Annotated in this window: 211 protein-coding genes, 2 tRNA genes and 7 pseudogenes (2 of these 220 running past the window's edge); 99 read left to right on the top strand and 121 right to left on the bottom strand. The window is 60.3% G+C overall.

Going from position 1 to position 226,283, the window contains the following annotated elements; all coding sequences use genetic code 11:
• Positions 1-452: the start of a DUF63 family protein gene (locus tag BN2694_RS03360; RefSeq protein ID WP_135662612.1), read on the bottom strand. 691 nt of this gene lie to the left of the window's left edge; 452 of the gene's 1,143 nt are visible here — the first part of the coding sequence; it begins with the start codon at positions 450-452; the stop codon falls past the left edge of the window.
• 132 nt (positions 453-584) lie between these two features.
• Here BN2694_RS03360 and BN2694_RS03355 point away from each other — a divergent pair, with 132 nt between their 5' ends.
• Entirely contained in the window at positions 585-1,391 is an 807-nt protein-coding gene (locus BN2694_RS03355) for a hypothetical protein (RefSeq protein WP_135662610.1), read from the top strand.
• Here BN2694_RS03355 and BN2694_RS03350 read toward each other — a convergent pair.
• The 3 genes from BN2694_RS03350 to BN2694_RS03340 all read right to left on the bottom strand — a co-directional run bounded on the left by BN2694_RS03350 (position 1,351) and on the right by BN2694_RS03340 (position 4,490).
• On the bottom strand, positions 1,351-2,097 hold the full coding sequence (locus BN2694_RS03350; RefSeq protein WP_135662608.1) for a hypothetical protein: 747 nt from the start codon (positions 2,095-2,097) through the stop codon (positions 1,351-1,353). The genes BN2694_RS03355 and BN2694_RS03350 overlap by 41 nt on opposite strands.
• A 109-nt stretch (positions 2,098-2,206) precedes the next feature.
• Complete coding sequence (locus tag BN2694_RS03345; RefSeq protein WP_135665420.1) at positions 2,207-2,992, bottom strand: aldo/keto reductase; 786 nt, start codon at positions 2,990-2,992, stop codon at positions 2,207-2,209.
• Between the two features lie 130 nt (positions 2,993-3,122).
• Complete coding sequence (locus BN2694_RS03340) at positions 3,123-4,490, bottom strand: geranylgeranyl reductase family protein (protein WP_135662606.1); 1,368 nt, start codon at positions 4,488-4,490, stop codon at positions 3,123-3,125.
• 138 nt (positions 4,491-4,628) lie between these two features.
• On the opposite strand from BN2694_RS03340, the gene BN2694_RS03335 reads away from it, so the two are divergent.
• The 3 genes from BN2694_RS03335 (at position 4,629) to BN2694_RS03325 (ending at position 9,754) form a co-directional block, all read left to right on the top strand.
• Positions 4,629-5,879 carry a hypothetical protein gene (locus tag BN2694_RS03335; RefSeq protein WP_244605346.1) on the top strand — a complete coding sequence of 417 codons (1,251 nt, stop codon included), beginning with the start codon at positions 4,629-4,631 and terminating at the stop codon, positions 5,877-5,879.
• 76 nt (positions 5,880-5,955) lie between these two features.
• Complete coding sequence (locus BN2694_RS03330; RefSeq protein WP_135662604.1) at positions 5,956-7,233, top strand: geranylgeranylglyceryl/heptaprenylglyceryl phosphate synthase; 1,278 nt, start codon at positions 5,956-5,958, stop codon at positions 7,231-7,233.
• A 508-nt stretch (positions 7,234-7,741) separates the two neighbouring features.
• A complete protein-coding gene (locus tag BN2694_RS03325; RefSeq protein ID WP_135662602.1) occupies positions 7,742-9,754 on the top strand; it encodes a bifunctional metallophosphatase/5'-nucleotidase in 2,013 nt (670 codons plus the stop codon).
• Between the two features lie 165 nt (positions 9,755-9,919).
• Here BN2694_RS03325 and BN2694_RS03320 read toward each other — a convergent pair whose 3' ends face one another.
• From BN2694_RS03320 to BN2694_RS03305, 4 genes are all read right to left on the bottom strand, one after another.
• Positions 9,920-11,074 carry an ATPase domain-containing protein gene (locus BN2694_RS03320; RefSeq protein WP_135662599.1) on the bottom strand — a complete coding sequence of 385 codons (1,155 nt, stop codon included), beginning with the start codon at positions 11,072-11,074 and terminating at the stop codon, positions 9,920-9,922.
• Positions 11,075-11,164: 90 nt separating this feature from the next.
• Positions 11,165-11,833 carry a cytochrome c biogenesis CcdA family protein gene (locus BN2694_RS03315; RefSeq protein WP_135662597.1) on the bottom strand — a complete coding sequence of 223 codons (669 nt, stop codon included), beginning with the start codon at positions 11,831-11,833 and terminating at the stop codon, positions 11,165-11,167.
• Complete coding sequence (locus BN2694_RS03310) at positions 11,830-12,348, bottom strand: TlpA family protein disulfide reductase (protein WP_135662595.1); 519 nt, start codon at positions 12,346-12,348, stop codon at positions 11,830-11,832. The genes BN2694_RS03315 and BN2694_RS03310 overlap by 4 nt, the downstream gene beginning before the upstream one ends.
• Positions 12,349-12,350: 2 nt before the next feature.
• Complete coding sequence (locus tag BN2694_RS03305) at positions 12,351-13,010, bottom strand: SCO family protein (protein WP_135662593.1); 660 nt, start codon at positions 13,008-13,010, stop codon at positions 12,351-12,353.
• 208 nt (positions 13,011-13,218) lie between these two features.
• Between BN2694_RS03305 and BN2694_RS03300 the strand changes: the two genes are divergently transcribed.
• The 4 genes from BN2694_RS03300 to BN2694_RS03285 are packed head-to-tail and all read left to right on the top strand — an operon-like array spanning position 13,219 to position 17,327.
• The gene (locus BN2694_RS03300) at positions 13,219-13,869 is read left to right on the top strand and encodes a nitrous oxide reductase accessory protein NosL (protein ID WP_135662591.1); all 651 of its coding nucleotides are present in this window, start codon (positions 13,219-13,221) and stop codon (positions 13,867-13,869) included.
• A gap of 1 nt (position 13,870) precedes the next feature.
• The gene (locus BN2694_RS03295; protein WP_135662589.1) at positions 13,871-15,769 is read left to right on the top strand and encodes a NosD domain-containing protein; all 1,899 of its coding nucleotides are present in this window, start codon (positions 13,871-13,873) and stop codon (positions 15,767-15,769) included.
• Positions 15,766-16,518 (top strand): ABC transporter ATP-binding protein, encoded by a 753-nt coding sequence (locus BN2694_RS03290; RefSeq protein WP_135662587.1) that lies wholly within the window; start codon positions 15,766-15,768, stop codon positions 16,516-16,518. Before BN2694_RS03295 ends, BN2694_RS03290 begins: the two co-directional genes overlap by 4 nt.
• Positions 16,515-17,327, top strand: coding sequence for an ABC transporter permease subunit (locus BN2694_RS03285; protein WP_135662585.1), 813 nt, complete (start codon positions 16,515-16,517; stop codon positions 17,325-17,327). Before BN2694_RS03290 ends, BN2694_RS03285 begins: the two co-directional genes overlap by 4 nt.
• 47 nt (positions 17,328-17,374) lie before the next feature.
• On the opposite strand, the gene BN2694_RS03280 is transcribed toward BN2694_RS03285, so the two are convergent.
• A complete protein-coding gene (locus tag BN2694_RS03280) occupies positions 17,375-18,010 on the bottom strand; it encodes a DUF420 domain-containing protein (RefSeq protein WP_135662583.1) in 636 nt (211 codons plus the stop codon).
• Positions 18,011-18,353: 343 nt separating this feature from the next.
• Between BN2694_RS03280 and BN2694_RS03275 the strand changes: the two genes are divergently transcribed.
• Positions 18,354-19,172: a hypothetical protein gene (locus BN2694_RS03275; RefSeq protein ID WP_135662581.1), complete on the top strand. Its 819-nt coding sequence runs from the start codon at positions 18,354-18,356 to the stop codon at positions 19,170-19,172.
• Between the two features lie 4 nt (positions 19,173-19,176).
• Here the strand turns inward: BN2694_RS03275 and BN2694_RS03270 are convergent, their stop codons facing one another.
• The 8 genes from BN2694_RS03270 to BN2694_RS03235 form a co-directional block, all read right to left on the bottom strand.
• The gene (locus tag BN2694_RS03270) at positions 19,177-19,542 is read right to left on the bottom strand and encodes a hypothetical protein (protein ID WP_135662579.1); all 366 of its coding nucleotides are present in this window, start codon (positions 19,540-19,542) and stop codon (positions 19,177-19,179) included.
• 175 nt (positions 19,543-19,717) lie between these two features.
• Positions 19,718-20,716 (bottom strand): hypothetical protein, encoded by a 999-nt coding sequence (locus BN2694_RS03265; RefSeq protein WP_135662576.1) that lies wholly within the window; start codon positions 20,714-20,716, stop codon positions 19,718-19,720.
• The gene (locus BN2694_RS03260; protein WP_135662574.1) at positions 20,713-21,255 is read right to left on the bottom strand and encodes a signal peptidase I; all 543 of its coding nucleotides are present in this window, start codon (positions 21,253-21,255) and stop codon (positions 20,713-20,715) included. The genes BN2694_RS03265 and BN2694_RS03260 overlap by 4 nt, the downstream gene beginning before the upstream one ends.
• Before the next feature lie 56 nt (positions 21,256-21,311).
• Positions 21,312-21,848 (bottom strand): TasA family protein, encoded by a 537-nt coding sequence (locus BN2694_RS03255; protein ID WP_135662572.1) that lies wholly within the window; start codon positions 21,846-21,848, stop codon positions 21,312-21,314.
• Positions 21,849-22,295: 447 nt separating this feature from the next.
• Positions 22,296-25,499: a SpoVR family protein gene (locus BN2694_RS03250; protein WP_135662570.1), complete on the bottom strand. Its 3,204-nt coding sequence runs from the start codon at positions 25,497-25,499 to the stop codon at positions 22,296-22,298.
• Positions 25,496-26,806, bottom strand: a complete 1,311-nt coding sequence (locus tag BN2694_RS03245; RefSeq protein WP_135662568.1) for a YeaH/YhbH family protein — start codon at positions 26,804-26,806, stop codon at positions 25,496-25,498. Before BN2694_RS03245 ends, BN2694_RS03250 begins: the two co-directional genes overlap by 4 nt.
• Positions 26,797-29,121, bottom strand: a complete 2,325-nt coding sequence (locus tag BN2694_RS03240) for a PrkA family serine protein kinase (RefSeq protein ID WP_135662566.1) — start codon at positions 29,119-29,121, stop codon at positions 26,797-26,799. Before BN2694_RS03240 ends, BN2694_RS03245 begins: the two co-directional genes overlap by 10 nt.
• On the bottom strand, positions 29,118-31,190 hold the full coding sequence (locus BN2694_RS03235; protein ID WP_135662564.1) for a PrkA family serine protein kinase: 2,073 nt from the start codon (positions 31,188-31,190) through the stop codon (positions 29,118-29,120). Before BN2694_RS03235 ends, BN2694_RS03240 begins: the two co-directional genes overlap by 4 nt.
• Before the next feature lie 400 nt (positions 31,191-31,590).
• Between BN2694_RS03235 and BN2694_RS03230 the strand changes: the two genes are divergently transcribed.
• From BN2694_RS03230 to BN2694_RS03215, 4 genes are all read left to right on the top strand, one after another.
• Positions 31,591-31,977 carry a DUF5820 family protein gene (locus tag BN2694_RS03230; RefSeq protein WP_135662562.1) on the top strand — a complete coding sequence of 129 codons (387 nt, stop codon included), beginning with the start codon at positions 31,591-31,593 and terminating at the stop codon, positions 31,975-31,977.
• 26 nt (positions 31,978-32,003) lie between these two features.
• Positions 32,004-32,453: a UPF0179 family protein gene (locus tag BN2694_RS03225; protein ID WP_135662560.1), complete on the top strand. Its 450-nt coding sequence runs from the start codon at positions 32,004-32,006 to the stop codon at positions 32,451-32,453.
• A gap of 5 nt (positions 32,454-32,458) precedes the next feature.
• Entirely contained in the window at positions 32,459-33,337 is an 879-nt protein-coding gene (locus BN2694_RS03220; protein WP_135662558.1) for an isoaspartyl peptidase/L-asparaginase, read from the top strand.
• Between the two features lie 165 nt (positions 33,338-33,502).
• Complete coding sequence (locus BN2694_RS03215) at positions 33,503-34,162, top strand: hypothetical protein (RefSeq protein ID WP_244605345.1); 660 nt, start codon at positions 33,503-33,505, stop codon at positions 34,160-34,162.
• A 27-nt stretch (positions 34,163-34,189) separates the two neighbouring features.
• On the opposite strand, the gene carA is transcribed toward BN2694_RS03215, so the two are convergent.
• Positions 34,190-35,236, bottom strand: a complete 1,047-nt coding sequence (gene carA, locus BN2694_RS03210; protein ID WP_135662556.1) for a glutamine-hydrolyzing carbamoyl-phosphate synthase small subunit — start codon at positions 35,234-35,236, stop codon at positions 34,190-34,192.
• 102 nt (positions 35,237-35,338) lie between these two features.
• Between carA and BN2694_RS03205 the strand changes: the two genes are divergently transcribed.
• From BN2694_RS03205 to BN2694_RS03195, 3 genes are all read left to right on the top strand, one after another.
• Positions 35,339-35,752 (top strand): Lrp/AsnC family transcriptional regulator, encoded by a 414-nt coding sequence (locus tag BN2694_RS03205; protein ID WP_135662554.1) that lies wholly within the window; start codon positions 35,339-35,341, stop codon positions 35,750-35,752.
• A gap of 207 nt (positions 35,753-35,959) precedes the next feature.
• Complete coding sequence (locus BN2694_RS17885; protein ID WP_135665414.1) at positions 35,960-37,174, top strand: outer membrane protein assembly factor BamB family protein; 1,215 nt, start codon at positions 35,960-35,962, stop codon at positions 37,172-37,174.
• Positions 37,171-38,028 (top strand): hypothetical protein, encoded by an 858-nt coding sequence (locus tag BN2694_RS03195; protein ID WP_244605344.1) that lies wholly within the window; start codon positions 37,171-37,173, stop codon positions 38,026-38,028. Before BN2694_RS17885 ends, BN2694_RS03195 begins: the two co-directional genes overlap by 4 nt.
• A 50-nt stretch (positions 38,029-38,078) precedes the next feature.
• Here the strand turns inward: BN2694_RS03195 and BN2694_RS03190 are convergent, their stop codons facing one another.
• Positions 38,079-38,576, bottom strand: a complete 498-nt coding sequence (locus BN2694_RS03190; protein WP_135662552.1) for a hypothetical protein — start codon at positions 38,574-38,576, stop codon at positions 38,079-38,081.
• 1,057 nt (positions 38,577-39,633) lie between these two features.
• On the opposite strand from BN2694_RS03190, the gene BN2694_RS03180 reads away from it, so the two are divergent.
• Positions 39,634-40,197 (top strand): NUDIX hydrolase, encoded by a 564-nt coding sequence (locus BN2694_RS03180; RefSeq protein ID WP_135662548.1) that lies wholly within the window; start codon positions 39,634-39,636, stop codon positions 40,195-40,197.
• Positions 40,198-40,291: 94 nt separating this feature from the next.
• Positions 40,292-40,489 (top strand): heavy-metal-associated domain-containing protein, encoded by a 198-nt coding sequence (locus BN2694_RS03175; RefSeq protein WP_135662546.1) that lies wholly within the window; start codon positions 40,292-40,294, stop codon positions 40,487-40,489.
• Here the strand turns inward: BN2694_RS03175 and BN2694_RS03170 are convergent.
• Together BN2694_RS03170 and BN2694_RS03165 are read right to left on the bottom strand one after the other, a co-directional pair.
• Entirely contained in the window at positions 40,471-42,201 is a 1,731-nt protein-coding gene (locus tag BN2694_RS03170; RefSeq protein WP_135662543.1) for a sensor histidine kinase, read from the bottom strand. The genes BN2694_RS03175 and BN2694_RS03170 overlap by 19 nt on opposite strands.
• 40 nt (positions 42,202-42,241) lie before the next feature.
• On the bottom strand, positions 42,242-42,544 hold the full coding sequence (locus tag BN2694_RS03165; protein ID WP_244605343.1) for a hypothetical protein: 303 nt from the start codon (positions 42,542-42,544) through the stop codon (positions 42,242-42,244).
• Between the two features lie 197 nt (positions 42,545-42,741).
• Between BN2694_RS03165 and BN2694_RS03160 the strand changes: the two genes are divergently transcribed.
• Positions 42,742-43,344: a MogA/MoaB family molybdenum cofactor biosynthesis protein gene (locus tag BN2694_RS03160; protein WP_135662541.1), complete on the top strand. Its 603-nt coding sequence runs from the start codon at positions 42,742-42,744 to the stop codon at positions 43,342-43,344.
• A gap of 104 nt (positions 43,345-43,448) precedes the next feature.
• Positions 43,449-44,120 carry an MBL fold metallo-hydrolase gene (locus BN2694_RS03155; RefSeq protein WP_135662539.1) on the top strand — a complete coding sequence of 224 codons (672 nt, stop codon included), beginning with the start codon at positions 43,449-43,451 and terminating at the stop codon, positions 44,118-44,120.
• A gap of 9 nt (positions 44,121-44,129) precedes the next feature.
• On the opposite strand, the gene BN2694_RS03150 is transcribed toward BN2694_RS03155, so the two are convergent.
• From BN2694_RS03150 to BN2694_RS03135, 4 genes are all read right to left on the bottom strand, one after another.
• Positions 44,130-44,444 (bottom strand): DUF7126 family protein, encoded by a 315-nt coding sequence (locus tag BN2694_RS03150; protein WP_135662537.1) that lies wholly within the window; start codon positions 44,442-44,444, stop codon positions 44,130-44,132.
• 1 nt (position 44,445) lies between these two features.
• A complete protein-coding gene (gene guaA, locus BN2694_RS03145; protein ID WP_135662535.1) occupies positions 44,446-45,363 on the bottom strand; it encodes a glutamine-hydrolyzing GMP synthase in 918 nt (305 codons plus the stop codon).
• A 220-nt stretch (positions 45,364-45,583) separates the two neighbouring features.
• A complete protein-coding gene (locus tag BN2694_RS03140; RefSeq protein ID WP_135662533.1) occupies positions 45,584-45,832 on the bottom strand; it encodes a hypothetical protein in 249 nt (82 codons plus the stop codon).
• Positions 45,833-45,919: 87 nt separating this feature from the next.
• Positions 45,920-47,581 (bottom strand): CTP synthase, encoded by a 1,662-nt coding sequence (locus BN2694_RS03135; protein ID WP_135662531.1) that lies wholly within the window; start codon positions 47,579-47,581, stop codon positions 45,920-45,922.
• A gap of 128 nt (positions 47,582-47,709) precedes the next feature.
• On the opposite strand from BN2694_RS03135, the gene BN2694_RS03130 reads away from it, so the two are divergent.
• The 4 genes from BN2694_RS03130 to BN2694_RS03115 all read left to right on the top strand — a co-directional run bounded on the left by BN2694_RS03130 (position 47,710) and on the right by BN2694_RS03115 (position 52,790).
• Complete coding sequence (locus BN2694_RS03130; RefSeq protein WP_135662529.1) at positions 47,710-48,504, top strand: PspA/IM30 family protein; 795 nt, start codon at positions 47,710-47,712, stop codon at positions 48,502-48,504.
• Between the two features lie 280 nt (positions 48,505-48,784).
• On the top strand, positions 48,785-50,641 hold the full coding sequence (locus BN2694_RS03125) for a threonine--tRNA ligase (RefSeq protein ID WP_135662527.1): 1,857 nt from the start codon (positions 48,785-48,787) through the stop codon (positions 50,639-50,641).
• Between the two features lie 93 nt (positions 50,642-50,734).
• On the top strand, positions 50,735-51,172 hold the full coding sequence (locus BN2694_RS03120) for a universal stress protein (protein ID WP_135662525.1): 438 nt from the start codon (positions 50,735-50,737) through the stop codon (positions 51,170-51,172).
• Between the two features lie 73 nt (positions 51,173-51,245).
• Entirely contained in the window at positions 51,246-52,790 is a 1,545-nt protein-coding gene (locus tag BN2694_RS03115; protein ID WP_135662523.1) for a hypothetical protein, read from the top strand.
• Here the strand turns inward: BN2694_RS03115 and BN2694_RS03110 are convergent, their stop codons facing one another.
• Together BN2694_RS03110 and BN2694_RS03105 are read right to left on the bottom strand one after the other, a co-directional pair.
• On the bottom strand, positions 52,791-53,681 hold the full coding sequence (locus BN2694_RS03110; protein ID WP_135662521.1) for a Vms1/Ankzf1 family peptidyl-tRNA hydrolase: 891 nt from the start codon (positions 53,679-53,681) through the stop codon (positions 52,791-52,793).
• A gap of 48 nt (positions 53,682-53,729) precedes the next feature.
• Positions 53,730-54,062, bottom strand: a complete 333-nt coding sequence (locus tag BN2694_RS03105; protein ID WP_135662519.1) for a DUF5802 family protein — start codon at positions 54,060-54,062, stop codon at positions 53,730-53,732.
• A gap of 239 nt (positions 54,063-54,301) precedes the next feature.
• Here BN2694_RS03105 and BN2694_RS03100 point away from each other — a divergent pair, with 239 nt between their 5' ends.
• A complete protein-coding gene (locus tag BN2694_RS03100; protein WP_135662517.1) occupies positions 54,302-55,240 on the top strand; it encodes a hypothetical protein in 939 nt (312 codons plus the stop codon).
• Positions 55,241-55,390: 150 nt separating this feature from the next.
• Positions 55,391-56,041: an ArsR/SmtB family transcription factor gene (locus BN2694_RS03095; RefSeq protein ID WP_135662515.1), complete on the top strand. Its 651-nt coding sequence runs from the start codon at positions 55,391-55,393 to the stop codon at positions 56,039-56,041.
• 5 nt (positions 56,042-56,046) lie between these two features.
• Here BN2694_RS03095 and BN2694_RS03090 read toward each other — a convergent pair whose 3' ends face one another.
• Positions 56,047-56,562, bottom strand: coding sequence for a hypothetical protein (locus BN2694_RS03090; RefSeq protein WP_135662513.1), 516 nt, complete (start codon positions 56,560-56,562; stop codon positions 56,047-56,049).
• Positions 56,563-56,647: 85 nt separating this feature from the next.
• Here BN2694_RS03090 and gatD point away from each other — a divergent pair, with 85 nt between their 5' ends.
• Positions 56,648-57,889: a Glu-tRNA(Gln) amidotransferase subunit GatD gene (gene gatD / locus BN2694_RS03085; protein ID WP_135662511.1), complete on the top strand. Its 1,242-nt coding sequence runs from the start codon at positions 56,648-56,650 to the stop codon at positions 57,887-57,889.
• A 48-nt stretch (positions 57,890-57,937) separates the two neighbouring features.
• Here the strand turns inward: gatD and BN2694_RS03080 are convergent, their stop codons facing one another.
• From BN2694_RS03080 to BN2694_RS03070, 3 genes are read right to left on the bottom strand one after another with little or no spacing between them, the layout of a single operon-like run.
• A complete protein-coding gene (locus tag BN2694_RS03080; protein ID WP_135662509.1) occupies positions 57,938-58,219 on the bottom strand; it encodes a ubiquitin-like small modifier protein 1 in 282 nt (93 codons plus the stop codon).
• 45 nt (positions 58,220-58,264) lie between these two features.
• Positions 58,265-60,100: a TrkA C-terminal domain-containing protein gene (locus tag BN2694_RS03075; RefSeq protein WP_244605342.1), complete on the bottom strand. Its 1,836-nt coding sequence runs from the start codon at positions 60,098-60,100 to the stop codon at positions 58,265-58,267.
• The gene (locus tag BN2694_RS03070; protein WP_135662507.1) at positions 60,097-61,329 is read right to left on the bottom strand and encodes a potassium channel family protein; all 1,233 of its coding nucleotides are present in this window, start codon (positions 61,327-61,329) and stop codon (positions 60,097-60,099) included. The genes BN2694_RS03075 and BN2694_RS03070 overlap by 4 nt, the downstream gene beginning before the upstream one ends.
• A gap of 214 nt (positions 61,330-61,543) precedes the next feature.
• On the opposite strand from BN2694_RS03070, the gene BN2694_RS03065 reads away from it, so the two are divergent.
• Positions 61,544-62,710, top strand: coding sequence for an NAD-binding protein (locus BN2694_RS03065; protein WP_135662505.1), 1,167 nt, complete (start codon positions 61,544-61,546; stop codon positions 62,708-62,710).
• Between the two features lie 6 nt (positions 62,711-62,716).
• Here BN2694_RS03065 and BN2694_RS03060 read toward each other — a convergent pair whose 3' ends face one another.
• The 3 genes from BN2694_RS03060 to BN2694_RS03050 all read right to left on the bottom strand — a co-directional run bounded on the left by BN2694_RS03060 (position 62,717) and on the right by BN2694_RS03050 (position 67,484).
• Positions 62,717-64,234, bottom strand: a complete 1,518-nt coding sequence (locus BN2694_RS03060) for an HPP family protein (RefSeq protein WP_135662503.1) — start codon at positions 64,232-64,234, stop codon at positions 62,717-62,719.
• Positions 64,235-64,355: 121 nt separating this feature from the next.
• Positions 64,356-65,207, bottom strand: coding sequence for a DUF63 family protein (locus BN2694_RS03055; RefSeq protein ID WP_135662501.1), 852 nt, complete (start codon positions 65,205-65,207; stop codon positions 64,356-64,358).
• Positions 65,208-65,567: 360 nt separating this feature from the next.
• Complete coding sequence (locus tag BN2694_RS03050; protein ID WP_135662499.1) at positions 65,568-67,484, bottom strand: PGF-CTERM sorting domain-containing protein; 1,917 nt, start codon at positions 67,482-67,484, stop codon at positions 65,568-65,570.
• A 133-nt stretch (positions 67,485-67,617) separates the two neighbouring features.
• Between BN2694_RS03050 and BN2694_RS03045 the strand changes: the two genes are divergently transcribed.
• Complete coding sequence (locus BN2694_RS03045; protein ID WP_135662497.1) at positions 67,618-68,871, top strand: tRNA (N(6)-L-threonylcarbamoyladenosine(37)-C(2))-methylthiotransferase; 1,254 nt, start codon at positions 67,618-67,620, stop codon at positions 68,869-68,871.
• 54 nt (positions 68,872-68,925) lie between these two features.
• On the opposite strand, the gene amrB is transcribed toward BN2694_RS03045, so the two are convergent.
• Positions 68,926-69,750 carry an AmmeMemoRadiSam system protein B gene (amrB, locus tag BN2694_RS03040; RefSeq protein ID WP_135662495.1) on the bottom strand — a complete coding sequence of 275 codons (825 nt, stop codon included), beginning with the start codon at positions 69,748-69,750 and terminating at the stop codon, positions 68,926-68,928.
• Between the two features lie 155 nt (positions 69,751-69,905).
• On the bottom strand, positions 69,906-70,817 hold the full coding sequence (gene pfkB / locus BN2694_RS03035; protein WP_135662493.1) for a 1-phosphofructokinase: 912 nt from the start codon (positions 70,815-70,817) through the stop codon (positions 69,906-69,908).
• Positions 70,818-72,736: 1,919 nt separating this feature from the next.
• On the opposite strand from pfkB, the gene BN2694_RS03030 reads away from it, so the two are divergent.
• The 4 genes from BN2694_RS03030 (at position 72,737) to BN2694_RS03015 (ending at position 76,944) form a co-directional block, all read left to right on the top strand.
• The gene (locus BN2694_RS03030; RefSeq protein ID WP_135662491.1) at positions 72,737-73,138 is read left to right on the top strand and encodes a DUF5805 domain-containing protein; all 402 of its coding nucleotides are present in this window, start codon (positions 72,737-72,739) and stop codon (positions 73,136-73,138) included.
• Positions 73,135-74,187: a tyrosine-type recombinase/integrase gene (locus BN2694_RS03025; protein WP_135662489.1), complete on the top strand. Its 1,053-nt coding sequence runs from the start codon at positions 73,135-73,137 to the stop codon at positions 74,185-74,187. The genes BN2694_RS03030 and BN2694_RS03025 overlap by 4 nt, the downstream gene beginning before the upstream one ends.
• A gap of 202 nt (positions 74,188-74,389) precedes the next feature.
• Positions 74,390-75,637 carry an ATP-binding protein gene (locus BN2694_RS03020; protein ID WP_135662487.1) on the top strand — a complete coding sequence of 416 codons (1,248 nt, stop codon included), beginning with the start codon at positions 74,390-74,392 and terminating at the stop codon, positions 75,635-75,637.
• Entirely contained in the window at positions 75,637-76,944 is a 1,308-nt protein-coding gene (locus BN2694_RS03015) for a DUF6414 family protein (RefSeq protein ID WP_135662485.1), read from the top strand. The genes BN2694_RS03020 and BN2694_RS03015 overlap by 1 nt, the downstream gene beginning before the upstream one ends.
• 207 nt (positions 76,945-77,151) lie before the next feature.
• On the opposite strand, the gene BN2694_RS03010 is transcribed toward BN2694_RS03015, so the two are convergent.
• A complete protein-coding gene (locus BN2694_RS03010) occupies positions 77,152-78,045 on the bottom strand; it encodes an ATP-binding protein (protein ID WP_167879951.1) in 894 nt (297 codons plus the stop codon).
• Positions 78,046-78,559: 514 nt separating this feature from the next.
• Between BN2694_RS03010 and BN2694_RS03005 the strand changes: the two are divergent.
• A pseudogene (locus tag BN2694_RS03005) lies at positions 78,560-79,196 on the top strand (IS6 family transposase).
• 610 nt (positions 79,197-79,806) lie between these two features.
• Here the strand turns inward: BN2694_RS03005 and BN2694_RS03000 are convergent.
• The 4 genes from BN2694_RS03000 to BN2694_RS02985 are packed head-to-tail and all read right to left on the bottom strand — an operon-like array spanning position 79,807 to position 84,082.
• Entirely contained in the window at positions 79,807-81,837 is a 2,031-nt protein-coding gene (locus BN2694_RS03000; RefSeq protein WP_135662481.1) for an AAA family ATPase, read from the bottom strand.
• Positions 81,824-82,765, bottom strand: a complete 942-nt coding sequence (locus BN2694_RS02995) for a hypothetical protein (protein ID WP_135662479.1) — start codon at positions 82,763-82,765, stop codon at positions 81,824-81,826. Before BN2694_RS02995 ends, BN2694_RS03000 begins: the two co-directional genes overlap by 14 nt.
• The gene (locus BN2694_RS02990) at positions 82,765-83,277 is read right to left on the bottom strand and encodes a hypothetical protein (protein ID WP_135662477.1); all 513 of its coding nucleotides are present in this window, start codon (positions 83,275-83,277) and stop codon (positions 82,765-82,767) included. Before BN2694_RS02990 ends, BN2694_RS02995 begins: the two co-directional genes overlap by 1 nt.
• Positions 83,270-84,082 carry a hypothetical protein gene (locus tag BN2694_RS02985; protein WP_135662475.1) on the bottom strand — a complete coding sequence of 271 codons (813 nt, stop codon included), beginning with the start codon at positions 84,080-84,082 and terminating at the stop codon, positions 83,270-83,272. Before BN2694_RS02985 ends, BN2694_RS02990 begins: the two co-directional genes overlap by 8 nt.
• Before the next feature lie 520 nt (positions 84,083-84,602).
• Here BN2694_RS02985 and BN2694_RS17545 point away from each other — a divergent pair.
• A complete protein-coding gene (locus BN2694_RS17545) occupies positions 84,603-86,153 on the top strand; it encodes a hypothetical protein (RefSeq protein WP_244605341.1) in 1,551 nt (516 codons plus the stop codon).
• A 153-nt stretch (positions 86,154-86,306) separates the two neighbouring features.
• Here the strand turns inward: BN2694_RS17545 and BN2694_RS02975 are convergent, their stop codons facing one another.
• A complete protein-coding gene (locus BN2694_RS02975) occupies positions 86,307-86,510 on the bottom strand; it encodes a hypothetical protein (RefSeq protein ID WP_135662473.1) in 204 nt (67 codons plus the stop codon).
• Positions 86,511-86,905: 395 nt separating this feature from the next.
• Here BN2694_RS02975 and BN2694_RS02970 point away from each other — a divergent pair, with 395 nt between their 5' ends.
• A complete protein-coding gene (locus BN2694_RS02970) occupies positions 86,906-87,622 on the top strand; it encodes a hypothetical protein (RefSeq protein ID WP_210408901.1) in 717 nt (238 codons plus the stop codon).
• Positions 87,623-87,767: 145 nt separating this feature from the next.
• Complete coding sequence (locus BN2694_RS17880) at positions 87,768-87,890, top strand: hypothetical protein (RefSeq protein WP_280176659.1); 123 nt, start codon at positions 87,768-87,770, stop codon at positions 87,888-87,890.
• 82 nt (positions 87,891-87,972) lie between these two features.
• On the opposite strand, the gene BN2694_RS02965 is transcribed toward BN2694_RS17880, so the two are convergent.
• Positions 87,973-88,170 (bottom strand): hypothetical protein, encoded by a 198-nt coding sequence (locus BN2694_RS02965; protein WP_135662471.1) that lies wholly within the window; start codon positions 88,168-88,170, stop codon positions 87,973-87,975.
• A gap of 128 nt (positions 88,171-88,298) precedes the next feature.
• Here BN2694_RS02965 and BN2694_RS02960 point away from each other — a divergent pair, with 128 nt between their 5' ends.
• The 3 genes from BN2694_RS02960 (at position 88,299) to BN2694_RS02950 (ending at position 90,218) form a co-directional block, all read left to right on the top strand.
• Positions 88,299-88,829, top strand: a complete 531-nt coding sequence (locus tag BN2694_RS02960) for a DsbA family protein (protein ID WP_135662469.1) — start codon at positions 88,299-88,301, stop codon at positions 88,827-88,829.
• A gap of 74 nt (positions 88,830-88,903) precedes the next feature.
• Positions 88,904-89,236: a hypothetical protein gene (locus tag BN2694_RS02955; protein WP_135662467.1), complete on the top strand. Its 333-nt coding sequence runs from the start codon at positions 88,904-88,906 to the stop codon at positions 89,234-89,236.
• 529 nt (positions 89,237-89,765) lie between these two features.
• Entirely contained in the window at positions 89,766-90,218 is a 453-nt protein-coding gene (locus BN2694_RS02950) for a hypothetical protein (RefSeq protein WP_135662465.1), read from the top strand.
• A 450-nt stretch (positions 90,219-90,668) separates the two neighbouring features.
• Here the strand turns inward: BN2694_RS02950 and BN2694_RS02945 are convergent, their stop codons facing one another.
• Positions 90,669-91,142, bottom strand: coding sequence for a hypothetical protein (locus BN2694_RS02945; protein ID WP_135662463.1), 474 nt, complete (start codon positions 91,140-91,142; stop codon positions 90,669-90,671).
• Positions 91,143-91,467: 325 nt separating this feature from the next.
• On the opposite strand from BN2694_RS02945, the gene BN2694_RS02940 reads away from it, so the two are divergent.
• The gene (locus tag BN2694_RS02940) at positions 91,468-93,369 is read left to right on the top strand and encodes a hypothetical protein (RefSeq protein WP_135662461.1); all 1,902 of its coding nucleotides are present in this window, start codon (positions 91,468-91,470) and stop codon (positions 93,367-93,369) included.
• A gap of 252 nt (positions 93,370-93,621) precedes the next feature.
• On the opposite strand, the gene BN2694_RS02935 is transcribed toward BN2694_RS02940, so the two are convergent.
• A complete protein-coding gene (locus BN2694_RS02935; RefSeq protein WP_135662459.1) occupies positions 93,622-94,584 on the bottom strand; it encodes a carbohydrate kinase family protein in 963 nt (320 codons plus the stop codon).
• A 135-nt stretch (positions 94,585-94,719) separates the two neighbouring features.
• Between BN2694_RS02935 and BN2694_RS02930 the strand changes: the two genes are divergently transcribed.
• Positions 94,720-96,570, top strand: coding sequence for a PINc/VapC family ATPase (locus tag BN2694_RS02930; protein ID WP_135662456.1), 1,851 nt, complete (start codon positions 94,720-94,722; stop codon positions 96,568-96,570).
• 58 nt (positions 96,571-96,628) lie between these two features.
• Here BN2694_RS02930 and BN2694_RS02925 read toward each other — a convergent pair whose 3' ends face one another.
• Complete coding sequence (locus BN2694_RS02925; RefSeq protein ID WP_244605340.1) at positions 96,629-97,219, bottom strand: archaellin/type IV pilin N-terminal domain-containing protein; 591 nt, start codon at positions 97,217-97,219, stop codon at positions 96,629-96,631.
• A gap of 288 nt (positions 97,220-97,507) precedes the next feature.
• Entirely contained in the window at positions 97,508-97,780 is a 273-nt protein-coding gene (locus BN2694_RS02920; RefSeq protein WP_135662452.1) for an ArsR family transcriptional regulator, read from the bottom strand.
• A gap of 243 nt (positions 97,781-98,023) precedes the next feature.
• On the opposite strand from BN2694_RS02920, the gene BN2694_RS02915 reads away from it, so the two are divergent.
• The 3 genes from BN2694_RS02915 to BN2694_RS02905 all read left to right on the top strand — a co-directional run bounded on the left by BN2694_RS02915 (position 98,024) and on the right by BN2694_RS02905 (position 102,615).
• A complete protein-coding gene (locus BN2694_RS02915) occupies positions 98,024-98,323 on the top strand; it encodes an EMC6-like membrane protein (protein WP_135662450.1) in 300 nt (99 codons plus the stop codon).
• An 18-nt stretch (positions 98,324-98,341) separates the two neighbouring features.
• Complete coding sequence (locus BN2694_RS02910; RefSeq protein WP_135662448.1) at positions 98,342-100,174, top strand: ribosome biogenesis/translation initiation ATPase RLI; 1,833 nt, start codon at positions 98,342-98,344, stop codon at positions 100,172-100,174.
• A 317-nt stretch (positions 100,175-100,491) separates the two neighbouring features.
• The gene (locus BN2694_RS02905) at positions 100,492-102,615 is read left to right on the top strand and encodes a hypothetical protein (protein WP_135662446.1); all 2,124 of its coding nucleotides are present in this window, start codon (positions 100,492-100,494) and stop codon (positions 102,613-102,615) included.
• Here BN2694_RS02905 and BN2694_RS16950 read toward each other — a convergent pair.
• Complete coding sequence (locus BN2694_RS16950) at positions 102,612-102,752, bottom strand: DUF7503 family protein (protein ID WP_167879950.1); 141 nt, start codon at positions 102,750-102,752, stop codon at positions 102,612-102,614. The two genes, BN2694_RS02905 and BN2694_RS16950, sit on opposite strands and share 4 nt — an antisense overlap.
• A gap of 256 nt (positions 102,753-103,008) precedes the next feature.
• Between BN2694_RS16950 and BN2694_RS02900 the strand changes: the two genes are divergently transcribed.
• Both BN2694_RS02900 and BN2694_RS02895 read left to right on the top strand, forming a co-directional pair.
• Positions 103,009-103,605, top strand: coding sequence for a DUF7504 family protein (locus tag BN2694_RS02900; RefSeq protein ID WP_135662444.1), 597 nt, complete (start codon positions 103,009-103,011; stop codon positions 103,603-103,605).
• An 87-nt stretch (positions 103,606-103,692) separates the two neighbouring features.
• The gene (locus BN2694_RS02895) at positions 103,693-104,244 is read left to right on the top strand and encodes a hypothetical protein (protein ID WP_135662442.1); all 552 of its coding nucleotides are present in this window, start codon (positions 103,693-103,695) and stop codon (positions 104,242-104,244) included.
• A 16-nt stretch (positions 104,245-104,260) separates the two neighbouring features.
• Here the strand turns inward: BN2694_RS02895 and leuD are convergent, their stop codons facing one another.
• From leuD to BN2694_RS02865, 6 genes are all read right to left on the bottom strand, one after another.
• A complete protein-coding gene (leuD, locus tag BN2694_RS02890; RefSeq protein WP_135662440.1) occupies positions 104,261-104,881 on the bottom strand; it encodes a 3-isopropylmalate dehydratase small subunit in 621 nt (206 codons plus the stop codon).
• Positions 104,878-106,299 (bottom strand): 3-isopropylmalate dehydratase large subunit, encoded by a 1,422-nt coding sequence (gene leuC / locus BN2694_RS02885; protein ID WP_135662438.1) that lies wholly within the window; start codon positions 106,297-106,299, stop codon positions 104,878-104,880. Before leuC ends, leuD begins: the two co-directional genes overlap by 4 nt.
• A gap of 57 nt (positions 106,300-106,356) precedes the next feature.
• A complete protein-coding gene (gene ilvC, locus BN2694_RS02880) occupies positions 106,357-107,367 on the bottom strand; it encodes a ketol-acid reductoisomerase (protein ID WP_135662436.1) in 1,011 nt (336 codons plus the stop codon).
• A 72-nt stretch (positions 107,368-107,439) separates the two neighbouring features.
• Positions 107,440-108,057, bottom strand: coding sequence for an acetolactate synthase small subunit (gene ilvN / locus BN2694_RS02875; RefSeq protein WP_135662434.1), 618 nt, complete (start codon positions 108,055-108,057; stop codon positions 107,440-107,442).
• Between the two features lie 2 nt (positions 108,058-108,059).
• Positions 108,060-109,835 (bottom strand): biosynthetic-type acetolactate synthase large subunit, encoded by a 1,776-nt coding sequence (gene ilvB, locus BN2694_RS02870; RefSeq protein ID WP_135662431.1) that lies wholly within the window; start codon positions 109,833-109,835, stop codon positions 108,060-108,062.
• Positions 109,836-110,190: 355 nt separating this feature from the next.
• Positions 110,191-111,396, bottom strand: a complete 1,206-nt coding sequence (locus tag BN2694_RS02865; RefSeq protein ID WP_244605339.1) for a LeuA family protein — start codon at positions 111,394-111,396, stop codon at positions 110,191-110,193.
• 309 nt (positions 111,397-111,705) lie between these two features.
• On the opposite strand from BN2694_RS02865, the gene BN2694_RS02860 reads away from it, so the two are divergent.
• A complete protein-coding gene (locus tag BN2694_RS02860; protein ID WP_135662427.1) occupies positions 111,706-112,815 on the top strand; it encodes a BMP family lipoprotein in 1,110 nt (369 codons plus the stop codon).
• 6 nt (positions 112,816-112,821) lie between these two features.
• Positions 112,822-115,170, top strand: coding sequence for a methyl-accepting chemotaxis protein (locus tag BN2694_RS02855; RefSeq protein WP_135662425.1), 2,349 nt, complete (start codon positions 112,822-112,824; stop codon positions 115,168-115,170).
• 190 nt (positions 115,171-115,360) lie between these two features.
• Here the strand turns inward: BN2694_RS02855 and BN2694_RS02850 are convergent.
• The 4 genes from BN2694_RS02850 to BN2694_RS02835 form a co-directional block, all read right to left on the bottom strand.
• Positions 115,361-115,435: transfer RNA gene (locus BN2694_RS02850), tRNA-Val, on the bottom strand.
• Between the two features lie 131 nt (positions 115,436-115,566).
• On the bottom strand, positions 115,567-117,015 hold the full coding sequence (locus tag BN2694_RS02845) for a response regulator (protein WP_135662422.1): 1,449 nt from the start codon (positions 117,013-117,015) through the stop codon (positions 115,567-115,569).
• Between the two features lie 198 nt (positions 117,016-117,213).
• Positions 117,214-117,471, bottom strand: coding sequence for a DUF7553 family protein (locus BN2694_RS02840; protein ID WP_135662420.1), 258 nt, complete (start codon positions 117,469-117,471; stop codon positions 117,214-117,216).
• A gap of 84 nt (positions 117,472-117,555) precedes the next feature.
• A complete protein-coding gene (locus BN2694_RS02835) occupies positions 117,556-118,092 on the bottom strand; it encodes a cob(I)yrinic acid a,c-diamide adenosyltransferase (RefSeq protein WP_135662418.1) in 537 nt (178 codons plus the stop codon).
• Positions 118,093-118,180: 88 nt separating this feature from the next.
• Here BN2694_RS02835 and BN2694_RS16945 point away from each other — a divergent pair, with 88 nt between their 5' ends.
• Positions 118,181-118,351 carry a DUF7838 family putative zinc beta-ribbon protein gene (locus BN2694_RS16945; protein WP_167879949.1) on the top strand — a complete coding sequence of 57 codons (171 nt, stop codon included), beginning with the start codon at positions 118,181-118,183 and terminating at the stop codon, positions 118,349-118,351.
• Positions 118,352-118,508: 157 nt separating this feature from the next.
• Entirely contained in the window at positions 118,509-118,898 is a 390-nt protein-coding gene (locus BN2694_RS02830) for a response regulator (protein WP_135662416.1), read from the top strand.
• A 61-nt stretch (positions 118,899-118,959) separates the two neighbouring features.
• Here BN2694_RS02830 and BN2694_RS02825 read toward each other — a convergent pair.
• Positions 118,960-120,914: pseudogene (locus tag BN2694_RS02825) on the bottom strand (enoyl-CoA hydratase-related protein).
• A 220-nt stretch (positions 120,915-121,134) separates the two neighbouring features.
• Here BN2694_RS02825 and cysE point away from each other — a divergent pair.
• Both cysE and BN2694_RS02815 read left to right on the top strand, forming a co-directional pair.
• Positions 121,135-121,689 carry a serine O-acetyltransferase gene (gene cysE / locus BN2694_RS02820; protein WP_135662414.1) on the top strand — a complete coding sequence of 185 codons (555 nt, stop codon included), beginning with the start codon at positions 121,135-121,137 and terminating at the stop codon, positions 121,687-121,689.
• A 37-nt stretch (positions 121,690-121,726) separates the two neighbouring features.
• Entirely contained in the window at positions 121,727-122,299 is a 573-nt protein-coding gene (locus tag BN2694_RS02815; protein WP_135662412.1) for a DNA-3-methyladenine glycosylase family protein, read from the top strand.
• Positions 122,300-122,315: 16 nt separating this feature from the next.
• Here BN2694_RS02815 and dnaJ read toward each other — a convergent pair whose 3' ends face one another.
• The 7 genes from dnaJ to BN2694_RS02780 form a co-directional block, all read right to left on the bottom strand.
• Positions 122,316-123,479, bottom strand: coding sequence for a molecular chaperone DnaJ (gene dnaJ / locus BN2694_RS02810; RefSeq protein WP_135662410.1), 1,164 nt, complete (start codon positions 123,477-123,479; stop codon positions 122,316-122,318).
• A gap of 287 nt (positions 123,480-123,766) precedes the next feature.
• Complete coding sequence (locus BN2694_RS02805; RefSeq protein WP_135662408.1) at positions 123,767-124,468, bottom strand: competence/damage-inducible protein A; 702 nt, start codon at positions 124,466-124,468, stop codon at positions 123,767-123,769.
• Between the two features lie 58 nt (positions 124,469-124,526).
• The gene (locus tag BN2694_RS02800) at positions 124,527-125,285 is read right to left on the bottom strand and encodes a DUF5803 family protein (protein ID WP_135662405.1); all 759 of its coding nucleotides are present in this window, start codon (positions 125,283-125,285) and stop codon (positions 124,527-124,529) included.
• A complete protein-coding gene (locus BN2694_RS02795) occupies positions 125,282-125,971 on the bottom strand; it encodes a DUF2110 family protein (protein ID WP_135662403.1) in 690 nt (229 codons plus the stop codon). Before BN2694_RS02795 ends, BN2694_RS02800 begins: the two co-directional genes overlap by 4 nt.
• On the bottom strand, positions 125,971-126,495 hold the full coding sequence (locus BN2694_RS02790; RefSeq protein WP_135662401.1) for a transcription factor: 525 nt from the start codon (positions 126,493-126,495) through the stop codon (positions 125,971-125,973). Before BN2694_RS02790 ends, BN2694_RS02795 begins: the two co-directional genes overlap by 1 nt.
• Positions 126,496-126,550: 55 nt before the next feature.
• Positions 126,551-127,102, bottom strand: coding sequence for a tRNA (cytidine(56)-2'-O)-methyltransferase (locus BN2694_RS02785; RefSeq protein WP_135662399.1), 552 nt, complete (start codon positions 127,100-127,102; stop codon positions 126,551-126,553).
• Positions 127,103-127,106: 4 nt separating this feature from the next.
• Positions 127,107-127,796: a DsbA family protein gene (locus BN2694_RS02780; RefSeq protein ID WP_135662397.1), complete on the bottom strand. Its 690-nt coding sequence runs from the start codon at positions 127,794-127,796 to the stop codon at positions 127,107-127,109.
• A 116-nt stretch (positions 127,797-127,912) separates the two neighbouring features.
• Here BN2694_RS02780 and BN2694_RS02775 point away from each other — a divergent pair, with 116 nt between their 5' ends.
• The 3 genes from BN2694_RS02775 to BN2694_RS02765 are packed head-to-tail and all read left to right on the top strand — an operon-like array spanning position 127,913 to position 130,368.
• Positions 127,913-128,668 carry a DUF2797 domain-containing protein gene (locus BN2694_RS02775; RefSeq protein ID WP_135662394.1) on the top strand — a complete coding sequence of 252 codons (756 nt, stop codon included), beginning with the start codon at positions 127,913-127,915 and terminating at the stop codon, positions 128,666-128,668.
• Positions 128,669-128,714: 46 nt separating this feature from the next.
• Positions 128,715-129,116, top strand: coding sequence for a hypothetical protein (locus BN2694_RS02770; protein ID WP_135662392.1), 402 nt, complete (start codon positions 128,715-128,717; stop codon positions 129,114-129,116).
• A 55-nt stretch (positions 129,117-129,171) separates the two neighbouring features.
• Complete coding sequence (locus BN2694_RS02765) at positions 129,172-130,368, top strand: LolA family protein (protein WP_135662390.1); 1,197 nt, start codon at positions 129,172-129,174, stop codon at positions 130,366-130,368.
• A gap of 34 nt (positions 130,369-130,402) precedes the next feature.
• Here the strand turns inward: BN2694_RS02765 and BN2694_RS02760 are convergent, their stop codons facing one another.
• The 7 genes from BN2694_RS02760 to BN2694_RS02730 all read right to left on the bottom strand — a co-directional run bounded on the left by BN2694_RS02760 (position 130,403) and on the right by BN2694_RS02730 (position 137,372).
• Complete coding sequence (locus BN2694_RS02760) at positions 130,403-130,753, bottom strand: helix-turn-helix transcriptional regulator (RefSeq protein ID WP_135662388.1); 351 nt, start codon at positions 130,751-130,753, stop codon at positions 130,403-130,405.
• 25 nt (positions 130,754-130,778) lie between these two features.
• The gene (locus tag BN2694_RS02755) at positions 130,779-131,519 is read right to left on the bottom strand and encodes an NRDE family protein (protein ID WP_135662386.1); all 741 of its coding nucleotides are present in this window, start codon (positions 131,517-131,519) and stop codon (positions 130,779-130,781) included.
• 195 nt (positions 131,520-131,714) lie between these two features.
• Positions 131,715-133,211 (bottom strand): class I adenylate-forming enzyme family protein, encoded by a 1,497-nt coding sequence (locus tag BN2694_RS02750; protein ID WP_135662384.1) that lies wholly within the window; start codon positions 133,209-133,211, stop codon positions 131,715-131,717.
• A 67-nt stretch (positions 133,212-133,278) separates the two neighbouring features.
• Positions 133,279-134,283 (bottom strand): o-succinylbenzoate synthase, encoded by a 1,005-nt coding sequence (menC, locus tag BN2694_RS02745; protein ID WP_135662382.1) that lies wholly within the window; start codon positions 134,281-134,283, stop codon positions 133,279-133,281.
• A complete protein-coding gene (locus BN2694_RS02740) occupies positions 134,283-135,239 on the bottom strand; it encodes a 1,4-dihydroxy-2-naphthoate polyprenyltransferase (RefSeq protein WP_135662380.1) in 957 nt (318 codons plus the stop codon). The genes menC and BN2694_RS02740 overlap by 1 nt, the downstream gene beginning before the upstream one ends.
• A 48-nt stretch (positions 135,240-135,287) precedes the next feature.
• Positions 135,288-136,034 (bottom strand): hypothetical protein, encoded by a 747-nt coding sequence (locus BN2694_RS02735; RefSeq protein ID WP_135662378.1) that lies wholly within the window; start codon positions 136,032-136,034, stop codon positions 135,288-135,290.
• A gap of 447 nt (positions 136,035-136,481) precedes the next feature.
• The gene (locus BN2694_RS02730; protein ID WP_135662376.1) at positions 136,482-137,372 is read right to left on the bottom strand and encodes a 1,4-dihydroxy-2-naphthoyl-CoA synthase; all 891 of its coding nucleotides are present in this window, start codon (positions 137,370-137,372) and stop codon (positions 136,482-136,484) included.
• A 120-nt stretch (positions 137,373-137,492) separates the two neighbouring features.
• Here BN2694_RS02730 and BN2694_RS02725 point away from each other — a divergent pair, with 120 nt between their 5' ends.
• Complete coding sequence (locus BN2694_RS02725) at positions 137,493-137,798, top strand: PRC-barrel domain-containing protein (protein WP_135662374.1); 306 nt, start codon at positions 137,493-137,495, stop codon at positions 137,796-137,798.
• On the opposite strand, the gene BN2694_RS02720 is transcribed toward BN2694_RS02725, so the two are convergent.
• Positions 137,795-139,255, bottom strand: a complete 1,461-nt coding sequence (locus BN2694_RS02720; protein ID WP_135662372.1) for a DHH family phosphoesterase — start codon at positions 139,253-139,255, stop codon at positions 137,795-137,797. The genes BN2694_RS02725 and BN2694_RS02720 overlap by 4 nt on opposite strands.
• A gap of 121 nt (positions 139,256-139,376) precedes the next feature.
• On the opposite strand from BN2694_RS02720, the gene BN2694_RS02715 reads away from it, so the two are divergent.
• The 3 genes from BN2694_RS02715 to BN2694_RS18105 all read left to right on the top strand — a co-directional run bounded on the left by BN2694_RS02715 (position 139,377) and on the right by BN2694_RS18105 (position 141,380).
• A tRNA-Lys gene (locus tag BN2694_RS02715) sits at positions 139,377-139,450 on the top strand.
• Between the two features lie 1,127 nt (positions 139,451-140,577).
• A complete protein-coding gene (locus BN2694_RS02710) occupies positions 140,578-141,150 on the top strand; it encodes a DUF7344 domain-containing protein (RefSeq protein ID WP_135662370.1) in 573 nt (190 codons plus the stop codon).
• A 134-nt stretch (positions 141,151-141,284) separates the two neighbouring features.
• Positions 141,285-141,380: a hypothetical protein gene (locus BN2694_RS18105; protein WP_167879948.1), complete on the top strand. Its 96-nt coding sequence runs from the start codon at positions 141,285-141,287 to the stop codon at positions 141,378-141,380.
• A gap of 71 nt (positions 141,381-141,451) precedes the next feature.
• Here BN2694_RS18105 and mutL read toward each other — a convergent pair whose 3' ends face one another.
• On the bottom strand, positions 141,452-143,575 hold the full coding sequence (gene mutL, locus BN2694_RS02700) for a DNA mismatch repair endonuclease MutL (RefSeq protein ID WP_135662368.1): 2,124 nt from the start codon (positions 143,573-143,575) through the stop codon (positions 141,452-141,454).
• A 122-nt stretch (positions 143,576-143,697) separates the two neighbouring features.
• Here mutL and BN2694_RS02695 point away from each other — a divergent pair, with 122 nt between their 5' ends.
• The 3 genes from BN2694_RS02695 (at position 143,698) to BN2694_RS02685 (ending at position 145,887) form a co-directional block, all read left to right on the top strand.
• Entirely contained in the window at positions 143,698-144,204 is a 507-nt protein-coding gene (locus BN2694_RS02695) for a hypothetical protein (RefSeq protein WP_135662366.1), read from the top strand.
• A gap of 77 nt (positions 144,205-144,281) precedes the next feature.
• Positions 144,282-145,166 (top strand): aldo/keto reductase, encoded by an 885-nt coding sequence (locus BN2694_RS02690; protein ID WP_135662364.1) that lies wholly within the window; start codon positions 144,282-144,284, stop codon positions 145,164-145,166.
• 1 nt (position 145,167) lies between these two features.
• Complete coding sequence (locus BN2694_RS02685; protein WP_135662362.1) at positions 145,168-145,887, top strand: class I SAM-dependent methyltransferase; 720 nt, start codon at positions 145,168-145,170, stop codon at positions 145,885-145,887.
• 52 nt (positions 145,888-145,939) lie between these two features.
• Here BN2694_RS02685 and mutS (BN2694_RS02680) read toward each other — a convergent pair whose 3' ends face one another.
• A complete protein-coding gene (gene mutS / locus BN2694_RS02680; protein WP_135662360.1) occupies positions 145,940-148,588 on the bottom strand; it encodes a DNA mismatch repair protein MutS in 2,649 nt (882 codons plus the stop codon).
• 93 nt (positions 148,589-148,681) lie between these two features.
• On the opposite strand from mutS (BN2694_RS02680), the gene BN2694_RS02675 reads away from it, so the two are divergent.
• Positions 148,682-149,221 (top strand): hypothetical protein, encoded by a 540-nt coding sequence (locus tag BN2694_RS02675; RefSeq protein ID WP_135662358.1) that lies wholly within the window; start codon positions 148,682-148,684, stop codon positions 149,219-149,221.
• Positions 149,222-149,223: 2 nt separating this feature from the next.
• Here the strand turns inward: BN2694_RS02675 and thiD are convergent, their stop codons facing one another.
• Positions 149,224-150,546, bottom strand: a complete 1,323-nt coding sequence (gene thiD / locus BN2694_RS02670) for a bifunctional hydroxymethylpyrimidine kinase/phosphomethylpyrimidine kinase (protein WP_135662356.1) — start codon at positions 150,544-150,546, stop codon at positions 149,224-149,226.
• A gap of 94 nt (positions 150,547-150,640) precedes the next feature.
• Here thiD and BN2694_RS02665 point away from each other — a divergent pair, with 94 nt between their 5' ends.
• Complete coding sequence (locus BN2694_RS02665; RefSeq protein WP_135662354.1) at positions 150,641-150,961, top strand: cupin domain-containing protein; 321 nt, start codon at positions 150,641-150,643, stop codon at positions 150,959-150,961.
• A 9-nt stretch (positions 150,962-150,970) separates the two neighbouring features.
• Here the strand turns inward: BN2694_RS02665 and BN2694_RS02660 are convergent, their stop codons facing one another.
• Entirely contained in the window at positions 150,971-152,008 is a 1,038-nt protein-coding gene (locus BN2694_RS02660) for an AIR synthase family protein (protein WP_135662352.1), read from the bottom strand.
• A 110-nt stretch (positions 152,009-152,118) separates the two neighbouring features.
• Complete coding sequence (locus BN2694_RS02655; protein ID WP_135662350.1) at positions 152,119-152,334, bottom strand: hypothetical protein; 216 nt, start codon at positions 152,332-152,334, stop codon at positions 152,119-152,121.
• 180 nt (positions 152,335-152,514) lie between these two features.
• Here BN2694_RS02655 and amrS point away from each other — a divergent pair, with 180 nt between their 5' ends.
• Positions 152,515-153,555, top strand: a complete 1,041-nt coding sequence (gene amrS, locus BN2694_RS02650; RefSeq protein ID WP_135662348.1) for an AmmeMemoRadiSam system radical SAM enzyme — start codon at positions 152,515-152,517, stop codon at positions 153,553-153,555.
• Positions 153,556-153,589: 34 nt separating this feature from the next.
• Here the strand turns inward: amrS and BN2694_RS02645 are convergent, their stop codons facing one another.
• Positions 153,590-154,546: an L-lactate dehydrogenase gene (locus tag BN2694_RS02645; RefSeq protein WP_167879947.1), complete on the bottom strand. Its 957-nt coding sequence runs from the start codon at positions 154,544-154,546 to the stop codon at positions 153,590-153,592.
• A gap of 155 nt (positions 154,547-154,701) precedes the next feature.
• Here BN2694_RS02645 and BN2694_RS16935 point away from each other — a divergent pair, with 155 nt between their 5' ends.
• The 3 genes from BN2694_RS16935 to BN2694_RS02635 all read left to right on the top strand — a co-directional run bounded on the left by BN2694_RS16935 (position 154,702) and on the right by BN2694_RS02635 (position 156,689).
• Positions 154,702-154,878 carry a hypothetical protein gene (locus BN2694_RS16935; protein ID WP_167879946.1) on the top strand — a complete coding sequence of 59 codons (177 nt, stop codon included), beginning with the start codon at positions 154,702-154,704 and terminating at the stop codon, positions 154,876-154,878.
• 142 nt (positions 154,879-155,020) lie between these two features.
• Positions 155,021-155,911, top strand: coding sequence for an NAD(P)H-binding protein (locus BN2694_RS02640; protein WP_135662346.1), 891 nt, complete (start codon positions 155,021-155,023; stop codon positions 155,909-155,911).
• A 43-nt stretch (positions 155,912-155,954) separates the two neighbouring features.
• The gene (locus BN2694_RS02635) at positions 155,955-156,689 is read left to right on the top strand and encodes a DUF7530 family protein (protein ID WP_135662344.1); all 735 of its coding nucleotides are present in this window, start codon (positions 155,955-155,957) and stop codon (positions 156,687-156,689) included.
• Positions 156,690-156,745: 56 nt separating this feature from the next.
• Here BN2694_RS02635 and BN2694_RS02630 read toward each other — a convergent pair whose 3' ends face one another.
• The gene (locus tag BN2694_RS02630; RefSeq protein ID WP_135662342.1) at positions 156,746-157,102 is read right to left on the bottom strand and encodes a thioredoxin family protein; all 357 of its coding nucleotides are present in this window, start codon (positions 157,100-157,102) and stop codon (positions 156,746-156,748) included.
• Positions 157,103-157,235: 133 nt separating this feature from the next.
• Here BN2694_RS02630 and mutS (BN2694_RS02625) point away from each other — a divergent pair, with 133 nt between their 5' ends.
• Positions 157,236-159,815, top strand: coding sequence for a DNA mismatch repair protein MutS (mutS, locus tag BN2694_RS02625; RefSeq protein ID WP_135662340.1), 2,580 nt, complete (start codon positions 157,236-157,238; stop codon positions 159,813-159,815).
• 84 nt (positions 159,816-159,899) lie between these two features.
• Positions 159,900-160,331, top strand: a complete 432-nt coding sequence (locus tag BN2694_RS02620; RefSeq protein ID WP_135662338.1) for a DUF5788 family protein — start codon at positions 159,900-159,902, stop codon at positions 160,329-160,331.
• Between the two features lie 158 nt (positions 160,332-160,489).
• Here BN2694_RS02620 and BN2694_RS02615 read toward each other — a convergent pair whose 3' ends face one another.
• Complete coding sequence (locus BN2694_RS02615; protein ID WP_449272211.1) at positions 160,490-161,173, bottom strand: DUF7504 family protein; 684 nt, start codon at positions 161,171-161,173, stop codon at positions 160,490-160,492.
• Positions 161,157-161,741 (bottom strand): response regulator transcription factor, encoded by a 585-nt coding sequence (locus BN2694_RS02610; RefSeq protein WP_135662336.1) that lies wholly within the window; start codon positions 161,739-161,741, stop codon positions 161,157-161,159. The genes BN2694_RS02615 and BN2694_RS02610 overlap by 17 nt, the downstream gene beginning before the upstream one ends.
• Before the next feature lie 138 nt (positions 161,742-161,879).
• Between BN2694_RS02610 and BN2694_RS02605 the strand changes: the two genes are divergently transcribed.
• Positions 161,880-162,458: an MBL fold metallo-hydrolase gene (locus tag BN2694_RS02605; protein ID WP_135662334.1), complete on the top strand. Its 579-nt coding sequence runs from the start codon at positions 161,880-161,882 to the stop codon at positions 162,456-162,458.
• 99 nt (positions 162,459-162,557) lie between these two features.
• Here BN2694_RS02605 and BN2694_RS02600 read toward each other — a convergent pair whose 3' ends face one another.
• From BN2694_RS02600 to BN2694_RS02585, 4 genes are all read right to left on the bottom strand, one after another.
• A complete protein-coding gene (locus BN2694_RS02600) occupies positions 162,558-163,361 on the bottom strand; it encodes an ATPase (protein ID WP_135662333.1) in 804 nt (267 codons plus the stop codon).
• Positions 163,358-163,630, bottom strand: coding sequence for a DUF5827 family protein (locus tag BN2694_RS02595; protein ID WP_135662331.1), 273 nt, complete (start codon positions 163,628-163,630; stop codon positions 163,358-163,360). Before BN2694_RS02595 ends, BN2694_RS02600 begins: the two co-directional genes overlap by 4 nt.
• A 159-nt stretch (positions 163,631-163,789) precedes the next feature.
• Entirely contained in the window at positions 163,790-164,401 is a 612-nt protein-coding gene (sod, locus tag BN2694_RS02590) for a superoxide dismutase (protein ID WP_135662329.1), read from the bottom strand.
• A gap of 221 nt (positions 164,402-164,622) precedes the next feature.
• Positions 164,623-166,032, bottom strand: a complete 1,410-nt coding sequence (locus BN2694_RS02585; protein WP_135662327.1) for a cryptochrome/photolyase family protein — start codon at positions 166,030-166,032, stop codon at positions 164,623-164,625.
• 112 nt (positions 166,033-166,144) lie between these two features.
• Between BN2694_RS02585 and BN2694_RS02580 the strand changes: the two genes are divergently transcribed.
• Entirely contained in the window at positions 166,145-166,948 is an 804-nt protein-coding gene (locus tag BN2694_RS02580; RefSeq protein ID WP_135662325.1) for an enoyl-CoA hydratase/isomerase family protein, read from the top strand.
• A 17-nt stretch (positions 166,949-166,965) separates the two neighbouring features.
• Here the strand turns inward: BN2694_RS02580 and BN2694_RS02575 are convergent, their stop codons facing one another.
• Positions 166,966-167,244 carry a UPF0058 family protein gene (locus tag BN2694_RS02575; protein WP_135662323.1) on the bottom strand — a complete coding sequence of 93 codons (279 nt, stop codon included), beginning with the start codon at positions 167,242-167,244 and terminating at the stop codon, positions 166,966-166,968.
• A 213-nt stretch (positions 167,245-167,457) separates the two neighbouring features.
• The gene (locus BN2694_RS02570; RefSeq protein WP_135662321.1) at positions 167,458-167,673 is read right to left on the bottom strand and encodes a ribbon-helix-helix domain-containing protein; all 216 of its coding nucleotides are present in this window, start codon (positions 167,671-167,673) and stop codon (positions 167,458-167,460) included.
• Positions 167,674-167,896: 223 nt separating this feature from the next.
• Here BN2694_RS02570 and BN2694_RS02565 point away from each other — a divergent pair, with 223 nt between their 5' ends.
• Together BN2694_RS02565 and menD are read left to right on the top strand one after the other, a co-directional pair.
• Positions 167,897-169,252 carry an isochorismate synthase gene (locus tag BN2694_RS02565; protein WP_135662319.1) on the top strand — a complete coding sequence of 452 codons (1,356 nt, stop codon included), beginning with the start codon at positions 167,897-167,899 and terminating at the stop codon, positions 169,250-169,252.
• On the top strand, positions 169,249-171,015 hold the full coding sequence (gene menD, locus BN2694_RS02560) for a 2-succinyl-5-enolpyruvyl-6-hydroxy-3-cyclohexene-1-carboxylic-acid synthase (RefSeq protein WP_135662316.1): 1,767 nt from the start codon (positions 169,249-169,251) through the stop codon (positions 171,013-171,015). The genes BN2694_RS02565 and menD overlap by 4 nt, the downstream gene beginning before the upstream one ends.
• Before the next feature lie 77 nt (positions 171,016-171,092).
• Here the strand turns inward: menD and BN2694_RS02555 are convergent, their stop codons facing one another.
• Together BN2694_RS02555 and BN2694_RS02550 are read right to left on the bottom strand one after the other, a co-directional pair.
• Entirely contained in the window at positions 171,093-171,986 is an 894-nt protein-coding gene (locus tag BN2694_RS02555) for a DnaJ domain-containing protein (RefSeq protein WP_135662313.1), read from the bottom strand.
• Between the two features lie 71 nt (positions 171,987-172,057).
• Positions 172,058-172,459, bottom strand: a complete 402-nt coding sequence (locus BN2694_RS02550; RefSeq protein WP_135662312.1) for a helix-turn-helix domain-containing protein — start codon at positions 172,457-172,459, stop codon at positions 172,058-172,060.
• 219 nt (positions 172,460-172,678) lie between these two features.
• On the opposite strand from BN2694_RS02550, the gene trxA reads away from it, so the two are divergent.
• Entirely contained in the window at positions 172,679-173,092 is a 414-nt protein-coding gene (gene trxA, locus BN2694_RS02545) for a thioredoxin (protein WP_135662310.1), read from the top strand.
• A gap of 189 nt (positions 173,093-173,281) precedes the next feature.
• Positions 173,282-173,461 (top strand): DUF7836 family putative zinc-binding protein, encoded by a 180-nt coding sequence (locus tag BN2694_RS02540; protein ID WP_135662308.1) that lies wholly within the window; start codon positions 173,282-173,284, stop codon positions 173,459-173,461.
• Positions 173,462-173,465: 4 nt separating this feature from the next.
• Here BN2694_RS02540 and BN2694_RS02535 read toward each other — a convergent pair whose 3' ends face one another.
• The gene (locus tag BN2694_RS02535) at positions 173,466-173,870 is read right to left on the bottom strand and encodes a translation initiation factor IF-2 subunit beta (protein WP_135662306.1); all 405 of its coding nucleotides are present in this window, start codon (positions 173,868-173,870) and stop codon (positions 173,466-173,468) included.
• A gap of 230 nt (positions 173,871-174,100) precedes the next feature.
• Between BN2694_RS02535 and BN2694_RS02530 the strand changes: the two genes are divergently transcribed.
• The gene (locus tag BN2694_RS02530; protein WP_135662303.1) at positions 174,101-174,337 is read left to right on the top strand and encodes a UPF0058 family protein; all 237 of its coding nucleotides are present in this window, start codon (positions 174,101-174,103) and stop codon (positions 174,335-174,337) included.
• Positions 174,338-174,495: 158 nt separating this feature from the next.
• Here BN2694_RS02530 and BN2694_RS02525 read toward each other — a convergent pair whose 3' ends face one another.
• Positions 174,496-175,002: a DUF555 domain-containing protein gene (locus tag BN2694_RS02525; protein WP_135662301.1), complete on the bottom strand. Its 507-nt coding sequence runs from the start codon at positions 175,000-175,002 to the stop codon at positions 174,496-174,498.
• An 89-nt stretch (positions 175,003-175,091) separates the two neighbouring features.
• On the opposite strand from BN2694_RS02525, the gene BN2694_RS02520 reads away from it, so the two are divergent.
• Complete coding sequence (locus tag BN2694_RS02520; RefSeq protein WP_135665395.1) at positions 175,092-176,033, top strand: DNA-3-methyladenine glycosylase family protein; 942 nt, start codon at positions 175,092-175,094, stop codon at positions 176,031-176,033.
• Between the two features lie 76 nt (positions 176,034-176,109).
• The gene (locus BN2694_RS02515; protein WP_135662299.1) at positions 176,110-176,388 is read left to right on the top strand and encodes an acylphosphatase; all 279 of its coding nucleotides are present in this window, start codon (positions 176,110-176,112) and stop codon (positions 176,386-176,388) included.
• Here BN2694_RS02515 and BN2694_RS16930 read toward each other — a convergent pair.
• Complete coding sequence (locus tag BN2694_RS16930) at positions 176,385-176,537, bottom strand: hypothetical protein (protein ID WP_167879919.1); 153 nt, start codon at positions 176,535-176,537, stop codon at positions 176,385-176,387. The two genes, BN2694_RS02515 and BN2694_RS16930, sit on opposite strands and share 4 nt — an antisense overlap.
• A gap of 107 nt (positions 176,538-176,644) precedes the next feature.
• Here BN2694_RS16930 and BN2694_RS02510 point away from each other — a divergent pair, with 107 nt between their 5' ends.
• Positions 176,645-178,099 carry an NAD(P)H-hydrate dehydratase gene (locus tag BN2694_RS02510; RefSeq protein ID WP_135662297.1) on the top strand — a complete coding sequence of 485 codons (1,455 nt, stop codon included), beginning with the start codon at positions 176,645-176,647 and terminating at the stop codon, positions 178,097-178,099.
• Positions 178,100-178,256: 157 nt separating this feature from the next.
• Here BN2694_RS02510 and BN2694_RS02505 read toward each other — a convergent pair whose 3' ends face one another.
• The 3 genes from BN2694_RS02505 to BN2694_RS02490 all read right to left on the bottom strand — a co-directional run bounded on the left by BN2694_RS02505 (position 178,257) and on the right by BN2694_RS02490 (position 183,410).
• Positions 178,257-181,580: a PAS domain-containing protein gene (locus tag BN2694_RS02505; protein ID WP_210408900.1), complete on the bottom strand. Its 3,324-nt coding sequence runs from the start codon at positions 181,578-181,580 to the stop codon at positions 178,257-178,259.
• Between the two features lie 356 nt (positions 181,581-181,936).
• Positions 181,937-182,824, bottom strand: coding sequence for a M48 family metallopeptidase (locus BN2694_RS02495; protein WP_135665393.1), 888 nt, complete (start codon positions 182,822-182,824; stop codon positions 181,937-181,939).
• A 259-nt stretch (positions 182,825-183,083) separates the two neighbouring features.
• On the bottom strand, positions 183,084-183,410 hold the full coding sequence (locus BN2694_RS02490) for a HalOD1 output domain-containing protein (protein ID WP_135662291.1): 327 nt from the start codon (positions 183,408-183,410) through the stop codon (positions 183,084-183,086).
• 261 nt (positions 183,411-183,671) lie between these two features.
• On the opposite strand from BN2694_RS02490, the gene BN2694_RS18220 reads away from it, so the two are divergent.
• The 3 genes from BN2694_RS18220 to BN2694_RS02475 all read left to right on the top strand — a co-directional run bounded on the left by BN2694_RS18220 (position 183,672) and on the right by BN2694_RS02475 (position 185,851).
• Positions 183,672-184,130 (top strand): DUF7575 domain-containing protein, encoded by a 459-nt coding sequence (locus BN2694_RS18220; protein WP_135662289.1) that lies wholly within the window; start codon positions 183,672-183,674, stop codon positions 184,128-184,130.
• A complete protein-coding gene (locus BN2694_RS02480; protein WP_135662287.1) occupies positions 184,127-184,735 on the top strand; it encodes a TetR/AcrR family transcriptional regulator in 609 nt (202 codons plus the stop codon). Before BN2694_RS18220 ends, BN2694_RS02480 begins: the two co-directional genes overlap by 4 nt.
• Before the next feature lie 480 nt (positions 184,736-185,215).
• Entirely contained in the window at positions 185,216-185,851 is a 636-nt protein-coding gene (locus BN2694_RS02475) for an IS6 family transposase (RefSeq protein ID WP_135662285.1), read from the top strand.
• A 93-nt stretch (positions 185,852-185,944) separates the two neighbouring features.
• Here BN2694_RS02475 and BN2694_RS02470 read toward each other — a convergent pair whose 3' ends face one another.
• Positions 185,945-186,853, bottom strand: coding sequence for an ABC transporter ATP-binding protein (locus tag BN2694_RS02470; RefSeq protein ID WP_135662283.1), 909 nt, complete (start codon positions 186,851-186,853; stop codon positions 185,945-185,947).
• Positions 186,854-187,057: 204 nt separating this feature from the next.
• On the opposite strand from BN2694_RS02470, the gene BN2694_RS02465 reads away from it, so the two are divergent.
• Together BN2694_RS02465 and BN2694_RS02460 are read left to right on the top strand one after the other, a co-directional pair.
• Positions 187,058-188,935 (top strand): ABC transporter permease, encoded by a 1,878-nt coding sequence (locus BN2694_RS02465; protein ID WP_167879945.1) that lies wholly within the window; start codon positions 187,058-187,060, stop codon positions 188,933-188,935.
• Between the two features lie 341 nt (positions 188,936-189,276).
• Positions 189,277-190,446, top strand: a complete 1,170-nt coding sequence (locus BN2694_RS02460; RefSeq protein ID WP_135662281.1) for an AI-2E family transporter — start codon at positions 189,277-189,279, stop codon at positions 190,444-190,446.
• A 350-nt stretch (positions 190,447-190,796) separates the two neighbouring features.
• Here the strand turns inward: BN2694_RS02460 and BN2694_RS02455 are convergent, their stop codons facing one another.
• The 4 genes from BN2694_RS02455 to BN2694_RS17875 form a co-directional block, all read right to left on the bottom strand.
• Positions 190,797-191,645 (bottom strand): class 1 fructose-bisphosphatase, encoded by an 849-nt coding sequence (locus BN2694_RS02455; RefSeq protein ID WP_135662279.1) that lies wholly within the window; start codon positions 191,643-191,645, stop codon positions 190,797-190,799.
• 342 nt (positions 191,646-191,987) lie between these two features.
• Complete coding sequence (locus BN2694_RS02450) at positions 191,988-192,992, bottom strand: alcohol dehydrogenase (protein WP_135665389.1); 1,005 nt, start codon at positions 192,990-192,992, stop codon at positions 191,988-191,990.
• 205 nt (positions 192,993-193,197) lie between these two features.
• Positions 193,198-193,512 (bottom strand): MBL fold metallo-hydrolase, encoded by a 315-nt coding sequence (locus tag BN2694_RS17330; protein WP_244605337.1) that lies wholly within the window; start codon positions 193,510-193,512, stop codon positions 193,198-193,200.
• A gap of 54 nt (positions 193,513-193,566) precedes the next feature.
• A complete protein-coding gene (locus BN2694_RS17875) occupies positions 193,567-193,698 on the bottom strand; it encodes a hypothetical protein (protein ID WP_280176657.1) in 132 nt (43 codons plus the stop codon).
• A gap of 284 nt (positions 193,699-193,982) precedes the next feature.
• Between BN2694_RS17875 and BN2694_RS02440 the strand changes: the two genes are divergently transcribed.
• From BN2694_RS02440 to BN2694_RS02425, 4 genes and pseudogenes are all read left to right on the top strand, one after another.
• Positions 193,983-194,570 (top strand): TetR/AcrR family transcriptional regulator, encoded by a 588-nt coding sequence (locus BN2694_RS02440; RefSeq protein WP_135662277.1) that lies wholly within the window; start codon positions 193,983-193,985, stop codon positions 194,568-194,570.
• Positions 194,567-196,054, top strand: coding sequence for an MATE family efflux transporter (locus BN2694_RS02435; protein WP_135662275.1), 1,488 nt, complete (start codon positions 194,567-194,569; stop codon positions 196,052-196,054). The genes BN2694_RS02440 and BN2694_RS02435 overlap by 4 nt, the downstream gene beginning before the upstream one ends.
• Positions 196,055-196,149: 95 nt before the next feature.
• A complete protein-coding gene (locus BN2694_RS02430) occupies positions 196,150-196,632 on the top strand; it encodes a universal stress protein (RefSeq protein ID WP_135662273.1) in 483 nt (160 codons plus the stop codon).
• A gap of 33 nt (positions 196,633-196,665) precedes the next feature.
• Positions 196,666-197,259 (top strand): annotated as a pseudogene (locus BN2694_RS02425) (IS6 family transposase).
• Between the two features lie 933 nt (positions 197,260-198,192).
• Here the strand turns inward: BN2694_RS02425 and BN2694_RS02420 are convergent.
• Positions 198,193-199,107, bottom strand: a complete 915-nt coding sequence (locus BN2694_RS02420; RefSeq protein ID WP_135662271.1) for a ribokinase — start codon at positions 199,105-199,107, stop codon at positions 198,193-198,195.
• 61 nt (positions 199,108-199,168) lie between these two features.
• Positions 199,169-200,251, bottom strand: coding sequence for a M24 family metallopeptidase (locus BN2694_RS02415; RefSeq protein ID WP_135662269.1), 1,083 nt, complete (start codon positions 200,249-200,251; stop codon positions 199,169-199,171).
• A gap of 200 nt (positions 200,252-200,451) precedes the next feature.
• On the opposite strand from BN2694_RS02415, the gene BN2694_RS02410 reads away from it, so the two are divergent.
• Positions 200,452-201,396: a substrate-binding domain-containing protein gene (locus BN2694_RS02410; protein ID WP_167879944.1), complete on the top strand. Its 945-nt coding sequence runs from the start codon at positions 200,452-200,454 to the stop codon at positions 201,394-201,396.
• Positions 201,397-201,487: 91 nt separating this feature from the next.
• Here BN2694_RS02410 and BN2694_RS02405 read toward each other — a convergent pair whose 3' ends face one another.
• The 8 genes and pseudogenes from BN2694_RS02405 to BN2694_RS02370 form a co-directional block, all read right to left on the bottom strand.
• Positions 201,488-202,369: an ABC transporter permease gene (locus tag BN2694_RS02405; protein ID WP_167879943.1), complete on the bottom strand. Its 882-nt coding sequence runs from the start codon at positions 202,367-202,369 to the stop codon at positions 201,488-201,490.
• A gap of 171 nt (positions 202,370-202,540) precedes the next feature.
• Positions 202,541-203,314: an ATP-binding cassette domain-containing protein gene (locus BN2694_RS02400; RefSeq protein WP_135662263.1), complete on the bottom strand. Its 774-nt coding sequence runs from the start codon at positions 203,312-203,314 to the stop codon at positions 202,541-202,543.
• A 194-nt stretch (positions 203,315-203,508) separates the two neighbouring features.
• Positions 203,509-204,282, bottom strand: coding sequence for an IclR family transcriptional regulator (locus BN2694_RS02395; RefSeq protein WP_167879942.1), 774 nt, complete (start codon positions 204,280-204,282; stop codon positions 203,509-203,511).
• Between the two features lie 157 nt (positions 204,283-204,439).
• Positions 204,440-205,026, bottom strand: a pseudogene (locus BN2694_RS02390) (IS6 family transposase).
• A gap of 1,175 nt (positions 205,027-206,201) precedes the next feature.
• The gene (gene hcp / locus BN2694_RS02385; RefSeq protein ID WP_135662259.1) at positions 206,202-207,899 is read right to left on the bottom strand and encodes a hydroxylamine reductase; all 1,698 of its coding nucleotides are present in this window, start codon (positions 207,897-207,899) and stop codon (positions 206,202-206,204) included.
• Between the two features lie 603 nt (positions 207,900-208,502).
• Positions 208,503-211,163 carry a heavy metal translocating P-type ATPase gene (locus BN2694_RS02380; RefSeq protein ID WP_135662257.1) on the bottom strand — a complete coding sequence of 887 codons (2,661 nt, stop codon included), beginning with the start codon at positions 211,161-211,163 and terminating at the stop codon, positions 208,503-208,505.
• 108 nt (positions 211,164-211,271) lie between these two features.
• Entirely contained in the window at positions 211,272-211,379 is a 108-nt protein-coding gene (locus tag BN2694_RS18215) for a hypothetical protein (protein WP_449272210.1), read from the bottom strand.
• Between the two features lie 163 nt (positions 211,380-211,542).
• Entirely contained in the window at positions 211,543-212,061 is a 519-nt protein-coding gene (locus BN2694_RS02370; protein WP_135662255.1) for an ArsR/SmtB family transcription factor, read from the bottom strand.
• Positions 212,062-212,247: 186 nt separating this feature from the next.
• Between BN2694_RS02370 and BN2694_RS02365 the strand changes: the two genes are divergently transcribed.
• From BN2694_RS02365 to BN2694_RS02350, 4 genes and pseudogenes are all read left to right on the top strand, one after another.
• The gene (locus BN2694_RS02365; RefSeq protein WP_135662253.1) at positions 212,248-212,463 is read left to right on the top strand and encodes a heavy-metal-associated domain-containing protein; all 216 of its coding nucleotides are present in this window, start codon (positions 212,248-212,250) and stop codon (positions 212,461-212,463) included.
• Between the two features lie 11 nt (positions 212,464-212,474).
• Positions 212,475-214,445 carry a heavy metal translocating P-type ATPase gene (locus tag BN2694_RS02360; protein WP_135662251.1) on the top strand — a complete coding sequence of 657 codons (1,971 nt, stop codon included), beginning with the start codon at positions 212,475-212,477 and terminating at the stop codon, positions 214,443-214,445.
• 39 nt (positions 214,446-214,484) lie between these two features.
• The gene (locus BN2694_RS02355; RefSeq protein WP_135662249.1) at positions 214,485-215,144 is read left to right on the top strand and encodes a hypothetical protein; all 660 of its coding nucleotides are present in this window, start codon (positions 214,485-214,487) and stop codon (positions 215,142-215,144) included.
• A gap of 132 nt (positions 215,145-215,276) precedes the next feature.
• Positions 215,277-215,495, top strand: a pseudogene (locus BN2694_RS02350) (hypothetical protein); the annotation flags it as partial.
• 90 nt (positions 215,496-215,585) lie between these two features.
• Here BN2694_RS02350 and BN2694_RS02345 read toward each other — a convergent pair.
• From BN2694_RS02345 to BN2694_RS18095, 4 genes and pseudogenes are all read right to left on the bottom strand, one after another.
• Entirely contained in the window at positions 215,586-215,900 is a 315-nt protein-coding gene (locus BN2694_RS02345) for a CGCGG family putative rSAM-modified RiPP protein (protein ID WP_135662247.1), read from the bottom strand.
• 268 nt (positions 215,901-216,168) lie between these two features.
• A pseudogene (locus BN2694_RS02340) lies at positions 216,169-217,983 on the bottom strand (transposase).
• Between the two features lie 730 nt (positions 217,984-218,713).
• Positions 218,714-218,983, bottom strand: a complete 270-nt coding sequence (locus BN2694_RS18100) for a cupin domain-containing protein (RefSeq protein ID WP_135665387.1) — start codon at positions 218,981-218,983, stop codon at positions 218,714-218,716.
• 52 nt (positions 218,984-219,035) lie between these two features.
• Positions 219,036-219,457 (bottom strand): annotated as a pseudogene (locus BN2694_RS18095) (cupin domain-containing protein).
• Positions 219,458-219,536: 79 nt separating this feature from the next.
• Here BN2694_RS18095 and BN2694_RS18090 point away from each other — a divergent pair.
• Genes BN2694_RS18090 through BN2694_RS02320 form a run of 3 tightly spaced genes read left to right on the top strand, consistent with a single transcriptional unit; the run spans position 219,537 to position 220,820 of the window.
• Complete coding sequence (locus BN2694_RS18090; protein WP_394346572.1) at positions 219,537-219,935, top strand: homing endonuclease associated repeat-containing protein; 399 nt, start codon at positions 219,537-219,539, stop codon at positions 219,933-219,935.
• A gap of 17 nt (positions 219,936-219,952) precedes the next feature.
• Positions 219,953-220,546 carry a hypothetical protein gene (locus BN2694_RS02325; RefSeq protein ID WP_135662245.1) on the top strand — a complete coding sequence of 198 codons (594 nt, stop codon included), beginning with the start codon at positions 219,953-219,955 and terminating at the stop codon, positions 220,544-220,546.
• 46 nt (positions 220,547-220,592) lie between these two features.
• The gene (locus BN2694_RS02320) at positions 220,593-220,820 is read left to right on the top strand and encodes a hypothetical protein (protein ID WP_135662244.1); all 228 of its coding nucleotides are present in this window, start codon (positions 220,593-220,595) and stop codon (positions 220,818-220,820) included.
• A 122-nt stretch (positions 220,821-220,942) separates the two neighbouring features.
• Here BN2694_RS02320 and BN2694_RS02315 read toward each other — a convergent pair whose 3' ends face one another.
• Both BN2694_RS02315 and BN2694_RS02310 read right to left on the bottom strand, forming a co-directional pair.
• Positions 220,943-222,211: a hypothetical protein gene (locus BN2694_RS02315; protein WP_244605334.1), complete on the bottom strand. Its 1,269-nt coding sequence runs from the start codon at positions 222,209-222,211 to the stop codon at positions 220,943-220,945.
• A gap of 38 nt (positions 222,212-222,249) precedes the next feature.
• On the bottom strand, positions 222,250-222,972 hold the full coding sequence (locus BN2694_RS02310; protein ID WP_135662242.1) for a hypothetical protein: 723 nt from the start codon (positions 222,970-222,972) through the stop codon (positions 222,250-222,252).
• Positions 222,973-223,172: 200 nt separating this feature from the next.
• Between BN2694_RS02310 and BN2694_RS02305 the strand changes: the two genes are divergently transcribed.
• Positions 223,173-223,619: an acyl-CoA thioesterase gene (locus BN2694_RS02305; protein WP_135662240.1), complete on the top strand. Its 447-nt coding sequence runs from the start codon at positions 223,173-223,175 to the stop codon at positions 223,617-223,619.
• 10 nt (positions 223,620-223,629) lie between these two features.
• Here the strand turns inward: BN2694_RS02305 and hflX are convergent, their stop codons facing one another.
• The 3 genes from hflX to BN2694_RS02290 all read right to left on the bottom strand — a co-directional run.
• Positions 223,630-224,943: a GTPase HflX gene (gene hflX / locus BN2694_RS02300; protein ID WP_135662238.1), complete on the bottom strand. Its 1,314-nt coding sequence runs from the start codon at positions 224,941-224,943 to the stop codon at positions 223,630-223,632.
• Between the two features lie 235 nt (positions 224,944-225,178).
• Complete coding sequence (locus BN2694_RS02295; protein WP_135662236.1) at positions 225,179-226,255, bottom strand: phosphotransacetylase family protein; 1,077 nt, start codon at positions 226,253-226,255, stop codon at positions 225,179-225,181.
• A gap of 26 nt (positions 226,256-226,281) precedes the next feature.
• A protein-coding gene (locus BN2694_RS02290; RefSeq protein WP_135662234.1) for an acetate--CoA ligase family protein crosses the window boundary here: on the bottom strand, positions 226,282-226,283 show a 2-nt sliver of it. The gene runs 2,092 nt beyond the window's last position; a 2-nt sliver of its 2,094-nt coding sequence is all that appears in the window; the start codon falls outside the window, past its right edge; the stop codon is cut by the window's right edge — 2 of its three bases fall inside, at positions 226,282-226,283.

Raw genomic sequence — 226,283 nt, 5'->3', positions numbered from 1 at the left:
CCAGCGGCAGCCGCCGCGTCGGTGGCGTCTTCGACGACCCGCAGCGCACCACCGAACAACATGAACGGCACGAGTGCGAAGAACATCGACCGGTCGAGGTCGATATCGAGCCGACGCAAGAGGAGGTAGACGCCGATCAGGAAGAACAGCCCGACCAGCATGTACCCGACCTCGGAGACGACCGTATAGCCCGGCTTGGCGACGATTGCCCCGGCGCTTTCAGCGGCCCGACAGGCTGATTTGCTGTTCGCCAGCGAGAGGCCGCCGTCTTTGATCGCACAGGTGGCCTTGTGGGCGTCGGCGTACACCGGGCCCCAGAAGTACTGCCAGACGAAACCGTCCCAGACTGTCCGCGTGAAGGCGATTGAGCCTCCGACGAGGGCAACGAGGGCAGCGGCGAACGTCGCCAGCCAGGCCCGTCCCGGATCGTCGGCGACTGCCGAGTAGTCCATGCCCGAGTTGCCGAGAGCCGGGGAGTTGAGCGTTCCGGTCCCGAGTGACTTCGATTGGAACCCGGCGCTGACGCGGTTGCGTTTCTTCCGACTGATCCCGACTCTTTTGGCCTTCGCCGTCGACTTCCCGGTATGGATCCGGAGGTACTGGGTGATCTCGTGGCGCCCGCCCGGCGGACCGACGCCGTCTCCTACCGGCACGCCGAGGAACCCGCTCGATTACAGCGCTACGACAGCCTCTGTACGACCGCCTGGCAGACGGCGAACCTTATGCGACTCTACGGGGTTCACGCTGGGGCGACCGTCGGGATCGTTGACGCACCGAAACATCCAGACGGCGGCCCGCCCACTGACATGCGCGGTCCGTCGACTGACGCGCCGGGCGATCGTGGCTCGGGAACGCCGATCCCGGAGGTGATCACGGCGTTTCTCGGGGCCTCGCTGCTCGGGGCGGTTGTCCGGTTCGATCCGCACCAGTCTTTCGACGGGTCGGCCCTGCTCTGTCCGGCGGCGTGGACCGGAGACTACGAGCTCAGTCCTGGCTGTACGGTCTTGGCGTATGGCGGGCCGCCGACGGACTCGTCAGTGGTCCACTTCGAGAGCGAGGTCTGGAGCGAGACGCCGATTGCCCCACCGGAATCGGTGTCCCCGACGGCCCCCGTACTCGCGGCGGACAAGCACACGTTCGACCATGCGACGCTCCTCGGGGCCGCCACCGACGTCGTCGACGAGCACGGCGTTGCCGAGGGTGACGCTGTCGCGATCGATGCGTCATTCGCCCGACCGGGCACCGTCGTCGCCGGTGTGATCGCACCGCTGCTCGTGGGCGGATCGATACAGGTTGGCGGCGGAGACGTCACCCATCGGGTCGGGGATGTTGGGATCGATCCCGCGGCGGTCACTCTCTGCCCGTCGGACGGACGTAGTTCGCGAGTGTGACGACGGTTCCGGTCAGCCAACCGATGGGGAAGGAGATTCCGAACCACATGATCGCGTGGGAGAGTCCTTCGAGGTCGAAACGGGCACGCAACGTCTCGGCGATGCCGCCATAACTCAGGACGGTATCGTTGATCCAGCGCGCCACCTCAGTGCTTTGGGTGAAGACGGCGTCCTGTATCGTGGGGATGTAGAAGGCCGCCACGATCGGCGGCAAGAACAGCGCGGTCATGGCGAAGGGATAAGCGAGCAGGACCGTCGTCGCCCGGCCGCCGACTGTTCTGAAGAGGTACGCGATCATGCCGGCGACGACGGCGACGACGCTCGCAACGAGGACGGCCAACACTTCGTGTCGATCGCTGAGTTCGAGATGGGCGACCACCGTGAGCGCGCCCCACAGCGCTGTCAGGACGAGGAAAGTGCCGATCGCGCCGATATAGGCAGCGACCCAGTCGAGCCGACTGGTCTGGGCACGCATGACGTAGCCAAACAGAACCATCGGGTACACGATCGCGAGGAGCACCCAGCCCACCACGCCCCAGGAGCGGTAGGTGATCCACCCGCGCTGGCTGTCGGGGGTCCACTTGCCCAGCACCGTCTGATCGGCGTCGATCTGCCGCGGGTAGATGATCTCCATCCAACTCTCGTGGAGGCGCTTGAGATCGATTCGGACCCCCTCGACGATGCCCGACGCGTTCCCGGCCGACATATACTGGCGATTGAACACGCCACGGTATAACTGCTACGAGGGAAAGCTGTCCCCTAGGAGGGTATCGACGTTCCGTCTGGCACTGGGTCCACAGTCCGACTGGAAATGCCTACCAGTCGGGAGAGAAATCCGGATCGACCCGGCGGTCCGTCCGTTCGATGGCGTCGATGGCGGCGAGGTCCTCGGCCGGTAACTCAACCCGGACGCTCTCGAGATTGTCTCGGATATGTGCCTCGCTCGTGGCTTTCGGGATCGCCGTCACGTCGCGTTCCCGGAGCCACGCCAGACTGACTGCGGCTGGGCTAACGTCGTGTTTCTCGGCGATCTCGAGGACCGTGGGGTCATCCATGACAGCACCCCGAGCTAGCGGCGAGTACGCGACGAGATTGTAGCCGGTTTCCGTGGCGTGGGCCAGCAGTTCCTCCTGGGGGAGCTGTGGGTGCATCTCCACCTGATTGGCGAAGATCGGCGCGTCCAGAATCTCCCGAGCACGATCGACGTGCTCGGGCGTGAAGTTGCTTACACCGACGTGTTCGATCAGTCCGCGGTCGTGTAGCTCGTCGAACGCCCCCAGCGTCTCCTCGGGGTCGTAGGCACGACTCGGCCAGTGGATATAGAGGAGATCCACCGCGTCGACGCCCAGTTTCTCGAGGCTCTGCTCGGTCGTCTCGATGACGTCTCGATACGAGAGGTTGTCCGCCCACACTTTCGTTGCGAGGAAGACCTCCTCCCGGGAAACGTCCGCGGCGGCGATTCCGTCGCCGACGGCCGCCTCGTTGTCGTAGGCCTGTGCCGTGTCGACGTGTCGATACCCGGCTTCCAGGGCCGTCCGGACGCTTTCGGCACACTGTGCGAGGTCGTCGTTCTGCCAGGTCCCGAGCCCAAGCATTGGCATCCCATCGACTGACGGGACATCCTCGGGATCGATCGATGTTGCTTCCATCACGAGGACGTACGCGGCGCCGGGAGTAAGGGGTTTTGAAAGTCGGAGCCCAGGCCACGTCGACCGCGGTAGGGGGGTGCTCTCAGTATTTCGGCTCGGCGTCGAACTCTGCGTAGAAGTCCTCCATGAACGTGTCCCGCTTCGCTCGCCAGTCGGCGAATCCGGCGGGCGTCTCGGGGTAGTCGTCGTAGATTTCTTTGAGTTCGGTCGTCCGCTTGTTGACCTTGTAGGCGTCGTACAGCGTTGCCCAGTGGCCGAAGGTGTCCTTTAGCGTTTTGAGCTTCAGTCCCAGGCTCATCGAGGCCGTGCCCGAGCGCCCGAGGATGTCGATGAGTTGCTGGGCAGGGAGCGCCGACAGTATCTCCGCGAGATCGTCGACGGTGTGGGTGCCGCCGAAGATGTTGTACAGATCCATCGCCGCGAATCGCTTCCCGAAGTCAGTCAGGACGCGGCGGTTGTACGCCCACAGTGCTGACTCGTCCGCATCTCCGTCGGCGATCGCGTCGGCGGCGATCTCGGCCGCCCAGTGGCCGGCCTTGGCAGCGCCGGGGATCCCGCCGCCGGTGGTAGGGTTGACGTGCCCGGCGGCATCACCGACCGCCATGAACCCCGGTGCGACAGCGGAATCGTAGGGCCGGCGAGTCGGGAGTGCCCCACCGAGTTTGTCTTTGACCGTCGCGTTCTCGAACTCGGGACGGTTCCGGATGTCCGCCCGGAGCACGTCGACCAGTTCCATGGGTTCGCGATCCATCTGGAAGCCGAGTCCGACGTTGATCTCGGTAGCCGTCCGCGGGAAGTACCACAGATACCCGAGTTCTTCGGTCGGTTTGAAGACGATCGCGTCGTCCCACTCGACGGGCTCCTCGACCTCGATGACTTCCCGATAGGCCGAACAGAACTGCTCGTAGGTGACGTTCGTATCGAAGGTGGCGTCGGCCAGATCGGCCTTGTCCTGAAGGATCGAGAGCGCGCCCGCGGCGTCGATGACTACCTCCGCGTCGTACCGGCGTGGGTCACCCTTCCGGACGGCTTCGACGCCCTCGACGCGGTCGTTCTGGACCACGTCCCGAACAACGGTATCGTAGTGGATCTCGGCACCGACCCGATCGGCTTCCTCGAGCAACACTTCGCCGTAGCGCTTGCGGTCGACGATCGCGCCCGAACCGGTGCCGAAAGGGTAGTCGATGGTGTCGCCGTCGGGGATCTCAAAGCGGGCGTATTCGACGGTTTCGTTGGTGAACGATTCCTCACGGAGGTATTCGAGGTCGATCACGTCCGGGAACGTGCTCTTGCCCTTGATCGCATCGCCACAGGCGATGTGACCGGCTTCGCCCTCGCTTTTGCGTTCCAGGATGACGACGTCGAGACCCCGCTGGGCAGCAGTCGCTGCAGCGAACGCGCCGGCAGTCCCCCCACCGACGACGACGATGTCGTACGCCTCGCTCGACATTAGACGTGGGTAATCCTGGCGGTCAGAAAAAGATGCCGTGTGTCGAATCCGTCGCCAGCGTGACCGATCGTCTCCGTGACGAAAGGGTCATTATCGGGCCGGACACACTTCCACCAACGCGCCGACACCTCGTCGGCGATGGTGACACAGATGACGGCTATCCCTAGACGACTCGCCGGCTGGCTGGCCGACCGGGAAGCCCTTCCGACCGCCGGACGGGCCGCGCTCGGCTACTACGCCGAGACCGGCGTGTTCGAACGCGAATCGCTCGAACTCAAACGACTGGTCGATCGTCGCATGGACGCGATGATCGCGGACGCGTTCGATCCCGTCGAAGACGCGCTGGCCGAGGCCTTCGACGCGGAGTCGGTCGAGTTCTCCTACGACACGAAGCTGACGCTGCCGGCAGAGTTGACACTGGGACAGCTCTATCGGACCGCACGCGAGCGCGCAGTCGACGGGAACGATCCGGTTACATTGAGCGTCTGGGCGGACGGGACCCTTGACGCGGACCTCGACGATGCCGACGCCGTCGGACCGATCCGCTTTCGGGAGCCGATCACGACCGCGGAGTGGGAAGCCGGGCCGGAGACGCCACAGGAACTCGTCGATCGGAGCGAGTACCTCACCCGATTGGTCGTCGCGGCACTCGTCGACGGCGACATGCGTGATGCGATCAACGACGCGGAGTACGAGGATTTCGGGGTGTCGGTCGATCTGGAGCCGGGCGACCGAAAGCGAGTGGCCGAGATCGCCCAGGAGACACTCCAGTCCGAACTCGAGGCTGCTTTCGAGCGACTCCCCGGGGAGATCCGCGAGATCTACGACTGGGCGGTCGAACTCTCCGAGCGCCACCAGGATCGCGACCCCCACTTCCGGGAGCTGCTCGCGGACGCACAGGCGGGCGATCAGGACGCAGGCGAGCGGATCCGCAAGGAGTACCGTGACGCACCGATTGAGGACTTAGACGCCGAGATCGATCTCTTCGACAGGGTCGAGGAGCTTCCGTACCTCAAGACCCAGTACGCCCGCGTCGGTGTCATCTACGACGGGATGATCGAGATGTACCGACGCGCCGGGTTACCCGTCGAGGAGGCGTTCAAGCGATCGATCGTCCTGGCGATCATCGGCGCACAGATCTGGCTGGACGATGTCGACGACTTCGAGGCCGATCGTGCCGAGGGGCAACTGACGCCAGTCACCGCCGAGTACGTCCTTGTGAACGACGAAGACGAGGCCTACGACCGGATCGTCGCCGTCAGCGAACGCTATCTCGATCTCGCGAGCGAGTTCGCCGCCGAGACGGACTCGCCCCTCGCGGGGATCGCCGCCGAGTACATCCGCTACTCGGGTGATCCGAGCGTCCTCCCCGGTCACAGGACGGCGTGATCGTCGGCTCGTGTGATGACCGGCGACGCCTCGGGTGTGACACGTTTTTATATCGGTGGCATGCACACTTGGAGTAATGACGACGCTTGCAGACATTGCGAAGCGACTCGAATCGATCGCCACTGCGGCGACGATCGCGAGTCGAGATCTGCTGACGCTGGACACCAATCCCGTCCCGGCCGAGTGGACACACATCACGAAGATCGACCCCGAAGAGGAGAAACAGCTTCCCCTGCTGTTTCCGCTCTATCTCCAGCACACGAGCGCCCTCGAGGTCGGGGGATCGAAGGACGTGACCGGGGAAAACACCCAGCAGACGCTCGAATTAGTGGCCGATCGGCCGGCCCCTGCCTTCCAGGAACCGTCCGGCCCGGCACAGGTGACCAACGCGACGCGCGAACGCGCCGAGTTCCTGGCACTCCCCGAAGTGCTCAACGGCGACGCGGAGTCGCTAGTCGGGCAACTCGGCGCCGGCATCGAACACATCGAAGAGGAGATCGCCCCGACGATGCTCGCCGAGAAGCTGCCGATCCCCCTGGGCGACGAACTCGAGAGTCGACTCGCCGGCGCGGCCACCTCCTGGATGATCGACGAGGCGATTTTCGAGGCGTATATCATCCAGAACCCCGACAGTGCAGCGGCTCGGGAGGCCAACGTCGACGAGAACGACCTGCTCGGTCCGACGGCGGCCAAACAGCGGGCGATGGCCGCCGAGCGACATCACGAGTCCGAAATCATCTATCTGGAGTACTCGGGTACCTTCGGCGACGAGGAGGCCCAGGACATCCTCGCGGCGATCGACGAGGGCGTCTCTTGGTCGCGGGTCTGGTACGGCGGCGGTCTCGACGATCGCGAAAGCGCCCAGGCAGTCGTCGACGCCGGTGCGGACGCGACAGTTGTCGGGAACATCTTCCACGAGATTGCCGCCGAAGAAGTTGAGATCTGTGCGGACGCCGCCGCAGCGCTCGGCCCCGACGCCGACAGGGCGGCCGTCGAATCCTGGGTCGACGAGACTGTCGATATCGACGGAACCAGTGCCGCAAGCTATCTCTCGACGATCACGTCGTTGTCCAATCCCACATCCCGCGCCAGGGAATACCTCATTGCGACGATCGAGGCGTATCTCGGGCTGACAGCACTCGCCGACGAACTCGACGGCACGGTGACCGACGAGATCTCGTTGTCGGTTGCACTCGACGAACGCGAGGAACTTCCCGGCGAGGTGGAACTTTCGAAGGTACTTCTGGACGACGAGCAATCTTTCCCGCACGATCTCGTTGCCGGCTTACTCGCCGAGCGATTCGATATTCAGGCGGATGTACCACCGGTCGCCCACATTGGCGTCGAGATATAACTACGGTACCCCAGTAGCCTATCGACTGGCTCAGTGCTGAGCTTGGCACCCATCGCTGGGCTTTCTGCCGTTGGACTGAATGTCCTGCCTGATATGCAGACGCTATTCTCAACAACGCCGTCAACTGAACACTCGGCCCAACTGTCATCGCTACCAGACTAACACCTGTACAAGACCGTGGATCGGCCTGACCACTGGGCTTGACCATGTGGCTGCGTTGGAGAAATCTCCACTCCGTGCTACGGTCACGCCACGTCTCGGGGGTGATTTCACTTACAGATGTATCTGAATGCTATATCGGATTCAGATCTATCTGGGCAAGGTACAACTTTGCTACACACGTATCCCTTACGCAGCATCCGGCATAATTATAAGAAATATTACGAAAAACACTATATAGATCGACACGATGCTTTATATTGAAATGAGCTTAAAAAGACCTTGGCGTAATTCGGATAGAAGACCAACAGCCACCGTAGCGCTTGGTGGAGCGACTGTCTTAGCAGCGATGGTCATACTGACAGCGTTGTCGGGGGTAGTCGCTGGCGCGGATCTATCGTCGGGCCCCGGACCAGCTGAACTCAACGAATCAGTCGAGCCCGGTGACGGGACGAACCTCACTATCCTCCAGTATAACGACGTGCAAACGGCGATGGCAAATCCTGAGGCAATGGGGACGCTCCAGGGTGCGATCACTGACCGACAGGCTGCCCTCGATAATCCAACGATCGTCGTGGGTGGCGGCGACGAGGTTAGCCCGAGTTCTCTTTCGGCTGTCTCCCAATGGCGTGTTCCGACTGACGTGTTGAACGTCATCGATCCGGCAGCCGAGGTCATCGGCAACCACGACCTCGACTACGGGTTCAAGCCAGTCGCGAACTTCAGCGAGAAATCTGAATTCCCGTGGCTTGTGGCCAATATTCGGGGCCAAGACGGCGGAAACATTCCTGGGACCAGCAACTACACGACCGTCACGCGCGATGGCGTGAAGATCGGCTTCCTTGGTCTCGTTGATGACGCTGTCAAGTCAAAAACGGCAATTGACTTCGAGGAACACGGCTACAAAGTAACGGACTTCTCGAAAGCCGGCAACCGGGTCGCAGAAACGCTCCGAGAAGAGGAAAACGTCGACGTGGTCGTTGCACTCACTCACACCGGCATCCCCGAATCCAAAGAACTCGCGAACAACACGGACAACATCGATGTCATTGTGTCCGGTGACGACGAGATCACGTACGGCCCGAAAATCACTTCGGGATCGGTCATCGTCGAAGCGGGGGGCAACGCCGAGTACCTCGGCGAAGTCAACATCAGCGTCAGCGCTGATGGTGTTGGGTTCAACGATGGGCAGCTCTATACTCTCGATGAGGGTAACTGGTCGATGAACGAATCGGCCAAGGGCGTCGTCGAATCGGGACTCAGCGAGGACCTTTCGAAGGTTGCTGGCGAAACCACTGAAGCACTTGATTCAACTGGCCAGAACTACGCCGACGACACCAACTGGGGGCGCATCGTCGGTGATGCGTTCATCGAACAGACTGATTCGGACGTGGCTGTCACCAACGCGGGCGGCATCCGTGGAAACTTTGTCATCGACGAGGGTGAAGTCACGTACGACGACGTGTATACGTCGCTGCCGTTCGGGAACACTCTCGTCACCAAGGAGATGACTGGTGAACAGCTTCAGAATCTGCTTGCGAGCCAAGTCACTGCACCGACTGACAACTACGGAGCCCAGTCCCAACTACAGGTAGGTGGCGTAACGTACGAATACGTCGATCAGCCCAACACTTCGACGGTAATCGGCGACATCTTCGTCGATGGTGAACCCCTCGATCCGGACGCGAGTTACAATGTGACAGTCAACTCCTATATGGCCGGGTGGGACGATCTCAGTAGCCTCCCGACAGTCGAGGAGGACTACACGCTGTACGGTACCACTGTCGTGAATTACATCGAAAAACGCGGGACGATCACGCCGCCGGCGGAAGATCGCATCCGGCGGGCGACTCGCATGCTCGACGACCCGTCAGTGTCGGCCGATGGAGACCTGACCACGTTGACCTACGATGTCCCAGCTGCAGTCAGTGAGATCAACGCCTCGACGTTCACCATCATGAACGAGACGTCACAGACCATCCCCGTCGAGGACGTGACACTCGACGGCGGAACCCTCTCGATCGCGGTCGAGACAACGCCCCTTGCGGACCTCTCGGCCACGAGCGACGCCGTCGAGGTCTACGGCCACTATACGGACAGTGAGATTGACCAGCTCCGTAACGGCCGCGAGGACTCGGTCCTCAATGCAGACGCGATGATCGAGGTCGATGACGACAATCCCGAACCGACGGCAACGGAGACGGCGACCACGACAGAGACCGAGACCACAGAGACGACCGAGCAGATGGACGCGAGCCCAGAAACGACGGCAACCAGCGGTCCAGGGTTCACGGCTGTCTTGACGATGACGGCGCTGTTCGTGCTGTCACTTGGTGTACTCGGCAGACAGCGCCGTAACTAGGCCGTCTGTCGATCCGTTTTTTTCTTGCCCGAGACCCCGTCAGAACGACCACCGTACCGCCGATTGAAGAGACCGGTTTGACACTATCTCTGTCTGTTTTAAACGTTTGCCGGCGCCGTGAAAGATATCTCGAATCGACAGGGTACCGCCGAGTGCCCAGTAGACTCAGCTATCACTGTCGCGTTCTGTTGATAGTTCGCTTGCCTCGGCTTGTTCTAGGGGTGCTCGATCGATTGGGGATTCCTCATCATCGGTTGAAGTAATCCCTTCGTCGGTGTCGAAGGAGTCGAGGTTCTGCTGGGAGCTATCAGCCATCTCTTCCTGTGGATCGAAGAGGACGATGCCCGTCCCACTGGTGTATTCGTACGCGCTCCACTCGGGATAAGTGAGGACCCCGGACATCTTCCGGACGCGGATCTGCTTGATGAGTGCGTCCTCGACGATCTCCTCGTTGAGACGCATCTCGACGATACCGTCCGTCATGTACCCTAAGTCGTGCGGGAATCCGCCGCCGTCGCCGGCCATAGTCGCGCCGGCGAAGACGGGGACGAATCGGCCTTTACAGACATCCGCGCGAACGTCTTTGACGAAGTTGTACGCCCGGATCGGCTGGACGAGCGAGCCCAGTTCCGTCAGCGAGTCGATGACGACGATCCCGCGCTCGTTCATCTCGAGTCGTTCCAGAGCGTTGTCCAGTTGGTTCTCCAGTTCGTGGATCTCGGTCCCGTCCCGGACTGTTGTCGTCGCGTCGCTGGCGACCGACTGGAGGTGCCGATTCCACTCACCCATGCGGTCGTGCATCCGATCGGGGTCGTCGACCCGATAGGTGAATCCGTCGACGATATGTAGCTGATCGCGTTCGAGATACGGGATGACGTTCCACTCCAAAGACATGAACGACTGGATGATCGACACTGGCGGTTCAAGGAAGGCAACGACGACGGCGGGTTCACCACGCTGGAGCGCCCGCCAGACGAGTTCCGCCTGGACAGACTCGGTTCGGGTCCCTGCCAGGTCGCTCAGCATGACGAATGCGTTGCGCGGCATCCCCTCGGGCAGAGCGGTCTGAAGTGCCTCTACGCCGGGGTCGAACCGCCGTGCCTCCTGGAACTGCGTGAAGACGCGATCGCTGTTCTCGACGGCCCTGCGACACGCCCGCGAGCAGAACCGATAGGTCTGGTCGTCACGCTCTAGGATCGTCGGATCATGAGGGATCGGCAACCGACAGTAATCACACCGCTGGATGCCTGCCGTCTCCGCCGTATCGTCCGGCGATCCGGCCCCTTCAGCATCGGCCCCTTCGTCGACCGGATCCGTCATGCGCTCACGTATCAGTCACAACCGTAAAACCGTCGGGGGTTGTTCGCGGACTCGACGGGGTCGACGCGAGTCCGGTAGCGCCAGATCCACTCAGGTATAGACGAACAGCGCCAGCCAGATCTGGGCGAGGCCGGCCAGGATCAGGACGACCCCGGCAATCTGAGTGAGACGTCCGGACAGCGCCGGCAGTCGCTCCCGACCGACGTCGACGCCGACAGCGATAGCGACCGTCGCCCCGATCATGAGCAACACCATTCCGGCGGCGTACCCGCCGAGGACGGCGAGGGTCCCGTATAGTGGGAAGGTGAGCGCCTGGGAGACGATCCCGAGGAATACCGGCGCGATACAGCCGGTCGCCGCGACGGCGTACAGGACTCCGAACGCCACGAACGCCGGGATCGAGGTCCGTCGTTCCGGCAGGCGGGCGTGCCATCCGATCGATCGATCGGACAACGTAAGCAGTCCCAGACCGACGAGTACCGCGCCCACGATCACTTCCAGGGAGGGCAACCACTCGGTCAGCGATCGGCCGACAGTAACGGTCAGTGCCGCGAGGACGGCGAACGCAACGAGGATGCCGAGGCTCGCGGCGACGCCGCGAACGAGTGCGCCCGGGAGGGTCGCGTTCGTCCCGTCGTTCGCCCGGATGTAATAGCCGACGTATCCGGGCAGGAGGGGATAGGCACAGGGCGCGAAAAAGGTCGCCACCCCGGTGGCGAACGCGAAGGAGACCGCCGCCGCCACTCCGAGATCGGTCATGCGTCTGCGTCGTCGATGGCTCGACTCAGGCGGTCGGCGTTCGGCACGCCCGCGTGTGACCAGACGACCGACCCTGCGGCGTCGACGACGGCCGTGAACGGGAGTCCGGTGGCGTCGAACCGCCTCGACAGCACGTTCTCGGCGTCGTGGCCGACCGGCCAGCGACCGCCGTGGGTTCGCCACCACTCGATTACGTCTCCTCGCGTCCGATCGGACGCGTCGCCGAGATATTCTCCCGTGACGGAGACGAACTGGACATCCTTGACGTCGGACTCGACAGTGTCCAGGGTGTCAAGCGCCGGTTTGCAGGGCGGGCAGGTCGTCGCGAACAGGTCGACGACGGTCGTCTTTCCGGGCACGGGGACTGTCATCTCGCCCCCTGGGCTCCCTGCTGTGTCGAAGAGGTCGACTTCGACGGGGGCGACGTCGCCACCGACGGACGACAGCGAGACGTACCCACCGGCACCGACGACTGCCGCCGCGCCGAGTCCGGCCAGAAGTTCGCGCCGTCGCATCCTCAGCCCTCCCGCTCGCGGAGCGTTTCGAGATCGGCGTAGACGTCCTGCCATCGCGGCGTCGATCCCGTATAGGCTCGCTCGACGTAATCGTCCGCGTTGACCAGTAGGATGAGCGCGAAGTGGTTGAACATGTACATGTCCATGTCTTCGGGGTGGGTCCGATCGAAGCTCACCCCGAACTCCCCCTGGACGACTCGCTTGGCATCTTCGGGCGTGTCCGGGCGGAGGAACCGCCATCCCTCAGTCAATGAAACGTCCATCCGGTCCGCGTAACTCTCCAGTCGCTCGGCGTCGTCACGTTCGGGATCGAACGTAACCGCCAGAAACCGGGTCGCGTCGATGTGCCCCTCATCGATAGCCCGCATCTGGACGTTACGGAGCGCCGAGATCAGTCGTGGACAGACCGTCTGGCAGTGCGAATAGAAGAACGTCACCAGCGAATCCCCCTCGCCGCCGGTCGTCTCGACCGTCTCGCCGGCGAGCGGGTCCGAGACCGTCACGTCGGGGAGTCGCTGGCCGTGGCCGGGAAACCGGACATCGGCTGGTTCGTATCCGGTATCGGGTTCCCTGAGGTACGTGTCCGAATCCCCGCCGACGCATCCCGCAGTGGCGGTGACCACCCCGGTTCCGAGCGCTCCCAGATACTCGCGTCGATGCACGATTCGTTGTCCGCTTCGCGCACACTAAACGGTTCGCTATTGCGAATTTTTTGCATGTTATTGCCGGGGGACTGGGCGAAATTTGCGGCTTCGTTGGCCGGAATATACCGAACGGCTCAGAACAGTCTTGTTCTATGCGTGAATTTTATCGTGTCCATGACGATGCAAATCACTGGCTCTTTGACGCTAGAGGTGGACGTAACTATCAATGAACGGCGACTGGATCCGGACTAACGGCTGTTTGCGCAGACACGAGGGGTCTGACGTCGGCCAGTGTCTGGACGGTCACCCGGAGAGTGAGGCATCGACGACGCGACGTCGACTGCTCGGCGCTGTCGGAACGGGCGCGCTCCTCGGACTCGCCGGTTGCCTCGGTACGGAGACGCCGGATCCCGTGACACTGACCGACAGCGACGCCTGTGACGTCTGCAGGATGATCATTCCCCACCACCCGGGACCGAGCGCGGAGGTGTTCTATCGGAACAAAGACCCTTCGGACCACGAGAACCCGGCACGGTTCGACAGCACGTGGGAAGCGTTCCAATACGATTTCGAGCGACGCGATCGCGGCTGGACCCGATCAGCCTTCTACGTGACCGATTATTCGGCCGTCGACTACGAGGTCCTCACCGATGGCGGCCGGCCCCTCATCTCGACACACCCCGAGGCGTCGGCGTTCGTCCTCGCCTCGGACGTGACATTTGTCGTCGCGTCGTCGGTCGAAGGCGCGATGGGGCGGGATCTGATCGGGTTCGGCGACGAGGCCGACGCGCGGATGTTCCGGGACGACTACGGCGGCGAACTCGCCGCTTTCGGCGAAGTGACACGTTCGATGATCGCCGAGTTGAGCGGGACCTGACATGCGCGTGAGCGTCGTCCTCGCTGGCCTGGCCCTGGGGCTGACAATCGCGTCGCTCGCGTTCGTCGCCACACCGGCCGACAGCGCGACAGCACACCCAGTCGCTTTCTCGGAGACGCTGACGACGGGAATGACCGGCGTCGATGTCCGGCAGGCCGATGCCGGTGGGTACGAGATCCCGCGGGCACAGGTGTTTTACTCGCAGTACCAGTACGTCATTGGCTACTACGGGATCGAGACGGCGCTCGGTGCGCTCGACCGTGACACGACGACTCGACAGTTCGGGCACCCGCTCGCGATCTACGTCACGGACTTCGCCGACGCGGGCGTCGAGCTGACCGACGACGGCCTGCTCGTCGTCACCTCGGATCCCGCGGTCGATTGGGTCGAAGCCGGCGATGCGTTCTTCGTGGTCGACAGCGCCGCGCGAACGCCGGGCGGACCGGCGATCGTTCCCTTCGACGACCGGGCGACCGCCGTAGCGTTTGCGGACCGCTACGGGGGAGCGATCCGCCGCTGGAACGAACTGGACAGCCACGAGGGAGAACTCAGGGGCGAACCCGTTCGACGGCAGATCGACGATCGACGAGCGTGGGCGGACCGAACGGTCCGGGAGCGCGAAGGCTTGCTCGAACGTCCGGTCTCCGTGACCGTCGGCGAGGACGTTTCGACGCTCGCGGCGGCCGTCCGGACGGCCGCCGCGAACTCGACGATCAAGCTCCCGCCCGGGACTTACAACGCGAACCTGACGATCGAGAAGTCGGTGACGATCCGTGGCGCTGGCGATCGGACGCGACTCCTCGGCGACGGGGCCGGAACTGTCCTGAATCTTCGCGCCGAGCGGACGGCACTGTCGAACCTGTCGATCGCGGGCGTCGGCACGAACAATACTGGCAAACCGACGAACGGTTCGGTCGCGAACGGCAGCTGGGACGAGACGGTCCGCACCGTCTACGGCTACGGCGACGCGGCGGTGGTCCTCGACGGGGCGAACCGCTCGTTGCTCGCAGACGTCACCGTCGAGACGCCGGCCAGCGGTGCGATCGTCCGGGCAAGCGACGGGACTGTTCTCCGGGACGCCGAAATCGACGGGACAGACACCTGGCAGGACGGGTTCATGAGCGTGCTGGCGATGAACTCGCGGATGGTGGTCCAGAACACCACGTTCGTCGGCGGTCGGGACGCTGTCTACACCCACGACGCCGACGGGCTCGTCGTCCGGAACAACCGGATGAGGGGGATGCGCTTTGGCGTCCACGAGATGTTCACGTCCGGGACACTGATAGCGGACAACACAGTCAGGGGGACGAACATCGGGCTCGTCGTTATGACCCGCCCACGATCGAACGTGATCGTCGACAATCGGGTCAGCGACAGCGGCGTCGGGATCTCTGTCTCGGGGAGTTCCTCCACGGTTCTGGGGAACGTCGTGATCGGGAATCACTACGGCATGGATCTTGGCTCCCAGCGCTCGACATACGAGCACAACGTTGTCCGCGGGAACGACGTTGGACTCCGGACCGGGACGATCCTGCCGACGAACGAGGTATCCGACAACGACGTCATCGAAAACGACCGGTACGTCACCACGGGACGTGGACCGGTTCGTGTCTGGTCCGGCAACTACTGGGGGTCGATCCCCGGCCGGGACCGCGACGGCGACGGCACGGTCGAGCGCTCCTTCCGGCCGACCGGGGTCGTCGACAGCGCCGTCTCCCGGTCGACCGGCGCAGCGATGCTCGCACAGTCTCCCGCCGTTTCGCTGTTGCGGCAGTTCCAGACGGCTGTCCCGGGATTGCGGGCCGCGGACGTGATCGACGACCGGCCGCGAGCGAAACCGGCACAGTCGGGCATGGCCTCTTCGAACGCGACGATCGACGGCGGTGGTGTTTCCCCATGAGCACCGACGGGACGGATGGGGAGGCTGTCCTCGAACTGCGGGACGTGCGCAAGTCCTTCGGCGACGTGACTGTCCTCGACGGCGTGACGCTGCGGGCGGCCCCCGACACGGTGACCTGTCTCCTGGGGCCGAATGGATCGGGCAAGACGACGTTGCTCTCGGTCGCGGCCGGGTTACGTGCGGCCGACGATGGGCGCGTCCAGCGCCGGAGCGATGCCGACCGCGCCGTCGGCTATTTGCCACAGCGACCCGCGTTCCGGTCCCGGTTCACGGTTCAGGAGACGATCGAATTCTACAGCCGCCTTGTCGATGAAGCGGTCGATGTCGACCGCATTCTCGCACGCGTCGGCCTCGATGGCGTCGCAAATCGCCGGGTTGAACATCTTTCCGGCGGGATGACCCGTCTTCTCGGTCTCGCGCAAGCGACGGTCGGGTCGCCGCCGCTGCTCGTCCTCGACGAACCGGCCAGCGGGCTCGATCCACAGTTGCGCCGGCACATCGCGGCGGTGATCGACGACCTCGCGACCGACGGGACAGCCGTCGTCCTGGCGACCCACGACCTCGTGGCGACCGATCGCATCGCCGACGAGGTTCGGATCCTCGATTCGGGCTCGTTCGTCGGCGCCGGGAGTCCCGACGCCCTGCGGGACGAGACCGGCGCGGACTCGCTGGACGACGTCCTCGACGCCGTGATCGAGCGTGACGCGGCGATCGGCGTCCGGAGCGGGATCGGGGGTGGGCGCGGATGAGACGTGATCTTCGGAACACACTGGTCGTCGCCCAGCGGGCGTTTGATTCAGTCACCCGAAGTCGGGCGCTGATCGCCGTCGCGTTCGGCTACGGATTTGCAGTGCTGGGATTCGCCTGGGCGAGTCGCGGCGGTGGGTACCTGGCGCTGTCGATGAATCTACTCACCCCGCTGGAGGTACTCGTCCCGCTGGTCGCCGTCGCCGTGGGTTATCGCTCGATCCTTGATGATCGCCTACGGGGAGAACTCGACGTGTTTCGAAGCTACCCGCTCGCCGGCCGATCGTACGTCCTCGGCACGTTTCTCGGCCGTGGGGCGGCCCTGCTGGTCATCGTCGTCGTCCCGCTGGTGCTCGCGACGGGGACCGTCCTGCTGTTCCGCGTCGAGCGAATCTCCGTGCTTGCGACCCACGCGACCGCCGATTCCCCGATCGTCTATCTTCGCATGGTCGTGTTGACTGCGGTGTTCGCCCTGGTCGCTCTCGCCGTCATCGTCGGAATTTCGTCGTTCACGGCGAGCAGTCGCGGCGGCCTCGCCCTGGCCGTCGTGACCGTCCTCGCGCTGGTCGTCGGTCTCGACCTCGGCGTCGTCGCCGGGCTCGCAACTGACGTCGTCCCCGCTGACGCACTGGACGTATTGCTGGCTGGGAGTCCGCTGTCGGCCTACCGTGGCTTGGTCTTCGAACTCGCCGTCGGTTCGGTTGCCCCACGGGTCGTTTCCGGTGGCATCGATCCAGTCGCGGCATTCGGAAGCCTGACGCTCTGGACCGTCGGATCGCTATCGATCGCAGCATACACCGTGTTCCGATGATCGCTGTCGGTGTCCGATGGTTACGGCATTCGACGTTCTGTGCACTTTCAGCGTTGATTCCACAGCGGACGGGGTCCGGCTACAACGAGGAGGATCGCGTGGCGTGGTTCCCAGCCGTAGACGTGATTGAGCAGGACGTAGGTGACGATCCCGAGGAAGAGACTGACACCCCAGGCCGCGACGGCGATCCGCCCCACGCGGGCGTGGTGGGTCTCCCGCAACTCGGCGGGACTGTGAGTTAACCCGAGGATCACGGCGTAGAGGACGACGGGCACCGCGACGACCGAAAGGACGATGTGGACGGCGAGCATGAGGAGGTACGCGATCTGGGGGAGTCCGGTCGCCAGGATCGACTTCTCGAAGCCGCCGCCGACTTTCCAGAGGTAGAGAACGAGAAAGACCAGGATCAAACCGAATGCGGACAGCATAGCCACGCGGTGTTTCGCAATCTCTCCGCGTCTGATGAACCAGCCGCCGGCCAGGATGGCCAGTAGGGCGGCCGTGTTGACCAGCGCGATCAAATGGCCGAACAGGTTCACGGTGGCGTCCGAAAGCGACGGGAACAGCGGTATCGCCCCGGCGAAGGCGCCCGCGACGAGAGCGTAACCGATCACCGAGAGGACCGCCGTCAGAGTGAGCGGGCGCTCCCGGCCGACCTCACGAAGATACGAGCGAACAGCCATACGCGATGGTGAGTGCTCTGATGGCTTTTGTGTTCCCCTCGCGGAAGCCGATCGTCACGGTTGAATCGCTCACGGCACCGGCACCGATCGACCCTCTATTCTCTCAAAACCATACGTTTCACTCACGGTTCAGACTGAAACAGGCGATTTCTTATTGTGCCACTCGTCACAGTGCTTTATTGTGGCGGCGGTCCAATGATTACCCGACACAGTCAGAACGGATGCGACCCTGCCCGGAGGAAACAACCCGTGATCAACAAACCGGCTCGAAAGAAACAGATACGCAGTGTGACGGAGCAGTCCGCCGGGCGAGAGATACCGGCTCCCCCACCGGTGGACGACGATGAGTGACGACGAGGACGAGTCCAGGGCTCGACGCCGGCTTGGTCTCCTGTTGCTCGTCTTGTTTATCATCATTTTGGGGGCTGGTATCGGGACGTTCACGTTGATCGGTGACGATTCGCCACCCGACGAGGAGACGCCGTCTGGGCAACCAACGACAGTTGACGCGGGAGCTGTCACTACAGAGGATCCGGGCATTACATCCCCAAGCACGCCCGCCGGGACGGGGGATGAAAATACACCCACCGAGACGGGAGAGACGACCCCCGAGTCACCACCCGATACGACGGACGACGGATCGGAAGCCGGGGGCGGTGGTGGAGGCGGTGGTGGGGCGGTCCCTCCAGACGATGAAGTGACGATATCTCTGACGGCAGACGGAGAAGGGAGTCTCCTCGAGGCCGAGGACGTAGTTCCGGGCGATACCGGAACCGAGACGATGACACTACGGAACGCCGGTAACCGAGCGGGCCAGGTACGACTGGCCAGAACTACGATCACCGACCTGGAGAACGGTATCGTGGATCCGGAGGCTTTCGTCGACGACTCGCCGAATGACGGAGAGCTCTCGGGGGCTATCGATGTTCGACTTGCCTTCGTCTACCCGGATGGCACGGAAACGAGAGTGATCGGATCGGAGTCTTCGTACGTCACACTAGCGGACGTCAACGACTCTGAGATCCCCGAGACGCCCCTCGAACCCGGCGAAGAACTGAACGTTCGCCTCGATTGGCGTGTCTCCGAAGATGTAGGTAACGAGATTCAGACCGACGAGGCGATCGTCGACGCCGTTTTCCAGTTGCGCGCCCCCGAAACCTGACGGATCAGGCCAACAGTAGGCCGAGGTTGACGCCGGTGATGATCGTCCCGACCACCGCCAGCAGGACCGGCGGCCCATAGAACAACAGGTAGTCGTCCTCGAGTCGCCCGGCCCAGATGCTGATTCCCAGACAGGCATAGAGGACGACCAGTTTCATCGCCAGAAACCCCCCGCCGCCGAAGAGGTCGATCGAGAGGTTGACGATCGGATTGGCCTCGACGTGGACCCGGCTGAAGTACGCGATCGTGATCGTCGTCACGATGTCGCCGACGCCGTAGGTCGAAAGCGCCAGCAACCACACGTTCCGGAACCGCTCCTCCTCGAAGGGTGATCCCTTGAGGTGAAGCCACTCCGGTTGTGCGGTTGCCATCAGTTTCTCTTCTGGTGCTGACGTATATCAACTCATGGTTGCGCTTATCAAAACGTAAAATGCCGTGCGGATGTCGTCCTGCCAGGTGGCCTAGCAGCCGGAAATCAATGGATCCGGGAGCACAGCGGGCGGTTCAGTGACAGATACGTAACCCCTCAGCTGAAGCGCTCGTCTGTTATCTGGGGGGTGACACTGAGACGTTCAGTCGTTCACCGAGTGCTTCCCAATCGGTCGTTTCTTCAGGGAATATTTCCTCGCGGGTGACATTCGACTTCCGTGCGGACGTCTCGAGCGTATTTGTCATGGCAAGTGTGGTACTGCCTTGCCTCAGAGTTCCGCTACTTAGTGTGCCATCGACTGTGATATTTGGGGGAGTGTAAACCAATGTATCGTCCGAATCGCTGACGGACGCTTCGTCCACAAACAGGGTGTTGTCTGGTCTACGTAGATCCGCCGTAATTTCGTCATTTCCGTCGAGCATGGCATTTTCGAGCTCTATATCGCCGTTCGATTCTAGCTGGATGTCACCATCCTGAAAAATGTTTCCTCTGGCTGTCAGAGACGCCCCTGTTGCGTGAATGTCCCCAGTAGTCGTCGTTAGCTGAATTTCTCCATAGTTTGAACCCATCGCTCCTTGTTCAACCGATAGTGTGGAACCTTCTATATTCACGTTCCCTACTGATACGATAGCTATATTCTTCATATTGACGTGTTCACTTGCCGATACTGAAACTCGATAGTTCGAGAAAAGTTGCTGGTCGTGTAGATCAATCGTGCCGTCAGTCGCCGTAAGCGAGATCCTAGACAAAAATCCGTTTGCCACAAAATCGGCCTCGGAAGTAATAGACCCAGCGGCAATTTCGATGTTTCCGGTGTTTTCGATCGATCCACAGTCTTCAGTAATCACGAGTGTGACCGAGCCATCTTCGAAACGCGATAGCTCCCTCTCTTGGTAGGAAGGTTCTCCCTGGTTCCAGATACCGTTGCCGTTGACGTCGTCATAGGCACACGCATTCGGCGGCGTCGTGGCAAAGGATCCAGCCGCTTGAATCGACCCTTGCATCGCCTCGGAGTCGGTGAAGAGACCGACTGTCGTCGGACCTGCCATGAACCCGGCTCCGGCGAGTAAGAGCCCCACAAACAGGGCGGTACCGAGGAACGTCTGGAAGTTCATCCGTCCTCACCGTTTGATGCTTCGTGGTCGCTGTACAATGACCACGCTTCAGAAACCGCAAGTAGGATCGCTGGGACGACGATCAGTGTGATCAGGCCCGTGGTCGATCCGGCGAACTCGATCAGATAGCCGACCAGTGGAATGTGAAACCCGACAACACCGATGACGGCGGTCGAAGGAACCGGCCGAGGATCCGGACTCTCGTTGGCGTCGCCCTGTGTACGGAACTGCTGTTGTCCGTCGACCATCTCGATGTCGACGACCCGGTGGGTGATCCGCGTCGTACCGTCGGCGGATCGCGAATCGACGTACGTGATCACGTCTCCTTTCTCGATGCGATCGGATTGTACTTCGCTTACCACGACGACGGAACCGGCGTTGATCGTCGGCGACATACTGTCTGATAGCACGACGAAACTGTGATCAGCGCCTACGACCTGGGGGACACTCGCCACGAGCACTGCGGCGAAGACGACCACCAGCCCCGCAGCTACTGTGAGTGTTGCGATCCGTCGCCAGTTCATGTCGGCTGGATTCATTGCTTCGAACGGTCACCTATTGTGTGAGCGATCGCTATCGCGAAGAACGGTACGCGTTATGTCTGCTGGGTGGCGTTGAACGTCACCGTGATGTCGACATCGTCGCCCTGGTACTGATTGGTCGTGTCTTCGCCCAGCGTCAGGTTCGCGTTCAGCGCGACGGAATCACCGCCCGACAGGGTCGTAACGTTCTCGTAGGTCCCCGTCAGGTCCTCCAGGGTAGCGTCCCCATTGAAACTTTCAACCGTCCCACCATTGACGAGCAGCTCAGCGGACTCAACGTCCAGTTGTTCGGCAAAGTTGGAGTCGTCAGTTGCGGCCACCTTGAGTGTCAACTCAGCCGGTATGTCGGCCGTATACGACGTCGTGATCGACTGATCGCCCGTGCTCTGTGTCGGGTAGAGGTTATCGACAGTGAAATTCCCACTGACCGCTTCGAGATCAAGGGTTCCTGCACTGATGCTGTTCTCCGACGTCTCTTCGTCGCTGAACAGCGCGAATGTCCCGACGCCCGCCGCCGCTGCAGCGAGTCCAATTACCAGTATGCTTGCCAGTACGCGCCGTCTCGTGAGCTGAATGTCAAAATCTATCATAGTTCTGTGTCTGTGGTCGCACTTCCGCCGATGACTGTATCTCGTAGGCACTTACCGTATCCCCGTACTTAATATGCTGGATGTTCTTTCTACATTTGAAAAAACGTACAAATATTTGATAATGGTGGATTTATATGTTTGTACACTCAGTGCTTAGGTTGGTAAGTGCAGAATCTTTACTCCTCTACTCTAAAGAAGGATAGTCAACACCTCGATACATGATATATTCGTATAAGGAGTCTTCTACAGGCATATTTCGGCCATTTCGGGCGTTCTATCACTGGCGAGAACGGTATCGGGTCTGATACTCCGAGTGTCAGTGATATCGAACGTGCTCGCTGGCGTGGTCGATACAGTCAGCTCGCCCGGTCCACGGCACGAAAATAGGGGACGGCGATCGACTCAGACGGAGTGATCGCCAGCAACTGTTGAGGCCCGGGACTACCCTCATAGCCAGTCGTCGGGTTTCGTGTCGTAGTCGACGTCTTCGGCCGCCAGGTGTTCGACAGTCTCCCACTCGACATCGTTGATCGTGACGTGAGCACCGTCGTACCGCAAGCGTTTGCCGACCTCGACTGCCTCTGGCTCCTCGTTGCGTCGGCGCGCGACCTCGACGTCGTGATCGTCGAACTCCTTGACGATCGTCAGCAGATTGGCCGGTCGGCCCCAGAGTTCGAAGACTCGTTTCAGGACGTCGGTCGCTTCCTCGACGTCGAGCATGACGCCGTTGTACCGGTGGGCCAACAGCAGTTCGCCGCTGTTGTCGTAGTTGGCGTCCTCGACAACGATCGTGGGTTTTCCGAAGTTCGTGAACTTCAGCATGAGCTTCCGTTTGACGTCTTCGGGATCAGTACTGGAAACCCGGAAGTCGCCGGTCTTGTGGCTGTGCTCGTAGGCGAAGTAGTTGTTTTGCTCGACGAACTCTCCGGTCAGAAACGCGTCGATGAACGTCACGTCGTTGTGACTCTCGCGGAGCTCACGCATCCGGTCCCACCCGCGTGTATACTCGACGTCGTCCAGTGCCGCCTCGACGCTGTCGTAGCGGGCGTCGTCGAAGAGATACCGCGCGATCGACTCGAGCTTCGATTGATTCGCCTGGGCTAGGAAGCTCCGGTTCTGGGGTTTCACCAGCGAGTAGTGTCGCTGGGCGAGGCCCTCGTAGGTCAGGACTTTCCAGGGATACCGATCGACGGCGATCTCACCGTCGCGGGCGCTCGCCAGTGCGTCGGCGTCCACGCGCGGATCGCCCGGATCGATGGACTCCAGCCAGCCGGGAACGTTCTGTAGCCAGGCAGGCGGCGTGAGTCGTTCGCGGACGGCCGTGAGATCGACCTCGCTTTCGAGATTCCGCCAGGTGATCCCCTCGACGCGGAGCAGGCGCTCGAGGACTTCCCGACGGTTGGTCCGGTTCTCGACGTACTCCCAGAGTTCCTTGCCGAGCTTGTAGGGATTCAGCCCACCGGACCCCAGCACACGGGCCTGGTGATCAGCGTAGGTCAGGAACTCCTCGTCCCCGGCGAAGGCCTCCTCGCCCATCATCATCGATTCCCAGTAGGAGTTGTGATTGACGAAACCGGCTGCCGCGTAACGATGGGTCTCGCGGACCGAGATGTCGTATACGTCGCTGACCCCTTCCTCGACTGTCTCGACTTCGTCGGTCCAGGATTCGGATTCGAACCAGGAAACGTCCTCGAGGTACTCCGTGAGTGCACTCGCCTTCTCTTCGTATCCGAATCCGATTTCGTCTGCGAAGACGTCGGCCGACTTCCCTGTCAGGTGGACGTGATAGCAGCCGTCGGACTGCTCGCGCCGCCGGCTCAGGATTCCGAAATTCGAGAGCAAGAGCTGGACCGTCTTCGACGTATCCTTGCTCGCCGTCGACAGGATCACGCCCTGGTCACCCGCGTACCCGTCGGCATCGAACAACCCATTGAGAAACGCTGCCACGACCCGACGGGGGGACTTGCGGATCTGGTCGGGGACGGTCTTTTCGGCGGCCGCTTTGCCTATCGGAAGGGCAAATTCCTCGATCAGCAGGTCCCGGAGGTGCTTCGAGTAAGCGTACACGCGCCAGCGCGACCCGTCCGCCTCGACAGTGGGTTCGTGACCGAACAGTTCCGAGATCAGTCCGGCGAACTCCTCTGCACGCGCCTCTTCGCCCGACGTGAATCCGACGTGGCGGGAGTTTGACGGCACGTGACCGTCGCCGATCAGTAGTCCGAGGAACCGTCCGAACGCCTCCGTAACCTCCTCCGGGATCCTGATCGGATCGCGCTGGGACAGACCGGGGTTTGACCCGTCGTACACGGCAAGCGCGTCCTCGATGGCGTCAGCCCGTTCCGCCCGATCGGTCTGCCGATAGCGCATCACGGTCCAAACGGACACCCCGGCCGCCACAGCAATGTCCTCGAGTGTCGTGTACTCCGGGGAGTCCCATGTGACCGGCTCGTACTCGTCTGCCCACACGTCAGCACCGCCGCTGACGGCGATTTCGTCGCCGGGTGACAGCTCGTCGAGTCGGATCCACTCTCCGTTCGGAAGACGGACACGGTGGTTGTTCGAGCCGGTCAGTTCGAACCCGCGGCGCGTCTCGATCGTGACAGTGTCGTGATCGGGAATGACGTTCGAGTCGTAAACGTCCCGAACGTGATCGCCGTCTGAAACGTCTACGTGGTTCCCGACGACATCCCGCATCGAGAGGAGTCCGTCAGCGGTGTAAACAGGCGTGTCCGGTGCCACACACGCCCATCCCTCGTTCATCACCTTCGTCATCTTCTGGGGAGCGAAGTAGTGGGCCTCCCGGCGCAGTATCTCGAGTATCTCCCGCTGCCAGTCGGTCATCTCGACGGCCCTGTCGGCCTCGTCGTCGTACTGCTTGCCGTGGGCCGCCAGGAAGCCAATGAGGTCCTCAACGGGTTCGGGCGGGAAGCCACTCTCCGCCTCGGAGTGGTCAGCGAAGAACTCCTCGCCGAACACCTGTCCGGTCACTTCCGCGGAGAGTTCGAGTTCCTCGATAGCTTCCTCGGGATCGGGGCCGTCGATTTCGTCGTCCCCGTGGGCCGGTTCGACGGGCGCGTAGGGGGCGTGCTGGTCGATGGTATCCTCCAGACAGAGGACGTGATCGATCCAGCGTTCGACGGCCTCCCGGTCGATATCGGGATCGGCCATGAACTCCCGGATTCGATCGGCGTGGCGGGCGAGCATCGCCGTGGCGTCCGGTCCGCGGCGATCGGCGCCGGCCCGCTGGTCGGTCCCGTCGGTGAACAGGCCGAACCACTCGTTGTTGGCGAAGAAGTCGGCGTGAGCCTCGACGTGGGTGATGACGGCCTTCTGGTCGGCCAGGGAGTTCGACTCCTGGAGGAAAGCGTGGGCGGGGTTGTCGTTGTTGACGATCTCGAAGGCTTTCCCGCCGAGGAACTGGCCCTGCTTTTGCTGGCGGTCGTAGGCCATTCCCCACCGCCAGTGGGGGTACCGTTGCTGGAAGCCGCCGTAGGCGATCAAGCGATTCATCTCGTCGTAATCGACGACCCAGTAGTTGACGGGATAGGGTTCGAGTCCGAGGCGACGGGCCAGTTTACGGGCCTCCTCGACCGGCTCCCGGAGTCGGCGTGCGATCTCCTTTGCTTCCGTGCGGTTCTCAATGGTACTCATGACTCCTCCGTGCTGAGGATTTCGTAGATAGCCTCGATCACGTCACCCGGCTCGTTGACAAACGCTACCGCCACGTTGTCACTGCCGGCGAAGTTACGGGTCACTTCCTCGGCGTGGGTCGCGTTGATCGCCTCGCCGCCCGGCTGGGTCTCGACGTAGGCGTGGAGGTTGGCGTCGATCTTTTCCATCAGAGGGATGACGCGTTCCTCGGTGTCGTTGCTGGAGTTCTCGCTATCACCGGCCGCCAGGACGTAGCGGTTCCACTCGCTGTAGGGATATTCGGCCTTGAGGATCTCCTGGGTTAGCTCGTAGGCGCTGGAGATTCGCGTCCCGCCGCCCGATCGAATGCCGAAAAACTCCGATCGATCGACTTCCCAGGCGTCAGCGTCGTGGGCGACGTAAACGAACTCGGCGTTGTCGTACTTGCCCTGGAGATACCAATCGAGGGGCGTGAACGTACGCTCGACGAGCTCGCGTTTCTTCTCGCGCATGCTCCCCGAGACGTCTCGAATGTTAACCACGACGACGTTTCGCTCCTTGCGCTCGATCGTCTCCGGGTAGCGGTAGCGCTCGTCCTGCCGGCGGAAGGGCACGTCGTCGATCCCCTCTCGGCGGATCCGCTCGACCGCCCGTTCGCGCTCGACGGCCGCCTCCATGGTCTCGATCGAGTCCCATTCGGCTCGTTCGCCTGACGGTAAATCATCGTATTCGCCTTCGATCCAGCCCAGCGAGACGGGGATGCCGTCGGCTCGGGCCCACGCGAAGACTTCCTCGGGGCCCCAGCTCTCGACTTTCAGTGCCTCGCGAACGTAGTCCTCATCGAAGTCCATCGCCAGCTTCCGGGTGATCCCGCGTTTGAACAGTGTCTCGAAATCGAGCGTGCTCGAGGGGCCAGTCCGGGCGACGTCGGTGAATTCGCCGTCGACTTCCTCGACGACCTTCTTGCCCTTGGGTTCGAGATCGAGACCGAGTTCTTCGTCGAGTTCCTGGGCGAACTCTTCGGGATCCATCTCGTAGTACTCGTGCTCGCCGCCTTCCTCGCCGGGGTCGCCGTCTTCGTCGCCGTCACCGGGTTCGGGCTGGCCGACGGGATCGCCGACATCCGGCTGTTCGCTCTGGCCCTGGCCGACACCGCCCCGATCACGCCGGTCGTAGACGAACTCTGGCAGGTCGACGATCTTGATCGGGATCCGCACCTCGTCGGCGCGGCTCTCTCCGAGGTCGCCGTACTGGATGAACTCGGCGAGGTCTTGGCGACGCTGTTCGCCCACCTCACGGTAGCGTTCGAGGTCCTCCCTCAACCCCATCGGTGGGCCACCTCCGTTAAGACGTACTGACTGGTCAACTCCGCCGAGGCAGGACTGTAGCCCTGATCGGCGACCATCACGTCGATCGTCCGCTCCTTGACGCGCTCGGTCTCGGTGCCGGCCGGCGGATCGGCCCACTGGTGGGGGTCGAAGTCCTCGAAGGTCCGTCGGACGGCCTCCCAGTCGTGACTGCCGAGAATCGACTCGATGACGGGGATCGACTCGGGGTCGAACTCCTTGAGGGCGAATCCCTCGTCGCGTGACTCCCAAGCGTGGCGGTTGATCGCGGTCACGATCTTGTCGTTGCGGAACGCCTCGACGGCCTCACCCGGTTGCTCCCCGTCGTAGTGGCCCTCGTCGAAGCGCCCGAGGTGTTCGACCTCGAAGACCCGCATCGCCAGCGGGTCCGGGGGCACCTCCTCGCCGCGGTCGTTCTCGACGCGACCGTCCGTCGCCCACGCGTAGACGTGTTCGACGTACTCGGCGACGGTCTCGCGCTCGACACGCTTTTCCTTGAGCATCGCCGCGAGGACGTCTTCCTCCTGGCGAGTCGAGACGTGCGTACGGACCTGATTGACGCGTTCCTCGAAAGTCTCGACCTCGGTCTCGCCGAAGACGGGCGCGTCGGTGAGTCCTTCGGCCATCGCACCCAGTACGTCCCGGGGCATGATCACCGACCCGACATCTAGCTCGTGGTGATGTCGATCGCGATCGGCGTACAGCTGGTCGGCGATGACGTCCCGGGTGTAGGTGACGGGGATACCCTGTTCACCGTCGCTAGCCCCCTCCTCGAAGGCGAACTCGTCGGCGTCGACCCGTTCGTCGCCCGCCTCTAGATACCCCTGGTCGAAGAGGAGTGCCTTGTCCACCAGGTCCAAAGCGTCGGGCAGGTCCGCCCTCGAGAGCCGCGAGACGACGTCGTACAGTGCGGCGGCCTCGATCGCGTGGGGCGCGAGTTCGACCTCGGTCGTGCCCGCGGCCTCGCGGACCTCGATGGCCACCGGCTCGCGGATGCGCTCGGCGAGTTCGGCATACGAGCCGGCCGTCCAGACGGCCGTCTCCCCGGTCAGCTCGCGGTGGAGGAGTTCGGCCTCCAGAGAGAGCGTCGTGAGGTAGGCAAAGCGGTTCTTGTCCAGGCGGCGCTTGAGCGCTTTCAGTGGGTCCGACCCGCCGCGTTCGGCGTGCTGGTCGAGTTGGGCTTCCAGATCGGGATTGGAGATGATCAACAGCTGGGTGTCGACGTCCATCTCGATCCCGCGGTCGAGTTTCACTGAGCGCTCGTCGGGGACGTTGAGCAGCTTTCGCAGGAGATCTGCGTGCTGGGCGGCGTCCTCAACGACCGTCAGCACGCCGTTGCCCTGGCTGAGGACGCCGTCGTAGGAAAAGGCCTGGGGATTCTTCCGGCCCCGGGAGTTCAGCTCCCGGAGCATGCCGCCCATCCAGGACCCGACCAGCCGTTCCTTTGGCGTTCCCTCGTCCTCGGCGTGGAGGACGCCGATCCCCTGGCCGATGTCGACGACGTAGTTCTTCACCCGGAGGTGTCGCGGGTCGGTCACGGCTGAAAAGAGGCCGTCGACGCCGTCCCGGCGGTACTGTTCTTCCAAGTACTCGTAGGCCTCCCGCGAGAAGGGATCGAGGTCGGTCTCGACAGTCACGTCCGGGTGATCCTCGATCCGGTCGTTGAGGTCGGCGACGAGGTCGGAACGAATCTCCCGCGGAAACACGGCGAGTGGATGGGTCTGGACTGGGCTCTCCAGCCAGTCCTCGTCGTCGCTCTCGGGAACGTCGCCGTAGGTAAGACCGGCGGCCGTACTACCCGCGCCCGAGGCGTTCCACTCGACTGTGTAGCGCCGTCCTGCTTCCGTCCGGGAGTAGGCTCGCAAGCCGTTGATCAGACACCGCTTGAGTTCGGACTTGCCGGTCGCGGTGGGTCCCGCGATCCAGACGATCTTCTCGGCCTTGCCACGGCGGGCGGCGATCGTCCGGAGGTCCTCGACTAACCCGTTGAGCACGTCCGTGTTCCCCAGGATCGCGTGCTCGCCGTCGTTGTAGGGATCGTCGAAGAAGCGGTAGCGCTCGCGTTCTTCGCCCTCCTCGACGACGGTTCGGGTCCCGGCCGCTTCGATCGCATCGAGGAGATACGTGCTCGCGCCTGCGGCCAGGTGGGGTCGTTCGAGGATGGTCTCGACGTAGGATTCGAGACTCATCGGCGGCTCGTACGTCTCGGCTAGTTGACGATCGGCGGCGGTGACGTAGCTCTCGGCGTCGCCGCTTTCCTGGTCGATCCTGGCGTCGTCGCGTCGTTCGGGAGTCATTCTTCCAGTTCGGTCTTGGCGACCTCCGCGCCCGCGAACTCGAGGACTTCGACAGCGCCGTCCCGGGAGTAGCCTTGCTCGATCAGGGCCTCGATCCAGGCGTTGCGGTCGTCGTCGTCCATCTCCGAACTGGCGACCAGCGCGGAGAAGTTGATGTTGTGTTTCTTGTCGGCCCAGAGTTTCCGTTCCAAGGCGCGGCGCAGTCGCTCGTTGTCCTGTGGGCTGAACGTATCTCCTTCGCGAGCCCGTCGGGAGACCCAATTGCTGACTTCCTGGCGGAAGTCGTCCTTGCGGTCCTCCGGGATGTCTAAGTGCTCCTCGACGCTGCGGAGGAACTGTTCGTCGGGTTCGGCCTCCCGGCCGGTGAGTTCGTCTTCGACGGTGTCGTCGTCGATGTAGGCCATGACGTGGTCCATGTACTTCTCGCCCTGGCGCTGGATCTCCTCGACGTCGTAGGCCAGGGCGTGACGGACATCGTCGATCGCCCGGTCGCGGTACTCCTCGCGGGTGAGCTCGAGGTAGCGGTAGTAGGTCTCGAAACGGTCCTCGGGGATCGACCCGTGGTGTTCGAGATTGGCCTCGAAGTGGTTGAACGCCGTCAGCGGCGAGAGGAAGTCCCGATCGCGGTGCATCGAGTCCATGATCGCCTCGGCGATCTCGTCGCCGATGAACCGCGGGGAAACGCCGTCCATTCCCTCCCCGATGTCAGCCGATTGGGCGGCTTCCTCACGTAGCTTCTTGAGATCGACGTCCTCGGCTTCCTCGCTCTCGCCGTTGTAGGCCTTTGCCTTCTGGAGGATCGAGACGGCGGACTCGTCGGGTTCCTCGATGCGGGTGAGCACGCCAAAGAGGCCGGCCATCTCCAGAGTGTGGGGTTCGACGTGGATGTCCGGCAAGTCGGCATTGTGCAGCATCTTCCGGTAGATCATCGCCTCGTCCTCGTAGGCCAGGACGTACGGGAAGTCGATGCGCTTGGTTCGGTCGTTGAACGCCTCCATCTTCTCGTCGCCCTTCTTCTCGCGGTACTCGGGCATGTTCGTCCGGCCGACGATCACCTGGTCGATGTCGATTCGTGGGTTATTGCGCGGTTTGATCGTCTGTTCTTGGGTCGCATGCAGGAAGTCATAGAGGAACTCCCGCTGAAGCTTTAGCAGTTCCTCGCCGGAGAATATCCCGCGGTTCGCGTTACAGAACGCCCCGGAGTAGTCGAACGCGCGGGGATCGCTCTCGCCGTAGACGGCGATCTTGCTGTAGTTGACGTCGCCGGTGAGTTCGGTCTCGTCCTGGTTTTTCTTGTCCTTTGGTTCGAACGTCTCGACCGCCTGGCGCATGTTCTCGTCGGCGACCAGCCGGATGATCTCGACGTGGTTCTCCAGGACGGCCTGGAGGTCGTCGTCGTAGTTCGCGAGCAGGCGATCCATGTAAAACTCGCTGGCGGGGTCCAGGGACTGTTCGTTGCGGATCGTGTACGGCGCATCCAGAACCTCGTTCATGTCCTCGAGAACCCGGTCGCGCTGTTGCTGGGGTAACAGGACCAGCGGGTCCTGGTTCATCGGCGACCGGACGACATCGTCCTCGGGGTCCTGATCCGGGATGACGTCCCTGAGGTTGGTCCACCGGAAGGTGTACATCCGCCCCGCATCCAACCGGGTGTAGTCCTCGAAGTACCGCCGGACCTGCCGGTCGAAATCGGACTTCCCGGAGCCGACCGGACCGAGCAGAAGCTTGATCCGCTTTTCGGGGCCGAGACCCCGCGAGCCGCTCTTGACCTTGTTGACGAACTCGTGGATCGCCTCGTGGATCACCCGGCCGTAGAAGGTGTTTTCCCCCTCGTCGAGAGGATCCGTTGCGGCGAGGTCGTACTCGACGACGCCCTCGTCTTCGTCGTAGGTCGTCCCGTAGTGGTCGAACATGTCCGCGACGCGCTGGTGGGCGTTGCGGGCGATCTTCGGCGATTCCTGTAGCTCGTCTAAATACCACTGGAACGTCCGGCGCTGTCGCAGGTCGGCCGGGATCGAATCCCGGTAGTGCTCGTTCAGTTCTTCGAGGGTGTTTGGTGTGCCATTCATGCTATCACGATGGGATTGCCACGTTTCTCCACGCGACAGGCGTCGCCCCGTCTGACGGTGCTGACGACCGATGGTCACTCTCCCGGACCTGGTATGAGAATACATACCATTAGCCCGTCCGTGGGGAACTCCTGCCGACGGAGTGCCGATGGAAGGAAACCACCGATAGTATATTGTTTGGGTCCTACAATCAGTTAAGCGTTTGGCTGACGCAGGGCATGCCCAATACGAAAAGGCCGTTAGACCTTCGTAACACTCGATTCGTTCCGGTCGAGCGAGTCACAGAATCGAATTGAAATGCCATTTATAAGTACTCTCCCATATCCGTCCAGTTTCGCCCGTGGCAAGGTGTCGAATACACGACCGGGAGACTCAAGCGAGCGGACGGCCATGGACGACTGTGACGCTCGATACGCTACCCGAGGGATGGGTGGTCTGGAACGAGGAGCCGACGAGTCTCGTCCTCGTGTATCGGCCGGATGTCTTCGACACGGAAGCGTTCCCGGCCCCCTGCCTCCCGACGCTGTACGTGACTCGGGGTCATCGAGATCGCCGTCCGGGCCGATCAAATCCCGATCCCGACGAACCGTGGATCGCGAAACTGTACTTAGAGCCGGAGATCGAGGGGCCGAGTCGGGAGTTCGCGGATCGTGCGGGGGCCGAGGCAGGTGCTGTCGCCCTCGCCGAAGCGTTCGCGGGCGGGGACGTCGACTACCGAGATCTCTACCAGCAGCCTCGCGAGTCGTACCTCGACCGTCTAGACGTACTGACCGGTCGGGAGACTTAATCGGCGCGACGACGTAATTCGCTGCAATGAGTCAGATCACGCTTCTGGGAACCCGTCTCGCCGAGTCGGGCGTCGAATTCGTCTATGGTGGTGAATCCGCCGCTTGCGAAGGCTGTCCGTACCGTGAGCAGTGTCTCAACCTGGACGTCGGTCGACGCTATCGTGTCACGTCAGTGCGGGAGAACGCCAGCACTCTCGATTGTGCCGTCCACGACGTGGGTGTCACTGCTGTCGAGGTCGAACCCGCCCCGATCCGGGCCAACGTCCCAGCCCAGAGCGCGTACGCCGGCAGCAAGGTCGAACTCGAAGGGCCGTGCCCACACGAGGAATGCCCGAGCCACGAACTCTGTGAGCCTGCCGGCGCCGACTTCGAGACGACCTACCGAATCGACAGCGTCGTCGGCGAGCCGCCACACGACTACTGCATGCTCGATCGTGATCTCACGCAAGTCGAACTCGCGCCCCCCGAGGAGTGACCCGCGTGCAGTTGATCGCACACGGTGGGGCCGGCTCGTCGCCGGAGCACCCACGCCGACGGCAGCGGCGTCTTGACGCAGCCGTCGACGCCGGCTTGCGAGTCGACACCCCGATGGACGCCGTCTGTGAGACGATCCGTGTCCTCGAGAGCGATCCGGCGTTCAACGCGGGCGTCGGGAGTGCCGTCCAGAGCGACGGCCGGATCCGAACGGACGCTGGAATCATGACCGACGATCGACAGTGCGGGGCCGTCGCGGGGCTCGACGGTGTCGTCCACGCGATCGACGCCGCCCGGGCCGTCCTCGAGGAGACGCCACACGTGACGCTGGCTGGCGATCCGGCGGTGGAGTTCGCCGCCGCCCACAGCATCGAGACCGACCTCGATTGCTGGAGTGACCGGACGCGCCAGCGTTGGCGGGACGCAGTGTCGCCGGGTTCGACGGTGACAGAGCAACTCGAGTGGCTCGATGAGCACTTCGGCGGACACGACACCGTGGGGGCAGTGGCGACCGACGGCGACGCCCTCGTTGCCGGCACCTCCACAGGTGGTCGTTGGGCGGCGCTGGCCGGTCGGGTCGGCGACGTCCCGCAGATCGGTGCCGGGTTCTACGCGAGCGAGGCAGGCGGGGCGAGTGCCACCGGTGCCGGTGAGGACATTGCCCGCGAAGCGCTCGCCAGGCGCGCCGTCGAACTACTCGAGGACGGCTATTCGCCTCACGATGCAGCCCAACAGGCGATCGATACCTTCGGCAGGCAGGCCGACGGTACCGCGGGCGTCATCGTGCTAGACCAAGAGGGCACTGCAGGTGAGGCCTTCGACAGTCCCGCGATGCAAACTGCGGGCGCATCGAGGTCCGCGCCCCGTCGATGCGTCGAAAAGTGACGCCCGTCCACTTTTGGCCGATCGTTTGGAAGGATACCGGAAACAGGCACAATAGACCACTTTGGTGGCCAATACAGTCACGTCCGTAATACTCATACCGACGACGGGGTTTCGATCATCCATGCAAGGGCCGATGGAGGCCTGCCGCGCCGTCGAGGTGGCGAGATGATCGACCAGCAAGTCCTCGACAGGGCGGCGACGCTCGCAGAGATGGCGCCCGACGACTCGGTAACGGCAGCAGTACTCTCGGGCCGTGAAGCTCACTTCTCGACGGCGACGCCGCTCGCGGAACCGCCGGTAACCTATCTGGAGGATGCGGAGGCACCGGCCTACGTTCTCACGAACGCAAAGCGAGGGATCGGACGCGGTTCGAAACGGAACACGGTCTCCTCGGACGGCGAGCGACGGACGGTGATCCTCGTCACTGGCCGCCGGACGCTCTGTCTTATCGGCGGGGAGTCTGCTGACGAAGTTATCGAGGTCCCCCACGACGCTGTCGCCAAGGCGGAGTACAGTACGGGCTTTCGCGGCCACCGGATCGCCCTGCGGACGCCCCGCCAGCAGTACCACCTCTGGATTCATCGAAAGACCGAGGAGCCGCTTCTTGAGGCGACGACCGAGTTTATCGGGGATCACCGACCGGACGACCCCGAAACGCTCGCGGACGACGAGGCGAGCCGCGTCATGTACCGAGGACGACCAGTGAACCTTGACGCGGAGGCCAGTCAGTCGGGAGACAGTGAGACTGAGGACAATGAAACGGCAGCCTCAGACAGCGATCACACGATCATGTACCGCGGCAAGCCGGTCGATGACAACTCCTGATCACCGAGGATAGCCCACCAGGGGCTACTACCCATCGACGAGTTCGAGGACATCGTCGAAAAACGACAGCGAGTCATTCGGACCCGGGTTCGCTTCGGGGTGGTACTGACGGGTGATGATGTCCAGATCGTCGTTCTCTAAGCCCTCCGGTGTGTCGTCGTTGACGTTGATCTGCGTGACCTCCAACTCCTCGCCGGGTTCGGCGACCGTGTAACCGTGGTTCTGGGTAGTCATGACGACCTGGTCGGTCCGGAGGTCCCGGACCGGCTGGTTGACACCGCGGTGGCCGAACTCCATCTTCTCGGTCGACCCACCGAGAGCGTTGGCGACGACCTGCTGGCCGAGGCAAATGCCTGCCAGGGGTACATCGCCAGCGTATTCGTCGACGAGATCGGCCGCGGCCTCGAAGTTCTCGGGATCGCCCGGCCCGTTCGAGATAAAGAGGAGGTCGGGATCGAGTTCCTCGATTTCGGCAGGCGTCGTGTCGTAGGGCAGGACGTGAACGACTGCGTCACGCTCGACCAGCGACTGCTGGATCGAACCCTTCGCCCCGCAGTCGATCAGGGCCACGTCGGGTCCGTCGCCGTCAGCGTTGTACACCGTCGGCTCGCTCACGCTGACCTGGCTGCCGATGTCCGTGTGCTCGCTCATGTGCTTACACTGGCGGAGTTCAGCCAATGCGTCCTCCTCAGTTACATCCTCGCCGGCCGCGATCCCGCACTTCATCGCGCCCTCGTCGCGGATCTCGGTGACGAGTTCGCGCGTATCGATGTGATCGACGGCAGGCCGTCCCTCTTCTTTGAGCCACTCGGCGACATCGTCGGTCAACTCCCGTGCGACGACGCCCCGGGGATGGACGCGATCGGATTCGAAGCGTTCCTCTCGGACCCCGTAGTTACCGATCAGCGGATAGGAGAAGGTGAGGATCTGCTCCTCGTAGGAGGGATCGGTCAGGCTCTCCTCGTATCCGGTGTAGGCGGTCGTGAATACCAGTTCACCGCGGGTCGTCCCCGGTGAGCGGGCGCGTGCCTCGACGACGCGCTCGCCCTCCAGGGCCACGTAGGCGTCCGTCATTACGAGATCCGTACGGAAGGTCGCCAGATAAGCGTTGCTTTCGAAGCAGAGTTACGAAATTCGTAATCCTCAAGTACGGACCCCCGGTACTCTCCAATCTCGATGGACGATCTGGACCGCGAAATTCTGAGCATCCTCCGGCAGGACGCCCGGACGCCGTACACAGAGATCGCCGACGAGATCGGCACCTCAGAGGGAACGGTCCGGAACCGCGTCGAACGACTCACTGAAGAGGGGGTCATCGAACGCTTTACCGTTGCCACCCGGACGGGGAACGTCAAGGCAATGATCGAGATCGAAGTCGATGTCGATGTCGACCACCATGCCCTTGCGGATGCGTTCGTCGAGTGGGCAGAGGTCGACTTTGTCTGGGAGGTCAGCGGCGAGGAAGACGTCGTGTTGATCGTCGACTGTGCCGACACCAGTGAGGTCAACGATCTGATCACGCGGGCACGCGAACGTGAGGAAGTCATGGGGACGAAGACGAGGTTGATCCTCGAAGAGCGTGTCGGATAGACATAACGTGTCAGAGAACGTGTGCCACAGTGTTAGAGTGTAGCTCGTAGTGGCATATGTGCGAATGGATCTGGTTGTAACGGCCAGTCCAAGATACAGAGGGTGAAATCAGCACGATCAAATAAATCCCCTGTAGCCTCAGCCGTAACTGAGTTGGGTGAAAAGACCGATAGCAATATTTCTGCTTGGGGCAAACCGGGCCAACAGATGTCCCCCTCACGACGCCGGTTTCTTGGAGTAGCCGCCCTAGGAATTACCGGTTCAGTTGGCCTCACGTCTCTCGATTCGCAGGAACAGACAGATAGTCAATCATCCTCCGACTGGCCCATGGGGCGGTACGACCCTCCCGGAACCGGGTACAACCCCAACGTATCGGGTCCAAAAGACAACGTTGCAGTCGCGTGGACACATCAGGCACCGGACTGGTTTAGGGGGAGTACCCAACCTATCCGCCGGGGGAAGACACTATATGTCGGTGGCAATGGACTGCTTGCACTCGATACCGAGACTGGGAAGCGACGCTTCGGCTTCCAGGGGCCCTATCACTCGAGTCCAGCGATCGCGCCGGCATCGATCTATCAGACCAAGACACTCGGCATAACCGGACCAACTGGCACTTACGGGCTCAACGCGAATGGTGGGCAGGAACTTCCCGTAACAGAGGTGAGAGTAGGTGGCGAGCGATGGACAGGGCCACAATCACCTGCGTCCGGTTTCTTCGGGCCGGCCGAGTCAACAACCCCGGTCACTGCGAACGAGAAGATATACACGGCAATACCTGGAACGAACTCGGTCGTCGCACTGGATCCGAACAATGGGGAGGTTCTGTGGCAACGAACCCATCACAAAGACGAAGCCGCCAGTGGCACGTACAATAGACCCGCAGTGGACGACGATATCGTATTCGTCACCGCGTGGCCACAACAGGCAACTGCATACCGTGCTGATACTGGTAACCAACACTGGCACCGTGAACTCGAGGAGACGATGGTGCTACAGCCAGTGGCGACAGACGAGGGCGTCGTCATTCCGACGCGCGAATCAGTCCAGTTGCGTGCCCGGTCCGATGGCTCACTCCTCTGGAAACGCAACCTCGACGGGAATGCGACCGACAGCACGCCAGCAGTGGCCAACGGGACGATCTTCGTTGCCGATGAACGAGAGTCGCTACATGCGCTCTCACTGGCAACCGGCCAGACACGGTGGACAGCGCCGTTCGATGGGAAAACCACACCAGTCGTCGCTGATGATCGCGTCTACGCCGTGGACTCACTCTGGGCGCTAGAGGCGTTCGACATCGCCACGGGTGAGAAGCACTTCGAGTATCAGCCTTCGGAAGTCCCCCTCTCGCCACCGATTGTCGGGGATGGCACCCTGTATCTTGCCAATCGTAGCCAGATTCTCGCACTGGAGGAAGCATGAGACCTACTGAAAGTGTGGACGGAAGCGAGACGGATGCTTCGATCAGCCACTCATCCCAGACGACTCATCTGTCCACGCTGGGCGTACTCAAGTCCGCGCTTGGACGCATTCGTCGAGATCCGGCGCTCGCTACGCCATTTGCCGTCGTTGGTGTGTTGATCGCACTCGCCGACTGGCTTCGCCAGTACGATCCGATTCCGGTGGCATCGACCGACGCACTCAGTCAATCGATCAGTATCCAATATGCAGTGCTTCCCCAGGGGACTGCCCGAACGGTTCGACACGTTGGTGCGTTGGCGGATCTCAAGACACGGTATCTCCTCTGGGCTACCGGGCTCGAAGTCCTCGTTCCACTCGCGGTCGGAATCGCCGGCTGGGTGACGATCGCACTGGCACTCAATAGACACCCTCGTCTCCGTGCGTTGAGTCGGTATCTTATCGCACTGGCTGTGATCGCCTCGATCCCGCAGTTGCTGGGCGGTTACTCGGTCGATATCAATAATTTCCTGTTCGGACTGGTGCTATTGGCGATGGTCCTGTTCGTCTTGACCCGTCTGTACCTCTTTCCGGCGTTGCTGGTCACCGGGAGTGGCTTCGTGACGGCACTCAGGCAGAGCTATCGTCGATCACATGGTCAAACCATGACTATCGCCGGCCTCATCATCGTCATTGGCCTCGCCTACTGGGGACTTGCAACCGTGCCGGTAGCCGGCGGATTTCTGAGTACTGCAGTCGTGGCACCAATCCACGCCGTCACCATCGGGACTATCTTTTCGGCCGACTCTCGGGGCACAGAGTCGACCCCGGTCAATCAAATCGAAGCGAAAGATACAGGCTTGGACGGGAATCGGTAACTGCGTCCGTGAGGTTTCTCCCTCTATTGCAGATTCTATCAGCGTCTCACTCAGGTACACGTTGAGCTACCACTGGTACCATCTTTCTGGAAGGTCAAACTGTGTTCCTGGCCCCTTCTGGGACACGTCTGGATTTTCGTGGAGACATGCGTCTCGTTATTGCCAAGCTTTTCGACGAGATACACCGTCACGTTCCCACGCGTCCATCCATCAATCGTGGTCGTCTTTTTCTCACCGGGAGCTACGGTGATCTGTTGTGTGTGGATGCCATCATCGGCGATCGACACGTTCAGATCCCTGTCCGACCAGACTAACTGTGAGAGGGTCTTGAGCCTCTGTTCTCCATCTCTGGTTGTGACCTCGAAATTCATGTACATCGCTTGCTCTCTGCTCTCAACGGTGTAAGCTGACACCTGATACGCTGTCGTGTCGTTATTTTCGACGGTCAGTGTGGGTTGGGAAGGCCCGGAGACGGTATCATACAGGACATAGCCACTCACGAGCGCCAATCCGAGGAGGAGGAGCGCGATCGTTCGACGGGAGATCATCAGTGTGGTTCTGTTCTTGTAGGAAACAGAATATTATTCCGATTGTCTCATCCGAGTGCCACTATTCATAATCGAACTGTTGTGTTCGTATCCAAAGCAGATCTACTCTGGAGTAAACACTGCTCGAAGTGTAATCCACGTCGCCACCTGTTTCATCCGTCACAGGAATATGCTGAAGACTGTGGGAAGTATCTCGCCAGTACTGATTGAATCAAACGCCCGATTCTCGGTGTGCGAGGTGCTATGTTCGCGCTGTGTATCTTGCACGCGAGTCTTGCCAAGACTTGGATAGACTGGTCATGGGAGGCGTTCTATGATACGCTATCCCAGATGGTGCCCAAGACCAGCAGGACTTGTTTTGACGACGTTCGAGGAGTGGACGTTCCGGTTACCCAACACGGTCCGGAAAGACCGTCAGGCTGTACTGCGTGAGAGGGACAGATCACAATCAGTCACGAAATACGCGAATGGCAAACAGCACACAAACGCGATCGGACACAGGAGTAACTGCGTGATCGGGTCCGGCGGCGCGACGACAGCCGCAAGAATTTGTCCGCTTAGCCCGGCGAGGGAGATGATCAGTACATAGCGCTCTCGGCGTGATTGTGGGCTTTCACGATCGTGCGTCCCTCGCCAGTTGAGGAGATAATATACCAGGGCGATACCGGTGACGAGTGCGGAGACAGCCCAGAGCTCCGGGTGCTGACTGCCACGGGCTCGGGCATCAAGCACAATCCAGACACCAGTCGTAACCCAGACGGCAAAGAACCACAACAGACCGAATACGGCGAAGAAATCGAGCGGGAGCACGATTCACTAACCCAGTATGATCGATGGATAGTAAGTTTTACTTCATGGACTTGTCTTTCCGACCCATCGTAGAACCTGATTCCTACAGAGGACTGTTATCGAGGTACAGAGTAACAATTGTCTAAACGACACTTGCAACGATGGCGGGACACCAGTTCTGCAAATCGAGTGGGCCTGAACTGACAGAGCATCCGGTGAGCGTCGGAAGCGAAGACTGTTTGAACCATCCTTCCTACGTGGTAGCTATATGAGTTCGGACGCCGATACGACGGTCACCCACGAGAATGCTGGCCAGGACGTCATCGCAGTCGACGCCGATGACAACGAGGAGGGACTGGTCAACCGCCTCGACGCCCACACTGGCGAGGGCGTCCGCCATCGCGCGTTCACCGCGCTGCTGTTCGACACCGACGACAACATCCTGTTGGCCCAGCGTGCCCCGGAGAAGCGTCTCTGGGACACCCACTGGGACGGGACGGTCGCCTCCCACCCCGTCGACGGACAGACCCAGGTTGCAGCGACTCGCGAACGCCTCCAGGAGGAACTGGGTGTCGCGCCCGACCAGTACGACGACCTCCGCGTGACGGACAAGTTCGAGTACAAACGCTATTACATGGACGAAGGCCTCGAATGGGAGGTCTGTTCGGTCCTGCAGGCGACCCTGACCGATCGAACACTCGACCCCGACCCGGCGGAAGTGGCCGGCCTGATGTGGGTTCCCTACGAGCGCCTCTACGAGAATCCGAAGTGGTATCGCCAGCTTCGCCTCTGTCCCTGGTTCGAAATCGCGATGCGACGCGACTTCGAGTGATCTCACGTCGCCTTTCGCATCGACACTTCGACGCCGATTTCGCTTCGCTTTCTGAGGCGAAATCCGGAAAAAGTCCCGGCCCCTCTTTTCGGACATGGCACTGACGATCACTGTGACCGGAATGAGCTGTGAACACTGCGAACAGAGCGTCACTGAAGCCCTCGAAGACCTCGATGGTGTGACCGAAGCAAGTGTCGACCGCGAAGCCGAACAGGCAACAATCGAGGGCGACGCCGAACCGGACACCCTCGTCGAAGCTGTTGAAGACGCCGGCTACGAAGCGTCGGCCTGATTTTCCCCGTCGGGATTCTCCGGCGTCTCGGCGCGGGGCAACCGGACGATGACTGTCGTTCCATCGTCGTCGACTTCGAAGTCGATCGTCCCGCCGAACGTCCGGACGATCCAGGCGACCAGCCAGAGCCCGATACCGCTGCCGTGTTGCAAGGCAGTCTCGCGACCGTTTTCGATGACTTCCCGCTCTTGTTTGTCGATCCCTGGCCCGTCGTCGGCGATCTGCACTGTCACGCTCTCGGACGGTCTGTCGACCTCGCAGGACACGACGACCGTCGGTTTCGCGGCCTCGTTGTGGTCGACGGCGTTCGCAAGTAGTTCCTCGAAAGCGACACCTAGCGAGGTGGCCCCTTGGACGCGAAGATCTTCCTCGAGCGCCCGTAGTTCGATCGTCGCTTCCGGATGGGATCTTCGGACCGTATCGATCGCGTCCTGGAGGACGATCGCGAGATCGAGCGTCGCCGGTTCGTCAGCCTCGAAGGCCCGCGTCAACGTGGCGACCTTCTCGGCGCGCTCGGTGACGGTATCGACAGTCTCGACGATGCGATCGATCCGGGACTGATGTGTCTGGTCCTCGAGGTCCGCTGCCAGCAACTCCCCGTGGCCACGGACGACGTTCATCTCGTTGCGGATGTTGTGTCGCAACAATCGGTTCAATACGTCAAGTTGTTGTTCTCGTCGTATCCGTTCGGTCACGTCCCGGAGGCTGACGATCCGTCCGTCGGCCGCATCGAAGGGGCGTTCGAGGGGTGTTGCCTGGAGATCGTAGTTCCGAACCGAGCCGTTGTGCTCGATTGCCGTCACACAGTGTACGTCGTCGGTGTCTTCGGGGAGCGTTTCGGCCACTGTGGGGAGGTGCTCGGCGAGTCGGTCGCCGACGGCGTCCCGACCAGACGTCTCGAGGAGCGTAGCGCCGGCCCGGTTGTAGTCGGTGAGGACGCGGTTTTGGTCGAGGATGAATACCGGGTCGTCGAGTCGCGTGACGATCTCGTCGCGTCCGATCTCCCGAGTTCCTGCGGCGACGGTGAGCAACTCATTGCGGAGAATCGCGCCGGTGATGATAGCTCCCGAGGCGACGAATGCGATTCCCGTCGGATCGATTCCCCGCGGCGCCAGCCTGAACAGGTACGTCGCGTTCGCCACCAGCGGAACGGCGATCGCCCCGAGCAGTGCCGTACTCTGGGCGCGATACAGTTCGTTGGCCCGCACGGACATCCGGACGAGCAGGAACGCGCCCACGGCGATCAACGCGTAGGAGTACGCGACGTGTCCCCAGAAAGCGATCCCACGCGTGACGACGATGCCCGTGTACTCGATATTCTGGACGAAGACGAGTTCGGGGTTGCTCCAGACGAGGCCGTGGCCGCCACTCGTCCAGACCAGCACGACGAACGCGATCGGCTCGATCAGCAAGCCGAGCAGGTGTCTCGTTGCGAGCGTTCGGTCGTGTCCGGTGTACTCGACGACTGTCAACAGCCACGCCAGGGGGACGACAGTTGTAATCGAGAGTCTGAGCGAGGTCCAAAACAGCGTCGTCTCAAAGCCAGCGTTGGCGAGGGCGAGCCCCTCGGCGATCGACCACATCGCGGCACCGAGCAATAGCAACGAGAGCGGGGCTGCACCGGGTGTCTCCCGGTGAACGATCGCGTAGAGTGCGATCGCCGTGCCGAGGACGCCGGCGAACAGGACGAGCGCAAGGTAGACCGTCCACACGCCCAGCGGTTACAGGGACACGGGCAAAAAGGTGCGTCTCTCAGCCTGGGCCCCGCGAACGCAGCGCCGTCCAGACGCCCAGGGCACCCAGGCCGATCGCCGGGAGCAAGGGGACGATCAGGTAGGCATCTCTGAACGAGAACCCGACGATCCGAATGGAATTCTGAACCGGGCGGAACAGGATCAGTCCCCACGGGGCGACCAGAAACGCCAGGAACAGCGCCCCGAGGACCACCCAGACCTGCCAGCCCCGTGTCCAGTCAGTGTCTCCAGTCGACGCTTCGGACTTCGAGGCCGCTGGCCCGTCGCCGACGCCGGGCGATCCGATGTCGTCATCACTCATTGGTTGTCATCTGGCCAATGAATCGGGGCGTTGATCTGGAGCGACGGTTCGGTGACGCCGAGACGACTGGATGTCCGACGAGCGACGAGCGTCCCATATCGAGCCAGTCGGCCTCCACACGCAAAACCATAGCGTCGAGGCGTGGCGGATTCGACAGGAACCAGGGTTCTTTCAGGGTGTGCGTCCGAACCAGCTCCATGGTCGATTTCCAGTCTCGCGACACCAGTCGGGGATCGTCGACGGAAGAGCACGAAACAGAGCCCGAAGACACCGACGAGGCGGAAGCGTCACCCGAGGTCGGAGAGCGGACCGGAGAGCGCGCCTCGGATTCGATCGATCGGTCCGGCCTGTTCGTCGTCACCGTCGATGTCGCCGAGGCCACCCGCCTGGCCAGCGAGGGGGTCTGCGACCGCCTCGAGGCGAACGGGCAGACGGTCATCGAGACCGAACGCGTCGACGCGAGCCACGACGTCGTCCAGGCGACGGTCGATCGAACGGTCGCACGCCGTGACGTCGAGGCGGTCGTGACGGTCGGTGGGACCGGCGTCGGGGACGCCGACGTGACCGTCGAGGCCGTCGAGCCGTTGCTGGAGAAGGAACTCCCGGGATTCGGGGAGCTGTTCCGCGTCAGTTATCACGAGCGCGTCGGGACCGACGTCGTCGCCATGCGGCCCCTAGCAGGGATCAGCGACGGGGTTCCCGTGTTCTGTCTTCCCGGCGATCCGGGCGCTGCCGAATTTGCCACCGAGGAAATCCTCCTCGGAGCGATCGACAGACTCCTCGCGGACGCCGGGGACTGACGAACACGTGATAGCCGGCCGGTCGGTGCCGATCGACGGATCGGCACAGTCTGGACCGCCAGCGCACGCGTGACTTTTTCTCGACGGGGACCCAATCATCTCGTATGGCTACAGAACTCGCTGACGGGATCTGGTGGTTCGATCTCCGGGGTGTCAACGCGTACCTCTTCGTGGACGGCGAAGACGTGACACTGATCGATGCCGGTGCCCCGTGGACGAGAGGGGCCTTGCTCGATCACCTGGACGATGCGGGGTTCCGGCCCCGTGACGTCTCACGGATCGCCCTCACACACTATGATCTCGATCACGTCGGTGCGGTGAATCGTTTCGGTACCGACGTTTCCGTGTACGCGGGTGCTCTGGACGCCGCCGTCCTCCGTGGCGAGCGCGTACCAGCCTTGAACAACCGCAAGACAGCCTTCCAGCGTGCCAGTCAGCTCCTGGTGTCCGAACCCGAGCTTTCAGTCGAGACGGTCGCTGACGGCGATCGGGTCGGCGGGCTCGACGTTCACGAGACACCAGGTCACACGCCCGGGCACCTGACGTTCGTCAGCGAGGAGCGATCGGTCGCGTTCGTCGGCGACCTTCTCCGAGAGAGCAACGGCCGGCTCGAAGCATCACCGTGGGCGCTGAGTCACGATACCGGGGCCGTCGAATCGAGTATCCGCCAGTTGGCAACGTTGGATCTCGACGTCGAAATTCTGGCGATGGGTCACGGAACACCGTTCGTCGAACGCGGAGCCGCTCACCTGTCCGATCTCGCCGGGCGGCTGTGACCGACAGGATCAGGCTAATTCTTCGGCGACCGCCTCGGGGTCCAGTAGCGCGGGATCGATCATGAGGTCGGCTTGTCGGGTTGCGAACTCCGGTAGCGATCCCTCGGCGTAGACGACGACGCGAACGCTCGGGTTGTGATCTTTCGCGACGGCGATGGAGGTCGCCTGACTCATCTCCGTCAGCACGTAGACGTCGGCGTTCTCGATGTCCGCGTTCTCCAGTGATTCACCGTCCCCGATGTCGAGGACTGTCACCTCGTGGCCTTCCGCACGGATCGCATCGGCGATCGCGTTCTCGTCAGCTCCGGCGACAAGTACCTTCATCTTACTCGTACTCGATGGTTGCGGGCGGTTTGTGGGTCACGTCGTAGACGACCCGCGAGACGCTCTCGTTCTCCCCTGTGATGCGGCTCTGGATGCGCTGGAGGGTCTCCCAGTCGATCTCCTGGGCACGCGCTGTCATGCCGTCACGGGATTCCACGGAGCGAACGGCAACGACCCATCCGTGGACGCGGTTGTCGCCCTTCACGCCCGTGGCCTTCCCGATCACTGCAGCCAGGGCCTGCCAGGGGTCGTATTCTTCGAGTTCCTCTTCGACGACGTGGTTGGCTTCCCGCGCAACGGAGAGCTTCTCCTCGGTCACCTCGCCGATGATCCGGACGGCGAGTCCGGGACCCGGGAACGGCATTCGTTCGGAGATGATCTCCTCTAAGTCGAGTTCACGGGCCACTTCTCTGACTTCGTCCTTGTAGAGATCGCGCATGGGCTCGACGATCCCCTCGAAGTCGATGACGTCGGGCAGGCCGCCGACGTTGTGGTGGGACTTGATCGTCCCCTCACTCTCGATTCGATCCGGGTAGATCGTCCCCTGGACGAGATAGTCGGCCTCGACCTCGCGGGCGACCGTCTCGAACTCCCGGATGAACTGCTCGCCGATTGCGTGGCGTTTCTCCTCGGGATCGGTGATGCCAGACAGTTCGTCGAGGAATCGTTCCTTCGCGTCGACGATCCGCAGGCTGTCCATATAGTCGAACGTCTCGCGGATCTGTTCGGTCTCTCCCTTGCGCATCAGGCCGGTGTCGACATAGACAGGAGTCAACTGGTCGCCGATCCCATCGTAGGCCAGTGCGGCCGCCGTCGAAGAGTCGACGCCCCCCGACAGCGCGATCACGGCATTGTCGTCGCCGACCTGCTCCTCGATTTCGGCTTTCGCCTCGGGGACGAAAGAGTCAACATCGACCATCAGACACCACCCTGCTGGAAGCGCGTACAGAAAACGCCTCGTTCGGTCGTCGCGGTCATATCAGTACCTACATATGGGCCAGTAAAACGTTTGTGAAAGGGCGGATACTGGGCTGGGAGGGGGTGCTTTGGCCGTTGCTCTATCCGGAATCACGGATCGACGTCTCTGGGGTCGAGCCGTCTCATCGCGGGCTGTCGAAGTGCGTTCGGTCGCGGATCGATCAGGATCGGACCCGGAACGAGACGACCGTCTGCATCCCGTCGTGGCCGTCGACAGACTCAGTCGTCACGTTCAGTCCAAAGACGGCGTCTTCGTCGACGGCATCTTCGGTAATCGACCGGAACTCCTCGGCGCCCGGGTTTTCTTCCAGTACCACGATCCGAACCTGGTTGCGGTTCCGACTCACGTCGGCGACGTCGTACCCACGCGACTCGAACGCTTCTCGGAGGGACTGCTGGTAATCGTCCATACTCTCAGTGTGGCTCCGTTGCCTGTAATACCTCCGGCTGTTCGCCATCGAAGCGTCGGACTCTCAGTCACGAAAACGGACGATCGATCAGACTTCGAGTTCGCTTTCGCGTTCGTCGTCCTCTCGTTTCTCGAGGACGGCCTCGACGAGGCCGACAAACGGCGGGGAGGCTCGCGTCGGTCGCGAACGGAATTCGGGGTGGAACTGCGTCCCGACGAAATAGGGGTGCTCCTCGGCAGCCAGTTCCAGAATCTCCATCCGGCGACCCGAGACTCCCGAGAACGTCATGCCGGCCTCCTCGAGGTCCGCGATGTACGCCGGATTGACCTCGTAGCGGTGGCGATGTCGTTCCCGGCAGGTAGCGTCGTCATAGAGGTCGGCCGCGAGCGTTTCCGGCTCGATTTCGGTGTCCTGTGCGCCCAGACGCATCGTCCCGCCCATGTCCTCGACGCCCTCCTGTTCGGGCAGGATGTCGATGACGGGATGGGACGTATCCGGATCCATCTCGGCGGAGTGGGCACCGTCGAGATCGAGCACGTTCCGGGCGTACTCGACGACGGCCATCTGGAAGCCCAGACACAGTCCCAGGAAGGGGACATCGTTCTCGCGGGCGTAACGGATTGCCTCGATCTTGCCCTCGGTTCCACGGGAGCCAAAGCCACCCGGGACGACGATAGCGTCGACTTCATCGAGTTTGTCGTCGTGGCCGTCCGCGAGCTCTTCCGAATGAATCCACGTCGTCTCGACCTCGACGTTGGTCTCGAGGCCAGCGTGTTTCAGTGCCTCGTGAATCGAGATGTAGGCGTCTTCGAGTCCGTACTTACCGACCAGCGCGACCTCGATCGACCCGGTCTTGTCCTGGGTGACGAGTTCGCGCCAACCGTTGTCCCGCTCGCTTTTGGGTGCTGCCTCCTCGGTGAGTCCAAGTTCGTCCATGACGTACTCGTCGAGACCCTCGTCCTCGACGACCAGCGGGACGTGATAGATGTCCTCGACGTCCGGGTTCGAGAAGACGGCCTCTGTGGGAACGTCACAGAACAGCGCAATTTTCTCCTTGACGCTGTCTTGGAGTTTGTCCTCACAGCGTCCGACCAGAATGTCCGGCTGGAGCCCGATCGACCGGAGTTCCTTGACGCTGTGCTGGGTCGGTTTGGTCTTCTGTTCGCCGTTCTTCGAGTACGGGACTAGCGTGACGTGGGTGAAGAGAATGTCTTCTTCATCTTCTTCGTGGGCGAACTGCCGGAGCGCCTCCAGATAGGGCATCCCTTCGATGTCGCCGACAGTGCCGCCGACTTCGATGATGCAGACGTCACTTCCCTCGGCGACCTCTCGAATCCGGCGCTTGATGTCGTCGGTGATGTGCGGAATGATTTGGACGGTCCGGCCGAGGTAGTCCCCGGCCCGCTCCTTCTCGATGACCTCCCGATAGACCTTCCCCGTGGTGACGTTGTGATCGGAGGTCATGTCGATGTCGAGGAACCGTTCGTAGTTCCCCAGATCCAGGTCGACCTCGCCGCCGTCCTTGAGGACGTACACTTCCCCGTGCTGGTAGGGGTTCATCGTCCCGGCGTCGACGTTGAGATAGGGGTCGATCTTGACCGCGGTCACGTCGAAGCCGGCGTTGGCGAGCAATCGGCCGGTACTCGCGGCAGTGATGCCCTTACCCAGGCCGGACATCACGCCGCCGGTGACGAAAATGAACTTCCGACCCAGCTCCGGATCGTACTCGGTTTCGGGCTCGTTCGGCATACCGACGGTGGGCGGCCCCACCCCTAAACCGTTTCGGGAGCGACCGGGTTCGCCGGTCGCTGTCATAGCACCTGGGCCGTCTCGATACGTGTGAGAGTTTTAAGAACGTCCCTCCCATACGAAACCCTATGGGAATCCTTTCGCGCGCCTCCTATGTTGTCCGCTCGAAGGTCAACGCTCTCCTCAATCGGACGGAGGACCCCTCCGAGACTCTGGATTACTCCTACGAACAACTCCGGGACGAACTCCAGGATGTCAAACAGGGAATCGCGGACCTGACGACCCAAAAGAAACGCCTGGAGATCCAGAAGCGTCGATTGGAGGAGAACGTCGAGAAACACAACGATCAGGCCCGCGAGGCTGTCAAACAGGACCGTGAGGATCTCGCTCGCCAGGCCCTGGAGAAGAAAAAGCAGAAGATGAACCAGATCGAAGATCTGGAGGGCCAGATCGCCGATCTCCAGCGACAGCAGGACCAGCTCGTCGAGCAGAAGAACGAACTCCAGGGCCAGGTCGAGCAGTTCCGGACGAAAAAGGAGACCATGAAAGCCCGCTATGAGGCCGCCGAAGCCTCGGCACGCGTTTCCGAGGCCATGTCGGGGGCTGGCGACGAGTTCGAGGACGTCGGCCGGGCGATCGAACGTGCACAGGAACAGACCGAGGAGATGGAAGCTCGTTCTGCCGCGATGGACGAACTCCGGGATACCGGTGCGTTCGAGGATTCAATCTCCGATCAGGATCAACTCGACCGCGAACTGGAGGAGGTTCGCACGTCAGGGGAGGTCGACGCCGAACTGGAGACACTGAAAGCCGACGTTGGCGAAGAGTCTGCGGCCGAGGAGCGCACTGATCCTGAGGGCGAGGACACCGACGAGAGGGCCGTCGAAGAGGAACTCGAGACGCTCAAGGATCAAGAGAGCTAACGTGGGTCGGTAAGCACCAGCACGTGGTGGCACGCGTCGAAAGTGCGGCCGGTTCTACGGCGACTCAGTCAGGACCGACTATCGATGCCAACCAAGTCGTTGCTGACACACTGTTGGAGCGCCCGGTCACCACCAGTATCCATCCGAGCACGGCGGGGTTCGGCGAGCTAACCTCCATCGTGATCGGGCCGACTGATCGGTCACACGACAGACCTTTCCAGGGTGGAGTCGTGTGACCGCATTCGGCACCCTTTTTACCGGCCGCCGGAACCATTTCGATATGAGACTGCTGTTCGTCCACTCGGATCACTTGGAGTTCGAGACGACCGAGAAGGCAGGGGGCGGTGACCTCGCTGAGACCGAAGGTGTCCCGATGGAGGGACGCATGGAAGATTGCGTAACCGTCTTCATCAGCGTCGAGAGCGACGACGAGGCCGATCTCGACGGCGTCGTCGAGAACGCCATCACTGAACTCGAAGATGTCGCTGGCCAACTCAATACCAACGACGTGGTCCTGTATCCCTACGCCCATCTCAGCGACGACCTCGCCGGACCGGACGCTGCCAAGGAGGTCATGCAACGTCTCGAGGGCGAGATGGAAGCCGCGGGTTACGAGATCCTCCGGGCCCCCTTCGGCTGGTACAAGGCCTTCGAGGTCTCCTGTAAGGGCCATCCGCTCTCGGAACTCTCTCGGCACGTCGCTGCTCACCGCGACGAGGACGAGAACGAGGCCCAGGGAGAACCCGACCGCGAACCCAGCGAGTGGAAGGTGATGACCCCCGACGGCGACCTAGAGAACGCCGTGGCAGCCAAAGACGACGTGGGCGAGGACCTCGTGGCCTTCATCGAGGACGAAGTCGAGGGCATCGTCGCGAGCGAGGGCGAAGAACCGCCACACGTCGACCTCATGCAGGAGAAGGGCTTCGTCGGCTACGACGACCTGAGCGACGTCGGGAACCTCCGGTGGTATCCCCGGGGCAAGCTCGTCCGGGACGCGCTGATGGAATACGTCAACGATCTGGTCGTCGACTACGGCGGAATGCCCGTCGAAACGCCGATCATGTATGATCTGGGTGCGCGGGCGATCGACGAACACGCCGGGAAATTCGGCGAACGTCAGTACCGCTTCGAATCGGGCGACCGCCGGATGATGCTGCGCTTTGCCGCGTGTTTCGGCCAGTTCTCGATCATGCGGGACATGCACATCTCTATCAACGACCTCCCGCTGCGGGTCTACGAGATGTCGACGTACTCCTTCCGGCGCGAACAGAAGGGGGAAGTGACTGGCCTCAAGCGCCTGCGCGCGTTCACGATGCCGGACATGCACACGGCAACGAAAGACATGGAGCAAGCACGCGAGGAACTCCGCACGCAGGCCGAACTTGCCCTCCAGACCTCCGAGGACCTCGATCTCAACTACGAGCCGGCGATCCGGATGACCCGTGAGTTCTACGAGGACAACGAACAGTGGGTCGAAGATGTCGTCGCGGAACTCGGCAAGCCCGCTCTGATCGAGATCATCCCCGAGCGCCACCACTACTGGTCGGCGAAGATCGACTTCGCGGCCATCGACGGCCTCGGCCGGCCGATCGAGAACCCGACGGTTCAGATCGACGTCGAAAGCGCCGAACGCTTCGATATCGAGTACACCGACGGCACCGACAGCCATCACCCGCCGATCTTGCACTACTCGCCCTCCGGTGGCATCGAGCGCGTCTTCGCCGCCCTGTTGGAGGACGCCGCGACGATGGAAACGCCCCAGTTGCCGACCTGGCTTTCGCCGACTCAGGTCCGGTTCATCCCCGTCAATCCTGATTCACACCTCGAGTACTGCGAGGGACTCGTCGACGACCTCGAGGACGCAGATGTCCGCGCCGACGTGGACGATCGCGACGAATCGGTGGGCAAGCGGATCGCCCGCGCGGAGACCGACTGGGTACCGTACTACGTGGTCGTCGGCGACCGGGAGATGGAGGACGACGAACTCGGCGTCAACGTCCGGGCCGACGACGAGGAACGAGACATGTCCCTGGCAGAACTCCGCAAACAGGTACAGAACGACGTCGAAGGATTGCCACAGCAGCATCGGTACCTGCCGCGTCACGTCTCGAACCACCCCAACTTCACCGGTCGCTGACTTTCTCACACCCGCTCGCACGGCGGGATACTGTCGACCGGCGTTACCGTGGCATGTACAACTATTACAGACGGCGCCGTACTAGCAAGTGTAATGTACGATACCATTCTGGCACCGACTGACGGGAGCGGCGGGACGGGAAAGACCCTGGAACACGTCGTCTCGATCGCTTCGGACAACGACGCGACCGTCCACGGCCTGTACGTCCTCGATCGGCGGATGTACCTCGCCGCCGAGAAGGGTGCCCAGGAAGAGGTGATCGACTCCCTCGAGGCAGACGGCGAGGCCGCCCTACAGCGCCTCCGGTCACAGGTCGAGGATGCGGAGGTCCCGGTCGTCACGGAACTGCGAAAGGGGATCCCGCACCGTGACATCCTCCGATACGCGGGGGACATCGATGCGGACCTGATCGTCATGGGAACCCACGGTCGGACGGGCCGCGATCGCCTCACGAACCTCGGCAGCGTGACCCAGCGCGTCGTCGAGAACGCCGACATCCCCGTCCTCGTGGTCGATATCGCTGACGAGTGAGGCTCGATCTGAACGTCGACGTCGGCTGCCGGGGAACTCACGTATTTGTGTCGGGGTTTCGAACAGGCGTTCGATGACGTCACCGGTCGAGCTCGTGAGGCGGTCGCTCGCGGCGGAGTCGGGACGAGTCTTCGACGAACGGGTCGAAACGCAGGCGACGTATCTCCGGGAGCGTCTCGCTGCCGGCGATCTCGAGACTGAAGACTTTGCGATCGGCCTGGAGATGGAAGTGTATGCCGTCTCTACCGACGGATCCGCGCCGCGTCTACGGAAGGTTCCCGACGCCGTTTACGGGGCCAGCGAGCGCGTCAGCAAGGAGCTCGGCCTGCACAACGCCGAGGTCAACACCGAACCGGTGGCCCTCCGGCCGAGTGGGTTCGAATCACAGCGGATCGGGATCGAAACCGCACTCGAAGCGGCGGGAGACGCGCTCGGCACGGACGCCGGATTCGCTCTCGATGCGATGTGGACAGTCCCCACCGAGGGCGGGAGCGAACCGTATCTTTCCGCCCACGAGATCCAGGACGGTGTCACGCTGGCGAGGAACATGCGGGCGGATCCTCGGTATTACGCCATCGACAACGAGGTACTGAGACTCGTCGACGGGACAGTCCCGCTCGCGGTCCCCGGCACGTCCCGGACGTTTCCGACGATTCTCTTCGAGTCGCTGGCCACGTCGATGCAGCCACACCTGCAGATCCCCGACATCGAGACCGTCCCGTCGTATTTCAACGCCGCGATCAGAACGCTCGGCCCCCTGCTCGCGCTCGCGGCCAACTCGCCGTTCTTGCCGCCCGATCTCTACGAGGACGTGGCTGATCCCACGGCACTGGTCACGGAGACGCCACACGAACTTCGTGTCCCCGTCTTCGAGCAGTCGGTCAATTATACCGGCGACCCGAAAGTCCGCGTTCCCGCGGACATCGAACGGACGGCCGACGTGATCGAGCAAATCGCTGTCGACGATCGGTATGCCCCGTTCTTGAGCGAGTGGCTCGACGACGAAAGCGAGGCGGGCACGGAGGCGTTCGCGGACGCGTTCCCGGAGTTCGAGCACAAGCGCGGGACCTACTGGCGGTGGGTCCGGGCGGTGATCGGTGGCGATCCGGTTCCCGACGCCGGCGACGAACGCTCGATCCGGATCGAGTATCGGCCCCTGCCCACCCAGCCGACAGTTCGAGACGTGATCGGTCTCCAAGCGCTGACGGCCGGCCTGTTGCGCGGGCTCGTCGCGTCCGAACACCCAATTGCCGAACTCCCAGCCGAGGCCGCTCGGGAGAGCTTCTACGCGGCCGTCGATGACGGTCCGGACGCCGACCTCGATTGGATCCGCGTCGACGGCACGCGGACGTCGGACGCCGAGGAGATATTCGGAGAAGTCTTCGAGTACGCACGGCGTGGCCTCCGCGAACAGGGGTTCACGGACGGCCGGATCGACGAACTCCTCGGACCGATCGAAGCGCGATGGGAGGAGCGAACGACGCCCAGCCAGTGGAAGAAAGATCGCGTCCGCGAGCATCTCGACGACGGTGACGACCTCGCAACGGCCATCCACACGATGCAGCGGGAGTACGTCACCAGAAGTCGGGACACAGAGACGTTCGCCGAGTGGCGCTGATCAGATCGCGTTCAGCGTCGTCGTCCAGAAGTCCCGGAATGCGTCTTCGAGTGCCGGTTCCGGATCGCCGGTCGCGTCGACTGTCGCGGTCACGTCGGCTGCCGTGTCGATTTCGTCCAGAACAGTCCCTTCCCCGACGAGATAGAGTCGATCCGTGGTCCGCTCTTCGAGGGCGGCCTGACAGCGATCGAGGTGATCGTCGATCTGTTCGTCCCGGAGTCGTTCGAAACGCGCCTGGGAGAACCCACCCTTGGAGTGGTTCCGGCCGAGATCGCTGTCGAATCCGTGGAACGCGATTCGCTCACGCCCCTGGTAGACGCCCATGGCGAACAGGTCCGACCGAACCAGTGCCAGCGTGTACTCTCCCTGGGGCTGGAAAGAGGACTGATCGATTCGGAACTCGTCGTCCCAGGTGACGAACGGCTCGGGGGCGATCGACGGCTCGAGCGCGACGCTACAGATCCCGGCGTCGTCGACGAAGACATAGCAGGGACTCGCTCGCGAGACGAGCGCTGCCCGCTCGCCGAGGATGTCACTGACGGCCGACGGCAGTGAGTTGCTCGTCACGTAGGCCGTGAGCGCTTCTTCCTCGCCTGTCTCGAACGATTCCAGACGGTCGAGGACGGCATCGAGTCGCTCGTCACGGAGGGTCTCTTCACGCCGGACATCGAGTTGGCGCTCGCCGGATTGGAGTCGCTCGACGCGGTCCTCCAGTTCCACGACGCGGTCCTGGAGTCGGTTGACCTCGCGCTCGGCTTCCTGGCGCGCCGTGACGGCGTCGGCTCGCCGCTTCGATTCCGCCTCGAGTTGCCGGCGTGTGTCCTCCTTTCGTTCCTCCAGTTCTTCGATCCGTTCTCTGAGTTCAGTCTTCCCCAGAATATCGTCGAGCATTACCCGAACTCGGGGAGCCCAACGGGCTTAAATCCCGGCGGGCTCCCGTCAGCCGACGCCCGACAGCGAGAGCAACTGTTCGGCACGGTCGTCAGTCGCGAGCAACACTTCCCGGAGCGACGGCGGGTTCTCGATGCCCGACTCGCTCAGTACCGCAGGCGGCACTGCGAGGGTGTCCGCGGGCACAGACTCGACGGCGGACACCGGAAAGTGCCGCGAACCGAGTTTCATTACGAGTGGCGGTCGTTCATCGCCGGAGTCGTCATACAGTTGCCGGCGGATGGCCCGGTGCTGTCGTTCGCACATCGCTGGGGCGTCCCCGCTGTTGGGCTGTACGTACAGCCGACCCAGGTAGTAGGATCGCGAGAACTGTTCAAACATGCGGTACAATAACATATGACATACCGAATCATATAAACCTTTTCCAGCGGTCGAATCGCTTTCGGGACGTTCTGACGAACGGTATCTCGACCGTTGAGCCACCGATACTGGACAGTAACCGATAACCTATCCAGACGGATTGAAAAACGGTCTTGGACTGTCTCATAGCGTTTCATCGGCCCGTGAACGGTTCCGAACGGCCGCTGACGTTTTAGTGTAGTGGGGGTGTAGAATCTCTTATGCAGCCACGAGGTGCCTTCGTCGTCTTGTTGGTGGTCCTCGCGCTCGTTGCCGTGCCGGCGCTGGCCTACGCGACGGCCGGCGTCGATGGGGAATCGGCGGCGACTGCAGAGGTCGGTGTCGCCCAGGTGACGGGCGGAAACGCGAGCGAGGGCACGTTCGGCAGTCAGATGAGTGCCTTCATGCAGTCGAGTGCGGCCACGGCGAGCGACTCTGTCGAGACCGGCATGTGGGTCCAGCGTGTCGACGAGAACGCGTCGACGGCCGCCAGACAGGTTCAAAGCCGGACTGAACGCCTCGAGAACCGCCTCCAGAGACTCGAGGCGTCCCTGGATCGAATGCAAGGACAGGGCGTCAACGTCACTGATCCGGCGACCGCTGGTGAGGTCGCGCGTCTCACCACACGCGTTCGGAACCTCCAGCGGTCGATCAACGAGACCGAACGCGTCGCTGATCGCACTGGCGTCAACGCGGTGCGGCTCGACCGACTCCGCACAGAGGCGGCCAATTTGTCGGGGCACGAGGTGGCCTCGATGGCCCGCAATCTCTCGCTCGGCCCACCGGACGGTGTCCCGGGTGGCCCGCCGGCCAACGCGCCCGCCGGTCCGCCGGACGACAACGAGACCGGTCCACCGGCCAACGCGCCCGCCGGTCCGCCCACCAACGATACGGCGGGACCGCCGGATGATAACGGAGCGGGGCCGCCAGACGATGACGAGACAGGACCACCAGATGACGACGAAACAGGACCACCCGATGACGGCGAAACAGGACCATCCAACGATGGCGAAACAGGGCCACCCGATGACGACGAAACAGGACCATCCAACGATGGCGGGACTGGCCCACCCGATGACGACGAAACAGGACCATCCAACGATGGCGGGACTGGCCCACCAGATGACGGAGCAGGGCCGCCGGACGAGCGATCAACCTAGCAATCCGAAGGCAGCTCGACGGACGCGTGATCGACGGTCGATTCTTGCTCAGTCGTCCGTGGGATGGACGTAACTGTCCTTCGTGAGATGGCCCGCGTTCCCCAATGCTGACAGACACGCTTATCAAGGAGAAGCGGTAACGTCACGTAAATGGAATCCGCCGAGTTGCTGGATCTACTGGGGAACGCCAACCGGCGTCGCATCCTGCGGTTGTTGGCACGCAAGCCCTGTTTCGTTACCGAGATCAGCGACTACCTCGGCGTGAGTCCGAAAGCGGTCATCGACCACCTCCGTCAACTTGAGGAGGCCGGACTGGTCGAGAGCCGGACCGACGACCGCCGTCGGAAGTACTTCTATATTTCACGGGGGTTTCGACTCGAAGTTTCGGCCTCACCGTACGACTTCGGGACGAAGACTGCCTATCCGGCGAGTTCCGGGCTTGATATCACTGCGACGAAACACCTCTCGATCGACGTGGATCCGGACGGTGCCTCAGACCTTCCGGAACTCGCCGTCGAATTGCGCCGGCTGCGCTGCCTCCAGAACGAACTGTCACTGGCTCAGCGATGGGTGCAGGGTCGCATGACGGACGTCATGGAGCAGATTGGCGACGAGATCGAAGAAGGCGAACGGCGCCTGTACGTCGAGATCATGGGCGTTCTCGCCGACGGCCCGACCGACGTCGAGACTGTCTCGCGTGAGGCCGAGGTCCCGCCGTCAGTGGTCGAAGACGTCATCGAGACCTTACAATCCCGCGACGTCGTCGAACAGACGGATGACGGTTGGAAACTCGCCGTCTGATCGTTTCAGACGTTTCGGGTCATGCCCGACCGTAGGTCCCGGCCGAAGTAGTGGCCGGCCAATGCTGCGAGGAGACCGCTCCCTGCACCGAAGACGACGAGTAGCTGGCTCTCTCCAACCAGCGTGACGACCAGAAACTCGGTGAGTGTGCCCAGCGCCGCCGTCACCGCACCGGCCAGGCCGACTTCCAGATACCGGCGTCTGCTTCCGAGGGCGCCGAACGCGAACGCGACGGCGAAGACGCCTCCCAGAGCTGCCAGTGAGCCGAAGAAGGGGATCACGAATCCGAACGTGATGGCCCCAACGACGGTCGTGAGCAGGCTCAGAAGGAACGATCGTACCGAGAATATCGAACCGAACCGCCTCCGGAGTCGACCCAATCGGCCGGTCGACTCCCCTCCGACGCCGCGGTCGGGAGTGTCCCCGTCGACCTCGGCTCTCTCGGCGAGATCGACATCCACCGCGTCCGCGTCCACACCCACCGACCGCTCGCGCGTCTGTTCCTCGGAACGTTCGACCATGTAGGTCCTGAGTGTGCCAGCCACATGGACCTTTCCCGCCCGGGAAAGATGGTTTTACGTCACCCGACCCGATAGCGACGGGTACATGAACTCAGGAGATCGCGTGCGGGTCGATCGCGACGACCGGTCTATCGAGGGGGTCGTCCTCCCCTCCTCGACCGAGGAGACCATCGTGGTGAAACTCCCGAATGGATACAACGTCGGCGTCGATCGCGAGACCACCGAGATGACCGTCCTCGAATCGGGTGTCTACGACATCGAACCGGGCGAAACCAGCGAACAGTCGGCCGTCGAATTCGACGAGGATCTGCCGACCGTCTCACTGATCTCGACCGGCGGGACCATCGCCTCGACCGTCGACTACCGGACCGGGGCCGTCACCGCGCAGTTCGACGCCGAGGACGTCCTCCGGGCCGTCCCGGAACTCGCCGGCCTGGCCAACTATCGGGGCCGTGTCGTCGCAAACATCCTCTCGGAGAACATGACACCCGACGTCTGGGTTGATCTGGCTCGTGCTATCCACGAGGAGATCGAAGCCGGCGCGGACGGCGTCGTCGTCATGCACGGTACTGACACGATGGCCTTCTCCGCTAGCGCCATCTCCTTCATGCTCGAGACCCCGGTACCGATCGTCTTCACCGGCAGCCAGCGGTCCGCCGATCGCCCATCCAGCGACAACGTGATGAACGCCGTCTGTGCCGTCGAGGCCGCAACGAGTGACGCCGCAGAGGTCATGGTCTGTATGCATGCTACCGAGAGCGACGACGTCTGTGCGCTTCATCGTGGAACCCGCGCTCGCAAGAACCACACGTCTCGTCGGGATGCCTTCGAGACGGTCGGTCGGGCCCCACTCGGCGAGGTCGACTACGACAACCGCGAGATCACGTTCCGAGAAGAGTACGACGAACGTGGCGAACCGGACCTGGAACTGCAAGCGGACCTGGAAACGGACGTCGACCTCGTGAAGTTCGTCCCCGGCGCGGAACCGTCGATGCTCGATCCCGTCGAGGGATCGGCGGGCGTCGTGATCGAAGGGACGGGCCTGGGCCACGTCAACACGGACTGGATCGACCGGATCGACGCCCTGACCGACGACGGGACGACGGTCGTGATGACCAGCCAGTGTCTCGACGGTCGCGTCTGTGATCGCGTCTACGATACGGGCCGCGACCTCCTCGATGCGGGCGTCGTCGAAGGCGAAGATATGCTTCCCGGTACGGCAATGGTCAAGCTGATGTGGGTACTGGCCAACCGCGACGATCCTGGGGCAGCTATGCAAGAACCGCTGGCCGGCGAGATCACTGAGCGATCGGTTCCCTGGAACTAACCCGATCAAGTCGCGGCTGTCGATCCCGCTCGTGAATCGGTGTTCGACTCACCCGCCGCTGACTGGCGGGAACAGTGCCAGTTCGTCGCCGTCAGCGATCGCCCGATCCGAATCCAGCGGCTCGTCGACGTCCTCGCCCTCGTGGAGCGTCCGGACGTGCTCGTAGACCGATCCGTCCTCGTCGCGTGCCTCTTCGGCGACGGCAGGGTATTGCGCGAACAGCGTTTCCAGGGTATCAGCGACGGTCGCCTCGGCTGGCACCTCAAGAGTAACCTCGTTGTCGCCCGCTGCTTCGCCCAGCGTCGCAAACAGTCGCCAGGTGACGTTCATACCTGGCGTGCAGGACGCCGAGGGAAAGAACGTTCCGGGGTGGGCTTACTCGGTGTTGCGATCGGTAGACTCCTCGTCATCTGCGTCAGTTCTCTCGTCAGCCAATTCGTCCACGTCTGAGAAGTCATTTGTGTCGGCCAATTCGTCCAGATCGGACAGCTCATCCTCTTCGGTCAGACTGTCCACGCCGGATATTTCATCGACCGACTCCCCGGAATGGCCCTCGCTGGGCTGTAGTGACTCCGCCGCGAACTCCGATTCGCTCTCTCCCTCGGTGTCCGTTGCAGGCGTTCCGTCAGACGGCTCGTCGTCGAACGGTCCCGTCGCCGGGTCTTCGCTCGTCTCCTTTGTGTCTTCGTCGAAGGCGCCCCCTGATGTGTCCTCTTCCGTCTCTTTCGTGTTCTCGTCGAAGGTATCTCCCCACGTGTCGTCTCCCGCCCCTTTCGTGCTCTCGTCGGATGTCTCCTCGTCCGATCGTGAAGCCGTTTCGTCGGCCGCTCGCTCGGGCAGCTCCTCGTCGGTCAGCGTTGTTTCGTCCCCGGGTGGTCGGTCCTCCGTTGATTCGTCCCCGGGTGGTCGGTCCTCCGTTGATTCGTCATCCGCGTTTGCGTCCCGCTCGGCTGCATTCGTCGGCGGATCGCGGCTCGTCGGTTCCGTCACCGACGAGAGTGTACTCGAAGCGCGCTCGCCCGTTCCTTCGGACGCGTCCGCCGCCGATTCGATCCGTCGGATCACGTCTGGTCGAGCGATCACGTACAGCGAGTCCCCGGCTGCGAGAACGCGATCACGCGCGGGAAGCGCCTCGATTCGATCATCTGGTCCGCCGGCGTGGACGGCGACAACTGTCACGTCCAGTGCCCCGATGGGCGTCCCCGCGAGGGAACTCCCGTCGCCGACCTCGACGACGCCGAGTGTCTCCTCGGCCGCCCGAAGCAGTTCCGTCAGCTCCCGATCGGCTCGTTCCTCGACAGGTAGCGTGACGAGTTTGTACCGCTCGTCGGTATCGAGTTTCGACGCATCAGCCGCGTCGATCGCCAGCGTGACGACCTCGCCGGCCGTGCCCCGGACCTCGGCGTTGAGCAGCCGCGTGTGAGGGTTGCGAGTCCACACCTGCACGAGGTCGCCCGCGCTGGCCGCGTGGGCGGGGTCAGCCCGGATCGCCAGTGCGGCGCTTTCGGGTGGAAGCGTCGGCCCGATCCCTGCCGCGCGCGATCCCAACCCGAGATGCGTCACTGTCCCGTCGGCGTCGATCTCCACGTCGACGTGGCCGACGCGGTAGTCCTCCCGCAGGCGACGAGCCAGGCGCTCGCGTAACTCCTCGACGGTCAGACCGCGGGGAAAGACGAACGTCTTGCCCTCCAGGGTGGCCTTCGTGTCTGGATCGACGGGGTCGTATCCGGGAACGTCGTCGATCTCCGCGGGCAACTCGACGGTGATGACGCGACCGACGGCCCTGACGACGCGGCCGAGGGACTGATCGACGGCCATCGGACCGGTCCCGCCGAGTACCGTGCGGGCGAGTCGGTCGCCGATGGTGATCCCGACGAGCGCCCCGACAGTCCCGACGAGAAGTGCGCTCACGTTGAACAGCGCGACCCTGACGCTCAGCACGGCATCGCCGCCCATCACCTGCCCGAGCGCGGTGGTCGCGTTCAGGTAGGCCGCGACGACCGCCACTGCAAGTAGGACTGCCGGCGGGGTCGAAACCTTCTTGCGGGCGTACCAGCGGAACGCGATCGCGACCGCGCCCGCGACCGCCCCTGCGATGATCGCGAGTCCACCGATCTGGGCAGCCGCCTCCAGTACCCCAGCCGTCGTACCCGACGTTTGCAGCGGCGGTGCCGGGACGCCCTCGAATCGAATCGGAACAGACCGAATCACGCTATTGCCTCCCCGAGTTCGTCCAGCCCGTCCCGGGTCCCGACCGCGTACAGCTCGGTCCCGGGTTCGAGTTCCCACGTTCCCGGTGGGTCGAATTGCCAGCCGCTGCCGTCTCTGGCCGCGAGGACCACGGCACCGAACCGTGCATCGAGTCCGGCCGCGCCGAGCGTTTCGCCCTCGAGTTCGCCGCCGGCTCGGACGGTTACCCGACGGAACCGTTTGCCCGCCCGCCGGAGCAGGGAGATAAGTGCGTACTCCCGGCGGGTGCCACGCGCCTCAACGATGATCGTCCCCCGGTCCGAGCGCAATAGCGCCTCGGCGTCGGTCCGCCCGACTGCGATCGTCACCTGGCCGTCGCCGCCCATCGTCGTCGGTGCCCTGACCGGGTCCGGATCCTCTGTGTTCTCGACCGTCCCATCGGGTCCTGTGTCCGGTGCCGTCGAGGGTGGCGTAGTACCGTCACTGCGGGCCGATCGGGCGCTCAGCACCGTTCCCCGGACCTGCGTGTCCGCCGTCACGACGGTCGCTACGTCCCCGCGGGCGAGACCGGTCGGCACCAGTGCGTCGACCGAGACCGCGCGCTTGCCGGACTCGATCCGTTTCGAGAGTCCCGAGAACGGCGGCGCGGCGGCGACGGTCGCCCGCCCGCGCTCGTCGATCGAGACAGAGGCGTCCCCGAGTTCGTACTCGTTTGTGAGGCGTTCGGCCAGTCGGGTTTCCAGCTCCGGTAAGTCGAGGTCGGCCGGGAAAGTCCACTCGCCGCCTGTGATCTCCTCGCGTAGGTCCTCTGGCAGCGGCGGGTATCCCTCAATGTCGGCGACTTCTCCGGTAACTCGAACGCGGACCTCGTTGCTCCCTACCGATTCTATCAGGTCAAGCGAGAGCGTCCGCTCGCCGAGCTTCCGAAGAGACAGCTTCCGTGGCGCACTCGCCCCGAGTTGATCGCCCTTGCTGTGGGCGTATAGCACCATCATCATGATGATCAGCAGAGCGACGACGACCGAGGGGGCGTTGGCCGACCCCGTGATCGAGGGGTCTGCCAGGGCTAGCAGTCCGCCGTTGACCCCGGCCAGCGCCACGCCGAGGACCACCACACCGAATCCCGGGAGCGTGACGCCGGTGAGGTACTTGAACAGGAACCCGAGGACCCAGGCGACCAGGGCAGGGATGATGCCCGTGAGGATCCCCAGGTAGACGCCGAACAGCAACGCGACCGGCAACGATGGCATGGTTGAACCGACCGCGGCCAGTATGAAATCAGTACCGGCTGTCCCGTTTTCTCCCGACCGGGACGATGTCGATCTGTCCCGGCCGCGCTGTCCCCGCAGTTTTCACTCCCGGACGCTATTCCGGCAGATTCCACTCCCGGACGCTATTCCGGCAGATTCCACTCCCGGACGGCATCCCGGCAGACTTTACTCCGGGCCGGCGGAGTATCCGGGTATGGGCAAGGCTCGGGACTGGCTTGGACCGGAGCTGGCGATCTATCTGACGACCGCGGTGGCCGTTCTCTCGGTCGCGACGGGACTGGTCAACGTCGGCGCGCAGTCGATCTCCGGGCCGCTCGAGCCGTTCATTCCGGCCGTGATCCAGCGGACAGCGGGGTTTACGGGTGCACTGACGGGATTTCTCATGCTGGGTTCAGTCGCCGGACTCCGACGTCGCTTGCGGGCGGCGTGGCTGTCGACGATCGTACTTTTGCCGGTGACAGCATTCCAGGGATTGGTTCAGACGAACGTTGCATCCACTCCATTGATCGCCCTCTCGGTGCTCTCGCTGCCGGCGGTCCTGGTGAGCTACCGACGGTTCGATCGAGGGATCGATCTTTCGACGGCCCAGCTGGCCGCACTGCTGGCGCTGATCGGGACGATGGCTTACGGAACGGTCGGGACTTACGCGTTACGCGATGAGTTCGGCGGGGTGGATACGCTTACGGACGCGCTATATTACACGGTCGTGACGGCCTCGACTGTCGGGTACGGCGATGTGATCCCCACCACTAAGGACGGACCGCGGCTGTTTGCCCTCTCGGTGGTCGTTCTCGGGACTGCCTCGTTCGCACTGGCGCTGGGCTCGCTGATCGGCCCGATGATCCAGGCCCGCTTCGCAAAAGCACTCGGTACTATGACACGTTCACAACTCGATCGGCTCGAGGACCACGTCCTCGTGCTCGGCTACGGCGACCTCACGGAACCGATCCTCGAAGAACTCCAGACGACGGTCGAGTTCATCGTCGTGACACCCGACGATACCGCCGCGACAGCACTCGGCAAGCGCGATATCAACGCGATCGTCGGCGATCCCAGTGACGACGAACCTCTCCAGCGTGCCGGTATCGACCGTGCTCGCGCGGTCCTCGTGGCAACCAACGATGACGCCCAGGACGCCCTCGCGATCCTGACTGCCAGCCAGCTCAACCCCGACGCCCGGATCGTCGCTGCCGCGACCGACCGCGAGAACATCGAGAAACTCCGGCGGGCCGGTGCGGACTCGGTCATCAGCCCGGCCGTCCTCGGCGGGCACCTTCTTGTCCAGTCGGCGATGGGTGGGGAGGGGATGGAAGCGATCGCCGATCGAATCCTCGACGTCAAGGAAGAAGACGACATCTGAGCGGTTTTATCCTCGCCTGTAGTTCCTATCGACGATTGCGACGTCCGCATCGACGTGGTCCAGTCGCTCGAAAGTCGGTGGCGAGACGAATCGCGACGCACCGCTCCGATCCTGGCTCGAGCCGATGATCACGAGGTCGTATCCGGCGGTGTTCTCCGTGAGGAACGGTTGAATGTCGGCGGCGGCGACCCGTGTCTCCAGCCGTCTGGGGACGGTCTCAACGAGATCGGCCAGCATTTCCTCAGCCTGGCGACGCCGATGTTCGTTCTCGATACAGTGGCAAACACTGATGTGTCCTGTTTTGCCCACCAGGCGGGTCGCGAAGTCAATCATACTGTGAGCGACGCCGCCAGCCTCGCGGACTGGTACCATAACTCGTTTCCAGCGCGTCCGGCCGTCCCGCGAGCGATGGACGATGACGTCTACGTCGCCGTCGAACAGCTGACGGATCGTCGGCGAAAGCCCGCCGTGGCGTTCGGCGTACGGGAGCGCTATCAAATCACAGTTGGCTTCGTGTGCCGCCCCCAGAATCGTCGTTCCGGACGATTCGCCCTCAACCGCGACAGCCACGTCGGTCGGGACGCCGATTTTCGTCTCGATACGATCGGCCGTCGTCTCCAGGCGGTCCGCAACCTCCGAGACCGCCCGATCTCTGGCGACCTCGTCCAACATCTCCTCGTCGAACCCCGCGGTTTCCCGAAGCGTCTCTCGGTCGGCTTCGGTGATCCGGGTATCGTCAAGTGTCTTCCCGATCGCTGGACCACTCTCGGCATCGAGTAGTTCTCGCTCGGCGCGGGCGACTGCCTCGTCGTCGACCACCTCCAGCAGGACGACCTTGCCTGCATCGTGCGCCCCAGCCAGGCGCGCACCCAACATCGCAGTTGCGTCGGGTTGATCGCCGGTCATCGGGACGAGTACGTGGTCGTCGCCATGGATCGAATCGTACAGGAACTCCGCCCGTTTCTCGTAGAGCCCTTCCCGCCAGACGAGAAAGACCCCGGCAACCAGCAGGCTGGAGAGGAACACGCTCAGGACGTACCCGATCTGGGTGGCTCCCGTGACGTGGACGAGCAACGCAGTGGAGTACGCGGAGGCTTCCTGCAGGTCGAGAGCCCACGTTACCGCCCCAGTCAGGAACAGACCAAAGGCGACTGCGCTCGCGTGGACCCGATACTGACCCGGTGGGATGTGCTCCCAGTAACGCGTCATAACGGTCAGTGCGAGCCACCCACACAGCGCGCCGACGCTCAGTCCACCAACGAACCGCCGTGGTGAGGCCTTCTCGCCTTCCGGATCCGAGAACAACGTATACGATCCCGATGCCAGCGGCGGAAAGAGCAAGTACGGCAGTGCATCGACGGTGTTCGACAGTGTGGTTACGATTCCCATCAACAGCGGGATGACGACGAGAATCGTCAGATGTAAGAGGTTCTGTGTGTGTTCGACCCATCGACGGAACGCCGATATCCGGTGTTCGAGCGGGCGTCTGAGCCGTCGGGACGCCTTCTTGACCGGATTTGACATCGTTAGATTGTCATTGGATGGGGCCGTGAAAACTCGCACGGTTCGTTTGGGAGACCGGACTCACTGCCATGGTAGTGTCACAGCGCTCGCTCTCGGCCGTCTGTTGCTATGGGACCACCCCTTATCCGAGGAAGAACAACACGAAGTTGTTGGCTGCCGGCCCGAGACCGACCGCCGCCACGAACGTGAGCAGGAGGCCCCCCATGGCGGGACGGTCATCGATGAGGTCCGCGACCACGGCGACCACGAGCGTGGCGACGATCACCTTGACGATCACGAACAACCAGCCCGCCCCGAGATATGGCGCCGTCGGGAGATCGCCCGCAAACGACATAATCATCGCCGGGAGCGGGGTACGCTCGGACGCTCCGAGCACGTCGTAGCCGATCGCAGTGATCACCCCGTCGAACACGTGAGAGAAGACAACAGACGCTCCGGCTAGACCCGTTCGCGCGACCACGCTCGTCCACTTGATACTCAACACGAAGTACGCAGCCGCGGTGATCGGCAACGCGAGGATGAATCCAACGATCGGCCACATCGGCGACAGCCCAATCTCCAGGCCCTGCCACACCATTGCGGTCAGGAACACGATCAGCACGCCCAGGCCAGTGATCCCCAGATGCAGGTGCGTGCGGTCAAGAGTGCCGCTGATCGTCCCGACAAACAGGAGTAATAGCCAGACGATCCCAACTACGATGTACACGGTGACGTACACTGCGGGCGCCGAGAACAGTGGGGCGACCCCCTCGGGGTACAACCCCGGCGGAGTAGTGACTGCCGGGGGGATCGAAATCTGATAGAAAGCGTGGGTAACGCCGCCGACAGCGGTCCATGGGAGGAAAGCAACGACATGTTTTCTCGTCACCGGAGGCTCCAAGCCCCACAGGAGCAACGTCGTGAGGAGGGTGCCGAGTCCCAGTGCCACCAGGTATGGGACGTCCGGAACGACGAACCCACTCGGTAAGACCATATATTTCGACAATGAGGCAACTGTGGAAAAACTTCCGATCAGCCATCCTGTGGCTGCTCTCTGCGCTGTTCGACGCCGTATCCAGGTCACCAATCTGTTCGACGGTTGCCCGTAGCAGCTCTCGCCTTATCTCCCGTGTCTGGATGGTTTCGTCGGGTATCTGGTGTCGCCTCGGGCCCCTCATCATTGCCGTCGCTTACTGGCAATTTCAGTCCAAATAGCATCGAAGAACACCGCGATCACGTCCTTGAAGTGAAACGGATCGGCGATCGCGATTCTTGTGGCGAACGATCGGACGTTCGCATTCGTTCAGTCAGCTCTATGCTTTTGACGGCCAAGGTGAGACAAAACGAGGGTTGATTACCCTTGTCTCCGCCAGACGACGGCGACGACTATGCCCACCAGGGCCAGCGCGCCGACGCCGCCGGCCAGGAGTACCGTCGACATTCCCTCAGAACTATCGTCTCCCGTGCCGTCCGCGTTGGGCACGTACGAGCGAACTTGCTCGGTGTTCAGCGACTGGAACGATTTGGAGTCGCCGTCCCAATCGCCGGGCATGTGAACGGTCGTCTCCTCGGAGACGTACTCGAGTTGCCGGACGGTCGACTCGTCGTTGGCGTCGACGGCGTCGCTGAGCCGGACGTTCCCCTTTGTTCCATCGGCGTCCTGGGACATGTACGCCTGTTCGACCGAGGCGTTCCCAGGCATGTCGAGGTACTCGACTGCGGCCGAGAGGTTGTCGACGGCGGCGCCGCCTTCGACAGTGACAGTCGACTCGTTGAGGGAGGCGTCGAGTCGGGCACCGCGGAAGCCGACCTCCTCGATCACGGCGAAGGCCTCTCTGACGGACGGCGTGGCAGTACCTCCCGCTTGCAGACTCTGTTCGTAGTTCTCGAGGGTTCGGTTGTAGAGATCTTCCTGCTGGATCAGGAACGACCCGTCGGCAGTGACGTGGTCACCCTCGGCCAGGACCGACAGTCCGAACTCTTGGGTTCCGACCGGCGGGAGATCCCGATTCTCCCGTTCGGTGACGTACGCCTCCCAGTTTTCCGACCGCTGCTGTAGAGAGACGTTTGCGGTGATCGCACCGTCAGACGTCGTCTCCACTATGGCGTCCCAGGTGCCGGTCTGAACGTAGTCCGCAGCATCCATGGCTGCGAGTTGCTCCTCGAAACGCTCGGACTGATTGGCGATGAACCCGCTTTCGTCACTGGCCTCCATCGCCGCGAAGTAGCTCTGCATCAGTCCGTCGTAGTTCTCGACGCTGACGTTCCACTCCGCCGAGCCACCGTCCGATCCTGTCTCGATGGATACCGACGCGCGTTCGATCGAGAGGTTCGAGAGGTCTTCACTGATCTCGTCCTGATTCGGACCGAACGACGACGACGTACCGGTTGCCATCGGCCCCGACATTCCCGTCGCAATCGATTGCCGAAGCAGCTCGTTCAGCCCCTCGATCTCGACCGTGTAGGCGAGGGAGAGCTGTCCACCGCTCTCGGTCGCCTCGAAGCTGTAGGAGTCGATCGTGACGTCACTGGATCCACCGACTGAGGACGTCATCCCCTCGAACTGCCGGCGGATCTGCTCGGTCGCGTTCTCACGCGTGTCCCACATTCCGGCCTTACGCTCGGAGACCTGGCTTTTGCGCTCGACTTCGAGGACGTGCCCGCCATCGGTCGCGCGCAGGTTGTAATCGTAACTCTCCGCGGATGTCCCGGGCAACGTCATCGTCCATTCGGCACTGCCCGTCGTTGAGAGAGTCGTCCCGGTCGTCCGAATCTCGCCGTTCGTCTTCGCCTCGTCGAACACCGCGGCGATCATTGCGCTATCCTCGGGGAGGGCGATCGACGTGTCGAGAGTGACGTCACTGCGTGCCTCAGTGGGCGAGGTCACGCTATCGACCTCGAAATCCAGAGACTCGAGTTCGTCCGGCCGGGGTGCCGAGAGACTGCCGGAGCCGTTCATCTGCGATTGGTCGGCGGTCATCGAGAACGACCCGGTCACGTTCGAGTCCCGGTTAGGCCCCTCGTAGATTCCGTAGAGGAGCCCCTCGGAGACGTTGAGGCCGAAGTGTCCACTCCCTTCGCCCGTGTTGCTGTCCTCGTAGGCGAGGATTACGTCACCGTTCTCAGTGACGTAGGCCTCTTGGGCCGTGTCAGTTTGGTTCGGCGTCGGTTCGTCTAACTGTTGGGCGCCCGTTTCGGCCGCGACCACCACCCCACTAACGAGAAGGAGGGTCACGACTGCGATCAGGGCAGCAAGGCTTCGACGTGCCATACCACCTGCAATTTCAGCGAAGCGCCAGATAATGCTTTCGACGTGTTCCGGCAGAACTGAACGGTTCCGACAGCCGAGGCCGTTCCCGATGCGTCGTGCTTTTAGTCGTCCACCCGTAGAATGGTGTACTACGATGGCCCGCTACCACATCGAGACCTACGGCTGTACGTCCAACCGGGGCGAGAGCCAGGCGATCGAGCGGGCCCTCCGCGACGGCGGCCACCACCCGGCGCCCGACCCCGATCGGGCTGACGTGGCGATCCTCAACACCTGTACGGTCGTCGAGAAGACCGAGCGCAACATGCTCCGGCGGGCCGAAGAACTCGACGCACAGACGCCGGCAGACCTCGTAATAACCGGCTGTATGGCCCTCGCCCAGGGAGATGCCTTCCGGGAGGCCGGCATCGACGCCGAGATCCTCCACTGGGACGACGTCCCGGAGTACGTTCGCAACGGCGAGTGCCCGACCACGACCCCAGATACTGAGATCCTCATGGACGGAGTGACGGGAATCTTGCCCATCGCTCGTGGTTGTCTGTCGGACTGTTCGTACTGCATCACCAAGCAGGCCACGGGGACGATCGACTCTCCCTCTATTGCGGACAACGTCGGAAAGGCCCGCCGGTTGCTCGAAGCCGGCGCTCGCGAGATCCGGATTACGGGCCAGGATACCGGTGTCTACGGACTCGACGACGGCGAACACAAGCTCCCGGAACTCCTCCGACGGATCTGTGAACTCCCCGGAGATTTCCGCGTTCGCGTCGGCATGGCCAATCCAAAGGGTGTCTACGGCATGCGCGAGGAACTCGCCGCTGTCTTCGCCGAGTACGACGAACTCTACAACTTCTTGCACGCACCCGTCCAATCCGGAAGTGATGACGTCCTCGACGACATGCGTCGTCGCCACCGCACCCCGCAGTTTATCGAGATCATCGACGCGTTCGAGGAGCGACTCGACTACTGGACGCTCGCGACGGACTTCATCGTCGGCTTCCCGACCGAGAGTGAATCGGACTTCCGGGCGAGTATGGACCTGCTCGAACGCGTCGAACCGGAGAAGCTCAACGTCACGCGCTTCTCGAAGCGGCCCGGGACCGACGCCGCCGAGATGGACGGGCTGGGCGGCACGAAAAAGAAGGAGCGATCGAAGGCGATGACTGACCTGAAGATGGACGTGGTCGGCGCCGCCCACGAGGCGATGGTCGGCGAGCGGCGGCGGCTGCTGCTCGTCGAGGACGGAACCGAGGATTCGCTGGTCGGCTACGACGAGGCCCACCGGCAGGTCGCCGTTCCCGGGGCCGAGTCGATGGGGCTCGCGCTGGGCGAGTTCGTCGACGTCGAGATCACCGGCCACAATACCGTCTACGCCCTGGGTGAACCCGTCTGACTGCAGCGCTCTGACGCCAAGCAATCATTCGCCCGTCACTATACGCCCAAGCAATCATTCGACCGCCACTGCGGCGTACCCGACCACCTCGTCCTTCGAGCCGGCAGTGTCACCGCTCGTCGCGTGGGCGAGTACCTCACTCTCGCCGTCGACGGCCCGCAGCATCGTCGCGATCGCGCCGTAGCCACAGACCGACAGTCCCTCGCGTTCGACCGTTTCGAGGAGTCCGTCCGGATTGTCGGCGCGGATCCGGTCGAGAGCGAGCTCGTCGCGTTCGAGGGCCTTCTCGTGGGGCTCGTAGTGAGTGAAGTCGCTGGAGGCGATGACGACGGTCGCCTCGTCGATCGCCTCCTCGATCGTCGATCCGAGTCGACGGGCCGTCTCGCCGTCCTGTCGCCGGAGGCTGATCGGCAGGATCGAGAGCTCATCGGACAGGTCCTGAAGGAAGGGCAGTTGTACCTCGGCGGCGTGTTCCCCGGCGTGAGCGCGCTCGTCGACCGTGGCTTCTGTCGTCTCAGAGAGTACGCCTCGTAACGCTTTGTCGACGGGGAGGTCACCCAGCGGCGTCCGCCAGTCATCGGATCCGGGGAGTGCCACCGGCTCCCCGACGCCCGTGTGGTTCGGGCCGACGACGACAACGGTGTCCGGACGCCCTGACACAGCCAGCGCAGCGTAAGCGTGTGCTGCGACGGGACCGGAGAACGGCAGTCCGGCGTGTGGAACGACCAGCCCGGCGATCGACGGCTCTCCGGGTTGGACGTCTGGACGGGATCCCGGTCCGATCTCGTGGGCGTAAACTGAGGCGATCTGTTCGCGTAACGCCCGTTCGTCGCCGGCGTAGAACCGCCCGGAGACAGCTGGATCGCGGACGTTGGTCATCGCAACTCACCCCCGTAGTACTCGACTGAGTCTATGCCATTTCGGCCCATACGGGTGGGTTCGAGCGCTAGACGTTCAAGTTTCCGCTGCGGTCCGAATGCGCCGGCTTGGAGGGGCCTGGTGCTGCAGACTCGTTCGGCAGGGGTGGCACCGTCTTACCCGTCAAGCGACCAGACCGTGACCTGATCCATCGTCGTTTCCGGGTTGAGCTCGTGGACACTCGGTCCCATCACACTGACGAGTTGAGCAGACGCGGCGATGCCGGCCCGAAGGGCCTGTTCGTTGTTCCAGCCCTGTTCGTACGCCCACAGGATTGCAGCCAACATGGAATCGCCCGCGCCGATCGTATCGACGACGTCGACTTCCAGCGCCGGTGCATAGAGTGTCTCCCCGGGTGTGACCATCACCGCGCCGTCGCTCCCCATCGACGCGATCACGCGTTCGTATCCCTTCTCCTGTAGTGCCTTCGCCGCCTCGGCACAGTCGTCGACCGAATCGATCTCCATCTCGGTCGCGGCCTCCAATTCCTCGCGGTTCGGCTTGCAGTACTCGTACTCCCGATCAAGGGCGGTCAAGACCTCGCCATGGACCTCGACAGCGGTGTTCCAGTCACCGGCCGCGTCGATCCGATCGATGTCCGCCGGACCCATTTCCGGCGGCAGACTGCCACCGATGTTGATCGTCGTCGGATCGTACTCCCGGACGGTTTCAATCAAATTGTCGACGGCGTCTTCGTCTGCTTTCGGGCCTTTTTGGTTTACGTGGTACTCACTTGTGGGTGTGAGTATCGTGGTGTTGATGCGAGTTTCACCCTCGACCGAGACGAAGTCCGTGGGCACGTCGTACCCCTCGAGATCCTGCTCGATGAAATAGCCCGTGAATCCGCCGACGATGCCGGTCGAGACCGTTTCGGACCCCAGTGCCCGGAGGAACTGTGAGACGTTGATCCCGTTGCCTCCCGAGTTGAACTGTGCCTCGGCACTCCGCTGGACGATATTCGATTCTATTTCCTCGTTCAGCTTGATCGTCTGGTCGACTGCTGGATTCGGTGTGACTGTCAATATCATGTGTTTCCTCCGTGGGGAGCCCTCGCTCCCTGAAACGTTTGGCCAGGCTATTAATAGTTCACACGCGAACGACGGTCGCTTCTATGGCGGCCGAACGTCGTGATCTGCACCCCGAGAATACTGATGAAGCGTGAGGATGATAGCTTGAGTCCATAGGGAATTCGATATAGCGCTATATAGTTTACAAGTGAATTCTCGCACATTGCTCTTTACCGACCGGGCGTTTCGAGCGACTGCCGACGGTGGGTTGCGAGGCAGAATATATCCTGTCTCGATTGGAGGTTTGCTCGATCGATGGCTGCAGACCAAGCCACCAATCGAACCCGTGGAGAGCGAGGTTCGTGATTCCGGGCCAGCAAACTCGCAGCCGTCAAGCACTGGCGACGTGCTCTGGGGGCATCGTCCGAATTGGCCCCGATCCGAATCGTCACGAACTGGACACTGGCGCCGGGACACATATCGATCGGTGGCTGCTCGACCCTCATTTGTCTATCGTGGTGGCAAACCACCTGAAAATTAGATCGAGACGGTTGAGCCCACTCCTGGAATCGTCCTTCATCAGTTCTGTAGGCTCCGGATACGCGACGGGCCTGGTTACCCTCTCGGGGCTCCGCCCTTACTTTCGGCGGGTCCGTCGTTGCTTCGAGTTGTCGAGAAGGCAATGCAGTCGAGTATATATCCGAGAGCACTTTTCCCGGACGAGATATGGCCATGCCATGTTGACGTGGTTTGAGGGCCGCTTTCGGAGTCCATCGGCCAATCAGGATTGTGTTCGATTCAGAACGTCCCGGCTATACACTGTATAAGCGTGGACCATGGCGTTCACTTCGTGAATACGCCCTGCACTTGGGAGTGGATCTACCGTTAGATCGTGTTTGTGTCCCGGTATATTCTACATTGAATTCGAGCCTACGGTGAAAGACGATTCTACTGTGAAAGCGGATTTGGTCGGCACTGGGCTAATTCCGAATCCTCTTTGTAGGCGACAGGTCTGCTTCCGTACCAAGGCAGTATCCTCACGAGCAGCCGGTGATCTCTACAGCCGTGAGGGCGTACCACGGGCTAGCTGTTCAACGTTCGTGGCACGATACCCTCGACTTTGCTGGCTCCCGTATGCATTTCCGAGAGTAACACATCTCCAGGACACCGTAGACAGTCGAGAGAGAAACGGCGGTTTGGCACCGACAGCTTTCTATCAGTTTGATCACTTCAGACGTTCGGATCCGAAAGAACTGGTTGCCCGTCGTTTGACTGTGAATCTGATACTCCCGCCGTTGAGCAGAATCAGAAATTTCACGATGGCCGGAACGTATTTCATATTTCCTCCTCGGAATGCTGCTACGTTCGCGCCGAAAGCATCGCATTCTCGGTCTGGGCCGAAGGCTGCCATTCAATTCGACTCTCCAGGTATCTGTTCCGCTAAACTTCCGATACAGTCTGGAATCGTTCGGCATAAGACGAGCAGCTGTTCGACGGTCGCGATCTCGTTCGGCGTAACACTGGCCGTACCACTGGGGGTCGAATATGAATTGTTCGATCCGCTTTCGAAGCCTCGCGCAGTTGTACTCGGCGGCCTCTTGGGGAGCGGTCGCCGATCCGGGCAACGGTTGTGCATCGAATTCGGTCGTGGGGGGCATCCTCGTCTTTCCCCGTTTCTCCGCTGTTGTCCCCAGGGGTTGACCGTCGAAGATCACCGTTTACTTCGCCCGGCACGTCCATGGCGATTATCGTCACAGAGCTCCGTTCTCAGTACCCTGGACGGACTTCTTTCGATTCGACTCCCGCAAGAGAAATTGGGGTACCATAATTCAGTATAATCGTATCAAGTCGCCGTGTATACAGGGTCATCAACACTGATAACTCCCCTTATCTGCATAGATAGGGATAGATTGAAGAACGGGTCGGTCGAAACGTTTCCTATGCCGGACGAAGAGTCGACGTCAAGGTCTGCTGTCAAGACGTACATTCCGGCCTACCAAAAAGATGCCTGGCGCGAACACGCTGACGACCTCGATATGAGTCAAAGCGAGTTTGTCCGGACGATGGTCCAGGCCGGCCGTAGACACTACGCTTCGGATGAGGAGTTCTCTCCGGACGAACTCTCGGGGTCGAATTCCCAGGAGGCCCGTGACTCTGAGGACCTCACCGAACAGATCGAGACGCTGCTTGCGGAACAAGGCCCACTTACCTGGGAAGAACTGCTCGCGGCGTTGACCGACGACGTCGAGTCACGACTCGACGAGGGTCTCGACGAACTCCAAGCGTCGAACACGGTCAAGTACAGTGGTCGAGACGGCGGTTACACGCTCACTCGATCATGAGTACGGACAGAACTGCTCCTGAGAGCGTCGAGGACCCGATCGAGTACTTCTTGACCGACATCGCCTTCCAGGGCAAAAGCGAGCGGACACAGGAAGCCTACGAACGCGTTCTGCGGGACTTTGCGGCCTCGCTCGACAGGACCGAGCTCGCGGAAGCGACTCATCGCGACTGTATGGCCTGGATCCACGACCAGCGTAATGGTCACTCCGAAAGTACGATCGCCACGTATGCGTCGTACCTCCATCGGTTTTATTCGTATATGACCCAAATCGGGACGTTCGAATCGAACCCGATGGCGATTGTCGTTGAGGAACTCGACGAGAGTATCGATTCGGATCCCGCTCGGCGTGACGTTTCGATCGAAGCGATGCAGCGGTTCGTCGACGGGGTCGCTCACCCTCTTGAGCGGGCAGTGATCGTGACGCTGGTGAAAACAGGAATGCGTGTCGGTGAACTCTGCAACCTCGATCAGCGTGATCTGCACCTCGCCGAGGACCTCCGGGAAGACGTCACAATCCGGCCGAGTTTGGAGGGCCGGGCGAACACGCTGTATGTCTCCAGCGAACCGGCGCGCGGAGAGGTCATCAACGGCGAGGAGCGCTCGGCATCCAACAAGCGCCGCCGGGATACAGTAATCCCAGTCGACGACGACCTGGCGACGACGCTTCGAGCGTGGCTGGACGTACGCCCGGATCCTGTCTCCCAGGCCGATCCGCTGTTCGTCAGTACGCGAGATAACTGGGGCCGACGGCTGACGACCGACGCCGTTCATCACGTCGTCACGACTCATGCGCGGGAGTGGGGCTGGTACGATGACGGCGGTGGCGTCGAGGAGAACGTCACTCCGCACTACTTTCGGCATTTCTTCACGACACACCTCCGTGATCGCACTGGGGATCGTGGGATCGTCAAGTACCTCCGTGGTGACGTCGCCCAAGACGTGATTGACACGTACACTCACGATTGGGGCGGCCGAGTCCGAGATGTCTACGAACGGAATGTCTACGAACTTCCCACTCCGGAGTACTGTACTGGTTCAAACTCATAAATCATATATCAATATATCTATTCGCAATGGTCGAACGCTCCACAGGTTCGGAAGGTAGAAACCTACAAACCAAAATATTGTTGACAAATATGCTGGGCTACGCAATTAACGAACCCCAGATAGCGCCCTCCCATAATATTATTTATATAACTGGGATGGGTTGGCGAAGCTATCTTAAGTAGTAGATGAGAAGTAGCGGGAAATGGCGGATAACCGGGTGTTACAGGTGCTCGCTACAGAGGGCCAGCATCTATTGATTAACGACAACGGCGATATCATTCGAGTTGCTAACGATATTTCGCGGCAAGTAACTCCCGGCGACTTCGTCGAAGTGGCAAATCAATACGGGAGGGACCAAGCAAAAAGAGTTGCACGAGAGGACGATCCAGCCGGTCAACATGCAATTGTTGAGAGGAGCACTGGTGAGCATCTACTGGTGCAGACAGAGACAGGGAAACGAATTCTCTCGAAACCAGATGTAGATGTTTCACCTGGTGATGGCGTGCTGCTGACGGACCTTGGAGAGTTCTACAAGGTGTTTGAGGAGGATATCGTTGACCTTGGTAATGACGGAGAAAATCTGGGGCGCGAAGTGAACGATACTAATCCATCTGATCTTGACCCGGATAACGTCCCTAACAAGCAATATTCAGACTTCGGTGGGATGGACGAGGTTGTGGAGGAAGTGAAATACAAGGTAGAAGTCCCGCTCAAGGAACCAGAGCGGTTCGAAGATGTCGGAATGGATGCTCCGAAAGGCGTACTGTTCTACGGCCCGCCAGGAACCGGCAAAACATATCTGGCGAAAATAGTCGCCAACCAGGTAGAGGACGCGTTGTTTTACAGTATCCGGGGTCCAGAGCTGTCTGCCGAATTGGTTGGAAGGACGGAGCGGTTACTTCGCGGGGTATTCGAGAAGGCCCAGAACAACCCGCCAGCGATCATCTTCTTTGACGAGATTGATTCTGTAGCACCACGACGAGACAAGACGATGGATTCTGGCCGCAGAACCGTCGGTCAATTGCTATCGCTGATGGATGGCATTGAGGATCGCGGTCGGGTGGTAGTCGTCGGGACGACCAATTTGATAGAGGCAATTGATCCAGCACTCCGACGCCCTGGCCGGTTTGGACGCGAGATCGAATTCCATCGCCCATCACGTGAAGGCAGGCGAGAAATTCTCGACATCCACAAACCGGATATTGAATTTGCTAATACCGTGTCACTTGATAACCTTGTGGAGAAGACGGAAGGATGGACGGGTGCTCATATTGAGTCATTGTTCGGGGAGATTGGGGAGATTCTCTTGAAGGAAGAACGGGACCGGGAGGGGACCCCGACGATTCATCGAATGGATGTCGAGCGTGCATATGAGAGAGTGCAGGCACAAATCAATAACAAGGAGGCGCAACGACGACGAGAGCAAGAAGCTGAGGAGGGTGCAGACTAATGGGATTTAGAGATCGGCTTTCGAATCTACTGGGCAGAAAGACTGGAGACGAACAATCTCCTAGCGGTGAGTCGTCGGAGAGCGGGTCTACCGGGGAATCCAGTGACGGAGAACCAGATGTTGAAGCAGACGATCGTAGGTACGAGAGGGAGCTCCGGGAGTTTGTTTATCTGGATCGAGATAGTGTTGTGAGTCTTCTTGCGTCGATCGAGGGTGCCATCAAGCAGGAACGGATTGAGCAGATTGGGAGTCGGTCAACGGAGCGTGTTGCTGGTGGTGTGAATGCGAGTATTTCTGGAGTAGGCGCGAAGGTAGAGGGCGAGCAGGTGGAAATGGGGGAGAGTTCCTCTGAAGTGGTACACAACTACGCGATTCAGTCGCTCTTCGATCAGTTAGATCAGCATCGGCAGCATGACGAGGATATCGGTCTCATTGATGCTGCGGAGAGAATTGAGGTAGATGTGTCCAAAGTAACCCGAGGAAAAATTCTACGGGTTGATGTTGAATTGGATACGCACTACCTGTATCGGTTTTATAAGGTTATGATGTATCTTCAAGAGAATATTCCCGAGGCAGTCGGTCCAGAGGACGAAGATGTACTGAAGCTTATTGAGTCGATGTTTGGAACGGAGATTCCAGTGAGTGGACGCGTTCTCGGTTTCCAGGTGAGGGATGGGCGAATTCAGTCTGGTGACCCGGACGATTCCGACGGAGAGCCGCTTCGTATCGTGGGTCAGTTGAATGCGCTGAAGCTCTGGCAAGACGTTCCTGATGCCCTTTTTGACGAGGAAGAATACACAATCTTCTGCCGTGTCGAGGAGATATATGACGAAGAGTCGTGGCACCCGCTGAGCCTCGCACAAAAAATCGAAACGGTCTCCCCGCCGCTGGCTCAGCTATTAACCGAGTTTATGGAACGTGCGGCGGCCCTCGCCAAAGAGGAGGCGGACAATCAGACCAGTGACGATGTGGACCTATGTGATTGGATAGATACGCTTGCGGAATTTGATGAGCGAGCAGGCCTTGATGAAGTCGGGGACGACCTTCACCGGCAATTCATGACTGAGTATGTAGTCAAAGAGGGAATTCCTGCACTCTCTCCATCTGCTGGGACAGAACTGATTGACTTCTACTCTGATTATGCAGCGTATCTCCGGGACCACGATGTCACCCTCTCGAAAGGAGATGAAGCGGAGGCTACTGACTACATGATATTCGACGAATACACGTCTATGAGTACCGAAGGAGAAATAACAGATGACGATCCCCTCCAAATCGAATCGCAAATAGTCGCCATCTATTGGTGACGCTAGTTCGGGTTCAGTTAACCGGTTCAGATGGGGTCTACTCCGTACAGCCACCTAATCGGGTACGAAGAAAGTATGCTGATTGCTTCATGCCGGTCTCGTTTGGCGAGTTCTCCATACGGTATGCATCGTCGTTCGTGCAGGCAGTTATGCGTGTAGTAGCACGAATCAGTGATCTTTAGATGGCCTTGTAAGCGGTATTTGGTCCTAGGGTGTCTGGATGTCAGTCTGTTCGCAGAGCTGTTGCACCAATTCGTATAATTTATCCACCATATCTCGGAACTGCATTCGTGTCTTCTTATTCATCTGCTTGCGATCCTCGTATGGGTTAAATACGACACCATTGAGCATCCGACCGTAATGACGCTCATGAGAGTCTATTTCTCGAAGTTTAGCCAAGATACTCTGAATAATCTCTGAAGTACGTTCGTCGGTATAGAGGTGCGTGTTTTCTCGGAATACTTCTTTGAGTCCCTCTCGATCTATTAGATGGTAGTCTGGGGGCTGGTCAAGGAGACGGTAGTCACAGAATGTTTCTTCGTAGGTCTCGACAAAGGTATCCAGTTCCATTTCTAGTTGTCGAACGGCCTGTTGGCGTCGGTCAGTTTCGACAAATCGTGACTCGACCTGTTCTCGATTCATCGGCTGTTTTTGGTCGTTAATCCTAACGTAGAAAGAAGAATCAGAAGTGGCGACAGGTTTGCGTGCTGCCTCGTGGATGCGGACTGCGACGAGGACCCTATTTGTGTCCTCACTCGGGGTAGGAATCGTGGTAACTTCCGTCTGGACGATGGGTATTGTGTCATGAATATACTGCTTGACGGTCTGCGATATGTCGTGTTCTGGCGGCTCGAAGGGTCGAGGTTTAGTGTCGTCACGCATCCCGAAGACGATGATTCCCCCACTCGCGTTCGCAAACGCGGTGAATTCTCGCTCAACGTTCTGTCGCCACTCAGATTCAGTTGTGCCAGGACTGCCGGGATACTGGAGGTACTGCTTGTATTCGAGATACGTGTTCTCTGGGTGATTGAGATCAGAGAGGGACTCAATAGTCTCCCACGTCCACTTAGAGAGATCCGACGGGAATGATTGGTTCTCCATGTTCGTCCTGTAGAGAAGGATTCTATTAAGCATAAGCAACGATTTCGCCATTCTAATCTCTTATACCACCATCTGGCTTCCGCCTGTCGAAGATTTTCACTAATTGTCCAGTGTGATAGCTCGAGTTTGCCCCAGATCACGCTGTGAAGACTCTCTTGGGAATGCCATAGAAATCGAATTCCACGGCGGACGCGTATACCAGTACTACCCCTTCAGGCCCTCAGAAATCAAATCTACAAATCATCCTATACTTTCCGCACTTTCTTCCCCGGATCCTTGATTAGGTTTCTAAATCCTTCTTTTACTGTAGCGGCAGGGTCCTGTCGGAACTGCACAAGAATAGGAACAATATCATACTTCAGCGTTTGTAATGCCGTAATAAGCAACCATCCTGACGTGCAGATGACGAAGGGGATCCCCAGTGGGGCGAACAGCGACTCAAGATTTGTCGCTGTTCCGTTGGTCGTGTTAAGTTAAGTGTGAAGAGTGAGGCGCGCTGATTTCTGAGTAGTCTATGCCCGAAATCAGCCGCCTCAGTGGAAATACCGACTGGATCGAATTAGATTTTGTGGAGCGTCAGCGGACACCCGGGTTCGCGATGCGGCTCGGTATTCAGATGCACATAGCAGGACTATCACTTTTGAATACCATCTCGATTTTGAGAGGTTGGGTGTCGAACGCTCTCGAACTGCCGCTCACAAGTGGTTACAGAAGGCCAATCTACAGCCCGACGGTGGAGCAAGCCAGAATCACGTTGCGCTTGATGAAACTGGGATTCGAATCAACGATCAGCAATACTGGCTGTATGCTGCTCTCGATCCCGAAACAAACCAATTCCTTCATGTTCGGCTCTTTAACACGTATACAACCAATCTCACCGAAATCTTCCTGAGCGAATTACGACAGAAACACGACGTCGAAACCGCCGTGTTTCTCGTCGACGATGCTCGGTGGCTCAAAACTGCCCTCGACCGACACGGCCTCGATTGCAGATACGAACTCCATGGCAATCGGATGCCGTCGAGCGTATATTTAGAGAGGTAAAACGACGAACCCCTTCATTTTCAAATACGTTTAGTCACGTGGAGCCGACGACAGCAGAATCGTGGCTCCAAGCTCTCGCCGTCTGGTGGAATCGATGCCAAAGTTAACACGACCGGCTGAGTCCATCTGCATCGTATGAAGTCGCAGTTCAGGGACTGGTCCGCGGACAGAATGTGTTGAGTCCAGAAGTGTATGGTGGAAATATTCCGTTCCACCTTCAGGACTGGTTTTCCCTTGTAATTCTGCTTGTTTGGCTAGTGATTCCCTCGCAATTAGTTATCATAGGTTCAGAAGCGCGGAAATATAAGTAGACTTTCATCGAAAATCGATATCTTTTCCACAACTCTTTGCAGGCTGGTTCCGGAGAACTGTAGTCGTTTAATTGTTGCATCCAAGTGACGACGACAATGCATACGTTGAGGCGCGGTCGCTGTCACGCCACACCGGACTTACTGCCCTTTGATTCCTATTCCGTTGCTGCCCACAGCGCACTTATTGTTGGTCCCTATATCGGGAGAATCAGTTCGATGTTCAGTAAGGTCCGGGTCTCTTTGCCGATAAAGAGTTCACGGCTCCGTATATCTCGCATATGAGGCAGCTGATAGAGGCCGTGAAACGCGCGATACTCCTGGCTTATTGATAATTTATCACAAGGTACGATTAGGATGAACGCGGCTTCGTTTAGAAAACTCGATTTGAATTTGGGCTGTGAAAATATTAGAACTCAACTATATTATATTGGTCGGAAAATGTATCTATGTCAGCCATATCGGTGTCTGCAATCCCAAGAATAAGCTGGAATTCTGGAAGGATTTGGGGGAGTTGCTGAAGGAAGTTTGTGATATCCGGTGTGTTCCGAGTATCTGGTGACTCAGAATAGGGGGAATCAATGATGAATAGACGAAGTGGAAGCGTCTCGTCGTGTTCCATCAACTGTTCGAGTATAGCTGTGTGGAACAGAAGGGCCGTAAGTTTGCCCTCATTAGAGTTCTCATTCGGTCGATTAGAGGGTATGTCGTCTCCATCCCGAACTCGGATAGTGAATTCATATCCGCCGTTTGAACTGAAATCTACGTCAAAGGCGTCAGAGAACGTCCCTTTTTCGAACAAGTTTAAGAGCTTCTTCATCGACGACGCCAGATTCTCTCTTATCCCTTCGCGTTCTCTATTAATTTGGTTCTGAACAACTCTCTCAAATGTTTTGAGGGAATCTTTTTTCTCGACCTTCTCCTTCCTACTCTCGTAGAGTTCTTCTAGCTCAGGGAGGCGATCGTCTCGTAGGTCCTCAATCTTCTCAGTCCTAGCATTAAGATCGATTTGTATATTGGTTGCCTTCTGCTCCAAGTCCTCCACAGTAGACCGCAATTCGTCTTTCCTGTCGAGCAGTTCTTTCTCATCCGATTGTTGAATCTGAGATCTGACGTTTTGAAGTTCCTCCTCGTAATCGTCGATACGAGACTCAAGGAACTCTATTTCTCCATCAATCCGTTGCCGCTGTTCCAGTGCTTCTTCCAACGCTTCTTCTCGTTGTTCGCGTTCAACGATCTTTTCCTCAACGTCCCGTTCCGTCCCAATTTCAATACGATCCGACGGAACGCTTTTTCTACAGAGAGGACAATCTCCATCGTTCAAGAGTCGACGACGCTGATCGTCATCAACATCATTTGTACAAATCGGACATCTATCCGGGACACTCATAAACTTCTGAAGTTCCTGGGAAGGTTCATGAAGATGCTCCCCCATGTCCATCTCCTGGTACCGATTAATCTTCTGCTCGACTGCCCTGAGTTCGGATAGATGCTCCTGACGCTCGTCCTGAAGCTTATTGATCTGCCTTTTGATCTCTGTCTCTTGCGTTTCTAAGTCCTCGAGTTCATCTTTATCACCCAGTAATTCCTGGACTCTACGAAGTTCTGATTTACGATCATTAAGTCTCGCTTCTACGTTCTCTTTATCCTGGCTAAGATCCTCTAAGTCTTCTTGGAGGTTGGATATCCTACTTTCCACGTCAGCAAGATCTTCTGCGGCAGTCTTCTCGTCCTCTGATAATTCAAGTTCGTTATTGCGGTATCGAGAACTTTCAGTGATGACGGAAGCAAGATTTATCCCGAAGAGCATATCGATAAATTTGCTCTTCTTCTGCCATTTCAAGAATATCTTGAAATTACCTGGCATCAAGCAGAACAGAGAGAATGTATTGTATCTTCCAAGTTGCTTGGACTCAATCGGCCAAAGCCCAACGGCTCGTGAAACTTCTTCTTGGGTATTCGGACTACCCCACCCAATATCATTCAAGTCTTGTGGATCTGTGTTAAGTCGAATAGTTTCGGTGTAACCGCTACCATTAGTTAGAGTTCGTCGAATCAAATGGTCAGATCCATCTACTGACCAGTTCCCAGTCGTGGAAAGCGCCGACTTACCATCTCGAATTGGTCCTGTGAGCTTGATCCGCTGATCCTCTTGCAGCCCAAGGAGATTAAATCGGACAGCCTCTAATGAGCTTGTTTTCCCCTCTTCATTCTCCCCAAACAAGATCGTTTTCTCGTTACTGAAATCAATAGAATCCCCATCAATCACCCTGAAATTCTCGATGTCTAAGTGTTGGAGCTTCAACTTATCAACTGTATACTCAAGACTCCCATAGTTGTCCATCAGAAGGGACTCACAGAGATCCATATGTTCATCTGGAACCCCTTCGTTGGAGACCCGCTCCAGGATCTCGTTGATTACCTCGTCACGATCGGGCATATTCGAACTCTCCTCGAAGCTCCTCCAAGTACTCTATTTCCGTTTCCTGGAACTTGTTTTCCGGGCCGATCAGGAGTTCACCGCCTTTGGCAGTCGTCTGGACACCGTCTATCTTGTTCACGTGCTCCATTAGTTCTGAATGAGTCATCTCTGCCACCTTTTGAATCTCTTCCGTCTGTGCATTATTCCATGCACTAATGATGAAACTGTCTGTGCTCTCAATTTGGTTGTAGAATCTCTCAACCATAATCTCGCCTTGAGCAGAGAGTTCGATGGCATACTGTCGGTTTCGTTCTGCTACCTCTCCCGTGCCATCAGCATCTGTTACTGGTTCATCAATCAGACCCCACGCAAAGAGCCGATTCTTGTCTTCGTAGACTTCCTCAGAATATGGACCTGACTCACGGTTAGAGTAGTGATATCGGTATCCGGTTTTACTGAGGAGTCCAAATCGGTTCTTGTCCATTGAGTAGTCTTCTTGATTCATCAGATTATTATTCACTAGGTAGATGAGCTTCTGAAGCTTGAATCTAGATTCGATTCGTTTTGAATTGCTCTCTTCCGAATAGTCACGAATCAGCTTCAGGAGCATCAGAAGGTCAAGGAGTTCATTAAGGGTGAACCGAATTTCATTCCACTGGTCAACTGAACCCTCCAAATCGATCGTACCATTATGGATAGAACTGATCTTAGAGGAGGGAACGTCTGCGTCCTCTAAAACCGCTAATACTCGGTCATCGGACAGAACTTCTTCTACTAAGAAGGAATGATACTCATCTTCTGCTGTAGGAGCTCCTTCACACCTCGTTGTTGCGTCAGCATACGCTTCAGAAACAGCGGTCATGTACTGCTCGTAATCGCCATCGGTAAACTCAAACGCTGAGTCCTGTTCGATAACCCGTGTCAGAACTTTCCATTCATTGGGCATTATATCCCCAGCCGTTCACAGATTTCGTTGTTCCAGGACTTGACTCGTTCTTTCCCACTTGTATATGTCGGGTTGAAATCGGAGAAATGAATCTTGGCGCATGCAAATAAAGTATCCTTGCTGTAAGCGACAGAGGTTCGTTTATACTCCCGTTCAATCTCCTTCGCTTTGTCGTACCCGCCATCCTCTGTACAGATTATTGCTTCCGCGTAGTTCGGAAACATAGAGGGGTCTAAGAAAGAATCTAGGCAAGAATAGTTCTCTCCTTCGAGGCATTCTTCCCAGTGGATGAGCCAAACAGAATTCTGGAGGAGCCGCGATGAGTTTGTCACCTCCTCTAGGGGGTGGAAATATTCTTGTACCGTAAGTTCATCGCCGTCTATCCGTTCTTTGATTTCGACGGCAAGATCAGAGAAGTCGGAGCCAAAGCACCTGCCGCTTTCGGAGAGGATGAGGAGATACTGTTCGTGGGGGCTTACAGCGTCCAAATCCTCGTAGCGTTCTTCAATCATAGCGAGTTGAGAGATCCTGTAGTCTTGATTTGATACGCCGAAATTCTTCGTGTTCCGTCCGAAGTTCTTGATTGCCGCCTTTATTATGTTTTTGCCCTTCAATAACGAGTTCCTTCGCTTGGCCATTGTGTTGTTTGAAGCTGGACACCCAACTTCCGAACTCTTCAGAAAGTTGCTTGCCAGCTTGAGTGTGGGCATTCGAAAAGATGCTCTCAAGATCGTTGCTGCTGTCCTCGAATGCTTTCAAACCATCTCGCTGTGCTTGTGTATTGTCTTCTTCTTCTATCCATGCTGTGTTTTCAATCCACTCATCGATGGCCTCTTCAAGACGTTCTACGGCCGGCAGGTGGTTATCCAATTCGTCATGATAGCCGACAGTGAGAATAGATGCAAAAGCAGTGGTGAAAAGTAGGCTAATGAACATGTCTAGAGTATTTATTTGTTTAAGTCCACTTACAGCAACGATCAGCAGGGTGTATCCGGAAACTACGACAGTTGCTGCAATAAGGTGATAGAGAGCAGTTGATAGAAAGACTGCTACCCGGCTATGCATTTTCGGTGAGATAGACCGCCTACACATATTTCGAGTGAAGAGGAAGGTGACAGCTACGAACATCAAAGAGATAGCCGTATAGATTACGATGAAGAGATTTGGTTTGCTTACAGAGATAGTAAGAGGGCGGGCGAATTGGTACGTTAGAAGCAGTGCTACAAACTGGATGATAACCGCTTTCAGCACGTAGTGGACTCCTAAACCGAATGTTACGTATTCGTGGAGGTAATTGTTGTAGGTATCTTCTGTCATGATTAGACCATCACTCCTTTGAAATCTACATATCGGAAGGAGGGGCAAATAGATTCTCACATCGAGAAGTTAGTACGTCACTATGAGGTATCACAAGTCGGCTTACGGATAACAACAGGCCACCCGCGTACCTCTATCGGTGGTCGTAAACCTGTATTTGCTGCCATCCTATAATTTAGAATGACAATTTCACAATTATGAGTATGTCAACAAACTCACTCCAAACTAGGGGTGGACACCCCCTTTGCGATGTGTAGAACTCACTGGCGTTAAGCCAGTAATCAAAGAACCGGACGAGTGGGGTAGCATGAGTTCGCCTTCCAATGCTTTTGAAAGAGTCTGAATCTGAGATTCTGTGACCTCTCAAATATCCATATATTCTCAGCTAAAACCATCACTTGGATGACTATCAACTCTTTCCGTGCCAAAAGTTCGAAGTCAGAATAGGCAAGGAGTGTGAAGATTGACTGGGCCGAAAGGATATGTGGTCTCACGCTTCTTGACTGAATGTATCCTTCCAATGACTAACCAAATTCAGCAGTGGGTCGAAGAACGCGTTAAATCGGGCTCAAGGTTGTCGTATTTACAGGCGTGGGTGAATACAGAAGATAGCTGGGAGCATTACTTTTCTCTTCTGACAACCAGTTCAATACCGGAAAGAGAAATTCGGGACCAACAAGACAGGTACTACGTAGTCTGTGAAAGGCGTCCGCTCAATACTGTAGATGACTACTTGCCTCCGGAAGAAACTTCACTTAGCCGGCCAGCTCAGATAACAGAAACCGCAATAGGTGATGTAGAATACCAATCCTCACGGAGGGGAGATTTTCGTGTTGAAAGAACCTATTCTGGCGACCAAAATCGATGGGGAACAGATAGATCAGCACTTCGCGTAGAGGGATGGGTAAAGGAGTCTAATGTTCCGATCGGTCCAACAGAGGACCAAGACGAACTCCATAATGAAATCAGTGGACTTTCAGGTATTGACTTGGATAAACATCCAGATTACCGGGGAAATATACTCCTCGTTTTAGAAGATCAGCGAATAAAACTTACTGCTGACGATACGCCACAACTGGAAATTGATTCCGATCTCCTGAGTACTGAATCTCTATTTGTTACGACTGAATGGCGAGAGTATGGAGATTCGATTTGGTCTCGATCTGTTCATTTCGATGACTTACAGCAACTCAGCTACGACGAGAGAGAATCACAGAATCGCTCCTCAGGAATTCCCCTAGAGGTCAGTACTTCAGATGAAGAATTCACTGTTGATCTCGCCGACACGGAGGAAATGAATCTCTTGACTCCGGGTGCATCAGAAGTCCGTATTAGCCTCGTGAAAGATGGAATAACGATTGACTGGACTGAACTCCCACTGATGCGAATTATCACGACGAACATTCAGGTTGGGAGTTCAGAATCGGAGAGGGAATCTGAGTCTGGACCTCCAGCACTGCACTATAACGCACCCACAGATCAACCAGGGATGAGTTTAGTCATCGGACGGCACATCTGGGATGAGCGCCGAATTGAATTCGGCAGTCAACAAACGTCTCGTGGATGGTGCACCGACGCAGACGAACTCACTGTAGCCCAAGCCTTAACGTCGATACAAACAGAATTCGGTCCCATCGTCAAGGTGGTTGATCCGTACCTTGATGAGGACCACCTCATTGACTTTGTAGAGGAAATTGACGAGGATACCGAAGTCTGGGGAATCACCTCGCAGCCGATCGACACACAGCAACTTACAACTAAACTCCAATCATGGAGAACTGCTGGACGTTGTATTGAATTCCTCCGACTTCTTGATGACGATGGTAGCCCATCAGGCACCCCACTGCATGATAGATTTATCCTCACAAACGGTGATCGGTTGCGTGGCTGGGTTCTCGGGACCTCATTTAATTCTCTCGAAACAAATGTATCAATCATAACAGAACTCCCACAGCGAGTCGTAAATGAACTCGATCGTGCATTTAACACATGGTGGTACGAACCTATAGATGATCAGCGGGGAACGGACTGCCGAAAATCATTCGAGGGGACTTCATACATCAGCTCATGACACCCGATCCACCGCGAACAGCGTGCTTTCCCATGCTGCAGTGATAGGGTTTTCCAGTTTGCAAAACAGCTATTCTTCGCTGTGAGGACTAGGCTCTACAAAGTTACAGGTGGTTGTCCACTGAGTCCCAGATATGAAATGACAATGGTATGGTCAGTCTTTTAATCCATCGACGATCTTGTCTCGCATTTCGATGGTGCGTGTCGGCGCTTCCGAGTACTTCGCTCGGTATTTCTCGACGTCTTCTATTTCACCGGTGCAGTTCTGGCTTTGCAAATGCCTTTCCTCGATGGTTTCGAGTTCTGTCCCACATTCACGGCATTTGATCGGGCCGAGTGCGTAGATTGTGTCGTCCATAGTCGGATTATTTTCTTGCGTGTAGTAAGAATACCCGGCCACCTGCTAGGTATTATTCTGTGTTATGACGATCACATCCTAGATCATTACGCCCTCTTCATAGACCCCTTGAAATTGAGTGTTTCTAGGGCTGCCTAGCGGTTTTACGGCGGTGGTTATATGGAGAAAGATATCGTATGGTAGCATGTCTCTCACTTGAAAACACAACCGGAGACAAGGAGCAAAAATTGAGTTCGCACGCCGAACCCCAAGGTCTCGGTAGAGACTAACAAACACTGCACGGGGCGGTTAATTCTCACCGTATTTACGAGCCGATTAGAGGAGTTCATCCTCGGGCCGAACTTCCCGACAAGGAGTTCGAGGAATGGCTTGAAGGCAATCAGGAAGTTGTGTACGTGATTATCAACTTCTCTGACGCCAAAGGGGTTATAGAGCGAGACGGTGGCCTGAGTCAGGTACTGGAGCCGTGGCATATCCCGGTGATTCTCGGCACGGAACACGACAAGGGCGTGAACGAGCGGACGGGACAAGATGTTTTAGACGTGCTAGAGGTGGCACAACCAGCGATACACGTCCCGGACGTGGTCTACAGCTACAATTGGATGGAAGACGAGATTCAGGAATACGCTCTTAGGGCGTACACTGGGTACGTGAGAAACCTGCAAGAATTAGTCATCGAAAACAGTCTGGATATACGGTTGATACCGACGAACAAGGGCTGGAAGTACGAGCACTTCGTGGAATACCGGGAATTGTTCGACGATTTCGATTACGAGGAGTTCGCGTTTTACGCGGTTCAGTACACCGGAGGTGACGCTGGAAACGCGATCAACGTCCTTCGGAGCCACGTCAGGAACTCAATTGCCGCCTTGGATATGGAGGACGTTTTCCTGATCGGGCGGCTTGCGAAGGATGACTTGTTGGATTTCGCGCCGCGTGTGCATGGCGCAACTGGACTTCGGCAGTGGACGGACGCTTGTTCTACTGGGAACGGATTGTCGCAAGATCTGTGGACGGAGTTTCAGGAAACCAGAGAGGCTAAACTGTCGGTCAATGACGGCCAGGAGCAGAGGCCTGTAAACGAGTTTAGTGGCAGGAAGGAGGACAACTGAACGATGGCCATATTTATGGGTTCATACAGCGGCGGTGACTACGATTCGTCGGGTGATGATTCGCAGGACGAAGGATCGACTGACGATCATACGCAAACCGGTGTAGACGATTTCAACGGGGATGGCGGAGACAACGGTTCCAGTAGTGGCGGGGAAGGAGTTGCTGGGGCCACTGCTGGTACCGCTGGTGCTGCAGCAGGCGCTGCGGGTGCTGGTGGTGCTTCTGGTGGCGGCACTGGTGCCAGTGCTGGGTTGGCTCCGTTACTGACCCGACAGGCGTCAACGATCCGGGAGACAGTGACGGTTCCGAACACAACGAGCATGGTGAGGAGTGTGAGGACAAAGAAGAGTTACAACCTGAACCACCAGAGGTTGAGGAGCCGGATCTCGAAGATCCGGGTAGGGAGCCGGAAGACGATGTCGACGAATCCGAAGACTTGGAGGATGCCGACGACGAGGAGGACGAAAACGATGAAGAGGAAGAAGATGAGGTCTTGGTTGTAGTTCAGGAAGTCGATGCGTTGAGCGCGATGTCTTGGGGCGTCCAACCGGTGATGAAGCGTGTCAAAGAGTGCTACGGTAAAAGGTTGAGCTCTTCTACAAACCGGCTCCTGTACGGAAAATCGATCCAGTACGGGCGAAGCAGGAATGGGCGGAAGTCAGTCAGGAGTTGGGTATGCCGGTCGATCTTTCGTTTTGGGATGATGACCCTCCGGAGTCGACGGAATTGATCAACCGGGCGTTCGAGGCAGCTATCCAACAGTACCGAGGCGTGGAGTACATTAGGGCGCTGTGGCGTCGCGGTGTTGCAGCTGGCCGCGACATCAACGACCGAAACGTCCTGATTGACTTGGCCTTGGATCTGGGCTTGGACTCGGGGAAGTTTGAGGAGGATCTGGACGAGATTGAGTTGGAGACCGGTGAGCGCGGCGAGCTTCCGTTCACGTTTATGGAGATCCAAGGGAAGCCCGTTCCGAAGAGTGGCCGTATCCGGTATTCGGACTTCAAAACCCAGTTCACGTTCCAGGGAATCGAGGAGAAAGAGGCTCAGGAACTGCAAGGTTTCGTTGCGGAGTATGGGCCTGTGGCCGTTCCGGAAGTGATGGAAGTGTACGGAGTTCAGCGTGAGGAAGCTACTCAGCGTCTCCAGAATTTAGACGGTGTTTCGTCGTTTAAGATCGGCGGCGAACAGTTCTGGACCCTCTGAACAACCTCACAAGGTGTTGCTTGGAGGCTTTTGCGAGGATAATTCTAAGTGCGGGTGCTGAGTACCTTCGAGTTATGACGGATGACTTCCAGCCGTTTTTCTCGTCGGGAGAAGCTGACTCAATTTCTGACCAGTATCCAAACCTGAAGTCACTGGATGTAGAAGTTAAAATGAGTAAGCCCGTGGGCGATCGTCTTAGGTATAAGAGATACGGTAAATCTGATCTACCAAGTCACGTGAACTGCCCGGTTTGCGGTACGAAGGCAGCTGTAGGTTGGAAGGTAGAAAAACACATAAGTCAAAACCACAACCAGTTCAAAGATAAAGTCTCGTGTAGTGGCCAAGAGCGTGAGGGAAAGAGTTGCATCGTCAAATTCGAGATTGAGGGAACAGTAGAATACGTTTAGAAACCGCTAATCCAGATATGACGGGAAATCAGTAGTCATCCACTATTCTGAATTATGAGAGAAGACAAAGACGGTGAACCATTCCTAGTGAAGCCGGAGACCGACAAGTATGAGGTGATTAGCTTTCTTGTCCGCAATCGAAAAAGTAGCTTCACCCCGTCAGAGATTGCTTCAGATCTCGACATCGCTGATCAAACAGTCTCAAACGTGTTATCTTACCTTCTTAAGCATGGAACCGCTGTCCGATCTCAAGGAGAATACTACCTTAACTCAGAGAGTGCTAAGTATCTCCAACAGCGGTTGAAGTCAGTGGACTCCGCTAAACAGCTACACGATATCGCATCAAATAACGATGCCTACTCGGAGAATGGATGGGAAGAGAAATTAGACTCTTGCGAGCACAATAATCCTTGAGCCGCGATAGAATCTAGAATATGGAGACAGTGGTGTGACTCGCACTCTCTTTAGGTTACTGCCGTACAAAGGTTGATGTTCACCGGCTTGGAAATGTGGTCTAAGAGGTTCAGCGATGTCCAATGCGACCATCAAATCGGTGTTCGTCAAGACTGTACCTTCAGAAACCGATGATGACGAGACTCTAGGATACGAGCTGCTGAAAACCAAAGACGACTACGAACATGCCACCATCATACAGGAGTCGGAGATGCGGAACACACGGGGCGGGCGGTATACGTTAGTTAGCAGTGGTAGAATCTTCCCTGACGACGTCCAAGCTACGATGAAACCATATTTCGACCAAGCCGGCTTTTCTCACCGTCTGAGCCCTGAAACAACGAACACTGTAGAAGAGCAGGAGGTGCGTGTTCTTATTGAAGGTCCTGACGGAAAGAACTACCATATACAAAAACTCGATACAGACCGGTATTATATCTCACACGACAACAAGCCCACGAGATCGCCTCCACATAGCGTTGTTCAGAAAGCGCAAACCGTCTTCCCCGACTACGACCCATTCTCCTGATCGAAAACTACTATTTCTAGTATCCTTCTTTGAGTGCCCGTTGAAGTGGACGTAAACCTGCGCAACTCCCAGAGGACTCAGTATTTGTGTAAGCTTTCGATTCTCAGTAGGTCTCATACTTTGGAAGAGTAATCTAAAAAGTGTTCACAATCATATAACCTCACTCCAAACTAGGGGTGGGCCCCCCTTTTGCGAAATGTACAAAACCGACTGCTGAAGTGAGAACCGGGACCGTATCAGCAATATGCGTAGTTTCTTTCAGATCACCCACTAGAGCCTCTCAAGATATCAATCGTAGCTAATAGTGTGCGTTCTACTCAGTCCAAACTAGGGGTTTGTTGGAGGACTGGATAGGGTATTCGCTTAGAATATTTCTATATAGGATCTATATTTGGGTTCACCAACGAAATATTGACTTGTTCCAACAACGCAGCAGTGGTACGGGTCCCATCAGGAATTATTCTCTCCAAATTGTTGGAGAAACTGTTGAACAGAATGCAGTTCATGTTCTTCCATATCTATATCAGATATCCAGTCTGCATCAGGTGGCGATGAATCAACGATAACACGACGTTCTCGATTATCTATCGAGCGAATAATGTCGCGTTTTGATTGATACAGTTGATTCAAGTTCACCGAAACTGCTTTCTGATAAATCTCGTTCCCAAGCGTGGTGAGCTGGTAGACTTTTGCAGCAACATCACCACGCTCTTCCAACGTCTGCTCCCAGAACCCCTGTTGTTTCCCTTCGTTGAGTCGCTGCTGAATCGTACTGGAACTCAATAGCAGTTCCTTGCGAAGATCGGTATGACGTCGAGAGTCATACTCCCCGATTTCGACGATTATCTCCATTGTTCCCTTCTTTTGCAGGAAGTTAGCTGTATTCGCGTCTCTCAGAGGGGGGTCGGACTCGCCGCTGCTCATTGTTCGAACTAAACATCTGTTCGCGAAGGTTTATATGTGGCGAGGGACGAAAAACAGATGTTCGAATCAAACACGAGGTCGTAACGAACTAACTTGCTATCTAAACAACCTGAATCAGAGACTGAGGTGAGATCAAGTTTGATCTCGAAAGACACCCTTCAGCAGCCTTCACGCTACAACCAGACTACCCTTACTCAAGATGACTATCTGTCACTCCAGAGAAAGCAAGTAGAGGTGAAATTCAGAGGCGACAGGCTTGAACCGCCACAACGAGTCCGGCTTGCTCTTCTTGTCTACACAAGCCAGGTTTTTGTCCTCGCGAGAGATGACTGAAGAGGATTCACAGTCGCTGGAAAATCGGTTGGTGTCACAGGCAGCTAACCTCTTCGACATCCATGAAAGTATTTCCCGGGTAATAGAGGACCTCTCACTCCCATTCGAGGAAGTTCACGACGCATACAATATCACAACGAGCGACTCATTCGAATTTGAGTCTATGGTTCGACTTTTCCTATATAAAGAAGTTGCAGAGCTGAGCCAGAAACAACTCTCCGAGCGAATCGAAACCTGGCCGTATCTACAACTTCGATTTGGGTTTGACCGCCCACCAACACAGCAAGCGATCTCTTACACGATACGAAACCGGTTTTCAGCTGAGTTCCGTCGGCTACTCAACCGTGTCGCAGATCGAATTAGAAGCGCCGGTGAACAGCATAGAGTACAGACACACGCTGCTCATTCACCTAATGCTAATCCTTCCCCAGATGAAATCGCTGAGAGTTCACAACCACTCTATCAGTACGTCGATGAGCAAGCACCGGGGGTCATAGAATCGATGTTGAATGATGTGGCGCCAGCATTAGATACTGGACGGAGCCATAATGTTGTCCACGAAGACGAAACCGTCTGGGAGCACCAGTTGTTGATGAGTTTGATGGACACCGCAGGGACACGATCAGCTCACCGCTCATTTAACAAGTTTCGAGAGAACGCACTTCATCACGATACGCACGTCCGAGCAGTCAAAAAGCTCGGGACACCGAGCGGGTACCAGTACACGTTCGATGATTTTCCTACTGGATCAGATGAGAAGCGTCCGGTGCCGGACTGGCGGCGAGTTGCTGACACTGTCCAAGATCAATTTGGTGATGCAGTAGACCAGATGTTGGACACGGTAGCTTCTGGGGAAATGTTCTCAGAACCGGTTGCAGCAGCCATCGACGTAACGAATGTGCCATATCACGTCACCCCATGGAAAGGTGATACCGATGTTGTATCGGACAATGAGGAGCCGATTATGGTACATGGGACTCCGAAGTACCCGAAGGAGAACTATCCAGAGATGGTAAACGGTGGAGAAGAGGATGAGGCGTACGAGTACCAGTATGCAACGCTAACGATTGTTGGCCGAAATACGCCGCTCGTTATTGCCGTAGAGCCGATTCGGCACAATTCGAGGTGGGAGCGGGATGGGGAGTCCGTGTCGTGGGCGGAAGTCGTTGACAGGTTAATGGCGCAGGCGACGGAGTTGGTGGATATCCATCTGGTGATGGCTGACCGCGCGTTCGACCAGCACGGTGTGTTCCACGTGCTAGATCAGTACTACGATGTGGACTACTTGATCCCGAAGAAGAAAAACTCGGAGCGACTGCGACGTGACGCTGCTGATGTACGGAACGACCCGGCGGTGACTGCGCGGGTAGAACAAGACGCAGCTCTATACTTGAGGAATTCCACACCGTACATCGATCCTGAAGCAGATGAGACGGTTGATGAAAACGGGTACAGTCACGACGTGACGTTAATGCATGTTCCAGCGCAGCGGAATGACTGGATTGTTCGGCATGAAGACGACACAGGGTACGCGTTGTTCGCGACGAACCGGGATGATGTATCCCCACTGGATGCAGAGGGGCTTGTGAACCGGTACTCCGACCGGTGGGATATTGAAATTGAGTACAAGATGATTACGCCCCTGGTGCCATCTATTGCATCTACAGACTATCGGATGCGGTTCTTCTCATTTGCTTTCAGCTGTCTACTGTACAATCTGTGGCGGCTAGTCGATCACTCACTGAAGGTATTAGCGACAGAGAAGTTTGATGGGTACGGTCGCGGTACTCACGAGGAGCGATTGGATCCGGTATTGCCGCTAGCGGATTTCCTTGCGTCGTCGATTGTCCTATTGTTTCGTGCAGGACTGGACCCTCCTGACGTGACGCCCTAATTCCGGTGGTTTCCCTGGCTCGGTAGCGATTTCTCTGTCCTAAATTCTCTTTTTGGTCCACTTCGCACTAGTTTTCTTACGGTTCTCTAGGTCGTAGGTAGTGGGTAGAGGTACACTCGGTTCTGCGTTGGTGAAATCGTACGATCTCAGTCAGATTTGTTTGTAGTTGGCTCTACCCTCCGAACCTGTGAACGCTCGTCGAGGAGAATCCAGATCGACGATAGATGGGTCGAAAAGTTCTTCAATCGCCCATCAGGCCGACTCCAGCAATCCTTCGACGGCTTCCCGCGTCGGGAGTGGGGCCATAGCGCCGGTCTCTGTCGTCGTGAGTGCACCGACAGCGTTGGCAAATCGGATCGCCTCGTCGAGGGACTTACCTTCCAGCAGTGCCGTGATCGCACCGGCCGTGAACGCGTCCCCAGCCCCCGTCGTGTCGATGGCATCGACGTGCAGAGTCGGTTGGTCCGTTTCAGCGGGCCCCCAGGGTGAATCATCGGTTGCGAGGGCGTACGTGCCCTTGGATCCCTGCGTGAGGAAAACTGAGTGTGGACCGTATCCGGTCAGCTCCTCGGCCACCGTCTCGATAGAATTCTCGACCGAATCCAGCAGCATTGCCAGGTCCTCACGATCAGTTTTGATGACGTCAGCGAGTTCGAGGGCGTCCCGCATCGTGGGTTCGAGTTTCGTCGGATCGGGCCAGAGATCTTCGCGGGTGTTGGGATCGAACGAGACGGTGCAGTCGGCTGCCTGTGCTCGCTCGGCGAGGTCGAGCATCGCCGTCCGGGCCGGTTCCTCACAGAGCATGACGCCGCCGAAGTGGACCCATTCGAGGTCCGCCAGAGCATCATCAGCGACCGTTCCCGGTTCCATGGCCATCGTTGCGGTTCCCTCCTTGTAGAAGACGAACGCTTGATCGGCCGCGGGGTCGTCACCGACGAGTGTATGGGCGGTCTTTCGATCGGGATCGATCTCGATGAACCGATCGGGAACGTCCTCCGTGTCGAGGACATCTGCCAGATGGTCACCGAACGGATCCGATCCGAGTTTCGTCCAGAGATACGGTGCCGACCCGAGGCGCGTCATCGCAACCGCCAGGTTCGCGGGTGCGCCACCGGCCCGGCGCTCGAACGTCTCGACGTCGGCGAGTGGTCCCGACGACGTCGGAAACATGTCGACGAGGGTTTCCCCGGCAATAAGTGTGTCTGGTGAGGACATCGGCGGCTCTACGGCACGACGGTTTATCTTTCCCCGTGTTCGGACTCCGGATTCGCCCGCTGAGTGCGGGTGATCCGCTGGGGCCGTGCCGCCGGGATGCTGGCGTTTATCACCGCTGGGGCCCCACCGTCAGGTATGAACATCGTACCGGACACGAGCGTGATAATCGACGGTCGCGTGTCCGATCGCGTCGCCGACGGCGAGTTCGCCGACGCGACGGTTTCGGTCCCCGAAGCGGTCGTCGGTGAACTCGAATCTCAGGCCAACGACGGCCGACAGACCGGCTGGGACGGTCTGGAGGAACTACAGCAGTTGGCAGACTTTGCCGACGAGGGGGCGATCGAGGTCGAGTACGTCGGTCGTCGCCCCGAGGCTTCCGAAAAACACGCCGCCGACGAGGGCGACGTCGACGCGCTGATCAGAGATCTCGCGGCCGACCGCGGCGCGACGCTCGTGACCAGCGACGTCGTCCAGAGCGAGGTCGCCCGCGCAAAGGGGCTAGATGTCGTCTTTATCGAGCCAGTTGGCAGGGACGTCGAATCCCTCGAGATCGCCCAGTTCTTCGACGAGACGACGATGAGCGTCCACCTCAAAGTCGGTGCAAAGCCGATGGCAAAGCGTGGTGCGATCGGCGATATGCACTACGAAGCGATCCGCGACGAGGCATCGACGGAGGGCCAGCTCAAGGAGTATGCACACGACATCGAAGAGAGCGCCCGCGCAAGCCCGGATGGGTTCATCGAGATCGACGAACCGGGGATGACGATCGTCCAGTTCCGGGAGTACCGCATCGCGATCGCCCGGCCCCCCTTCGCGGACGGCCTGGAGATCACGGCCGTCCGACCGATCGTCCAGACCGAACTCGACGATTACGAGTACGCCGACCAATTGCGCGAGCGATTGCTCGAACGCCAGCGCGGCGTCCTCATCTCGGGGGCGCCCGGCGCCGGTAAATCGACGTTCGCCCAGGCCGTCGGGGAGTTCCTTGCCGAGTCGGATTTCTCGGTCAAGACCATGGAGAAGCCGAGGGACCTCCAGGTCGGCCCGGAGATCACCCAGTACACCGAGCTCGCGGGATCGATGGAGCGGACCGCCGACTCCCTGTTGATGGTCCGGCCGGACTACACGATCTACGACGAGGTGCGCAAGACCGACGACTTCGAGGTGTTCGCGGACATGCGCCTGGCGGGCGTCGGCATGATCGGTGTCGTTCACGCGACCCGCGCGATCGACGCCCTGCAGCGTCTCGTTGGTCGCGTTGAACTGGGAATGATCCCACAAGTTGTCGACACTGTCGTCTATATCGAGGCCGGCGAGATCGAGACCGTCTACGATGTCAATACGGAGGTAAAAGTCCCGGAGGGGCTCATGGAAGAGGACCTCGCGCGCCCGGTGATCGTCATCGAGGACTTCGAGACGGGAGTCCCGGAGTACGAGATTTACACGTTCAACCGTCAGGTCGTGACGGTGCCACTGGGTGACGACGCGGGAGCTGAGAGCGGTGTCGACCGCATCGCGCGCCAGGAGGTCGAACGCGAGATCCGTTCGATCGCCAACGGGCACGTCGAGGTGGAAGTGCGGGGGCGCGACCGGGCGGTCGTCTGGGTCGAAGAGCGGGACATCTCACAGGTCATCGGCAAAGGTGGCGGCCGGATCAGCGACGTCGAGAACCGGCTGGGCATCGATATCGACGTTCGAACGCTGGACGAACGCGAGGAGAGCCGTTCTGGCTCGTCAGGATCGGGTGACGGAGGTGGCGCCGACGCCGGCCGGACCGTCACGCCCGAGATCACCTCCCGGCACGTCGTCGTCCCAGCCGAGGGGCTCGCCGGCGAGACGGTCGAAGTGCGAGCTGATGGGGAGTATCTCTTTACAGCAACAGTGAGTCGTGGCGGCGAAGTGCAGGTCTCACGCGGGAGTGCGATCGCCGAGGAACTCGAGCAGGCGATCGATTATGGCCGGCAGATCAGTGTCGTTCAAGCTTGAGGAAGGGTACCTTCCGGACGGGAGCGAACGTCGCACTGAGAACCACAGCATACCATCGTTAGATTCTAACAGTTTCTTTCTGGGAGAGCGAGTCAGGGACGACAAGGGCCTCTGTCGTCTTGCCTCCCGACCCGGTTACGATGATAGCCTTTGCTTTTGTCCCCGGTTCGAGTTCTGATGGCTGATCGCCCGATCCGAGTTCGATCGTTAACACAGCCTTATCAATTGGGTGGTTCAAGATGTCGTCGTTCGCTATCGAGCCATCGTTATCACGCAACGTCGTCCAGTTGAATTCACCGACAGATGCGCTTCCGGGCTGGATGTAGACCAATTGTTGACTCCCATCGTACGATACCCATTGTATGGTAGTATCGTTCAGGTCAACGTCCTGAGATCCGGGAGCAGGTGTGACTGTCATCTCGACGGTAGTCACTGTGCCGGAAGCAGCATCGACTATGCCAACGCTGTCTTCTTCGACCAAGCGATTGGTGACTTGATCGGCTGCCTGGACGCCGCTCCGCTCAGCGCTACTCTGGAGGAATCCGGCGGTATTGATCAATACGCTTGCCGCGACAGCCGCAACCAGCACCATCGCGATGAATACGATAAGCGTGCCGATTCCCACTTGCGCTCGCTCGCCATCACGCATATTGTATCCGAGCATCATTTTCGTCTGGGATACCGCTAATTAGTGTATGCGTCATTACTCGACGCACTCAATTAAACATAGTTCTCAAATTATCTCGTTTGATAGCACTCAGGGAGTGTTCCGGGTGAGTGGTCCTAAGAAGACGACGGAAACTAAGACTACACCCCAACAGCGCCACCATCGAGCGGTCGTTTTGGACTACTTTTCGGTCGAGACTCAAATTGAAGCCATCGAGACAGCCAGAAGCAACTGCTAGTCCGTGCACAGAGGTGCAGGAGCGAAAAGGGCTCAGTCAGAGACAGCTTGGTCTTGTGTCTCTTCGGCGTCCTCAGTAGTGAGTTCGTAGAGGTTCTGCCGGGCGTCGGCGAAGTAGACGTCCTCGGAGACGACGTCGACTTCTTCGAGTCGTTCGAGGGCATATCGAACCGTCCGGGCCGAGAGCATCGATTCCTCGACGATCCCTTTCTGGGTCAGCGGTCCCTTGTATTCGAGGACCTTGTAGACGAGTTTCGCGCTCGGCGGGAGGTCTTCGATACCCTCTTCCTCCTCGGTTTCAGCCATTATTGCCTCTTCGGAACGCCGTCCGTATAAAGATTGAGGAGTCGAGTCGGCCGACCTGTCGTTCGAGACGACCGCCAATCGCACACGTTCGGCTTCGAGGAGGCAGCCTGGGATGTGATCATCACCGAGTAGTAACGCCGGAGGCAGACGTTCGACTTCGGGGCGTCCGGGACACAAACTCGATGTGCGGGACCCAGAGAAGGGAACGAACGCCTTTTTAGCCCCGGTGGCACACCTTGTGGTATGGCTACGGAAACGACGCGCCAGCTGACCGGCCACCTCAAGAGCGTGGTGGTCACGGGCCTGACGACGGTCCTGGGCATGGGCGCGGGAATCGCCTCCAGTGTCCTCGAACTAGATCCGAGTTCGAGGACGGCACTGGGCGTCCTCGCTGCGGCGATCCTCGTCCAGTTCCCGATCCTGCAAGTCGTCGGCGTCGACATCGACGAGTTCTCGACGAAAGACTATCTATACATCGGATTCATGACCTTCTCGCTTTGGTTCGTCACCTGGAGCATCCTGTTGACAACCGCACCGGCCTGATCCTCGGAGGACCTATTCATGGCAGATGATTCAATCGCCGTCGTCGACCTCGATCGCTGTCAGCCCGACCGCTGTAACTACGAGTGTGCGAACTTCTGTCCACCCAACCGGACGGGAAAGGAGTGTATCGTCACCCGCGACGAGCACTACGAGGAGGGCGAACCCTTCGATGGGAGGGCCGATCAGATCTGGATCAGTGAGGAGATCTGTCTCGGCGAGTCCTGTGGAATCTGCGTCGAGAAGTGTCCGTTCGACGCCATTGAGATCATCAATCTCCCGCAGGAACTCGAGGACGAACCCGTCCATCGCTACGGCGAGAACGCCTTCGCGCTTTATGGGCTGCCGGCACCCGAAAAAGGTCGTGTGACGGGTATCCTCGGTCCGAACGGCATCGGGAAGACTACTGCTGTCCACATTCTGGCCGACGAACTCACGCCGAACCTCGGCCAGTTCGGCAAGTCGCCAGAGTGGGAGACCGTCCTCGACGAGTACCGCGGGACAGCCCTCCAGGACTACCTCGAGTCGCTGCTCGACGGGGATGTCTCGGTCGCGCGCAAGCCCCAGTACGTCGACCGAATCCCCGACCAGTTCGACGGGACGACCCACGATCTGCTCGCGGAGACCGACGAGCGCGGCGTCCTCGATGAACTGATCGAGCGCGTCGGGATCGGTCCAGTGGTAGACCAAGACATCGACACGCTCTCGGGTGGTGAACTTCAGCGGGTCGCCCTCGTTGCGGCGCTGGCACGGGACGCGGACTTCTACTTCCTCGACGAGGTTTCGCCGTACCTCGACATCGGTCAGCGGATGACCGCCGCCAGGCTGATCCAGGAACTCGCAGAGGATGGCGAACGGTCGGTGCTCGTCGTCGAGCACGACCTCGCCATTCTGGACCTGCTCGCCGACGCCATCCACGTCGGGTACGGTCGGCCCGGCGCGTTCGGCGTCATCACCGATCCCAAGTCCGTCAAAAGCGGGATCAACGAATATCTCGCGGGCTATCTGGAGAACGAGAACATGCGTATCCGCGAGCAAGCCATCGAGTTCGAGGAACACGCCCCGCGGTCGGTCAGCGCGGGCGACGTGGTGATCGAGTATCCCGACATCGAGAAGAGCTACGGCGAGGACGAGTTCTCGCTGGCCGTCGAATCGGGACAGATCCGTGAGAGTGAGGTGCTGGGCGTCGTCGGCCCCAACGGGATCGGGAAGTCCACGTTCGCAAAGCTGCTCGCAGGGCGTCTCGAACCGGACGCGGGCGAGATCGACGCGAGTCTCGACATCTCTTATAAGCCCCAGTACGTCGAGGTCGACCAGCCGATGCGCGTCGACGCGTTCCTCGGATCGATCGCCGACGACTTCGGGACCTCCTACTGGAACACCGAGATCGCCCAGCCCCTCCAGTTAGAGGGGATCATGGAGCAGCAACTGACCGACCTTTCGGGCGGGGAGCGCCAGCGCGTCGCGATCGCGGCGTGTCTCTCCCGGGACGCCGACCTCTACTTGCTCGACGAGCCGAGCGCCCACCTCGACGTCGAGCAGCGGGTCTTGGCGACCAGCGCGATCCGTCGCTACGCCGAGAACCACGACGCGACGGCGATGGTCATCGACCACGACATCTACATGATCGACCTGCTGGCCGATCGCCTACTGGTGTTCGACGGCGAACCCGCTGTCTCCGGCCACGCCAGTACGCCCCAGTCGATGCGCGACGGGATGAACGACTTCCTGGGTAATCTCGACATTACCTTCCGACGGGACGAACGCACCTCACGGCCACGGATCAACAAACCCGGGAGCCGTCTGGATCGAGAGCAAAAGCAAGCTGGCGAATACTATTACGCTCCGGAGTAAATCAGGTATCGACGGCCTGACGGGGCTGAGTGCTGCTGTAGCGGTACATCTTCCGAAAATAGGTCTTCCAACGGTCTGGAGAGATGGTATACAGAGGTAACGAGTAAAGTTAAGACATCTTGTCAATAGACACGTTCCATGACTCGAATGACGTTCGCTCAGAAACTGATCGCGGTGGTACTGACACTCTTTTTGAACGGCGTGGTATTCCTCTTTGCAGGTTTTCTCCCGTCAGAACCCTTTTTAGCTGACGTCCCCGACAGGACGGTAGACACGGGCCGTCAGCACGTCGACGGGTCGCCGTCGTTCAGCCACCTATGACCGCAGTCCCGTCCTCAGAACCGCGGTTCGAGACGCTGCAGACACCGCCAGGTGTCCACCTCGTCGATCCGATCGACGGCGGGCGGTTCACGTTGCTGACGGCCGAACCGGTCGAGTGTACACCGTGTTCCTCCGATGCGCTACCGATTCCCGTCGACAGCGCCGTTTCGGTCGACGTCGATGTCGTCCGGACCCCGTATCTCGTCGGGGTCTGGATCAGGGACGCGGAGTTCGACCTGGTCGCACAGTGTACGGGTGGCGACGAAGCGGCGTTCGATCCGGGCAGCTACGTCGTAGAGTTCTCCTCCGTTCAACTCAAACTGTATCTTGGCATCGAGGGAGCCTTCTCGGTCGATGCGACTGGAGATTACGTCGAACTATCGTTTCCGGAAGCGACCGAGGTGATCGTCGGCATCCGTTCGTATCACGAACAACCGGCCCGTACCATCACGACGACCGACGACATCGACGACGTGATGACTGCGCTCTCCCAGTTCAGAGCGGCGTTAAAGACGACTTCTCCCGAGCGGTCGTTCCCGACGTTGCGCGGCCATCCTCCCGTGCTGAAACGAGGCGAGGAACTGTCGGTCCCGAGCGGCTTTGTCGACCGAGAACCGTCCGTCTCAATCGAAGTACCGGACCGGTGGGACCGCGTCATCCCCGCCGCACCGCTGGCGTACTATCTCGACGCGGACATCCAACCGGGTGCCCGACCTAGATTGGTCGCCGACGGGCGATCAATCCCGCTGGATGGACCGGACGGCTTCGAGCAGCACGTGGCACGCATTCTGCGACACGTCTTCACGCTTGACTGTGTCACGCGGACCGAAGGGCTATACAATGTGGATCTGCGCGAACGGTCGATACTCGAGGAGCGGACAACGCTGGATTTCGAGGCGCTGTACAACCAGTCTCTCGCCGAGCGCACCGGAGCGTATCTCGACGTTCCGTTCGAAGTGGTCGAACCCGTGTCGCCGGAGTGGAAGCTGACCGCCGATGTCCAGCCTGAAGCCGAAAACGTTCCGGTCCTCTCGTTCCTTGCGGCCGATCTGGCAGAGATTCGCTGTCCACGCCGTGGCAATATCACGCCGCGAGTCCTCGAAGACACGTCCCCCGACGTCGAGTCGCTCTTTCGCGACGAGCCGGTCCTGCTCAGGGGGCCGTCCACCGCCGTCCGATCCGAGAGTACCACGAGTCGGCCGTCAGTCGAGGAGCGCGTGTTCCGGCCGGAACCGGCCGACAGCCTGATGCAGACGTTCGTCGGCGACGGGATCCCGATGGGCGCGACGAAGATGACCCTCGACGCGTTCAAACGGCGTCTCGAGTACGAACCGACGGAATCCGGACGGATCTCTGTCGACGTGGTGAACAACGAGGATGCGATGAGCGACGAGTCCGTCGTCTCGAATGTCTACGGCGCCAGAGATTGGATCGACTTCGACGTCACGATCCACGAGGAGTTGACGCAAGCCGAACTTGCCGACGTACTACAGGAGGAGACGGACTTTTTCCACTACATCGGCCACGTCGAGGACGAAGGATTCCGGTGTGCCGATGGACATCTTGACGCGCGATCCCTTTCTGATGTCGGCGTTGGCGCGTTCCTGCTCAACGCGTGTAACTCATACGCGCAGGGCCGGGAACTGGTAGATGCCGGCGCGCTGGGTGGGATCGTCACGCTCGCGAACATTCCGAACCCGACAGCGACGAGCGTCGGGAAAACATTGGCTCGATTACTGGACAGCGGTTTCTCGCTCTCGACGGCACGGACCTTGTTGGAGGAAGACGAGCAACTCGCAAGCCGGTATATGGTCGTGGGGGACGGACACGCGAACATCGTCGAGAGCCAAATGGGCGCGCCCTTGCACATGGAATTGAAATCCATCGAATCAGACATGCTGGACTTGGACATCCAGGGATACCCCATTTCAGACATCTCAAACGGGAGTCTACGTGATTGGCACTTTTCCCCGTTCGAAGCGAATTGCCTAGTGATGGCATCTCTCGAAAACGTGGAAATGACTAGTGAGGAGTTCAACCGTCTCTGTGAGAACGGTGACTTCCCAGTCTTGTACGAGGAGCAACTCGTCTGGAGTAAAGAAATGCAGTCCGAGATTTAGGGGCCTGGATTGGCACTACTGATTGCTGCTGCCGTCCCTCCGAACTGCGTTAGCAACACGAGCAGCATGAACAGGACGCCGATCATTCGCGGGTGCTCTGCGAGGAAGTTCTCTCCCTCCGATTCTGATTGGCTCATAGCCACTCTCCACTTTATTGCTGGGTTGAAAATGAATTTCTAAAGATATTTAATAATTATATAATTAATGTAAGGTTAGGTAATATTAAATATATAAATATGGGATACGAAGAGAGGAGACCGCACAATGCCTTCTTTCGCCGGTGCGAACGTGTAGATAGCCCCTCCCGTAACTTACTTAATTGTTAGTATTGTAATCGTTGGTAGGTAACACAAATGAGAGAAATACTTACGGTGCCCCCGGGAGGGTTCGTCTATGAGTGACGAGCTCTCGCAGGGTGTCGACGCTGCCGAAACAGTCTCAAACGTCCTCTGTGTCTGTCCGGCGATCGGTAACGCGAAGAACCAACACTGTCGTGACCTGTTGACCCGCGCGGGAGCGCCCGGGACGGTCCTCAGTGTGACGATCGCGTCCTCTCCCGGCGAACGGATGTCCGAGTGGAGTACCGTAATCGACCCTGTCGAAACCACGCTATCGTTTGTCGACGTTTCCCACGGCGGTCGGTCCGCGGCGATGTCGGCCGACGGGTTCGGCGGTCAGAACGGTGCGATTGTCAACGTTGCCGAGGTCGAGGACGTCGATCTCCAGCGTATCGGAAGCGAGCTCGCCACGCAACTCGAGAACGCCGATCAGGGCCCCGTCGTCGTCTGTATCGATTCGTTGACGGATCTCTTGCAGTTCGAGTCCGAACGCACGCTCCATCGCTTCCTCAACGTGCTCACCGCGCGGGTCGAGCAAGCCGGCGCGATCGCACACTATCACATCGACGCTGACGGCCATCCTGACCGGACGTTCGATACGCTAGCACCGCTGTTCGACGCAACGGTCTGTGCGGACTCTCGTTCGGAGTGAAGCGCCTCGACGCAAGCCCCCCGTCGCTCCGGTCCACCGATCGCGCCCCGATCATTTTGGTCGCTGCCCGTGATACTCTTCTGCACGATGCCCTCGACGCAGGACGCTGTGTTGGTCGCCTCTCCGGAGGAAAAACGACGTTTGTCGATCACGTCGATTCTCAGAGACCACTGGCCTGTCCGGATCGCGACGACGCTCGACAGCGCGCTGGACAGCCTCGACGCCTCGATTGCCGTAACCGTCATCGACGAATCCATGGAAGGGCCGCCGTCGGATCTCTTTGTGGCGCGTGCATCGGATGAACTTTCCTTTCAGATCTTGTGGCTGGGTAGCTCGGACGGATCCGTCGCCGGTCGTGCTGACGCAGTCCTCGATCTCGATCGTATCGAGGACGCCTCCCGCAAGATCGTCGAACGGCTACAGCGACGGGCACGATACGACCGACTGCTCACCCGATTTTATGAACTCGCCCGTAGACACGAACGTAACGACGAGAAAGCGACGGCCGACGGGGAACCGACAGCAACCGACGCAGAACTCGACTCGCTGAAACGAGAACTCGACGCAGTCGTAGCCGAACTCGACGACGAAGACGCCTTCGAGGTCGCACTTGGGGACCGACGAACCGTAGACCGGTGAGCGGGATCGACGGCGTTCAGGCCTCTTTGACGTACGGCAACGATTCGGCCGTTCGATCGATCTCGGTTTCGTTTGCACTCATCAACGCTGTCGTATCCCAAATCCCATCGACCAGAGCCTGGCGTTGAGCATTGTCGACAGTGACCTCTACCATCTGTTCGCCGTAGGTGACAGTTTCGGCCTCGACGTCGATGTCGATCTCACCGTCGGGATTCGCCTCGATCCAGTCCTGCAGGTCGGCGATCGTCTCGTGATCGGCCGTCACGGTCGGCATCCCCAGCGCGAGACAGTTGCCAGCGAAGATTTCCGCGAAGGACTCGCCGATGAACGCGTCGATTCCCCAACGCATCAGGGCCTGGGGCGCGTGTTCCCGGGAGGACCCACACCCGAAGTTGTCGTTGACGACCATCACGTTGGCGCCCCGGAACTGGTCCTCGTTCATCGGGTGGTCTTTCTGGTTGTCATCGTCGTCGTAGCGGACATCGAAAAAGGCGAACTGGCCCAGGCCGTCGAAGGTGACGACCTTCATGAACCGCGCGGGGATGATCTGGTCGGTGTCGATGTCGTTCCCGCGGATGGGCACGCCTGTCCCGGTCACTTCGCGCACTTCAGGGATGTCGGCGTCGAAGTCGCTCATGCGGGAGTCACCTCCGACAGTTCGCGCACGTCAGTTACTTCCCCGGTGATCGCCGCCGCGGCGACCATCTGGGGGTTCATCAGGACGGTCCGGCCGTCTTTGCTGCCCTGGCGACCGACGAAGTTCCGATTCGACGACGAGGCCGAGGCCTCATCACCCTCCAGTTGGTCTTCGTTCATCCCCAGACACATCGAACAGCCGGCGTTGCGCCACTCGAAACCGGCTTCGCGGAAGATGTCCGCCAGGCCCTCCTCCTCGGCGGCCTGCTGGACGCGCTGGCTACCAGGGACGACCATCGCCCGGACGCTGTCGTCGACCTCTCGGCCCTCGACGATGTTGGCCGCACGGCGCAAGTCGGGCAGGCGTGCATTCGTACACGAACCCAGGAAGACCACGTCGATGTCGTAGCCCGCCATGGTCTCGCCGGGTTCGACCCGCATGTGCTCCTGGGCACGCCGGGCCGTCTCCTGTTTGTCCTCGGGCAGATCCTCGGGTGCGGGGATCGGATCGGAGATACCGATGCCCTGGCCCGGAGTCGTGCCCCACGTGACGACCGGCTCCAGTTCGTTCGCGTCGATGTGAACCACGTCGTCGTACTGGGCGTCCTCGTCGCTACGGATGGATTCCCAGTACGGTTTCAGCTCGTCGAAGGCCTCGGGGTTCTCCTGGAAGTAGTCGGTGTCTTCCATCCACTCGTAGGTGGTCTCGTCGGGGTTGACGTAGCCCGCGCGAGCGCCACCCTCGATGGACATGTTACAGATGCTCATTCGGCCTTCCATGTCCAGGTTCTCGATGGCCTCGCCAGCGTACTCATAGACGTAGCCGACGCCGCCGTCGGTGCCCAATCGCCGGATAATTTCCAGGATGATATCTTTGGCTTCGACACCCGGTCCCAGTTCGCCATCGACCTGGATCTTCCGGACCTTCTGTTTCTCCATGGCGATACACTGGGTGGCCAGGACGTCCCGGATCTGAGAGGTTCCGATGCCAAACGCCAGCGCGCCAAAGGCCCCGTGCGTCGATGTGTGGCTGTCGCCACAGACGATCGTCTTGCCGGGCTGGGTGATGCCCTGCTCCGGGCCGATGACGTGGACGATGCCCTGATCGCCCGTTGTCGGGTCGGAAAATTCGATGCCCGCATCGTGGACGTTCTCTTCGAGTTCGGACATCATCTCCTCGGCCGCGTCGTCGCTGTAGGGCCGAGACTGATCGGCCGTCGGGACGATGTGATCGACGGTCGCGTGAGTCAGGTCCGGCCGGGCGACCTCGATGTCCCGTTCCCGAAGCATGCCGAAGGCCTGCGGGCTGGTGACCTCGTGGATGAGGTGTAGCCCCACGAACAGCTGATCCTGCCCATTGGGCAGCGTCGTTACCTTGTGGCGATCCCACACCTTGTCGTACAGCGTTCCCTGGCTCATACTCGCACTCTGTCTGTCGTCTGCGCTCGATAACGTGGTTTCATTGTCTCGGGTCGTTCACTCGGCTCCCTCGTCCCAGGAGAACAGCTCCCGGAGCGGTTCGCCGACTTCCTCGATTTCGTGATTCTGCTCGGCCTCTCGCAGTTGCTTGTAGCTGGGCCGGTTGGTCTGGTTCTCCGAGATCCACTCTTTGGCGAACGTGCCGTCCTGGACCTCTTCTAAGATCTGCTCCATCCCCTCCCTGGCCGAATCGTCGATGACGTACTCTCCGCGAGTCAGCCCGCCGTACTCGGCTGTATCGGAGACGGAGTTCCACATTTCCATGAGTCCACCTTCGTAGATCAGGTCGACAATGAGCTTCATCTCGTTCATGACCTCGAAGTAGGCCATCTCCGGGGAGTAGCCGGCGTCGACCAGCGTCTCGTAGCCGACCTTCATCATCTCGGTGACGCCGCCACACAGGACGGCCTGCTCGCCGAAGAGGTCGGTCTCGGTCTCCTCGCGGAAGGTCGTCTCGATGACGCCCGCCCGCGTACAGCCGATGGCCTTCGCGTAGGCCAGGGCTTCTTCTCTGGCCTCGCCGCTCTCGTTCTGTTCGACGGCGACCAGACCTGGCGTCCCCTCGCCGCGCTGGTAGGTTCGACGGACCAGGTGCCCCGGGGACTTCGGGGCGACCATCGTCACGTCGACGCCTTCCGGCGGCTCGATCTGGCCGTAGTGGATGTTGAATCCGTGTGCGAACTGCAGCGTGTCGCCCGGCTCCAGATTGTCGGCGATGTCGTCGTAGACGACCGGCTGGACGTTGTCCGGGACGAGCATGACGACGATGTCACCCTCGGCCGCGGCGTCGGCAGGCGTCTCGACCCGCAAGCCAGCGTCCTCGACGACCGGGCGATCGTCGTTGTCTTCCGGCAGGCCAACGACCACGTCGACCCCGCTGTCGTCGAGATTCTGAGCGTGGGCGTGGCCCTGGCTGCCAAAGCCAAGGACCGCTACAGTTACGTCTTCGAGATACGATTCGTCCGCGTCCTCGTCGTAGTAGACAGTCGTGTCGAATTCGTCAGTCATCGGTAGTGTGTCGTTTTCGATTCCGATTGGGTCAGTGTTCAATCTATCGTGTCGCCGTGTTCGATTATCTGGCTACTTCTTACTCGCGTACCCGTTTGCGTCCATCGTCTCCGCGCCGCGTTCGAGAGCCGCCGCGCCGGTCCGGACGACCTCCTCGACGTCGAACTGCTTGAATGCCTCAACGGCGGCGTCGATCTTCTGCTTGCTGCCCGTGATCTCGACGGTCACGGCGTTCGTCGAGGCGTCGACGGCTTGGCCGCCGTACATCTCCGCGACCGACTGGATGTCGTCGGGCTTCTCGCCCCGCACTTTCACGAGGGCGAGTTCCCGCCGCATCGCCTCGGGTTGTAGCTCCTCGACGGCGATGGTTGGAACGAGCTTCTCGAGTTGCTTTTTGGCCTGCTCGATGCCCGGCTCGGCCTCCTCGATGACGATCGTCATCCGGGCGACGTTCTCCTCGGTCGTCGGCCCGACAGTGAGGCTCTCGATGTTGAACTGCCGGCGGCTGAACAGCCCCGACACTTCGGCGAGGACGCCGGGCTCGTGTTTGACCAGCGCCGAGAGCACCGCATAGCGGGGCTGGTGGGTCGCTTCTGCTTCCGGGTCGATACGAATACCTTGCATGTTGCGCCGTCCCTCGGGTCGCATCCGATCGCCGGGGGCCGGCCCTGGGAGTTCTCCACTGCTCATCGTTAGAGGTTGTTTAGTTGTTCTTCCGAGAGTGCGAACAGGCCGTTGTCTCCGCCGCTGGGAACCATCGGATAGACGTTCTCACCGGGGTCGATGATCGCGTCGATGACTGCGGGGCCGTCGTACTCGCGAGCCTGCTGAATCACGTCGTCGACCTGGTCGTGCTCTTCCAGTCGGAACCCGCGCGCACCGAACGATTCCGCCAGCAGGTCGAACTCGGGGATCCACGGATACTCGCTTGCCATCCGTCGTCCCTCGTAGAACCCGTCCTGCCACTGGCGGACCATCCCGATGGCCTCGTTGTTGAGGATGACGTACGTGATGTCCAGATCCTCGCGGACCGCCACGGACAGTTCCTGCATCGTCATCAGGAACGAGCCGTCGCCGTCGAAGGTAACGACCTCCTTGTCCGGCGCGCCCAGTTTGGCACCGATCGCCGACGGGACGCCGTAGCCCATCGTCCCCAGGCCATTCGAAGAGACCCAGGTCCGTGGCTCGGTGTAGGTCCAGAACTGGCAGGCCCACATCTGATGTTGGCCGACACCGGTCGTGACGATCGCATCGTCGTCTGCCAGCTCGGCGAAGCGCTCGACGACGTACTGGGGTTTCAGCGGTTCGTCTTCGGGCGTCTCGTAGTCCAGCGGGTACTCGTCTTTCCAGGTCTGGCACTGCTCGCGCCATTCGTCGGCCTCGGGTGCGTCCCTCAGCCCGTCGTCGAGCTGTTCGAGGACGCGTTCGGCGTCGCCCAGCAGCGGGTATTCGGCATAGATGTTCTTGTTGATCTCGGCGGGATCGATCTCGACGTGGATGACTTCGGCGTCCGGCGCGAAGCTATCGACGCCGCCGGTGAGGCGGTCGTCGAAGCGCGTCCCGACGCCCAGTAACACGTCGCAGTTCGTGATCGCCAGGTTGGCCGCGCCGGTCCCGTGCATCCCCGCCATGCCCAGCGAGAGGTCGTCGGTCTCGGGGAAGCTCCCCAGGCCGGGCATGGTCGTGATCACGGGGATATCGTACTCGCGAGCGAACGCACGCAGTTCGTCGTGTGCCTCGCCCTTGATGACGCCGCCACCCGAGAGGATGACCGGCCGATCGGCCTCCGCTAAGGTCTCCGCCGCAGCCTCGATGACTGCCTCGTCGGCGGTCTCCGGTGGATGATAGGTGTTCGGCGTCTCCGGGGAGACCGGCTGGACGTCGGTCTCGGCCTTGCTGGCGTCCTTCGGGAGGTCGACCAGCGTCGGGCCCTGTCGGCCGGCATCGGCCAGTGCGAAGGCCTCGCTGACGTCCGCACCGAGGGTGTCCGGATCGCCGGCGAAGTAGTTCTGTTTGGTGATCGGCTGGGTAATGCCAACAGTGTCGACCTCCTGGAAGGCGTCGTTACCGACGAAGTCCGTCGCGACCTGGCCGGTCAGCGCGATCATCGGATCCGAGTCCATCGAGGCGTCGGCGATGCCCGTCACGAGATTGGTCGCTCCTGGTCCCGAAGTCGCCATTGCGACGCCGGGATCGCCCGAGACGATCCCGTAGGCGTCGGCGGCGTGGGCTGCCCCCTGCTCGTGGGCCATCGTGATATGCTCGATGTCCGAGTCATAGAGCGCATCGTAGACGGGCATGATCGCCCCGCCCTGGACGCCGAAGGCCATGTCGACCCCTGCCTCCTCTAAGGCGATTATCGCGGCTTCCGCCCCCGTCGTCACTTCACGAGTGTCGTCGCTCGCTTCCTCATCCTCTTCGGCCGGCGGTTCCGGCTCGCGATCTTGATGGAACGCGCGTTCACTCATGGTCGATACCTCCGTGCGGTGGGTGCCGGCCGCGGACGACCTGCCCGCGGCCCCGACGTGTATTGTCTCTTATATGTCATGGATTTGGTCTGCTCGCTGGTGGTCGAAGCGCCGTCCGATCGTCGTGGAGAATGGGGTACTGTTGGGGCTATAGAGCCCCTACAATACCGACGAGAAGCAGGGCGGACCCACTGGTAGCGCCGGATCGAACCCCGGACGTGACCAGCAGGCGCATCGGTACTGGATGATCGTAGTCGTTCGTTATAAACGTTCCGTGAGATGGATCCACGAACGCCGGAGGGAGTGGCGTACAGCAATCGCTGGCCGATCGGCGCGAACGACGTGGACGCCATCGTCAGGCACTGACCTCCTCACGTGTCTGCTCGACGCCCACGTCGCGTGCGAACCGTTCGAGGACGTCCATCGTGACGCGGTTGTCCTCGGCACCGAACTCCTTGACGCGGCGGGTTACTTCTCGTACGTCACTGTCCGACGGCGAGAACCCGGCCTCGACCAGTCGTTCCCGGACCGAGTGCTGACCGGTGTGCTTGCCCAAGACGAGTTCGCGCTCGGCACCGACCATCTCGGGAGTCATCACGCCAGGTTCGAACGTATCGCTGTTTTCGATGACGCCCGCGGCGTGGATGCCCGACTCGTGGGAGAAGGCGTTCTCGCCGACGACGGGTTTGTTGCCCGGCGTGTCGACGCCACTTTTTTCCTCGATCAGTCGGGACAGTTCGGTGATCTGAGTCGTGTCGATGCCCGTATCCACGTCGTACAGGCTTTCTACGGCCATGACTACTTCTTCGTAGGCCGCGTTGCCAGCGCGTTCGCCGATGCCATTGACGCTGACCTGGGCCTGTGCGCCGCCGGCCTCGTAGCCTGCGAGAGCGTTGGCCGTTGCCAGCCCGAAGTCGTCGTGGGTGTGGACGTCGACGCGGGCGTCCGTGTGGGCGACGACTTTGCCAACTATCTCCGTGAAGCGACCGGGCGTCGCGACGCCGGTCGTGTCGGGGATGTTGATCCAGTCGGTGCCCGCCTCGGTGACGGCCTCGACTACATCGAGCAGAAAGTCCTCGTCAGTACGGGTCGCGTCCATTGGCGAGAACATGCACTCGACACCAGCCTCCTTGACGCGCTCGACTGACTCGACGGCCCGCTCGACGGCGTCCTCGCGGGTCGCGTGCATCGAGTCCTCGAGTTGGACGTCGCTGGTCGAGACGAACACGTGGACCAATTCGACGCCCGAGTCGATGGCCGCTTTGACGTCCTCCTCGACGACGCGGGCGAGCCCGCAGGTGGTCGTCGTGGTACTTTCGGCGATGTCACGCACCGCCTCGAACTCCGCGTCGGAGTTGACGGGGAACCCAGCCTCGATGACGTGGGTGCCCATTTCGTCGAGTAGCGCCGCTATTTCTCGTTTATCTTCGTAAGAAAACGAGGTGCGCGGCGTCTGTTCCCCGTCGCGAAGCGTCGTATCGAAAATCCGTGCGTCCGTGATTTCGGACGTACTATCGAGTGTGCCCTGGAAGAACTCGATCCGCCGGGGATCCCGACGCAACCTCGGATGTGTTGGACATTTGCGTTCGTTGGGATGGCGTCGGCGTATTTAAATCTTCTCGAACCTGCAGTCCAGATCGGGCAATCATCAAGTCATACCTCAGCCTAGCGTCTACAATCCAGCGATTGTTGCGTGATTAGGTGTGAGCGGCGCCACACGAGTCTCTGTCTCCTCTCGATGGGAGACCCAGTCGGCCCACGCACCGAGACTGGCCTCATTTATTGTGTTGTATAGTGACAATATCAGTACTGATATTAGGAAGTACAAGCTTATAGCTTCGAACCTACCTGTACCGGATAGTTAGCATCAATGCGTTCAAAAAAATATAGTAGACGAAAGTTACTCGGTGCCACTGCTGGCATCGGTATTGCTGGGCTCGCCGGTTGTCTCGGCGATGGCACTGCAAATACCGAAACCGAAACGGCTCCCGCGACGGGTGAAGACACAAACGAAGACGCTACGCAGGTCGGCATGATCTACGCGCTCGCTGGCCTTGACGATCGCTCGTTCAACGATGCGGCCAACAGGGGGATCCAGCGAGCACGACTCGACTACGGCATTTCGTTCTCGAACCACGAGCCGGACTCGGCCGAGGATATGGCGAGGCTACAACGAGAGCTTGCACGCAGTGAGACACCGACGTACGATCTGCTCTGTTGTATCGGCTTCGTCCAGCAGGAATCGCTGAGCGAGATCGCGTCCGAATACCCAGATCAGCAGTTTATGATCGTCGATGCGACTGTCGACGCCGAGAACGTCGCCAGTTACGTTTTCAAAGAGCACCAGGGCTCATTCGAGGCAGGCCATCTCGCTGGCAAGTTAACTAGCAGAGACATTACGCTTGGGACCGGAACAACGAACCCCGAGGAACGGATCGTTGGGTTCGTCGGTGGGCCCGAAAACGATCTGATGGAACGATTCGAGGCCGGATATCGAGCGGGCGTGACCTACGCTGACCCCGAGGTAACCGTCCGTACGTCCTACGTCGGAAACTTCGCCGACGTACAGACGGCGTTCGACATGGCACAGGCAATGTACGACGACGGTGCGGATATCGTCTATCACGCGGCTGGAGGGGCCGGTCTGGGCGTCTTTCAAGCTGCTCAGGCTGCAAACCGGTACGCGATCGGCGTCGACGCCGACCAGTCCCGAAGCAATCCACGATATGCAGACGTCATCCTCGCAAGTATGGTCAAGCGCGTCGACAACGCTATTTATACAGCCACTAGCAACGTCGTCGAGGGCGGATTCCAGGGTGGGAGCGTCGTCCCACTCGGCGTTGAATCCAAAGGTGTCGATCTGGTCTACGGGACGTCACTCGAACCAGCGATACCGAACGACGTCAAGACAGCAATCCAGCAGTCCAGAGAGGACATCGTCGCTGGTGACATTACGGTCCCAACAGAGGTCAAGGAGTGATTACGGATGGCCGACAGCCCCAGAACAGGACTTGCACGGTACGGGCGTCGAATCGTCCCCGAATTCGTCCGTCAGCGGTACGCTGCACAGTTTGCGATCGCGTTTCTCGCTGTCGTGCTCGTGATCGCGGGTGTCGGAGCTTTCACCTACGTACAGGCGGGGCAGACCGTCGAATCGAGCACCACCCAGCAGTTAGAGGAGACCAGTAGCCTCCAGGGTGAGTCGATCGGTTCGTGGGTCCAAGAGATGCGAACAAGCACCAGGTCGGTCTCCAGCGGTGACGGCCTCCAGAGCGATCGCACGGCTGCCGCACATATCCTCCTCCAGGATCAGCTGCTCTCTGAAGACATCGTGAGCATGCACTACGTCAACAAAAGCCAAAACCAGGTCGTCGCGAGTACTGAGCGCCCGATCGAGGGACGGACACTTGAGGAGCTCACGGCACCGTGGACCGACGCCGAGGTTCCGGAAGGTCCTGGAGAGAACAGCCGCGTCTGGCAGTCTACCCGCTCTTATCGCTCCCCCGTTCTCAACGATCGGCCGGTGATGGCTTTTGCCAGTTCTGTCCCACAGCGACCCAGCTCCTATTTGGTCGTCGTCAGTCGAATCCAGCCACAGCTCGAACGCGTCCAGAGCTCCAACAGCGACCAGCGGACGACCATCGTCAACGTTGCCGGCGAGACGGTGCTCGATATCGATCGGACAGTATCGGCTACCAGTCACGCCACGGAATTCGAAATGATCCGCAACGGAACGGCCAACGGAACAACGTCGCGGATCGGCTCCGATCGGGTCTATGCCTACGCGTCGGTGCCGGGGACTGACTGGGTGGCCATGACTGACGTTGAGACTTCCACGGCCTTCGCCGTCCGTGACGACGTTGCCCAGTCGGTCCTGTTGTTAGTGGCACTCGCTTTGGTCTCTCTCGTTGTTGTCGGTATCGTCCTCGGAAAGCGGACGATCGGTCCCCTGACACAACTCCGGTCACGGGCCCAGCAGATGGAAGCCGGCGAACTCGACGTGGACCTAGCGACCAAGCGCGAAGACGAGATCGGGCGGCTGTACGACAGCTTCGACGCAATGCGCAATTCCCTCCGTGAACGAATTACCGAGGCCGAAGAGGCACTCGAAGACGCGGAAAGTGCCCGGAGTGAAGCGGAGTCGGCTCAGGCAGAAGCGGAAGCGGCCAGGCAGGAAGCCGAAGCGGTCAGCAGGCAGCTCAAACAGCGCGCCGCGGCCTACAGCGAGGTGATGCGCTCCGTCGCCGATGGTGATCTCACGCGCCGGATGGACGCCGATGTCGAACAAGAAGCAATGGCCGAGATCGCACGCGAATTCAACGCGATGATCGAGCAGCTAGAAGAGACTGTCGGTGGCGTCAAGGCGTTTGCAGAGCAGGTCGCAACGGCAAGTGAGGAAGTCGCGTCCGGTGCCGGAGAGATCGAGACAACAAGCCAAACTGTCGCCACCCGCATCCAGCAAATCTCGGACGGAGCACTCCAACAAAACGAGACGCTTCAGGAAACCGCTGGCGAGATGAACGACCTCTCGGCGAGTATCGAAGAGATTGCCTCCGCGTCCGAAACTGTCGCCCAACGGGCCGACGACACGGCTACACGTGGCAAAGAAGGCCGCCGGGCGGCCCAATCCGCTATCGACGACATGGCCGAAATTGAGGCTCGCTCGGAGACGGCTGTCGAGCAGATCCTCGAACTCCAGTCCCAGATGGATGAGATCGGCGAAGTCGTCGATTTCATCACCGATATCGCCGAGCAGACGAACCTACTGGCCCTCAACGCGAACATCGAAGCGGCACACGCCGACGACAGCGGCGACGGGTTCGACGTCGTTGCTAACGAAGTGAAAAACCTTGCCGAAGAGACCAGATCCTCCGCCGAACAGATCGAGACCCAGATCGAGGAGCTTCAGGAAGCGACCGACGAGACCGTCTCAGATATCCGGACGACGAGCGACCAGATCAGCGACGGCGTTGCGACAGTCAGAGAAGCTTCCAACGCACTGGAGGAGATCGTCGACGCTATCGAAGACACCAACCAGGGTATTCAGGACATCAACACGACGACCGACGAACAGGCCGACTCGACACAACGCGTTGTGAGCCGTGTCGACGAAGTCTCTGAGATCAGCCAAACCGTTACCGAAGACGCCGAACAGGTTTCCGCTGCCGCCGAGGAACAAACGGCGTCCGTCACAGAGATCGCCAACAACGCGACCGAACTCAAAGACCGGGCGACCGAACTGGCCGCTTCACTCGAAGCGTTCTCTGTCGAAGACCAGCGCAAGTCAACGGCTGATATGTCGTCTGAGACGTCAGGCACTCACGACGATCAGTAGACGTTCGTTCCCCTCGTTGGCACGTGATCCCGGATCGACTCTCCACGATCACACGTTCTCCACACAGGCCGGGTGCGTCCTAAGAATGGGTTGGGGCGGATTTGAACCGCAAGGCCTCCGCTACGCTCGTCCTCTGGGTCTCAAATTCTCCTAACCGCATTTGCCGCTCACGAGTTGTTCGCGGCAAAAGTGGGTTGGGGCGGATTTGAACCGCCGACTTCCTCCGTGTGAAGGAGGTATCATAACCGGACTAGATCACCAACCCGGCCATTCCAGCCTAATCCAGCACCCAACTTAACAGTTGTTTTCCGATCTCGAAGGTCCCGTAGTTTCGAAGCACCAACGAGACGGTCCTTTCGGTACCCGAGGAAACGCTCGCTGACCCACTCTGAGTGCTCAGAGCCGTTTCGGGAGTTCGACTGTGAACACACAGCCACCATCGCCGGTCACAGTTGCGTCCCCTTCAGCGGCTCGGTCAGCAGCGTTCTCGACGCTGACGTGCCCGTCAAAGCGCTCGACGATCGTGTGAACCAGATAGAGGCCGATCCCGGTTCCGGGGCTCTCGGGACCCATCTCTCCCTTGCCGAAGATCCCGTCGATAGTTGCTTCGGGGATACCGGGCCCGTTGTCCGCGACGTAAATCTGTACGTCCATCTCGCCCTCCTCGACGTAGATGGTCACTCTCGGTTCGCTCTTGTCGTTGTGACGGACGGCGTTGCTCAGGAGATTCCCGAATACCGACGAGAGGAGTTCGTTCCCCCTGACGGACACGTTTGGAATCTCGCCGTCCCGCTCGACGACGAGACGTTCGTGTCGTCTCTCGGCTTTTTCGACTTCGGACTTGAGAATATAGCGCAGATTCATGCTCGAGTACTCTAGGTCCGTGTCGCTCCCGATCGATTCGACGAAGTCACGCGCGATAGTCGTCAACTCTGAGATGTGATCGCAGGTGTCCTGAATGCGTTCCAGGTAGTCCTGGCCCTCGTCGTTGACGTGCCCGCTGACACCATCAGCCCACCCGATGAGCAACTGGATGTCGTTGTTGATGTCGTGGCGGACGAGACGATTGATAACCGCCAACTTCTCAGTCCTTGCTTCGAGTTGCTGCTCGCGTCGTTTCTGTTGCGTGATGTCCCGCGTGATTAATTGAAACGAGTCCGCTTCGTTGCCGACGCTCACTGGCACGGCGATGTTGTGGAAGTGGCGATACCCGACGCTGTCCTGGAATGTGACCGCCGAATTGACCGTGAGGGCTTTCCGGCCCTCTTCGAGACGTCCAGCCGCCGTCTCTTTCGGCAGAATGTCCGTCAGATGTTGCCCGACCAGCGCGGATTGTGTCGTGTCGAACGACCGTGCTGTCGCCTCGTTGGTTGCCATGATCGTCCCGTCGTTGCCGACCTGTGATATCTCGTCGGGCGTGTTGTTCACCAGCAACTCGTACTTCTCGCGGGCCTGTCGCTGTGTGACGACGTTCCGAATCCGATTGGCGAGCAGGTCCAGTTGCCCGCTCTCTGCGATCTCTTCTTTCCGCAGGTAGTCGTCGACGCCGGCACCGATCGCTAGGCTGGCAGTTTCCTCGTCGCCCTGGCCAGTTAATAACACGAAGGGAAGGCCGTACTTCGCTTCGACACGTTCGTACAGCTCGAGGCCGGTCATCTCCGGCATTTCGAAGTCACTCACGACGCAGTCGATGGCCTCACGTTCAAGCACCTCCAAAGCTTTCGGCCCGGAACCCGCCTTTCGTACCGACAGTGCCTCCGAATCGGTGAGTTTATCGGAAACGACAGTCCGGAAGAATCCACTATCGTCGACGAGCAACACGTCGATCGACGACGGCTCAATCATAACGAATATCGGCCTGAGACGGTAATATAGTTACCTCCGGGGTTTTCGAATCCGATAACCATACCTTCTCTCGAGTGATAGTACTTGTTCCACTGAGCCGTTCGAACGACTGTCGCTTCCCTGTTGGGGGGTGTCCGATCGCTCGCTATCGTCCAGTGGGAACACCAAGCTGTCGGCTGGCCCCTGAATCCGGAGTCTTCAGTTGTCCGATCGATAGTCCTCCATCTTCTCACGGGCGTCCGCGGTGGCCTCTTTTGCCTCGCCCTCGGCGTTGTCCTGTAGCTCGGTCAGATCGGCTTTGACCGCATCGAGGCGGCTCGGTTCGGGTTCTTTCTCGTTGCCGGTCATCTCGTCGAACCGCTCCATGACCACTTCGAGTTCCTCTGACACGCCTTTCTTGGCTGTTTTGCCCGCCCGCTTGAGGTAGTACCGTGCGTCTTCGAAGTGCTTGTTCATACTATTCAGTACGCCAACCACGAATAAAACGGTTGTCGCGACCTGTTCGGTAGGATAGCATCCCAAACGCCCTTTTGTCAGCGGTCAGTACGTGGGTGACTCTTCGGGGACGCCCTCGCGGTGGTTGCGAAGGCGTGCCAGCGCGAACAACAGATCCGACAGTCGGTTCAGATACGTCAGCGGTTGCTCCCGGATCGTCCCTGTCTCTTCGGCCAGCGCGACCGCACGCCGTTCGGCTCGCCGGCAGACTGTCCTGGCATGATGCAGCGCGCTACCCGTCTCTGAACCCCCCGGGAGAACGAACGACTCCAGGGGCGGCAGTTCCGCGTCGAACTCGTCGATCCACGCTTCGAGTCGCTCGACGTGAGCGGCTTGGATAGTCGGGTCGTCATCGCCCGGGCTCGGGTTCGCAAACTCCGCCTGGAGGACGTGGAGGTGGTTCTGGACGGCCGCGAGTGTATCGTCCACATCGTCGTCTCCCGTCGGTCTGATCGTCCCCACCAGGGCGTTGAGTTCGTCGACCGTTCCGTAGGCTCCGATGCGCGACCCTGCCTTTGACACCCGCGAGGCGTCTCGCAGGTCGGTATTGCCGTCGTCACCGCGACCGGTATACAATGACATGGTCTCTCCAAGTGGCTCGAGACTCTTAATCCTGGACGAAAATGGCCGGCGTCCAAACGTTGAGGGGACTCGCCGACCGAACACGAGTATGGCCGAGACATCGGAACGACACTGCCCGCGGTGTGAGACGACCCGTGCGTTCGTCCGGATCGCTCGCACGACGATGGAACTCGGGACGAAAATCAAGTGGCGCTGTCCGGAGTGTGGGTTCAGCGTCGTCAACATCGAACCGGACCGGCAATCCGAGGCGACCGCCTGAACGACGCCTCCAACCCCCACACTGCTGTCCGTGACCGTTTCGATCCCGCCAACTCTTCAGTCGCCCTGGAATCTACCCATTGCAGTCCGTCGCAACTGCAGTCAGTGATACCATCTCAAGATACAAAAGCCAGGACCTCGTAGGTTCGAGAGCATCAATGTCTGAGTCGATCACCGTCCTGCTCGTCGACGAGGATCGCGACATCCTCGACATCAGTGCGACCTTCCTGGAGCGAGAGGTCGAGCGGCTCGACGTCGAGACGATGACGCGGACGGCTGCAGCACTGGAGGCAATCGAAGCCGATCCGGCGGCTGTTGATTGCGTGGTCAGCGACTATACGATGCCCGAGATGACCGGCGTCGAGTTCCTCGAGGCGGTCCGCGACCGTGATCCGGACCTCGCCTTTTTCTTTTTTACCGGTCGCGACCGGTCAGCCATCGACGCCGAGTTGGACGCGGAATCGATCGACGGCTACGTCCGGAAGGGAACCGGGACCGACCGCTATGCAGATCTCGCCACCGACATCGTCGAGACAGTCGAAAACTGACCTCATCTGTGGGCTCTCTTCCTCCGCCAGCGACAAAACCGACCGGAGCCGAATCAGTCCCTCACTCGCCGGTAAACTCCGGAACCCGGTCCTCCTGGAAGGCGTCGATCCCTTCCAGCAGATCGTTGGTGTCCCGCAGGAGTCCGAACGCCTGAGCCTCGATCTCAAGGCCGGCCTGGACGTTATCCTGTCCGTTGTGCATCGCCCGCTTGGTGAGTTCTTGGGCGATCGGTGGACCGGCCGCGAGGTCGGCCGCGAGTTCGTCGATGCGCTCGTCGAAATCGCCCTCCGGAAGCACCTCGTTGAGGAAGCCGTAGTCGGCCATCGTTTCTGCGTCGAAGTGATCGGCCGTGAAGATGATCTCCTTGGCGCGGCCTTCGCCGACGATGCGCTGGAGGCGCTGGGTCCCGCCCCAGCCGGGCATCAGTCCGAGATTGTGCTCTGTCTGCCCGAAGACGGCGTCCTCGGTCGCGACCCGGAGATCGGCGTGGGTGGCCAGCTCCATCCCACCGCCGAGGCAGAATCCGTCGATCGCGGCCACGACCGGCTTCGAACATTCCTTGACAGCGGCGAACGTCTCCTGGCCATTGCGGGAAAGCTCCGCTACGTCGACCGCTGTCCCCTCGGTGATCGCCGAGAGGTCTGCGCCGGCGGAGAACGCTCGGTCACCCGAGCCAGCGAGGACGACAGCCCGCACGTCGTCGTCCGCCTCGAGCGCCTCGATCGCGTCGGCCAACTCCGTCAGCAGCGTCGGGCTGATGGCGTTCATCCGTTCGGGACGGTCGATCGTGATCCGTCCGACTGCGTCTTCGACATCGACCACCAGCGTCTCGAAGTCGGCCCTGTCGCCGCTCATGTGTCGAACCCCCCGGCGTCGGCTGCCGTCCGCAGGTACTCCGCCGTGACGTACCGCTCGGCTCCAGTCTCTTCGTGGGCTTCGTCGAGCGTCTCGACGAGCGTGTCCAGGCCGGCGGTTTCCGAAAGTGCGACCGGACCATCGGGGAAGCCCGCACCGAGTCCCATCGCCTGATCGATCGCGTCGGTCGTCGCCACGTCGTTATCGAGAAGCTGGGCCGTCTCGTTGGCCATCACGGCCAGCAGTCGGTGCTCGACGTTCTCGCTTGTCTCGGTGTCCTCGTACTCGGCCCCGCCGTCGTCGTAGTCGTAGAACCCGTCGTCGGTCTTGCGACCGAGTCGTTCCTCCTCGACAGCCGCCTCGAGCAACGGTGCCGGATCGTACGCGTCTCCCAGCACCGCCTGGAGGTATTCGAGGATGTGCAGCGTCACGTCGTTGCCGATCTGGTCGCTCAACTCGAAGGCACCCATCGGCAAGCCGAGGTTCTCGGTCGCGGTCGCGTCGACCACCTCGATGCTCGCCACGTCGTCCTCGACGAGCCAGGCGGCCTCGTTGAGCATCGGGATGAGGATCCGGTTGACGATGAATCCCGGACTGTCCTTCTGGACGCGGACCGACGTTTTCCCGAGGTCTTCCGCGACCGCCTCGATCGTCTCGAGGGTCTCGTCGTCAGTGTGTGCCCCGCGAATGACCTCGACGAGGTCCATCCGGACCGGCGGATTGAAAAAGTGCATCCCGCAGAACTGGCCCGGCCGATCGGTCAACTCCGAGAGGTCAGTGATCGACAGACTCGACGTGTTCGTCGCGTAGATCGCCTCCTCCGGCGCGTATTCGTCGACCTCAGTGTAGACGTCCTCTTTGATCGCCATATCTTCCGGCACGGCCTCGATCACGACGTCCGCATCAGAGACGGCGTCCTCGACCGGGACGACCGGCTCGATCCGGCCACGGGCCGCATCAGCCTCGGCCTCCGTGATGTATTCTCGATCGGCCATCTTCTCTAAGCTCCAGTCGATCTGGTCGTACCCCTCCTCGACGAGTTCCTCGTTGATGTCGCGCAACGTGACATCATATCCTGCGAGTGCGGCGACTTCCGTGATCCCGTGGCCCATTGTCCCCGCACCCAGTACCGCGAGCGAGTCGATTTCGTCTACGTGCATGCGTTCGTACACGGGGTCGACTGGCAGACAGTTTAAACTTCCCCTAGAATAATCGACCGTGGTAATTCACCGTCGAGTGCGCCGGTCGTGCGGATGTCGGATCGGATGGGTTTAAGTGCAACACTCCACTAGGATCGGCACCTGTCCACGGCCGGCCGGATCTCGCGATCGGCGACGCTCGGGAGGCCGTCTCGGCCGGGACGCGTCCCCTTCGAGACATATGCTCAAGCAAATCTGCGAGGACGTACGCACGGCCAAGGCAAAGGATCCCGCCGCGCAGGGAACTGCGGAAGTCCTCCTCACCTACCCTGGGCTCCACGCCATCTGGTGTTACCGCATTGCCCACGCACTGTGGGGGAACGGCTTCAAACTCACTGCCCGTCTCCTGTCACATCTCGCCCGGTTGTTGACCGGCATCGAAATCCACCCCGCGGCGGAGATCGGCGACCGGTTGTTCATCGACCACGGGATCGGCGTCGTGATCGGCGAGACAGCCGTGATTGGCGACGATGTGCTCATGTATCACGGCGTCACACTCGGCGGGAACTCGATGCGCCGCGAGAAGCGCCATCCGACGGTCGAAGACGGCGCCACGCTCGGCGTCGGCGCGTCGCTGATCGGAAACATTACCGTCGGCCGGAAGGCCACTGTCGGCGCCGGTGCGACAGTCATCGAGGACGTCCCCGCCGAAACGACCGTCGCCGGCGTCCCCGCGGAACCGATCGATGACGGCGCGGCGACCATCGAGGCCCCCGTGTCCGGCGAGGACGACTGATCGCAATCTTTTTCGTCGCAGCATTTGCCGATTTCCCATGGCATATCCCTACGATTACCTCCGTGAGGATCCAGCGTTAGCTCCCCTCGTGGACGAACACGGCGAACTCACCCTCGAACCGGCCGAGGATCTCTTCGAACGTCTGGTCGTCTCGATCGTCCGTCAACAGCTCTCGATGGCCTCGGCTGATGCCATCGAAGAGCGACTCTTCGAGCGGTTCGACGTGACGCCGACGGCGTTACGCGACGTTGCGGTCGAAGAATTACGCGAGGTGGGACTGTCCAAACGGAAAGGGCAGACGGTTCGAAACGTCGCGACCGCCTTCGTCGAGCGTGATTATTCGCGCGAGGCCTTCGCCGACTGGTCCGACGAAGCGGTGATGGACGAGCTGACTGAAATTACCGGGATCGGCCCGTGGACCTCGAAAATGTTCCTACTGTTCGCGCTGGGCCGCGAAGACGTCTTTCCAGTCGAGGATCTCGGGATCAGAAAAGGGATGCAAACGATATTCGACGGCGATCTCGAGCGAAGCGAGATGGTCGATCGGGCCGAACGCTGGCGGCCCTATCGGTCGTTCGCGTCGCTGTATCTCTGGCGGGTCGTCGAGTGATCTGGGCAGGATCCCTCTACAGCGAACGCTTGATCTTCTCGAAGAAGCTCTGATCGACGTTTATCTCCTCGCCGCTGGCCTCGGCGAATTGCTCTAGGGCCTCCCGTTGTTCGTCGTTGAGCGACTCGGGCGTGTAGACCTGCACGGTGACGTAGAGGTCCCCGTGCCCGCGTCGACGCAGGCGGGCCATCCCCTTACCCTGCAATCGGAACGTCTCGCCGCTCTGGGTCCCCGACGGAACGTCCACCTCGACGGGACCATCGAAGGTCGGGACCTCAATGGTATCGCCGAAGGCGGCCTGCGGGAACGTGATCGGTGCGGTGTAGTGCAGGTCGTCACCGTCACGCTCGAAGTCGTCGTGATCGTCGATCTCGATCTCGATCAGCAGGTCGCCGTTCGGCCCGCCGTTCTCACCCGGCGCACCCTCCCGCTCCATCCGGAGGGTCTGCCCGCTCTCGATCCCGGCAGGCACCTCGACGGACAGCGTCGCCTCGTTGCGGACCTGCCCCTCCCCTCGGCAGGTCGAACACGTGTCATCGTAGAGCGTGCCTTCGCCTTCACACCGCGAACAGGTCGTCGTCTGCTGGACGCGGCCCATCGGCGTCCGCTGGACCCGTGTCACCTGCCCACGGCCCTCACATTCCGGACACGTCCGTGAATCGGCCTCGGGCGGGTGTCCCTCGCCACCGCAGTCCGGACAGGTCTCCGGCCGCGTCACGCTGAACTGTTTCTCGACACCTTCGTAGGCTTCCTCAAGGTCGATTGTCAGCCTTGTCTTGAGATCCTGGCCCTGTCGCGGGCGATCCCCTCGACGGCCCCCACCGCCGCCGAAGAACTGATCGAAGATGTCGCCCATGTCGCCGAACGGACCGCCACCCCCGAAGGGATCACCGCCGGCACGGCCACCGGCACCTGCCCGTCCGCCGCCGCGGTCGTCGAACCCTCCGCGTTTTTCAGCCTGCTCGAAGCGCTCGTGGCCCAGTCGATCGTAGGCCTGGCGCTTCTCGTCGTCGGTGAGGACCTCCTTTGCCTTCTTGACCTGCTTGAACTTCTCCTCTGCGTCGGGGTCGTCACTGACGTCGGGGTGATACTCGCGGGCCTTCTCGCGGTAGGATTCTTGGATCTCCTCCTCGCTGGCGTCCCGTGAGACGCCCAGAACCTCGTAGAAGTCCTCGCTCATTCGTTATCGCGGGGTACGCGATTGAGACACTTCAAAAGCCCGGGTCGATGACGCCGGTGACCCGACCGTCGCTCTCTCGTGGACTGCTCGACTGACTGTCGCGGAACGATCTTTTATATCGGATCGGGCGCAACGGGGCTGTATGTTCGTCCCACTGGCATCCGGCGTCGACGCGACGCTGATCAACGCGGCCGGGGGTACCATCGCTATTGGAAGTATCGTCCTCGCGCTGGCGTGGTGGCGTCACCTCGTCCGGTGACCGTGTTCGGCGGCTGGAGGACAGTTCCTCAGCGACTCCCCTCAGCAGGGCTGTCGACCCTAGATTGGAGCCACTCGGCGGCCCCGGATACTTCCCCGGCGTCACTACCAGAGAGTTTCAGCCGGACGTTCTCGCCCGGGTAACTCCCGATCGTCACCTCAAAGCGGTCGCCGGCCGCCTCGATCCGATCGAGGAGCGCACTCTCGGGTTCGGCCGCCAGCACTGTCTCGACGTGGATCGTCTCCCCCGAGAACTCATCGCTGACCTCCCCAAACATGGCCTTCATCTCTTCTGGGACGCCCGGCAGGACGTAGACGTTCGCGAGGACACAACCCGGCGCGACGCCCTCGCTGTTGGGTATCATCCGCGCACCGTCGGGGATGTGGGCCGTTCCGTCGGTCAGGTCCTCGCGGGCGTATCCGTGATGGGTCTCGATCCACTCTATGGCCTCCTGGCTCTCGGTCACGCCAACGTCGAAGGCATCGGCGACAGCCCGCATCGTAATGTCGTCGTGGGTAGGACCGATCCCGCCGGTCGTGATCACTGCGTCGTACCGTTGTCGGTAGTCATCGACGACCTCGACGATGTCCTCAATCCGGTCCGGGACGACCACGATCCGCTCGACGCGAACACTTCGATCGGCCAGCTGCTCGGCCAGCCAGGCACCGTTGGTATTGACCGTTTCCCCGGCCAGCAATTCGTCGCCGATCGTGACCAGCCCGACGCGCATGTCACGCGGTCGGGACCCGAGGGACAAAGGAGTGACGACCTAATCGACGAGGCCGGCGCTATCCCATTCCCGGCGGCGGCCCGCGATCGCGAGGATCGTCGTCCTCGCTATCGACGTCGAGGCCGAGTTCCTTTCGCTGGTCTTCGAGTGCCGAAATCTGCCGGCGGTAGTACGCGAGACCGATCACGCCGACTGTCAGGACGATCGCGGCCAGACCGCCGAACAGCCACACGTCACGACTCCGATAGAACGACACGAGGATCGATTCCCGATCGACTGACCCCCATCTGATCGCCACGCGGTCTCCGACGGCCCGGGTCGTGTAGTTCCCCGGAACGGCACGTGAGACGAACGGGATGGCGATGTCCCGACCGGGCGGCAGGTAGACCTCGTGTGACCCGTTGACGACGACGGGCGTCCGGAAGTCCGGCCCGGAACGAGAGGCGGTGAACGCCAGGGTTCCGTTCGGTGCCGGCGGCTCGAGCGTCACTTTCGATCGGCCCGCATCAACCGTGAAGGCCGAATCGTTGACCACGGTCCCGTTTTGGTGACGGAACTGCAGGCCCGAAATCGGCAACGCCTGGTTCGATCCCAAGGCGTCTTCGAGATACAGCTCCACCGACGACTGGTTGTGCAGGTCGAGCACAGCAGTGTAGTTGTTCGTGTGAATGTGATAGGTCGCCGAGGCGTTTGTCTCCCAGTCGTAGGTCGCATTTTCCTGGAGATCGGCGTCACTGACGGGCGAGAGACAGCCAGCAATCGCGAGCAGCACGAGCAATCCGACTGCCGCGAGCGCGAGACGTGTCCGCCCGGTCATGGCACGACAGCGAGCAGTTCTGCTGGCAGATACGAGCCGATACTGGCGAGCAGTCCCGGTGGGTCGGTCCCCTCTGTACAGACGATGCTCTGTTCGAGGAGTCCGAGGCGCTCGACGGTGACGATGTCCTCGGCGTGGCCCGCCCGGTTGATCGTGGCTCGGACTTCCGCACGCGTGGCGCTGTTGACGTTGACTCGACCACTTTCCCGCGTCCAGTCGTACAGCCGGTCGCGCTGGTCGTCGGCGAGCCGACCGACTGACAGCGTCTCACCCGCGCCGCCGGATTCGTAAACGAACGTGAGCGGGACGTGTTGGACGAGTCCGAAACGCGTCCGGATCTGTTCAGGCGATCCCTGCCCGAGGCCGATCCCTTCAGATGGAATCCGGACTGGTTCGCCCGCGTCGAGGACGAATCCGTCGTCGTCCCAGGATTCGAGCGTCCCGACGTAGCGTTCGCCCGCCTCGAAGTGGGGCGTGATCGTTCCCCACTGTTCGGTGAGGAGGTTCCGGGCCACGGCTGCGTCTTCACCCGAGAGCGTCACCGAGGGGAAGCCGTCCTCACGGATGCCGATGTCGTACTCGACCGCGAGGTCGGCGAGGTCGTTGTCCAGTAGCGATCGGAGCGAGTCCAGTGTCCGATCGCGGGCGTCACCGCCGACGTAACACTTGGTTGCGAGGACGACCATCAGGCGTTGATATCGATGTTGAGTTCGTCCGCGAGCGTGTCGATGCGTTCGTCCATCGCATCGACCAGCGCCGTATTCTCCATCGATTCCAGGGCAGACCCACAGTCGGGACACTCGAACCCGAAGTCCATCGCCTCCTCGAACTCGAAGCGGATCCCGCAGGTCTCACAGAGGTAAAACTGGTGTTGGAGTTCGTACTCCCGGCGTTCGATCAGCCCCTCGTGAAGTTCGTACATCTCCGATTCGAGTTGCTCGGGGATGTTGTCGTACTCGAAGGTCCAGAGGTACGTCAGCCACCCCGAGTCCTCGTCCCGAAGACGCCGGTAACTCGCCAGATCGTTCTCATAGAGGATAAACAGCGCTCGGCGCACATCGTTGAGTTCGAGGCCGAGTTCCTCGGCGAGTTCTTCGTCGGTTACCTCTCCCTCGGGCGGCGCTGCGGCGACAGGCATGCCCTTCGGCCCCACGAGTTCGTGGAGGTACTTCTGTATGACTGGGTCCTCCAGGTATTCCTCAAAAGCCATTATGTTCCCATGGGGCCGTGAGTCGTTTAAATTCACCGAACCGACGGCAACCGGCTTAGCTTTCAGGGGTGTCCCCTGCCTCGACCACGCGCTTGCCGGTCTCCTTCGGGACGACCCGCTGGTCGGCGTCCTTCCACTCTCGGTCGAGTTCGGTCCCGTCGAAGAGACGATCGAGGAAGACCGCAAGCGCGGCGATCTCGGAGTGGGGCTGGTTCGTCACGCCAACGTTCCAGTCAGCGTGCTCGTATACCTCGAAGGGGACCTTCTCGGCGCCGACGACGACCAAAAGCGGGTCTTGGCGGCGGGCCGCCTGTAGGTCGTCTTCGATGTCCTGGATCGGTTCGCCGTACATCGTCAAGTGGGCGATCCGACCGTCCCACGAGCGAATCCGCCCCAGTGGTTGGTCCGTCACTTCGACATCGAAGGGGCCGCCGAACCGGTCGGTAATGTCCGCGACCGTCTCGCGGCGCCCCTCGGCTACGTCTTCGAGGACGAGTCGATCGGCTCCCAGCGCCCTGGCCGTCAGTCCGACGTGAGTCGTCGTGCGCTCGTCCCGGCCCGGTCGGTGGCCGAGCCTGAGCACGACAACCGGGGGTTGTTCTTGCATCGGCCTAGCTGTTCGAGAGGGTATCATCCAGCGTACTCCGGACGGCAGACTCATCGAGGGCGCTGACGACCTGTCCGTCGATGACGAGGGTGGGCGTCGACGTGACACCCATCTGGGATACCGCTGTCGCCGTTTCGCGCACCGCGTCGTTGTAGGTCCCGTCTTCGATGGCCGTCCGGACGGCGTCGACATCGCTGACACCGACGTCCTCAGCGAACCCGACGAGGCGGTCGGTCGTCGCCCACGTCTCGCCCGGATCACCCTGGTTCTCCATGACGTGCTCGTGATATGCCCAGTAGGCTTCCGGGTCGGTATGCCAGACTGCTAGACCGGCTTCGGCCGCTCGCGGGGCGTCCTCTCCCATCCAGGGTCCGTTGTTCGTGTAGGCAAGTGCACGGAGCTGGATGGCAAGGTCGCCGGGTTGGACGTACTCCTCGACGAGCGTTCCCAGGAATCCCGACGAGAAGTCCGCACAGTGTGGACATTTCCAGTTTGCGACATATGTCGCGGTCAGGGGAGCGTCCCCGCTGCCCATCGTCTCGTACTCGTAGGTTGCCGGGTCTCCCGGGATCGGCGCATTGGCGACAGCACCATCGGGCAGTTTGACGGTCGTGCTCTCGCCGCCCTCAAGACAGCCGGCGAGCAGTGCTGTACCCGCCACGAGCGCCCCACGGCGCGTCATCTTCCGAGTCATTGACGAGCGATTGTAGCTTGCCCCTCTTATGTCGTTCGTCGTCGCCGTCGGCAAAACCAGCAGCCACTCCCTGGCGTCCCGGCAGTTCTATACGCTCCACTCCGCTAGGCCCGGCCGTGCAGATCGTCGGGTACCGCAGCGCCGTCGAGGGACCGGCGGAACTGGTCATCGCCGAGGACGGCACCGTTCGTCGGGAGTCACTGGAGCCGGGACGAGACGTCGCCTATACACTGGAGGAGCGACACTGTGCCGGCACGGTCTCGGACGGTCGCCACGTCGCCTGTGACCGCACGACTGCCCCCTATTGTCCCCAGCACACCGACCGCTGGCCCTGTGCCCGGTGTCGGGGGGACTGTGACCTCCCGCTGGAGAGTTGTCGGGAGGAGCACGCCATCTATCTGGCAGCCTTCGCGCCCGATCACTTCAAGGTCGGCGTCACCCGGTCGTGGCGACTGGAGACGCGCCTCCGCGAGCAAGGTGCCGACAGGGCCGCCCACATCCGGACGGTCGAGAACGGCCGCATCGCCCGGCAGATCGAGACCGACATCGCCGAGTCGGTGGGCGACAGCGTTCGGGTCGATCACAAGCTGGCAGGTATCCATCAGTCGGTCGACGAGACGGTCTGGGAACGGCTGCTGGCCGACTTCGAGGAATTGGAGCGATTCACGTTCGATCACGGGATCGAACTCTCCGAGCGGCCGGTGGCTGAGACCCTACTGTCGGGGTCGGTCCGTGGGAGCAAAGGTCGACTTCTCGTCCTCGATCACAACGGATCGACCTACGGCGTCGATCTCCGTAACCTGGTGGGCCACGAAATCGCCCCAGGGACGACCGGACGGACCCTCCAGGCGAGTCTTGGGTCGTTCGGATGAAGCCAGGACGGCAATCCTTTTCCGGCGGCACGCCGAATCCCGGCGTATGACGGACGAAGACCCCAACGAGGCGAACGACGCCGAAGGAGCGGACGGAGACGACGAGCAGTCATTCCGGGAGCGCGTCGAGGAGATCCGACAGGAGCGCTCCGAGGAGGGCGAGGACATGGATATGGAGGACCGCCGCGAGCGTATGGAAGAAGCGATGGGCGGCGGCCCCGGTGGACCCGGTATGGGTGGTGGCAATCCCTTCGCCCAGATGATGAGCGGCATGATGGGCGGCGGCCCCGGTGGACCCGGTGGTCGCGGTCCTGGGCAGATGGGACCGGAAGAGGGCGACAGCGACGGCGGCAACGAGGAACTTACCCGTGAGATGCGGAAGCTACGGGACGAGGTCCACGACGTCCGGCGCGAACTCGAGCGGATCGCCGACGCGCTCGAAGAATAGATAGTCAAACAACCGAAACGTCTTTCACGACGTCAGCGTTTTCCCGAGATAACCGATGGCGTCCGATCCGTTCCGATCACGCTGGGCCTGGATTCTCGCCATCGTCACCTTGTTGGTCGCCAGTACTGCTGCCGTTGGCGTCTGGGAGACCGTCGATGCGCCTGAGGCCTCGCCGACGTTCGAAACGGATATCGCCGATATACAAGCCTCGATGGGTGTGATGACTGGCCTTAGGGAGACGACCATCGAACGGGACGAGGAGACTGTCAGGACCGTCGAGCAAGTCTGGCGTCGTCCGGGGAAAGGGAAATATCGGATCGAGGATGTTGGCGGGACGGCCAGTGACTCCGTGTTGAAAGTCTCAGACGGGCGGACGCTGTGGCTGTACGACAGTGCGGACGGACGGGTGGTCCAGATCAACCTGAACGGCTCCGCCACGGCGGATAGCCCGAGCCGGATCGAGCGGCTGCTCACGACCCTCAATCGTCGCTCCGCAGACGAACCGGCCCGTAGTAGCGAGATCAGTCCCCTGCCCGTCGTCCCTTCAGAAGGCGGACAGGCCGCATCGACAGCGGGTGTCGCGGGATCGTTGACCGTGAGTTACGAGGGGACAGCAACCGTGGCCAATCGCTCGACCTACGTGTTCGAACTCAGCTCGAACGCGAACACGACTGCGTTTGTCTCGGGGTTCTCCCAAACACTCTGGCTGGATCAGGAGTGGTACGTTCCACTCAAGCGAGTCACCGACTACCGGCGTGGCGACCGGAACGTCTCGATCACCGTCGGCTACGAGACCGTATCGTTCGACTCCGAGATCGATCACGGGCAGTTCCGGTTCGATCCGCCCGCTGGCGTTGCCCTAACGACAACCGAGCGACCGAGACAGCTGCACTTCGCCGACCGAGCCGGCCTGCAGGCGGCGAGCTCGTTCTCGCTGCCGGACCCGTCGCTGGCCGATTCGTTCAGGCTAGTCGATGCGACCTGGACTGTCGGGCACCGTGTCCGGAGTCTCGGTCTTCAATATGCCAATGCGACCGCACGAGTGACGATTTCGAAAAGCAATCTGACGTGGTACGAACCGACGACCGAGGGCCAGCCAGTGAATCTCGGCGATCAGGAGGCGGCGCTCCGGAATCTGGGGACGGAGCTACGGATCTCATGGGTCTGTGATGGAGCCCGGTATTCGGTCGCCGGGACGGGTGTTTCGGCCGAACAGTTGATCGAGATCGCCCGATCAGTCGCCTGTGAGTGAGACGACGAGAGAACGGGCGTCCCGCCTCACCACGTCACTCCTCGTAAGCGAGGTTCATGAGCCACTGGGTGAACTGGTCGCTCCGGGGATCGACTTCCTCGTCGCCGACGAACGGTGAGAGCATGTCACCGGCCATCAAAAGAGAGAACTCGAGTTCCTTGGCCGTTGGCGTCAGGTAGTACGTGTTGTGCCCGTCGTAGACAGTTTCCTCGCGGTCGATCAGTTCCTGTTCGGCCAGTGAGTCGACGATCCGGCTCCCCTTGCGGGAACTGACGTCCAACTCCTTCCAGAAGTCACTCTGGTGGATCCCGCCGGTCTCCCTGATGAGTTCCAGTCCCCGCCGTTCGTCTTCCGAGAGGTCCGTCTCGGCGTCGGCGCTGCTCATGTACACGTGTGAGGCAGGTCGCCGCTTAAACCTGACCTTCGAGGCGCTCGTACTCGGTCTCACAGGGCGGCCCGTCCGCATACCAGTACTCGCGATCGTCCTCACTCAGCGCCAGCAACGACGACGAACGCGTCCCGAACCCGTCCCCGTGGATGCAAACGCCGTACTCGTGATCGGCGATGAACTCACCCGCGCGATCGAGCCACGCGTCCCCGGACTCACCGGGTTCCGGCTGGAGCGCAGTCCGAAGTGTGTCGGCGTTTTCGGCCTGTTGGCGACCTGCTTCGGCCCGGAACGCTGGGATCCGATAGCGGCCGTCAGCCCCGACGTTGACGACGACGTGCACGCTGGGGTCGACGTTCCGGACGGTCAGCGACCCGTCCCATTCGAGATAGATCGCGGCGTTCTCGTCGGCGACGACGAGATTGAACCCGTCGTAACTGTCGGCCTCGACCGCACGTTCGACCAGTCGCGCGGCGTCCTCGGCCGTTTCAGAGCCGAGTGCGCCCCGGACGAGCAATCCACGCGAGCGATCGGCTGCGGGCGGTTCATCGAGCCAGCGATTCGTGATCGCGGCACAGACGCCGTACTCGTTGTACCCGATCCAGGTGCCGCCGGCCGAGCTGTCGCGTGGGGCGAGGATGGCCGGATCGGTATCCCAGACACTCGGCGCTTCGGACGGCCGATCGGTCACCTCGTCGCGGTTGGCGGCCACGGCGACCGGCATCTCGTCGAAAACCCGCCAGGCGAAGACGAGCGTACACACGCCCCGAGATAGGGGACTGATCGGATTAAACCCGGCGACCAGAACGCACGGGGTTCTGTCGTCCACCCGGCGGTCGTCCGTCGTCCGCGGCTGTCGGACTGCGTTCCCACCCTGCTGCGGACGAACCGGAGGCACCACGACCGGCCCTAACTCGGAGAGATTCACTGCGCGATGCAATCACCGCCTCCGTACGGGTCAGTCCTGCTGGATTTTCTCGACGACGGCTGTCCGGTCGATCGTTCCCGAGACCGTCCGTGGGATCGCGTCAGCGATGGCGATCGATTTCGGTACCTCGTAGGGTGCCAGTTTGCCCCGACAGGTCTCCTCGATATCATCGGGCGTCGGGGCATCGTCTTCGTCCGGGACGACGAGTGCGGCGACGCGCTCGCCCCACTCATCGTCGGGGATGCCGACAACGGCTGCCTCAACGATATCTGCCCTCGATTCGATCACCGCGACGATCTCCTCGGGGTCGACGTTTTCGCCGCCGGTGACGATCAGGTCGTCGAGCCGTCCGACGACGTACAGCCGGCCGTCTTCGTCACGGTAGCCGAGGTCGCCCGTATGCAGACCGCGCTCGTCGAAGACGGTCGCCGTCTCCTCGTCGTCGAGATAGCCGGGCGTGACCGTCGGGCCTTCGATGATGATTTCGCCCGTCTCTCCCGGGGCGACTGACTCGCCATCGTCGATGATGGCAACCTGCGTGAACATGAGTGGCTGGCCCACCGTGCCGGGATTATCGAACGCCTGGTCGGGCGTCGCGGTGGCGACCTGCGAGGCCGTCTCGGTCATGCCGTAGGTAGGATACACCGGAACGCCCTCTCGCTCACAGCGGTCGATGAGCCTTTGCGACGCCGAAGCGCCTCCCAGGAGAACGAACCGCAGCGCCGCCGGGGGCTGCCAGCCCGCTTCGAGCAGCCGCGAGAGCATCGTCGGCACGAAGGAGACGCCCGTCACGTCGTACTCCCGCATGGCTGTGGCGGTCGCTTCGGGGTCGAACTCGGACTGCAAGACCAGCCCCGTTCCGTACAGTGTCGATCGGACGATCGGGGCGAACCCGCCCATGTGGGCCATCGGGATCGAGACCAGCCAGCGGTCTGCGGGGTTGACGCCGAGCCGGAACGCCGAGGCGATCGCGCTGGCGAAGAGGTTCGACAACGTGAGTCGAACTCCCTCTGGGTTGCTGGTCGTCCCCGAGGTGAACATGATCACGTGGGTGTCCGAGGAGTAGCGTGCCCGTGGGTTGGTTCCCTCACAGTCACCTGGGACGACGTCCACGCCCGGAACCGTCGACCCGTCGACGGACAGCAGGGATGGTCCCTCGATCGACGAGATCGATTCGACCGTCCGTTCGGTACAGACGATCGCATCTAGGTCGGCCTGTTTTGCCAACGACTCGAGTCGATCGGTGGGCTCCCGGCTGTCGAGCGGGACCACGGTGGCCCCCAGTCGCCAGGCGGCGTGGGTCGTCCGGACGAAGTCGATGCCCGTCCGCATGGCGATCCCGAGGCGGTCAGGCTGTGTGTCACAGGCCGTCAGGAGGCAGTCGGCCAGCTGATCGGCCTCGTCGAACAGTTCCTCGTAGGTCCAGGAGGCCCCTGTCGCCGCCTCGATCACTGCCGTCCGATCCGGCGTCGAACTCGCCCTGGCAGTCAGCGGATCGACCTGGGGCCAGGTATCGAGAGTACGCATTGCTCTCCCGTCCGTCCGGCCCATACTTGAGTGGCTCCCCGATTCTCATCGCCTTGTAGGCCTGACTTTACCCGAACCGGACACCGACTCCCGGTTCGTCTGGCAAGTGCATACGGCCATCCCGAACGCGTGCCGGATCGGACGCGAGGTCCGCGGACAGGCGGTCGGCGGTCGCCAGCCCGCAGGCCCGGTCGATCCCGAGGCTGGCTGCGAGGTGGAGCGCCGCCGTCCGAGCGACAACGCCATCGACTGTCGTCGTGACCATCGGATAGACGCCTCGTTTCCGTGCCCGGACAGCGATCTCCCGGCTCCGACGGATCCCCCCAAGTGCCATCGGTTTCAAAACGAGTGTGTCCGCCGCGCCAGCCTTCAGGATCGCGTCTACTCCTCGTTCGCGGATCGATTCGTCGAGAGCGATTCCCACACCTCGGCCACGCAAAGCAGCGTGTCCTGCAAGGTCCGCCGCCGCGAGGGGTTGTTCGACGTACGAGACTGGCAGGTCGGCCAGTCTGTCGATTGCCCTCTGTGCCTCCGGGCGCGACCAGGCACCGTTCGCGTCGACGCGGAGTGTGACGTCGGCGGCGACACGTCTCACCGCGCGGAGCCGTTCGAGGTCCGCTTCGAGCGAGCGGGCACCGACTTTGACTTTTAGCGTCTCGAACCCGTCCTTGAGGGCTTTCCGGGCGGCTTCGACCGCCGCGTCGACGCCGCCGTCGCCGATCGTCGCGTTCACCGGAACCGACTCGGCAGGATCCGTTGTGAGCCAGCGGGCGAGCGGGACCCCCTCCTCGCGGGCCGCCAGATCTGCGGTGGCCAGCTCGACGGCGTGGCACGCCGCCGGTGTCTCTGCGGGGTCGGGGCAAGCGGAGTCGACGCCATCTGCCACCACGTCTCGGAGAGCCGATTCACAGTCCTCGGTGGATTCGGTCCAGCCAGCCAGCGGCGTGGCCTCGCCGACACCCCGCACCGCTCCGCGTTCGAGTGTCACCAGAAACCCCTCGCGGGAGTCGATCTCGCCCGCTGCTGTCGAGAGGGGCTCCGAGAGTGATAGTGAGAACGGTTCGATCTCCATCAGATCACCGTCGGGACCGCGAGGCCGACCGCAAACAGCAGGGCGTGGATCGCCATGAGTTTGCCCGTCCGTTCCAGCGCCGGGTTCAGCGCCTCACCACTCCGTTCGGTCGCGACCGTGCGTGTCACCGAGATCGCCAGCGGAAGCGACAGCAATGGGAGCAGGACGAACGGACCGAAGTCCGCCAGGAGCCACAACCCAACAGGGACGACGTACGCCACGCCGACCATCGCCGCGTACTCGACGCGACTCCACCGATACCCCAGGATGACAGCCAGCGTGCGCTTACCGGCCTCCAGGTCGCTTTCTATGTCCCGGATATTGTTGACGACGAGGATTGCCGTCGAGAGGCCGGCTGCCGCGACGCTTGTCAGCACGGCATCTGTCGGGACCGTGCCGGGTGGAATCAGGGCGGGAAAGAGTCCAACGTCGAGCATCGCGACGGCCTGGACGTAGTAAGTTCCTGTCACCGCCACGACGCCGAAATAGACGAACACGAACAGGTCGCCCAGTCCGTAGTACCCGTAGGGGTACGGACCGCCGGTGTACAGCAACCCGGCGAGGATGCTCGAGAGGCCGACCACCAGGATCGGGACGCCCCCGACGGCCACGAGGTACAGCCCCACAACGAGTGCGAGCGTGTAGGTCCCCGCCATGGCAGCCTTGACCTGGTGAGGAGGGATCAATCCGCCCGCAGTCACGCGCGTGAACCCTTCTCGATCCGGCTCGTCGGTGCCCTTTATCGCGTCGAAGTAATCGTTGGCGAAGTTCGTCCCGATCTGGATCAAAAGTGCGCCGACCAGCGCCGCGATCGCCGGGAGCGGGGTGAACACGCCGTCGTGGATCGCAAGGCCAACGCCGACGATCACTGGGGCCGACCCCGCAGGGAGCGTCTGCGGGCGAGCGGCCATCAGCCACGCCTTCGTCTTCGAAACGTCTGCCGCTGCCGTACTCATCATGCGGTATTCCGGCCCGGACCGGCCTTAATGTTTGGAGTCGGGCCGTTAGATGACTACCAGCACGATCGCGAGCGCGAGTGTCACCACACCGATGAGTAGGCCCGCGATCGATGTCTTCGCCATCCGGACGAGCGTACCGGTCGGCGAGCGATCCGAGACCACTATCGGATCGACGCCGTCGATCGTGACACGGCCGACGACAGTGGTCTCGTCACCTTCACTGGTCCGCTGTTCGAGATACCGACGCGTCCCGAGCGACAGCAGCCGGGCGAACCCGGCGAGGAATCCGGGCGGATCGAGCCAGATTGTCCGGCCAGGGGCCGTAGACACCGATCGCTGGAAGTCCGCGACGCGTTCGGGTGGCTCTTCGTCCGCTCGGACCGTCGCGACATCTTCACTGTCGAGCGTAACCGTCCGGACCGCTTCGGCGACGGCGACTGAACTTGTGGCCGTGCGCAACGTGAACGGGCGGGCCACCGTCCGCTCGTGGATCGTCACAAACCAGGGCAAGAGATAGAGACTCAGTCGGCGCTCCTCGATACTGTACCGGAGGGCCGCACAGTCCACGCCCGAGAACGGCGCCGTGATCGGGTTCTCGATGGCGCGGATCGTCCCGGCGACGCGAACGAGCCGTCCCTGATCGAGTTCATCGATCGAATCGACGTCCTTCGCACGGAGAACAGCGGTGGCTCGCCAGACGTATCTGACGGAGACGAGCAAAACGACCAATCCAACCACACCGAGCGCCAGGCCGAACAGTTGCGTGCCGGTGAGTCCGAATAGGAGGGCCATGGGTGGTTGGTGCGTTCGGCTTGTTCAAATATGTTCATGTGGACGCAACGGCACGATGAGTTACTTTTCATCTTTGCCGTGATGATCGCGGCATTGGGGGCGGGCGGTGCTACATTTTTTCGCCGGACGAGGAAACGCTGACCAGGGAGACTCCAGCCGCTGGAGCCTGAAGAGCCAGTCGCCGGGGATATCGAGCAGAGCAACGCCAAGACGACAAACAGACGTATGCTGGCGGAGACGGACGACCGGGGACGATCTCGGTCCCGAATGCTACCCAGGTGGGTGAATTACAGCGTGGTGTACGCGCGAGCGGAGCGAGCGCGTTTCGCTCGGCGCGAACGCTGCGAACGGCGTAGCCGTGAGCGAGGTGAGCGCCGAGATGTTTTTGGTCCAGATTTTTACTGCAGGGGGTCACCAGTGGCGACCCCCTGCAGTAAAAAGGTGGTTTCAGTAGTGCCAGGGATAGTCGTCGAAGTCCGGATCGCGGCCCTCGTTGAACGCGTCCCGTCCTTCGTGGGCTTCGTCAGTCATGTACGCGAGGCGCGTAGCTTCCCCCGAGAAGACCTGCTGACCCACCATGCCGTCCTCCGGGAGATTGAATGCATACTTCAGCATCCGCATCGCGGTCGGAGACTTGCCGTTGATCCGCTCGGCCCACTCCAGGGCAGTCTCTTCCAATTCCTCGTGCGGGACAGCCTCGTTGACCATGCCCATTTCGGCAGCTTCCTCGGCGTCGTAGGTCTTCCCGAGGAAGAAGATCTCGCGGGCCTTCTTCTGGCCGACCTGCCGGGCAAGGTACGCCGAGCCGAAGCCCCCGTCGAAACTGCCGACATCGGGATCAGTCTGGAGGAACTTTGCATGTTCCTCGCTGGCTAGCGTCATGTCACAGATCACGTGCAGGGAGTGGCCGCCGCCGACCGCCCAGCCGGGAACGACTGCGACGACGGGTTTAGGCATGTGGCGGATCTGACGCTGTACTTCGAGAATGTGGAGTCGCGGCCCTTCTCCACGAGCCTCCTTGTTCTCGTCTTCGTATTCGTAGCCGGCATCACCGCGAATCGATTGATCGCCCCCGGCGGAGAAGGCCCAGCCGCCGTCCTTCGACGACGGGCCGTTACCCGTCAGCAGAACACACCCGACGTCAGTCTGACGCTTGGCGTGATCTAGTGCGGCAGCGAGTTCGTCGACCGTCTCGGGTCTGAACGCGTTGCGTACGTCTGGGCGATCAAATGCGATGCGGACGGCCCCTACGTCGCGGGCGCGGTGGTAGGTAATGTCGGTGAAGTCGAACGACTCGATCGGATCCCAGCGACTCGGGTCGAACAGTTCCGAAACCATACCCATTGTCACACCGGCCCGGAAAAAAACGTCCCGACCGGGTCGTCCTTGACGGTGCACCGAGGCCCGGCGTCTGACGATCTGCCAAGAATTAAGGCACCCCCTCCCCAGGATCAGAGTATGCCAATCGACCGAGATGCGAGCCCTCAGGAGATCACGTCGCTGGTCGGCCGGGAAGTGTACTCGAACAACGGCGTCTACGTCGGCGAGGTTGAAGACCTGCGGCTGAACCTCGATGCCGAGGCGGTCTCCGGCCTCGCGCTCCATCAGTTAAACACCGAACTCTTCGACGCGGAGACGGCCAATTCACGGGGTGCGATCGTCCCCTATCGGTGGGTACAGGCCGTCGGGGATGTCATCATTGTCAACGACATCGTCGAACGGGTCCGCAACGGAGAACCGGAGACCGACGACGTCGTGGCCTAAGACCCGTTGGAGCTATCGGAACCTTCGACACCCATCGCTTCGAAGAGCTTCGAGCGGACGGCTTCTTCAGTGAGTTCCAACAGTGTGTCGCGGTTGTCGTCGCTGGTCTCGATCCCAGTGAAGATCCCGAGCGGGATCTCGACGCTTGCGTCCGTCGAGTGGCCGGCCGTCTCGCCGATCTCGCCGAAGGCCTCTTCTAAGACGTTTCCAATGTTCATCCGGATGTCCTTCGAACGTGCTGCGAGATAGATCGTGTCGTCAGCGATCGCGAAGACGGCCGTGGTGGTGATCCCCTCCAGGTTGAGCAACTGTTGGGCAGCCTGCGCGAGGGCATCCCGATCTCTGATAAAGCCCGCGTTCGAGACGAGGTGACTCCCCCTGACCTGCCGGTTGCGGATCGCTTCGGCGAGGACGTCGAGCGTCTCGGGACTCATGCTGGGCGACTCGACCTGTTCGAGGGTGTCGTGATCGGCAAAGGGATAGAGATAGGCGGCGGCGGTGAGATCAGCCGGTGTCGTTTCGCGTTTGAAGTCCAGTGTCTCGGCGCGAATACCATAGAGGAGGGCGGTCGCGACCTCCTGTTCGAGGGTGAGATCGAGTTCCTGGATGTATTTCGTGAGGATGGTCGACGTCGCCGAAACGTTCGGCCTGACGTCAGTGAATTCCGCCTCGGAACCGGTTTCGACTTCGTAGTGGTCGATGACGATGTCGATCGGGCCGTCGAAGTCTTCGGTCGATGGAGTCCCGCTCTTGGCGTAGTCGACCAGTGCGTACGTGTCGTACTCCCCCAGATCCACAGCAGATCGTGAGGTGAGTTCAAGCCCGAGCAGGTTGACGAACGCCCGGTTCTCGTGGTGGCCGATGTCGCCCTCGTAGACGATGTCCGCCTCGACGTCACGACTCTCGGCGATCGCCCTGAGTGCCGCGGCACTGGCGATAGAATCCGGATCTGGGCCGCGGTGGATTAGGATCGCCATCCGCGCTTCGGTATCGTCGATGACTGCGGCGAGTTGGTTAGCCTTGTGTTCGAGTTCGCCCGTCTCCAGGGCGCGCAACGCCGAGTCGGCGATCACCGCCGAGGGGTTGATCACGACGTTGGCCCCCAGCTCGGACAGTTCGTCAGCTGAGACGGGGTCCGAGGCGCGAGCGACGATGAACTGGTCCTCGTCGCGTGCCCGTAGGTGTTCGACGGCGGCAGCGTTGGCGTCTTCGTCCGGCGAGAGGATCAACACGACGTCTCGGTCGTCCAGTTCGGCGGGTACGGACTCTTCGCTGATGTCTGCGGTCCGCGCGTTGAGGTCCTGATCACGCAACGCTTCGACGCGTCCCTCGTCTTTGTCGAGGATGAGGACGTCTTTGCCTTCCGCCTCGAGTTCCTCGGCGACGGCGTGGCCCACGCTCCCACAGCCCAGGATGGCGTAGGTCGACATCGAGGCCATCGTGACGTCGGTACTCATTACGTCGGCATCGTTTGTCCCCGAGGCCTTAAACCGTCGCGGTTGTCCCCAGGAACTGAAGTCCTCCGATCGAATGGAAAGGAAACGTATTTGAATCGCCCGACGAAACTGTCGAATGCCTGGGCCGGTAGCTCAGTCCGGCAGAGCGTCTGACTCTTAATCAGACGGTCAGGGGTTCAAATCCCTTCCGGCCCGTAGCATTTTGCTGCGAGCAATCCGCGAGCGCCTGCTGTACGAACAGACAGCGTGATTGAAATATCGGCAAGCGAACGACTGGCTGGAGTGAGCCATCCGAAGATCACAATCTGTGGGCTTTCTCACTCCCCGGGTCGAATCCATGCTGTCGATCCACTCTTCGACCATCTCGATTATCGGACTATCCAAAGCATGCAAGCAGTGGTTCGGACCGACGGCCACTGCTGGAGGGGAGTGCTGTCAGGTCCCACACGCGCGACAGCCACATCGAAGAAATCAGTCGGCACTCCGCCAGTTTTGTCCGGTTATCCCAGCGGCTCGAATCGGCCGACTCACGGTTTCACAGACGGGAAATAGGGTACCACAACTGGTCATACGAGAGAACTCGCTGGAGTCGCCTCGTACCACACTCGTCACATTCGAACATGCCGAGGGTCGCGTGGCTGTTCTCGCCTGGGGTTCTGGTCGAGTGTCGCTCCTCATTGATCGTTTGCTTGCTCCCACCCATATTCGGTGTTTCACACTACAAGATCACTGTAATGCCCACCATACTACCCGATAAATCGCTGATTTCGTCCGAACGATGCTGGCATCGCTGAGCGGTTTTGGGTTCAAGAACGACAGCCGGATTTTCGGTCACTCAACCGGGCTGGAGTCGCGGTTTTATTCTTCACAACGCGCGTTCACACTGAGGAGGACCCAGAAAGAGTCAACTCACAATGTCGTCCTGGCACGGGTAAGTATCTGACATCAGCTGAACCGGAATATCCAATGTCGGGCGATGCCTGACCGGCTTACCCACCCCGCTGGGTAAACAGGTCGCGACCGGGCCGGTGACCCGACTTTCCACCTCGCTGGGTCGGTCTTTCTGTCCGCCATGTCCGAATTGGTGATACAGTATCCGGCCCTGTAAAATGGAAGAGCAGTATAAAAGTAAGATGGGACAACTTCGAGAGCCAAATCACGCCTGTATCGGCATTCACTCAGTCTCTCAAAACAAAAAATATTTGTAAAATGCCGTGCATTAACATACCAGGCTGAGGTTGTTCAGTATGGGATGAAAATCTCATCGAACGGTAATGTGGTCGCCTCAACCCGATATTGTCAATGGGGGGAATCCACTACAGATGATCGAGCGTATTAAAAACGCATTCGAGGGATCGCGTGGGGGGCCGAAGAGATCAGACGGAGGCGCTGCCATCGCACCGACAAGTCAGAACGGCACCCGGAACCAGCAGTATCGGCTCGATACCGACAAACAGGAAACCGCAAGGACAGCCGTCGACTTTACTGAACCGGCCGATCCACCCGTCGAGCTAGATCGGGTGTTCGAGATTCTGAAGAACCAGCGACGTCGATACGTGCTCCGGTATCTGTCCGACATCGACGGACAGGTTCGGTTGGGAGAACTTGCCGAACAGATCGCCGCCTGGGAATACGAGAAAGACGTCAGGCAGATATCTTCCCAGGAGCGCAAACGCGTCTACGTTGGGCTCTACCAGAGTCACCTCCCCAAGATGGACGACGCTGGCGTCATTTCGTACAACAAATCGCGTGGAACGATCGAAATCGGCGAGAATATCGCGTTCTTCGAGCAGTACCTTCCTGTCGACGATCAGTCAACCAAGCAGTCTTCCCGGGGACGGTCGTGGCTGGCCTGGCTCAAGCAGGTCCTGCCGATCGATCGAGAAAACCACTAACAATCAATACGCCTTGAAGTCCGTGACAGTGACGCCGAATCGGGGGTACATTCCGTACTCTGACGAGTCTGTGGCAGGGTCCACGGACAAGCCTCAGCTTCAACGAGGCGAGCGGGACTCAGCCGCTTGTTCGGGTGACTGCGGAGGCAGAAACCGACCGGCGGGCCAGGGATCTTCTGGAGGAAGCGACTCGTCTCACGCCGCCGAGTCGGAAACAAACCCAGGACTGATCAGCGCCCACATTGCTTATTTTACATATTGGCCACCGTGACCTCGTGACCCCGACTGAGAGAGGTCCTCGCTAGTGACCGCCGGGATAATCCCGTTCGAACCGGTCGTCTATCTCGTCCGAATCGACGTGTATCAGCACGGGACGACCGTGCGGACACGCCCAGGGGTTCTCACACTCGTCGAGTGCGGAAAGCAAGTCGACGATCGACCCTTCAGTCAGCGACGTGTTCCCCGTGATCGACGGGTGACACGCCATGTCTGCCAGCAGATCGTCGACGACGGCTTCGACTGTTTCTTCCGCCGTTCGTCCGTCAGCGACCAGATCGGCCAGGACGTCGCGGATGAGTTTGGGTCCCGTTGCTTCTGCGACGAAGGCAGGCACGGTCGAGACGCGGACGGTTCGGTCGCCGGTACGATCGGCGGTAAACCCGATCCGAGCAAGCGCTTCCCTGTAGGCGTCGAAGATCGCCGACTCGCCCGACGTCAATTCGAGTTCGACCGGATCGGCCAGCACTTGCGTGGTCGTATCGCCCTCGAACCGATCTTTGAGCCGCTCGTAATTGATCCGTTCGTCGGCAGCGTGTTGATCGATCAGGACTAACCCGTCGTCGGCTTCGGCGACGACATACGTATCGTGTAGCTGGCCCAGGATGCGGAGGTCGGGAATGGCATCGTATTCCGTCGTCGGCATCGCGTCGTTGCCGTGCAGGGTCGTTTGCGTATCGGGGTCCTGGCCCGTGGCCGACCGCGAACGAGACGAATCCTGCTCCGTCGACCCCTTCGCCGAGTGTGTTGAGTCGTCCGGTGAATCCGATCCCGTCGATGACTGTGCTGATTCGTCTCGTACATCCGACTTCGTCGGCGACTGTGTCGATTCATCACGTGAAATCGAACCAGCGGATGGCGTCCGGTCGGACTGCGACGGCGGCCTTGACCGGGTCTGCTCAAAGTTGTCCGACGAACTGCCACCGGCCTCGACATCGTCGGGTGTGGTCTCCTCGCCTGGTATTTCCTCAACCGTCACGTCTTCGGCCGTCATGTCGTCAGATGTCACGTCCTCGGTCGCCACTTGGTCGGTCTCGCCAGTCCGGAACGCTTCCGTCGTGTCGGTCGTCGACGACGGTTCGATCGTCGTTTGCTCGGGGGCGCTGCGCCCGCGTGGTGCCGTCGAGCGAAGGATCCCTTCTTCCCGGAGAGCGTCCTCGATGGCGCTTCGGATCTGTCGCTCGAGGGCTTCCGGTTCGGTCCATCGCACCTCCATCTTCCGGGGATGGACGTTCACGTCGACAGTGTCGGCCGGTACCGCGAGGTGTATGACCGCGAACGGATAGCGATCGGCGGCGAGTTGGTTGTCGTATGCCGCGAGGACGGCGTCACGGGCCGCTCCCGAGCGGACGTACCGGCCATTGACGAACGTCGAGAGATACTCCCGGCCGGCGCGGTTCGTCTCGGGGTGACTGACGAGGCCGGAGACGTCAGTGAGTGGGCCGTCGGGGAGTGACTCCGTCTCGACGTCGATCATCGACTCGGCGACTTCCCGACCGTACACTGCCATAACAGTCTCCTGGAGCGATCCCTGGCCACTCGTGGCGAAGGTCTCCCGGCCGTCGTGTTCGAGTTCGACGGCCACGTCCGGATTGGCCAGGGCGTACTTGGTCACGACTGAACTGACGTGATCGAATTCGGTGGCGTCCCGGCTGAGGTACTTCCGGCGGGCAGGGACGTTGTAGAAGAGATCGTCGACGTCGACGGTCGTCCCTTCGGGACAGCCGGCAGACTCGACGGCCGTGACCTCGCCACCCTCGACGCGCAGGCGGGTTCCGCGATCGCCGCCACGGGGCCGCGTCGTGATCGTCAACCGGGAAACGGCACCGATGGCGTGTAGCGCCTCGCCACGGAACCCCAGCGTCCCGACCCCTGATTCCAGGTCGTCGATGTCGCTGATCTTGCTAGTCGTGTGCTCGCGGACGGCTGTCCTGGCCTGGGATTCGGTCATCCCGACGCCGTCGTCGCTGACGCGGATCCCGTCGGTGCCGCCGGCCTCGACGGCCACGCGGACGCGGGAGGCCCCGGCGTCGAGGCTGTTCTCGACGAGCTCCTTGACGACCGATGCGGGGCGCTCGACGACTTCCCCCGCGGCGATACGCTCGACAGTCGCCTCGTCGAGTTCCCTGATCTCCGTCGGCTCTGTCATGCAGGTGTCGATTCCCGATTGTGACGGCACCGACTTCAGTCCCCCGCTCGCCGACACTGGTCGATCCGGGAGCTGTCTCACGCCGCCAAACAGTTACGGCACGTCCCGTCCTATCGAGGCACATGGACCTCTCAGACGTCTTCGAGAACCTTCCCGATCCAGGGTCGTACTCGTTCCCCGATTACACTATCCCGCAGGGCGACCCCGTCATGCCGATCGCACTGACGGACGCCGAACTCGACGCCTTACTTGCCCTCTACGAGACGTTCGCGGCGGTCGATCCCACAGGCATCGATTCGAACCCCTTTCTCGCGAACACCACGGAGTTCCTCCAGCAAACGTTCGGCGCGCCCGCCTATCGTCCGGACGAGCAACTCAACGATGACATCGCCACCATGCTCAACGACTTCGCCGACGACCTCGGTGGCGAAGGGATGGGCGTCGCCGACGCCACGCCGAAACACCACCAGACGTTGTACTTCTTCCTGGTTAGCGCCAAGGGCTATCATACGGCGCCACACCTCCGGTTCGATCCTGATCCGGACGCCGTCGAGACGCTCTATCGCATTTACCAGCGGGTCACCGAACAGGACTACTACCTCAAGCGCCCCTCGACCGTTCTGGAGTGAGTCGCCGGGCCACGGAGTGACGCTGCTGGACGCTCGCGGTAGCTGATCTTTTGGTGCCGGGGACCCAATCGTCGGTCATGCAGACTCGTGACCTCGGAGCCACGGGACAGCGGAGTACCGTCGTCACATTCGGGGCGATCGCGCTGAACTGGCTCGAACAGGAGGGGGCCAACCAGCTGGTCGAACTCGTTCTCGATCACGGCGTCAACCACTTCGACGTAGCCCCGACGTACGGCGACGCCGAACTCAAACTCGGGCCGAAGCTCCGCCAGTACCGCGAGGAAATTTTCCTCGGGTGCAAGACCCAGGAGCGGTCCTACGAGGGTGCCTGGAAGAAACTGGAGCGGTCGCTCGACCGGTTGGGCGTCGAAACAATCGACCTCTATCAGGTTCACGGGCTGGAATACGAACACGAACTAGAGACGATCACCGATGCCGATGGCGCCCTCCGGGCGTTCCGCGAGGCACAGGAGCAGGGACTGATCGACCACATCGGCCTCACGAGCCATGGGAATCCGGATCTCATCCTGAACGCTATCGAGGAGATCGACGACCTGGATTCGCTGATGTTCCCGCTCAATCCCGTGGTGGATGCCAAGGACGACGCGGAGTACGACTACGATGCAGTGCTTCAGCGGGCAGACCAGGAAGACATCGGAACGCTGGCGATCAAGGCTTTCGCCAAGAGGTCCTGGCCGGACACCGACGCACTCCCCGAACACGAGCGCCCGTATGCCAACTGGTACGAGCCGGTCGACGATCCGGAGACGATCCGCAATCGACTGAACTACACCCTCTCTCGGGGCGTAACGAGCGTCCTGACGCCCGGCGATCCGAAACTCGTGAAGATGGTACTGGATGCTGGCGATCGCTTCGAGGAACTCGACGAGGCGACACAGCGTGCGATCGTCGAGGACGCACGCCACGACGAGAGTCCCGTCCCCGAACAACTCCACCACTGACATGGACGTGCCGGCGACGGTGCGGACGGCTCTCGCGGACCAGCCGGTCGAAGGCAAGCGAAGTCTCGAAGCCGGCGCGGGCGTCGGGAACGCGACGGCAGGACTGCTCGCTGCCGGTGCGGAGACGGTGCTCTCTGTGACGAACGACAGTGAGCACGCCAAAACCGTCCGGGAGCGCGTCGGCACAGATCACCCGGATCGCGTGGAGACCGTCGAGGCGGACCTCCGGGAGATCCCACTGGCCGACGACGCCGTCGCAGTCGTCACTGCCCATGCGCTGTTCAACGTCGTCCCGACGCGGGACCTGGATCGGATCGCGGCCGAACTCACGCGCGTCGCCGCACCCGGTGGGCACCTGGTGATCGACGACTACGCACCGCTGCCCGAGGACGCGGCCGTCCGCGAGCTGTTCGCGGTCGAGAACGCAGTGAGCGAACTCGCCGATGGGCGGTCGGCACTGACGTTTTACCCCGCGGATGTCCTCCGTGGCGTTTTCGAATCGCAAGGCTGGGTGTTCGACCGTCGGAAGACGCTACTCGATCCCGTGCCCTGGACGGAGAGTCATGTCGATGCCCACGTGGCCGAAGCACGCGAGCGAACCGAGCGCATCGACGGCCCACTCGGGGCCGAACTGGCGAGTGAAGCAGACGCCCTCGCCGAGGAGATCGGCTCGGAGTCGGCCGGCGAGATGTACAGTCTGGCGTTCCGGGTGCCGGATTGATTTGCCCTGGAAACGGTGGGGTTGCTCCTTGTCCTCCGCAGCCGATCGTCAGTCAGCCCTCGTCGAGCTCGTCCTGCAATTCCTGAACGCGGGCCATCAACTCGACCGGTGGCGTCTCATTGACATCCAGGGCGGCCAGTTCCTCGAGGACGCCCTCCGCATCGTCGCCGAAACGATCCGCGATTCTGTCTCGCATCTCATCCCCGCTGCCGTCCGCACTCGCCCCGTCACCGGCGGTGAACGCACCGTCTGAGAGGTCGAAGACGGCCTGAGTCGTCCCGCCGGAGCCGCCTTTGGCCTCGATGGCTTTCTCCTCGCGCAGTCGATCGAGTACGTCCCGCGAGCGATCGACCACCGGATCGGGAACGCCCGCCAGATCGGCGACGTGGATACCATAGGACCGATCGGTCGCGCCCTCACGGACGGTACGCAGGAACGTGACGTCGCCATCGCTCTCGTCGGCAGCGACGTGGACGTTTTCGACGCGGGGCAAGTGCTCGGCCAGGTTCGTTAGTTCGTGGTAGTGCGTCGCAAACAGGGTCTTGGCCCGTACCTCGTTGTGGAGGTACTCGGTGGCTGCCCAGGCGATGGAGATGCCATCGAAAGTGGCGGTTCCACGCCCCACTTCGTCGAGGATGACCAGCGAGTCTCCGGTCGCGGAGTGAAGGATGTTCGACAACTCCTGCATCTCGACCATGAACGTCGAGCGGCCTTGAGCGAGTTCGTCCAGGGCACCGACACGGGTGTAGATGCCGTCGACAAGCCCGACCCGGGCCGAGCGCGCGGGGACGAAACTCCCGATCTGGGTCAGCAGGACGATCAGGGCGGCCTGTCGCATGTACGTCGACTTCCCGCTCATGTTCGGCCCGGTGACGATCAGGAACCGGCGGTCCTCGTCCATGTAGAGGTCGTTGGGAACGAACTCGGTCGTCCCCTCGACGACAGGGTGGCGGCCGGCCTCGATCTCCAGGGCGCGCGAATCGAGCAGCTCCGGACGCGTCCAGTCGTTCCGGACGGCGTGGGTCGCCAGTGCTGCGAGAACGTCGACTGCAGCCAGCACGCTCCCGACGTCCTGCAGGAGTTGGGCACGCTGGGCAACGCGATCGCGCAATGCCTCGAACAGCTCTCGTTCTAGGTCGTGTCGCTGTTCTTCCAGCCGGAGGATCTCCCGTTCGCGCTCCTCGAGTTCGTCGATCGTGTAGCGTTCGGCGTTTTTCAACGTCTTGACGCTCTCGTAGTACTCGGGTACCTTCTCTGTCTCGCTGTTGCCGACCTGGATGTAGTAGCCGTCTGTTTTGTTTCGGTCGACCGAGAGGTGCGTGATGCCGTGTTCGCGCTGCTCGCGGTCGGGCAGCGTCTCGATCCACTCCAGGGCACTCTCGTGGCGCTCGACCAGGTCGTCCAGTTCCTCGTCGTAGCCTCGTCGGATGATCCCACCCTCGGTGATCGTCCCCGGCGGATCCTCGACGACCGCCGCGTCGAGTTCCCTGGCGAGGTCATCGATCGCGGACCGGTCGAGTCCGTCCAGCCGGTCGAGGATCGGTGAATCGGCGAGTTCGGACGCGTCGGCGACGACGTTTCGGACCGATTCGTAGCGTGCGAGCGTGTCGGCGGCCGCCCGCAGGTCACGTGCGTCAGCACTTCCCGAAGCGGCTTTGCTCGCGAGTCGCTGAAGATCGTAGGCGTCGCTCAGCTCTTCCCGGAGGCGCTCGCGGGCCATCGCGGCCGACGCGAGGGCGGCGACGCCATCCTGTCGTGAGTGCAGTTCCGCCGTCGATCGGCGGGGCCGCTGGAGCCACGCACGAAGCGTCCGCGTCCCGGCGCTCGTGACTGTGTGGTCGATGGTATCGAGCAGCGACCCGGAGCGATCGCCCTGCATCGTCTCCGTGAGTTCGAGGTTGCGTTGTGTCGTCGCATCGAGTTCGACGTGTTCGCCCGCGCCGTACCGCTGGAGTCGCGTCATCGAGGCGAGCACGCCCTGACCAGTCTCTTCGACGTATGCGAGGACGCCTCCCGCAGCGGCGATCGTCGTGTCGCTGTCGCCCATCCCGACGCTCTCGATGGTCTCCGCACCGAACTGGTCGCGCAGGCGATGTCGTGCCCGTCCGGGCGCGAAGTCCTCGGTCGTGTGGAGAGACAGGGTGGCGTCAGTCCGATCGCGGAGTCGATCGAGCGTCTCGTCGTCGGTCCTGACCGTCGGTCCCGGGAGCACTTCGGCGGGGTCGAATCGGTAGAGTTCGCTCAGGACAGCCGATCTGTCGTCGACGCTGGTGACGAAGAACTGTCCGGTCGTCACGTCGGCGAAAGCGAGTCCCCACTCTTCATCGCCCGCCACGATCCCCGTGAGGTAGCGCGCGTCTGCATCGGTCGTCTCCAGAAGCGTCCCCGGCGTGACGATCCGGTCGATCGCGCGAGCGTGCCCGTTCTCGGTTTCGTGTTGATCGGCGACTGCCACGCGGTAACCGCGTTCGACGAGTCCCTTGAGGTAGGGTGTGAGTTCGTCGACCGGGACACCTGCCATCGGATAGGAGGAGCCGTGGCTCGACTTCTGGGAGACTTTCAAATCGAGTTCCTCGGCCACCGTCTCGGCGTCCTCGCCGAAGAACTCGTAGAAGTCACCAACCTGCATCGCCAGGAGATCAGCGTCGGTCTCTCCCTGCAAGGAGAAAAATTCCCCGACGATTCCCGTCGCGTCGCTCATACAGCTACCTGGGACCGAAGTGGGTGAAAAACGCTACGGGACGACTCTGGCAGTGGCCAACGGACTGATCTTTGTCGACCGGAAAATGGCACAATGGCCACCTGTCGCCTCGCTCTCGGACTGGCTGTCGTTGTTCTCGTCGGATCCGTTGGGGGAATCCCGGCCATTGCCACAGGAGAGGCCCAACCGCTTTCGATGGGTGAGAAGATCACGGATGCGACGACCGGCGATGCAAGAATCAACTCCGCGACGTCCGACGGCCCGGCGAAAGCGGGCGATTTGACAGACGATGCGGAGGGCATTGCTGTCACGCAACGACTACACCTGACTCCCGACGAACCCGGGGATATCGAGGTGGTACTCGCGGCGTCGCTGCCTGAACGTGTCGAGAGCTTTGGGATGCAGATCCCCGATCGGGTACGTGTGACAGGAACGAACGGCCGGACGACGACCGTGCCGGTCCGAGGTATCACCGCCCGGGAGACGGACACCGCAAGTGGATCCACCAGTCGTGGGAAGAGAACCGTCGGGACACCTCACGCGACAGACGGGGACGCGACCAGGACGTCCGGACCGGGATTCACCGCGCTTCTGGCGCTTCTCGTGATCGTGTTCTCGCTTTGGTTGCGGTGAATTCACTCGACTGCTTCGAGTAGCTGTGCCGTCCGGGTTTGGAGATCGGCTGGCGATTTGGCGAACAGGACGGTGACCGGAACGCGCCCGTCGCCACCCGGATCGACGACGGCGACGGGATCCGTGGCCGCCGAGAGGGCGGACACGGCGCCGGATTCAAGCGTCGGCGCCTCTTCGAGCGTAATGACATCACCGGGCAGTTCAAGCAGCGCGTCTTCGACCGCGTCGTCGTAGCGCCAGTTCGCGGCGTAGCGGACATCGGCATCGACTTCGCGAGCATCCAGCAGATACCGCGCGACGTGAGTCGAGGCGCCAAAGCGGACGTCCTGACCGGTGGAGACGCCGTCGCGAGTGTGCGTGATCCGCCCGTCGACGGCGGCGACCTCCGCGAGGCGCTCGGCGAACGGCGTCGCGCCGGCGACGGTGGTCCCGACTTCGGGGATCAGTGAGGCGACATCCATCTCGACGAGCGAGGCGGCCAGACGGCGGACGGCTTCCGTGGTCTCGCTCCGGGCAGCGCGCTCGCGCGTCTCGACGAGATGATGAACCGCACCCGCTCCCTCACCGACGTCGAGATTGTACCGGACCGCCCGGGCGAGCAGGTCGACCCCTCTGCTCACGCTATCGGTCAGTGCCTCGCCGTGCGCGAGATGGGTCGCAATCGCCGCCGAGAGCGTACAGCCGGAGCCGTGGGTCGCGTCAGTGTCGATCCGCTCGTGCCTGAACGTCCGAACCTGGTTTTCCGAGACCAGCACGTCGATGACGTCTTCACCGCCGATGTGACCACCTTTGACCAGTGCGGCCTCGGCGCCCATGTCGAGGAGTGTTTCGCCTGCCTCGATCGCCGTCGATTCGTTCGTCGGTTCGATGCCCGTGAGAACGGCCGCTTCGTCGGCGTTGGGCGTCACGAGCGTCGCCTCGGCGATCAGCTCCTCGTAGGCCGTCTCGGCCGCAGGTTCGAGCAGTCGATCACCCGACGTAGCGACCATCACTGGATCGACGACGAGCTGTGGGAGTTCGTCGGCGTACTCACAGACCGTCTCGATGACCTCACCGGTGGCGAGCATGCCCGTTTTGGCAGCCTGCACGTCGAAATCGCCGAGGACGGCCTCGATCTGGGCTGCAATGTGGTCGATCGGCTGGAGGTAACTCCCCTGAACCCCGGTGGTGTTCTGGGCAGTGACGCTCGTGATCGCACTCGTCCCGAACCCGCCGACCGCTTCGATGGTCTTGAGATCGGCCTGGATGCCCGCGCCACCACCGGAATCACTGCCGGCGATCGTCAACACGGTCGGCGGATCGTGTGGAGCCTCGTTGCGTGTCATACGTACGTCTATTTGGCGGTTGTACAAATCGGTGATGTTCCAGTATCGGTCCGGAGGTGGATATTTCTGCCCGGCAACCAAACAATAGATTGCGATGGCATACACCAAAGTCAACTACGAGGACGTCGACCCGGTCGCGGAGTCGATGCACTTCCTTCGGGACGCCCTGGACTGTGAGACCGTCGGGGTAACGGTACTGGATTGTGAACCTGGCTGGTCGGGGAAAGCCCACGATCACGCCGAGGAGGACCACGAGGAGGTCTATCTGCTCGTGGACGGACAAGCCACAGTGACGATCGACGGCGAGGATGTGGCGATGCAATCGGGTGACGCCGTCCGGGTCCCACCGGAGGCGACTCGCGAGATTCACAACGGCGACGTCGAGAGTACGTTCGTGCTGGTCGGCGCACCCTGACGCGAGCGCTCAGTCGTCGGCTGCCTGCAATTTCTGCATGTACTCCTCGAAAGCTGCCCAGTAGGGGTCCTTCCCGGGGTGGTCGACGGACTCGCCGTCGACAGTCAACCCCGAACCGTCGGTGACTCGACCGGCATCCGCGGCAGGGATCCCCTCGGATTCGAGGGCGGCGAGGACGTCGTCGACGCCGTCCGGGTCGACGGTCGCCAGCAGTGTCCCCTCGCTGATGGAGATCCAGGGGTCGATGTCGAAGAACTCACAGGCGGCCTCGACGCCCGGCTGGATCGGAATGCGGTCGCGCTCTATCTCGAAGCCGACCCCCGCCGAACGGGCCATCTCGAAGAGGCCGCCGTAGACGCCCCCCTCCGTGGCGTCGTGCATTGCCGTGACCGGCCCAGCCGAGGAGGCGACCATCGCCTCCTTGATCGGACTCATATCGTAGAAGCGGTCCTTGGCGGCTTGAATCTCATCGGCCGGGACGTCCCCATCCATCAGCGAGTCGAAATGGACTGACAGGAGGCCCGTTGCCTCGATGGCCGGCCCCTTCGTGACGATGACGCGATCGCCCGGACTGGCGCCGTCGGGAGTCACGAGGTCGTCGAAATCACCGACAGCCAGCGATGTGCCACCGCCGACCATTGGGTAGTTACACCCGGCGTACCGGCCGGTGTGACCGGTGACGATCGAGACGCCCAACTCTTTGGCTTCCCGGTCGAAGGTCTCCCAGACGGTCTCGAACTGCTCGTCGGTGATCTCCGGCGGGAGATTGAAGTCGACGCTGAGATAGGCCGGATCCAGTCCCGAGACGGCCACGTCACTGATCAGGATGTGGAAGGCGAACCAGGCCGCTCGCTCGAAACCCGCCGCGGGCACGATGAAAACGGGGTCGGTCGCCATCGCCAGTGCCTGCCCACCCACATCGGCGACGCCGAAGTCGACGCCGTGCTGTGGACTCAGGCGGACCTCCTCGCGGTCGGCACCCAGGCGCGGGTAGATGTACTCGTCGAAGAATTCGCGATCGGCTTTGCCGAGTTCGGGTCCACTCATCGCTCGGTGGTAACTCCGGGTGGTACTTAGGCTCCTCGCCCTGGCCCGGGAGACAGTGCTCGAAACGACCTTGCTGATCGACAGCCTACGCCGGACGTGACCACGCAGTACTACGTGACAGTCGACGGTGATCGAGTCGCCGGCCCGTTCGAGACCCGGGCGAAGCCAAGCGCGTCGCCGACGACGAGGCGACCCACGAGGTGGGCCTCCAGTACCACGTTCAGTCCGTGACTACCGAGGACTGACGGGTGGCTGTCGGTTTTCGGTATTGACGAATCAACCGGACCGATCGGATCGTGGTCTGTTGCCCCGTGAGTCCCAGCCATCGACCACGATCGGCGACCGGTTGGTACTCCGTTCGGTCGAGCGATCCGATTGATCCTCCGGAAGTTCTTCGCTTACCCAATCCAACGACTATCGGTCCCAGCGTGTGAAATCAGCAGCATTCGCTCGGTGAACGCTGCTCTCGGGGCAACCTTTTCATCTGCAGACCCTTACTCGTGGATATGTCCACGTTCGACGACGCGACGGGCGCTCCGGCCGATCTGGTCGTCGAAACCGGGGACGGGCTGCAGTGTACGGCCTGTGCCCATCGGTGTACGCTCTCGCCCGGCCAGGCTGGCATCTGTGACGTCCGGCGGCACGTCGACGGCGAACTCCGATTGTTGACCTACGGACAGGTGTTCGATCGGCCCAGCGGCCCGCCAGGAACTGCCGATCCGATCGAGAAAAAGCCCCTCTATCATTTCCATCCGACGACCCGCGTACTGAGTTTCGGCGGCGTCTCGTGTAACTTTGCCTGTGAGTTCTGCCAGAACAACCACATCTCTTTCGCCGGCCCCGAGGACCTCGAACTGCGGGCGGTCTCCCCCGAAGAAGCCGTCGAGAGCGTCCGAATGCAGGACTGTGCGGGGATCGCCTGGACGTATAATGAGCCGACGATCTACGCCGAGTACGTCCGGGACGGCGCGCGTCTGGCCAAGGCAGACGGCCGCTACACGGCCATCGTCACGAACGGCTACTTCACCTCGGAGTTCATCGAGGCGGTCGGCCCATACCTCGACGCCGCTAACGTCGACGTCAAGGGATTCCGGGATCGCCCACACGTCAAGCACATGGGCGCGAAGCTGGAGCCGACGTTACGCGGGGCGAAGCTGGCACACGACGCCGACATTCACGTCGAGCTTACCTACCTGACGATTCCCGATCTCAACGACGATCCCGATGAGATCCGGGAGTTCGCCGAGTGGGTCCGTGACGATCTCAACCCCGCAGTCCCGGTCCATTTCACCCGGTTCCACCCTGATCACGAGATGCGTGACCGGCCGGCGACGCCAGTCGAGACGCTCGAACGGGCGGCAGCGATCGCCCGCGAGGTGGGACTGGAGTTCGTCTACGTCGGCAACGTTCCCGGCCATGCCGAAAACGACACGCGATGTCCGGACTGTGGAACGACCTGGATCGAGCGGAGCGGGTTTCGGGCGAGCGTCAAAGTGGCCCTCGATGGGACGTGTGACTGTGGCCGAGAGATCGACGTGGTTGTCTGAAAAATCTCTTCTCTTTCGTGGCCAGACGAGCGGTTCAGATGTCGAGCTTGGCGATCTCTTCTCTGAGCAGTTCGCCGGACTCGACGAACTGTTCGCGCTCGGTATCGGACAAATCCAGATTGACAACCCGTCGGATACCGCCCCGGTTGACGACGGCGGGCAGACTCAGATAGACCTCTTCGAGACCGTACTGGCCGTCTAAGAGCGTCGAAACTGTCAGGATCGAGTTCTCGTCGCGGATGATACTCTCGACGATCTCAGTCGTTGCCAACCCGATCGCGTAGTAGGTCGCCCCCTTGCGATCGATGATCTCGTAGGCGGCTCCACGGACTTCTTCGGCGATCAGATCGCGATTTTGGAGATCGCAGTCCATCTCACAGACCGGACAGTAGTCGTCGAAGGGGACGCCAGCCATGTGGGTCGCACTCCAGACGAGCACTTCGCTGTCGCCGTGCTCGCCGATGACGTAGGCATGGATGTTCCGAGCATCGACGTTACAATTCTCGCTGAGTACGTTCCGGAATCGGGAGGTGTCCAGCACCGTTCCGGTCCCGATGACCCGGTGTCTGGGTAGATCGGATACTTTCCAGGTGACGTACGAGAGTACGTCGACGGGATTGGCGACGACCAGAAGGATGGCGTCGTCGGAGAGACCATCGGTGATCCGGGGAATCATGTCGTGGAAGATCTCGACGTTGCGTTCGAGCAGTTCCATCCGGGTCTCGCCGGGTTTCTGGCTCGCGCCGGCTGCGATGATCACCACGTCCGCGTCGTGAGCATCTTCGTAATCGCCGGCGTAGATGTCGACCGGTTTGACGAAGGCGGCACCGTGGCGCAGGTCCATTGCTTCGCCTTCCGCCTTTTCGTGATCGATGTCAATGAGTGCGATCTCCGAGACCGAGCCACTCATCATGAGAGCGTAGGCGGTCGTCGCGCCGACGTCGCCTGCCCCGATGATCGCGACCTTTCCTTTGACTGATTGGTTCTGCATAGTGATCTGCTCACGGGTAATTGACAGACGGGGATAAAGATTCGGAGCTATCTTGGCCAGTTGCCATCTTTCACGACACGTCGGCAACTGTCAGGTGGCTCGGCCCGAAAAGCCATCAAGTGGCTGCCGTCCGAAGTCGCTGTCGAGGGCGGACCGTGACGCGAACTACTTACACCTGTGACGGTTGCGGTACGCGACTGGACAACGAGAAGGACCCCAGTACGGACGACGGGACCACGCGCCCCACCTGGAAGTGTCTGCTGTATCAGACCACCGTCCCCCCAGTCGTCGCCGAGCGGACCAGTCACCAGAAGCAGCGTCCACGAGAGTGACGAACTGGTGTCCACGAGAGCGAGAAAGCCGTTTCCAGAAGCCTGAGGAACCAACGTCCGGCGAGAAAGCACGCCAGACACTACACGAGTGAACCCATGGGACCGGGCCACGAGTTATAACCCATCGGGTCCGAACACCGCTATGCGCGTATTGGTCACAGGAGCGACGGGGTTCGTCGGAAGCGCACTCGTGCCCGCGCTCCGCGATGCGGGCCACGATGTCGTCGCGATGACGCGAGACGCGAGCACGTACGATCCGCCCAACGGCGTCGACGTCCTCGAGGGCGACCTGCTCGAACCCGACTCGCTTTCAATACCGACCGGGATCGACGCGGCGTACTATCTCGTTCACTCACTGGAGACCGGCGGATCGTTCGCGGACCGTGATCGGCGGGCCGCGGAGAACTTCGTTGCCGCCGCTGACACGGCCGGCATCGACCGCGCTATTTACCTCGGCGGACTCGGCGAGGCCGGCGACGACCTCTCGGAGCACCTCCGGTCACGTCAGGCCGTCGAGACCGTCCTCGCGGGTGGCAAGTTCGACCTCACGACGTTGCGGGCGGCGATCATCGTCGGCGAGGGGAGCGCGAGCTTCCGCATGGTGCGCCAGCTCGTCGACAGATTGCCGGTCATGATCGCGCCTCGATGGCTCCATACCAAATGTCAACCAATCGCAATCGACGACGTGATCGCGTACCTCGTCGGTGTGCTCGACCATCCCGAAACGGCGGGTGAAACCTACGAGATCGGCGGTCCTGCCGTGCTCACATACCGGGATATGCTCGAAAAGACGGCCGAAATCCTGGGCAAACGTCGATACATCATCCCGGTGCCCGTCCTGACGCCGCGACTCTCCTCGTACTGGGTGGAGTTCGTTACCGACGTCCCGCGGGCGATCTCCCGGCCGCTAATCCTGGGGCTGAAAAACCCCGTCATCGTCACTGACGACAGTATCGACGGCGTGATCGATCTCGAGAAGACCCCTTTCGAGACTGCCGTCCGCCGGGCATTCGCGAGCGAGTCCAACGAATGACGGGGCATCGAACGCACGGAGACGGCGTCTGCAGGAGGCGGAAATGACGAACCGTCGACCGAACGATCGAGACGGGAGCCACTCCGGGAACGATCCGCGATGGGTTTATGAGAGCATCGCCGGATCGATCCCTGGCGTGAAGCTTTCGCGCGGCGTCGCACTGGCCCTCCAGATCGCCGTTTTCGGCGCGGGTGTACTGGTGCTCGTGGCATTGTACGGGCGCTGGGCGAGTCTCCCGGCCGGGATTGCCGCGGTCGTCGTCGCCGCTGTCGGGAGCGGCTTCATGTTGACCATCGGACGCCGGACCCGTCGGCTCGACCTACCGTCCCAGTACACGCAGGCGTTGTTCGGATCCGGGATTGAGATCGTCCTCGGGCTCGTCTCGTTTTTCGCTTTGATCACCTATCTGTTCGTCGTCGATCCGCGGTCGGCTGGGACGCCACTGCTCGGCGGCTTACTCGGCGATCCGATGCCTGTGCCGGTGGTATTTTTCACACTCGTGATCCTCTGGGACGTCTGTTATCGTATCGGGACGGGCTGGTGGGCAAGTCTGGTCGGCCTCTGGCGTAGTCTGTGGCTGTCCGGAGAGTTCGACGGGGAGACGGCCGACGAATTGGTCCGGATCGACGCGATCACGATCGGGTTCGCCTGGATCCAGCTCTCCCTCGTGCCGTTCGTCGATGGTCACCCGGTACTGGTGGCCGCGATCGTCGGCCACGTCGTCGCGGTCACGGTCGTCTCCGGACTGTCCATGCTCGTCCTGGGGCGACCGCAGTGATCGCTGAGTAGGTGACGAACGGTGCGCCCGGATTCGGTTCGTGCCCTGCCTGCCGATCACGCTGCGTTCTCGACCAGCGCAAGCACGTCTTCGACGGACTGGAACCCGTCAGCGACCCGTTCGACCGGTTCGCCGTCCCGGAAGACGACCAACAGCGGGACGCTCCGTACGTCGAAGCGATCGACCAGTGGCGGATCGTCCCGGGGGTTGATCGTCGCGACAACACTCTCACTCTCGCGGGCGACGATACCCAGGACGGGGTCCATCGACGCACAGACGCCACAGCCCTCCGTGTAGAACTCTACGAGGGCAGTATCGTACGTCTCGATCAATGCGTCGAGATCGCCCCCGTCGTCGAGTGCGACCGGGCGCTCTGGCGGATCGGTACGGTCGAAGCGTGTTGTGACGGTCATTGGCACCACTCAGTGCCAGAGGTTCAAAGCCCCCTCGATAGTGCCCGGTTTTTACAATACCATCGTGATCAATCGCCACCGTGATGGGTAGCGACCAACGGGTATTTGTCCGCTGGACCGCACTCGTCTGGGCATGGACGCGGCGCTGGGACCGCCGGCAAAGATGGTCGAGCGGCGCGGGGACCTCACCCCGATGTTGAGCCAGTACGTCGAGTTGACCGAGCAGTACGACGACGCCTTCGTGCTGTTCCAGTCGGGTGACTTCTACAAGGCGTTCTGTGAGGGGGCAGAGGTACTCGCCCGGATCTGTGAGGTGACGCTAACCGAACGCGAGGATTCGACCGGCACGTACGCGATGACCGGTGTTCCGATCGACAACGCTGAATCCTACATCGAGAAACTACTGGATGCGGGCTATCGCGTCGCCATCGCCGATCAGGTCCAGGATCCCGACGAAGTCAGTGGCGTCGTCGACCGGGCGGTCACGCGGATCATCACGCCCGGGACGCTCACCGAGGACGAATTGCTCGGCGGGGCCGAGAACAACTACGTCGCGGCGCTCGCCGCCGCCGACGGGCGTCTCGCTATCGCGGTACTCGACGTCTCGACCGGTGATTTCTACGCGACCAGCACCGACGACCGGAGTACGATCCGGGACGAACTCGGTCGTTTCGCCCCCGCGGAGGGGATCGTCGGTCCGGACGCGCCGAACCTCTTCGGGGCCGACTGCGTGGTCAGTCCGGTCGATGGGCGATACTTCTCCCCGGATCGGGCCGGCGAGCGTGTCGCCGCGTACTTCGGCCCAGCCGACCGCCTGCTCGGGAGTGACGCCGAGGTTCGAGCCTGCGGCGCGTTGCTGTCCTACGCGGAATACGCCCGCGGTGGACAGGACGGCCGGCTGGAATACCTCAACCACCTCACGCGGTATGACCCCCGGGAGTACATGGTTTTGGACACGGTCGCCTTAGAGAGCCTGGAAATCTTCGAGCGCCGGAGCGTTACCGGCGGCACGGACCTGACGCTCGTCGACGTGATCGACGAGACGGCCTGCGCGCTCGGGCGACGGCGGCTGACAGAATGGCTTCGTCGTCCGCTGCTCGATCGCGACCGGATCGAAGCACGCCACGCGGCCGTCGAAGAACTCGTCTCTGATCTGCAAACCCGCGAGCGGCTCAAGGAACTGCTTGCCGACGTTTACGACCTGGAACGCCTCATCTCTCGCGTCTCGCGGTCGCGTGCCGACGCACGCGACCTCCGCTCGCTTTCGGACACGCTCGACGTGATCCCGGAGATCAGGGCGGAACTGTCCGGCGTAGACGCCCAGTTGCTCGCCGATCTCTCCGATCGTCTCGACGAAATGGACGACGTTCGTGGGCTGATCGACGACGCGATCGCGGCCGATCCGCCGACGGAGATCACCGAGGGCGGGGTGGTCAGCGAGGGGTACGACGAGCACCTGGACGAGCTGCGCGCGACCGAACGCGAGGGCAAAGAGTGGATCGCCGATCTGGAGGAGCGCGAGCGCGAACGGACCGGCATCGACTCCTTGAAGGTCGGACACAACGCCGTCCACGGTTACTACATCGAAGTGACCGACGCGAACCTCGATCGAGTCCCCGAGGATTACCAGCGCAGACAGACGCTGAAGAACGCCGAGCGCTATTATACGCCGGAACTCAAGGAACGCGAGGACGAGATTCTCCGCGCCGAGGGGCGGGCTGACGACCTGGAGTACGAACTGTTCGTGGAGGTACGCGACGACGTCGCTGCCGAATCCGAGCGCATCCAGGCGGTCGCCGACGCCGTGGCGACACTGGACGCCCTGGTCTCGTTTGGGACAGTCGCGGCCGAGCGGGATTACTGTCGCCCCAGCTTCGACGGGAAGGGAATCCACGTCGACGGTGGCCGTCACCCAGTCGTCGAGCGCACACGGGACGCCTTCGTCCCGAACGACACCCACCTCGACGAGGATACCTTCCTCGCAGTGATCACCGGGCCGAACATGAGCGGGAAGTCGACGTACATGCGCCAGGTTGCGCTGATCGCAATCCTCGCCCAGGCCGGGAGTTTCGTGCCAGCACAATCGGCCGATCTACGGATCGTCGATCGCGTGTTCACCCGTGTCGGCGCGAGCGACGACATTGCCGGTGGGCGCTCGACGTTCATGGTCGAGATGAGCGAACTCGCCACAATCCTTGAAAGCGCGACCGACGATTCGCTCGTGCTGCTCGACGAGGTCGGCCGCGGGACGAGCACGACTGACGGGTTGGCGATCGCCCGCGCCGCCACGGAATTCGTTCACGACGAGGTCGGCGCGACGACGCTCTTTGCCACTCATCACCACGAACTGACGGACCTAGCAGCGGACCTCGATGGCGCGCAGAACCTCCATTTCCGGACGGACCGCGAAGGGAGCGACGTGTCCTTCCCCTACGAGATCGCACCCGGAGCGGCAGCGGCCTCGTATGGCGTCGAAGTGGCCGGCGTCGCTGGTGTCCCCGATCCGGTCGTCGAGCGCTCGCGGGAATTGCTCGACGACCGGAACGGAGAGGCGTCGGACGGACAGCACGCAGAACCGTCGGGATCGAGGCGCGAAAGCGAAGACAACCCGGACGACGGACTCGCCGCCGAGCTCCGTTCGCTAAACGTCGCTGAGATGACCCCGATCGAGGCGTTGAACGCCCTGGCGGAGTTACAGCGACGGGCGGAATAGCGCCGCAATTCGCGTGTGACGTCGTGGTGACAGTCTCGTGGGCGAGACCAAAAGATACGCGACGCCGGAAGTCCGAATCGAGATATGGACGACAGTGGGGACGACACGATCAGCGATCGTCGACGCGACGAGTTACTGGAGCGCGTCCAGCGCAAGAGCGCGACGGTCGGCCAGCGCCTCCCGGAGTCTGTCGAGATTCAGGGCACGGAAATGAACCTCAAGGAGTTCGTCTGGGAGACCAAACGCCAGGGGAACGTCCCGCCGGAGTTGCGCGATCGGGTCCGGAAAGTACGGGCGAAACTCAACGCCGAGCGCAAGGACCGCAAACAGCGCCTCGAATCAGCCGATTTGACGGAGGCCGAGGCCGAGGAACTCGCACAGTCCATCGTCGGCATCGACCGTGCGATCTCGGCACTGCAAAACCTTCACGAACCGGACCTGGCTGATAGCGCTCGACAGCAAGAGATCGAGAGCAATCGCCGGTGGGTCTCGTTCCTCGACAACATTCTGGACTGAGCGGTCGGCGTCGGATTGACCGTCGATAGAGCGGCCAACTCCGGCATGGATAGCCGTTCTGACCGTCGTTGTCGTTGTAAAACGAGACCGCCCACCGACTAGCGATGTTCCAGACGCACAGAGAAGGAATCGGCCCCTCAGAAAGCGGCTGTACGAGCTTATAGTTCCAGCCACTCGCTGGGTTCGGACGTGAGTCCGCGGACGCGTGCTTCCCTGACGCCCTCACGTTCGCGGATCTCGATCATGCCATCGAAGGCCTGTTTGATGACTTGCAGCGTCTGCTCGTCGTGCGCGCTGGCGTCGATCGTGAACAGGCCGAGGTAATCGGCGGCGTCCAGCCGTGAAGACAGGACGTGACACAGCTTGAAGACCGTCTTGCGGTCGGTGTAGGTCAACATCGTCGACAGCGACGACAGCGAGAGACGACCCCGTTCGACGCCCCGGTCGTGGAGCGTCTCGAGGGCCTCGGTGATCCCGATGCCGATGCCGGTCAGGTCGCCGGGAGAGGACGCGTGGTACACGAAGATGTCGCTGTCTTCCGGATCGCTGGCGGTTCCGTCCCCGGCACAGTCGATAACCGCAAGCGGGAACGAATCGGCGGTCACGTGGCCGTCGAACTCCTCGACGACAGTTCCGGCCCGATCCCCGGTCGAGAGGATAACCGTCCCCTCGCCCGCGCCAGCGCCGTCTGCGAGAATGTCGTAGACCAGCCCTTGCTTTCCGGTCATGGCTGGCCCGGAGATCAGGATGCTCGTTCCCGGTCGGACGGATTCGAGGGCGTCGACGTCGAGTACTGATGATAGATCGTACATGGTCCCAGATCGGTCAGTGTTCGTCGCCATTGCTCAACTCCCGCAATGTGGCGATGAAATCTTCGTCGTTCTCGACGCCGCCGAGCGTGCCAGAGAGTTCTCCTTTGAGTTCCTCGACGCGCTCGGAGAGTTGCCCGTACTCGTCGCTCTCTGCGAGTTCGGCGCTATTCTTCGTGGCTTCCAGCGTCGCCTGTTTCTCCACCAGAGAGTAATACTGCTGTAAGAGGTCGTCGTACGTCGAGCGTTCGAGCAGGTTCGAGACCGTCTCGTGGAGTTCCTGGCTCCTGATGGGTTTGGTGAGATACGAGTCAAAACCCATCTCCAGGATATCGAAGTCCGGTTCGACGGCCGTCACCATCGCAACCCGGCAGTCGCTGTCGCCATCGCGGATTCTGTCGAGGACTTCATCGCCCGAGAGCCCAGGCATCATCCGATCGAGCAATACGACATCGACATCGCCGTCCAGCAAGTCCAGGGCATCACTCCCGTTACCGGCCATGCGAACCTCGTACTCGTCCTGCAGCCAGAGATTGTACGTCTCGGCGACGTCCGGTTCGTCTTCGACGATGAGGACGACTGGGGGGTCGGAATCTGACATCGCCTATCTACGTGACGATAATTACCTCCTGGTACATATCCCTGTGGGTCCGGAGACAACCCGACGGATCCACTGTCCGCACGAAGGCCATCAACCCGACACGACAACACGAAAAGGCAGCCACTCCAAAGTCCCGGCATGATCGATAACCTTGCAGTCGAGGCTGACGGATTCACGTCCAACGTGTTTCTGGTTACGGGGGAGCGAACCGTCCTCGTCGACGCCGGCAACGGCTTCGACGTCGTCGAGCAGATTCGTGAGCGGACCGAAGAACTGGATGCTGTGGTCCTGACGCACACACACCCCGACCACGTCGGGAACCTCGAAGCCGTCACCGACGCGTTCGGAGTCGACGTCTGGGGATTCGATCCGGACGCCCCGGGCGTCGACCACGAACTGGCCGAGGAGGCCACGATCACGCTCGGCGATGACGACTACACAGTCTTACACACACCCGGGCACAAAGACGATCACGTCTGTCTGTACGCCCCAGAGCCAGGGATCCTGTTCGCGGGCGATCTGATCTTCGAGAACGGCGGGTTCGGGCGAACCGATCTCGAAGAGGGGGATCGGCAGTTGCTCCTCGAGAGTATCGACCGACTTCTCCAGATCACCGACGAGGACCTCTCGGCACTCCACGCCGGCCACGGCAAGAGCGTGACCGTCGACCCCTATCAGACGATCGAACTCGCCCACCAGGCAGCCCGCATGAGGTAGCCAGACGATGGGACGTACTGTCGATAACCGGGTGTATCCCCCAGATATCATTCGAAGCCTCTCGTATCATGCGACCACTCGTCTGCAGTCACCAGACGCTCACTCGAACGCGGTCGCCAGCAGTGCATCGTAGGCAGGTTCGTATGCGTCCGCGACGGCCGCCGGATTCCGTCGGTCGTCCGACCCCAGCGGCGGCAGTTCGACGGACACCGTCGGGTCCAGTAACTCGACGACGGCCGGGACGCGTTCCTCGAGTTGTCCGTCCGCTGCCGAGCCGGCGGCGACCGTACAGGCCTTTGCGTACCGTCGGCCGGGATAGATCCGCGCCCGTCTCGGTTCGACGACGGCGACTGCGTCGGGTTCGAACCCGGACAGCGGCCGCGCGATGTCTCCGTAGGACTCGACGACTGTCCGGTCGCTCCCGTCGATCTCCCTGGCGATAGCATCGAGTGCCGGGAGGTGGAGTCGCTCCATGATCGCGTTGAGTTGTTCCGTCGACTCGACGACGGTCGCGTCCCCGAGCGGCAGTTGTTCGAGGGCAGATTCCGGCAGCTCGACGGTCCCGTTGCGGAGGTACTCATCGCCGACGCGGTCGAGCAGGAACTCCCGATCGGTCTTCCCGAGCAGACCCGACCCACTGCCGGGACTCGGCCGCCAGAGGCGGTGGATCGGATTCAGCAACTCCGGGCGACGGTCGCCGGGACCGGCTACAGCCAGGCGCTTTGCGTCTTTCCCGTAGAGCCGGCCCTGCTCGACCGCTCGGCGATAGTCGTCGTGATCGAACCAGTAATCGTTGCCGGCGCGCGGCTTGAACCCGACCGAGCCGGTGTGTTCGAGCAGCCCCACCGAAAAGGTGGTCTTGCCGGCGTCGACCCGGTCGGCCCCCGCGACGAGCAGGTTCATGTGTCGGGAGCGAGGCCGTAGTAGCCGGGTTCGGCGTCACTTTCGGGTTCGGCGAAGACGAACGCATCAGCGTGGCCCAACATCCAGGGTATCGCCCAGTCCAGCAGAACGTTCTCGGTTTCAACATCGAGTTCGGCGTCGGGCTCGATGCCCTGGAGCAACCGGGAAACCTCGTAGATGGTGTACATTCGATCGGCATCCAGAACTTCAGCGGGCTCCCGAAACTCGAGCGGTCGAAGGTCGTCGAAGTCGGCTTTCGGTCGTGGCATGTGTTGCCCGATAGGCCGATGGGTGGCCTAAAGGTCACGCTCCCGTCCGCGACGCCGACCTGCAGCTCACGACTGCCAGCGATCGACGACAGCAATTTCGACGAGCGGTATGACTGTCCGTCCACAATGTCGAAAAAACAGGTAATGACGGTGGGGTCGTTACTCGAAGTGGTCGAGACACTTCGCGTATTCTTCGTCTACTTTCTCCCAGTTGACGACCTCGAAGAAGGCGTCAATGAAGCTACCGCGGTCTGGGCCGTAGTCGTAGTAATAGGAGTGCTCCCAGACGTCGAGTGCCATGATCGGATGGGAGCCCCACAGCGCGCCGTTGTCGTGTTTGTCGACCGCGACGTTCCGGAGTTGCTTGCCAACGGGGTCGTACACCAACAGCGCCCAGCCACCGGCGGCACCCGCGGCGGCCTCGAACTCGGCCTTCCAGGCGTCGTACGATCCGAAGTCTGCCTCGATGCGGTCTCGAAGCTCACCCTCGGGCTCGCCACCGCCGTTCGGGGACATGTTCTCCCAGAACAGCGTGTGCAGGTAGTGCCCTGAACCGTTGTGGGTGACGTTGCCCAGCGCACCGCCGGTCGAGCTGTGGTCGCCCGACGCGCGGTTCTCGGCGAGCGTCTCCTCGGCGGCATCGAGACCGTTGACGTAGCCCTGATGATGGGTGTCGTGATGCCACTCGAGAACCTGCTCGGAGATGTGCGGTTCGAGGGCGTCGTAGTCGTACGGCAGGGGCGGGAGTGCGGGGTCGGATCGCTCTGACATGTGAAATTCCTCCATCATTTCTGATGATCGGACACCTGTTAAAGCTTTAGATGGAGAATGTTAACAAATGGCTTGGACCGGCAGAAAGGACTCCGTTGTCCGGCGAATTTCACCCCCTAATGATCTGACCGCGAACTGTCTAGAAGTGTATCCATTCGTGGGAATGTTCGAACCGCTGGAACGACCGTCAAACCACGCCGCAGTCATCGCACCGAAACTCGCTACTCCTCGCCGCGCGCCCGTTCGAAGGTAGAGAGTGCTTGCTCGCGGCGTTCGCCGTGATCGACGATCGGTGCCGGATATTCGGGGGCGTGCATCTCTCGCGCCCCGGGATCGAGTTCGTGCCAGGAGTGGATCACGTCAGCCGGGACGCCTGCGAGTTCGGGGACATACTCGCGTATGTATTCGGCGTCGGGATCGTAGCGCTCGCCCTGGGTCATCGGGTTGAAGATCCGGAAGTACGGTTGGGCGTCCGTTCCCGTCGAGGCGGCCCACTGCCAGCCGCCGTTGTCGTTGGCCGTGTCGTGATCGACCAGCTTCTCCCGGAACCACTCATACCCCTCACGCCAGTCGATCAGCAAGTCCTTCGTCAGGAACGAAGCGACGATCATCCGGACGCGGTTGTGCATGTACGCCTCCGCTCGTAGCTGGCGCATTCCGGCGTCGACGATCGGATACCCCGTCTCGCCGTCTTTCCACGCTTGCAGTCCCGTCGGATCGTCCCGCCACTCGATCGGATTCTCGTACGCCTTGTAGTTTTCCGTGACGACTCCGGGATTGAACCACAACACCTGGGTGTAGAACTCCCGCCAGGCCAGCTGAGACTGGAACTCGGTCACGGACTCGCGGGCCGCTTCGTCCGGCGCTGTGTCGTGAGCCGTCTCGGTCGCATCGTAGACTTCCCGGACACCGATCGTTCCGAATTTCAGGTGTGGTGATAGCTGAGACGTACAGCCATCGGCTGGATAGTCTCGTCGCTCCTCGTAGCGGTAGATGTTCTCGGTACAGAAGTCCTCGAGCAGGCGCCGTGCTGTGGCCGGGCTCGCATCGGGGACCGCCGCCTCCGGTTCGGGAACGCCCAGCGCCTCCAGGGTCGGTAAGGGCACGTCGTCTTCGACCGACGCCAGGTCGTCCGCTGTCGGAGCATCGATCGGTTCAGCCTTCTCGCGGTCGCGCCACTTCCGCCAGAAGTAGGTAAACACCTGGTAGGGGTCGCCGTCGTTGGTCCGGATCGTCCCCGGCTCGTGGTGGACTGCGTCGTGAACTGCCTCCCGCGTTACCCCCGCGTCGGCGAGCGCCTGCCGGACAGCGCTGTCCCGACCCCGGGTCAGCCCCGAGTAGTCGCGGTTCCAGGTGACGGCGTCGATGTCGTGCTCGACGGCCAGTTCCGGGAGGACCTCGGCTGGCTCGCCTCGGCGGACGACGAGATCACTCCCCGCTTGGCGGTAGGCCTCACGTAACGACGCGAGGGCGTCGAGGACGAACGCGACGCGTGGCGGCCCAGCGTGTTCCAGAACGGTCGGATCGAGCACGAAGGCCCCCAGAACGGGGCCGGACGCGTCGATCCCATCACCAGCGAGACCTCGGTTGTCCGCGAGCCTGAGGTCCCGCCGGTGCCAGTGTATGCGCATGGTAGCACCTGGAGCGCAACTCACGTCAATGCTGGGCCTTGTTGTGGTCAACCTTCACGGGACCGCTGCTCCACCTCAAGCCTTAACCGGGTGCCCCCGCCAGTGAGAAGTCATGGCTGAACCGGTCCGCTACCGGGTCACCGAAGCGGTCACGACAGTGAGTATCGTCGATCCCGATCGACGGAACATCCTGACCCCGGCCGTCGTCGAGGGGCTGGAGGAAGCGCTGACTGCCGGCACAGACACGCGTTGTCTGCTGTTGCGTGGCGAAGGCGAGACCTTCTGTGCGGGCGGTGATCTGGCTGGCATCGTCAGTCACGCGAACGGAGAACTTACGAGCGACGCGTTGCTGGATCGTCTCGAACGGATCGACGCCCTGATCGAGCGGCTCTATCGGTTCCCGGCGCCCACCGTGGCGGCAGTCGAGGCGCCGGCTTTCGGCATCGGCGGCGCGCTGGTACTGGCCTGTGATCTCGCGATCGGCGCAGCCTCAGCCGGGATCGGTTTCGGCTTCGGCCGGGTCGGCATGGCCCCGGGTGGCGGAACGTCCGTGCTCCTCCCACGTGCAGTCGGACCGTCAACGGCCAGAGAATTGCTGTTTACCGGCGAACTCATCGATCCGGATCGTGCAGCGGCCCTGGGACTGTTCGATCGGGTCTACCCGGAGCAAGACTTCAGGACGGGAGTCGCGTCGTTCGTCGACGCGATCGCGAGTGACGGCCGTGATCCAACGCTGGAAGCCAAGCGTCTCCTCACTGAAAATGACGGGGTCTCGCTGTCCGCCGCGATGGCGGCCGAACGGGCGGCCCAGCGTCGGCTTCTCGGAACGGACGCACAAAGAGAGCGCGTGCGATCGTTTCAGGACGGCGGGGAGTCGGGACTCGAGAACGACCCGTCGACAGTCGACGAGGAATGACGTGGGATCGACAGCCCTCAGAGTTTGCTCTCGGCGTCCTCGGCGAGTTCCTTCATGCGTTTGCCGACACGGCCGGCGTCTGAAAACTCGTCTTCGCTCATCGCGTTGGCGAGTGCGTTACCGAGGACGAAGACGGCATGTTTATGCTCGCTCTTGGACATGTGGACGTCCGCGGGCGTGACGTCCAGCTCCTCGTAGGGGTCGAACAGCGTCCCGTCGACGCTGTCCTGCTCGCGGAAGTAGTCCTTGATCTGGACCATGTGCTCGTGTAACTCCAGAAGTTCGTCTTTGTGCATCCTTACCCGTGATTTGTGGAGAATACGGCTTAAGGATTGCCCGTCAACGGCTACCAGACGCCGACGAATCGGTATTGTCGTAGATGGAACATCGACACATCGGATTTACCGTGGATGGGACACTGATTGCCGGCCTTGCTCGACCCAAGAAGTGACTACGCAGGCGGCATCAACTCACCCCTGATTTCAGGTTGCAAAGAAGACGTGGGGGAATCAGAACACGTACTCGTCCTCGTGACCCATCATCCCGTCGTCTTCGAATCCGGGTTCTTCCTCGTCGTCAATTGGACCACTCGTCTTGTAGGCCTTCAATCCCGTCGAGAGGAGGTCTTCGATCGCTTCTTCGCGGTTCAGGAACTCCCCTTCTTCGACCAGTTGTGCGATCTGCATCTCGAGATGTTCCGGGACTGTGATCTCTACTTTCGCCATCGGGTCATCGGGGGTTAACGGGAGGGGTATTTAAGCCTGACGGGGGGAATACCAGACGTGATACGAATACTTCCCGTTGACTCAATTTTCTTTGGAAATCGTTGTTTGCCTGCTTCCGTTTTCGACATCTTCCGGCACTTTTTTCCCTCTCTGGTAGGGCTCCTCGACCGGGCTGTCGGGGGTATCGTCAGCCCTTAATGGATTGTGACCCAAGTAAGGCAAGATGGAGTCAGCGCGCGCCGACGTGGTTGAATCCGACGAGGACGGCGAACCGCTCGTCGTTCGCGGCGAGGCCATCGCCGACGGGATGTCTCTCCCCGTGCTCGCGGCGGACGGGGACGAGCGGGGGTCTATCGTCTGGCAGGGACCTGATGAACGCGTTCTGGCGATGGGTGCCGCGGAAACGATCACCGCGAGTGGCCCGGGACGGTTCGAGTCTGTCCGTCGCCGCGCAGCGACGCTGTTTGCCGACCGGGACGTCCCGACGGAGCTGCCGGCGTTCGCACGACCGCGGCTGTTCGGCGGATTCGCCTTCCACGAGGGGAGGACCGAACGACATGATGATCCCGACTGGACCGGATTCCCCGACGCACGCTTCGTTCTCCCGGCCGTCAGCCTGATCGAACGCGACGGAGAACGATGGCTGACCGCGAGTGCGCACGGACCCAACGCCGAGAGCGAGGCCGAGCGGACGCTCGAACGGTGGCGCTGTCGGCTGGAAGACGGGGGCGAGCGCCACAGTGAACCGCCGGGCATCGCCGGTCGACACCAGCTCCCGGATCGCGACGCATGGACGGCACAGGTCGAGGCAGCGCTCGAACGCGTCGACCGAGGCACTCTCCGAAAGGTGGTGCTCGCGGGGGCGCAGTCGGTCGACCTGGAGGGTGACCTGTCGGTGCCGGCCGTGATCGAGCGCCTGGCCTCGACGTATCCGGATTGCGTCCGGTTTGCCTTCCGTCCCGAGCAACCGGGTGCCGGGACGTTCTTCGGTGCGACGCCTGAACGGCTCGTGAGCCGTCGGGGCCGAACCGTCGAGACGACGGCGTTGGCCGGATCGGCGGGACGCGGCGAGACGACAGACGAAGACGCGTGGCTCGCCGACCGATTGCGTTCGAGCGGGAAGGACCGCCACGAACATGCCCTCGTGGTCGAGGCGATCCGAGAGCAACTCGAAGACGTCGCCGAAACGGTCGAGACCGGCGACCGGACGATCAGGAAGCTCGCAACCGTCCAGCACTTACAGACCCCGATCACGGCGACACTTGAGACGGACGTCCACGTGCTGTCGCTGGTGGCTGCGTTGCACCCGACGCCGGCGGTCGGCGGGTTGCCACCGGACGCGGCACTATCGGCGATCCGCGAGGCTGAAGCGTTCGACCGTGGCTGGTACGCCGCCCCGATCGGCTGGTTCGACCCGACGGGTGACGGCGAGTTCGCCGTCGGCATCAGGTCAGCGCTGGCTCGTGATCGGAACGCAACGCTGTTCGCCGGGGCCGGCATCGTCGCCGACAGCGACCCCGACGCCGAGTGGGACGAGATCCACTTGAAGTACCGACCGATTCTCGACGCGCTACGATGACGGCCCCCAACCGGAACACGCTCTGGGCACGAACGTTGGTCGACGAACTGGCTGCCGCCGGGGTTCGGACGGCGATCCTGGCGCCGGGCAGTCGCTCGACGCCGCTGACGGTCGCCTTCGCCGAGCACGAGGACGTTGCGACGCTATCACTGCTGGACGAGCGTTCGGCCGCGTTCTTCGCGCTGGGCCGCAGCAAGCGTACCGGTGAACCCACAGCCATCGTCACGACTTCCGGGACTGCGACGGCGAATCTCCACCCGGCCGTCCTCGAAGCCGACGCGGCCCGCGTGCCACTGGTCGTCCTCACTGCGGATCGCCCACCGGAACTCCACGATAGCGGCGCGAACCAGACGATGGATCAGGAGCGCCTCTACGGCGATGCAGTCCGTCACTACCGGACGCTCCCGGAGCCTGCACCCCGGCCCCGAGCTCTCCGATCGCTCCGTGTTACTACCTCGCGGGCGGTCGGGACTGCGCTGGGAACACCACCGGGACCGGTCCACCTCAACGTCCCGTTCCGCAAGCCCCTGGAACCGACGCCGGTCGACGGTGACGTGCCGGCAGATCTGGCCGACCGGGCATCCCTGGCCGTGGATGGTCGTGATGGGCCGTTCGTTCAGGTCAGCCAGGGACGTTCGGAACTGCCGGCGGAAGACCTAGCCGACGTCACCGTAGCGCTCGAAGGTGCCAATCGGGGATTGATCGTCACAGGCCCGGCGAACCACCCAACGCCATCTCGGGATACCCTGGCCGCGCTGGCACGAGCGACGGGGTTCCCGGTACTGGCCGACCCACTCTCGGGCCATCGGTTCGGCCACACCGCCAAGGGCGATCCGGTGATCTGTGGCGGATACGACTCGTATCTCGACGCCGCCGATGCGTGGGGCTGGCCCGATCCCGACGTGATCCTCCGGTTTGGCGCCTCGCCGACTTCGAAAGTCACGCGCCAGTACCTCCGGGACGTCGACGCGAGGCAGTTCGTCGTCGATCCGGCAGGCGGCTGGCCGGAGGCGGAGTTCACGGCAAGTGACCTTCTCGTCGCCGATCCGAGTGTCCTCGCCCGTCGCCTGGCCGAGCGAGTGGACGACGACGGACACCCTGCCTGGCGCGAGCGGTTCGAAGACGCCGAATCGACGTACTGGTCGCTGGTCGAACGTAAGTTCGAGACTGACTTAGCCGACTTCGAGGGGGCGGTCCTCTCGACAGTCGCCGCGGAGGTCCCGGCGGGTGCGACGCTGGTCGTCTCAAACAGCATGCCCGTCCGTGACCTGGACCGCTTTGGCCGTCCTCGATCGGCGGCCATTCGGGTGCTAGGCAACCGGGGGGTCAGCGGTATCGACGGTGTCACCAGCACTGCTCTCGGTGCTGCCGGCGAGGGTCCGCTCGTCCTCGCGATCGGCGACCTGGCGTTCTACCACGACATGAACGGGCTGCTCGCCGTGGAGCACTGTGACGTGGATGCGACGATCGTCCTGCTCAACAACGACGGCGGCGGAATCTTCCACAAACTCCCCATCGAAGACTTCGATCCACCGTTCACGGAGTACTTCGAGACGCCCCACGGACTGGAGTTCTCTCCCGTCGGCGACCTCTATGGGGCCGAGTTCGTCCGCGCGGACTCGATCGAGGCGTTCCGATCGCTGTACGCCGAATCCCTCGATAGCGACGGAACCCAAATACTCGAAGTGCGAACGGACGCCACTATGAGCCATCGATATCGCGAGAGGCTCCACGAACGCGTCCGGGAATGTGACGCCCCATAGCAGCGGCGTCCTGGCCGGCCACGGCATCAAGCCAGCGAGACGTGTACATTGTCAGAGCCAGCGATACGAAACCATCGTCAGAGCCAGCGATACGAAAACACCGCTAGGGCCAGAGGGCCGGCAGTCGCGACGAGCGCCCCGAGCGTTTCGATCGACAGGACAGATATCTTTCCGAGGGCGATGACAACGCCGGTGATCAGCGTCCAGAAACTGAAGACAGGAATACTGATCGACGGAACCGCCACGAGATAGATCACCAGTGCGATAGCACAGCCACCGATAACGAGCCTGAATACTAGCGGGAGCTGTGGCACGAGACTCGACACGGCAAGAACTGGGTAGGCTATCAGCGTCGATAGCAGGAGGATCGATCGTTCACTCCGCGGCCCGGCGTACCCGGACGTCGAGGTCGACTCATAGGAGGGCGCCCGGGTACGGCTCGCCCAGTCGACGCCTCCCGGATTTACGTTCGCGGTCGCACTGTCTGTCGCCCCGGCCTGTCGCCGATGGTTGGTCCTCGCACGCCCGGCCGCAAAATCATTATCAACTCCGCCGGATTGTCTTCGGTGTCCGGTTTCAGACTGGCCGGTAGAACGGTCGTGATCGGCCCTGTCGGTTTGTTCTCGGTGTCCGGTTTCGTTTGGCTCGGACGCAAAGTCGCGGGTATCCGCGTCGGGGCTGGCGGTCGCCTGGCCTGACTCGTTCTCGGCCGATTTCACCGATTCGGTCGGATCGTGGGTGTCCGTGACGTCCACATAGGTCTCGTGTCCGAGACGATCGTAGCGCTGTCGCTCTTCCTCATCGGTAAGGATGTCGCCTGCCTCGATCACAGCTTTGACCGCATCGGTCGTGGATGCATCGTCACACACGTCCGGATGCGTATCTTTGAGCCGCTCGCGGTACGCAGCTTTGACGTCCTCGTCAGAGGCACCGGGGGAGATCTCTAGGACGTCGTAGAACGTCCGGACCATCGGGTACCGATTATACGATTGTCAGGTACAAACGATCTTCGGTTGAACGGACCGGATGGTGCCGGACGCGTTCAACTGTGCTCGCCGTCGATAGTGATTTCGGAGTCGTACTTCTGACGGAACTCGCTGATGAGTTGGCCCATCTTCGCGTACCAGTCGTTGAGCGTCCGTTGCATTTCGTCTGCGACCTGCTCGGGATCGGTCGGATGGTAGACGTGGTAGTATCCCCCCTGCTCGTAGTTGACTTGTTCTTTCTGGATAAACCCCGACTGGAGGAGGCGCTGGACTGCCCGATAGGCTGTCGACCGCTCGCGATCGACCGCGTCGGCGATCTCGTCGATCGTCAGCGGCTCGTCCGTTTGGGTCAAGGTCCTGAAGACCTCCTTGTCGAGTTCCTTGAGCCCATGAATGCACTCCAGTAGCCCCTCACACTCCATGTCCTGTTTGAGATACTCGGCCATTGACGCTGACATTACTGACCGAGAGTTGGAGAGACACGTTCAAAAGTGTTGTGTGAAGAGTGCATCACTGTGAATCCACTCCCCAGTTCTACACGATTCCGGAATCCGCCAGGGGCCAGAAACAGTCCGGTTAACTGATGGGATGGTGAGTCTCATCACTAGAAAGCCAAGAACAGTATTGTACAGTATTTCAAAATCCTTAAGCCCTTCTGGGGGATAGACACAGTCGAGATGACCGACGCCGAGGACATCGAAGCGATCAAACAACGCAAGAAAGAGCAACTCATGCACCAGGACGAACCCGAAGCGAGCCAGCAGCAAGCACCGAACGAGCCGATTCACGTCGAAAGTACCGACGAGTTCGATTCGATTGTCGACGACCACGATGTCGTGTTCGTCGACTTCTACGCGGACTGGTGTGGTCCGTGCAAGATGCTCGAACCGATCGTCGAAGACCTGGCCGCCGAGACCGACGCCGCGGTCGCCAAAGTCGACGTCGACGCCCACCAGAAACTCGCCAGCCGATTCCAGGTGCGGGGCGTCCCGACGACCGTGCTGTTCGCCGGTGGCGAGGTCGCCGAGCAGGTCGTCGGCGTCCGGGACCAGAGCCACTACACGTCGTTGATCGAACGACACACCGCCTGAACCTCCGACAGCTGTTTTCTTCTGTCCACCATTCCGTCCATCCGATGGCCGGGTCAGAGATAGGATTGCCATAGTGGCTGAGCACCCTTCACGGCACTCGACAAGGCCGGATACTCACAGATGGGCTATCCCTCCGTATCGGGATAGTGACAAAGTTTATCATGAACCGTCCGCCATTGTGATCCATAGATGGAAGAAGCGTACGTTCGCCTATTGTGTCCTGACTGTACCAAAGAGTGGCAATCCACGCCCCGAGACCTCCCCGCCCCCGAGCACACGTTCCGATGCCCGGAATGTGACGAACAACGACGACTTTCGGAGTTCATGCGCACCGAACACGATCTGGAAACGTTGCGCGAACTGCAGTGACCGGTCACCCGCTAGTTGCCGATCGAGCGCCACAGGCCTCACACCGTAGCAGGATCGCACCCTGTTCGCGCACCAGTTGTGTGTCCGGCAGTCCACACTCCGAACAGATGACGAACTCGTCGGTGTAGGCATCGATCGCGTCCGCGATGCGACGCTGGCGAAACTCGCCAGTCAGACGTGCACGGCCGCTCTCGTCGATATGACCGCTCGTTCCCAGTTCGTCCTGCAGGAACTTCATGACGTGATCGTCCTCGCGGTCGAGACGCCGGGTCGTCGCCTGGAAGTTCTCGTAGACGGTGACGTTACCCTCTTGGCGGACATCCGGATCCGGGACATCGAACCGATCGGACCCTGACTCGATGTCTGGCGTCTCCTCGATCGCCCGGTCGAGCATGTCGTCGTATTCCATGCCCGGAAGTTACCCATCGGTCAGTAAAAACCTTTCAACCCTCATCCGAGAGGCCTGTCGCCCTCTGTGTCGGAAGGCACTATTGCTGACCTGTACTTTCACCTGTCACTTTGACAGTCGAGCGCGAATCGAGATGAATCAACCGTTAGGAACCGCCTGCGTGCCGGAGACGTATGGTAACAGTTCTCAGAGTAGTACTATAACCCTCCAGTCATTACGGGCAAGTGACCATGAAAAAGCAGGAGCTCATCCATCTCCATGGGCTGCTTGCGCAGGTACGTGACCACTACGAAGAAACGGTCGGCGAGGAAGTCGGCCACGAACGGTACACGGAACTCGGCGTCAAGCCCACATCCATTCACAAGTCAAAGACAGATCATAAAGACGCTGTCTTCGCACTGGCGGACGGCATTACTAGCGAATTCAGCGAAGACGAGGTCGAGCGCGTCTCCGCGGCCGCCGACTGAGAGTTCTGCGACCGCAGTCGTATCGACGCGACGTGGGATTCTCACCGTCGACAACGGTGGTCTCCGGCCGGTAATCGAGCAGTGGCGACTGACAATCAAATCATGGCCGGCACTGGACCAATGTGAATCTTCGACGGCTGAGAAAGTGTACTGTCTCGTTACTCGTCGATCAGTTCCTCGAACTCCGGTAACACGTCGTCTTCACGGGCTGGCCCGGTCGGGGACGTGTCCTCGCTCGATCCGTTCTGCTCGTCCGTCGATGCCGTCTCTTCGTCGGCTTCACTGTCGTCATTGTCTTCGGCTTCACTGTCGTCACCGTCGTCTTCGGTCTCGATCTCTTCGATTTCGAGGACGTCAAGCGGGATGTTCTCTAAGCGCTGTCCGATCTCCTTGCGGGCGATTCGGGCGGCGTGTTCGTCGCGCTCGACATTGAAAACGGTCATCTCGAGTTCGAGGGCGACCAGACTCTCGTCGGCTGCGATGAAGGCGGGGTCCATCTCCTCACCACAATGTGGACACTTGCGAGCCCCCATGTTGATTTCGACGTAATTGAGGTCGGGGTTGAGCATCTCCCCCGTCTTCGAGATCGCGATGCGCACCGCCTCGTCTGCGGTCTCCACGTCGTAGACTGGGACGGCAGCTTCGACGACAACGCGACAGTTCATACGTGTGAGTTCTACCGCCTCCGATATGAAGGTTAGCCCGCCCGCTGACTCGAAACCGACAAAGGGACGGCTTTCCCATGTCTGGGCAGATGGACTCCGGGACGCTATCGACTGATGCAGTCGGGCCGTTCGATCTGCAGTCGACACTCGAGAGCGGACAGACCTATCTCTGGAGCCGTGAGGACGGGACGATGTACGACCGCTCTGATACCTACGGCGGCAACGCCTGGTACTCGACAGTGGTTCGACCGGAGCATGCCACGCCGGACGACCCTCTTAGCACGACTGCAGGACCACAGGTGATCCGTGTCCGGCAAGTCGACGGTCGTATCGAGTGGACCGCGACGTTCGACGCCGAGGTTACCCTCCGCCGCAGGCTCCGCCTCGGGGACGACCTGACGACGATCCGGAAGCGGACTCCCGACGATCCGATCCTGGACGCGGCGTTCGACCGCTACTGGGGGATGCGCGTGGTACGCGATCCGCCTTTCGAGACGTTGATCTCGTTCATCTGTTCGGCTCAGATGCGCGTCGCCCGCATTTACGACATGCAACGGGCACTCGCCCGGGAGTTCGGCGAGTCCGTCACCGTCGACGGCAAGACGTATCACGCCTTTCCCACGCCTGACACCCTCGCGTCGGCGACAGAGGCGCAATTGCGTGATCTCGGCTTGGGCTATCGGGCACCGTACGTACAGCGAAGCGCAGAGATGGTGGCGGATGGCGAGGCCCGTCCCGAGGAAGCGGCCGAATTGACCTACGAACAGGCCCGCGAATCGCTCACGCGGTTCGTCGGCGTCGGCGAGAAGGTCGCCGACTGTGTCGCACTGTTCTCGCTTGGCTTTCTCGAAGCGGTACCACTGGACACCTGGATCCAGACGACCATCGCGGAGTACTTCCCGGAGTGCGATGGGGAAAACTACGCCGAGACGTCGCGGGCGATCCGCGAACGCCTCGGTGGGGAGTATGCGGGCTACGCCCAGACCTACGTCTTCCATCATCTCCGGAACGGCGGCGAAGCGTCGGATTGAGACGAGCAGACCGACACGGCGGAGAGTGTAGACGATGGGCAGTAGCGTTTTTGGCCTGGGAGCCGGAGCCGTGGTCATGAGCGAACGCACGCATGCCCACGTCCACGTCACCGGACGAGTCCAGGGTGTGTTTTTCCGGGCGACGACGCGCGAACGGGCGGCCGAACACGATGTCGACGGCTGGGTAAAGAACCTCGCCGATGGCCGCGTCGAAGCGGTCTTTGAAGGGGCCGAAGAATCAGTCGAGGCTATGATCGAGTTCTGCCACGAGGGGAGTCCCCAGGCTCGCGTCGAAGACGTCGAGGTCGAGTATCAGGAGCCGACGGGTTCGGACGGCTTCCAGATCCGTCGCTAAAGCTCGGCGAGAGAGTCGTACTCCGCCCAGCACTCACACTCGAGGTCGTCTATCGACGTCACTTCGTCGGGCAGATCCGATAGCGGCATCCAGCCGTCCTCCTGCTTCTCGCAATCGTCGTGGTGAACGGAGAAATCGTCGTCAGCCATCAACGGCATCACCTACTGATTGGTCCGCGACGCGGAAAAGCGGACGGATCGGTTTCGGTTGCTGAGAATGCTGAACAGTTAACCCGCCGGCAGACCAACCGGTGGACATGACTTTCGGGAGCACCATTACCGGCGCGGAGATGGCCGTCGTCGACGCGAATGCCGCCGCACTCGGGGTTCCACCGAAGCAACTCATGGAGTCGGCCGGCGGCGCAATCGGTCGCACTGTCCGGGAGATGCGCGATCCGGACGATCGCGTCGAGATCGTCGCCGGCACCGGCAACAACGGCGGCGATGCGCTCGTCGCGGCCCGATTCCTCGAGGCGTTGGACCTTCGGGTCACGTTACTCGGGCAGCCGGACGCGATCTCGACCACGATCGCTCGGGAGAACTGGGACGCCCTCGACCGGACCGGGATCGAGACCCGGACCGTCAGTGATTCGACAGCGTTCGATCTCGATGACCCGGACGTGATCGTCGACGCGATGCTCGGCACGGGAATCTCGGGAGCCCTGCGCGAACCGGTCGCGACCGCCGCCGCGGCGATCAACGACGCCGACGCGATGGTCCTCAGCGTGGACGTCCCCTCTGGCCTGGACGCCACCGCGGGGACGCTGGCCGAGGGCGCTGTCGAGCCGGATCGGGTGGTGACTTTCCACAAACCGAAACCCGGGCTTGCCGAGCTGGCGGTTCCCGTCGAGGTCGCCGACATCGGTATTCCCGACGCCGCCGAGGGCGTCGTCGAGTCGGGTGATCTCCTTTGGCTCTCCCGGCCCGTGGACAGCCACAAGGGCGAGTTCGGCGAGGTACTGGTCGTCGGCGGCGGCCCCTACACGGGCGCGCCGGCGTTGGCCGCCCAGTCTGCGCTTCGGGCGGGCGCGGACCTCGTCCGGGTGGCCTGTCCGGAGTCGATCGCCGACACAGTCGGAGGCTACAGCGAGAACCTGATCGTCCGCCCGTTCGCTGGCGACTGCTTCGAGTCGGACGCTGTCGATCACGTCCTCGAACTCGCAACAGCGCACGATACTGTCGTTCTGGGTCCGGGACTCGGACGTACGGAACCGACTCTCGATGCAGCCCGGAACTTCCTGGCTGAGTTCGACGGTACAGCAGTCGTCGACGCCGATCCCCTCGGCGTGGTTCCCGAAGTGGAGACGGATGCGACGCTGATCTGTACCCCACACCGGGGAGAGTTCGAACGGATGGGTGGGCGCTCGGCCGACGACGTGGACGACCGTGCCGACGCTGTCGCGGAGCTGGCCGCCGACCTCGACGTAACGCTGCTCGTGAAGGGACCGACTGACGTGATATCGGACGGCAAGCGAACGCGACTCAACCGGACCGGGAACCCAGGGATGACAGTCGGTGGAACCGGCGACGTGCTCGCAGGCGTCACGGGCGCGCTGGCCGCCACGCTTGATTCACATCCGGCAGCGGGCCTCGGCGCGTACGTGACGGGTCGGGCCGGCGATCTCGCCGTCGACGACCGGGGCTATGGACTCGTCGCGACGGATCTACTCGATCGCGTCCCGACGGCGATGTGGGACGAGCGAGAGCGGTGAACGCTGACGTCGTATAGTTACGAACACTTCCGTGTGGCACGCAAACGTCCTGCTCGATGGGAGTCACCGCTGCGATCGGAAACCATGGTGACGCGTCGTAAGCAGATGCCCTCCAATCCGGGGCAGAAGAGAGCTACACCAACGGACACAGGTCCCGTTACGTGTCACTCGTCTCGACGTCGGTGATCTCGAACCTGGCGCCGCCGGTCTCGCTGTCTGTCACCCGTATCTCCCATCCGTGCGCGTCGACGATCTCCTCGACGATCGACAGGCCAAATCCGGTCCGTTCGTCCCCTGTCGAAAATCCGGTATCGAAAATTTCGTCGCGGTCGTCCTCCGAGATACCTGACCCGTCGTCCGCGACGTAGAACCCATCGTCGAGATCGCCCACGGTAACAGTCACGGTCTCGCCGCCGTGTTCGACGGCGTCCTGACGAACTTGTGAGTCAGGGCTCGTGGAGCCATGCTCCACGGCGTTCGTGAACAGGTTCTCGAACAGTTGTTTCAACCGGCCAGGGTCAGTGTCGATCGTCTGCTCGGCTTCGACGATGAGTGTCGCATCGTGTGTCATCACTGACTCCCAACAGCGCGAGGCCGTCGTTCCGAGATCAGTCGCTTCGAGATCGCTTGCCTGCTCGCCCTCTCGGGCAAGCGTGAGGAGATCGTCGATCAACGCGAGGCTACGCTCGACCGCGTCGGCCGCCTCGTCGAGAGAATCAGTGTCAGACGTTTCCCGTGCAAGTTCGATACGCCCACTCGCGACGTGCAGTGGGTTCCGGAGATCGTGACTGATCACACTGAGGAATCGATTGAGGCGCTCGTTTTGCTGCTGTAATTCCTGTTCCCGTCGCTTCTGGTCGGTAATATCGATATGGATCCCAACGGCGCGGCTCGGCTCACCGTCCGACGTTCGTTCGACCACTTTTCCGATGTCTCGGACCCACTTCCAGTCACCCTCCGCCGTACGTATCCGATATTCGGTGTCGTAGTAATCGGTTTCGCCCCCGATGTGGCCGTCCAGTGCCGCTTGCACGGCCTCTCTGTCGTCCGGGTGGACGCGCTTCTCCCACGCATCGAGGTGGGGTTCTATCTCCTCGAGGGTATACCCAAGCATCTCCGCCCACTGAGTGTTATATTCGACCTCGTCACTCAGCATGTCCCAGTCCCAGACACCCAACCCCGTCACCTCGATGGCCAGATTCAGCCGCTCTTTCGTCATTCGGAACTCACGTTCGGCTCGTTTGCGTTCAGTAATGTCACGGGCGATCGACAGGATGGACCGTTCGCCGCGGAACGTCACCGTTGTCGCGTTGATCTCGACCGGGATGGTCTCCCCGGACTGCGTGCGGAGTTCGGTTTCGAACACCGATCGGCCTGTCGCCATGATCTCCCGGGCGCGCTCGGAAACTTCCTGTAAGTCTTCTGTGGCGTTGAGATCTGCCGGTGTCATCGTGAGAAGTTCGTCCTCAGTGAAACCGTACCGTTCGACAGCAGCTCGATTGACGAACGTGAACGATCCGTCCGGAGGGTGGACGAAGATGGCGTCGTTCATTTCATCCAGTACGGATTCGAGATTCTCCCGCCGCTTTGTCCGTTCCGTGACGTCCCGATAGACCCAGAGATGACCGGCCTCGTTCGACAGTTCGATCGGTTGGTAGGTGCGTTCGATCGTACGGCCATCAGTGAGTTTTAGTTCTTCAGTGACCGCGGATTCGTCTCTCGAAACTAACTCATCGATCTGTTCGACGAAGCGTTCCGGATCGACGAATTGCTCACTGACGTCCTCGGCGATCTGTACACAGTCTGTGCCGACGGCGTCCGCCGGCCTCCCCGGAATGTCAAACAGTTCGAACAATGGCTCGTTGGTCGCCAACACGTTCCGTGATTCGTCTTCGGCGAGAACGCCGACCGGGAGCGTCTCGATCAGCGTCGACAGGACCGTCGTCGTCCGTTCGAGGTCCTGCTGGTGTTCCTTTCGGTCAGTGATGTCGCGATTGTTCGTAACGATCCCGTTGATCGGGTCTGTCTCGAGCTGGTTCGTTCCGTTGATTTCGAGCCACCGCCACTCGTCCTCGGCCGTTCGAAACCGGCATTCGACCGTGATCGTCCCGTCTGGTTCGTCGACGATGGTTTCGAACGCAGATCTGACCTCGTCCACGTCCTCGGGGTGGACGTAGTCGAACCCGTCCCGGGCGACCAATTTCCCCGGATCATAGCCCAGAATGCGCGTGACAGCGGGGCTCTGGTACTTGATTGTCCCGTCCGTATCGAGAACGGTGACGATATCGGTCGATTCTTCCAGATAGGCTTCGTACCGTTCGAGTTCACGTTCCCGTCGCTTTCGCTCGGTGATGTCCGTGATGAACCCCTCTAGTATTTCGGTATCCTGTACGGTGGAGTCGACCAGCTGTCCGCGTTCCCACATCCATCTGCTGGTGCCGTCCTTCGTTCGAATTCGATAGGTAACTTCGAACGGCCGGTCCGCTTCAATGGCGTTCTGGACACGTTCCCACAACTGGTCTGCATCAGCCGGATGCAGAACGTCTTCGCCCCAGCTGACGTCGCTGCTCTCGATAGCATCGGTAGTGTATCCGGTGAGCGCTTCACATTCTCCTCTCACGAACTCCATAGGCCATTCAGATTCGTTCCGGCACCGATAGGCAATCCCGGGGAGGTTGCCGATCAGCGTCTCCAACCGTCGGTGCTGTTCTCTCCGGTCGGTGATATCACGGGCGAAGCCGACGACCCGGACGACAGTCCCGTCCTCGTCGAAGACGGGTTCGCCTTTCATCCATGCCGCTCCCTGTTCGTCATCACCACGCAGAATCCGGAATTCGATGTCGATCTGTTCCCCGTTCGAGAGGCGCTCCATGGCGTTTTCGATACGGTCTCGATCGCCGGGATGCACGCCGTTCAGGAAGTCCTGTGGATCGTTCCTGATCGCGGATTCGGGTCGATTCCAGACGTCTTCGTAGCCGGAGATGAAAACGAGTTCCTCCCACGCACGATCGAACATCCACAGACAGTCGGTGGTGCTTTCAGAGAGCTCCGTCAGTCGCTTCCGCGTCCGTTCGGCTTCCTGACGGGCACGATATTGTTCGACACTGTTCGCGATTCGATTTGCCAGGACAGTGTACTGGTCCGTGCCGCCTTCCTTTTGCATGTACTCGGTTACGCCCGCCGAGATAGCGTCGCTGGCGACTTCTTCGGATCCCCTGCCAGTAAAGAGAACGAACGGGAGGTCCGGACGGGTTTGACGGACCGTTTCGAGAAATTCGATCCCGTTCCGGCCGGGCATCTCGTAATCGGAGACGATACAATCGGCCTCGAACCCGCTCAAGACCGCCAACCCGTCTTCGGCGTTTGTCGCGGTCTCGACGGTGAATCGGTCGTCCTCGCGTTCGAGAAACGTCGCGGCTAGATCGGCGAAATCCGGCTCGTCGTCGACGTGGAGTACTCGGATCGTTTCGGTCCTATCCACCATGCATTTGGACTCGATACTGAGACAAAAGCGGGCACGAACTTAAGCGATTGTCCCGGCGGCTGACCCGCTGAAAGCATCGACAGCGTCTCGAATGGCTGGGAACGGAGCAGTCAGGCAAACGTTTGATACGCGATACAGAGGGCCACGACAAGACATGCAACACCGAGTCCACGAATGAGCCACGTCCACTGGTCAAAGAACGATTCGTGCGTGTCTGTGCCGTAGCTACCACGACCCCGACGGTTCGGCCCAACGAAGATGGATAGCTGAAGGACCGCTCGCGGCGCAACGATTAATATGGTGCCGAACAGCACACCGAGGATGGTCGCGAGCAGTTCGCGGATGCCAGGCATCTACGATCGGAGTCGCTGGATACGCTTCTCCATCGGGGGGTGGGTGGAGACGATTTGTTGGAGGAAACCACGGTCAGGGCTGGAAATACAGAGTGCACTCACCTGTTTATCAATGTTCGCGTTTCTAGAGCGGCGATTGCTCTGTCCGTGACCGCGGCCGCGCCGATTGGCTGACCCACGGCCATGTTGGACAGGCCGAGTCGACGCTTGGGCCTGCTGGCCCCCTTGCTGGATTTTCTCAAGGGCGCGAGCCAGTGGTTCACCACGTCCGATAACTCCCTTGGCATCGGCGTCGGCGACGTACTCGCGGTACCGAGAGATAGCGAGCACGAACAGCGTCACGATGAACTGGACGATGTTCCCGACGATGACGGCCAGGAAGAAATCAGCAAAGTCGTTCTCGCCGGTGAACAGCACGATATATTGAGCGACGATGGCGACAATCGAGGCGATGCCCTGGCCGAGTTGCATCGTGATGACATCTCGGCTGTCGATGTGGGCCAACTCGTGGGCGATGACTCCGTGAAGTTCGTCGCGGTCAAGCAGCTCGATGAGTTCCTTGGAGATGACCACAGTCCCGTTGCCACGGCGACCGACTGCGAACGCATTCGGGACGCCCATATTGGCGATTTTCAACGACGGCTTTTTCAGATCCTTTTTACGGCAGACTTGCTCGACGAACTGGTGAATGTGGGGATTTTGCTGTTCGGACAGATCTTCTGCACCAACGCTCCGTAACGCGGCCAACTTCCCGATCTTGTACTGTGCGCCGACGAGGAGAAGACTACCAACGATGGCAATCGGTAGAATACCCTGTCCGAACGCGACTATCGCTGCCGCCACGGCCACAAGGTAGAATCCAGCGAGAAGTGCACCGACGACCGCCATCCGAAGTTTGAGTCCTACGTGTCGCATGTAAACAATTTTATAGCGAGATTCTCGGTAGTGCAGTCCGTTTCGACGGTGGCTGGTCCATCGGTCTGGGTCAGTCTCCAGTTGATAAATTGTGTACTGGTCCTTGCCTCGGTATCGGGGGTGTAAACGGGGAACCCCTCCGGGGCATGCTGTCTCGCTTTTGCTTGACCGACTCCGGCAATCAGTTCTGTACTGGATCTATGTGTCCCGATGAATATGTCCATCTGTGGTGTTAGTCAACCCCGTTTCGTCCACGATCAGTGAGTCTGACCGCGAGTCGCCCATCACTGTGAACCGAAACAACGCACTCTGAAATGGGGAACTTGACAACTCCTGTCGAGGGCGTCGGGGGTGCGTCGTCTCTGCCGAACAGCTGACTGAGCGCGAAGGCATGCGCCCGGTCGTATCGAGAAGCAATTGCTGAGCGGGCATCGCCGGTGACGGTTGAGACGGCGTCTGTGACGGCCTCATAGAGCGGTGTCTCATCACCCCAGCGAGCGAGATAGCGGCCGTGCCACGGTGCTGTTGATTCGTCAGCGGGTCGGTGTTCGTCGGTCATGGCTTGTTGGGGCGCTTGGATTTGCGCTGCATGGCTTACTGAACGTTCGGTAAGTATCAATCTTTTGTCTCAGATCTCCCTTGAGAGCGGAGCCAGTTCGTCTCGGGGGTTACTCTCAGCCGTACCCGATATATCCCCGAATCGAACACTAAAGACAGTAATTCGTCCGATTTCGAGTTATAGTCGATGTTCTTTTTCTCTCTGTAGAACACCACGCGTCGGACGAAGTCTTTTTTGCCTACCGAACGTTCAGTTAGTGGTATGGTACAGTCCTCGCTCCGAAACAATCCACTGGTCGCTGCGCTCTTGGGAATGGTAGTCACTGGACTCGGCCACCTGTATCTCCGGCGTTGGCTCAGAGCCGTCGGATGGCTGGGGGTTACCATCGTCACTTCCGTACTGTTCATCCCTGAGTCGACGATATCCGCTATTAATTCGGGGACACTCGGTGATCCCATTTCGATCCTTCCGATCGTTCTCATTAGTGCCGCCAGCGCTCTCGATGCGTATCTCATCGCGAAGAGTAAATTGCAAACCGACGGAGCCCGAGCGGCCAATACTGTCGGGCCAACAGGAGACGATGAATCTCCAGCCTGTCCTGCCTGTGGAAAACCATTCGATCCTGAGCTCGGATTCTGTCACTGGTGTACGACCGAGTTCGAGGTTGTGAACGTCACCGAACTGGAGCGACCCGACGAGAACCACTCGAACAGACGATGACTATCGATTCACCCGAAAAGACCTGGAGCACCGCCAAAGAAGAGATTATGGAGGCCACCTATCGAGCACTGCTCGAACACGGCTACGCTGACCTGTCGATCTCCCGAATCGCTGACGAACTCGACAAATCGAAAGCCGCCATCTACTATCACTACGATACAAAAGACGATCTTCTGGCTGCGTTTCTGGAGTTCGCTGTCGACAGATTCGAAGAGACGATCAAAACAGAGACGGGCGATGAACCATCAGAGGCTCTTGAGCATGTCATCGAAAAGCTCCTCCCACTTCGGCCCGGTGAGGAACAACGGCAACTTCAAGAGGTGCTAGTCGCCCTCCGCTCACAAGCGGTGACGAACGAGGTATTTCGCGAGCAATTCACGCAGATCGACGAGCGACTGGCAGCCACCATCCGGGGCATCGTTGAGCTCGGCATCGACGAAGGCATCTTCCGTGATGTTGACTCCTCGCGGGTCGCGGAGCATATCTTAGCTACGATCAACGGTGCGATGTACAGTCGCGCGACGACAGACCGCGAAGACGCTACTGCTGCAGCTCGTGTGTCGCTTTCTTCGTATATCAATTCCGAACTGAGGCGTAGCACGTAAGTGCGCGTGACATCGACATCATCGTGAGTGAACTTCTAAAGGCGCTGGTCGTACTATGGCTGCCGATCGTTCTTTCGATACTGCTCCAAGTCGGCTACAACCTCGCCGACACCTTCTGAGTCGAATAACATAGCCGAGAAGGGTGCTATTCGACTCGGTCTGAAGAGGGCGTTTGAGATCCTGTACCTGGCTTGGAGGAACGGCTCGACTCGATGTCGACAACACGGAACCCTCCGGTTTCGCTCCGGCCAGTGAGCTCTTGCTGTGGGAACAGAATTTTGAGTCCTTCTTCACGAAACGATGATCCCATATTATGAATGATGCCTTGGATAGCACGCCATTTCCGTTGGGGCATCGGAGAATCAATCCAGAACCGTAGCTTGAGAACAACCGCTGAGTCGCCGAATCGAGTCGGAAGTGCCTGTGGGACAGTGCTTAGTTACGCGTGAAACGTGAGACGTGGTGATTTTCGGATGCTCTATGGCCAGAATCACCCGCCTCAGCGGTAGTATCGACCAGATCGACGTAGACTTTGTGGAGCGCGAAGCGACATCGCGATTGCTGATGAAACTCAGTATTCACCTGCATCTTGCTGGACTATCGCTTTCGAATACTGTTCCGGAACTTGAGAAGTCTGGTGTCCAACGCTCGCGGAAAGCAATCCACGATTGGGTACAAAAAGCCGATCTACAGCCAGTCGGCGGCAAAGCCCCGAATCAGATCGTGCTCGACGAAACAGTGATTCGAATCAACGATCAGCAGTACTGGCTGTACGCCGCAGCGAATCCGGAAACGAACGAATTACTGCAAATTCGGCTGTATTCAACGGCAACGACCGCGTTAACTCAACTGTTTCTGCAGGAACTCCGCGAGAAACACGATGTCGAAAACGCTGTGTTTCTCGTCGATGGAGCTCGACATCTCCAAACTGCGCTGCAACGAGCTGGACTCCGATTTCAGGTTGAACGCGGCGGAAATCGGAACAGCATCGAACGTATCTTCCGTGAGGTAAAACGCCGTACCTCTTCGTTCTCAAACTATTTCAGGCACGTCGAACCGGAAACAGCCGAAAATTGGCTCCAGAGTTTCCCAACATGGTGGAACTCGCTAAACTAAACACGACCAAGAGATGCTAGCAAATACATAAATAAGAACTCGTCTATCCGAATGATTTTCCACGTATGGATCGTCAACTACTACATATATTGATTACGCAGTTTGCTTGTTTGCTATCTCCACGAACGCATCCTCGATGGTACCTTGATCGATATCAAATGAACGAATAGTCGCTCCAGTTTCTTCAAGCACATCAAGGATACGATAGCGGAGGTCGCGAGGGCACGTTACAACAATATCTCCACCCGCTTGGGACACACGCTCGACCCCGTCGATCTTCCGGATAGCGGTTAGCGCAGTGTCATCACCGTCAGTCTCTATTCGAAGATGACTTTCGACCCCGGCAATGTCGCGGAGTTCTTTCGGTGTACCCTCAGCGATAAGATGGCCCTCGGCGAGCAGACCTACTCGATCACAGACACGCTCAACTTGGTCGAGAACGTGACTCGAGAAGAAGACAGTCGCCCCGCGCTCTCGTTCGGTGGTGGCGACCTCCCGCACGAGTCGTACTCCGTAGGGGTCGAGCCCGGAAAAGGGCTCGTCCAGAATGAGCAGGTCTGGCTCGCCAGCAATCGCCATCGCGAGGCCGAGACGTTGGCGCATCCCTTTCGAATAGCCACCAGCACGCTGGTCAACTGCGTCACCGAGACCGACACGTCCAAGAACCGTCTCGGGATCACCGCTCGCGTCGTTCGCATCGAGGATGTACTCGACGTGTTCACGGCCGGAAAGCGAACCATAGACCCCGAACTGATCGGGGAGAATACCAGTTCGTGCGTGGATCGTACTGGCATCCTGGCGGGCATCCATCCCGAGAACGATTGCAGTTCCTGTAGAGGGCCGCGTATAATCCATCAGCATATCGATGGTCGTTGATTTGCCAGCGCCGTTCGGGCCGAGGAACCCGTACACTTCACCGTCCTCGACAGAGAGGTCGAGGTCGGAAACAACGGGTTGACCATCGTAGCGTTTTGTGAGCCCTGACGTTTTGATTGCAGTCATCGCACTCGGAGGGGGCTACTCGCCGACTGTAACATCGGAATATCGTTTTGGAGGACCATACCAGCGGTTCGTAGAATACCCGTAAAAACATTTGGAACGACTGTCCTTTTCAAATCTATGCTTATTATACGTCGTCCAGACAGAAGGAAGTCGCAGTGGACTATTTCGGGAGTATTACATCAATACAATGACGACCCAGTATCGATGCTCTCCACCTCCGTCATGCGGACCGAATTCCGGCGCTATCTCCGCGGGAAGACACCGTGGATTATCGGGTTGTGCTTCGTCCTGGTGAGCGGATTGCCGACGCAACCGGACGCAGACGTTGTCCAGGTTCTCGGTGATGCAGTCGTGTTCGTAGATGCCCAAGTTGCCGTTGCGGTCACCGTGCCATTCGCTGCGGCCGCGCTCGGCTTTCGATCGATTATCGGCGAACGTGAGAACGGAACTGCTCGGGTACTTATCGGGACCCAGCTTACTCGACGTCAATTCGTTCTCGGCAAAACACTCGGCCGTAGCGCAGCTCTCGCCGTCCCAATTGTCGCTGGAATCATCGTCATCGTCGGCTCCGATGTCTTCCAATATGGCCGTTTCTCGGTCCCACTACTGGTCGGACTACTACTCATTTCCCTCGGCTATGTGTTTGCATGGGTCGGGGTGACAGTGGGGCTATCGGCTGCGAGTTCGTCAACGGCTCGTGCTGCCGTAATCGTCTTCGGTGTAACGCTCTTTCTCGGTGGTTTCTGGAACTCCCTCACGCTCCCATTCCTCTGGCAGTTTGTAACCGGCTCCGCACCGAGCAACCAGATGGCAAATCCGGCAGCCTTCGAGGCTGGAAAGTGGCTCTCGCTTCAGAGCGCGTACTACGCCCTTACCGACTGGCTTCTCGGCGGGCCTGTCGGGCCCACGAGTGCAGCTTCCCAGGTCTCCGATGCTCTTAGAAGAACTGGGCAGGCCACATCAACGGGTCCAGTAATTCCTCTATGGACTGCCCTTATAATTTCCTCTGCGTGGCCGGCGATAGCTCTGTGGAGCGGTACAGCGGTCTTTCGACGGAATGATCTCGCCCCAGCCAGCGAGACGGGAATTCTTCAGAAGCTCTGGAATCAATCCCCGTCACACCTCCTGTTGGGTCGGTTTCCATTCAAATGGATACCCGGCCAGAACGGTGTCGTTGATTCACTACCTGGGTCGTGGCAGCCAGTAGCTCGCCGCGAGTTCCGTCGTCTCGTTCGAACACCTGGCGTGTGGGTGCTCGGCGTTCTCGTTCTCGGTGCTGGTGTTTTAAGCCTCTCCCCGACCACGCTCGTTCAGGACTCGCTTGGTGCCCGTGTCCCGCTGGCAGGGCTTCAGACGCCTATCGCTTTGCTGGGCGGTGTTGGTATCCTCTTTGGCACTTTCCGGACGGTCACACGCGAACGCGATACTGGGAGCATCCGGGTGACTGCAGGCACCGCGGCCTCACGGACAAATACCCTTGTCGGTCTCGTTCTCGGCCGTGCGAGCGCGTTCGCCGTTCCAGTCGTCGGTGCTGTTCTTGGGACCTGTCTTGTTGCAATCCCTCGATACGGGCTGGTTCCCTTTGGTACGCTTGCCGTCTTTCTGGCAGTTACTCTCGTCTTTGTTGGCTGTATAGCTGGACTCGGCGTTGCAATCTCAACAGTCATACGGAGCCAATCCATTGCTGGAACAGTGATTCTCGTGTTCACCGGGCTTCATTTTGCGTGGTTCCCAATATCGAACGCACTCTACAGTGCTGCCACTGGTACGAGTGTCGACGGGTTCACTCCACCGGACAATCCGATATTCGTGTTCGTACGCTGGCTCCCACCGCTCCGACTGTTCAATGTCGTTACAAACCCGATTCTCGGGGTCCCGAATTCGGCAGCATCAGCGGCCGGCGTTATCAGCGATCTGCAGGAGAACGTGTTCTCGAATATCGTGGTCGTACAATCAGCCTATGGCTCGAACGTACCTGTGTGGTACCTGCATCCAACAGTTGCGTTCGTCGAGCTCATCCTCTGGTGTGTCATCCCGTTCGGGGTTGCACTCGTCCTCTATCAGTATCGTAGTGTTGACTAACCGCGACAGTATGTACATAGCAAACAGATACTGGGTGCGGGGAGATCAGGGTTGCTGTAGCTCAATTCTCTGTCTTATATCTGCGTTCGCAGCTTTAGCAAGCAACTGGTTCAGTCACCATCTCACTAAATAGGACTCGTGATGGCAATATCGTATGCATTAGGCGTATCAGTCTCAACTACTGCACCACCTTAGATGAGCAATACGGGTGGTCTATAATGGGCACTGCAATCATGTAAATAATAAAATCGAATTCTACACCTAACTCTTTTGTGTCATAACAACAGGTCGGTTGTCCGTTACCAACATGTCTTTTTGCTAGGGCGGTAGTCATTAGGCAAATGAAGTACGATGCAGCACTACGACGACGAGCACTCTTTGGCGTAGGTGGTCTAGGATTACTAACCGCTGTAGTTTTCGTTTTGATCCAGTTTCAGGCGACACTCGTATTCACGGTCTTTCTCTACTATGCAAGCCGTCCGATCTATCGTAAGCTCGAGAACCTCTCTTTTCCTTCACAACTCCAGAGACATCACCTCCCCTATCGCCGTCAAGTGCTTGCTGTTACTACAATCGCCATTTTCCTACTGCCGTTTCTATTTTTGCTCACATATACCCTTGTGTTAGTCGTACCTGAAATCCAACGCATCGTTGGTGGGAACGGTCCCGGTGCAGCGTATCTCTCCGCACTACAGTCAGCACAAGGAAGTGGGCTCCCCACACCGTTGGTAGGGTTAGAATTCAGTGACCTCCTGGCGATGAACCCCCAGGAGGTCACCGCGATTCTCAACGATCCTGCAGTTCAAGCATGGGCACAACGAACGGTTGCTACCCTCCTCGACTCGGTGGGCCTCATCGCAACTGCCACACTCCACGGATTTATTGTTCTCGCCGGAACGTATTATCTGCTCACCGATGGATCGCGTCTCGTAAGCTGGTTCCTCGACAATTTTGATGAGTCTGGTATTGTCGAGTCATATGCACGGTCCGTTGACGCTGAGCTGTCTTCAATTCTCTTCGGCAATATTCTGAACGCATTCGTGACGGGAATTATTGGGATTCTCGTGTTCTCTGGGTATAATCTCATCGCTCCAGGAGCAGTAAAAGTGCCGTTTGCACCGCTGGTCGGTGCACTCACAGGGGCAGGAAGCTTGATTCCTGTAGTCGGGATGAAAATCGTTTATTTCCCTGTGGGAGCGCTACTTGCGGTTGCTGCCGTCGCCAGTGGTCAACCAGACGCGTTCGGCTTCGTGATCTTATTTGTCGTGTTAGCATTCGTTGTAGTCGATACGATCCCGGACTTCTTGATTCGCCCGTATGTGAGTGGCAACCGGACGCATGTGGGTCTGCTGATGTTTGCGTATATACTCGGCCCGATCGTGTTCGGCTTCTACGGTATTTTTCTCGGCCCGATTTTGCTCGTCCTTGTCGCACAGTTCTTTCGAACCATTGCACCGTACGTGCTTACCGGTCAACATTCATACCGACAATCGAATCTCTCGGACTACTGAACTACCCCCCTGACAGACCCGATAATGGATGCATTTACAACGACCCAACAGGCCTGGAGTGGTTTTGTCTCTGTTTTCTCCGGGACTGGTCCCCCGGCTTACTCTCTCAGACGGCTCTCGTAACGGCGTTCATGCGGTGGTTCAGAAGCCTCCACAGGCCCTCTACTACCATATCTCTGTTTGAGACTTCCCCCGACTGCGGTTCAGGAACCACAAAGAGATCTTCGACGACTGTCGGGACACTCATAAGATCGGCTCAAACAGAAATCCACCGAGTGAGGCCTTGAGACCTATTCTGCACCACCGCCCGCTGTAATCAAGACCGTATGCGTTGAGAGAGCCAGACTCAACTATTCCGCGTCGAGCGTTGCTTCGACCTGTTTGATCAGTTCGGTATTGCCGAGAAACGTCGGCGTCCGGGCGTGCAGGTCCTCGGGTTCGACCTCGAGCAGCGACTGGCGACCGTCGCTTGAATCGCCCCCGGCCGCCTCGACGAGATACGCCAATGGCGCGGCTTCGAAGTGGATCCGGAGCTTGCCGTCGGGATATACGTCCGATTCCGGATACCCGAAGAGGCCACCATATTCGAGTACCTGCGCGAGGTCTGCGACTGTTGCCCCGCCATATCGGAGTTTGAGGTCACGCTGTAGGTCCTCAGCAAGGGCGTTGACTGCTTGCGAGCGGTCGATGGGCTTGCCGGCGATCCCGACGACGACGTAGTCTGCCGGAAGCTCGAAGACACCCCGTCTTTCGTTGTGGCCGTCCCTGAGGAGGTACTCCTGAACGACGTCGCTGTCGGCACGCGCCACGGTCATCGTCGTGTAGGGACCATGCAGGACCATCATCGCCGCGACGAGGTTTTGCCCGCTGGTCGGGAGCGGCTGATCGTAGATGCCGACGATCGTCCCGACGGAGTTGTTCGACGCGAGATTGCCCGACCCGTCCAGCGGATCGATTGCGATTGCGTACCCCTCGCCGCAATCGACGGTCTCCGAGCGCTCCTCGCTGGTATAACTGCCGACCCCGTCCAGCGGCGCGAGCGCGTCGAAAAACAGCTCGTCTGCCCACACGTCGGCGTCGGTCTGGACCTCGTCGCTGGGATTGGTCTGGCCGCGTTTGCCCGCGTGCGTGCCGAGATTGCGTTTGAGGTAGTGTGATGTCTCGCGAACCGCACGTTCGACCTGGTCGATCGTATTCATCGCTGGTCACCCGATGACGTCTGACTGATGCCCATACTGGCCTCTCGAGCTGAAGGAAGTTACATTCTCCTCTAATAAGATTTTTAGACATATAGTGAATATTAGGAGGGGCACTCACTTCTAGGACGGCAATCTGTTCAAGCGCCGTATCGACCGCGGTGAGTAACTCGGAGGGGGAGTCAAAGAAGCCGTTAGTTAGTTCTTTGGTTCACGAACTGTCGTGCTCGATCCACGAGATCAAGCCCCGTAGCATTCGCCTCGCAGCGCTTGTCCGTGAGGATGGCGGTCAGCTGGGCGGTCGTCCTCTCGGTGTTCTGGGTCCAGCGTCGGTGACCCGTCGTATCACGGTTCGAGGACGACGCGGAACCGGGCCTCGTTTTCGATCATCCGGTCGTACGCTGCGGCGACGTCATCGAGTGGGTACGTCTCGATTTCCGGTGTAATATCGCGGAGCGAGCTGAATTCGAGTGTGTCTTGGGAGTCACGGGCATGACCCGATGCCCATCCTTCGACACTCCCTCGCGTCCCCACGAGATTCTGGACGTCGACAGTGATCGGTTCGCCGGGGACGCCGACGAGAACGACCGATCCGTCCGTCCCGATACCACCGAGAATCGACTCTACCGCGTCGCTCGATGGCGCAGTCCCGAGAATGACATCCGCACCACCGAGTTCCTGCAGCCGTTCGGCCGGGTCCTCTTCGGCGGTGTCGACGAAGTGATCTGCCCCAAGCTCTCGTGCGAGATTCGCTTTCTCGGGCGACTGCGAAAGGGCGACAGTCTCGAATCCAGCCGCGTGGGCGTACTGAATTCCGAGATGACCGAGACCGCCAACACCCAGAACGGCGACGAGATCACCAGGTCGGGCGTCGGTGTTGCGGAGCGCGTTGTACGTCGTCACGCCGGCACAGAGCAACGGTGCAGCGTCGGCAGCGTCGAGCTCTTCGGGGATGGCTGCCAGGGCCTCCGACGGGACAGTCGTGTATTCAGCGTAGCCGCCATCGTACGTGATCCCGGTGATTTCAGCGTTCTCACACTGCTGAAAATCCCCGCGGCGGCAAGCATCACACGTAAAGCAGTGGCCGCCGTGCCAGCCGACCCCGACCCGATCGCCGGTCGACCAGGCCTCGACGTCGTCTCCGACGGCATCGATCCGGCCGGCGATCTCGTGGCCGGGAACGTGGGGGTAGGACAGTCCGGGATGCGTTCCTTCCTTCGCGAATGCGTCACTGTGACAGATCCCACAGGCTTCGACTGCGACCCGAACCTCGTCAGGTGCTGGCTGGGGTACCTCGCGTTCGACGAGTTCGAAGTCGGCGCCTGCTTCGGGAAGGACAGCTGCGCGCATAGTGTCTGACATCACTCCCCTTTGTGGGCTGATCAGCATAAATCGGTTGCTCCCGGAACCGCCTGTTGGCACCCTTGGAGGCTGCACTTTCGGTACACACGCTGCCCTAACGGTCGGCTGCCGACGTCTCGATGCGGTCGGTCTCTGCCTCGATGAACCCGCCGTGGAAACAGAACGTCTCCTCGATATCGAGTTCCGCGAGTCCCTAGATGCTCTCCCAGGCGGTCTCCAGATCGGGTGTGGCGTCCTCGCGTGGGCCCACCAGTTCGTCGTCGACGACGTTGAGTGCGTCGGCGCTGATCAACAGTTCTGCGTCGGGGACGTAGTAGGACGTGTGGCCGGGGCTGTGCCCGGACGCGAAAACGGCTCGCATCGGCCCGGCTGCAGTCGCGAACGTCTCCCCACCGGTCACCTGGACATCGACCGTCGCCGGCGTGATCTCCATCGGGCGCTCCTCGCTGGATTTGACTAGCTCTTTGTCTCCTTCGAGATACGGGGTATCTCGCTCGGGGGCGAACACGACGACATCGGTCCTCTCGACGACTACCGCCAGACAACCAGCGTGATCGAGGTCCTAATACGTGACGACGACCACCCACGGGTCGTCCGGGCTCAGTCCCCCGGCATCGAGCGCGTCCGCGAGGTTGTCGAGTCCATCTGGGAGACTGACGTCGAGCGGGAACAGTCCGTTCGGTGTCGACGGCAACCGGGTTGGGCGTCATCTCGCGGTTGTCCAGTGACACGTCGAGCGCCAGGCCGTATACGCCGTTAGTTAGTTCCATTCTCGGAAGAGGGTGCGAGCGGATTGAAACACGAGACACTGGGGAGAGACATCCATTCCGCCGAGAACCCGAATACCGAGACGATGTGGCTCCGGGGCTAGCCATCGCGACCTGTCTGCTGAAACTATGGATGAAGAAATGACATCTTAATTACTTACTAACCAGTCAAAACCCTCTTAACTAACCAGTTAATAAGTCAGAGTAGAGAATGGAATCGGAGACCTCAGACGAGATCATCGACGCGACGAACCGGATACTCTGCGAACACGGATATGCCGGACTTACGATCAAGAAGATCGCCGACGAGTCCTCGATGACCACCGCAGCGATCCACTATCATTTCGATACGAAAGAGGAGTTACTGAACGCATTTCTCGACGATCTGATCGGGCGATTCAAAGCGGAACTCACCACCGAGGCGACCGACCCGCGAGAACGATTCACTGCGTTTCTCGATGCGGTTTTCACACCGGCACATCCCGACGCGGACGGCTTTCCCGTGGCGATCATGGAACTAAAAGCCCAGGCACCCTTTCAGGAACTCTTCCGCGAACGATTTCTCGATCTCGACGATATGATGCGGGCGGTCATCGCGGAGATCGTCGCCGATGGCATCGACGAAGGTGACTTCGAGGAATCCGACCCGGACGAAGTCGCCAGACTCGTCACAACGATGACCAACGGCGCACACGCACGGAAAGTGTCACTCGACGAACCGCTCGATGAGGCGCGTGCCGTTCTCGAAACCACGTTGGAACTGCACCTCGGATGGAAACCCGGAAAGGTGGTCGCGTGAGCTTCTTTAAGGGCCAGGAGGAACTCAACCTGACAGAGGGTGGCATCGTCAAGCCGCTGTTGTTCCTCTCGTTGCCTATCGTCGTTACGAACCTGCTGCAGACCGCCTACAACCTGGCAGACACGTTTTGGCTTGGTCAGTACTCGACGGATGCACTGGCGGCCATCTCCTTTGCGTTCCCAATGGTGTTCTTGCTCATCTCGCTCGGGATGGGCCTCTCGGTCGCCGGGAGCGTCCTGGTCGCACAACATACGGGTGCCGGGGAAACGAAAAAGGCCGAGTACGCAGCCTCCCAAACGGTCACCTTCGCCGTCCTCACCTCAGCTATCTTCGGTGCGATCGGTTACCCGTTCGTCCGTCAGTTCCTGGCGCTTCTCGGTGCGTCGCCCAATGTCCTTTCAGGCGCGACCGCCTACATGCAGGTGATTGCGGTCGGCTTGCCGTTCATGTTCGGGTTCACCGTGTTCATCTCGCTGATGCGCGGGGCTGGCGACACGATCACGCCGATGCTCGTCATGTTCGGAACGGTCGTGCTCAACGTGATTCTCGACCCGTTCCTCATCAACGGCTGGGCGGTCGTCGACGGCGCACCGCTCGTGGGGACGATCGCCTTCCCCGAACTCGGCATTCAGGGGGCAGCGATCGCCACGGTCTTTTCGCGGGGGCTGGCGATGGTCGTCGGACTCGCCATCATGGTGTCGGGAACGCGCGGTATCCAAATCAATCTCGCCGATATGAAACCCGATCTCCAGTACCTCCGGAAGATCCTGCGAATCGGCATCCCGGCGTCGGTCGAGGGAACTGGCCGTGCACTCTCGATCAACGCCCTGCTGTTCGTAGTTGGGCTGTTCTCGACGTCAGTCGTCGCCGCGTTCGGCATCGGTACCCGCGTCTTCTCGGTCATCTTCCTCCCCGCGATCGCCGTCGCGCGCGGTGTGGAGACGATGACGGGCCAGAACGTCGGGGCTGGCAAGTACGACCGCGCCCAAGAGGCGAACTACGTTGCCGCGAAAGGATTGTTTGCGGTCCTCGGTGTGGCTGGCGTGGCGATATTCTTCGTCCCGACGCCCATCGTTTCGGTCTTCACCAACGACTCTGCCGTGCTTGATGTCGGCGCAGAGTTCCTGCGGTACGTCGCGTTGTCGTTCGGGTTCATCGGGATCCAGCGGGCGTTCACGGGTGGCTTCCGCGGGGCCGGCAAGACACTAATCGCTGCTGCGATCTCGATCGCTGCACTCGCCGTCATCCGACTGCCCGTCGCATACGTGGCCTCCCAAGGCGTACTTCCAACGGACCTGTGGTTCCTCGGACAGACCGACGTCCGCGGGATCTGGATCGCTTTCTTCGCCTCGAACGTCGCCGGAGCGGTCATCGCATGGCTGTGGTTCCGACGCGGAACCTGGCGTGACAGCGACATCCGGGGAACAAGTGACTCTAGTGGCATCGAGACCGATGAACTCGATCCGGCAATTGGGGACGATTAGATTAATATGTTTGATCCAGATACAACTCACAACGGTACAGATAGCCGAACACACAACCGACCAGCGAGTGCGTGTCAGGGGGGTAATTTCATAGTATGACTGGCCCAGCTTATCAGAAAATTCTCGTACCCACCGACGGCAGCGACCTCGCATTACAGGCGCTCCATGAAGCACTCACACTCGCGGAACTGTCTGAGGCAACGGTCCATGTCCTGTACGTCGTCGACGATGCGAAGGTCGCAGAACTGGCGAGCGGGACGGGAATCGACGATGTGAGTATCGATGGAGATATTGATGGACACTTTGATCGCTACGAAGCTATCGGTGAGCACGCACTCGATGACTTGCGCGAGACAGCAGCAGATCGCGGGATCTCTCTCAGGACGGCAATTCGGAAGGGGCTGCCGGAAGAGGAGATCCTGGCCTACGTCGATGAGACGGACATCGACCTGTTGGTGATGGGAACGCACGGGCGGCGCGGAATCGAACGGTACATCCTCGGGAGTACAACCGAACGCGTGCTCAGAAAATCGCCCGTTCCTGTGCTCGCAGTGCGGGATGAAACATCAACGGAGTAACGAGAAAACACACACCTCAACCGTAGTGTCGACCTGGTCAACGTAGATTGTCTCGTGCGAGAAGCGCACCGCGATTGCTGATGTAGCTCAGTATTCCGTTGCATCTGGCTGGACTATCTATTTTGAATACTGTTCTAATTATTGAAATATATGGTGTCGAACTATCGAGATAGGCTGTCTACAACTGTGTGCACAAATCCGATCTACAACCTGAATATTGGCACTGCCCGGATCACGTCGTAGTCGATGGATCCGCCACTCGACCCAACGACGAGCAATATTTCCCGTTCGCTACTGTCGATAAAAATAAACGGATATCCATATATAAAGCCCGAAATAACGCGAACTAACGCATTCTTGCGGGTTTTCCACGAGCTACGTGAGAAACACGACGTTGACGATGCTGTGTTTCTCATCGATGGACCGCACTCGTTGAAAGACGCCTGCAACCGATACGGTCTCGATTTCAGAGACGAACGCAGCGGAAATCGGGACAGTGTCGAACGTGTCTTTAATGAGGTAAAACGCAAAACGTATCCGTTTTCAGACTATTTTAGCCACGCTGCTACAGAAACAGCCGACGATTGGCTCAGATCCTTCGCATTTGCATGCAACCAGCTTATCTGAACACTATCCCCAACTTTGATATGTGACTAAACACCGACCCGACTCCAGGAGCAGCTTTAATTGATGATCGATTTCCATCACAAGAGTACGGTTGTTATCTAAATTGGTGAAAACGTATCGGACCATCTGGCAGTGCACCGTAAACACGACGACGAAGTCGTGCCTCTTCGAAATACGGAGATGGATTGTCTTCAGAGAAGCCTCAATTCGGCGAGAGCCAGATTAGACCGGTGATCGATGACTCTCGTAGGTATTCCTACGAAAGTCTCGATTGCCATGGGCGATGTATTGGCGGTCGAATACGTTGTCCTTGTCGAGCAAGATCGGGCAACAGCTCAAAAACAAACGAGCGTAGCTCCGATTTCATGCCCGGCAGAATGACTGTTCGGCTCTGGGAAACAGGCCGTACGGTACAGCAGGAGTTGAATACGTCCTAATATAAAAGCAGCCCGTCGTTTGCTCGTTTCACCACTTAGCGTACTGATTTGGGAAGTGTAATCAGACCCACATAGAGATAGAAGACCAGTGTAAGGGCCACTACCTCCACCAGTCTCGGCAGCTGAATCGCAAAGATTCTCGTTTCTCTCCCGGAGGGGCATTCGGTGTTCGCCAGGTGTGAATATAGAGGAATCTTGGGTTTCAGGACGCTCAAAGGCTATAAACCGTGGCTGGCACGGATTTCTTACAGCCCGTAAAGAGTCCCAGTCTGAGAAAATGCACTGACCCCCGGTTTCCGGGAGATACCTACTTCGTCCACAAATAAGCCACAGAACGGCGACAGCTGTCCTGTAACCGTTAATTTGTAAATCCACGGCTCGATGGTGTAAGTAGGATCTAACTTGATCCCGTTTTCGCTTGCCGAACAATATCCATCAATCATAAGTATGTTTAAATAAATGTCAAATCTACAGCATCCGCTCAAGTGTATCTCTCTCAGGGGATAAGTTGCTGTATCTCGGTTGGCGTCGGCAGCGAGGACGACGCTCCCTTGGTTGTCGTCGCGGCGGCACCTGCGGCGTTTGCCCATTCGAGGGCGTCTTTGAGACGTTTTTTGTCATCTAGTGCCGTCGCGAACGCGCCGACGAAGGCATCTCCAGCACCCGTCGTGTCGACCGGCTCGACTGGGTGTGCATCCAGAGTGATCGTCTCTGTCGGCGTACTCGCCAGCACTCCGTCATCGCCGCGCGTAACTACCAATACCTGACTGTCGTGGGCGCGCAGGTTCTCACACGTTTCGATTATTTGGGCCGTCGTCAATGGCAATTGGTGGTCGATATCGCTGTAAGACAATGTCTCCGTCTCGTTGACGACGAGGTAGTCTACGAGCGGTAGGATCGGTTCACGGAACTCATCGGCCGGTGCCGGGTTGAGGATCGTTGTCGCGCCCGCATCACGTGCCCGCTCGAAGAACGCCCGGATCGTCAGCTGTGGAATCTCGAACTGGGAGACTGCGATGTCGTCAGCGTTGACAGGGACCTCTGTCACGTCCTCGGGGGCAAGTGCCGCATTCGCTCCGGGGACGATCACGATAGAGTTCTCGGAGTCCGCATCGATCGTGATCAGAGCGGTCCCACTCGGTTCGTCCGCCACTTGATGGAGGTACGTCAGCGAGAGATTCTCGCGTTCGAGCCGTTCGAGAAGTTCGTCACCGAACCTGTCCGTGCCGACTCTCCCGATCATACTGACGGCCGAACCCAACCTGGACGCCGCAATCGCTTGATTGGCTCCCTTGCCACCCAGCACGAAGTCAAGATCGTCTCCCTCGACTGTCTCTCCCGGTTTGGGGCGTTTATCGACCTGAACGGAAACATCAATGTTGACGCTCCCCGCGACGTGGATTTGACCCATGCCATTGAGTGTGTCCTGTTAGTGATTAATTCTTACGCAGGATGACCGTTCTCCCCGAGCGTCACGTTTCCCGATGAAAGATACCGTGACGAGGGAGTTCGACATCGAATCCGACAGCTGAGACCGTCGTCATCGGCCACGCGTCTGTCCCAGTGAGAAGTTCGAACCCGTCTTTGGTGACGAGATACGTGTCTTCGCTTTTCGCACCCCTTATCGTCGGGTTCCACGCATAGGCTGACGGCAGATCGACGGGCATCTCACTATCGGGCGTTGCGATCCATTCTCGGCCGGCAAAGCCAGTTGCGCCACCCTGGTGGTGGTTCTGCCACTCTTTGGACCATCCCACCGCAGCGTAGGCATCCTGGATGAACTCGAAGACATCACCGGCAGTGCCGCCCTTGGAAGCGACGTGTTGTGTCGCCGCCAGCGCAGTCGCCTCAACGCGCATCGATTTTCGGGTCCGCTCTGCTAGCCAGGTCGGTGGGTCGAACGCGACAGTGCGTGTACAGCTAGCAAACAGGCCGTTTCGATTGACGTTGACCGAAAGCAGGGCGTACCTGCCCAGTGGTTCGTCTTTCGGGACAAAGTGACGATAGGCCTCTGCGCGCTGTTCGCCACCGACGAGAACAACTGATCCGGAGATACCGCGCCCTTCGAGTTCAGTTCGAAGCCGTGTGGCGACTTCACGCTCTGTCATGGACGGATCGAGGTCGGAAATCACGGTCTCGACGGCTGCAGCCGCGTCTTCACCGAGCGCTCGATACGACACGATCTGTTCGTTGGTGAGTGGACGGCGGAGACCCGACGCATCAATCACCTCGAAACCAGGGATGTCGAAGTCTGCTCCCGCAGGCGTCGGGCTAACGTCGCGGACCGCGTCGGCGAGGTCCGTCTCGTACCAATCGAATGTCTCGATACGAATGTCTCTGTCCAGTTCTTCCGCCCGCAGTCGGTCGGCTTCGATGTTGTTCGTCACGACGGTCATCGTCGTCCCGTCGTACCCGGCCGCCGCGACGCCGACCGGCTCAGCGCGGTTGACAACATTATCACCGCCGGTCAGCCAGGCGAAATTGTTCGGTCTTCCGAACCAGACCGCGTCCAGGCCGGTCGCTTCCAAGTAGGAATCAAGTCGCTGTAGCGGCATCAAGTCCGGAATACGAGAGTCAGTATCAAAAAACCTGGTGACAGGATACCATTAGATTTATAATGATCTATATACAGTGTTTGCAGTGTATGCCAGAGTTGCTAAACCGTCGTAGATTCATAACAGCAGGCGTAGCGGCAGGCACAACACTCTTGGCTGGCTGTGCCGGTGATGGGGACGAGACTACGGAGTCACCAAGCATGACAACAGAAAGCCAGGGAATGACAACCGAAAATCAGGGAATGACAACTGAAAGTCAGGGGAATTCAGGTGGACAAGACTATCAGAGCACGTTATCGGTCCCGTCGCTCAATATCGTCTACTTCGCCCGGATGCAAAATGGGTTCAACGAAGCGGTCCAGGAACGCGACAACTTCTCGGGCACATTCAACAACTCTCGAGGGTCACAGTCTGAGCAGATTTCCGATCTGCAGACGGCACTCTCAAACGATCTTGACTTCATGATGGCCGTACCGATCCGTGCTGAGGCCCTCACACCCACCGTCGAGCAGGCGAACGATCAGGACGTCCCGTTCATCGCCGTCGACCGAAACGTCTCCGGTGCAGATCCAGCAACGTACGTTGCCTCCGACAACGTCAGCCTCGGTCGGCGGTCGGTCGAGTTGTTGCACGGATTCATGCAGGACGCTCAGAGCAAAGACGAGTACAACATCGTCGAACTACAAGGGACCCAGGGCGCGAGCGTCACGAACGAGCGCCAAGAGGGAGGCATGGAGTACGTGAACAACAATTCGATCAACGTCCTAGGGAGCCAAACTGGCGAATTCTCGACTGAGACTGCGGTCGGTGTGATGGAAGACTTCGTCACGCGCTACGGCGACGACATCGACGGTGTCTATGCTCACAACGACCTGATGGCACTCGGCGCCCACCAGGCTCTCTCGGGAACCGAACTCGAGGACGTCGCGATTACCGGGATCGACGGGTCAGAGGCGTGGGTCAACCTGTTCAGCGATAATCAGTACTACGGCACGATCGCACAGCTCCCTGAAGAGATGATCCGTACCGCGATCGACATGGGCATCAAGGCGGTTGAGGGAGAAGATCTGGAGGACTCCGTGCAGATCGAGGGGCTAGAAGTCACTGGCGAGAACGCCTCTGACTATCTCAACCAGTACTTCTGAGCCGGTCGGCCCTCGCAACGAACAGGTCTGTCGTCAGTGACCGATCTCACTTTCTTGGAGACAGGACAGCTTTTTTGAAAATAGTGGCGGCTTAGTCGCGGCCGACGACGTTGACCAGTACGGCGATCATGAGCACGATCCCCTGGGCCATGAGCTGGCCGGCGGGATCAACACCGAGGAGGTTGAGTCCATTGGAGAGCGCACCGAGGATGAGGACGCCAATGAGCGTCCCGATCATGTTTCCGGAACCGCCGAACAGGTCCGCGCCGCCGAGAATCACCGCAGCGATCGGTGGCAACAGGAAGTTCGCGCCCATGTTCGGGGTCGCGATCGAGATACGGCCCATAGTCACGATCGCGCCGACGACGGTAAACACTGCCATAAGTACGAGCACGGAGAGCCGCATGACCGTGATGTTGATCCCCATCCGCTCGGCAGCTTCGCGGTTGTCTCCAACCGCGTAGATGTACAGCCCGTACCGTGTGTACGAAAGCACGAACTGCGAGATCGCCAGAAGAACGAGAAAGGTAAGCGCGATGTTCGGGATGCCGAAGGTCGCTTCGCTACCGAGCCAGACCAGCGACTCGGGCAGCCCCCCTATGGGGCGATTATTCGAGACGAACTGCCCGAGTCCGTCCGCGAGAAACAGCATGGCCAGGGTCGTCATGAACGAGGGGACGTCGAACCGAGCAGTTATGTACCCCGAGATCCCGCCGAGCGCGATCGCGGCGGCGAAGCCGCCCAGCACAGCGATCGGTACCGGGAGCGATTGTCCGAGGACCGTCCCGGTTGCGAGGCCGGCGATCAACAACCCGATGAACTCCAGCATCTGCGCGATACTCAGGTCGATCTCGGCGCAGATGATCACGAACGTCATCCCCGTCGCCAGGATACCGATAATCGAAACCTGTTCGAGCAGGTTCAACTGGTTGCCGACAGTCAAAAACCGATCCGTCGCGAGCGTGAAGTACACGTACAGTCCGACGAGACCGACGATCGGTCCGTATCGGCTGACACTGTTAATCGATACATCATCGAGAGCCGTATTGTTTGTGAGTGTCTCAGAAACGGACATTGTTTGTAACGGAATCTGGATGCGGTTTGCGCAGTTGTACCCCGGCTACCGTTCGATGAGTGGCTCGTTTCATGCGACTGTGTCCTCTGGTTGCTGGTCGGGAAGACCACTGACCATCCGGGAGACGATCTCGTCTCTGGTCGCGACGTCTCTCTCAAGGACGCCAGCGTCCATCCCCTGATAGAGAACTTTTATCCGGTCGGCTACGTCCAAGACGTGATCGAGATTATGAGAGATCAACAGGACGGTGATCCCCTGCTCGCGTAACTCCCGAATCAAATCGAGGACCTGTGTAGCACCCTCGACGGATAACGCGCTCGTGGGTTCGTCCATGATGACAATTTCAGGGTCTGTGAGCAGCGTTCTAGAGATCGCGACTAGTTGGCGCTGGCCGCCGGACAGATCACCCGCGAGTGCGTCCGGGTCAATGTCACCGATGTTGAGGTCTTCGAGAAGCTCCTGTGCTTGTGCGCGCATTTTCGACTTGTTGAGGACCCCAAACAGTCGATTCGGACCCAACACCTCCTCGCGCCCGAGGAAGATGTTCTTTGCCACACTCAAGTTCGACGCCAAGGCGAGATCCTGGTAGGTCGTTTCGATTCCCAGCTCCTTCGCTTTCCCTGGGGAGTCGATGAACGCTTCTTCCCCGCGAATTCGGATAGTTCCGCTATCGGGCGAGTGAACGCCCGACAGACACTTGATCAACGTCGACTTTCCGGCCCCATTGTCACCGACCAGGGCCGTAACCTCTCCACTCCGAACGGATAGGTTCACCTCGTCGAGTGCGACGATACTTCCGTAGGACTTCCTGATGTCCGCCATGTCTACGGCTACATTACCCATGTGTTGGTATAGCCAGATTAAGGAAACAAATAATTTTTGATGCAGATTTGATGCTTCCGCGGTAAAACGACACTCGCCAAGCTCCAGTAGCTGTGGCGCTTTTGCATTCAATCTCGCTCGGTGAGCGAGGCCGGTCCGGGAATCCGGTAGTACTGGTACCTCGAATCGACGAGCGACTACGACTGGAAAGGGATCTACCCCGTGTTGCTGGCGATCTCGATCAGGTTCGCGAACTGCTTGACCTGATCACCCAGTTCGCCTTCAAGTCGATCCTCCGTCAGGCGGGATGCTGGCCCGAAGATGCCGATCGATCCCAGAACCTCGCTGTGGTACCGATAATTCTCAATCACCGGTGCTGCGACACACCGTAGCCCAGTCGCGAATTCCTCGTTATCGACGGCATATCGTTTCTCTCGGATCGACTCGAGTTCGTCGAAGAGGATATCCGGGTCAGTGATCGTGTTCTCGGTCAGTCGTTCAAGTCCCTGTTCGGCGACGATCGTCTGAGCCTGTTCTTCCGGCATAAACGCCAGTATGGCCTTGCCGAGAGCCGTACAGTGGAGCGACTCTTTGATGTCGAGGTCAAAGTGTTCGTTGATGTCCGAACTACCGCCCGAGCGGTATACATAGATGAGTTGGCCGTGTTCCTCGCTGCCGAACTGGGCGTATTCGCCTGTCTCCTTTGCCAGCTCGTCCACAGTTTCCTTGATAATGGAATAGTTGTATTGCTGTTGCTTGACATCGTGAGAAATTTCAAGAAAAGAGAGGCTGAGACGGAACGCTTCTCCTTCGCGCGTGACAAGCTGGTTCTGTTCCAGTGTAACAAGATGCTGGTAGATAGTGCTCTTTGCGTAGTCCAACTCCGCAGCGAGGTCCGAAATCCGTGCCTTGCCTCGCTGCTGTATCACCTTGATGATACTCAAAGTGATATTTACGGACTGAATCCCCGAGTCCGCCGGATCTCCCATTCTGTAACAGTAATAGACGGGCAGTCTCATAAACGTTGTTCACAATGTCCTGGGCTAGGCTAAGCGTGAAAATGGAATGGGAGAACTTCGGACGCTCTATGGCTGAGACCATCCCCCTTCAACGACAGCAGCGACTGGATGATAGTGTTCAGATGAGCTAGTTCCATGCAAATGCGAAGGATCCGAGCCAATCGTCGGCTGTTTCTGCAGGGGCATCCTGAAACAGTTTGAGAACAAATCTTTTCGTCGTTTTACCTCATTAAAGACACGTTCGACACTGTCCCGATTTCCAGCGCGTTCGTCTCTGAAATCGAGGCCGTGTCGGTTGCAGGCGTCTTTCAACGAGTGCGATCCGTCGATGAGAAACACAGTGCTGTCAACGTCGTGTTTCTCACGTAACTCGTGAAAGAACGCGTGAGCGATGACCGAATTAGTCGTCGGTTCAAGCGCTGTATGCAACAATTCGTTTGTGGCTGGATCGATGGCGGCGTACAGCCAGTATCGCTCGTTATCGAGTCGGATCACTGTTTCGTCAACCGCAACGTGATCCGGACTCTGTCTATTTTCCGGCTGTCGATCTGCTTTATTAACTCAAGTATGAACAGTTGACCGCGCTCATTTGATACCGAATACCCCAAGAATCAAAACAGTATTCGAAAGCGATAGTCCAGCAAAATGTAACTGAATACTGAGCTTCATCAGCAATCGCGGTGTCGCTTTGCGCTCCACAAACTCTGCGTCGATCTAGTCGATACTACCACTGAGGCGTGCGTTTTCGGGCATAGATCACGTTGAAAACGCCACGCCTCACTCTTCAATCCCTATCTGAACACCGCCGACCGGATGGTGGTAGACCCCCTGGTGTTTGTACGGACACCACGACAGCTGGATGGAGCTTTGTATTCGAATGAATTCAGCGGTACTATCATTCTTATATATTGTTTTGTATATCGATATGTTTGGTGTATTTGGAGTCCTGTAAAACAATCCATCGTTGCGTGCAGAAAACCATTCTACAGTCAGTTGGCGGGAAAGTACGAAATCAGATTGTACTCGACGAAGTAGTGATCTGGATCACTGTATAGCAGTATCGAACGTTCACTGGCCCGAATCCGGACCCAATTGAATTCCCACATAAACTGACTCTATTCGACGATTATGAGCGAATTGATCGAAAATTCTGTAGAAGCGTCGCAAGGAATACGACGGCAAAGTTGCGTAATTCTCCTCGCTGGATTCCAATATATCCAAGCTGCGCTGCAACGAGCAGGGCTCGGATTTCAGGGTGAATCCAGCGGTAATTGGAACAGCGTCGAACATATATTTTGTGAGGTAAAACGTCGAACACCTTCTTTTTCAAACTATTTCAGTCACGCCGAACCACAAACAGCTGAAACGTGGCTTCAGCATTTCGCAACATGGTGGAACTCGCTAAACTAAACACTACCTTATCAACTGGCGACAATTTGAAACTCGAAGTCGGTTCTCCGCCACTGATCGCTCGTGTTCGTGGCTATCAAGTCGCCTCCAGGAATTTTGACGATATGTCAATTTAGATGGGGGTAGTGGAGTAGCCGGCAGTGCGCGAGATTCAGAGCGTATGACTATTCTCTCGTCCGTCGTAGACCTGCTCCGATAGCGATCTCCCCGAATTCATATACAATACCGTCTCTGTGATAGTGGTTCGGTCGAATCTTTACCGGTAACTCAGCTTTGCACGCTTAACGGTGGAGTGAACGAAGGGGTGATTGACCTCGCACAGGGGTGCAAAACCAGACTTCGCAATGACGCAATTGCAAAACCACGTCGTCGGTGTGACACGATTGCAAAGGCGAGTCCGCAGTCGGGCACTACGGTCGCGTCAGTCGATCATCCCCAAGTTAACGCGTGGGTAGGAAAGCCCGCTACCGATGCGATGATCAGTCGGCGGCAGCCGACGCGTCGATCAGTGGGCTGGATTCAAGTTCCTCAAGGATGGCTGCGCGGTCAGCCTCGACGGAGTCGATCGGTTTGATGTCGAACTTCTCGACCAGCACGTCGATGACGTCATCAGAGAGGAACGCGGGCAGGGTCGGGCCTAGCCGGATGCCCTCGACGCCCTGGCTGAGCAGCGCGAGAAGAACCGTGACAGCCTTTTGCTCGTACCACGCGATGTCGTAGGCGATCGGGAGATCGTTGACGTCCTCGACGTCTAGGGCATCCCGAAGTTCCATCGCGATTTTCAGCAGCGAGTACGAATCGTTGCACTGGCCGGCATCGAGTACGCGCGGAATTCCACCGATGTCGCCCAGACCTAGCTTGTTGTAGCGGTACTTCGCACACCCGGCGGTCAGGATGATCACGTCGTCGGGCAGGGATTTAGCCATCTCGGTGTAGTACTCCCGTTCCGGGTGGCGACCGTCACACCCGCCCATGACGACGAATCCGCGGATGTCTCCAGCCTCGATGGCTTCGATGATGTCCTCGGCCCGTTCGAGGACGGCGTTGTGCGCGAACCCGTTCGGAACCGTCCCGGTCTCGATTTCCTCTGGCGGCTCGGTCTCCTTGGCGTGCTCGATGAGTGCCGAGAAGTCTTTGGGTTGGCCCTCCGCGCGGTCCTCGACGTGTGGCAGGCCGGGGAACCGGACGACGCCAGTCGTGTAGGTCCGGGGTGCGTAGGAGTCCTGTGGCGGGACCAGGCAATTGGTTGTCATCAGGACTGGACCGTTGAACGCCTCGAACTCCTCGTGTTGTTGCCACCAGGCGTTGCCGTAATTCCCGACGAAGTGGTCGTACTCCTCGAAGGCAGGATAGGCGTGGGCGGGCAACATCTCGCCGTGGGTATAGACGTCGACCCCCTCGCCTTCGGTCTGTTCGAGGAGTTCCTCGAGGTCCTTAAGATCGTGGCCACTGACGAGGATAGCCGGGCGGTCCCGGGTCCCGATGTCGACTTCGGTCGGTTCGGGATGGCCGTAGGTGCTGGTGTGGGCGTCGTCCAAGGACTCCATGACTTCGACGCCCACCTCCCCACACTCTAAGACGAGGCCGATCAACTCGTCTACGGTCTTGTCCTCCAGGGTGGCGGCAAGACCCCGCTGGACGAAATTGAACACGTCCGCCTTCTGCTCGCCCAGAACATGGGCGTGATCGGCGTAGGCCGCGATCCCTTTGATACCGTAGGTCAGCAGCTCCCGGAGCGATCGAACGTCCTCGTTGTCGGTCGAACGGACGCCGATCCCCTCGGGGGAGGCCTTCTCGTAGATGGCTGCAGCATCCGCGGGCTCCCAGGTCGCGGCCTCGGGGAGAGAAGCGTCCGCAATCGGACCGACCTCGGCTTCGAGGCGGTCGCGGAGGTCTCGTCGGCGGTCCAACGTCTCGCGGATCTGTTTTTCGAACCACTGGGGATCGAAATTGACGTTCGTGATCGTCGCGAATAGACTCTCAACGACGAACACCTGGTCATCTTCCTCGACGATGCCAGCGTCTCTGGCTTCCTCGGCGAGATAGGAAAGCCCCTTCAGTTCCCAGACGAGCAAATCCTGTAAGTTCGCCGTCTCGGCGTCCTTGCCACAGACACCGACCTCGGTGCACGCCTCGTTACTGATCGTCTCCTGACACTGATAGCAGTACATACTCATAGCTGATCACGTTGGTCGTGGCAGGATCGAGTCCGGGGTTGCGGACAGGCCACAGTCGGCTGGACCCGCGTTGGGCGTCCTTCGCGACTGTCGCCATCGTGGGTCAGCGCCCGCTCGTCACTGGCGGCGCGCCGCCCCACTTGTCGGACACGTATCCTTGTCACGACACTATCTTTTGGCCGGTTGCCCAACGATGTGTTGCCGAACATATTCGCTAAGCATATAACTGATCTGCACTCGGCCCCAATCGGATGTGTCCAAGACTAGAAGAGAAGATAATCAACATTATTTTCTAGTGTTGATGATCGCGAATCCAGATCTGAAACAGGTACCCAAGTGAAGGCCCGATCGTGGCTGTTGAGAGGGCAAGCAGTTAGCTGGTTCGAAAGAGAGCATATGGGCTCCAGGCCGTGTCGGGACGAGTTCTGACCGGCTCGGGAGGTCACCGTCACCGAAAGCGACCGAAGATCCGGTTATCCGTCTCCGGCGTGTACCGCCTGAAAGCAGGCTATTTGTCAGCACGGAGACGCTGTAGAAGGCCATCGCCGCCGGGGCCAGTACGGGCTGGAGGAGTTCCAGCAAATCTAGCGAGTGGAGAGATATTCAGCGGAGGCGACCGAGTAGCTTGTAGTCGTGGTCAGGGGTATACCGGCGGAACAGCAGGCTGTTCGAGAGTACCGACACGCTCGAAAATGCCATCGCACCGGCCGCCAGAACCGGTTGGAGCAAGCCGATCGAAGCGAGCGGAATCATCAACGTGTTGTAACCAAGCGCCCACACGAGGTTCTGCTTGATCTTTGCGAGCGTCGCATCCGAGATCCGGATCGCCTTTAGGACGTCAACCGGGTCGTCCCGCATCAGGGTGACGTCGGCTGCCTCGATGGCCACGTCCGTCCCCGAGCCGATGGCGGTACCGACGTACGCGACTGCGAGCGCGGGCGCGTCGTTGACACCGTCGCCCACCATCATCGCCTTCCGCCCTTCGTCCTGGATGGACTCAACAGTGTCGGACTTGTCCTCAGGGAGCACCTCAGCGCGGACGTTCTCGGGGTCGATCCCGACCTGCTTACCGACCGCGCGGGCGGTCCGCTCGTTGTCGCCGGTAATCATCATCACGTCGGCGCCGCGTTCCTGCAGTTGGCTTACGGCCTCGGTCGCGCTGTCTTTGATCGTGTCGGCGTCGGCGACCACACCCACGAGTTCGCCCTCTGCTCGTGGCGTGGCGCCGCCCCCGTCGCGGTTCTCGCTTCGTGTCGAGCCGCGCAGCGCAACGAGCATCGCAGTCTTCCCCTCGCTCTCGAGGCGTTTCATCGTCTCCTGGGCTGGTGAGGGGTCGATCCCGTTGTCACGGAGCAACTTCCGGTTGCCGACCAGCACTTCGCGATCACCCACGGTCGCGCTGATCCCGTGACCGGGGACGTTCTCGAACTCATCGGGATCGGTCACGTCGATACCGCGGTCCCTCGCGCCGTCGACAATCGCGCGGGCGAGCGGGTGTTCGCTCCCGCTCTCGGCGGTGGCCGCAAGCCGCAGCACGTCGTCCTCGCTGAGGCGGTCCTGTGCAGTAAGCTGGCCGCCGTCAGGAGTCGTATCCGCGCTGTCAGCGACCGGTTGTCCGTCACCATTGAGCACGACGACATCGGTCAGTTCCATCTCGCCTTTCGTGAGCGTGCCCGTCTTGTCGAAGACGACCGTGTCGATGTCTTTCGCCCGTTCGAGGATATCACCGCCTTTGAACAGGACGCCGTTCTGTGCACCGAGAGTCGTCCCGACCATCGTCGCCGCCGGCGTTGCCAGCCCCAGCGCACAGGGGCAAGCAATGAGCACGGCAGAGGCGAAGACGATGATAGCGAACTCGAATACCGACACGCCACCAGCGGCGACGGGTCCGCCTGCAACGAGGCCCCACAGCGGGAGTGAGTTGACAAATCCCGCAAGCGCTTCGGGGAAGAGGAACCAGACGACGCCCCAGAGAATGGCGTTGCCGATGACCGCTGGCACGAAGTACGCGGAGATGCGATCTGCGAGGTTTTGAATGTCGGGCTGGCGGGATTGGGCTTCCTTAACCGTCTGGACGATCTGCTGTAAGGCGGTGTCTTTGCCGACCTTCGTCGCCTCGGCGACGAGGACGCCGTTCTCGTTTATCGTGGAGCCGACGACCTCGTCGCCTTCGCTCTTCTCGACGGGCACCGACTCCCCGGTAACCATCGATTCGTCGACAGCGCTTTGCCCGTCGACGACGATGCCATCCGTGGGAATTTGTTCACCGGGGCGGACCTTCATCCGGTCGCCGACCGCAACGTCTTCGAGCGGGATTTCCTCTTCGTTCCCGTCCTCGTCGACGACGGTGGCCGTCTCGGCCTCCATCTCCAGGAGTTTGCGCAGGGCCTCGCTGGCCTGGCCTTTCGAGCGGGCCTCGAGGTAGTTCCCTAGTGTGATGAACACGAGGATGAGTGCGGCCGTGTCGAAGTACAGACCGCCGGCGATAGCGCCCAGCAGGACAGCGACGGAGTAGACATATGCGGTGGTCGAGCCGAGCGCGATCAGTACGTCCATGTTGGCGCGGCCGTTCGTGACGAGCGCCGTGTAGGAGTTCTTGTAGAACGGCCGGCCGAGCAACACTTGGACCGGCGTCGCCAGCAGGAACTCAACCCAACCGAACTCGATGCCGAAGACTGTCTTCGGGAGGACGCTACCACCCAGGAGGAACTTCTCGACGAGGAAGACGAGTAGCGGAGCAGACAGCACCGCGCCGAACAGGGTCAACCGCAACTGTCGCCTGATCTCCTCTTGGCGGGCAGCTTCTCGGGCATCGCCTCCCGACCCGTCCTCGGAATCAGCGTTCTCACGGACTGGCGAGTAGCCTGCAGTCTCGATGGCGTCGTAAAAGTCCGTGAGACTTGCCTCCGCAGGGTTGTACGTGACCTGTGCCTCATCAGTCGCGAAATTCACGTCCGCTGTGACAACACCAGGTGTCTGCTTGAGTGCGTCGTGCACTGTCTCCGAGCAGTTCGCACACGACATGTCCGTAATGGCAATGGTCACCGAATCAGTGACCGGCGAGTAGCCGGCGTCCTCGATGGCATCGTAAATTTGGCCGAGTGAGGTATCCGCCGGGTTGTACTTGACGCTACCCTCGTCGGTCGCGAAATTGATGTTCGCGTCTCTGACGCCATCGAGGGACGTGACGGTGTCGGCGATGGTTTGCGAACAGTTTGCGCAACTCATCCCCTGGATGTTGATTTGACTTCGGCGTTGACTCATCATGTACTCATACGGCCCCCTAGTTCAATCGATTTGCCCTTTGAGAAATTCATTGAGAAGGGGTGAAAAACTTCGAATACAAAGCGTCTGGACGAGGTATTTCTCTCGTCAATCGGCTCCCTGCTGGCGCTGTTCGTACGTCACCTCGAACCGCGATATACACGACGGACAACAAAACTGGTACAACTTTCCGTCAATCTGAATTCTTCCGAGCATCGTGATCGATTCGTTGACCTGCGTAAGGTTGAACTACCCTATTGCATAGAAGAAAATGGCACAGCAAATAGCTACTACAGGGTACGCCTGGCGCTCAGTCACCTGTGGTTTTGAGTGTCGAACGAGATGTATGGCACTCAGTCTATGAATTGTAATCAATAGTCTAGTTGATCGATTGGACAAACGCTTGTCGAAGAACGGTCAACAGGACGTACGTCTCGTATTTTTGGGTACGACAATGTTCACAGGGTTGCATATCTGTCGTGATTTCGTTGAGTGCGTCGTCGTACTCGTCGGTCAACGTTGCGAGTATCGCTTCGACCTCTGGCTGGACTGCGTTGACCATCTCTTCAATTGCGGGCGTAGCCGATGCTGGCAGCGAGTACGAGAGGACAATCGTGTTCGCCCCGTAGTATTTCGTCGTTCCGCCACGCCCCTCTTCGAACCGCACTACATCGACGAGACCAGCATCCCGGAGTTCGTTGATGTGGTGACGGACCGTATTCTCCGTCCGGTCGATCCCTCTGTGGGAGAGGCGCTTGTGTACATCTCCCGCCGTCAATGTCTCGTCGGCGAGAATATCGAGAATCATTGCCCGCATTGGTTCATCAATAGCAGTAGAGACCCGCGTATCTCGAACGGCAATATCCTCAAGATCGTGGTCGACATCAGAGTTGCTCATAGGTGACCTGACGGTCTGTACACGCTAAGTAGTGGCGACCATCGCCTGGACTCCGCCCGCCGCTCACCCCTGGAGGCCTGTCAAAGCTCTAGACGACTCGTTTGTCCGTTTAAACATCTCGTGTGTACATTCAAACATATCATTTAAAAAATACTTATAGCAATTCAGGTGTTACGTTGAATTGCAATGAGCAAGACAACGCAACTCCGGGTTATGGACTTCGATTGCCCGAGCTGTGCAAGCACCGTCGAAGGGGCCCTCTCGAATCAGGAGGGCGTCGAAGATGTCGAGGTACACTACTCGACCGGCCGCGTCGAGATCAACTACGACGACAGCGTCGCCGACCCCGCCACGTTCGAACAGACCATCGAGAACCAGGGCTATACGCCTCAGCCCGCCTAACGAGACCAATCATGGATACCCAATCAGTCAAACAATACTATCGCAAACACCGGAAGGCCACCATCGTCGCGGTGAGCGGCCTGCTGTATGCCGGCGGTTGGAGTCTCGGCTACGTTTCGGCCTTCGATACGGCGAGCGCCGCGATCTTGATCCTCGCGGCCGTTGTCGGCGGCTACGACATCGCCCGGACCGCCTACTACGAGGTCACGAGCCGGACGCTGGGAATTAAGACGCTCGTGACGCTGGCAGCCGTCGGCGCAATCGCGATCGGATCGTACTGGGAGGCCGCCGCGGTGGTCTTCTTGTTCGCGCTTGGATCGTATCTCGAAGGGCGGACGATGCACAAGACGCGCAACGCCCTCGAAGAACTACTCGAAATGACGCCCGATACGGCCACTGTGCGCCGCGACGGCCAACTCGTCGAAGTCTCTGCTTGGGAGGTCGAAGCGGGCGAGACTGTCATCGTCAAACCCGGCGAGAAGATTCCCGTGGACGGTGACGTGGTTGAGGGCGAAAGTGCCGTCAACCAGGCCCCAGTCACAGGCGAGAGCGCGCCCGTCCACAAGACCGACGGTGACGAGGTCTACGCCGGCACGATCAACCAGGAGGGTGCTATCGAGATTACGACAACCGGGGCGGGCCCCGACACCACGCTCCAGCGGATCATCCGCCGCGTCGAAGAGGCCCAGGAGGCCCAGTCGCCGACCGAGAGCATCATCGATCGGTTCGCAAAGTACTACACGCCGGGCGTGATTGCGCTGTCGATCGGTGCCTATACAGTAACCCAAAACGCGATCCTCTCACTGACGTTGTTGGTGATCGGCTGTCCCGGTGCCTTGGTGATCGGCCCGCCAGTTAGCATTGTCAGCGCGATCGGCAACGCTGCTCGCTCGGGCGTTCTGATGAAAGGCGGTGAGCACCTCGAACAGGCCGGCAAGATCGACCTCGTCGCCTTCGACAAGACGGGCACGCTCACGAAAGGCGAGACCCGCGTGGCGGACGTTGAGGGCTTCGGCGTCGAGGACGAGGCGGCGCTGGAACTCGCGGCGATCGCCGAGAAGAAGAGCGAACACTACCTCGCCGATGCAATCGTCCAAGCCGCACAGGACCGGCCGACAACGGCGACCGACGGCGGCGTGGCAGTTGCCACAGAGCCAGCCGAATCGTCGGCTGGGCGGCCCCTTCCCGATCCCGATGACTTCGACGTGATCGCGGGCAAGGGCGTCACTGCCCAGTACGACGGCCGGGAAATCGTCGTCGGCAATAGGAAGTTGCTCGACGAACGCAATATCGAGGTCACCGACGAAGTCGCCGACTACGTCCGCAAGCGCGAGGAGCGCGGCGAGACTGTCGTCCACATCGTCCATGACGGCGTCGTCGTCGGCGTGATCGCCATGCGTGACGAACTCCGGGAGGCCGCGCCGGGCGTGATTGGGGCCCTCCAGAATGCCGGCATCGAGACAGTGATGCTCACCGGTGACAACGAACGCGTCGCTGCTGCAGTTGCCAGGGAGGCCGGTTTCACCGCCCTCCGAGAACGTGGCGGCGAAGCCGCCACGCAGGAAGTCGGCATCGACGACTATCGGGCAGCACTCTTGCCCGAGGACAAACAGCGCGTCGTCGAGGAACTCCGTGAGGACGGTCACGTCGTCGCGATGGTCGGCGACGGCATCAACGATGCCCCCTCGCTGGCGACCGCCGACGTTGGCATCGCGATGGGTGCCGCCGGTACTGACACCGCGATCGAGACTGCCGACATGGCGCTGATGGCTGACGACCTCGAACGAATCCCGTATGCGGTGAAACTGAGCAAAGCAACCCGGCGGAACATCTACGAGAACGTCGGTCTCGCGGTGCTGACCGTGTCGGTCCTCCTGGCCGGCGTCCTCACGAGCTATGTAACTCTCGCGCTGGGCATGCTCGTCCACGAGGCCAGCGTCCTCGCCGTGATCGCCAACGGGATGCGCCTGCTGCGGTACTGATAAAACCGAGCGACAACAGCACTCCCAATTCCACAACCAATGGCAGAGAACACGACGCCGACCGAGACGAAGCGTACAGACACGAACTGGGCCGTCGACGACGACGTCGAACCGATCCGAATCCGCGATCCGGTTGCAGAAGCACTCGTCGTCCTCGAACCGGGCGAGCCGTTCGTGATTACCTATCGCGACGTCGTGAAAGAAGCCGGTCACTCCTGTCCGACAGCGTCAGGGGCCTACCGGATCACGCAACTCGGCCTCGATGCGCTGTACCCCGAGGACCTTCCCGTCCGTAGTGACGTCGAGGTACTCGCCCCCGGACCACGTGACGACGCCACGTATGGCGTCATGAGCCGGATTATCTCGTATATCACGGGGGCAGCGCAGGAAGATGGGTTCGGTGGCCTTGGTGATGGCGTCGGCAACCGGCGTGAGCTGCTGGCATTCAATGCGTTCGATGCAGAAACAGCCGAGCCGACGTTCCGATTCCGGCGGACCGATACCGACAAAACAGTCGAAGTTACCTACCATGTCAGCGATGTCCCGGATGGCGGACCGGCGATGGGGAACCTGCGTCAAATCCTTGATGGAACGGCCGACGAAGAGGATCGCGAGGTGTTTGCAGAAGCCTGGCACGGCCGCGTCCGGAACGTCCTCTCGGATGACTCGCTGTTCACTGTCACGACTGTCGAAGAGTGAGTGACGTCTCTCTGTGCGATTGTAGCTTATTGAGCGGCTTCGACAGCGTCGAGAATCCCGTCGTAATCGGGTTCGTTCGTCGGATCCTCCGCGACCAACTCGTAGATGACGGCGCTCTCGTCCCCAAAGATCTTCACGGGCACGTACGCGGCGGGTCGGAGCCTCGCGTTCTACAACCAGCCGTTGATCCAGAACCTGCTCTGGTCCCGGGTGCCCGAGGACACGCTCATCATCCTCGGGACGATCATCTACGCGGCTGACCTCGTCCGCAAGCGGTTCGTCCTCAGGAAATCGGCCGACGATCCCGGCGAGGACATGGCCGTCGCTGAAGGGGTTCTGAACGACGACTGATCCGAGTCTACTGTTTTCGCGCTGCCATCGAATTTGGTCGAACGGTCGAGTAGAAAATCGCCAGAAGAAATCTGCGTCTGGATTGTCTGATCAGACGTGTATCCGAAGGACGTAGCCACCACAGCCACACTGGTCGACGAACTCCCAGTCGATTGCTCCGTCGTCGTATTCGTCTTCGAGTGCTCCATAGAGATACGCCGACGGATGTCCGTGGTTCTCATGAGTCACCAGATTGACGTGGTGGCCGGAGGCCGTGTGTTCGATCGCTTCGATCGCCTGGCGCACAACCAGTTCGCGATCGTCGGCATGTTCTGGCTGTTCGAGATTAGCCGACCAGGAGTTGTCGTGGACGTGGTCAGTGACCGGTTCGGCGTCGTGGTCGTGATCGTGTGGTGTACTGGCCATTGTTGACAGCGAGTAAGACCTCTGTCCGTATATCCCCTCGGCAGGAGCGCGGTCTTCACTGGTATACTTATTGTGATGCTCTGATGTTGCGAAGATGGGTCCATGATGTACTGGTTTCGAGGCTAAGTCATCTGAAAGAAGTGGCCGAGCGGGTCTCGAAATGCGTTTCTGAGAGAGCTATCGCGTAGCGTTCACAAATCCGATAGAAAATCGCCGGTTAGGCCAGCGCCGCCGCTCACGATCGAGCAAGCTCAGAGGAGACGAGAAATTAGTCAGGTGGATCGAGACCGTAGTTCTTCTTGGCAAATGTCAGGAACGAGTTCGAAGAGACCGCCGGCTGGTTGCCGACCTCACCGTGGAGTTCCAACTGCACGAAGATATCCACGAGTCGCCAGCAGTTGTACAACACACAGGCGAACGCGAAGTTGAAGTACCGGAACTGGTGGTCGGGGGACTGTGTCTCCGCGAGGAACGTCTTCAGCTTCTTAAACTCGTTTTCGATGCCCCACCGGCGCTTGTATCGGACCATCAGCCGCCCAATCTGATGTTTCATCTCCCGGTCGTCCGAAGGATTGACATCTACTCACGGAAGGTTCGTCTCAAACGGCACCGTCGGTGCTTCAACCCGCGCTGGTTCCACGATCTCCTCTTCCTCATGTACCTCATCAAAGAGATTTCCCAGCGGTGAGTTGCCGTCGCGGTCCTCTGAGAGCGGCGTTGTCTCGCCAATATCTTCGAACTCCTCGATGAGTTCCTGCCGAATCGTCACGTCATTCTCGTCGTCATCTTCGTCTTCACGTTCTCATTCGCGCTTCGGGAGATAGACTGCCTTTCGTGCTGGCCCGTCGTCTAGACGCTTTTGCTTGACCACGTCGAAGTCTCTGTTTTCGCTGGCGAGCTTGGCAATCTGATGTTCGTGATCGCTGCTGGAGCGCACAACGCCCGGATTCAGGTAGTGAACGTCGTGCTTCTCGCAGGCGTCTTTCACGCCATCGTTGGCGAACTCGCGGTCCATCATCACGAGGTCCAGATCGGGGACAATATCTGTAGCACCATCAAGCAGATCGTCTACGAGATCTGCTCGCTTCCGGCCGCGCTCAACTGGGACGGCATCGAGTATGAGCGGGACGTCGTGACCGACGAGTTTGATGACTGCCCACTGGAAGAACGGCCCGTCGTCACCTTTGTATCCAAGAATCCACGGTTCCTGATTCTGACCGCTCCGATCTCGGGTGATATCGCCATCCCACGGGTTGCCTTTCGCGATGTCGATGGCTGCCATCTGCTTGCGGCCCATCTTGTCCTTCGATTTCGCCTGCTTAACGAGTGTCCGGCTAGTCTCTCGGAGCATTGTACGGATACGTTCGACGCCGAGATCCTTTGTCTGGAGCCGGTGGGAGTCGCCAGACGGCGTCTTCGTTCGGGTAGAGTCGGCGGCAAAGGACTGTGGGCCGTCGTTCGGGTGCATATCAGTCCGCATCCCGAGGTATGACTGCTGTTCCCAGAATGCGCCTTCGGGAATACTTGCGTTCTCACTGCGGTCAAGGTGGAAGCAGTCCTCGACAATGGGCTTCGCACCCTTCCAAACCTCGCGAGCCTTCTCACGAGCGAGCGTATCCTTGCTTTTCGAACGTGTGACCGTATCTGTCGGCTGATTGGGAAGAACCGTTGGTTCGGGCGCAGGAATATCGTGATAGCGAGCGATATCCACGACGACCTCAGCGGCATCCCGAACGGCATCGCGGACACCTTTGAGACGGCCGTTCCATGCCCGCCAAAGTGTTGACTGATTAGGGATACCGTCGAAGCCGAGCTGCGTGCTGAGAAACGGCTTCTGTTTGAGATATTTCCAGAGAGTCGTTTCACTCTTCCAGCCCTTCACGCAGCGGAGCACGTGCGCTCGGAAGACAGCCTCCCAAGGTTTCGGGTCGCCCTGTTCGTGATCAAGAGTGTCGTAAAATCGGAGGTAGCAGGCTGGGACTTCGGCGACAAGATCCTCTAGCGTGGCTGAGCGATCGTGTCGGACTTGTTGCTCGCGCGGGAAGGTAGACAGAACGCCGTCAACCATTTCACGGAACGTCATATCGAAGGATTGTGCTTCGACAAGCGCGCCAGAATTCGTGGCGAAAAGCCCGTCTACCTCGTAATCTTTCGGTGTAGATTCATAGCCCGCACTGTCAAGATTCCTCCGTGGACTGAGGCGCTCTCACCGTGACCCCATTGAGGCTTCCCCTGCGCACGCTATCACTGCTCAATAATTCACACGTCTTCACATATAAAAGCGCAGTTACAGTAGAAAACAGTCCTGTTGAAATCCTTAGGAACTGATACATTCTGACTTGGGTGTGGTCAGTACACGTGATACACATATCATTCAGTACAAAAATCATAAGTTGATTCAGTACAAATTATGTATGTGTCCACGCTAACCAAACAAGTTGTTGATTTTTGGGGAACGCGAACCGCACAGGCCATTGGGATTGTGGTCGTTCTTGGGGTAGGCGGGTATAATTTGCTGTACGACACCGGAACATTCGCTCTCGTAAGTGGTGTCGTTTGCCTTGCTGCTGGAATGCTAATGCTGTATAGTTTGCTTGTTGAGTAGGGTTACCACCTAAATGTGAAGGAACGCTGGTGTCAGACGTACTGGCGTAGAGAGGTACACTCGCAGTTTTCAGCGAACATCTGTTTCGCGCTAGAATATATCTGAAAAATATGGCTTCAGGAGAATAGTAGGTTTTTTACTGGTGAGCAGGGGCACACAAGAGCACTCAGTTTGGTGAGTGGTCGATGTCGAACCTGTACATTATTCCCTATCTTCGCAACACGTCTGATGCTACCGATCCCGGTCGAGAGCGTGAGTCAGCCCGTGGAGCCAGCACGATGAGTGCGACGCTTCTCTCGACCGCGTGAGGAGACGCCTCTCGTTCGCCCTCAAATCGCGTGATGTCACCGGCGTTCAGATCGAACGTCTCCTCGTCTAGATCGAGCTCGATCGCACCCTCGAGTGCGTGGAGAACGCTGTCTCGCTCGGGGTGGTGATGGGGATCGATCCGTTCGTCCGCGTCGAGGCTAAGTCTGATCGTCTTCGGCTCTGACTCGGCAAAGACGTTCGCGTGCGGTTCCCCCTATCGTTCATCGAGTGAACGGACGCTGGTCATGCACGTTCTCCCGTGGGTCGAACGTTCCGGTTCGAAGGCCCTCCCGGACGGGTTCGTGTTCGGCATCCGTCGGTGGCGGTGCAGTCACCAGCAACGCTTCGAGGCGGGAATCGTCGTCGGCTTTGATGCCACGATCGGTATCTGCCTCCACGACCACGATGTCACCTGCTGCAACCTCGTGTTCGGTGTCATCGTCGCGGACGGCTCCCTGACAGACCGGACGACTACCGTCAGGTCACTTCCCGGCGCGTGGACGGGGATGAACTGCCCAGGTTCGAAGTAGCCACAGACGACCTTTGATCGGTCGCTCTTGCACACGCCGTTTGCTGTAAACTGGTCGTCGTCGTACGAACGCTCGGCGTCGACATCGTCGGAAAACCGCGATAGTCGGGGCATCGCGGCGGCGCGCGAGTGGCTTCGGATGATTGGAACCTACTGTATAGTACTAAATCGAGTCGCAAGGTCGTGACGGTCGATGAACAGGCATTCGAATCCTGGGGCGAAGCGGTCCGGCGCACTGGATTCGAACCGCGGGGACAACTCGAGGTCACAGCGGATGCACTACTTAACGGAGGTCGACCGACTCGCAACCAAACTGGGACGGACACCGACCCTCACCGAGATGAATGAAGATGGCGCTTATCACTCAGCGACGTACGACGACGACTTCGACAACTGGTCGGACGCCGTCCAGCAAGCAGGGTACCAGCCGGTCAGTCATAGCTCGCCGGAATTGCCTCCACACACCAGCAAGAGGCCGTGGCTGGCCAAGGAGTGGGTTCAACAGCGCGCTCGAGAAAGCGCTCCTGTAACAGGGCCGCCCGGACGGCGTCGGCAACGTGCCCGCTCGACCGCACCAACTTTTCCCTGGTAGCCGATAATGTCTTACCGATGAGCGATTCAAAGCATCCGGAGCGTGGCGACGGACTGCCGAGCCGTACCCGGGCCCATCGCGGCGGTGGACGGAGTGTACGTGAAGGTCCACCGGGTCGGGAGACGGCCCTCACGAAGACGACCTATCGCCGAAACTGGGTCGGCATCGGGAACCGAGCCGGAACCGAGCTGGATCGGTTCGGAATGCTGCTCAGCGATCTCGGCCGAATCATCGGAGAGGTGGCGATACTCACGCCCCCGTTCCTGTTCGTTCTGTTTTTGGCCCCGCTTGGTGGACCCTACAGCAGCGTCTTCGAACTGTTTCTGGTCGCCTGGCCGACGATGATCCTCGTCGGCACGCTCCTCAGGGGCGGCTGGATCGCACCACCGCTGACCGAGGTACCCGGCTGGGTACGCCTGTTCCCGACGCTGATACTGCTCCGGCTGCTCTACTTCAACGGCACGCTCGTGGTCGCGATATACGGCGGCCAGGTGGTCGCCAACGTGACTGCAACGATAGCCATCGGTCTGGTGTGGTCGCTGATCGTCGCCGCCGCATCGATGCTGTTGTTCCCGCGCGTGGTCGACGAGTGGATGGCTCGACTGACCTGACCTCTCCGAGACAGGGGTTTCGACGGAGTCACCGATCGCCCTCAAAGTGGAAGGTACCGTCGCGATGGGCATCCGGACATCTGTAAACTTGCCCGAGCGGATCCGCACCGTCTCGGCGTCGTCGGGGATTGCCCTCCGAGAATCGAGCGAGGACAGCGATCGGGACAACCAGTCACCCAGCATTCCGACGAGGGCTCAGCTCTACTACCAGTCTTGTGGCGATGAAACCAAACACCGGTTTAACACCCACGAATCGATCCCTGACGATACCTAGACGGGGCAACCGATTTTGGGTTCCAGAGATGCGTTGCGTGCCGTTATGGGCCGGAGCCACAGTAGAACCGTGACCGACCGTATCCTGAACAAAGAGAGAACGCAGGTCGAATGAGAGTTTACTTACGCATTTTCGAGAATCTCAACTGTATGTCGAGAGACGGTCGACGCCTCCCGGGCGATTGCCGTCGCAACGACGTAATCGACGACGTTCGAGTCGAGATGTGAAACAGCCACTTCTCCCTCGTGCCGGGCGAGTTCCCAATCAGCATTGGCAACCTGCCAGGCAGCACTCGTAACGACCGTTCGCGTCAGTTCCGGGGCAGGACCCGCCTCAAGTGCAGCCATAATCGCATCGTAGGCGGTCGATCGAATCTCCCGGACTGCTTCCGCGCTCTCAGGCCGGGACAGTGCACCATCGTCGATACGATCCTGTATGCGTTCCAGTGCCCGGAACTGTGTGAGTCGCCGATTCGCGTCTATGACGGCACTAGCCGGGCCGCTTGCGTCTTCGATCCGCGAGATTCCATAATCAGCGTCCTGTCGGAGGTCACCGAGCACCCGGTCAGAAAGGTCCCACTCTTCGGCAGTCGACTCGGGTGGCAGTTCTGAGCTCTGCGATCGAACGTCGGCAAGCAACGTTTCGGCTGCTTCAGTGATTCTCCCCTCGATAGTACGGGCGTCGGCTGGGAGCGACGCGGTGAGCTGCTCGTTGAGGTGACGTGCGTCGTCAAGGTGGGCCCGTGCTGATTCAGCTGTCTCTCCCCACTCTGCAACATGCAATAAGGGATTTTCTTCCGATCTGGGCGTTCGGCTGTTGATCACTCGATCCAATAAGTCCTCGATACGGCTGTGAACGAGGGTTGCCCGGACAGAGTCGCTACCGACGTACTCATGGTCGTCTCGAAGTGACGTGGCGTCCGAGACTGCCTGCCTGTACTCTCGCTGAAGAGGTTTGACGGAGAGATCCCGGCCGGCGACAGCCCAGCCAGCGGCCGCGTACCGGGCTTCGGAACGAGCCCGCTGGAGAGACGAAAGGGCCCCAAACTCCGTCGAAGCGTTGCGTGCGTCAGTGAGTTCGCTCGTGGCATTTGTGGCAGCGTCGGAGAGTTGCTCACGGATATGGCCGTTCGGAATATCTTCAGGCCCCAGCAGTGTCGGAAGTTTCGCGAGTAGCGTCGTAACCCTGTTGCGGGCAGCGTCGAAGTGATCGGGAGCGATCTCGACGGGGACTGATTCGGACACAACTGGTTCCCGATCTTCGTCAGGATCGATATCTGGAAGATCGTAGGCGCGTATCGTCGGTTCATCTCCATCTTCCAACCCCGTGAGGCCGTTACAGCCAGCGAGGAAACTCGTACCGGCCAGGGCCAGCAGCCCACGGCGTGTCATTCGGCCCCACCCTGTCGTGGACGCATTGTCTTGTTGCATCACTCTTTGCCCCCGGTGTCGATCGTTGTCGTTTCTGTCCGGGTATTACTCTCGGTGGCCGATGCGCGACCAGCTGTTCCCTCTCTTGGGGCATCCCCTTGTCGTCGTTCACAAGCGCCAGTCCCGACCGACGATGAGTGACTATGCACGTCGTCGGCAATGATCGCATCGGGAATCCGAATGAGTCGAGCCTCAGTGACCCACGCATCGGCTTCACAGCGCTCCGTATATGGCCGACTCCGACGGGTGTAATCCGTCGAGATTTCGGTTGCTGACCAGCTGATGTGACAGAGGTCGAGACGGAAACACTCCTCGACCTGTCTCATTTCGACGTATATCGTCTCGGTCGCAAAGTCAGTCGCCTCGAAGAACGACTCGACCCGTTCACGGTCGATAGTTTCAGCGACGTTGAGACGGTCTGTACGGGCCGAATCGTCGACGATGATGGGATCGCGCCAACGGTCACGTTCGGTTGCGGTCGGACGACCGCCGGGTTCGCCGTCCGAATCGGCGAGCCACACCGGCGGCCGATCGGTATCGACGCGAAGGAGGAGAGACTCTGGATTCGTCGCCGATCCGAGCGCAGGATCGCTATCAGTGCCAGCGCGCGTTGGCGTGGCCGTCGATTCGTCGGAATCGCCGCCAAGTCCACTACATCCGGCAAGTGCAGCAGTGAGCCCTGCGGCTCCGTGGAGGAAGCTGCGACGTGTCTGCGGGACCATGTCTAGGGCCGTGTCGGACAGACTGAGTGAAAAAGGCACTCATATAGCTGTATATCGCTAGTCGAATCCCCATCGTCTACACGTACCAGTTTGGGATGTGGCTGACCAGTGCCAGGTTGGAACCCATGAGAGGTATGGCACGGAGGACAGCCCCAAGACATTTCGATAGAAACACGAAGTTCCCGCCCGTTGCCCGTGACATGCCCACGGTACGTGAGACCCACCTTGAGAACCGCTGGCGGATCCAGCCCAACCATGCGAACAACTACGAGACAGTCCATGGGGGAAACGTGATGAAGTGGATGGATGAACTCGGCGCGCTGTCGGCGATGCGCGCGGCCGGCGAACCCTGCGTGACGGCCTCCATCGACGAAATGAATTTCCACCGGCCGATCCCGGTCGGCGAGACGGTCGTCATCGAGTCCTACGCGTACCAGACCGGCCGGACCAGCGTCAAAGTAGCACTCGAAGCCGCCCGCGAGGACCCCCGGACCGGCGATAGAGAAGTGACCACCGGATCGCGGTTCGTCTTCGTCGCCATCGATCAGGATGGGTCACCGGTCGAAGTCCCGGATCTGACCGTGGAGAGCGACCGCTGTCAGACGTTGCGAGACCGAGCGCTCGAACGCGAACAGGACGAAGCGTAACGTCGCCGCTTCAGGCAGACGCCTCGCTGAGGTTCCCGGCCTTCGCGCGGGACTGTTCGACGATGGCCGGCCGCCCCTCGAACTCGAGGACGATCTCCTCGCCGTACTCGACTGACTCGACGTGGGCGTGGTCGTGAATCCAGGAGACGACGCTCATCGCGTCGTCAGTCATCGGCAGAACGAGCCGCTCGCGCCGTAGATCCGGCAATTCCTCGTCGATCCGTTCACGGATCCGATTGACGTTCTCGCCAGTTTTTGCGCTGACGGCAACTGGGTTCGGGGCGAGCGCTGAGAGTGCCTCACGCTTGCGACGTAGTTCCTCGTCATCAACCCTGTCGATCTTGTTCAGGACCGTCAGGATCGGGGCCTCGTTGCGCTCATAGAGCGTGTCGTGGGACGTCACGAGTTTCTCGCGGATCTCTTCGACGGACTCGCTGACGTCGACGACGAGCAAGACGAGGTCCGCCCGATAGACCGAGTCAAGCGTGGATTTGAATGACTCGACCAGCCAGTGTGGCAGATCGGCGATGAACCCGACCGTGTCGGTCACGAGGGCGTCCCGTCGGTCCAGATCGACGCGTCGCGTGGTCGTTCCGAGCGTCGTGAACAGCCGATCCTCGGATTCAGCCGTCTCGTCCAGGTCGGGGTGAACGTCCCGGTTCTCGTCGACGTCGAGGTCCGCGGCGAGTCGCCGCAGTAGCGTCGACTTCCCGGCGTTGGTGTACCCGGCGAGTGCCACCAGATCGAATCCCGACTCGCGGCGCTGTTCGCGGCGGTGCTGGTCGGTCTGCTCGATCCGTTCGAGTTCGTCCCTGATGCGGGAGATCTGAGCTTTGATGTCTTCCTCGCGGCTCTCGTCGTACTCTCCCAGCCCCATGAAGCCGGGGCGCTCGTCTCGTTGGGCCAGGCTGGCTTTGGCTTCCGCCCGCGGGAGTTCGTATCGCAGTTCCGCGAGTTCGACCTGCAGCTGTGCCTTGCGAGTCTGGGCGCGCTGGCCGAAGATCTCGATGATGAGCCGGAACCGATCCAGTAGCCGAACCCCCTCCGGTAGCTTGTTACCGAGGTTAAACGTCTGGTATGGCCCGAGCTGGTTGTCAAAGATGACAGTCGTCGCCCCGGTGGCAGCCACGTGCTCGGCGATTTCGGCGGCCTTTCCCTCACCAACGTGAAAGGCTGGGTCCTCCGTCCGCGTCTGAGTGAGTGTCTCAAGGACCTGATAACCAGCGGCTCCGGCCAGGTTCTCGATCTCCACCGTCTCAGCGCGCCCTTCGTCGACGCGCTTGACGACGATCGCCCGTTCGGTGTCTCCAGTGTCTCCCGTCACTCGTCGCGGGCTACGTGACGAGCAGTATTGAAATCTGGGTCCGCACCCGTGGGCGACTACATCGAAGTCGGTCGACTAGCCACTGGCCGAACTCGACACAAAGGGGAACGTGGGGGCTGTGCCCCCAGCGTGTGACACTACGGAGCCATGTGGCTCCAGTATACCGTACAAACTACAGAGTCATAAGTCCTGAGGGAGTTATCACGCTCTGAAATATCGGGGCGTCGGAGCGGCGTTACTCGTCGTCGCGTTCGACGCCGATCAGCGAACCGACGTCGGCGTGGTCGTCAAGCAGTTCCTGCATCCGATCGACGGTTCCGACGCTGCGGGTCGGCCCGGTCTTGAGGAAGTCCTCGGTGCGGTCGATGACCATGCGCGTGTCAGACTGCAACAGAAGGATCGGCACGCCTTCCTCCTCTGCGCGGCCGACGATCGCGTTCGACGGTCGGAACCCGCCGCCCAGGATGATGCATTTGATCCCCGAGGCTTCCAGGGCAGCCGTGACGATCTCCGGGCGGTCGCCGCTGGTGATCATCACCGCGTTCTGCATCCGGCGGAACTGCGTCAGTGCCGACTCGCCGGACATCGCACCGACGGTGAAGCGCTCGACGAACAGATCCGTCGAGGCGTCGGAAGTCAGTACTTCCGCACCCAGGCGCTCGGCCAGGTCGCCGACCGTCAGGCCAGCCAGTTCCTGGACCCGCGGGACGACTCCCAGGACGGGGATATCGTGGTTCTCGAGGAACGGCACGACATCGGTGGTCAGCTGGTCGAACACCGAGTCCGGAACGGCGTTGAACAGCACGCCGGCCAGGGAATCGCCCAGCGTCTCGGCGGCCGCGAGGATGTCGTCGACGTCCTCCGGCTCGTCGTACCGCGAGAGCAGGACGACCTGGGCGTCGAGCATCTCGGCGATGTCGGCGTCCGTCAGATCGACGATGCCGCCGGTCGTGAGTCGGTCGGTCCCCTCGATGACCATCATGTCGCGCTCGCTGGCCATCTTCTCGTAGTTCTCCAGGACGCGATCACGGAGTTCCTCCGGGCGTTCACGACCCTGGATGGCCTCCTGAACGAACGTCGGGGTGTAGACGATCGGCTCGAGTTCGTGCATCTCCGAGTCCAAATCGAGGAGTTGTCGGGCGAGCATCGGGTCCTCGTCGCGGGTCTTGCCCGTCGCGCTCTGCAGGCGCGTGCCCTTTGGCTTCATGTACCCGACGCTGTGGCCGGCCGCGTCGGCCAGCTTCGCGATCGCGAGCGAGACTGCGGTTTTGCCGGTCGCTTCTTCGGTCGAGGTAACGAGTATGGGATCCATATGTTAGTCCTCCGGTGGGAGCGGGTTT

Source organism: Halorhabdus rudnickae, from assembly GCF_900880625.1.
GTDB classification, from domain to species: domain Archaea; phylum Halobacteriota; class Halobacteria; order Halobacteriales; family Haloarculaceae; genus Halorhabdus; species Halorhabdus rudnickae.
This window is presented reverse-complemented; position numbering and strand designations above follow the sequence as displayed.

What these genes read in the sequence shown, in the direction of transcription:
- BN2694_RS03355 (WP_135662610.1), top strand. Translation starts at nt 585, where the DNA reads ATGGATCCGGAGGTACTGGGTGATCTCGTGGCGCCCGCCCGGCGGACC.
- BN2694_RS03350 (WP_135662608.1), bottom strand. Translation starts at nt 2,097, where the DNA reads ATGTCGGCCGGGAACGCGTCGGGCATCGTCGAGGGGGTCCGAATCGAT.
- BN2694_RS03345 (WP_135665420.1), bottom strand. Translation starts at nt 2,992, where the DNA reads ATGCCAATGCTTGGGCTCGGGACCTGGCAGAACGACGACCTCGCACAG.
- BN2694_RS03340 (WP_135662606.1), bottom strand. Translation starts at nt 4,490, where the DNA reads ATGTCGAGCGAGGCGTACGACATCGTCGTCGTCGGTGGGGGGACTGCC.
- BN2694_RS03335 (WP_244605346.1), top strand. Translation starts at nt 4,629, where the DNA reads ATGGTGACACAGATGACGGCTATCCCTAGACGACTCGCCGGCTGGCTG.
- BN2694_RS03330 (WP_135662604.1), top strand. Translation starts at nt 5,956, where the DNA reads ATGACGACGCTTGCAGACATTGCGAAGCGACTCGAATCGATCGCCACT.
- BN2694_RS03325 (WP_135662602.1), top strand. Translation starts at nt 7,742, where the DNA reads ATGGTCATACTGACAGCGTTGTCGGGGGTAGTCGCTGGCGCGGATCTA.
- BN2694_RS03320 (WP_135662599.1), bottom strand. Translation starts at nt 11,074, where the DNA reads ATGACGGATCCGGTCGACGAAGGGGCCGATGCTGAAGGGGCCGGATCG.
- BN2694_RS03315 (WP_135662597.1), bottom strand. Translation starts at nt 11,833, where the DNA reads ATGACCGATCTCGGAGTGGCGGCGGCGGTCTCCTTCGCGTTCGCCACC.
- BN2694_RS03310 (WP_135662595.1), bottom strand. Translation starts at nt 12,348, where the DNA reads ATGCGACGGCGCGAACTTCTGGCCGGACTCGGCGCGGCGGCAGTCGTC.
- BN2694_RS03300 (WP_135662591.1), top strand. Translation starts at nt 13,219, where the DNA reads ATGAACGGCGACTGGATCCGGACTAACGGCTGTTTGCGCAGACACGAG.
- BN2694_RS03295 (WP_135662589.1), top strand. Translation starts at nt 13,871, where the DNA reads ATGCGCGTGAGCGTCGTCCTCGCTGGCCTGGCCCTGGGGCTGACAATC.
- BN2694_RS03290 (WP_135662587.1), top strand. Translation starts at nt 15,766, where the DNA reads ATGAGCACCGACGGGACGGATGGGGAGGCTGTCCTCGAACTGCGGGAC.
- BN2694_RS03285 (WP_135662585.1), top strand. Translation starts at nt 16,515, where the DNA reads ATGAGACGTGATCTTCGGAACACACTGGTCGTCGCCCAGCGGGCGTTT.
- BN2694_RS03280 (WP_135662583.1), bottom strand. Translation starts at nt 18,010, where the DNA reads ATGGCTGTTCGCTCGTATCTTCGTGAGGTCGGCCGGGAGCGCCCGCTC.
- BN2694_RS03275 (WP_135662581.1), top strand. Translation starts at nt 18,354, where the DNA reads ATGAGTGACGACGAGGACGAGTCCAGGGCTCGACGCCGGCTTGGTCTC.
- BN2694_RS03270 (WP_135662579.1), bottom strand. Translation starts at nt 19,542, where the DNA reads ATGGCAACCGCACAACCGGAGTGGCTTCACCTCAAGGGATCACCCTTC.
- BN2694_RS03265 (WP_135662576.1), bottom strand. Translation starts at nt 20,716, where the DNA reads ATGAACTTCCAGACGTTCCTCGGTACCGCCCTGTTTGTGGGGCTCTTA.
- BN2694_RS03260 (WP_135662574.1), bottom strand. Translation starts at nt 21,255, where the DNA reads ATGAATCCAGCCGACATGAACTGGCGACGGATCGCAACACTCACAGTA.
- BN2694_RS03255 (WP_135662572.1), bottom strand. Translation starts at nt 21,848, where the DNA reads ATGATAGATTTTGACATTCAGCTCACGAGACGGCGCGTACTGGCAAGC.
- BN2694_RS03250 (WP_135662570.1), bottom strand. Translation starts at nt 25,499, where the DNA reads ATGAGTACCATTGAGAACCGCACGGAAGCAAAGGAGATCGCACGCCGA.
- BN2694_RS03245 (WP_135662568.1), bottom strand. Translation starts at nt 26,806, where the DNA reads ATGGGGTTGAGGGAGGACCTCGAACGCTACCGTGAGGTGGGCGAACAG.
- BN2694_RS03240 (WP_135662566.1), bottom strand. Translation starts at nt 29,121, where the DNA reads ATGACTCCCGAACGACGCGACGACGCCAGGATCGACCAGGAAAGCGGC.
- BN2694_RS03235 (WP_135662564.1), bottom strand. Translation starts at nt 31,190, where the DNA reads ATGAATGGCACACCAAACACCCTCGAAGAACTGAACGAGCACTACCGG.
- BN2694_RS03225 (WP_135662560.1), top strand. Translation starts at nt 32,004, where the DNA reads ATGAGTCAGATCACGCTTCTGGGAACCCGTCTCGCCGAGTCGGGCGTC.
- BN2694_RS03215 (WP_244605345.1), top strand. Translation starts at nt 33,503, where the DNA reads ATGATCGACCAGCAAGTCCTCGACAGGGCGGCGACGCTCGCAGAGATG.
- carA (WP_135662556.1), bottom strand. Translation starts at nt 35,236, where the DNA reads ATGACGGACGCCTACGTGGCCCTGGAGGGCGAGCGCGTCGTCGAGGCA.
- BN2694_RS03205 (WP_135662554.1), top strand. Translation starts at nt 35,339, where the DNA reads ATGGACGATCTGGACCGCGAAATTCTGAGCATCCTCCGGCAGGACGCC.
- BN2694_RS17885 (WP_135665414.1), top strand. Translation starts at nt 35,960, where the DNA reads ATGTCCCCCTCACGACGCCGGTTTCTTGGAGTAGCCGCCCTAGGAATT.
- BN2694_RS03195 (WP_244605344.1), top strand. Translation starts at nt 37,171, where the DNA reads ATGAGACCTACTGAAAGTGTGGACGGAAGCGAGACGGATGCTTCGATC.
- BN2694_RS03190 (WP_135662552.1), bottom strand. Translation starts at nt 38,576, where the DNA reads ATGATCTCCCGTCGAACGATCGCGCTCCTCCTCCTCGGATTGGCGCTC.
- BN2694_RS03180 (WP_135662548.1), top strand. Translation starts at nt 39,634, where the DNA reads ATGAGTTCGGACGCCGATACGACGGTCACCCACGAGAATGCTGGCCAG.
- BN2694_RS03175 (WP_135662546.1), top strand. Translation starts at nt 40,292, where the DNA reads ATGGCACTGACGATCACTGTGACCGGAATGAGCTGTGAACACTGCGAA.
- BN2694_RS03165 (WP_244605343.1), bottom strand. Translation starts at nt 42,544, where the DNA reads ATGAGTGATGACGACATCGGATCGCCCGGCGTCGGCGACGGGCCAGCG.
- BN2694_RS03160 (WP_135662541.1), top strand. Translation starts at nt 42,742, where the DNA reads ATGGTCGATTTCCAGTCTCGCGACACCAGTCGGGGATCGTCGACGGAA.
- BN2694_RS03155 (WP_135662539.1), top strand. Translation starts at nt 43,449, where the DNA reads ATGGCTACAGAACTCGCTGACGGGATCTGGTGGTTCGATCTCCGGGGT.
- BN2694_RS03150 (WP_135662537.1), bottom strand. Translation starts at nt 44,444, where the DNA reads ATGAAGGTACTTGTCGCCGGAGCTGACGAGAACGCGATCGCCGATGCG.
- guaA (WP_135662535.1), bottom strand. Translation starts at nt 45,363, where the DNA reads ATGGTCGATGTTGACTCTTTCGTCCCCGAGGCGAAAGCCGAAATCGAG.
- BN2694_RS03140 (WP_135662533.1), bottom strand. Translation starts at nt 45,832, where the DNA reads ATGGACGATTACCAGCAGTCCCTCCGAGAAGCGTTCGAGTCGCGTGGG.
- BN2694_RS03135 (WP_135662531.1), bottom strand. Translation starts at nt 47,581, where the DNA reads ATGCCGAACGAGCCCGAAACCGAGTACGATCCGGAGCTGGGTCGGAAG.
- BN2694_RS03130 (WP_135662529.1), top strand. Translation starts at nt 47,710, where the DNA reads ATGGGAATCCTTTCGCGCGCCTCCTATGTTGTCCGCTCGAAGGTCAAC.
- BN2694_RS03125 (WP_135662527.1), top strand. Translation starts at nt 48,785, where the DNA reads ATGAGACTGCTGTTCGTCCACTCGGATCACTTGGAGTTCGAGACGACC.
- BN2694_RS03120 (WP_135662525.1), top strand. Translation starts at nt 50,735, where the DNA reads ATGTACGATACCATTCTGGCACCGACTGACGGGAGCGGCGGGACGGGA.
- BN2694_RS03115 (WP_135662523.1), top strand. Translation starts at nt 51,246, where the DNA reads ATGACGTCACCGGTCGAGCTCGTGAGGCGGTCGCTCGCGGCGGAGTCG.
- BN2694_RS03110 (WP_135662521.1), bottom strand. Translation starts at nt 53,681, where the DNA reads ATGCTCGACGATATTCTGGGGAAGACTGAACTCAGAGAACGGATCGAA.
- BN2694_RS03105 (WP_135662519.1), bottom strand. Translation starts at nt 54,062, where the DNA reads ATGTTTGAACAGTTCTCGCGATCCTACTACCTGGGTCGGCTGTACGTA.
- BN2694_RS03100 (WP_135662517.1), top strand. Translation starts at nt 54,302, where the DNA reads ATGCAGCCACGAGGTGCCTTCGTCGTCTTGTTGGTGGTCCTCGCGCTC.
- BN2694_RS03095 (WP_135662515.1), top strand. Translation starts at nt 55,391, where the DNA reads ATGGAATCCGCCGAGTTGCTGGATCTACTGGGGAACGCCAACCGGCGT.
- BN2694_RS03090 (WP_135662513.1), bottom strand. Translation starts at nt 56,562, where the DNA reads ATGGTCGAACGTTCCGAGGAACAGACGCGCGAGCGGTCGGTGGGTGTG.
- gatD (WP_135662511.1), top strand. Translation starts at nt 56,648, where the DNA reads ATGAACTCAGGAGATCGCGTGCGGGTCGATCGCGACGACCGGTCTATC.
- BN2694_RS03080 (WP_135662509.1), bottom strand. Translation starts at nt 58,219, where the DNA reads ATGAACGTCACCTGGCGACTGTTTGCGACGCTGGGCGAAGCAGCGGGC.
- BN2694_RS03070 (WP_135662507.1), bottom strand. Translation starts at nt 61,329, where the DNA reads ATGCCATCGTTGCCGGTCGCGTTGCTGTTCGGCGTCTACCTGGGGATC.
- BN2694_RS03065 (WP_135662505.1), top strand. Translation starts at nt 61,544, where the DNA reads ATGGGCAAGGCTCGGGACTGGCTTGGACCGGAGCTGGCGATCTATCTG.
- BN2694_RS03060 (WP_135662503.1), bottom strand. Translation starts at nt 64,234, where the DNA reads ATGTCAAATCCGGTCAAGAAGGCGTCCCGACGGCTCAGACGCCCGCTC.
- BN2694_RS03055 (WP_135662501.1), bottom strand. Translation starts at nt 65,207, where the DNA reads ATGGTCTTACCGAGTGGGTTCGTCGTTCCGGACGTCCCATACCTGGTG.
- BN2694_RS03050 (WP_135662499.1), bottom strand. Translation starts at nt 67,484, where the DNA reads ATGGCACGTCGAAGCCTTGCTGCCCTGATCGCAGTCGTGACCCTCCTT.
- BN2694_RS03045 (WP_135662497.1), top strand. Translation starts at nt 67,618, where the DNA reads ATGGCCCGCTACCACATCGAGACCTACGGCTGTACGTCCAACCGGGGC.
- amrB (WP_135662495.1), bottom strand. Translation starts at nt 69,750, where the DNA reads ATGACCAACGTCCGCGATCCAGCTGTCTCCGGGCGGTTCTACGCCGGC.
- pfkB (WP_135662493.1), bottom strand. Translation starts at nt 70,817, where the DNA reads ATGATATTGACAGTCACACCGAATCCAGCAGTCGACCAGACGATCAAG.
- BN2694_RS03030 (WP_135662491.1), top strand. Translation starts at nt 72,737, where the DNA reads ATGCCGGACGAAGAGTCGACGTCAAGGTCTGCTGTCAAGACGTACATT.
- BN2694_RS03025 (WP_135662489.1), top strand. Translation starts at nt 73,135, where the DNA reads ATGAGTACGGACAGAACTGCTCCTGAGAGCGTCGAGGACCCGATCGAG.
- BN2694_RS03020 (WP_135662487.1), top strand. Translation starts at nt 74,390, where the DNA reads ATGGCGGATAACCGGGTGTTACAGGTGCTCGCTACAGAGGGCCAGCAT.
- BN2694_RS03015 (WP_135662485.1), top strand. Translation starts at nt 75,637, where the DNA reads ATGGGATTTAGAGATCGGCTTTCGAATCTACTGGGCAGAAAGACTGGA.
- BN2694_RS03010 (WP_167879951.1), bottom strand. Translation starts at nt 78,045, where the DNA reads ATGGAGAACCAATCATTCCCGTCGGATCTCTCTAAGTGGACGTGGGAG.
- BN2694_RS03000 (WP_135662481.1), bottom strand. Translation starts at nt 81,837, where the DNA reads ATGCCCGATCGTGACGAGGTAATCAACGAGATCCTGGAGCGGGTCTCC.
- BN2694_RS02995 (WP_135662479.1), bottom strand. Translation starts at nt 82,765, where the DNA reads ATGCCCAATGAATGGAAAGTTCTGACACGGGTTATCGAACAGGACTCA.
- BN2694_RS02990 (WP_135662477.1), bottom strand. Translation starts at nt 83,277, where the DNA reads ATGATTGAAGAACGCTACGAGGATTTGGACGCTGTAAGCCCCCACGAA.
- BN2694_RS02985 (WP_135662475.1), bottom strand. Translation starts at nt 84,082, where the DNA reads ATGACAGAAGATACCTACAACAATTACCTCCACGAATACGTAACATTC.
- BN2694_RS17545 (WP_244605341.1), top strand. Translation starts at nt 84,603, where the DNA reads ATGACTAACCAAATTCAGCAGTGGGTCGAAGAACGCGTTAAATCGGGC.
- BN2694_RS02975 (WP_135662473.1), bottom strand. Translation starts at nt 86,510, where the DNA reads ATGGACGACACAATCTACGCACTCGGCCCGATCAAATGCCGTGAATGT.
- BN2694_RS02960 (WP_135662469.1), top strand. Translation starts at nt 88,299, where the DNA reads ATGCCGGTCGATCTTTCGTTTTGGGATGATGACCCTCCGGAGTCGACG.
- BN2694_RS02955 (WP_135662467.1), top strand. Translation starts at nt 88,904, where the DNA reads ATGACGGATGACTTCCAGCCGTTTTTCTCGTCGGGAGAAGCTGACTCA.
- BN2694_RS02950 (WP_135662465.1), top strand. Translation starts at nt 89,766, where the DNA reads ATGTCCAATGCGACCATCAAATCGGTGTTCGTCAAGACTGTACCTTCA.
- BN2694_RS02945 (WP_135662463.1), bottom strand. Translation starts at nt 91,142, where the DNA reads ATGAGCAGCGGCGAGTCCGACCCCCCTCTGAGAGACGCGAATACAGCT.
- BN2694_RS02940 (WP_135662461.1), top strand. Translation starts at nt 91,468, where the DNA reads ATGACTGAAGAGGATTCACAGTCGCTGGAAAATCGGTTGGTGTCACAG.
- BN2694_RS02935 (WP_135662459.1), bottom strand. Translation starts at nt 94,584, where the DNA reads ATGTCCTCACCAGACACACTTATTGCCGGGGAAACCCTCGTCGACATG.
- BN2694_RS02930 (WP_135662456.1), top strand. Translation starts at nt 94,720, where the DNA reads ATGAACATCGTACCGGACACGAGCGTGATAATCGACGGTCGCGTGTCC.
- BN2694_RS02925 (WP_244605340.1), bottom strand. Translation starts at nt 97,219, where the DNA reads ATGCGTGATGGCGAGCGAGCGCAAGTGGGAATCGGCACGCTTATCGTA.
- BN2694_RS02920 (WP_135662452.1), bottom strand. Translation starts at nt 97,780, where the DNA reads ATGGCTGAAACCGAGGAGGAAGAGGGTATCGAAGACCTCCCGCCGAGC.
- BN2694_RS02915 (WP_135662450.1), top strand. Translation starts at nt 98,024, where the DNA reads ATGGCTACGGAAACGACGCGCCAGCTGACCGGCCACCTCAAGAGCGTG.
- BN2694_RS02910 (WP_135662448.1), top strand. Translation starts at nt 98,342, where the DNA reads ATGGCAGATGATTCAATCGCCGTCGTCGACCTCGATCGCTGTCAGCCC.
- BN2694_RS02905 (WP_135662446.1), top strand. Translation starts at nt 100,492, where the DNA reads ATGACCGCAGTCCCGTCCTCAGAACCGCGGTTCGAGACGCTGCAGACA.
- BN2694_RS16950 (WP_167879950.1), bottom strand. Translation starts at nt 102,752, where the DNA reads ATGAGCCAATCAGAATCGGAGGGAGAGAACTTCCTCGCAGAGCACCCG.
- BN2694_RS02900 (WP_135662444.1), top strand. Translation starts at nt 103,009, where the DNA reads ATGAGTGACGAGCTCTCGCAGGGTGTCGACGCTGCCGAAACAGTCTCA.
- BN2694_RS02895 (WP_135662442.1), top strand. Translation starts at nt 103,693, where the DNA reads ATGCCCTCGACGCAGGACGCTGTGTTGGTCGCCTCTCCGGAGGAAAAA.
- leuD (WP_135662440.1), bottom strand. Translation starts at nt 104,881, where the DNA reads ATGAGCGACTTCGACGCCGACATCCCTGAAGTGCGCGAAGTGACCGGG.
- leuC (WP_135662438.1), bottom strand. Translation starts at nt 106,299, where the DNA reads ATGAGCCAGGGAACGCTGTACGACAAGGTGTGGGATCGCCACAAGGTA.
- ilvC (WP_135662436.1), bottom strand. Translation starts at nt 107,367, where the DNA reads ATGACTGACGAATTCGACACGACTGTCTACTACGACGAGGACGCGGAC.
- ilvN (WP_135662434.1), bottom strand. Translation starts at nt 108,057, where the DNA reads ATGAGCAGTGGAGAACTCCCAGGGCCGGCCCCCGGCGATCGGATGCGA.
- ilvB (WP_135662431.1), bottom strand. Translation starts at nt 109,835, where the DNA reads ATGAGTGAACGCGCGTTCCATCAAGATCGCGAGCCGGAACCGCCGGCC.
- BN2694_RS02860 (WP_135662427.1), top strand. Translation starts at nt 111,706, where the DNA reads ATGCGTTCAAAAAAATATAGTAGACGAAAGTTACTCGGTGCCACTGCT.
- BN2694_RS02855 (WP_135662425.1), top strand. Translation starts at nt 112,822, where the DNA reads ATGGCCGACAGCCCCAGAACAGGACTTGCACGGTACGGGCGTCGAATC.
- BN2694_RS02845 (WP_135662422.1), bottom strand. Translation starts at nt 117,015, where the DNA reads ATGATTGAGCCGTCGTCGATCGACGTGTTGCTCGTCGACGATAGTGGA.
- BN2694_RS02840 (WP_135662420.1), bottom strand. Translation starts at nt 117,471, where the DNA reads ATGAACAAGCACTTCGAAGACGCACGGTACTACCTCAAGCGGGCGGGC.
- BN2694_RS02835 (WP_135662418.1), bottom strand. Translation starts at nt 118,092, where the DNA reads ATGTCATTGTATACCGGTCGCGGTGACGACGGCAATACCGACCTGCGA.
- BN2694_RS16945 (WP_167879949.1), top strand. Translation starts at nt 118,181, where the DNA reads ATGGCCGAGACATCGGAACGACACTGCCCGCGGTGTGAGACGACCCGT.
- BN2694_RS02830 (WP_135662416.1), top strand. Translation starts at nt 118,509, where the DNA reads ATGTCTGAGTCGATCACCGTCCTGCTCGTCGACGAGGATCGCGACATC.
- cysE (WP_135662414.1), top strand. Translation starts at nt 121,135, where the DNA reads ATGCTCAAGCAAATCTGCGAGGACGTACGCACGGCCAAGGCAAAGGAT.
- BN2694_RS02815 (WP_135662412.1), top strand. Translation starts at nt 121,727, where the DNA reads ATGGCATATCCCTACGATTACCTCCGTGAGGATCCAGCGTTAGCTCCC.
- dnaJ (WP_135662410.1), bottom strand. Translation starts at nt 123,479, where the DNA reads ATGAGCGAGGACTTCTACGAGGTTCTGGGCGTCTCACGGGACGCCAGC.
- BN2694_RS02805 (WP_135662408.1), bottom strand. Translation starts at nt 124,468, where the DNA reads ATGCGCGTCGGGCTGGTCACGATCGGCGACGAATTGCTGGCCGGGGAA.
- BN2694_RS02800 (WP_135662405.1), bottom strand. Translation starts at nt 125,285, where the DNA reads ATGACCGGGCGGACACGTCTCGCGCTCGCGGCAGTCGGATTGCTCGTG.
- BN2694_RS02795 (WP_135662403.1), bottom strand. Translation starts at nt 125,971, where the DNA reads ATGGTCGTCCTCGCAACCAAGTGTTACGTCGGCGGTGACGCCCGCGAT.
- BN2694_RS02790 (WP_135662401.1), bottom strand. Translation starts at nt 126,495, where the DNA reads ATGGCTTTTGAGGAATACCTGGAGGACCCAGTCATACAGAAGTACCTC.
- BN2694_RS02785 (WP_135662399.1), bottom strand. Translation starts at nt 127,102, where the DNA reads ATGCAAGAACAACCCCCGGTTGTCGTGCTCAGGCTCGGCCACCGACCG.
- BN2694_RS02780 (WP_135662397.1), bottom strand. Translation starts at nt 127,796, where the DNA reads ATGACTCGGAAGATGACGCGCCGTGGGGCGCTCGTGGCGGGTACAGCA.
- BN2694_RS02770 (WP_135662392.1), top strand. Translation starts at nt 128,715, where the DNA reads ATGACGGACGAAGACCCCAACGAGGCGAACGACGCCGAAGGAGCGGAC.
- BN2694_RS02765 (WP_135662390.1), top strand. Translation starts at nt 129,172, where the DNA reads ATGGCGTCCGATCCGTTCCGATCACGCTGGGCCTGGATTCTCGCCATC.
- BN2694_RS02760 (WP_135662388.1), bottom strand. Translation starts at nt 130,753, where the DNA reads ATGAGCAGCGCCGACGCCGAGACGGACCTCTCGGAAGACGAACGGCGG.
- BN2694_RS02750 (WP_135662384.1), bottom strand. Translation starts at nt 133,211, where the DNA reads ATGCGTACTCTCGATACCTGGCCCCAGGTCGATCCGCTGACTGCCAGG.
- menC (WP_135662382.1), bottom strand. Translation starts at nt 134,283, where the DNA reads ATGGAGATCGAACCGTTCTCACTATCACTCTCGGAGCCCCTCTCGACA.
- BN2694_RS02740 (WP_135662380.1), bottom strand. Translation starts at nt 135,239, where the DNA reads ATGAGTACGGCAGCGGCAGACGTTTCGAAGACGAAGGCGTGGCTGATG.
- BN2694_RS02735 (WP_135662378.1), bottom strand. Translation starts at nt 136,034, where the DNA reads ATGGCCCTCCTATTCGGACTCACCGGCACGCAACTGTTCGGCCTGGCG.
- BN2694_RS02730 (WP_135662376.1), bottom strand. Translation starts at nt 137,372, where the DNA reads ATGGTTTCGGAACTGTTCGACCCGAGTCGCTGGGATCCGATCGAGTCG.
- BN2694_RS02725 (WP_135662374.1), top strand. Translation starts at nt 137,493, where the DNA reads ATGCCAATCGACCGAGATGCGAGCCCTCAGGAGATCACGTCGCTGGTC.
- BN2694_RS02720 (WP_135662372.1), bottom strand. Translation starts at nt 139,255, where the DNA reads ATGAGTACCGACGTCACGATGGCCTCGATGTCGACCTACGCCATCCTG.
- BN2694_RS02710 (WP_135662370.1), top strand. Translation starts at nt 140,578, where the DNA reads ATGATCGAGCGTATTAAAAACGCATTCGAGGGATCGCGTGGGGGGCCG.
- mutL (WP_135662368.1), bottom strand. Translation starts at nt 143,575, where the DNA reads ATGACAGAGCCGACGGAGATCAGGGAACTCGACGAGGCGACTGTCGAG.
- BN2694_RS02695 (WP_135662366.1), top strand. Translation starts at nt 143,698, where the DNA reads ATGGACCTCTCAGACGTCTTCGAGAACCTTCCCGATCCAGGGTCGTAC.
- BN2694_RS02690 (WP_135662364.1), top strand. Translation starts at nt 144,282, where the DNA reads ATGCAGACTCGTGACCTCGGAGCCACGGGACAGCGGAGTACCGTCGTC.
- BN2694_RS02685 (WP_135662362.1), top strand. Translation starts at nt 145,168, where the DNA reads ATGGACGTGCCGGCGACGGTGCGGACGGCTCTCGCGGACCAGCCGGTC.
- mutS (WP_135662360.1), bottom strand. Translation starts at nt 148,588, where the DNA reads ATGAGCGACGCGACGGGAATCGTCGGGGAATTTTTCTCCTTGCAGGGA.
- BN2694_RS02675 (WP_135662358.1), top strand. Translation starts at nt 148,682, where the DNA reads ATGGCCACCTGTCGCCTCGCTCTCGGACTGGCTGTCGTTGTTCTCGTC.
- thiD (WP_135662356.1), bottom strand. Translation starts at nt 150,546, where the DNA reads ATGACACGCAACGAGGCTCCACACGATCCGCCGACCGTGTTGACGATC.
- BN2694_RS02665 (WP_135662354.1), top strand. Translation starts at nt 150,641, where the DNA reads ATGGCATACACCAAAGTCAACTACGAGGACGTCGACCCGGTCGCGGAG.
- BN2694_RS02660 (WP_135662352.1), bottom strand. Translation starts at nt 152,008, where the DNA reads ATGAGTGGACCCGAACTCGGCAAAGCCGATCGCGAATTCTTCGACGAG.
- BN2694_RS02655 (WP_135662350.1), bottom strand. Translation starts at nt 152,334, where the DNA reads ATGGCTGGGACTCACGGGGCAACAGACCACGATCCGATCGGTCCGGTT.
- amrS (WP_135662348.1), top strand. Translation starts at nt 152,515, where the DNA reads ATGTCCACGTTCGACGACGCGACGGGCGCTCCGGCCGATCTGGTCGTC.
- BN2694_RS02645 (WP_167879947.1), bottom strand. Translation starts at nt 154,546, where the DNA reads ATGCAGAACCAATCAGTCAAAGGAAAGGTCGCGATCATCGGGGCAGGC.
- BN2694_RS02640 (WP_135662346.1), top strand. Translation starts at nt 155,021, where the DNA reads ATGCGCGTATTGGTCACAGGAGCGACGGGGTTCGTCGGAAGCGCACTC.
- BN2694_RS02635 (WP_135662344.1), top strand. Translation starts at nt 155,955, where the DNA reads ATGACGAACCGTCGACCGAACGATCGAGACGGGAGCCACTCCGGGAAC.
- BN2694_RS02630 (WP_135662342.1), bottom strand. Translation starts at nt 157,102, where the DNA reads ATGACCGTCACAACACGCTTCGACCGTACCGATCCGCCAGAGCGCCCG.
- mutS (WP_135662340.1), top strand. Translation starts at nt 157,236, where the DNA reads ATGGACGCGGCGCTGGGACCGCCGGCAAAGATGGTCGAGCGGCGCGGG.
- BN2694_RS02620 (WP_135662338.1), top strand. Translation starts at nt 159,900, where the DNA reads ATGGACGACAGTGGGGACGACACGATCAGCGATCGTCGACGCGACGAG.
- BN2694_RS02615 (WP_449272211.1), bottom strand. Translation starts at nt 161,173, where the DNA reads ATGGCGACGAACACTGACCGATCTGGGACCATGTACGATCTATCATCA.
- BN2694_RS02610 (WP_135662336.1), bottom strand. Translation starts at nt 161,741, where the DNA reads ATGTCAGATTCCGACCCCCCAGTCGTCCTCATCGTCGAAGACGAACCG.
- BN2694_RS02605 (WP_135662334.1), top strand. Translation starts at nt 161,880, where the DNA reads ATGATCGATAACCTTGCAGTCGAGGCTGACGGATTCACGTCCAACGTG.
- BN2694_RS02600 (WP_135662333.1), bottom strand. Translation starts at nt 163,361, where the DNA reads ATGAACCTGCTCGTCGCGGGGGCCGACCGGGTCGACGCCGGCAAGACC.
- BN2694_RS02595 (WP_135662331.1), bottom strand. Translation starts at nt 163,630, where the DNA reads ATGCCACGACCGAAAGCCGACTTCGACGACCTTCGACCGCTCGAGTTT.
- sod (WP_135662329.1), bottom strand. Translation starts at nt 164,401, where the DNA reads ATGTCAGAGCGATCCGACCCCGCACTCCCGCCCCTGCCGTACGACTAC.
- BN2694_RS02585 (WP_135662327.1), bottom strand. Translation starts at nt 166,032, where the DNA reads ATGCGCATACACTGGCACCGGCGGGACCTCAGGCTCGCGGACAACCGA.
- BN2694_RS02580 (WP_135662325.1), top strand. Translation starts at nt 166,145, where the DNA reads ATGGCTGAACCGGTCCGCTACCGGGTCACCGAAGCGGTCACGACAGTG.
- BN2694_RS02575 (WP_135662323.1), bottom strand. Translation starts at nt 167,244, where the DNA reads ATGCACAAAGACGAACTTCTGGAGTTACACGAGCACATGGTCCAGATC.
- BN2694_RS02570 (WP_135662321.1), bottom strand. Translation starts at nt 167,673, where the DNA reads ATGGCGAAAGTAGAGATCACAGTCCCGGAACATCTCGAGATGCAGATC.
- BN2694_RS02565 (WP_135662319.1), top strand. Translation starts at nt 167,897, where the DNA reads ATGGAGTCAGCGCGCGCCGACGTGGTTGAATCCGACGAGGACGGCGAA.
- menD (WP_135662316.1), top strand. Translation starts at nt 169,249, where the DNA reads ATGACGGCCCCCAACCGGAACACGCTCTGGGCACGAACGTTGGTCGAC.
- BN2694_RS02555 (WP_135662313.1), bottom strand. Translation starts at nt 171,986, where the DNA reads ATGGTCCGGACGTTCTACGACGTCCTAGAGATCTCCCCCGGTGCCTCT.
- BN2694_RS02550 (WP_135662312.1), bottom strand. Translation starts at nt 172,459, where the DNA reads ATGTCAGCGTCAATGGCCGAGTATCTCAAACAGGACATGGAGTGTGAG.
- trxA (WP_135662310.1), top strand. Translation starts at nt 172,679, where the DNA reads ATGACCGACGCCGAGGACATCGAAGCGATCAAACAACGCAAGAAAGAG.
- BN2694_RS02540 (WP_135662308.1), top strand. Translation starts at nt 173,282, where the DNA reads ATGGAAGAAGCGTACGTTCGCCTATTGTGTCCTGACTGTACCAAAGAG.
- BN2694_RS02535 (WP_135662306.1), bottom strand. Translation starts at nt 173,870, where the DNA reads ATGGAATACGACGACATGCTCGACCGGGCGATCGAGGAGACGCCAGAC.
- BN2694_RS02530 (WP_135662303.1), top strand. Translation starts at nt 174,101, where the DNA reads ATGAAAAAGCAGGAGCTCATCCATCTCCATGGGCTGCTTGCGCAGGTA.
- BN2694_RS02525 (WP_135662301.1), bottom strand. Translation starts at nt 175,002, where the DNA reads ATGAACTGTCGCGTTGTCGTCGAAGCTGCCGTCCCAGTCTACGACGTG.
- BN2694_RS02520 (WP_135665395.1), top strand. Translation starts at nt 175,092, where the DNA reads ATGGACTCCGGGACGCTATCGACTGATGCAGTCGGGCCGTTCGATCTG.
- BN2694_RS02515 (WP_135662299.1), top strand. Translation starts at nt 176,110, where the DNA reads ATGAGCGAACGCACGCATGCCCACGTCCACGTCACCGGACGAGTCCAG.
- BN2694_RS16930 (WP_167879919.1), bottom strand. Translation starts at nt 176,537, where the DNA reads ATGGCTGACGACGATTTCTCCGTTCACCACGACGATTGCGAGAAGCAG.
- BN2694_RS02510 (WP_135662297.1), top strand. Translation starts at nt 176,645, where the DNA reads ATGACTTTCGGGAGCACCATTACCGGCGCGGAGATGGCCGTCGTCGAC.
- BN2694_RS02495 (WP_135665393.1), bottom strand. Translation starts at nt 182,824, where the DNA reads ATGGCGGTCGTCGGTGCACTTCTCGCTGGATTCTACCTTGTGGCCGTG.
- BN2694_RS02490 (WP_135662291.1), bottom strand. Translation starts at nt 183,410, where the DNA reads ATGACCGACGAACACCGACCCGCTGACGAATCAACAGCACCGTGGCAC.
- BN2694_RS18220 (WP_135662289.1), top strand. Translation starts at nt 183,672, where the DNA reads ATGGTACAGTCCTCGCTCCGAAACAATCCACTGGTCGCTGCGCTCTTG.
- BN2694_RS02480 (WP_135662287.1), top strand. Translation starts at nt 184,127, where the DNA reads ATGACTATCGATTCACCCGAAAAGACCTGGAGCACCGCCAAAGAAGAG.
- BN2694_RS02475 (WP_135662285.1), top strand. Translation starts at nt 185,216, where the DNA reads ATGGCCAGAATCACCCGCCTCAGCGGTAGTATCGACCAGATCGACGTA.
- BN2694_RS02470 (WP_135662283.1), bottom strand. Translation starts at nt 186,853, where the DNA reads ATGACTGCAATCAAAACGTCAGGGCTCACAAAACGCTACGATGGTCAA.
- BN2694_RS02465 (WP_167879945.1), top strand. Translation starts at nt 187,058, where the DNA reads ATGCTCTCCACCTCCGTCATGCGGACCGAATTCCGGCGCTATCTCCGC.
- BN2694_RS02460 (WP_135662281.1), top strand. Translation starts at nt 189,277, where the DNA reads ATGAAGTACGATGCAGCACTACGACGACGAGCACTCTTTGGCGTAGGT.
- BN2694_RS02455 (WP_135662279.1), bottom strand. Translation starts at nt 191,645, where the DNA reads ATGAATACGATCGACCAGGTCGAACGTGCGGTTCGCGAGACATCACAC.
- BN2694_RS02450 (WP_135665389.1), bottom strand. Translation starts at nt 192,992, where the DNA reads ATGCGCGCAGCTGTCCTTCCCGAAGCAGGCGCCGACTTCGAACTCGTC.
- BN2694_RS02440 (WP_135662277.1), top strand. Translation starts at nt 193,983, where the DNA reads ATGGAATCGGAGACCTCAGACGAGATCATCGACGCGACGAACCGGATA.
- BN2694_RS02430 (WP_135662273.1), top strand. Translation starts at nt 196,150, where the DNA reads ATGACTGGCCCAGCTTATCAGAAAATTCTCGTACCCACCGACGGCAGC.
- BN2694_RS02420 (WP_135662271.1), bottom strand. Translation starts at nt 199,107, where the DNA reads ATGGGTCAAATCCACGTCGCGGGGAGCGTCAACATTGATGTTTCCGTT.
- BN2694_RS02415 (WP_135662269.1), bottom strand. Translation starts at nt 200,251, where the DNA reads ATGCCGCTACAGCGACTTGATTCCTACTTGGAAGCGACCGGCCTGGAC.
- BN2694_RS02410 (WP_167879944.1), top strand. Translation starts at nt 200,452, where the DNA reads ATGACAACAGAAAGCCAGGGAATGACAACCGAAAATCAGGGAATGACA.
- BN2694_RS02400 (WP_135662263.1), bottom strand. Translation starts at nt 203,314, where the DNA reads ATGGGTAATGTAGCCGTAGACATGGCGGACATCAGGAAGTCCTACGGA.
- BN2694_RS02395 (WP_167879942.1), bottom strand. Translation starts at nt 204,282, where the DNA reads ATGGGAGATCCGGCGGACTCGGGGATTCAGTCCGTAAATATCACTTTG.
- hcp (WP_135662259.1), bottom strand. Translation starts at nt 207,899, where the DNA reads ATGAGTATGTACTGCTATCAGTGTCAGGAGACGATCAGTAACGAGGCG.
- BN2694_RS02380 (WP_135662257.1), bottom strand. Translation starts at nt 211,163, where the DNA reads ATGAGTCAACGCCGAAGTCAAATCAACATCCAGGGGATGAGTTGCGCA.
- BN2694_RS18215 (WP_449272210.1), bottom strand. Translation starts at nt 211,379, where the DNA reads ATGCTCGGAAGAATTCAGATTGACGGAAAGTTGTACCAGTTTTGTTGT.
- BN2694_RS02370 (WP_135662255.1), bottom strand. Translation starts at nt 212,061, where the DNA reads ATGAGCAACTCTGATGTCGACCACGATCTTGAGGATATTGCCGTTCGA.
- BN2694_RS02365 (WP_135662253.1), top strand. Translation starts at nt 212,248, where the DNA reads ATGAGCAAGACAACGCAACTCCGGGTTATGGACTTCGATTGCCCGAGC.
- BN2694_RS02360 (WP_135662251.1), top strand. Translation starts at nt 212,475, where the DNA reads ATGGATACCCAATCAGTCAAACAATACTATCGCAAACACCGGAAGGCC.
- BN2694_RS02355 (WP_135662249.1), top strand. Translation starts at nt 214,485, where the DNA reads ATGGCAGAGAACACGACGCCGACCGAGACGAAGCGTACAGACACGAAC.
- BN2694_RS02345 (WP_135662247.1), bottom strand. Translation starts at nt 215,900, where the DNA reads ATGGCCAGTACACCACACGATCACGACCACGACGCCGAACCGGTCACT.
- BN2694_RS18090 (WP_394346572.1), top strand. Translation starts at nt 219,537, where the DNA reads ATGAACAGGCATTCGAATCCTGGGGCGAAGCGGTCCGGCGCACTGGAT.
- BN2694_RS02325 (WP_135662245.1), top strand. Translation starts at nt 219,953, where the DNA reads ATGAGCGATTCAAAGCATCCGGAGCGTGGCGACGGACTGCCGAGCCGT.
- BN2694_RS02315 (WP_244605334.1), bottom strand. Translation starts at nt 222,211, where the DNA reads ATGACACGCCGTGGGCTGCTGGCCCTGGCCGGTACGAGTTTCCTCGCT.
- BN2694_RS02310 (WP_135662242.1), bottom strand. Translation starts at nt 222,972, where the DNA reads ATGGTCCCGCAGACACGTCGCAGCTTCCTCCACGGAGCCGCAGGGCTC.
- BN2694_RS02305 (WP_135662240.1), top strand. Translation starts at nt 223,173, where the DNA reads ATGCCCACGGTACGTGAGACCCACCTTGAGAACCGCTGGCGGATCCAG.
- BN2694_RS02295 (WP_135662236.1), bottom strand. Translation starts at nt 226,255, where the DNA reads ATGGATCCCATACTCGTTACCTCGACCGAAGAAGCGACCGGCAAAACC.